192 protein-coding genes (1 of these 192 cut by a window edge) are annotated in these 228,694 nt (G+C 70.3%); 96 read left to right on the forward strand and 96 right to left on the reverse strand.

Annotated features, from left to right (window positions below):
- Positions 1 to 1,142 precede the first annotated feature (1,142 nt).
- From G4D85_RS38010 to G4D85_RS38020, 3 genes are all read right to left on the reverse strand, one after another.
- Positions 1,143 to 1,871, reverse strand: a complete 729-nt coding sequence (locus G4D85_RS38010) for a sterol desaturase family protein (RefSeq protein ID WP_164019018.1) — start codon at positions 1,869 to 1,871, stop codon at positions 1,143 to 1,145.
- Between the two features lie 17 nt (positions 1,872 to 1,888).
- The gene (def, locus tag G4D85_RS38015; RefSeq protein ID WP_164019019.1) at positions 1,889 to 2,401 is read right to left on the reverse strand and encodes a peptide deformylase; all 513 of its coding nucleotides are present in this window, start codon (positions 2,399 to 2,401) and stop codon (positions 1,889 to 1,891) included.
- 157 nt (positions 2,402 to 2,558) lie between these two features.
- Positions 2,559 to 3,920 carry a hypothetical protein gene (locus G4D85_RS38020; RefSeq protein WP_240359743.1) on the reverse strand — a complete coding sequence of 454 codons (1,362 nt, stop codon included), beginning with the start codon at positions 3,918 to 3,920 and terminating at the stop codon, positions 2,559 to 2,561.
- Between the two features lie 157 nt (positions 3,921 to 4,077).
- On the opposite strand from G4D85_RS38020, the gene G4D85_RS38025 reads away from it, so the two are divergent.
- Positions 4,078 to 4,560, forward strand: coding sequence for a nuclear transport factor 2 family protein (locus G4D85_RS38025; protein ID WP_164019020.1), 483 nt, complete (start codon positions 4,078 to 4,080; stop codon positions 4,558 to 4,560).
- Between the two features lie 24 nt (positions 4,561 to 4,584).
- Here the strand turns inward: G4D85_RS38025 and G4D85_RS38030 are convergent, their stop codons facing one another.
- Positions 4,585 to 5,112, reverse strand: coding sequence for a hypothetical protein (locus G4D85_RS38030; RefSeq protein WP_164019021.1), 528 nt, complete (start codon positions 5,110 to 5,112; stop codon positions 4,585 to 4,587).
- A complete protein-coding gene (locus tag G4D85_RS38035) occupies positions 5,109 to 5,567 on the reverse strand; it encodes a MarR family winged helix-turn-helix transcriptional regulator (RefSeq protein WP_164019022.1) in 459 nt (152 codons plus the stop codon). The genes G4D85_RS38030 and G4D85_RS38035 overlap by 4 nt, the downstream gene beginning before the upstream one ends.
- A gap of 111 nt (positions 5,568 to 5,678) precedes the next feature.
- Here G4D85_RS38035 and G4D85_RS38040 point away from each other — a divergent pair, with 111 nt between their 5' ends.
- Positions 5,679 to 6,335 (forward strand): hypothetical protein, encoded by a 657-nt coding sequence (locus G4D85_RS38040; protein WP_240359744.1) that lies wholly within the window; start codon positions 5,679 to 5,681, stop codon positions 6,333 to 6,335.
- Positions 6,336 to 6,383: 48 nt separating this feature from the next.
- On the opposite strand, the gene G4D85_RS38045 is transcribed toward G4D85_RS38040, so the two are convergent.
- From G4D85_RS38045 to G4D85_RS38060, 4 genes are all read right to left on the reverse strand, one after another.
- A complete protein-coding gene (locus G4D85_RS38045) occupies positions 6,384 to 7,871 on the reverse strand; it encodes a type IV pilus assembly protein FimV (protein ID WP_164019023.1) in 1,488 nt (495 codons plus the stop codon).
- Positions 7,872 to 8,066: 195 nt separating this feature from the next.
- Entirely contained in the window at positions 8,067 to 8,693 is a 627-nt protein-coding gene (locus tag G4D85_RS38050; RefSeq protein ID WP_164019024.1) for a hypothetical protein, read from the reverse strand.
- Positions 8,694 to 8,874: 181 nt separating this feature from the next.
- Positions 8,875 to 9,492 (reverse strand): DUF2378 family protein, encoded by a 618-nt coding sequence (locus G4D85_RS38055; protein ID WP_164019025.1) that lies wholly within the window; start codon positions 9,490 to 9,492, stop codon positions 8,875 to 8,877.
- The gene (locus tag G4D85_RS38060) at positions 9,489 to 10,601 is read right to left on the reverse strand and encodes a 3-oxoacyl-ACP synthase III family protein (protein WP_164019026.1); all 1,113 of its coding nucleotides are present in this window, start codon (positions 10,599 to 10,601) and stop codon (positions 9,489 to 9,491) included. Before G4D85_RS38060 ends, G4D85_RS38055 begins: the two co-directional genes overlap by 4 nt.
- 639 nt (positions 10,602 to 11,240) lie before the next feature.
- On the opposite strand from G4D85_RS38060, the gene G4D85_RS38065 reads away from it, so the two are divergent.
- Positions 11,241 to 12,881 (forward strand): MASE1 domain-containing protein, encoded by a 1,641-nt coding sequence (locus G4D85_RS38065; protein WP_205525883.1) that lies wholly within the window; start codon positions 11,241 to 11,243, stop codon positions 12,879 to 12,881.
- Between the two features lie 93 nt (positions 12,882 to 12,974).
- Here G4D85_RS38065 and G4D85_RS38070 read toward each other — a convergent pair whose 3' ends face one another.
- The 3 genes from G4D85_RS38070 to G4D85_RS38080 all read right to left on the reverse strand — a co-directional run bounded on the left by G4D85_RS38070 (position 12,975) and on the right by G4D85_RS38080 (position 14,789).
- On the reverse strand, positions 12,975 to 13,487 hold the full coding sequence (locus tag G4D85_RS38070; protein WP_164019028.1) for a hypothetical protein: 513 nt from the start codon (positions 13,485 to 13,487) through the stop codon (positions 12,975 to 12,977).
- Positions 13,488 to 13,712: 225 nt separating this feature from the next.
- The gene (locus G4D85_RS50605) at positions 13,713 to 14,405 is read right to left on the reverse strand and encodes a cell wall protein (RefSeq protein ID WP_338052931.1); all 693 of its coding nucleotides are present in this window, start codon (positions 14,403 to 14,405) and stop codon (positions 13,713 to 13,715) included.
- Positions 14,406 to 14,615: 210 nt separating this feature from the next.
- A complete protein-coding gene (locus G4D85_RS38080; protein WP_164019030.1) occupies positions 14,616 to 14,789 on the reverse strand; it encodes a hypothetical protein in 174 nt (57 codons plus the stop codon).
- A 247-nt stretch (positions 14,790 to 15,036) separates the two neighbouring features.
- Here G4D85_RS38080 and G4D85_RS38085 point away from each other — a divergent pair, with 247 nt between their 5' ends.
- The 3 genes from G4D85_RS38085 to tkt all read left to right on the forward strand — a co-directional run bounded on the left by G4D85_RS38085 (position 15,037) and on the right by tkt (position 19,315).
- Entirely contained in the window at positions 15,037 to 15,885 is an 849-nt protein-coding gene (locus tag G4D85_RS38085; protein ID WP_164019031.1) for an AAA family ATPase, read from the forward strand.
- Between the two features lie 12 nt (positions 15,886 to 15,897).
- On the forward strand, positions 15,898 to 17,103 hold the full coding sequence (locus tag G4D85_RS38090; protein ID WP_164019032.1) for a vWA domain-containing protein: 1,206 nt from the start codon (positions 15,898 to 15,900) through the stop codon (positions 17,101 to 17,103).
- Between the two features lie 154 nt (positions 17,104 to 17,257).
- The gene (gene tkt, locus G4D85_RS38095) at positions 17,258 to 19,315 is read left to right on the forward strand and encodes a transketolase (RefSeq protein WP_164019033.1); all 2,058 of its coding nucleotides are present in this window, start codon (positions 17,258 to 17,260) and stop codon (positions 19,313 to 19,315) included.
- A gap of 424 nt (positions 19,316 to 19,739) precedes the next feature.
- On the opposite strand, the gene G4D85_RS38100 is transcribed toward tkt, so the two are convergent.
- The 3 genes from G4D85_RS38100 to G4D85_RS38110 form a co-directional block, all read right to left on the reverse strand.
- The gene (locus tag G4D85_RS38100) at positions 19,740 to 21,350 is read right to left on the reverse strand and encodes a hypothetical protein (protein ID WP_164019034.1); all 1,611 of its coding nucleotides are present in this window, start codon (positions 21,348 to 21,350) and stop codon (positions 19,740 to 19,742) included.
- A gap of 226 nt (positions 21,351 to 21,576) precedes the next feature.
- Positions 21,577 to 22,470, reverse strand: coding sequence for a tRNA pseudouridine(55) synthase TruB (truB, locus tag G4D85_RS38105; RefSeq protein WP_164019035.1), 894 nt, complete (start codon positions 22,468 to 22,470; stop codon positions 21,577 to 21,579).
- Between the two features lie 79 nt (positions 22,471 to 22,549).
- A complete protein-coding gene (locus G4D85_RS38110; RefSeq protein WP_164019036.1) occupies positions 22,550 to 23,635 on the reverse strand; it encodes an AAA family ATPase in 1,086 nt (361 codons plus the stop codon).
- Between the two features lie 331 nt (positions 23,636 to 23,966).
- Between G4D85_RS38110 and G4D85_RS38115 the strand changes: the two genes are divergently transcribed.
- The 5 genes from G4D85_RS38115 (at position 23,967) to G4D85_RS38135 (ending at position 33,019) form a co-directional block, all read left to right on the forward strand.
- The gene (locus tag G4D85_RS38115) at positions 23,967 to 25,709 is read left to right on the forward strand and encodes an LVIVD repeat-containing protein (RefSeq protein WP_164019037.1); all 1,743 of its coding nucleotides are present in this window, start codon (positions 23,967 to 23,969) and stop codon (positions 25,707 to 25,709) included.
- Positions 25,710 to 25,931: 222 nt separating this feature from the next.
- The gene (locus tag G4D85_RS38120; protein ID WP_164019038.1) at positions 25,932 to 27,617 is read left to right on the forward strand and encodes an LVIVD repeat-containing protein; all 1,686 of its coding nucleotides are present in this window, start codon (positions 25,932 to 25,934) and stop codon (positions 27,615 to 27,617) included.
- A 223-nt stretch (positions 27,618 to 27,840) separates the two neighbouring features.
- Positions 27,841 to 29,604, forward strand: a complete 1,764-nt coding sequence (locus G4D85_RS38125) for a hypothetical protein (RefSeq protein WP_164019039.1) — start codon at positions 27,841 to 27,843, stop codon at positions 29,602 to 29,604.
- Positions 29,605 to 29,729: 125 nt separating this feature from the next.
- The gene (locus tag G4D85_RS38130) at positions 29,730 to 31,349 is read left to right on the forward strand and encodes an LVIVD repeat-containing protein (protein WP_164019040.1); all 1,620 of its coding nucleotides are present in this window, start codon (positions 29,730 to 29,732) and stop codon (positions 31,347 to 31,349) included.
- Between the two features lie 92 nt (positions 31,350 to 31,441).
- Positions 31,442 to 33,019, forward strand: coding sequence for an LVIVD repeat-containing protein (locus G4D85_RS38135; RefSeq protein WP_164019041.1), 1,578 nt, complete (start codon positions 31,442 to 31,444; stop codon positions 33,017 to 33,019).
- Positions 33,020 to 33,067: 48 nt separating this feature from the next.
- Here the strand turns inward: G4D85_RS38135 and G4D85_RS38140 are convergent, their stop codons facing one another.
- Both G4D85_RS38140 and G4D85_RS38145 read right to left on the reverse strand, forming a co-directional pair.
- Positions 33,068 to 33,946, reverse strand: coding sequence for a Uma2 family endonuclease (locus tag G4D85_RS38140; RefSeq protein ID WP_164019042.1), 879 nt, complete (start codon positions 33,944 to 33,946; stop codon positions 33,068 to 33,070).
- Between the two features lie 274 nt (positions 33,947 to 34,220).
- On the reverse strand, positions 34,221 to 36,998 hold the full coding sequence (locus G4D85_RS38145) for an ankyrin repeat domain-containing protein (protein ID WP_164019043.1): 2,778 nt from the start codon (positions 36,996 to 36,998) through the stop codon (positions 34,221 to 34,223).
- Positions 36,999 to 37,533: 535 nt separating this feature from the next.
- On the opposite strand from G4D85_RS38145, the gene G4D85_RS38150 reads away from it, so the two are divergent.
- The 3 genes from G4D85_RS38150 to G4D85_RS38160 all read left to right on the forward strand — a co-directional run bounded on the left by G4D85_RS38150 (position 37,534) and on the right by G4D85_RS38160 (position 42,486).
- Positions 37,534 to 38,955 (forward strand): hypothetical protein, encoded by a 1,422-nt coding sequence (locus tag G4D85_RS38150; RefSeq protein ID WP_164019044.1) that lies wholly within the window; start codon positions 37,534 to 37,536, stop codon positions 38,953 to 38,955.
- 172 nt (positions 38,956 to 39,127) lie between these two features.
- Positions 39,128 to 41,155 (forward strand): hypothetical protein, encoded by a 2,028-nt coding sequence (locus tag G4D85_RS38155; RefSeq protein WP_240359745.1) that lies wholly within the window; start codon positions 39,128 to 39,130, stop codon positions 41,153 to 41,155.
- Positions 41,152 to 42,486 (forward strand): hypothetical protein, encoded by a 1,335-nt coding sequence (locus tag G4D85_RS38160; RefSeq protein WP_164019046.1) that lies wholly within the window; start codon positions 41,152 to 41,154, stop codon positions 42,484 to 42,486. Before G4D85_RS38155 ends, G4D85_RS38160 begins: the two co-directional genes overlap by 4 nt.
- Position 42,487: 1 nt before the next feature.
- Here the strand turns inward: G4D85_RS38160 and G4D85_RS38165 are convergent, their stop codons facing one another.
- From G4D85_RS38165 to G4D85_RS38190, 6 genes are all read right to left on the reverse strand, one after another.
- Positions 42,488 to 44,512: a response regulator gene (locus tag G4D85_RS38165; protein WP_164019047.1), complete on the reverse strand. Its 2,025-nt coding sequence runs from the start codon at positions 44,510 to 44,512 to the stop codon at positions 42,488 to 42,490.
- Complete coding sequence (locus G4D85_RS38170) at positions 44,509 to 47,067, reverse strand: ATP-binding protein (RefSeq protein ID WP_164019048.1); 2,559 nt, start codon at positions 47,065 to 47,067, stop codon at positions 44,509 to 44,511. Before G4D85_RS38170 ends, G4D85_RS38165 begins: the two co-directional genes overlap by 4 nt.
- Positions 47,064 to 47,441, reverse strand: a complete 378-nt coding sequence (locus G4D85_RS38175; protein ID WP_164019049.1) for a response regulator — start codon at positions 47,439 to 47,441, stop codon at positions 47,064 to 47,066. Before G4D85_RS38175 ends, G4D85_RS38170 begins: the two co-directional genes overlap by 4 nt.
- Positions 47,442 to 47,499: 58 nt before the next feature.
- Positions 47,500 to 48,732, reverse strand: a complete 1,233-nt coding sequence (locus G4D85_RS38180; RefSeq protein ID WP_164019050.1) for a GAF domain-containing sensor histidine kinase — start codon at positions 48,730 to 48,732, stop codon at positions 47,500 to 47,502.
- A gap of 98 nt (positions 48,733 to 48,830) precedes the next feature.
- Positions 48,831 to 49,271, reverse strand: coding sequence for a helix-turn-helix domain-containing protein (locus tag G4D85_RS38185; RefSeq protein WP_164019051.1), 441 nt, complete (start codon positions 49,269 to 49,271; stop codon positions 48,831 to 48,833).
- A gap of 56 nt (positions 49,272 to 49,327) precedes the next feature.
- Complete coding sequence (locus tag G4D85_RS38190; RefSeq protein WP_164019052.1) at positions 49,328 to 49,705, reverse strand: helix-turn-helix domain-containing protein; 378 nt, start codon at positions 49,703 to 49,705, stop codon at positions 49,328 to 49,330.
- A 246-nt stretch (positions 49,706 to 49,951) separates the two neighbouring features.
- Between G4D85_RS38190 and G4D85_RS38195 the strand changes: the two genes are divergently transcribed.
- The 5 genes from G4D85_RS38195 to G4D85_RS38215 all read left to right on the forward strand — a co-directional run bounded on the left by G4D85_RS38195 (position 49,952) and on the right by G4D85_RS38215 (position 55,466).
- On the forward strand, positions 49,952 to 51,160 hold the full coding sequence (locus G4D85_RS38195) for a serine/threonine-protein kinase (RefSeq protein WP_164019053.1): 1,209 nt from the start codon (positions 49,952 to 49,954) through the stop codon (positions 51,158 to 51,160).
- Positions 51,161 to 51,330: 170 nt separating this feature from the next.
- Positions 51,331 to 52,611 carry an AHH domain-containing protein gene (locus tag G4D85_RS50450; RefSeq protein ID WP_164019054.1) on the forward strand — a complete coding sequence of 427 codons (1,281 nt, stop codon included), beginning with the start codon at positions 51,331 to 51,333 and terminating at the stop codon, positions 52,609 to 52,611.
- A gap of 12 nt (positions 52,612 to 52,623) precedes the next feature.
- A complete protein-coding gene (locus G4D85_RS38205; RefSeq protein WP_164019055.1) occupies positions 52,624 to 53,193 on the forward strand; it encodes an imm11 family protein in 570 nt (189 codons plus the stop codon).
- Between the two features lie 4 nt (positions 53,194 to 53,197).
- Positions 53,198 to 53,794 (forward strand): imm11 family protein, encoded by a 597-nt coding sequence (locus G4D85_RS38210; protein ID WP_240359746.1) that lies wholly within the window; start codon positions 53,198 to 53,200, stop codon positions 53,792 to 53,794.
- A 181-nt stretch (positions 53,795 to 53,975) separates the two neighbouring features.
- Positions 53,976 to 55,466, forward strand: a complete 1,491-nt coding sequence (locus G4D85_RS38215; RefSeq protein WP_205525884.1) for a serine/threonine protein kinase — start codon at positions 53,976 to 53,978, stop codon at positions 55,464 to 55,466.
- Positions 55,467 to 55,541: 75 nt separating this feature from the next.
- On the opposite strand, the gene G4D85_RS38220 is transcribed toward G4D85_RS38215, so the two are convergent.
- On the reverse strand, positions 55,542 to 56,516 hold the full coding sequence (locus G4D85_RS38220) for a TFIIB-type zinc ribbon-containing protein (RefSeq protein WP_205525885.1): 975 nt from the start codon (positions 56,514 to 56,516) through the stop codon (positions 55,542 to 55,544).
- Positions 56,513 to 57,466, reverse strand: coding sequence for a TFIIB-type zinc ribbon-containing protein (locus G4D85_RS38225; RefSeq protein WP_205525886.1), 954 nt, complete (start codon positions 57,464 to 57,466; stop codon positions 56,513 to 56,515). The genes G4D85_RS38220 and G4D85_RS38225 overlap by 4 nt, the downstream gene beginning before the upstream one ends.
- A gap of 683 nt (positions 57,467 to 58,149) precedes the next feature.
- On the opposite strand from G4D85_RS38225, the gene G4D85_RS38230 reads away from it, so the two are divergent.
- The 5 genes from G4D85_RS38230 (at position 58,150) to G4D85_RS38250 (ending at position 67,060) form a co-directional block, all read left to right on the forward strand.
- A complete protein-coding gene (locus G4D85_RS38230) occupies positions 58,150 to 60,504 on the forward strand; it encodes an RCC1 domain-containing protein (RefSeq protein ID WP_164019056.1) in 2,355 nt (784 codons plus the stop codon).
- 183 nt (positions 60,505 to 60,687) lie between these two features.
- The gene (locus tag G4D85_RS38235; protein ID WP_164019286.1) at positions 60,688 to 63,072 is read left to right on the forward strand and encodes an RCC1 domain-containing protein; all 2,385 of its coding nucleotides are present in this window, start codon (positions 60,688 to 60,690) and stop codon (positions 63,070 to 63,072) included.
- An 89-nt stretch (positions 63,073 to 63,161) separates the two neighbouring features.
- A complete protein-coding gene (locus G4D85_RS38240) occupies positions 63,162 to 65,459 on the forward strand; it encodes an RCC1 domain-containing protein (RefSeq protein ID WP_164019057.1) in 2,298 nt (765 codons plus the stop codon).
- Between the two features lie 177 nt (positions 65,460 to 65,636).
- Entirely contained in the window at positions 65,637 to 65,945 is a 309-nt protein-coding gene (locus G4D85_RS38245; protein WP_164019058.1) for a hypothetical protein, read from the forward strand.
- 431 nt (positions 65,946 to 66,376) lie between these two features.
- On the forward strand, positions 66,377 to 67,060 hold the full coding sequence (locus G4D85_RS38250) for a hypothetical protein (protein ID WP_164019059.1): 684 nt from the start codon (positions 66,377 to 66,379) through the stop codon (positions 67,058 to 67,060).
- 84 nt (positions 67,061 to 67,144) lie between these two features.
- Here G4D85_RS38250 and G4D85_RS38255 read toward each other — a convergent pair whose 3' ends face one another.
- The gene (locus tag G4D85_RS38255) at positions 67,145 to 69,244 is read right to left on the reverse strand and encodes a vanadium-dependent haloperoxidase (RefSeq protein WP_164019060.1); all 2,100 of its coding nucleotides are present in this window, start codon (positions 69,242 to 69,244) and stop codon (positions 67,145 to 67,147) included.
- Positions 69,245 to 69,663: 419 nt separating this feature from the next.
- Here G4D85_RS38255 and G4D85_RS38260 point away from each other — a divergent pair, with 419 nt between their 5' ends.
- From G4D85_RS38260 to G4D85_RS38280, 5 genes are all read left to right on the forward strand, one after another.
- Positions 69,664 to 70,608, forward strand: coding sequence for an ArsA family ATPase (locus G4D85_RS38260; RefSeq protein ID WP_164019061.1), 945 nt, complete (start codon positions 69,664 to 69,666; stop codon positions 70,606 to 70,608).
- 76 nt (positions 70,609 to 70,684) lie between these two features.
- Positions 70,685 to 71,809 (forward strand): ArsA family ATPase, encoded by a 1,125-nt coding sequence (locus G4D85_RS38265; RefSeq protein WP_164019062.1) that lies wholly within the window; start codon positions 70,685 to 70,687, stop codon positions 71,807 to 71,809.
- 91 nt (positions 71,810 to 71,900) lie between these two features.
- Positions 71,901 to 72,086 (forward strand): hypothetical protein, encoded by a 186-nt coding sequence (locus G4D85_RS38270; RefSeq protein ID WP_164019063.1) that lies wholly within the window; start codon positions 71,901 to 71,903, stop codon positions 72,084 to 72,086.
- 212 nt (positions 72,087 to 72,298) lie between these two features.
- A complete protein-coding gene (locus tag G4D85_RS38275) occupies positions 72,299 to 72,472 on the forward strand; it encodes a hypothetical protein (RefSeq protein ID WP_164019064.1) in 174 nt (57 codons plus the stop codon).
- A gap of 359 nt (positions 72,473 to 72,831) precedes the next feature.
- Positions 72,832 to 73,959 (forward strand): CBS domain-containing protein, encoded by a 1,128-nt coding sequence (locus G4D85_RS38280; protein WP_164019065.1) that lies wholly within the window; start codon positions 72,832 to 72,834, stop codon positions 73,957 to 73,959.
- Between the two features lie 49 nt (positions 73,960 to 74,008).
- Here the strand turns inward: G4D85_RS38280 and G4D85_RS38285 are convergent, their stop codons facing one another.
- The 3 genes from G4D85_RS38285 to G4D85_RS38295 form a co-directional block, all read right to left on the reverse strand.
- Positions 74,009 to 74,827: a QcrA and Rieske domain-containing protein gene (locus G4D85_RS38285; protein WP_164019066.1), complete on the reverse strand. Its 819-nt coding sequence runs from the start codon at positions 74,825 to 74,827 to the stop codon at positions 74,009 to 74,011.
- Complete coding sequence (locus G4D85_RS38290) at positions 74,824 to 75,426, reverse strand: YceI family protein (RefSeq protein ID WP_164019067.1); 603 nt, start codon at positions 75,424 to 75,426, stop codon at positions 74,824 to 74,826. Before G4D85_RS38290 ends, G4D85_RS38285 begins: the two co-directional genes overlap by 4 nt.
- Positions 75,427 to 75,489: 63 nt before the next feature.
- On the reverse strand, positions 75,490 to 76,314 hold the full coding sequence (locus G4D85_RS38295) for a cytochrome b family protein (protein ID WP_164019068.1): 825 nt from the start codon (positions 76,312 to 76,314) through the stop codon (positions 75,490 to 75,492).
- A 477-nt stretch (positions 76,315 to 76,791) separates the two neighbouring features.
- Between G4D85_RS38295 and G4D85_RS38300 the strand changes: the two genes are divergently transcribed.
- Positions 76,792 to 78,603, forward strand: coding sequence for a sensor histidine kinase (locus G4D85_RS38300; RefSeq protein ID WP_164019069.1), 1,812 nt, complete (start codon positions 76,792 to 76,794; stop codon positions 78,601 to 78,603).
- 86 nt (positions 78,604 to 78,689) lie between these two features.
- On the opposite strand, the gene G4D85_RS38305 is transcribed toward G4D85_RS38300, so the two are convergent.
- Positions 78,690 to 79,115, reverse strand: coding sequence for a nuclear transport factor 2 family protein (locus tag G4D85_RS38305; protein WP_164019070.1), 426 nt, complete (start codon positions 79,113 to 79,115; stop codon positions 78,690 to 78,692).
- Between the two features lie 162 nt (positions 79,116 to 79,277).
- Here G4D85_RS38305 and G4D85_RS38310 point away from each other — a divergent pair, with 162 nt between their 5' ends.
- Positions 79,278 to 80,120 carry a hypothetical protein gene (locus G4D85_RS38310; RefSeq protein WP_164019017.1) on the forward strand — a complete coding sequence of 281 codons (843 nt, stop codon included), beginning with the start codon at positions 79,278 to 79,280 and terminating at the stop codon, positions 80,118 to 80,120.
- A 67-nt stretch (positions 80,121 to 80,187) separates the two neighbouring features.
- On the opposite strand, the gene G4D85_RS38315 is transcribed toward G4D85_RS38310, so the two are convergent.
- The 7 genes from G4D85_RS38315 to G4D85_RS38345 form a co-directional block, all read right to left on the reverse strand.
- Complete coding sequence (locus tag G4D85_RS38315; RefSeq protein WP_164019071.1) at positions 80,188 to 81,645, reverse strand: hypothetical protein; 1,458 nt, start codon at positions 81,643 to 81,645, stop codon at positions 80,188 to 80,190.
- A gap of 302 nt (positions 81,646 to 81,947) precedes the next feature.
- Positions 81,948 to 83,063, reverse strand: coding sequence for a LysM peptidoglycan-binding domain-containing protein (locus G4D85_RS38320; RefSeq protein WP_164019072.1), 1,116 nt, complete (start codon positions 83,061 to 83,063; stop codon positions 81,948 to 81,950).
- 105 nt (positions 83,064 to 83,168) lie between these two features.
- Entirely contained in the window at positions 83,169 to 84,200 is a 1,032-nt protein-coding gene (locus tag G4D85_RS38325; protein WP_240359747.1) for a c-type cytochrome, read from the reverse strand.
- Positions 84,197 to 84,787, reverse strand: coding sequence for a cytochrome c oxidase subunit 3 (locus G4D85_RS38330; protein WP_164019073.1), 591 nt, complete (start codon positions 84,785 to 84,787; stop codon positions 84,197 to 84,199). Before G4D85_RS38330 ends, G4D85_RS38325 begins: the two co-directional genes overlap by 4 nt.
- A complete protein-coding gene (locus G4D85_RS38335; RefSeq protein WP_240359748.1) occupies positions 84,784 to 86,553 on the reverse strand; it encodes a cytochrome c oxidase subunit I in 1,770 nt (589 codons plus the stop codon). The genes G4D85_RS38330 and G4D85_RS38335 overlap by 4 nt, the downstream gene beginning before the upstream one ends.
- Positions 86,550 to 87,431: a cytochrome c oxidase subunit II gene (locus G4D85_RS38340; protein WP_240359749.1), complete on the reverse strand. Its 882-nt coding sequence runs from the start codon at positions 87,429 to 87,431 to the stop codon at positions 86,550 to 86,552. The genes G4D85_RS38335 and G4D85_RS38340 overlap by 4 nt, the downstream gene beginning before the upstream one ends.
- A complete protein-coding gene (locus G4D85_RS38345; RefSeq protein WP_164019075.1) occupies positions 87,428 to 87,685 on the reverse strand; it encodes a hypothetical protein in 258 nt (85 codons plus the stop codon). The genes G4D85_RS38340 and G4D85_RS38345 overlap by 4 nt, the downstream gene beginning before the upstream one ends.
- A gap of 310 nt (positions 87,686 to 87,995) precedes the next feature.
- Here G4D85_RS38345 and G4D85_RS38350 point away from each other — a divergent pair, with 310 nt between their 5' ends.
- A complete protein-coding gene (locus G4D85_RS38350) occupies positions 87,996 to 88,655 on the forward strand; it encodes an SCO family protein (protein WP_164019076.1) in 660 nt (219 codons plus the stop codon).
- 144 nt (positions 88,656 to 88,799) lie between these two features.
- On the opposite strand, the gene G4D85_RS38355 is transcribed toward G4D85_RS38350, so the two are convergent.
- The 14 genes from G4D85_RS38355 to G4D85_RS38425 all read right to left on the reverse strand — a co-directional run bounded on the left by G4D85_RS38355 (position 88,800) and on the right by G4D85_RS38425 (position 102,985).
- Complete coding sequence (locus G4D85_RS38355; RefSeq protein ID WP_164019077.1) at positions 88,800 to 89,240, reverse strand: hypothetical protein; 441 nt, start codon at positions 89,238 to 89,240, stop codon at positions 88,800 to 88,802.
- Between the two features lie 147 nt (positions 89,241 to 89,387).
- On the reverse strand, positions 89,388 to 89,849 hold the full coding sequence (locus G4D85_RS38360; protein WP_164019078.1) for a hypothetical protein: 462 nt from the start codon (positions 89,847 to 89,849) through the stop codon (positions 89,388 to 89,390).
- Between the two features lie 61 nt (positions 89,850 to 89,910).
- The gene (locus G4D85_RS38365; protein ID WP_240359750.1) at positions 89,911 to 90,444 is read right to left on the reverse strand and encodes an O-acetyl-ADP-ribose deacetylase; all 534 of its coding nucleotides are present in this window, start codon (positions 90,442 to 90,444) and stop codon (positions 89,911 to 89,913) included.
- Positions 90,445 to 90,643: 199 nt separating this feature from the next.
- A complete protein-coding gene (locus G4D85_RS38370; RefSeq protein WP_164019080.1) occupies positions 90,644 to 91,228 on the reverse strand; it encodes a Fis family transcriptional regulator in 585 nt (194 codons plus the stop codon).
- Between the two features lie 171 nt (positions 91,229 to 91,399).
- The gene (locus G4D85_RS38375) at positions 91,400 to 92,761 is read right to left on the reverse strand and encodes a universal stress protein (protein ID WP_164019081.1); all 1,362 of its coding nucleotides are present in this window, start codon (positions 92,759 to 92,761) and stop codon (positions 91,400 to 91,402) included.
- A gap of 174 nt (positions 92,762 to 92,935) precedes the next feature.
- On the reverse strand, positions 92,936 to 93,349 hold the full coding sequence (locus G4D85_RS38380) for a type II secretion system protein GspG (protein WP_164019083.1): 414 nt from the start codon (positions 93,347 to 93,349) through the stop codon (positions 92,936 to 92,938).
- A gap of 8 nt (positions 93,350 to 93,357) precedes the next feature.
- Positions 93,358 to 94,818: an adenylate/guanylate cyclase domain-containing protein gene (locus tag G4D85_RS38385; protein WP_164019085.1), complete on the reverse strand. Its 1,461-nt coding sequence runs from the start codon at positions 94,816 to 94,818 to the stop codon at positions 93,358 to 93,360.
- A 119-nt stretch (positions 94,819 to 94,937) separates the two neighbouring features.
- On the reverse strand, positions 94,938 to 95,960 hold the full coding sequence (locus G4D85_RS38390; protein ID WP_164019086.1) for an OmpA family protein: 1,023 nt from the start codon (positions 95,958 to 95,960) through the stop codon (positions 94,938 to 94,940).
- A gap of 112 nt (positions 95,961 to 96,072) precedes the next feature.
- Positions 96,073 to 96,795 (reverse strand): SitI6 family double-CXXCG motif immunity protein, encoded by a 723-nt coding sequence (gene sitI6, locus G4D85_RS38395; protein WP_275900349.1) that lies wholly within the window; start codon positions 96,793 to 96,795, stop codon positions 96,073 to 96,075.
- Between the two features lie 21 nt (positions 96,796 to 96,816).
- Positions 96,817 to 97,506, reverse strand: a complete 690-nt coding sequence (gene sitA6 / locus G4D85_RS38400) for a SitA6 family polymorphic toxin lipoprotein (RefSeq protein WP_164019090.1) — start codon at positions 97,504 to 97,506, stop codon at positions 96,817 to 96,819.
- 118 nt (positions 97,507 to 97,624) lie between these two features.
- Positions 97,625 to 100,792 (reverse strand): sensor histidine kinase, encoded by a 3,168-nt coding sequence (locus G4D85_RS49940; protein WP_240359751.1) that lies wholly within the window; start codon positions 100,790 to 100,792, stop codon positions 97,625 to 97,627.
- 117 nt (positions 100,793 to 100,909) lie between these two features.
- Positions 100,910 to 102,031: an RMD1 family protein gene (locus tag G4D85_RS38415; RefSeq protein WP_164019091.1), complete on the reverse strand. Its 1,122-nt coding sequence runs from the start codon at positions 102,029 to 102,031 to the stop codon at positions 100,910 to 100,912.
- A gap of 21 nt (positions 102,032 to 102,052) precedes the next feature.
- The gene (locus G4D85_RS38420) at positions 102,053 to 102,637 is read right to left on the reverse strand and encodes a Uma2 family endonuclease (RefSeq protein ID WP_338052932.1); all 585 of its coding nucleotides are present in this window, start codon (positions 102,635 to 102,637) and stop codon (positions 102,053 to 102,055) included.
- A gap of 171 nt (positions 102,638 to 102,808) precedes the next feature.
- Positions 102,809 to 102,985, reverse strand: coding sequence for a hypothetical protein (locus G4D85_RS38425; protein WP_164019094.1), 177 nt, complete (start codon positions 102,983 to 102,985; stop codon positions 102,809 to 102,811).
- A gap of 254 nt (positions 102,986 to 103,239) precedes the next feature.
- Between G4D85_RS38425 and G4D85_RS38430 the strand changes: the two genes are divergently transcribed.
- The gene (locus G4D85_RS38430; RefSeq protein WP_164019096.1) at positions 103,240 to 103,617 is read left to right on the forward strand and encodes a hypothetical protein; all 378 of its coding nucleotides are present in this window, start codon (positions 103,240 to 103,242) and stop codon (positions 103,615 to 103,617) included.
- 36 nt (positions 103,618 to 103,653) lie between these two features.
- On the opposite strand, the gene G4D85_RS38435 is transcribed toward G4D85_RS38430, so the two are convergent.
- From G4D85_RS38435 to G4D85_RS38445, 3 genes are all read right to left on the reverse strand, one after another.
- Positions 103,654 to 104,532 (reverse strand): tryptophan 2,3-dioxygenase, encoded by an 879-nt coding sequence (locus tag G4D85_RS38435; RefSeq protein ID WP_164019098.1) that lies wholly within the window; start codon positions 104,530 to 104,532, stop codon positions 103,654 to 103,656.
- Positions 104,533 to 104,665: 133 nt separating this feature from the next.
- Positions 104,666 to 105,190: a cell wall protein gene (locus G4D85_RS38440; protein WP_164019100.1), complete on the reverse strand. Its 525-nt coding sequence runs from the start codon at positions 105,188 to 105,190 to the stop codon at positions 104,666 to 104,668.
- 192 nt (positions 105,191 to 105,382) lie between these two features.
- Complete coding sequence (locus G4D85_RS38445; RefSeq protein WP_164019101.1) at positions 105,383 to 105,880, reverse strand: hemerythrin domain-containing protein; 498 nt, start codon at positions 105,878 to 105,880, stop codon at positions 105,383 to 105,385.
- 201 nt (positions 105,881 to 106,081) lie between these two features.
- Here G4D85_RS38445 and G4D85_RS38450 point away from each other — a divergent pair, with 201 nt between their 5' ends.
- From G4D85_RS38450 to G4D85_RS38470, 5 genes are all read left to right on the forward strand, one after another.
- Positions 106,082 to 106,804 carry a lysophospholipid acyltransferase family protein gene (locus tag G4D85_RS38450; protein WP_164019103.1) on the forward strand — a complete coding sequence of 241 codons (723 nt, stop codon included), beginning with the start codon at positions 106,082 to 106,084 and terminating at the stop codon, positions 106,802 to 106,804.
- Positions 106,797 to 107,684 (forward strand): alpha/beta fold hydrolase, encoded by an 888-nt coding sequence (locus tag G4D85_RS38455; RefSeq protein ID WP_164019104.1) that lies wholly within the window; start codon positions 106,797 to 106,799, stop codon positions 107,682 to 107,684. The genes G4D85_RS38450 and G4D85_RS38455 overlap by 8 nt, the downstream gene beginning before the upstream one ends.
- A 23-nt stretch (positions 107,685 to 107,707) precedes the next feature.
- Positions 107,708 to 108,646 carry a proline dehydrogenase family protein gene (locus G4D85_RS38460; RefSeq protein WP_164019106.1) on the forward strand — a complete coding sequence of 313 codons (939 nt, stop codon included), beginning with the start codon at positions 107,708 to 107,710 and terminating at the stop codon, positions 108,644 to 108,646.
- A 36-nt stretch (positions 108,647 to 108,682) separates the two neighbouring features.
- Positions 108,683 to 109,339, forward strand: coding sequence for a TlpA family protein disulfide reductase (locus G4D85_RS38465; RefSeq protein WP_164019108.1), 657 nt, complete (start codon positions 108,683 to 108,685; stop codon positions 109,337 to 109,339).
- Positions 109,340 to 109,452: 113 nt separating this feature from the next.
- On the forward strand, positions 109,453 to 110,343 hold the full coding sequence (locus G4D85_RS38470; protein ID WP_164019110.1) for a hypothetical protein: 891 nt from the start codon (positions 109,453 to 109,455) through the stop codon (positions 110,341 to 110,343).
- A gap of 13 nt (positions 110,344 to 110,356) precedes the next feature.
- Here the strand turns inward: G4D85_RS38470 and G4D85_RS38475 are convergent, their stop codons facing one another.
- Complete coding sequence (locus G4D85_RS38475; RefSeq protein WP_164019112.1) at positions 110,357 to 110,923, reverse strand: PIN domain-containing protein; 567 nt, start codon at positions 110,921 to 110,923, stop codon at positions 110,357 to 110,359.
- Positions 110,924 to 111,065: 142 nt separating this feature from the next.
- Here G4D85_RS38475 and G4D85_RS49945 point away from each other — a divergent pair, with 142 nt between their 5' ends.
- From G4D85_RS49945 to G4D85_RS38490, 3 genes are all read left to right on the forward strand, one after another.
- On the forward strand, positions 111,066 to 111,542 hold the full coding sequence (locus G4D85_RS49945) for a helix-turn-helix domain-containing protein (RefSeq protein WP_164019113.1): 477 nt from the start codon (positions 111,066 to 111,068) through the stop codon (positions 111,540 to 111,542).
- 183 nt (positions 111,543 to 111,725) lie between these two features.
- Positions 111,726 to 112,172 (forward strand): hypothetical protein, encoded by a 447-nt coding sequence (locus G4D85_RS38485; RefSeq protein ID WP_205525887.1) that lies wholly within the window; start codon positions 111,726 to 111,728, stop codon positions 112,170 to 112,172.
- A gap of 302 nt (positions 112,173 to 112,474) precedes the next feature.
- Positions 112,475 to 113,371 (forward strand): hypothetical protein, encoded by an 897-nt coding sequence (locus tag G4D85_RS38490; protein ID WP_164019117.1) that lies wholly within the window; start codon positions 112,475 to 112,477, stop codon positions 113,369 to 113,371.
- A gap of 107 nt (positions 113,372 to 113,478) precedes the next feature.
- Here the strand turns inward: G4D85_RS38490 and G4D85_RS38495 are convergent, their stop codons facing one another.
- A complete protein-coding gene (locus G4D85_RS38495; protein WP_164019119.1) occupies positions 113,479 to 114,048 on the reverse strand; it encodes a hypothetical protein in 570 nt (189 codons plus the stop codon).
- A gap of 116 nt (positions 114,049 to 114,164) precedes the next feature.
- The gene (locus G4D85_RS38500; RefSeq protein WP_164019120.1) at positions 114,165 to 115,163 is read right to left on the reverse strand and encodes an SDR family NAD(P)-dependent oxidoreductase; all 999 of its coding nucleotides are present in this window, start codon (positions 115,161 to 115,163) and stop codon (positions 114,165 to 114,167) included.
- Positions 115,164 to 115,716: 553 nt separating this feature from the next.
- Between G4D85_RS38500 and G4D85_RS38505 the strand changes: the two genes are divergently transcribed.
- The 3 genes from G4D85_RS38505 to amrB all read left to right on the forward strand — a co-directional run bounded on the left by G4D85_RS38505 (position 115,717) and on the right by amrB (position 118,698).
- Positions 115,717 to 116,772: a radical SAM protein gene (locus G4D85_RS38505; protein ID WP_164019122.1), complete on the forward strand. Its 1,056-nt coding sequence runs from the start codon at positions 115,717 to 115,719 to the stop codon at positions 116,770 to 116,772.
- Positions 116,769 to 117,752 carry a ribosomal protein L7/L12 gene (locus tag G4D85_RS38510; protein ID WP_164019124.1) on the forward strand — a complete coding sequence of 328 codons (984 nt, stop codon included), beginning with the start codon at positions 116,769 to 116,771 and terminating at the stop codon, positions 117,750 to 117,752. The genes G4D85_RS38505 and G4D85_RS38510 overlap by 4 nt, the downstream gene beginning before the upstream one ends.
- A gap of 145 nt (positions 117,753 to 117,897) precedes the next feature.
- Positions 117,898 to 118,698, forward strand: coding sequence for an AmmeMemoRadiSam system protein B (gene amrB / locus G4D85_RS38515; protein ID WP_164019126.1), 801 nt, complete (start codon positions 117,898 to 117,900; stop codon positions 118,696 to 118,698).
- Positions 118,699 to 118,731: 33 nt separating this feature from the next.
- Here amrB and G4D85_RS38520 read toward each other — a convergent pair whose 3' ends face one another.
- Both G4D85_RS38520 and G4D85_RS38525 read right to left on the reverse strand, forming a co-directional pair.
- Positions 118,732 to 119,346: a TIGR02265 family protein gene (locus G4D85_RS38520; protein WP_164019128.1), complete on the reverse strand. Its 615-nt coding sequence runs from the start codon at positions 119,344 to 119,346 to the stop codon at positions 118,732 to 118,734.
- A 131-nt stretch (positions 119,347 to 119,477) separates the two neighbouring features.
- Positions 119,478 to 119,792, reverse strand: coding sequence for a DUF3817 domain-containing protein (locus tag G4D85_RS38525; protein WP_164019129.1), 315 nt, complete (start codon positions 119,790 to 119,792; stop codon positions 119,478 to 119,480).
- Positions 119,793 to 119,961: 169 nt separating this feature from the next.
- On the opposite strand from G4D85_RS38525, the gene G4D85_RS38530 reads away from it, so the two are divergent.
- The 4 genes from G4D85_RS38530 to G4D85_RS49950 all read left to right on the forward strand — a co-directional run bounded on the left by G4D85_RS38530 (position 119,962) and on the right by G4D85_RS49950 (position 124,134).
- Complete coding sequence (locus G4D85_RS38530) at positions 119,962 to 120,366, forward strand: hypothetical protein (protein WP_164019131.1); 405 nt, start codon at positions 119,962 to 119,964, stop codon at positions 120,364 to 120,366.
- Complete coding sequence (locus G4D85_RS38535; RefSeq protein ID WP_164019133.1) at positions 120,363 to 121,529, forward strand: hypothetical protein; 1,167 nt, start codon at positions 120,363 to 120,365, stop codon at positions 121,527 to 121,529. Before G4D85_RS38530 ends, G4D85_RS38535 begins: the two co-directional genes overlap by 4 nt.
- A gap of 152 nt (positions 121,530 to 121,681) precedes the next feature.
- Positions 121,682 to 122,767 (forward strand): AmmeMemoRadiSam system radical SAM enzyme, encoded by a 1,086-nt coding sequence (amrS, locus tag G4D85_RS38540; RefSeq protein WP_164019135.1) that lies wholly within the window; start codon positions 121,682 to 121,684, stop codon positions 122,765 to 122,767.
- Between the two features lie 989 nt (positions 122,768 to 123,756).
- A complete protein-coding gene (locus tag G4D85_RS49950; protein ID WP_240359752.1) occupies positions 123,757 to 124,134 on the forward strand; it encodes a hypothetical protein in 378 nt (125 codons plus the stop codon).
- Between the two features lie 6 nt (positions 124,135 to 124,140).
- On the opposite strand, the gene mobA is transcribed toward G4D85_RS49950, so the two are convergent.
- Positions 124,141 to 124,755 (reverse strand): molybdenum cofactor guanylyltransferase, encoded by a 615-nt coding sequence (gene mobA / locus G4D85_RS38550; RefSeq protein WP_164019137.1) that lies wholly within the window; start codon positions 124,753 to 124,755, stop codon positions 124,141 to 124,143.
- Positions 124,756 to 124,990: 235 nt separating this feature from the next.
- Between mobA and G4D85_RS38555 the strand changes: the two genes are divergently transcribed.
- The 13 genes from G4D85_RS38555 (at position 124,991) to G4D85_RS38610 (ending at position 140,459) form a co-directional block, all read left to right on the forward strand.
- Positions 124,991 to 126,253, forward strand: a complete 1,263-nt coding sequence (locus G4D85_RS38555) for a molybdopterin molybdotransferase MoeA (RefSeq protein WP_164019139.1) — start codon at positions 124,991 to 124,993, stop codon at positions 126,251 to 126,253.
- Complete coding sequence (gene fdhD, locus G4D85_RS38560) at positions 126,250 to 127,641, forward strand: formate dehydrogenase accessory sulfurtransferase FdhD (protein WP_164019142.1); 1,392 nt, start codon at positions 126,250 to 126,252, stop codon at positions 127,639 to 127,641. Before G4D85_RS38555 ends, fdhD begins: the two co-directional genes overlap by 4 nt.
- Positions 127,642 to 127,980: 339 nt before the next feature.
- Positions 127,981 to 129,450 carry an exopolysaccharide biosynthesis polyisoprenyl-phosphate hexose-1-phosphate transferase EpsZ gene (gene epsZ / locus G4D85_RS38565; RefSeq protein WP_164019292.1) on the forward strand — a complete coding sequence of 490 codons (1,470 nt, stop codon included), beginning with the start codon at positions 127,981 to 127,983 and terminating at the stop codon, positions 129,448 to 129,450.
- Between the two features lie 183 nt (positions 129,451 to 129,633).
- On the forward strand, positions 129,634 to 131,124 hold the full coding sequence (wzx, locus tag G4D85_RS38570; protein WP_240359753.1) for an exopolysaccharide biosynthesis flippase: 1,491 nt from the start codon (positions 129,634 to 129,636) through the stop codon (positions 131,122 to 131,124).
- Between the two features lie 18 nt (positions 131,125 to 131,142).
- Complete coding sequence (gene epsY, locus G4D85_RS38575) at positions 131,143 to 131,790, forward strand: exopolysaccharide export protein EpsY (RefSeq protein WP_164019145.1); 648 nt, start codon at positions 131,143 to 131,145, stop codon at positions 131,788 to 131,790.
- 3 nt (positions 131,791 to 131,793) lie between these two features.
- On the forward strand, positions 131,794 to 133,050 hold the full coding sequence (epsX, locus tag G4D85_RS38580; RefSeq protein WP_164019148.1) for an exopolysaccharide export protein EpsX: 1,257 nt from the start codon (positions 131,794 to 131,796) through the stop codon (positions 133,048 to 133,050).
- Positions 133,051 to 133,060: 10 nt separating this feature from the next.
- Entirely contained in the window at positions 133,061 to 133,237 is a 177-nt protein-coding gene (locus G4D85_RS49035) for a hypothetical protein (protein ID WP_205525890.1), read from the forward strand.
- Between the two features lie 29 nt (positions 133,238 to 133,266).
- Complete coding sequence (gene epsW, locus G4D85_RS38585; RefSeq protein WP_164019150.1) at positions 133,267 to 133,671, forward strand: exopolysaccharide biosynthesis response regulator EpsW; 405 nt, start codon at positions 133,267 to 133,269, stop codon at positions 133,669 to 133,671.
- 2 nt (positions 133,672 to 133,673) lie between these two features.
- Complete coding sequence (gene epsV / locus G4D85_RS38590) at positions 133,674 to 135,185, forward strand: PCP family exopolysaccharide biosynthesis protein EpsV (RefSeq protein ID WP_240359766.1); 1,512 nt, start codon at positions 133,674 to 133,676, stop codon at positions 135,183 to 135,185.
- 33 nt (positions 135,186 to 135,218) lie between these two features.
- Positions 135,219 to 136,451: an exopolysaccharide biosynthesis GT2 family glycosyltransferase EpsU gene (gene epsU / locus G4D85_RS38595; protein ID WP_164019293.1), complete on the forward strand. Its 1,233-nt coding sequence runs from the start codon at positions 135,219 to 135,221 to the stop codon at positions 136,449 to 136,451.
- A 246-nt stretch (positions 136,452 to 136,697) separates the two neighbouring features.
- Positions 136,698 to 138,842, forward strand: a complete 2,145-nt coding sequence (locus tag G4D85_RS38600) for a YfbK domain-containing protein (protein ID WP_164019153.1) — start codon at positions 136,698 to 136,700, stop codon at positions 138,840 to 138,842.
- Between the two features lie 133 nt (positions 138,843 to 138,975).
- Complete coding sequence (locus G4D85_RS38605; RefSeq protein ID WP_164019154.1) at positions 138,976 to 139,557, forward strand: type IV toxin-antitoxin system AbiEi family antitoxin domain-containing protein; 582 nt, start codon at positions 138,976 to 138,978, stop codon at positions 139,555 to 139,557.
- A complete protein-coding gene (locus G4D85_RS38610; protein WP_164019156.1) occupies positions 139,554 to 140,459 on the forward strand; it encodes a nucleotidyl transferase AbiEii/AbiGii toxin family protein in 906 nt (301 codons plus the stop codon). Before G4D85_RS38605 ends, G4D85_RS38610 begins: the two co-directional genes overlap by 4 nt.
- A gap of 12 nt (positions 140,460 to 140,471) precedes the next feature.
- On the opposite strand, the gene epsH is transcribed toward G4D85_RS38610, so the two are convergent.
- Positions 140,472 to 141,779: an exopolysaccharide biosynthesis glycosyltransferase EpsH gene (gene epsH, locus G4D85_RS38615; protein ID WP_164019158.1), complete on the reverse strand. Its 1,308-nt coding sequence runs from the start codon at positions 141,777 to 141,779 to the stop codon at positions 140,472 to 140,474.
- A 56-nt stretch (positions 141,780 to 141,835) separates the two neighbouring features.
- Here epsH and wzy point away from each other — a divergent pair, with 56 nt between their 5' ends.
- Entirely contained in the window at positions 141,836 to 143,431 is a 1,596-nt protein-coding gene (wzy, locus tag G4D85_RS38620; RefSeq protein WP_205525891.1) for an exopolysaccharide repeat unit polymerase, read from the forward strand.
- A 22-nt stretch (positions 143,432 to 143,453) separates the two neighbouring features.
- On the opposite strand, the gene epsF is transcribed toward wzy, so the two are convergent.
- The 3 genes from epsF to epsE form a co-directional block, all read right to left on the reverse strand.
- Entirely contained in the window at positions 143,454 to 145,016 is a 1,563-nt protein-coding gene (gene epsF / locus G4D85_RS38625; protein ID WP_420821744.1) for a response regulator EpsF, read from the reverse strand.
- A 270-nt stretch (positions 145,017 to 145,286) separates the two neighbouring features.
- Positions 145,287 to 147,464: a patatin-like phospholipase domain-containing protein gene (locus G4D85_RS38630; RefSeq protein WP_164019160.1), complete on the reverse strand. Its 2,178-nt coding sequence runs from the start codon at positions 147,462 to 147,464 to the stop codon at positions 145,287 to 145,289.
- 292 nt (positions 147,465 to 147,756) lie between these two features.
- The gene (gene epsE, locus G4D85_RS38635; protein WP_205525892.1) at positions 147,757 to 148,998 is read right to left on the reverse strand and encodes an exopolysaccharide biosynthesis GT4 family glycosyltransferase EpsE; all 1,242 of its coding nucleotides are present in this window, start codon (positions 148,996 to 148,998) and stop codon (positions 147,757 to 147,759) included.
- Between the two features lie 159 nt (positions 148,999 to 149,157).
- On the opposite strand from epsE, the gene G4D85_RS38640 reads away from it, so the two are divergent.
- From G4D85_RS38640 to G4D85_RS38690, 11 genes are all read left to right on the forward strand, one after another.
- Entirely contained in the window at positions 149,158 to 149,685 is a 528-nt protein-coding gene (locus G4D85_RS38640; protein ID WP_240359755.1) for a hypothetical protein, read from the forward strand.
- Entirely contained in the window at positions 149,682 to 150,698 is a 1,017-nt protein-coding gene (epsD, locus tag G4D85_RS38645; protein WP_164019163.1) for an exopolysaccharide biosynthesis glycosyltransferase EpsD, read from the forward strand. Before G4D85_RS38640 ends, epsD begins: the two co-directional genes overlap by 4 nt.
- Positions 150,699 to 150,707: 9 nt before the next feature.
- On the forward strand, positions 150,708 to 151,262 hold the full coding sequence (epsC, locus tag G4D85_RS38650) for a serine O-acetyltransferase EpsC (RefSeq protein WP_164019165.1): 555 nt from the start codon (positions 150,708 to 150,710) through the stop codon (positions 151,260 to 151,262).
- Between the two features lie 42 nt (positions 151,263 to 151,304).
- Complete coding sequence (gene epsB / locus G4D85_RS38655; RefSeq protein ID WP_164019166.1) at positions 151,305 to 153,548, forward strand: GH44 family glycoside hydrolase EpsB; 2,244 nt, start codon at positions 151,305 to 151,307, stop codon at positions 153,546 to 153,548.
- A complete protein-coding gene (gene epsA, locus G4D85_RS38660) occupies positions 153,545 to 154,348 on the forward strand; it encodes an exopolysaccharide biosynthesis glycosyltransferase EpsA (RefSeq protein WP_164019167.1) in 804 nt (267 codons plus the stop codon). The genes epsB and epsA overlap by 4 nt, the downstream gene beginning before the upstream one ends.
- 164 nt (positions 154,349 to 154,512) lie before the next feature.
- Positions 154,513 to 156,624 carry a serine/threonine-protein kinase gene (locus tag G4D85_RS38665; RefSeq protein WP_240359756.1) on the forward strand — a complete coding sequence of 704 codons (2,112 nt, stop codon included), beginning with the start codon at positions 154,513 to 154,515 and terminating at the stop codon, positions 156,622 to 156,624.
- A gap of 302 nt (positions 156,625 to 156,926) precedes the next feature.
- Positions 156,927 to 158,939 carry a serine/threonine-protein kinase gene (locus tag G4D85_RS49040; protein ID WP_240359757.1) on the forward strand — a complete coding sequence of 671 codons (2,013 nt, stop codon included), beginning with the start codon at positions 156,927 to 156,929 and terminating at the stop codon, positions 158,937 to 158,939.
- Positions 158,940 to 159,431: 492 nt separating this feature from the next.
- Positions 159,432 to 160,169 (forward strand): class I SAM-dependent methyltransferase, encoded by a 738-nt coding sequence (locus G4D85_RS38675; RefSeq protein WP_420821745.1) that lies wholly within the window; start codon positions 159,432 to 159,434, stop codon positions 160,167 to 160,169.
- Between the two features lie 73 nt (positions 160,170 to 160,242).
- A complete protein-coding gene (locus G4D85_RS38680; protein WP_164019169.1) occupies positions 160,243 to 160,779 on the forward strand; it encodes a DUF7691 family protein in 537 nt (178 codons plus the stop codon).
- 61 nt (positions 160,780 to 160,840) lie between these two features.
- Complete coding sequence (locus tag G4D85_RS38685) at positions 160,841 to 161,116, forward strand: hypothetical protein (RefSeq protein WP_164019170.1); 276 nt, start codon at positions 160,841 to 160,843, stop codon at positions 161,114 to 161,116.
- 20 nt (positions 161,117 to 161,136) lie between these two features.
- Positions 161,137 to 161,577: a DUF4326 domain-containing protein gene (locus G4D85_RS38690; protein ID WP_164019171.1), complete on the forward strand. Its 441-nt coding sequence runs from the start codon at positions 161,137 to 161,139 to the stop codon at positions 161,575 to 161,577.
- A 27-nt stretch (positions 161,578 to 161,604) separates the two neighbouring features.
- Here the strand turns inward: G4D85_RS38690 and G4D85_RS50610 are convergent, their stop codons facing one another.
- Positions 161,605 to 161,703, reverse strand: coding sequence for a VOC family protein (locus tag G4D85_RS50610; RefSeq protein WP_338052933.1), 99 nt, complete (start codon positions 161,701 to 161,703; stop codon positions 161,605 to 161,607).
- A gap of 80 nt (positions 161,704 to 161,783) precedes the next feature.
- On the opposite strand from G4D85_RS50610, the gene G4D85_RS38700 reads away from it, so the two are divergent.
- Positions 161,784 to 163,427 (forward strand): sigma 54-interacting transcriptional regulator, encoded by a 1,644-nt coding sequence (locus tag G4D85_RS38700; RefSeq protein WP_164019172.1) that lies wholly within the window; start codon positions 161,784 to 161,786, stop codon positions 163,425 to 163,427.
- A 24-nt stretch (positions 163,428 to 163,451) separates the two neighbouring features.
- Here the strand turns inward: G4D85_RS38700 and G4D85_RS38705 are convergent, their stop codons facing one another.
- Both G4D85_RS38705 and G4D85_RS38710 read right to left on the reverse strand, forming a co-directional pair.
- The gene (locus G4D85_RS38705) at positions 163,452 to 163,760 is read right to left on the reverse strand and encodes a putative quinol monooxygenase (protein ID WP_164019173.1); all 309 of its coding nucleotides are present in this window, start codon (positions 163,758 to 163,760) and stop codon (positions 163,452 to 163,454) included.
- Complete coding sequence (locus G4D85_RS38710) at positions 163,757 to 164,143, reverse strand: winged helix-turn-helix transcriptional regulator (protein ID WP_164019174.1); 387 nt, start codon at positions 164,141 to 164,143, stop codon at positions 163,757 to 163,759. Before G4D85_RS38710 ends, G4D85_RS38705 begins: the two co-directional genes overlap by 4 nt.
- A 226-nt stretch (positions 164,144 to 164,369) precedes the next feature.
- On the opposite strand from G4D85_RS38710, the gene G4D85_RS38715 reads away from it, so the two are divergent.
- The gene (locus G4D85_RS38715) at positions 164,370 to 164,867 is read left to right on the forward strand and encodes a hypothetical protein (RefSeq protein ID WP_164019176.1); all 498 of its coding nucleotides are present in this window, start codon (positions 164,370 to 164,372) and stop codon (positions 164,865 to 164,867) included.
- A 188-nt stretch (positions 164,868 to 165,055) separates the two neighbouring features.
- Positions 165,056 to 165,565: a hypothetical protein gene (locus G4D85_RS38720; RefSeq protein ID WP_164019177.1), complete on the forward strand. Its 510-nt coding sequence runs from the start codon at positions 165,056 to 165,058 to the stop codon at positions 165,563 to 165,565.
- On the opposite strand, the gene G4D85_RS38725 is transcribed toward G4D85_RS38720, so the two are convergent.
- Positions 165,552 to 169,406, reverse strand: coding sequence for a serine/threonine-protein kinase (locus G4D85_RS38725; RefSeq protein WP_164019179.1), 3,855 nt, complete (start codon positions 169,404 to 169,406; stop codon positions 165,552 to 165,554). The two genes, G4D85_RS38720 and G4D85_RS38725, sit on opposite strands and share 14 nt — an antisense overlap.
- A gap of 113 nt (positions 169,407 to 169,519) precedes the next feature.
- On the opposite strand from G4D85_RS38725, the gene G4D85_RS38730 reads away from it, so the two are divergent.
- Positions 169,520 to 169,981 (forward strand): hypothetical protein, encoded by a 462-nt coding sequence (locus G4D85_RS38730; RefSeq protein ID WP_164019181.1) that lies wholly within the window; start codon positions 169,520 to 169,522, stop codon positions 169,979 to 169,981.
- Positions 169,978 to 170,367 (forward strand): DUSAM domain-containing protein, encoded by a 390-nt coding sequence (locus G4D85_RS38735; protein ID WP_164019183.1) that lies wholly within the window; start codon positions 169,978 to 169,980, stop codon positions 170,365 to 170,367. Before G4D85_RS38730 ends, G4D85_RS38735 begins: the two co-directional genes overlap by 4 nt.
- A 40-nt stretch (positions 170,368 to 170,407) precedes the next feature.
- Here G4D85_RS38735 and G4D85_RS38740 read toward each other — a convergent pair whose 3' ends face one another.
- On the reverse strand, positions 170,408 to 171,361 hold the full coding sequence (locus tag G4D85_RS38740) for a DUF1152 domain-containing protein (RefSeq protein WP_164019185.1): 954 nt from the start codon (positions 171,359 to 171,361) through the stop codon (positions 170,408 to 170,410).
- 56 nt (positions 171,362 to 171,417) lie between these two features.
- Between G4D85_RS38740 and G4D85_RS38745 the strand changes: the two genes are divergently transcribed.
- The 3 genes from G4D85_RS38745 (at position 171,418) to G4D85_RS38755 (ending at position 178,949) form a co-directional block, all read left to right on the forward strand.
- Complete coding sequence (locus G4D85_RS38745; RefSeq protein ID WP_164019187.1) at positions 171,418 to 172,377, forward strand: Rossmann-fold NAD(P)-binding domain-containing protein; 960 nt, start codon at positions 171,418 to 171,420, stop codon at positions 172,375 to 172,377.
- Positions 172,378 to 172,672: 295 nt separating this feature from the next.
- A complete protein-coding gene (locus G4D85_RS38750) occupies positions 172,673 to 175,522 on the forward strand; it encodes an Ig-like domain-containing protein (protein ID WP_164019188.1) in 2,850 nt (949 codons plus the stop codon).
- A gap of 574 nt (positions 175,523 to 176,096) precedes the next feature.
- Positions 176,097 to 178,949, forward strand: a complete 2,853-nt coding sequence (locus G4D85_RS38755; protein ID WP_164019190.1) for an Ig-like domain-containing protein — start codon at positions 176,097 to 176,099, stop codon at positions 178,947 to 178,949.
- 12 nt (positions 178,950 to 178,961) lie between these two features.
- Here the strand turns inward: G4D85_RS38755 and G4D85_RS38760 are convergent, their stop codons facing one another.
- From G4D85_RS38760 to G4D85_RS38775, 4 genes are all read right to left on the reverse strand, one after another.
- Positions 178,962 to 179,588: an imm11 family protein gene (locus G4D85_RS38760; RefSeq protein WP_338052934.1), complete on the reverse strand. Its 627-nt coding sequence runs from the start codon at positions 179,586 to 179,588 to the stop codon at positions 178,962 to 178,964.
- A complete protein-coding gene (locus G4D85_RS38765) occupies positions 179,546 to 180,850 on the reverse strand; it encodes an AHH domain-containing protein (protein ID WP_164019194.1) in 1,305 nt (434 codons plus the stop codon). Before G4D85_RS38765 ends, G4D85_RS38760 begins: the two co-directional genes overlap by 43 nt.
- Positions 180,851 to 181,131: 281 nt before the next feature.
- Positions 181,132 to 181,611 carry a cupin domain-containing protein gene (locus G4D85_RS38770; protein WP_164019196.1) on the reverse strand — a complete coding sequence of 160 codons (480 nt, stop codon included), beginning with the start codon at positions 181,609 to 181,611 and terminating at the stop codon, positions 181,132 to 181,134.
- Between the two features lie 20 nt (positions 181,612 to 181,631).
- Entirely contained in the window at positions 181,632 to 182,120 is a 489-nt protein-coding gene (locus G4D85_RS38775; RefSeq protein WP_164019197.1) for a cytochrome P460 family protein, read from the reverse strand.
- A gap of 312 nt (positions 182,121 to 182,432) precedes the next feature.
- Between G4D85_RS38775 and G4D85_RS38780 the strand changes: the two genes are divergently transcribed.
- Complete coding sequence (locus tag G4D85_RS38780; RefSeq protein ID WP_275900350.1) at positions 182,433 to 183,320, forward strand: DUF2381 family protein; 888 nt, start codon at positions 182,433 to 182,435, stop codon at positions 183,318 to 183,320.
- A complete protein-coding gene (locus G4D85_RS38785; RefSeq protein ID WP_205525894.1) occupies positions 183,320 to 185,284 on the forward strand; it encodes a serine/threonine protein kinase in 1,965 nt (654 codons plus the stop codon). Before G4D85_RS38780 ends, G4D85_RS38785 begins: the two co-directional genes overlap by 1 nt.
- 97 nt (positions 185,285 to 185,381) lie before the next feature.
- Here the strand turns inward: G4D85_RS38785 and G4D85_RS38790 are convergent, their stop codons facing one another.
- The gene (locus G4D85_RS38790) at positions 185,382 to 185,774 is read right to left on the reverse strand and encodes a helix-turn-helix domain-containing protein (RefSeq protein ID WP_164019203.1); all 393 of its coding nucleotides are present in this window, start codon (positions 185,772 to 185,774) and stop codon (positions 185,382 to 185,384) included.
- Between the two features lie 293 nt (positions 185,775 to 186,067).
- Between G4D85_RS38790 and G4D85_RS38795 the strand changes: the two genes are divergently transcribed.
- Complete coding sequence (locus G4D85_RS38795) at positions 186,068 to 186,439, forward strand: sensory rhodopsin transducer (RefSeq protein ID WP_164019205.1); 372 nt, start codon at positions 186,068 to 186,070, stop codon at positions 186,437 to 186,439.
- Between the two features lie 27 nt (positions 186,440 to 186,466).
- On the opposite strand, the gene G4D85_RS38800 is transcribed toward G4D85_RS38795, so the two are convergent.
- Positions 186,467 to 187,000, reverse strand: a complete 534-nt coding sequence (locus G4D85_RS38800; RefSeq protein ID WP_164019206.1) for a hypothetical protein — start codon at positions 186,998 to 187,000, stop codon at positions 186,467 to 186,469.
- Positions 187,001 to 187,248: 248 nt separating this feature from the next.
- On the opposite strand from G4D85_RS38800, the gene G4D85_RS38805 reads away from it, so the two are divergent.
- Both G4D85_RS38805 and G4D85_RS38810 read left to right on the forward strand, forming a co-directional pair.
- Positions 187,249 to 187,647 carry a c-type cytochrome gene (locus G4D85_RS38805; protein ID WP_164019208.1) on the forward strand — a complete coding sequence of 133 codons (399 nt, stop codon included), beginning with the start codon at positions 187,249 to 187,251 and terminating at the stop codon, positions 187,645 to 187,647.
- A gap of 210 nt (positions 187,648 to 187,857) precedes the next feature.
- Positions 187,858 to 188,133 carry a hypothetical protein gene (locus G4D85_RS38810; RefSeq protein ID WP_240359759.1) on the forward strand — a complete coding sequence of 92 codons (276 nt, stop codon included), beginning with the start codon at positions 187,858 to 187,860 and terminating at the stop codon, positions 188,131 to 188,133.
- Between the two features lie 24 nt (positions 188,134 to 188,157).
- On the opposite strand, the gene G4D85_RS38815 is transcribed toward G4D85_RS38810, so the two are convergent.
- A complete protein-coding gene (locus G4D85_RS38815) occupies positions 188,158 to 188,532 on the reverse strand; it encodes a response regulator (RefSeq protein WP_164019210.1) in 375 nt (124 codons plus the stop codon).
- 282 nt (positions 188,533 to 188,814) lie between these two features.
- On the opposite strand from G4D85_RS38815, the gene egtB reads away from it, so the two are divergent.
- Both egtB and egtD read left to right on the forward strand, forming a co-directional pair.
- On the forward strand, positions 188,815 to 190,158 hold the full coding sequence (gene egtB, locus G4D85_RS38820) for an ergothioneine biosynthesis protein EgtB (protein ID WP_164019211.1): 1,344 nt from the start codon (positions 188,815 to 188,817) through the stop codon (positions 190,156 to 190,158).
- Between the two features lie 4 nt (positions 190,159 to 190,162).
- Positions 190,163 to 191,188: an L-histidine N(alpha)-methyltransferase gene (egtD, locus tag G4D85_RS38825; protein ID WP_164019213.1), complete on the forward strand. Its 1,026-nt coding sequence runs from the start codon at positions 190,163 to 190,165 to the stop codon at positions 191,186 to 191,188.
- 411 nt (positions 191,189 to 191,599) lie between these two features.
- Here egtD and G4D85_RS38830 read toward each other — a convergent pair whose 3' ends face one another.
- The 7 genes from G4D85_RS38830 to G4D85_RS49045 form a co-directional block, all read right to left on the reverse strand.
- Entirely contained in the window at positions 191,600 to 191,791 is a 192-nt protein-coding gene (locus G4D85_RS38830; RefSeq protein WP_164019215.1) for a hypothetical protein, read from the reverse strand.
- Between the two features lie 227 nt (positions 191,792 to 192,018).
- Positions 192,019 to 192,480, reverse strand: coding sequence for a CoA-binding protein (locus G4D85_RS38835; RefSeq protein ID WP_164019216.1), 462 nt, complete (start codon positions 192,478 to 192,480; stop codon positions 192,019 to 192,021).
- Between the two features lie 160 nt (positions 192,481 to 192,640).
- A complete protein-coding gene (locus G4D85_RS38840) occupies positions 192,641 to 193,189 on the reverse strand; it encodes a hypothetical protein (RefSeq protein ID WP_164019218.1) in 549 nt (182 codons plus the stop codon).
- Positions 193,189 to 193,635: a bactofilin BacM gene (gene bacM / locus G4D85_RS38845; protein WP_164019220.1), complete on the reverse strand. Its 447-nt coding sequence runs from the start codon at positions 193,633 to 193,635 to the stop codon at positions 193,189 to 193,191. The genes G4D85_RS38840 and bacM overlap by 1 nt, the downstream gene beginning before the upstream one ends.
- A gap of 3 nt (positions 193,636 to 193,638) precedes the next feature.
- The gene (locus tag G4D85_RS38850) at positions 193,639 to 194,535 is read right to left on the reverse strand and encodes a ParB/RepB/Spo0J family partition protein (RefSeq protein WP_164019222.1); all 897 of its coding nucleotides are present in this window, start codon (positions 194,533 to 194,535) and stop codon (positions 193,639 to 193,641) included.
- Between the two features lie 105 nt (positions 194,536 to 194,640).
- Positions 194,641 to 195,432 carry a ParA family protein gene (locus G4D85_RS38855; protein ID WP_164019224.1) on the reverse strand — a complete coding sequence of 264 codons (792 nt, stop codon included), beginning with the start codon at positions 195,430 to 195,432 and terminating at the stop codon, positions 194,641 to 194,643.
- A gap of 3,007 nt (positions 195,433 to 198,439) precedes the next feature.
- Positions 198,440 to 198,730 carry a hypothetical protein gene (locus tag G4D85_RS49045; protein WP_205525895.1) on the reverse strand — a complete coding sequence of 97 codons (291 nt, stop codon included), beginning with the start codon at positions 198,728 to 198,730 and terminating at the stop codon, positions 198,440 to 198,442.
- Between the two features lie 1,879 nt (positions 198,731 to 200,609).
- On the opposite strand from G4D85_RS49045, the gene G4D85_RS38860 reads away from it, so the two are divergent.
- Positions 200,610 to 203,039, forward strand: coding sequence for a PAS domain-containing sensor histidine kinase (locus tag G4D85_RS38860; RefSeq protein ID WP_164019226.1), 2,430 nt, complete (start codon positions 200,610 to 200,612; stop codon positions 203,037 to 203,039).
- Between the two features lie 209 nt (positions 203,040 to 203,248).
- Here the strand turns inward: G4D85_RS38860 and G4D85_RS38865 are convergent, their stop codons facing one another.
- The 3 genes from G4D85_RS38865 to mnmG all read right to left on the reverse strand — a co-directional run bounded on the left by G4D85_RS38865 (position 203,249) and on the right by mnmG (position 206,861).
- The gene (locus tag G4D85_RS38865; protein ID WP_240359760.1) at positions 203,249 to 203,908 is read right to left on the reverse strand and encodes a hypothetical protein; all 660 of its coding nucleotides are present in this window, start codon (positions 203,906 to 203,908) and stop codon (positions 203,249 to 203,251) included.
- 365 nt (positions 203,909 to 204,273) lie between these two features.
- Positions 204,274 to 204,927, reverse strand: a complete 654-nt coding sequence (gene rsmG, locus G4D85_RS38870; RefSeq protein ID WP_164019228.1) for a 16S rRNA (guanine(527)-N(7))-methyltransferase RsmG — start codon at positions 204,925 to 204,927, stop codon at positions 204,274 to 204,276.
- A 98-nt stretch (positions 204,928 to 205,025) separates the two neighbouring features.
- Positions 205,026 to 206,861, reverse strand: coding sequence for a tRNA uridine-5-carboxymethylaminomethyl(34) synthesis enzyme MnmG (mnmG, locus tag G4D85_RS38875; RefSeq protein ID WP_164019230.1), 1,836 nt, complete (start codon positions 206,859 to 206,861; stop codon positions 205,026 to 205,028).
- Between the two features lie 775 nt (positions 206,862 to 207,636).
- Between mnmG and G4D85_RS38880 the strand changes: the two genes are divergently transcribed.
- A complete protein-coding gene (locus tag G4D85_RS38880; RefSeq protein WP_164019231.1) occupies positions 207,637 to 208,902 on the forward strand; it encodes a multidrug effflux MFS transporter in 1,266 nt (421 codons plus the stop codon).
- 530 nt (positions 208,903 to 209,432) lie between these two features.
- Positions 209,433 to 210,245 (forward strand): alpha/beta fold hydrolase, encoded by an 813-nt coding sequence (locus G4D85_RS38885; protein WP_240359762.1) that lies wholly within the window; start codon positions 209,433 to 209,435, stop codon positions 210,243 to 210,245.
- A 93-nt stretch (positions 210,246 to 210,338) separates the two neighbouring features.
- Here the strand turns inward: G4D85_RS38885 and G4D85_RS38890 are convergent, their stop codons facing one another.
- Entirely contained in the window at positions 210,339 to 211,901 is a 1,563-nt protein-coding gene (locus G4D85_RS38890) for an alkaline phosphatase D family protein (RefSeq protein ID WP_164019233.1), read from the reverse strand.
- A 254-nt stretch (positions 211,902 to 212,155) separates the two neighbouring features.
- Here G4D85_RS38890 and G4D85_RS38895 point away from each other — a divergent pair, with 254 nt between their 5' ends.
- Positions 212,156 to 213,076, forward strand: a complete 921-nt coding sequence (locus tag G4D85_RS38895; protein WP_164019234.1) for a polysaccharide lyase — start codon at positions 212,156 to 212,158, stop codon at positions 213,074 to 213,076.
- 126 nt (positions 213,077 to 213,202) lie between these two features.
- Here G4D85_RS38895 and G4D85_RS38900 read toward each other — a convergent pair whose 3' ends face one another.
- The 3 genes from G4D85_RS38900 to G4D85_RS38910 form a co-directional block, all read right to left on the reverse strand.
- Entirely contained in the window at positions 213,203 to 213,877 is a 675-nt protein-coding gene (locus tag G4D85_RS38900; protein WP_164019235.1) for a glutathione S-transferase family protein, read from the reverse strand.
- A 67-nt stretch (positions 213,878 to 213,944) separates the two neighbouring features.
- Complete coding sequence (locus G4D85_RS38905) at positions 213,945 to 215,333, reverse strand: CotH kinase family protein (RefSeq protein WP_164019237.1); 1,389 nt, start codon at positions 215,331 to 215,333, stop codon at positions 213,945 to 213,947.
- Between the two features lie 192 nt (positions 215,334 to 215,525).
- The gene (locus tag G4D85_RS38910) at positions 215,526 to 218,363 is read right to left on the reverse strand and encodes a M16 family metallopeptidase (protein ID WP_205525896.1); all 2,838 of its coding nucleotides are present in this window, start codon (positions 218,361 to 218,363) and stop codon (positions 215,526 to 215,528) included.
- 409 nt (positions 218,364 to 218,772) lie between these two features.
- Here G4D85_RS38910 and G4D85_RS38915 point away from each other — a divergent pair, with 409 nt between their 5' ends.
- The 3 genes from G4D85_RS38915 (at position 218,773) to sppA (ending at position 222,855) form a co-directional block, all read left to right on the forward strand.
- On the forward strand, positions 218,773 to 219,759 hold the full coding sequence (locus G4D85_RS38915) for a coiled-coil domain-containing protein (protein ID WP_164019240.1): 987 nt from the start codon (positions 218,773 to 218,775) through the stop codon (positions 219,757 to 219,759).
- A 192-nt stretch (positions 219,760 to 219,951) separates the two neighbouring features.
- Positions 219,952 to 220,629, forward strand: a complete 678-nt coding sequence (locus G4D85_RS38920; protein WP_164019243.1) for a metallophosphatase domain-containing protein — start codon at positions 219,952 to 219,954, stop codon at positions 220,627 to 220,629.
- A 432-nt stretch (positions 220,630 to 221,061) separates the two neighbouring features.
- Positions 221,062 to 222,855: a signal peptide peptidase SppA gene (sppA, locus tag G4D85_RS38925; RefSeq protein WP_205525897.1), complete on the forward strand. Its 1,794-nt coding sequence runs from the start codon at positions 221,062 to 221,064 to the stop codon at positions 222,853 to 222,855.
- Positions 222,856 to 222,966: 111 nt separating this feature from the next.
- Here the strand turns inward: sppA and G4D85_RS38930 are convergent, their stop codons facing one another.
- On the reverse strand, positions 222,967 to 223,557 hold the full coding sequence (locus G4D85_RS38930; RefSeq protein WP_164019245.1) for a cysteine dioxygenase: 591 nt from the start codon (positions 223,555 to 223,557) through the stop codon (positions 222,967 to 222,969).
- A gap of 296 nt (positions 223,558 to 223,853) precedes the next feature.
- Here G4D85_RS38930 and G4D85_RS50455 point away from each other — a divergent pair, with 296 nt between their 5' ends.
- Positions 223,854 to 224,939 carry a cyclic di-GMP-binding domain-containing protein, MshE-related gene (locus tag G4D85_RS50455; RefSeq protein WP_164019247.1) on the forward strand — a complete coding sequence of 362 codons (1,086 nt, stop codon included), beginning with the start codon at positions 223,854 to 223,856 and terminating at the stop codon, positions 224,937 to 224,939.
- A 12-nt stretch (positions 224,940 to 224,951) separates the two neighbouring features.
- Here the strand turns inward: G4D85_RS50455 and G4D85_RS38940 are convergent, their stop codons facing one another.
- From G4D85_RS38940 to yidC, 5 genes are all read right to left on the reverse strand, one after another.
- On the reverse strand, positions 224,952 to 225,557 hold the full coding sequence (locus G4D85_RS38940) for a Uma2 family endonuclease (protein WP_205525898.1): 606 nt from the start codon (positions 225,555 to 225,557) through the stop codon (positions 224,952 to 224,954).
- Between the two features lie 75 nt (positions 225,558 to 225,632).
- On the reverse strand, positions 225,633 to 227,051 hold the full coding sequence (locus G4D85_RS38945; protein ID WP_164019251.1) for a tRNA modification GTPase: 1,419 nt from the start codon (positions 227,049 to 227,051) through the stop codon (positions 225,633 to 225,635).
- Between the two features lie 87 nt (positions 227,052 to 227,138).
- Positions 227,139 to 227,366, reverse strand: a complete 228-nt coding sequence (locus G4D85_RS38950; protein WP_164019253.1) for a hypothetical protein — start codon at positions 227,364 to 227,366, stop codon at positions 227,139 to 227,141.
- Positions 227,367 to 227,412: 46 nt separating this feature from the next.
- The gene (locus G4D85_RS38955; RefSeq protein WP_164019255.1) at positions 227,413 to 228,207 is read right to left on the reverse strand and encodes a hypothetical protein; all 795 of its coding nucleotides are present in this window, start codon (positions 228,205 to 228,207) and stop codon (positions 227,413 to 227,415) included.
- Positions 228,204 to 228,694, reverse strand: partial view of a membrane protein insertase YidC gene (gene yidC / locus G4D85_RS38960; protein ID WP_164019256.1) — the 3' portion only. Its footprint extends 1,327 nt past the window's final position; the window shows 491 of its 1,818 coding nt (coding positions 1,328-1,818); its start codon lies beyond the right edge, outside the window — the gene reads right to left on this strand; it ends in the stop codon at positions 228,204 to 228,206. The genes G4D85_RS38955 and yidC overlap by 4 nt, the downstream gene beginning before the upstream one ends.

Genomic DNA, 228,694 nt, shown 5'->3' on the forward strand with positions numbered 1-228,694 from the left:
GCTGATTCATATCGGTGCTGCCGGCTGCGCTTCTCAGCGCGACCTGGCTGGCACCGTCAAAGAATTGACTGCGGTTTCCGCAATCTGTCTTCTACTTGGGCTTGCTATTTGGTTTTCAAAGACCGAGCCGCTTGTACCACTCGCGACTTCTTGTTACCGTTGCTGCGCTTGCTGCCTGCCGTTTCCAACCGGCGGGGCTGCATCTTTTATTCGAGTCCGCATCCGCTGTCAACTTCGACTTTTGCGTCCTCGGGGCCTCTCGAAGTCCTCAGCGCCGCCCAGTGGCTTCCGCTGTTTCTTTCGAGGGGGAGCGGCTTCTACTTCCTTGCCGCCATCCCTGTCAACCGCTGCTTCGTTGACTTTCCCTCGCCGAGTCGCCCGTCCTGCTGCCCGGGCTTTTTCTTCGTCGGGGGCGCGGCTTCTACTTCGTCGCCGCGTTTCCTGTCAACTCGCTTCGTTGACCGCCGTATTCCGTTTGTCGGTGATGCACCACGGCCGAAGTATCTTCCGCACCAGTGCGCGGGCTTCGTCGTGGGGTCGCGGCTTCTACCACCACCGCGTTTCGAGTCAACCGCTTCGGCCGACTCTTTCTTCCGTCCTGCTCTCCCCGGATCCACCTGGCTGCTGCTGCCCGCCAGCGGGTCCGTCGAGTGGGGCGCGGCTTCTACCACCGCCGCGTCGCGAGTCAACCGCTTCGGTCGACTCCTTTTATTCTCTCTGTCAGCTTCCCGAGCTGCTCCGCCTCGGGTGAGGCGCGGCTTCTACCACCGCCGCTCCGTGGATCAACCTATTTGGTCGGATCCTTCGTACTTCTTCTGTCCGCCCCGGCGAGTCGCTGAGATCAGCCGCTCGGTCGAGGGGGCGCGGCTTCTACCACCGCCGCGTCCAGGGTCAACAAGCTTCGCCGACCTTTTTCTTCCCCCGTTCGCACCCGGTAACGGACACCGAGGCGCCGAGCAGAGGTTCAGTTTCTAACGCGTCGTCACAAGGCCGTCAAATCATCATGATCCGAAGTCCAGGTGACACCTTCGCATTGAGGGATTTAATCACCCCTTCATGGGTGTGAACCCCCTGCCCCGGTTCGGCGCTTCCTCCCGTGAAATCCCCGGTTTGCAGCCTGGAGAGCAACCGGACGAGCTGCTTCAGGGCTCGAGTTCCGCTCGGGGACGGGGGAGCTCGGGATGATCCACCCCGCTGGGAGCCGCTGGCCGCCAGGTGGTCCCGAAGAGCCAGTCCGAGAGCGGGACGGTGATGTTGAAGTTGTACCGCTGCATCTTCGAGGGGTCGTGGTGCGTCTGGTGGTGACGCCGCAGCCTCGCCATCAGCGGGAGCCGGGCCACCGGGTGCTCCGGCGGCAGGTGGTGGCAGAAGTGGAGCCACTCGTAGGTGAGGTAGTAGCCCACGGCCGAGGCCGCGAAGAGCCAGCCCACGTTTGGTGAGACGAGCGCGAAGCTCAGCGCCGCCAGCGGGGTGGCGATGGCGCCCAGGAAGAAGAGCAGCAGCACGGGCGGGAAGAGGACCATCTTCACGTCGCGGGCCGACTCGTAGGCGAGCGCCTCGTGGGTGAAGAAGCGGTGGTGCTGCTCCGTGTGCCTCTGGAAGAGCAGCCTCAGTCCTCGCCGACGATGGTGCATGGGCCCCCGGTGGCCGAGGAACTCCACGACGTTCCCCAGCAGGAAGACCGCGGGCACCGTCAGCCACTCCAGGGGGCGGACGGCCTCCAGGCGGGAGAGCGAGAAGCCGATGGCCGCCAGCGAACCCACGCTGGTGAAGGCGAAGTGGGCCCGCCCCGAGTAGCGCGCTCCTACATACTTTCGCCGGTACTCCTCACGGAAGGTGGCGACCCGCTCGGGAATGGTGTGTGTGGCCATGGCTCCCCCCGTTCGCTTCAGTCCTGGCCCTTCTGCCGGGCCTTCGCCTTCTGCAGCTTCTGCATCCGCCCGAGGATGAGGGTGCGCTTGAGGCTGGACAGGTGGTCCACGAAGACGTGCCCGTCCAGGTGGTCGATTTCATGCTGCAGCACGTGCGCGAGCCGGCCCTCCGCCTCCATCTCGTGCCACTCGCCCGTCCGGTCCTGGTAGCGCACCTTCACCCGGTGGAAGCGCGGGCACTTCTCCCACTCGCGGGGGACGGACAGGCAGCCCTCCTCCAGCGTCACGGCCTCCTTCTTCTCCAACACCTGCGGATTGATGATTTCGAAGGACGTGCCGTCCTCGCGGCCCACCAGCGCCATGCGCAGCGGCTCGCCGACCTGGTTGGCGGCGATGCCGATGCCCTCTGCTTCCTTCATCGAATCGGCCATCTCCTCCAGCAGCTTCTGGAGCGGGGGGCCGAAGTCCGTCACGGGCTTCGTGGGCGAGGTGAGTACCTTATGGGGCCAGATGACGATGTCGCGAGCCATGGGGGCGAATCTGCCATGCACTCCGGGCCTTCGCCGCGCCATTCCGCACGCCAACGGTCCAGCGGCGTACACCCCACCCATGCCACCAGAGGGCCGGGCCCGAGGGACTGCCCCCGGGCACCGGACCACCCCACCCCGCCGTCGCCTCCCCGGAAGGCTAGCGGGCCTCGGGCAGCAGCACGCACGCGAAGGGCGAGAAGGGCAGCGAGGCCCGGCGGTATCGCACCGAGTTGCCGGACTCCGCCCCCTCCAGCCACACCACATGCGACTGCGTCCCGCACCTCGAGGAGGCGATGGACGCCTCTCCCGAATCCCCCGCCGTCCGGCTCAGGTTCTCCGCCGCCCCGAGCGCCAGCCCGAAGCCCGACGTGGCCCGCGTGTGGACGTCCCGCTCGCCCCCATAGCCCTCCGTCCACACCAGCCGTACGCCCACGCTCGCCGGCACCAGCCGTGCGTCCCGCGAGTCCGCGGGCGTGCCACTCACGCTCACCGGCGCGGCGAAGGTGGCGCCTCCGTCCACGCTCAGCGAGAGGTAGATGTCGGACTCGTAGCGGTCCAGCGTCTGCCCCGTCCAGGACACGAACACCCGCGAGTCCCGCACCACCAGCCTCGGGTCGAAGGCACTGTCCAACCCCTGGCTCACCTTCACCTCCGCCCCGAAGGTGGCCCCGGCGTCCGGGCTCCGGCGCAGCCACACCTGGCAGCGGAAGGTGCACTCGCTCCACACGACATAGAGGCTGTTGCCCAGCACCGCGAGCTGCTGCTGGTGCGAGTTCTCCTCCGTGTCGGTGAGCCGGAGGGTGGGCCCGAAGGTGATTCCGCCGTCCGTGCTGCGACGGAAGAAGAGGTCCGAGCCGTCGTTGCTGCCACCGTCGTCCCACAGCACGTAGACGTGCTCGCCGCGCGCGGCCAGCTCGACGCCGCCGTAGGTTCGGCCCTCGTTCACGTCCTCGATGTCCGCGAAGACGCGCCCCGCCACCGGGCTGCGCACGAAGTAGATGTCTCCCACCTCGTCCTCCAGCGAGCGGAACCACGCCAGGTGGACGTTGTCGCCGCCGCCCGCGGCCAGGCGCAGGCCGCCCTCGGGGTAGCTCGTCAGCTCCAGCACGGGCCCGAAGGTGGCGCCGCGATTCTCACTCGAGCGGAAGCGCAGCCCGCCCTCCACCCACGTCAGGTAGACGCGGGTTCCCTGCGCGAGCACCCGCACCCCGTGCGCTTCCTCCTCGGGAGTGATGCCTTCCTCACTGAGGTTTCGCACCGGGCCGAAGGTGGCGCCGCCGTCCGTGCTGCGCCGGTAGTACACGTCCCCGCTCCCGGTCGCCGCGTCCACCCAGACCACGTGCACGTCACTGCCCAGCGCGGACACCTGTGGCTCCTGGTAGCCCGCCGCCGTCGTCGTCAGGCTGCGCACGGGCGAGAAGACCTGCGCCCCCGCGATTCCGGGCAGCGCCGCCACCCCCGCCACCGCCGCGGCCAGCAGCACACCCGCTACCGTTCCGCCGCGAATCGGACTCCCCATGCTCCACACCTCCCGGCGCCGCGCCATGCGGCGCTGTGTCGGGTGAGGTATGGACGTGCCAGGTCCCTGACAGCGTTCCCGGAGGCAACGGCCCGCCCCGCAGGTGAACGCCCGACAGTTGGCGCACGCACACTGACAGGTCTGCTACACCTGCCTCATGCATCCGCACTCCCAGCTCATCACCGACTTCTACTCCGCGTTCCAGCGGCGCGACGGCGACGCCATGGCCGCCTGCTACCACCCCGACGCCGAGTTCTCCGACGAGGTCTTCGTCGGCCTGCGCCACGCCGGAGTCACCTCCATGTGGCGCATGCTCTGCGAGCGCGGCAAGGACCTGCAGCTCACCTTCCGCGACGTCCAGGCCGATGACCGCACCGGCCGCGCCCACTGGGACGCGCACTACACCTTCGGCGCCACCGGCCGGAAGGTCATCAACCGCATCGACGCGGAGTTCGAGTTCCGCGACGGAAAGATTCTCCGCCACCGCGACCGCTTCGACTTCTACGCGTGGTCCCGCCAGGCCATCGGCCCCATGGGCCTGCTGCTCGGGTGGACCCCGCTGCTGAAGAACAAGGTCCGCTCCCAGGCTCGGGGAACGCTGGACAAGTACATGAAGGAGCACGGCGTCCAGGGGCCGTGAGGCCCGGGTACGCCCGCGTTCCCGTCAAGCGAGCCGTGGCGCATCGCCTCCCGCGCTCGCGGGCCGCATTCCTGGAGCAGCGGCTCGCGACATCCGGGCAGGCAGCGGTGCCCTGTCCGGAGGCACCCAGCCCGCGCGCGCATCCAGTGAGTCCAGCGTCTCCTTGCGGTAGTACCGCTCCAGGAGCCGCGAGTCGCACAGCTCCGGCCTCGCCTCCAGGAAGGCGTCGAACGAGGTGGCGCCTGGAGCCGCGTCGAGCCCCACCTGCACCAGCTCCGCCCAGGCCCGGGTGAGCGTCTCGTGGTACTTCCCCGTCGCGCCGAGCGCCGCCGCGTAGCGCTGGATGAGGCCGCGCACCCGCTCCAGCCCGGACTCGAAGCCGTGCTCTCGCAGGCACAGCCACGCCAGCCGCACATGCGCGCGGTGCCGGAAGTCCTCGCCCGGGTACGTGGCCGCCTCCACCGCCGCGAGGAAGTCCGTGTCCGACAGCTCGACCGGGGCCTTCGCCTTCGGCCCTTCCTGGGACTGCTGTGTCGCCGGTGTGCTCATCATCCACCTCCCTTGGCGCGGGGTTTTCGTTTCGGTGGCGCCGCCTCCCCCGCTTCGGCGAGCGCCGTGAGCCCCTTCTTGAGTGCTTCCACGTCCCTCGCGCTCAGCCCTTCCAGTGCCGCCGCTTCCAGGGCCTCCAGGCGCCGGTGCACGCGGGTCGCCAGCGTCCGGCCCGCCGCCGTCAGCGACACCTGGAACGAGCGCCGGTCCTCCGGCCGCAGCTCCCTGCGCACCAGCCGCTTCGCCTCCAGCCGGTCCACGTAGCTGGTGAGCGTGGAGCGCTTGTGGGCGAAGGCTGCGTGCAGCACCCCCAGCGAGGTGTCCCCCACCTCCAGCAGGTAGGCCAGCAGGTGGGCCTCGCCCTGGGACACGTCCAGCGCGGGCTCGGCGGCGTCCAGGAACAGGCCGATGCGGTGCGTGGCGCGGTGGACGTCCAGGACGAGGCGGAGCGGCTTCATGCTCCCCGCATAACACATGTTCCGATTTCGGAAGTTCCGAATTCGGAACAACTGCCCTGGAGGGCCGGGGTGCCGTGCCCGACAGGCCTGGATGCTCTATCCTCCGGGGACATGACGCAGAGCCCCGAGAACGAGAAGGTGGACCCCCTGTACCTCTGGCTCCTGGAGGTCGCCATGGAGCTGCCCACGCCCCTGCACATGCTCGCGGAGCCGAATCCCCACGTCGCGCTCAACATGCAGGATGACCCTCGCTTCTCTCGCGAGGAGCTGTGCGAGCGGCTGTCCGAGCTCGCCGAGCGCGGCCTCATCCGCATCCATGAGCTTCCCGATGGCTTCGAGGAGCTGTTCTCCCCGGAGGAGATTTCCCGCGCCATCGACGCGCGCCGGCCCCGCTCGTACTTCGGCTATGAGCTCACCCCCGAGGGCGGCGCCCTCTGGGAACGCCACGCCCGCCCCGACTGGAGCCGCTACGTGAATGCCGGAGAGGAGCCGGGGCCCGCCGGGACTCCGGACGCGTGGGTCATCGAGGCCGCGAGCCTCGAAGCCGCCGAGGAGGAGTTCCGCTTCCATGAGGCGCTCGGGGACGAGAACCAGCCCGTGCCCGAGTCGAAGCGCGGCGAGGAGCTGGCGCCCTGGCAAATCACCTACTGGAAGACGCTGCCTCGCGGCTACCGGCTCCGGTACACCACCGTGCCCCGGCCTCGTGACACGCAGCGGATGATGTCCGTGCCGGCGCGGGCTCCCTGGTACACGCGCGTAGGGCTGTGACTCCGGCCGTGGCTCTGGCCGTGGCTCCAGGCGCTTCGGGCCGTGGCGTCACTCCTCGCCGGGCTCGAGCCGCTGGATGACCAGCGGACCACCGCCCTCGCGCGCCAGCCTCGCCGTGCAGCGCACGTTGCCCATCCAGTCGAGGAACTGGAGCTCCACCGCTCCGTCCTCGTGCAGCAGCAGCGAGCCGTAGCCGTTGTTGCCCAGGTCCGGGCGGACGCCCGTCCACTCGGGGAAGCGCGGCTGGGACTCCAGGAAGCGCAGCGGCGCGGGGGACGCGGCGCCCGGCTCCGCCCTCCTCACGGGCAGACCTCCGTGGCCCAGGCTCGCTCCCAGGAACGGCAGTTCCGGCCCGCGGTCGAACAGGGCGCCGTGCGGCGCGCCGCCCCAGCACCACAGGTCCACCTGGGACTGCTCCACCACCAGCGCCTTCAGGTCCTCCAGCAGCGCGGACGTCCTCGTGCCGCCGTACCGGTACGGCGCGCCGTGGCTCAACAGGATGTTCACCGCGCCCCGCTGCCGCCCCTCCGCGAGCACCGACTCCAGCCAGCCCAGCAGCGCGGAGTCCCGGTGCCGGCCCGGCTCGAAGTACGCCGTGTCCAGGCCGATGAGCTGGAAGCGCTCCGAGGCCAGGCAGAAGTAGCTGCCCTCCTGGAACTGACGCGTCCTCGCGGCGCCTCGCCGCTCGTCCAGGTAGCGGAAGTACGGGGTGCCTCCCGAGCGCATCTCCGCGTTCGCGTTCAGCGTCAGCAGCGTCGTCACCGGCAGCAGCGACTCCAGCGGCTCGGCCACGTGCGCGTCGAACTCGCCCTGGCGGCCGGCGTAGTACACGCCGCCCAGGTGCACCGCGTACTCCAGCCGCTCGCCGCGCATGAGGAGCTGCCGCGCCACGTACCGCGCCGGGTACTCGCCCGTGCCGAAGTCCGAGAACAGCGCCACCTCCACGGGCCGTCCCGCCGCGGGCTCGCGCAGGGGGTAGCGGAAGCGGCTGGGGTGGTGCGCTCCGTCGTGACGGCGGAAGGGTGCCCTCGGCACCGTGGCTCCGCGCAGCCAGGCCTTCCCCGTGAAGAGCAGCCAGCCTCGCAGGTCGGCGACAGGCTCGAACTTCGTCCGCGTCGGGTCGATGGGGATTTCGCCCGTCATCAACGGGAAGCGGAAGTCCGGGGGCAGCAGGACGGACGCCTTCGCCTGGAAGGGCGGGTTGCGCAGCGCGTGGAGGGCCTCCTCGGGCGCGCGCAGGGCCTGCTCCACCTCCTGCAACACCCTCACGAAGTCGAGCTCCGAGACGGGCGCGTCCAGACTCTCACGGGCCTGGCTCAGGACCTCCTCGGGCTCGTTCTGGAAGCGCGCTCGGAGCGCTTCCAGCTCCTCCGGGCCGAGCGGAGGCAGCTCGTGCGCCTCGGCGTCCGCCACGTCCCGGGCCGTGCCCTCCAGTCCCGGCGCGGGCGCCGCCTGCGCGTCCCTGCGCCCGAGACGTGAGGCCGTGGGCGCCCGGTAGCCGAGCGCCGCGTAGAGCTCCATCCGCTTGCGGTCCATGGACGCATCTTCGCCCGCTCCGCCGACACGGGGAAATGGTGTGCCAGGGCCGGGCCCTCTTCGGCGCCGGTGGCCTTCGGCTGCCTACCCGCAACACGTTGGCGTCGGGTGCTGGTCTCAACGCCGCCTTGGGGTCCTGAGTGGCCCGGCGCCCCGAGGCCGCACCTCGGAGCAGGCCGCCCTCGTGCTCCCGGGCTACTCCGCCTCCGCCCTCGCGGCGACCTGGGCGGCCTCCCACTCCTCCCACTCCTCGCGCGCGTCGCGGCGGTGGCGGCTGTCGCGGTAGACGTAGAGCGTGTAGTGCGAGCCCGTCGAGTACCCCGGCAGCCGACGCGGGTTGAACACGCTGGTGCTGGACACCGTGCCGCCCACGAAGCCCCGCGGCACCTGCACCAGGCTCAGCGCGCACCCGGCCAGCACCAGCCCCGCCTCCGGCACGTCGTTGCTCACCAGCGTGCACGTCCCCGACGCCGTGAAGCTCCCATCCGGCAGGTTGAAGCGCGCGTAGAAGGGCACCTGCTGCCCCGGCGGGAAGCTGGGGTCCGTAATCCGCACGCAGGCCGTCGCCGTCCCCGCGCGCTTGCGGCCGTCGTAAATCACCTTGCCGTCCCAGGGCCGGTGAATGGGCACGTACACGCTCGCGCCCAGGAACACGTTCGCCGCGAAGGGCGCCCCCGCGCACACCGCCATGTCCGGCGGCGTCGACGGGTCCTCCTCCGTGCGGAACTGGTACACCGCCTCGTCCGCACGCGCCTCGGACGCCACCGACATCACCGCCAGCACTGCCAGCACCGCCACTGCACCAGCCTGCATACGCGCCATGGAGAACCTCCATCAGGACCGCGGGGCTGCTTCTCGTGACTGCTGCTGCTGCGAGACAAGACCGCCGACGCACGGGCACACGTCTCCCGTACGCCTTCCCTTCCCTGCTCGGGACGGGAAACGTGAAGCCCTCGAGCGCCTCACCGCACCGCGCTTGCGCGCGGCCGGGAGCGCCGGGCACCTACTGCCAGGACAGCGTGTACTCGGTGTCGAGCGGCCCCGTCTGACGGCCGTGCACCTGCACCTGCTTGCCGCTCACCGCCTCGATGGCGGCCTGCAGCGTGCCTTCGTGGTACGGCGGCGGCATGAAGTCGCGCTTCATGAAGAAGACGCCCGTCTTGTCGCCCGTCCACGTCACGCCGCGCTCGCCGTAGCTCACCGCCGCCCGGTAGCCGGCGTGCAGGTTGCCCACCAGCCGCTTCGGGCTCTCCGACGCCAGCAGCAGCAGCGTCTTGCCCGCCGCCGACGACAGGAAGTCCTGCGTCGCCACCACGCCCATGCGCCGCAGCGCTCCGTCGAAGCCGCCGAACTTCGGCCCCATCACCTGCGCCGCGGTGAAGGACATCCGCAGGAACGCGGACACCGGGTAGTTGAAGAAGTCGATGAACTTCTTCTCTCCGCTGGCCGCGAGGCAGCGCTCCACCGCCGCGTCGCCGCCCATCACCCGCACCGCGGCCACCACGCCGTTGAAGAACAGCCCGCGCGCCGTGTCGTCCTTCGTGGCCAGCGCCAGCCGCGCTTCCAGGTCCTTGGAGACGCTCGCGTCGAGCCCTTCGACTGCCCTGCCCTTGTCGGTCATAGCCTCACCAACTGCGCGCCGTAATGGATGTTCGCTCCGACCGCCGCCACCACCACCAGGTCTCCGCCGCCCAGCCGCACCCGCCCCGCTTCCAGGTCCTCCGCCAGGAGGATGAGCATCCCCGCCGCCGACGTGTTGCCGTAGCGGTCCACGTTGCATGCTACCGCCTCGGCCGGCAGGCCGGCGCGCGCGACGAAGGCGTCCATCACCCGCTTGTTCGGCTGGTGGAAGTAGTACCGGCGGACCTCGGACTTCAGCTCCGGACGCGGCCCGAGCACCGTGTCCAGGCACTTCTGCATGTACTCCGGGTAGCTGCGCGCCACCTTGAAGCCGTCCACCACGAAGGCCATGTCCGCCGGGCGCATCCGCCCCGGCTGGTACGGCAGCTTCAGCAGGCCGCCACCCTTGCGGATGACCAGGTCCCCGTGTGCATTGCCCGAGAAGGAAGCGAGGATGCCCGCGCCCCCTTCCTCGGCAGGCTTCGCGCGGAGGACCACCGCGCCCGCCCCGTCGCCGAACACGTACATGGACAGGTAGCCCTGCAGCGTCTTCGGGCGCCCCGGGCCGGGCGGCAGCTCGTCCGTATAGACTTCACGGTTCACCAGCGGCGACGTGAAGGCCGAGGCCACCACCGCCACCGTGCGGAAGCGGCCTCCCTCCATCATCTTCTTCACCAGGTCCAGCACGTACGGCGTGCCGCCACAGCCGTCGTCAATCAGCAGCGCGAAGGCGTCCTCGCGCAGCTCCAGCCGCCGGTGCAGCTCCATGGCGTCGTGGTTGAAGTGCGGCGCGTCCGGCGTGCAGGTGACGACGAAGAGCGCGTCCAGCTCCCCCGCCTCCACTCCCGACTGCGCCAGCGCCTTGCGCAGCGCCACCTCGCACATGTCCGTGTTGTTGGCCGGGTAGACGTGCCCGTCGTTCTCCGGCGGCGGCACCGCGCGGCCCGACACCTCGTCGATGTCCCAGAGGAAGCGCCGCTCGCGGACGCCAATCTTTTCCTCGATGCGCTCCGCCGGCCAGCCGGGGATGGCTCGCGCGATACGCGCATTGCTCACGACCCGCGAAGGAACGAAGGCACCTGCTCCGACGACACAGACATTGGGTGTCATTTCACGGCCCCGTCATTCCACAGCCACGCCGAAAGGGAGGAATTCCCCGGCAGGTCGGGTTGAGCAGGATCCAGGCCACAATCGAAGTCATTGAAATGACAGTCCAACGGCACCTGAGGGCAATTCAATCGTGAAGCATGTTGTGCCTGCACCTCACTCCAAGCCACTGAAGTTGCTGGAGAACACTCCCAGCGTCAATAATGAAGTATCGGTAGTTGAGAATGAAGCAGGCCACGAGGGATTTTCCCCTCACAGTGGGCCTTTCATTTCACCATGGGTGTCTGTCTTTACTCGCGAGGCCGCGATGCACCGGGGCAATCGCGACGCCGCAGCCAGTCCTACCCATGTCGCCGCCGTGGCGGCTCCTACCGGGAGTGATTGTCTCGAGCCCCCTCCGGTGGATCTCTCCTGGTGACAATGACGGAGCGCCGCCGGTTTTCTTGGCGGGCCGGAGCTTCTCCGCCCCGGTGGGACATGCCCTCCAGGTCACTTCCTGGCGAGGGAGCCCCGTGCAAGGCTCGGCGCCACCGCAGTGGCTTCGGGGAACGGGCCCCGCAGCGGGGGACAGGCGACAGCTCGCGCGTGCTTACATCCGGGTCCTTCCAGCGCAGGTGGCCGCCGCTCGCGCGGCTGGTGCTCATGGCCTCCGCGTACGCGCTGTCGGTGAAGCTGGGAGGACTGCTCATCTTCCCTCCGGAGAACGTGTCCGCGATGTGGCCCCCCAGCGGCGTGGCGCTCGCGGGGCTGCTGCTCACCCGGTACCGTGAGTGGCCCGGCCTGCTGCTGGCGTCCCTCCTGACTGGCGCGGTCGCCATGCACGCGCAGTGGGCGCTGTCACCCGCCGTCCTGTTCATCGCCGGAGGGAACCTGCTGGAGGCGCTGGTGGGGGCGCTCCTCCTGCGGAAGCTGGTGCGCTTCCGCCCCTCGCTGGACCGGGTGCGGGACGTGCTCGGTCTGGTGGGGCTGGCCACGATGGTCAGCACCGCCATCGGCGCCACCGTGGGCGTGGGCCTGCTCGTGGCCCGGGAGCTGCTGACGCTGGAGGGGTTCTGGCACACGTGGCGCGTGTTCTGGACGGGTGACGCCATGGGCGTCCTGGTGGTGACGCCGCTGCTGCTCACGTGGCTGAGGAGAGGGCTGGCCGGGTGGACGCTCCGGCGCTGCGGAGAGCTGGCCGCGCTGCTGCTGTGCCTGGGCGCAGTCACGCACCTGGTGTTCCACGCGCCGAGCTCCAGTGCGCCGGACACGGTGGCCCTCCACCCGATGACCTACCTGGCGTTCCCCTTCCTGCTCTGGGCGGCGCTGCGGTTCGAGGCCCGCGGCACCACGCTGGCCACCGCCGTGCTGACCACGCTGGCGCTCTGGCACACCGCCCATGGTTGCGGCCCCTTCGCCCAGGCGGCGGGGCACAACATCAGCATCGTCTTCCTCCAGTCGTTCCTCGCCGCCGCCAGCGTGTCCGGGCTGCTGCTGGCCAGCGCGCTCGGCGAGCGGCGCCGCGCCCAGGACGAGGTGAGCCACCTCAACCAGGAGCTGCGCGACTCGCTGCGGACGCTGGCGGCCACGCAGGCGGAGCTGGTGCGGCGCGAGCGCATGGCCGCGCTCGGCGAGCTGAGCGCCACCGTCGCCCACGAGGTGCGCAACCCGCTGGGCGCCATCGCCAACGCCGTCGCCGCCCTGCGACGGCTGGCACCCAAGGCCACGGTGGGCCACGCGGGCACCCTGCTGAACATCGTGGACGAGGAGGTGCAGCGGCTGGACCTCATGGTCAACGACCTGCTCGACTTCGCCCGCCCCATGGAGCCCCGGCTGCAGTCCCAGCCGCTGCCACCCGTGGTGGAGGGGGCCCTGAGCGCGTCACTGCGCGCCGGCCCCGCGCACATCACCGTGGCCCGCACCGTGGACGAGAGCCTGCCGCCCGTCGCCGTGGACCCACAGCTGCTCCACGTGGCCCTCACCAACCTCTTCACCAACGCCGTGCAGGCCATGCCGTCCGGCGGCACCCTCACCGCGAAGCTCGAGCCCGACACCCGCGCCGGCGCCCCGCATGCCCGGCTGACCATCTCCGACACCGGGCACGGCATGGCCCCCGAGGTGAGGGCCCGCATCTTCGAGCCCTTCTTCACCACGCGCGCCAGCGGCACCGGGCTGGGGCTCGCCATCGTCCGGCGCATCGTCGACAGCCACCATGGCGAGGTGTCCGTCCACAGCACCGTGGGACAGGGCACCACCTTCACCGTGTGGCTGCCGTATGCCGGGCAGCTGCCCGCGCCCGGGTGAGGGCGCGGGCTCACCTTCCGTGACTCAGAGTGGCTGCCGTATGCCGGGCAGCTGCCCGCGCCCGGGTGAGGGCGCGGGCTCTCCGTCCAGGACTCAGAACGGGATGTTGTCGTCGTCGCCCGGCGGGGGGATGTCGTCGTCGAAGCCGCCACCACCCCGGCCACCACCACCGCCGCCGCCGTAGCTGTCACCGCCTCCGCCACCGCCGCCGCCCTGCTGGCGCGCCATCTCCGCTTCGATTGCGGACAGGAGCTGGCGCTCCTTGTCGTGCCAGCGCGACTTGCTGGGGTCGTTCAGCGAGCGGCGCGCGCCGTTCGCGTAGAACTCCAGGTCGCCCATGCTCGCGCCCACGACCGGGGCGCCCTTGCTGCGGCCGTAGTTGGGGAAGACCATTCCGTCTCCGCCCCCACCACCGCCACCGCCGCTCGGCGCCGCCGCCCGGCGCGGGGCCGCGGCCGCCGCATCCGGCGCGCTGCCAATCGACATCTCTCCCAGCTTCAGCGTGAAGCCCTCGGCGTTCTTGAACGCCGTGCCCACGCGCACCTGCTCCACTCGTCCATCGGGACGCCGGACCGCCACGGTGACCGGATAGCCTTGCTCGCTCATGCGAGCCCGAATCCCATCCCAAGCCCCGCACTGTCAACGACGGCGCGCACGGTGATGTCCGGCAACAGGCCCGCCCGGCTGGAGGGGTCCTCGGCTTCACGGGCCCATCGCACGGGGCCCCCCGCCCGGCTCCCGGGCGAGGCTCCTCCGGCGAGGGCACGAACTGGATGCGACAGGTCCAGCACCATCGCCGGGACTTCAGGGAGGGCTCGGGCCCTCCACGCGTCAGAGCAGGGACAGCTGGTTCTTCTTGTTGGCCTTCTTGCGAGCCTTGGGCTTGGGAGCCGAAGCCTTCGAGGCCTTCCGGGCCGAGACCTTCGGGGCCTTGGCCTTCGAGGCCGTGGTCTTCCGGGCCGCAGTCTTCCGGGTCGAGGTCTTCCGGGCCGCAGTCTTCGGGGCCGCAGCCTTCGGGGCCGCAGTCTTCCGGGTCGAGGTCTTCCGGGCCGGCGCCTTCGGGGCCGGCGCCTTCGGGGCCGACGCCTTCGGCGCGGCTTCCTTCAGCGCCTTGCTCGCGGCACGCCCGCGCGGCAGCTTCACCTCACGCACGGACTGCGGCCTCGCGTCGTCCACCCAGTCCGTCGGCCGGCGGTTGGTGCGCATGAGCAGCCGCAGCTTCTGGTAGTGCGCCGAGCAGTAGCCCTTCGACCGGCTCTGGCGCGCGCAGCCGATGACGGCGCACGCCCGCGTGCCCTCTTCCACTCGCACACGCTTCGCCTCCGCTGGCGCCTGCTTCGCCGCGACACCCCGACCCGTCGTGGCCGCCTGCTTCCCACGCCGACCCGCGCCGCGCACGGCCGCGGGCTCCGGAATCACCGAGGGCGCCCTCACCCCCGCCATGGCGCCGAGCCGGTTCATCAACGGCGCCAGACGGAACGTCGTCACGCGCAACAGCTCCAGGGACTCCAGGCCATCCTCCATGCGGCTTACCGCCGACTGCAGCGGAGCCAGCTGTGCCTGAAGCTCGCGCCGGAACATCTCCCCAAGAGCATTCGCAAGGTCCATTGCTGGGAGGATACACGCCGTCTCATGTCTCGGGCATGAAATCCATTGCAGGGGTCAAGCCAACGGTTGGCCAGCGGGCGAAGCCATACATCCCCTGGGGTCAGCCGGGCTCCAGGGAGAGCGCCCTCAGCCCCGGACGCTGGGGGCCGGCGGGGACATGGGCCGGGTCTCCGTCACCGAGTCCACGGGCTGCACCGGGCGGCGCTCGGGCGGCAGGGTGGCCGCCGTCACGCCACAGGCGCGCAGCGCCATGGACAGTGCCCACACGAGCAGCAGTGTCGGAACGAACGGGTGACCCACGACCGCCTCCAGTGAAGATCCAGACCGACTCAAGGACGAACTCGACGGCTTTCCTTGGAAAACGCCATCAAGTCGCCCCCTTCATACGCACGAGGATACGGTTCCGGTCTGACGTGCCGGAGAGGACGTGGAAGGGCCCTGGCGAGAGGGCGGCAGAGCGCGGGAGCAGCCCTCGGGGGCCCGGTACCCGGGCCGGGTGGCAGGCGGCCCCCCGCGACGGCGGTGCGGATGTTAAAGGAGGCGAGCCATGACTCCGGTCCCCACCCCTGTCCGCTTCCGAGGCACCGATACCTACCTGACCAACGAGGGCCTCCAGGCCGCGGTCAACTGCGCGCTGACGCTGCAGCGACCGCTGCTCGTGAAGGGCGAGCCCGGCACCGGCAAGACGCTGCTGGCCGAGGCCATCGCCCAGGCCCTGGGCCAGCGGCTGCTCACCTGGCACGTGAAGAGCACCACCCGCGCCCAGGACGGCCTCTACGTCTACGACACCGTGCAGCGCCTGTATGACTCGCGCTTCGGCGACGGCGACGTGCGGGACATCCGCCGCTACATCCGCCAGGGCCCGCTGGGCGAGGCGTTCTCCGCCCCCGAGCGCGTGGTGCTCCTCATCGACGAGGTGGACAAGGCGGACCTCGAGTTCCCCAACGATTTGCTCCACGAGCTGGACCGGATGCGCTTCCGCGTCACCGAGACGGGGGACGAGGTGGCGGCGAAGCACCGCCCGGTGGTGGTGATTACGTCCAACAACGAGAAGGAGCTGCCGGACGCCTTCCTGCGCCGCTGCGTCTTCCACTTCATCGACTTCCCCGACGCGGAGCTCATGCGCCGCATCGTCGCCGTCCACCACCCCGGGCTGGACGCCAACCTGACCGAGCAGGCCCTGAAGGTCTTCTACGAGCTGCGCGGCTTCACCCGCCTGCGCAAGCGGCCCTCCACCAGCGAGCTCATCGACTGGATTGCCGTGCTCAAGTCCCAGGGCCTCACCGACCTGAAGCTGGATGAGAACCTGCCGTTCCTCGGCGCCCTGCTGAAGAAGGAGCAGGACCTGGTGTCCGTCGCGGAGGCCTTCGGACGCGGACGTCGGCCCCGGGCCTAGAGGGAGCGCGCCATGTTCCTGCCATTCTTCTACGAGCTGCGCCGGCGCGGGGTGAAGGTGGGCGCGCAGGAGGCGCTCGCGCTGGCGGGAGCGCTCCAGGCCGGCCTCCACGACAGCAGCCTGGACGGCTTCTACCATGTGGCGCGCGCGCTCCTGGTGCACTCGGAGACGCAGCTCGACACGTTCGACCAGGCGTTCCTCGCGCACTTCAAGGGCGTGGAGACCGCGGGCCTGGAGCTGACGCAGGAGCTGCTGTCCTGGCTGGAGGAGGCGCGCGAGCGGGCCGACTTGAGCCCCGAGGAGCTGGCGCTGCTGGAGCAGCTGGACCCGGAGGAGATCCGCCGGCTGTTCGAGGAGCGCCTGCGCGAGCAGCAGGAGCGCCACGACGGCGGCAACCGGTGGGTTGGCACGGGCGGCACGTCGCCCTTCGGCAACGGCGGCTTCGCGCGCGAGGGCATCCGCGTGGGCGGCAAGGGCGGCCGGCAGGGCGCGGCGCTGATGCAGGCGGGCGCGCGGAAGTACGCGGGCTACCGCGATGACCTGGTGCTGGACACGCGGCAGCTCGCGGTGGCGCTGCGCAAGCTGCGGGCCTTCGCTCGCGACGGCGCGCCGGACGAGCTGGACGTGGACGAGTCCATCGCCGCCACCGCGAAGAACGCGGGCGAGCTGGAGGTGGTGGTGCGCCCGCCGCGCAGGCCCAACACCCGCGTGGTGCTGGCCATGGACGTGGGCGGCTCCATGGACCCGTACGCGGCGGTGATGAGCCGGCTGTTCAGCGCGGCGAGCCAGGCGACGCACTTCAAGGAGCTGCGCACCTTCTATTTCCACAACTGCGTCTACGGGAAGCTGTACGCCACGCCGCAGCTCACGGGCGGCATGACGGTGCCGGAGCTGCTCGCGCAGGTGGGACGGCACCACAAGCTGGTCATCGTGGGCGACGCCTCCATGGCCCCGTACGAGCTGTCCATCCGCACCGACGCGGACGGGCACTACAAGGCGGACGGGCTGGAAGGGCTGACGTGGCTGATGCAGCTCTCGCAGCACTTCGAGCGCAACGTGTGGCTCAACCCCGAGCCCATGGGCACGTGGCGCTCGGGCACGATTTCGGTGGTTGCGCGCGTGTTCCCCATGTTCCCCCTCACCGTGGAGGGACTGGGCGAGGCCGTGACACACCTGACGCGCGGGCGCACCGTGAAGGGTGTGGCGGCGCGGCGGTAGGGCACCGGCAGGACGCATTCCCTGCCCCCCGGGGCCATGAATTCCCCTTGCCCCGTGGACTGCCGGACGGCCGGGTGGGCGGGCTCGCGTTTCGTGCGGCGCTCCGGCGGCAGTTACGGCATGGTGCGCCGCGAGCGGGAACGCGAGGACACCCATGACGACCGACAAGCAGGACGTGCTGGCCATCAACACCATCCGCACCCTGGCCATGGATGCGGTGCAGCAGGCCCACTCGGGCCACCCGGGGGCGCCGATGTCCCTGGCCCCCGTGGCCTATCAGGTCTGGCAGCAGGAGCTGCGCTATGACCCGTCCCACCCCATCTGGCCGGACCGCGACAGGTTCATCCTCTCCAACGGCCACGCCTCCATGCTGCTGTACGCGCTGCTCCACCTGGCCGGGGTGAAGCGCGTCACCCGGGAGTACACCGTCGAGGACGCGCCCACCGTCTCCCTGGACGACATCAAGAAGTTCCGCCAGCTCGACTCCGCCACCCCCGGCCACCCGGAGTACCGGTGGACCAGCGGCGTGGAGACCACCACCGGCCCCCTGGGCCAGGGCGTCGCCAACAGCGTGGGCATGGCCATCGCCAGCCGCTGGCTCGCCGGGCACTTCAACCGCCCCGGCTTCGAGATGTTCAGCTACGACGTCTATGCCATCTGCGGTGACGGCGACCTGATGGAGGGCGTCGCCTCCGAGGCCGCCTCCATCGCCGGCCACCTCCAGCTGCCCAACCTCTGCTGGATCTACGACAGCAACCACATCTCCATCGACGGCAGCACCGACCTGGCCTTCACCGAGGACGTGGGCCGCCGCTTCGAGGGCTACGGGTGGCGCGTCATCCACGTCGCCGACGCCAATGACCTCAACGTCATGGGCGAGGCGCTGCGCACCTTCAAGACGCTGCGCGGCAAGCCCACGCTCATCGTCGTCACCACGCAGATTGCCTTCGGCGCGCCCAAGCTCCAGGGCTCGGCGAAGGCCCACGGCGAGCCGCTGGGCGACGAGGAAATCAAGGGCGCCAAGCGCAACTACGGCTGGCCCGAGGACGCGAAGTTCCTCGTCCCCGACGGCGTGCGCGAGCGCTTCCAGGAGCGCATGGGCAACCGCGGCAAGCAGCTGCGCTCCGAGTGGATGCAGCGCTTCGACGAGTACCGCAAGCAGTTCCCCGAGCTGGCCGACCAGCTGGAGCGCATGCAGCGCCGCGACACGCCCAAGGGCTGGGACGCGGAGCTGCCGACGTTCCCCGCCGACGCCAAGGGCATGGCCACCCGCGAGTCCAGCGGCAAGGTGCTCAACGCCGTGGCGAAGCACTACCCGTGGCTGGTGGGCGGCTCGGCGGACCTCAACCCGTCCACGAAGACGTACATCACCGGCTCGGAGTCGATGAAGCCCGGGGAGCACTCCGGCCGCAACATCCACTTCGGCGTGCGCGAGCATGCGATGGGCTCCATCGTCAACGGCCTGTGCCTGAGCAAGCTGCGCGGCTACGGCGCCACGTTCCTCATCTTCAGTGACTACCAGCGCCCCGCCATCCGACTGTCCGCGCTGATGGAGCTGCCGGCGCTGCACATCTTCACGCACGACTCCATCGGCCTGGGCGAGGACGGCCCCACGCACCAGCCGGTGGAGCAGCTCGCCAGCCTGCGCGCGATTCCGGGCATCATCGTGATGCGGCCCGGAGACGCGAACGAGGTGGTGGAGGCGTGGCGGGTGATTGGCGAGCAGCGCAAGCACCCGGTGGTGCTCGTGCTCACCCGGCAGCCGGTGCCCACGTTCGACCGCACGAAGTTCGGCGCGGCGTCGGGCGTGAGGCGCGGCGGCTACGTGCTGGCGGACGCGGAGGGCGGCAAGCCGGAGGTCATCCTCATCGGCACCGGCAGCGAGGTGTCGCTGTGCGTGGACGCGTACGAGAAGCTCAAGGCCGAGGGCATCAAGGCCCGCGTGGTGAGCCTGCCCTCGTGGGAGCTGTTCGAGCAGCAGCCGCAGGAGTACCAGGACAGCGTGCTGCCTCCGGACGTGAAGGCCCGCGTCGCGGTGGAGAAGGCCGCTGCCTTCGGCTGGGAGCGCTGGGTGGGGCACACCGGCAACGTCATCGCCATGCGCAGCTTCGGCGCGTCCGCCCCCATCAAGGCCCTGCAGCAGAAGTTCGGCTTCACGCTCGACAACGTGGTGCAGGTGGCCAAGGACACCCTCGCCAAGGCGAAGAAGTAGGCGCGGGCCTGCCGCGGGACCTCTGAGCGCTGAAAAAGAAGAGGCCCCGGACCGTCCCCCAACGGTCCGAGGCCCTCAAAGTCGTCCTGCTGAAGCAGTGAGGTGCCGGTTCATCCCCCGATGGCCCGGCACCTCGAAGCCCTGCTGCGGAAACCCAAGGTTCCCGCGTCATCCCCCCGGACAACGCGGGCACCTCGAATCTTCCTGCGGAAACCCAAGGTCCCCGCGTCATCCCCCCGGACAACGCGGACATCTCGAGTCCCCCTGCGGAAACCCGCGGCTCCCACGTCGTCCCCCCGGACGACACGGGCACCTCGCGTCCCCTCAATCACAACACCTGGCGCGCTCGCGTCGCGGGACTTGCGGCCCCCCGCATCCCGGCCCCCGCCGGGTTCCCGCACCGTGAGTCCGCCAGGAAATCCGTTCACCCCGCGAGGTACGTGGGACGCACCACCGGCTCGCCCACCCGGCTCATCTCGCGCAGCATCTTCTGGAAGTCCGAGTTCGCGATGCCCGTCTCGCCCTTCGACATCGCCTGGGTGGCGTACTTCTCGTAGATGTCGAGCACCTTGCGCGCATCCGGGCCCAGCCGGCCGTAGTTCTCGCGCGCCCACTTCTGCAGGTCCGCGAACTCCACGCCCGCTGCCTGGCCGTCATGGTCACCCGCGCCGACCTTGATGGCCTCGGCCAGGTCCTTCCCGGAGATGCGGCCGCTCTTCACGTCCAGCTTCTCCAGCGAGGTGCGCATGGAGTCGTCGCGGAACGTCTTGAACTGGCCCGCGTCCTTCAGCATCTTGTCGAACTCGGCCTGCGACAGGCCGTCCTTGCCCGCGCCCTTCGCGGCCTTCTCGTAGGTGGCCAGCACCTGCTTCGCCTCGGGCGTCAGGCGCTCCTTGTTCTCGCGCGCCCAATTCTGGAACTCGCGCAGCTCGGACGTGACGGCGTGGCCGTCGTTGTCGGACACACCCTCGCGGATGGCCTCCAGCATGTCCTCGCCGGAGACGGGGCCCTTCTCCTTGTCCAGCTTCTCGAGCGCGGTGCGCGCGCTCACGTCACCCACGCCCTTGAACTCCTTGAGCATGTTCTTCCACTCGGTGCGGGACAGGTCCTGGTCGCCGGTCGCCGTGGCCTTGTTCGCGTGCTTCTCGAAGATGCCGAGCACTTCCTTGGCCTCGGGCGACAGCTTCGCGCCGTTCTTCTGCGCCCAGTCCTTGAAGGCGCCGAGCTCGGCCTTCGTCTGGCCGTCCGCGTCCTTCGCGCCACGCTCGATGGCCTTCGCCATGTCGCGACCGGAGATGGGCGAGGGCAGCTTGTCCAGCCCGGCCAGGGCGCGCTTCGCACCCTGGTCGCCGACCTTGCTCATCTCCGCCAGCATCTTGTCGTGCTCGGCCTGGGGGATGCCCGTCTGGCCCGCGGCCTGCGACTTCGCGGCGTACTTCGCGTAGATGTCCATCACCTGCTTCGCCTCGGGCGACAGCCGGTCGGCGTTCTTCTGCGCCCACTCGGAGAAGGCGCGGAACTCACCGGAGGCCGCCTGGCCGTCCAGGTCCGCCGTGCCCGTCTTGATGGCGTCCGCGAGCTGCTCGCCGCTGACGGGGCCCTTCGTCTTGTCCAGCTTGCCCAGCTCCACCAGCGCGCCCACGTCCAGCGGCGACCAGCAGTCGGTCGGCTTCGTCGGCACCGGCGTGCCACAGCGGTCGCCCGGGAACGGGAACGGGAGCGGCTTCGGCAGGGGGCGCGGGCCGCCCGGCAGCGGGAGCGGATGCGGCAGGGGCCGCGGGCCGCAGTGGTCGCCCGGGAACGGCTCCGGCTGGGGGCGCGGGCCGCCCGGCAACGGGAGCGGATGCGGCAGGGGCCGCGGGAACTGGCCGCTGTCCGTCGGGAAGCAGCCACCGGCGACGATGCCGGGGCGCGGCTCCTGCACCGCCGGCCGCACCAGCTCCTGGGTGGCGACCTGCGCGGGCTTCGTGAGCGTCTGGGTGGCGGGGCCGCGGACGGCCGGGGTGACGAGGTTCGTAGGGATTCGGGTGGTCATTTGGATCTCCGTGCTGTTGGAGCGTGTGACCAGGCCTATTGCGCGCAGCGTGCCACACACCTACCCCGGTGTCCGCACGTCCACTCCTTCGTGATTTCAACGGGTTGGGCGTGAAGGGGGTGTGTCCCAAGGGCCGCAGGGGGTGGTGACAACAGTCACCACCGGTGACAGCTGTCATCACCCGAGGCTCGGGGGGTGGTGACGGGAGTCACCGGATCCACACCCGTCACAGCCCTCCGCGCAGCTCCGTCTCGCTCCACAGCGCGCCCTCGCGCTCGCGCAGCAGGAAGGTGAGCCTTCCTTGATGGAAGCCGCGCACCGGAGCGTCCGGGTCGGGGAAGCCAGGGGGGAGCCTCCAGTCGGGGGGCTGCACCGCTCCGAGCGGGAGGCCTCGCTCCCGTCGCAGCTCGCCCACTTCCTGATCCGTCAGCAGTCTCGCGCGGCTCCAGGGGAGCAGTTCGCGCCCGTGCAGTCCGACTCGCTGCCCCGGAGGCGGGTCCTCCCAGGGGCCTATCGCCGTGCGCCGCAGCGCCGAGAGGTGTGCGCCACAGCCCAGCACCCGGCCCACGTCCCTCGCCAGCGAGCGCACGTAGTAGCCGCCACGGCACGTCAGCAGCAGCCGGCTGGAGCGCGGCAGCGCATGTGACAGCCACCGCGCTGAGTGCAGGTACACGCGCGACGGTGGCAGCTCCACCACCTCGCCCCGGTGCGCCTTGCGGTATGCCGGCTCCCCTCCCACCTTCTTCGCGCTCGTCGCGGGCGGCACCTGCTCCTGCCAGCCGATGAAGCGCGCGAGCGCCGCGTCCAGCGCCTCGGGGGTCAGCGCCGCTGTGTCTCCCTGGAGCACCGGCTTGCCGTGCAGGTCGCCAGTGTCCATCTCCGTGCCCCACACCACCTCCGCCTCGTACGTCTTGGGCACAGAGTGGAGCAGCTCGAACAGCCGCGTGGCTCCGCCCACCAGCACGAGCAGCAGCCCTTCCGCGAACGGGTCCAACGTTCCGCCGTGGCACACCGGCACACGCTTGCCTGGATGGGCCCGCACCTCTTCCAGGAAGGACTGCACCACCGAGAAGCTCGTGGGGCCCACCGGCTTGTGGACCCGATAGATGCCGGGAGTCATGTGCCGCCCACCTCGCCGGGCCGCACCACCGCGAGGCTCGCGGGCCCCACCCACGGGTTGACCCGATAGACACCCGGAATCATGCTCCGCCCACCTCCGTGGAGCCTCCGGGCTTCACCAGGTGCACTGGCTGGCAGTGCGAGCGCTCCGCCACCACCTTCGCCAGCTCCTCCGCGTGCGTCGTCACCCATACCTGACTGTGCTTCGCCGCGCCGGTGATGAGCCGGCCCAACGGCTCCAGCAGGTCCGGGTGCAGGCTCGTCTCCGGCTCGTTCAGCGCCAGGAAGGGCGGAGGCCTCGGGCTCAGCAGCGCCGCCAGCAGGCACAGGTACCGCAACGTCCCGTCCGACAGCTCCGCCGCCGTCATCGGCCGCATCAACCCCGGCATGTGCAGGTACAGGCTGAAGCGCCCCTCCGGCGAGCGCACCTCCAACCTCGAGCCCGGAAACGCATCCTCCAGCCCCTGCTCCAGCGCGCGCCGGTCCCCTATCTCGATGATGGTCATCAGCGCCGCGGCGAGGTCCCGCCCATCATGCGACAACACTGGCGTCCGCACGCCCACCTGCGGGTGCCGCATGGGCGCGTCCGGGTCGGTGCGGAACTGGTGGTAGAAGCGCCACGCGCGCAGCGTGCGCTGCACCTCCGCCAGTCGCGGGAAGCGGTGCGGCTCGGCGAGCTGGTCCATCACCGACTCCGCGCTCCAGAGCTGCGTGGGGAACGACACCCGCGTCCCCTCCGAGTCCCGCAGGAAGGCCGTGCGGTCCTTGCGCTCCATCAGCACCAGCTTTCGCCCTCCCGAGAAGACCCACAGGTGCTCCTCCTTCACCTCCGGGTCCAGGCTGAAGGCCCCCGGCTCCGTCGGGTCATACGGGACGATGCCGCAACTCAGCTCGTACGCCACGTCCCCCAGCTCCACGCCCACCGTCATCCGCACCGGCTTCTTTCCCTCGCGCGGCCCCGCCCACAGCACGCTCGGCGTGCCGCCCTCCTCCGCCAGCGTGCGCGCCAGCCGTCCCTCCGCCGCAGCCACCAGCAGGTAGAGCGCGCGGTACAGGTTCGTCTTGCCGCTGCCGTTGGGCCCGACAATCACATTCACCGGCCCCAGCTCCAGTGACAGCCTTCGCACCGAGCGGTAGCCCGCGATGTCCAATCGAGTGATGGGCATTGCTGCTCCATCGCACTTTCCGGCGGGGATGACGACCCCCAGCGTGCGGAGGGCGGTCCCGATACCCTGGCCTGCCGTCTGACGCCGCGTCCCTCACGGCGCACCTTCGTGTGGGCCGGGAGCCCGCTACACGCCGGTACGCACGCCCCGGTACGCCTGTGCAAGGTCAGGACCAATCGGCGCCGGCGGCCCTCTCGTGTCCACGCTCGCGGTGGAAGTCCGCTTCACGCCGCAACCATTCCCGTGGACGCGGCACATGCCGGACGCGTGACGACGTATCCGGACAGGCTGCCCGCGCTTCGTGCGCGGTGCCCTGCTCGCGAGGTCCATCATGACGTCGTCACCGCGCTCGCCCTGGGCGCTGCTGTCCGCCTCCATCCTCTCACTGCTCTTCCTCTCCGCCTGCTCCGACTCACCCGTCCCGCTGCCCTTCCCCATCATCGTCGACGCGGGGTCCGACTCCGGCGCCGACGAGGACTCGGGCACGGACGACGACTCGGGCACCGATGACGCTGGCACCGACGTGGACGCGGGCTCCGGCGACTCCGGCACTTCCGACGCCGGACCCGAGCCGTGGGATGGCGGCTACACGGTGCTGGAGGAGCGCGGGAACTGGATTGACCGGGGCGCCTATGCACCGTGTGCCTTCGACTCGACGGGAGACCCGGCCACCGTCTCCTGCGCGGACCTGTCCCGCTACGACTTGTCGCAGTGCTCCCCGGAGGCGCTCGCCCAGGTGGAGCCGCATGGCATCTACCTCACCGACCTCCGCATGGAGCGGCGCCTCGCCGACGGTGGCACTCGCATCACTCCCTCCTTCACCAGCTTCCAGCTCCGCTCCGACGGCGCCACCGACACACTCGCCGGCGCGCCCCTCCTCCAGCGCCAGACGGACGGTGGGACGTTCTTCATCGTCGGCGGCGCGCCCATCACCAGCACCGAGACGGCGCTCGCGGGCTGCCAGGTGCCCTCACCGGGAGTCATCACCGGCTGCTTCACCCGCTGCTCCGGCGGACGCTTCGGCGGAAGCGGCACCTTCGAGGCCCACCGCGTCGCGGTGCGGGCGGGCGAGGCGGAGTCCTCCGGAGGCCTCCAGCTCTTCTCCGAGTCCCCCGTGGCGCTCGGTGAGCCCGCGGACGTCTACGTCGCGAAGGAGCATGCCTACGTCGTCTCCTTCGCCCGGTTCGGACTCGACGGCGGGCTCACCGTCTTCGACGTGAGCGACCGCCAGCACCCCATCTTCAAGGCCTCCATCAGCCTGCCGGGCGACAACTACTGGAACGGTGTCTGGGCCAGGGGCAATGCCCTCTACATCGCGAGCCTGAGCTCGGGCCTCCTCGTCTACGACATCACCCAACCCGGAGCGCCGGAGTTCGTGCGCTCGTTCGCCGCGGGCCCCGAGGGCGTGCACACCGTGCTCGTGGACGGGAACCGGCTCTATGCCATGTCGCTGAACAGCTCGACGCTCGTCTTCGACGTGTCAGAGCCGCTGAGCCCCGTGCTGCTCCAGAGCATCGCCCTGCCGGAGACGCTGTCCTCGGGAGGCCCGCATGACGTCCTCCCGTACGAGGGCCGCCTCTACGTCAGCAACGGCTTTGGCGGCCTCTCCATCCTGGATGCCACCGACCTGGAGGACGTGCGGCACCAGGGCCAGTTCGTCCACGGCAACCGCGCCTACGCGCACCACAGCGCGGTGGGCACCTTCGCCGGCCGCACCATCGCCTTCGAGGGAGGAGAGACGAATGGCGCCCACCTGCGCGTGCTCGACGTCACCGACCCCGCGCACATCCTGAAGATTGGCGAGTTCCGTCTGCGGCCCGTCACGTCCATCCACAACTTCATCCTCCAGGGCACGCGGCTGTACGTCGCGTGGTACCAGGAGGGACTGCGCGTGCTGGACGTGTCCAACCCGACGCAGCCCCGGCAGGTGGCGCACTACAACACCTTCCGCGAGAGCGACCCCGACCGGACGGACAACCTCTACGAGGGAGCCTTCGGCGTCCGCGTGCCCGGCGACGGCTACGTGTACGTCGTCGACTCCGCGCGCGGCCTGCTCATCCTCAACGAGTTGTAGGCTCACACCCGCTCGGGACCGGAGCCGCTCCGGCCCGCCTCTTGGTCCGGACGCGCTGCAATGCCGGGACCAAACGGGACGAAAGCGCCGGATTTCCACGCTCGCGGCGTGACTCTGTCGCCACGCCGCAACCATCTCCCCTCTCAATGAGGAACTCAGGGCTCCAGGACGCTTGGATGGTGCCCCCACTGTCGTGGGTGGCCTCTGCTCGCGAGGTCCACGATGAAGTCCCCCCTGCGCCACTCCCTGGTGCTGCTCTCCGCCTGTGCCCTGTTGCTGGCCACGCTCTCCGGCTGCGACGACGACTCCGACCCCACTCCTGACGCAGGCGCCCAGCTTCCCGAGGACTCGGGGACGCCGGACTCCGGCACCACCGATGCGGGCACGGAGCCGTGGGACGGCGGCTACACCGTGCTGGAGGAGCACGGAGACTGGATTGACCGGGGCCGCTATGCGCCATGCAACTTCAACTCGCAGGGAGACCCCACCACCGTCCGGTGTGACGACCTGTCGCGCTATGACCTGTCGCAGTGTTCTCCCGAAGCGCTCGCCCAGGTGGCGCCGCACGGCATCTACCTGTCCGACCTTCGCGGCGAGGTGGCGTTACCCGACGGCGGCACGCGCAGCGCCCCCGGATTGGCCACCTTCAAGCTCCACTCCGACGGCGGGACGGACACGATGAACTCGACGCCGCTCGTCGCGCGCAACACGGACGGAGGAACCTTCTTCGTCGTCGGCAGCAACACGAACCGCTTCAATGGTGCCATCACCATCACCTCGCTCGCCGGCTGCCAGGTGCCCTCGCCCGGCATCGTCACCGGCTGCTACGCCCGCTGCACCAACGGGCGGTTCAACCGGGCCGGCACCTTCGAGGCCCACCGCATGCCGTCCCAGCGGGGCGAGTCGGAGTCCTCCGGCGGGCTGCGCCTCATCTCCGAGTCTCCCGTCGCGCTGGCCGATGCCGTGGATGTCTACGTCACGAAGAACCACGCCTACGTCGTCTCCATCAACAACTTCAGCGGTACCCGCAACGGTGGCCTCACCGTCTTCGACGTGAGCGACCGGGCGCATCCCCTCTTCAAGGCCTCCATCAGCCTGCCCGGGGACACGTCCTGGAACGGCGTGTGGGCCAAGGACGACGCGCTCTACATCGCCGGCAACAGGTCGGGCATCGTCATCTACGACATCTCCAACCCCGCTCAGCCGGAGTACGTGCGCCACCTGCCCGAGGGGACGTTTGGCGTTCACACCGTGCTCGTGGATGGCAACCGGCTCTACGGCATGTCACCCGGCGACGTGACGGTCGTGTACGACGTCTCCACGCCGCTGGCGCCCGTCCTGCTCCAGCGCATCACCGTGCCGGGAGAGCCCGTGGGCGGCGCGCATGACTCCTTCGCGTACGAAGGCCGCCTCTACATCAGCAATGCGTTCGGCGGCTACGTCGTCATGGACGTCACCGACCTCGACAACGTGCGGCACCTGGGCCAGTACGTGCACGGCTTCGATGCCTTCGCGCACCACAGCGCGGTGGGCACCTTCGCCGGTCGCACGATTGCGTTCGAGGGCACCGAGTTCAGCGGCTCCCATCTGCGCGTGCTGGACGTCACCGACCCCGCGAACATCGTGAAGATTGGCGAGTTCCGCCTCAGCCCGGTCACCTCCATCCACAACCTGCTTCTGAAGGGCAACCTGCTCTACATCGCCTGGTACCAGGAGGGCGTGCGCGTGCTGGACGTGTCCAACCCGACGAAGCCCCGGCAGGTGGCGCACTACAACACCTTCCGCGAGAGCGACCCCCACCGCACGGACAACCTCTTCGAGGGCACCTTCGGCATCCGCGTTCCGGGCGACGGGTACGTGTACGCCGCGGACTCCATCCGAGGCCTGCTCATCCTCAACGAGCTGTAGGCGCACCCACCGCCTCATGCATGAGCCGCTCCGGCCCGATTCCCGGGCCGGATGCGGTGCAAGGCCAGGACCAATCAGGGGCTGAAGCAGGCTGTTTCGACACTCGCAGCGTGGCTCTCCTTCATTTCGCAACCATCTCCGGACCGCTCTCAGCCAACACCCGGACTTCAGGTCGTATGGCAAGAGCCCCCACCCCGGGTGGCTCCTGCTCGCGAGGTCCACGATGCGGTCCCCCCTGCGCTCACGTCTGGTGCTGCTCTCCACCTGCGCCCTGCTGCTGGCCACGCTCTCCGGCTGCGACGACGACTCCGGCCCCACTCCCGATGCAGGCTCCCAGCTTCCCGAGGACTCGGGGACGCCGGACTCCGGCGCTCCGGATGCGAGCACGGACTCGGGGATTCCGGACTCCGGCGCTCCAGATGCGAGCACGGACTCGGGGACTCCGGACTCCGGCGCTCCGGACGCGAGCACGGAGGAGCCCTGGGACGGTGGCTACACCGTGCTGGAGGAGCACGGAGACTGGATTGACCGGGGCCGCTATGCGCCGTGCTCCTTCAACCGCCAGGGAGACCCCTCCACCGTCCGCTGCGACGACCTGTCACGCTATGACTTGTCGCAGTGCTCCCCGGAAGCGCTCGCGCAGTTGGACGCGTACGGCATCTACATGACCGACCTGCGCGGCGAGGTGCCGCGGTCCGATGGCGGCACCGGCCTCCTCCCCGCCTTCGCCGGCTTCATGCTCCACTCCGACGGAGGGACGGACACGATGAACACCGCGCCGCTCGACTTCCGGAACACGGACGGGGGGACCTTCTTCATCGGCAGCAGCCGCACCAACCCCATCACCGGCACCACCCTCACCGCGCTCGCGGGCTGCCAGGTGCCCTCGCCCGGCATCATCACCGGCTGCTACGCGCGCTGCATCAACGGGAGCTTCAACCGGGCCGGCACCTTCGAAGCGCACCGCATGCCGTCTCATCGGGGCGAGTCGGAGTCCTCCGGCGGACTGCGCCTCATCTCCGAGTCCCCCGTCGCGGTGGGCGAAGCCGTGGACGTCTACGTCACCAAGAACCACGCCTATGTCGTCTCCCTCGACAGGATTTCCGGCACCAGCGGCGGGCTCACCGTCTTCGACGTGAGCGACCGGGCGCATCCCCTCTTCAAGGCCTCCATCAGCCTGCCCGGAGACTCGTCGTGGAATGGCGTGTGGGCCAAGGGCGACGCGCTCTACATCGCTGGCAACGACACGGGCACCCTCATCTACGACATCTCCAATCCCGCCCAGCCGGAGTACGTGCGCCACCTGCCCGCCGGGCAGTTCGGCGTGCACACCGTGCTGGTGGATGGCAACCGGCTCTACGGCATGTCGCCCGACATGGTGACGCTCGTGTACGACGTCACCAGCCCGCTGGCGCCCGTCCTGCTCCAGCGCATCACCGTGCCGGAGGAGCTCTCCTCGGGCGGCGCGCATGACGCCTTCCCGTACGAGGGCCGCCTCTATGTCAGCAATGGCTTCGGCGGTTACTCCGTCATGGACGTCACCGACCTCGACAACGTGCGGCACCTGGGCCAGTACGTGCACGGCAGCTTCGCGCACCACAGCGCGGTGGGCACCTTCGCCGGCCGCACGATTGCCTTCGAGGGCACCGAGTTCAACGGCTCCCACCTGCGGGTGCTCGACGTCACCGACCCCACGAACATCGTGAAGATTGGCGAGTTCCGCCTCAGCCCGGTCAACTCCATCCACAACCTGATTCTGAAGGGCAACCACCTCTACGCCGCCTGGTATCAGGAGGGTGTGCGCGTGCTGGACGTGTCCAATCCCACGAAGCCGCGGCAGGTGGCGCACTACACCACCTTCCGCGATGGCGACCCTGGCCGCAGGGGCATCCTCTTCGAGGGCACCTTCGGCATCCGCGTGCCCGGAGATGGGCACGTGTACGTCGCGGACTCCGTGCGCGGACTGCTCATCCTCAACGAGCTCTGAGCAGCCCCTGTCACCGCGAGTGGAGGCGGGCACCCGTCCGCCCGCTTCCACTCCAGACGCGGCCTGACTTTCCGGCACCGGGCGGGCCCCCTAAGCTGCGCGCTCCCCGTCAAAGAGGAACCGTCATGCCCTCCCATGCCGCGCGCCTGCTCCTCGCGCTCGCCTGTGCCGCGTCGCTGTCCGCCTGCTCCAAGGACGAGCCGGAACCGACGCCCAAGCCGAATCCCGACCCCGACACCGTTCCCTATGACGGCCCCTGGACGCCGCTGGCGGAGGCCGGCGACTGGACGGACTCCGGCCCCCTGGACTCCTGCGCCGTGCTGAGCACCGGCACGTGCGGCGCTCCCGCCGCCTTCGACATGACGAGCTGTGACACCGGCTCGCTCGACACGCTGGAGCGGCAGGGCGCCATCTACCGCGCGGAGGTTCGCTACGAGGTCCCCAACACCCTCGGCGGCGTGGAAATCGCCCCGGGCAGCGCGGGCATCCAGTTCGACGCCACCGGGCAGCTCCAGCGCGTCATGGGGGCTACGCAGTCCAGCTCGCTCATGGGCGCGGGGACGTTCTTCGCCTCGTCGGAGCAGCAGCGCAACACCAGCACCACGGACCGCTACACCTTCGCCGGCTGCCGGGCGACGGGGCCGCGCACGCTCACCGGCTGCATGGCGTGGTGCAGGAACGGCCAGCTCCGCTACCGCGGCACCTTCCGCGCCGAGCGCATGACGTGGCGCCCCGGCGAGTCCGAGTCCTCCGGCCTCGTGCGCGTCTCCGAGTCCCACGTGGAGCGCGGCTACCCCGTGGACGTGTACGTCACGAAGGGCCACGCCTACGTCGTCTCCATCACCAACTCCGGGAGCCCCGGGGGCCTCACCGTCTTCGATGTGAGCGACCCGCGAAACCCCATCCAACGCGCATCCTTCAGCCTTCCCAATGACTCCTACTGGAATGGCGTCTGGGCGAAGGACGACGCGCTCTACATCGCCAGCGGGAGCGCGGGGGTGCTCGTCTATGACATCTCCGACCCGGCCAACCCCACCCTGGTGCAGCGCGCCAACGTGCCGGGCATCACCGGCACGCTCAACGTGCACACCGTCTTCGTGGAGGGAAACCGGCTCTACGCGATGTCGCCCTCGGCGCGGCAGACGTTCGTCTTCGACATCTCCACGCCGCTCGCGCCCCAGCTCATCACCCGCTACGGGTACGCCGGAGCGACGACGGGCTACCCGCATGACGCCTTCGCGTACGGTGGCCGGCTCTACGTCAACCACACGGTGGACGGGTTCCTCGTCGTCGACCTGGAGGCCGCGAACCCCACGCTGCTCGGCCGGTACAACTACCCGCACTCCTACAGCCATGCGAACGCGGTGGGCACCTTCAACGGCCGCACGCTGGCCTTCGAGGGCGGAGAGACGCTCGGCGCCCACCTGCGCGTGCTGGACGTCACCAACCCCGCCGGCATCGCCAAGGTTGGCGAGTACAAGCTGCGCGGAGTCACCTCCGTCCACAACCTGGTCCTGGTGGGCACGCGCCTGTACGTGGCGCACTACCACGAGGGCGTGCGCGTCATCGACGTGGCGGACCCCGCGCAGCCCCGTGAAGTTGCTTACTTCAACACGTTCCGCGAGACAGACCCGGAGCGCACGGACGGCATGTACGAGGGCGCCATCGGCATGCGCGTGCCCGGTGACGGACACATCTACGTGGTGGATACGTCTCGCGGTCTGCTCATCCTCGACGAGCCGTAGACAGGGAGGGCTTTCCCAGAGCACGGTGACGTCCCTACACTGGGAGTGCTGGTGACCCGCTGGCCGGAGCGGGTTGCCTTCAGGATGTGCCCATGCGCCCTGTTCGCGCCGCGTTGACGGTCCTGCTCGCCTGCGCCGCGTCCGCGCTCGGATGCGACGAGTCGGAAGCCCCGCCCTGGGATGGAAGCTATGTCCCGATGGAGGAGCGCGGGGACTGGGTGGACCCCGGGCCCCTCTCCACGTGCCGCGTGCTGAGGGACGGCACCGCGCCGTGCGGCTCGCTGGACTCCTTTGATTTGTCCGGGTGCAAGGCCCGCACGCTGGAGAAGCTGGAGCGCGCGGGCGTCTTCCGGGCGGAGCTCCGTTACGAGCCGGCGGAGTCCACCGCGCAGACGTCGCCGCGGGTGGGCGGGGGCGGCTTCAAGCTGGCGGCGAATGGCTTGCCCGAGCTCGTCTTCGGGGCCCCGCGCGCGAGCGCGGTGTGGACGTCGCGGACACTCCTCATCTCCGGACGTGAAGGGGACACGCTCTACACCTTCGTGGGCTGCAACGCGGTGAACGAGCGCGTGCTCACCGGCTGCTTCTCCGTGTGCCGCAACGAGCAACTGGTGGACGCCGCCACCTTCCGCGCCGAGCGCATGTCGCGCTTCAAAGGTGAGAGCGAGGCCTGGGGCGGACTGAAGCTCCTGTCCGCGTCCCTCGTGGAGGCTGGCGCTCCGGTGGACGTCCACGTCACCGGAGGCCATGCCCATGTCATCTCGGAGAACCGGCCGGGCCGCCCCGGTGGCCTCACCGTCTTCGACGTGAGCGAGCCGCGCGCTCCGGTGGCCGTGGGGCGGCTGGGCGCTCCGGAGGGCTCGGACTGGAGGAGCGCCACCTCCGTGGAGGGCATGCTGTACGTGGTCACCGCGAACACGGGCATCGCCGTGGTGGACATCTCCGAGCCGTCGCGGCCCACCTTCGTGCGCTCCGTGCCGGGCGGGCCCGTGCAGGTGAGCGGCGCGAGCGTGGACCGGGACCGGCTCTACGTCACGGTGGAGTCCCCCGAGCCCGGCACGCTGCTGTTCGACATCTCCACGCCCGGCGAGCCCCGCCTCATGGAGAGCGTCACGCTGGGGAAGATGGCGCCGGACCGGCTCTACGCGGGCCGCAGTGCCACCACCCACGGGGGCCGCCTCTACCTCAACCACCAGCGGGATGGCTTCAAGGTCGCGGACATCAGCCACCCCGACAAGGTGTCGCTGCTCGGGACGTATATGTACCCGTATGGGAACAGCTCCGCGAGCGTGGTGGGCACCTTCGCCGGCCGCGCCGTCGCCTTCGAGCTGGGCCGGGGAGTGGGCGCGCGGCTGCGCGTGCTGGAGGTCAGCACTCCGTCGAATATCGTGAAGATTGGCGAGTACGGCCTGCGTCACGTCGTGTCGCCGCGCAACCTGGAGCTGCGCGGCTCGCGCCTGTACCTGACGTATCACCAGGAAGGGCTGCGCGTGCTGGACATGTCCCACCCCACGCAACCACGCGAGCTGGCCGGGTTCAACACGTACCGGGAGACGGATCCGGGCCGGGGAGACGGCGTGGACGAGGGCGCCGCCGGCCTCGATGTGCCCGGGGATGGGCACGTGTATGTGGTGGACACGGCGCGGGGGTTGCTGGTGCTGAACGAGCCGTAGCGGTGCCGTGTGGCAGGGGCGCACCGTGCGCCCCCGCCGTGGCGTGGGTCAGGCCCGCTGGCTCTTGAGCCGAGCCAGCTCGGCCTGGGCCTTCTTGAGCTGCTGCTGGACGTCTTCGCGGAGGCGCTGCTCTTCTTCGCGGAGGCGCCTCTCTTCTTCGCGGAGGCGCTGCTCCTGGGCCAGGCGCTGCTCCGTCACTTCGCGGAGCCGGGCCTCCTTCTTCAGGCTGCGTGCCCTGCTCGTCGCGCGCCGCTTCAGGCCGTCCGCCAGCTTTCGCAGTTGGTCGATGAGCTCTGCCGACTCGGGAAGCTGGACGTTGTTCTCGTAGAAGCGCAGCCGGTCTCCTTCCACCTGGAGCTCCAGCCCGAGCCGCTCCGAGGGGAACCGGCCGTCCACGGATTGGATGGGGACATACTCCCGCGCCCCGGGCGCCGCGAGCCGGTAGCCCCAGAGCCGCTGCTTCCCACCGTCGTAGATAAAATACTCGGGGATTCGCAGCCGGGAGTAGCGGGCCACGTTCTTCTCCGCGTCCTTCTTGCGACGCCCTCCCACGTGCACCTCGAGCACGAAGTCGAGGCCCTTGCCCTCCGCGGACACCATCCACTTGCCGCGCTCGTGCGGCTCGGCATCCAGCACCACCAGCAGGTCCGGGGCGAAGCGGCGCTCGTCGGGGTAGTAGACGGGCAGCTCGGACGCCAGGTAGACGCGGCGGCCCTCGCGGCCGAAGTGGCCCTTGAGAGTGTCGAGCGCGCGGACCTTGGGCAGGAAGTGCTGGTCCCCCTCGGGCGGAGACAGCTCCGCGTCTGTCACCACGTTCGGAAGGGCCGCGACTACCCGGGCCTGCTCTTCGGGCGTCAGCGCGTCCCACTCCGCCTGGGAGGGGGCACGGGGGTATTTGTCTCCGCGCTTCTCCGAATTGTGCCTCATGGGAGAAGCGTGCGGCAGCCTACCCTGGAGGTCAACTCCCCGCCGTGTGACTGTCAGCCTCTCGACCTGCTCCCCTGCGACGTCTTCCGCCTCCACTCCCGCCATGCGCTCTCTCGCCCCTATCCCTGTGCCCTCGTGGAGCAGCAGGGCAGAGCAAGAGGTGGGCCGAGGTGTGAGCGCTCCAGGTCGGGAGTACGGCACCTTCGGAAGCAGGGCGTCCGACCGTATCCAGGGCGAGACGGGAGTCCATAGGGAGAGGCCGCTGCGGTGCGACTCAGGAGGTGCCTCCCAGCCTTCCGATAGCCCGCGGCAGCAGGTGCGACTCCAACCAGCGCACGTTGAGCACCTCCAGCACCGGGCGCCACGCCTCGGTGCCATCCGGCAGGGCCACCCGGAGGCTCAAGTCCGGGTTGGGGACGTAGTGCCCCAGCCGCTCGCGCCGCCACAGCCTCCGGGAAGAGGGGTAGTTGCTGGACACCTCGCTGCGGGAGAGGACGTGGTTGAGATAGGTCCGCTTGCGCCGGGACTCGCGGACCACCACCTCCGGGAAGTGCTCGAAGGGTGGACGGCTCACCCTCGCCGCCGTCCAGCCCGTGTAGCGGGCCGTGCGCGCAGGGTAGGAGAGGCACCACTCCGCCATCAGGTGGTGGAAGAGGAAGTACTCCCCCTGCTCACGCCCCACCTGCACCAGGCGCCCCTCCACCTGCACGTCGAAGGACGGCGGGGCGAGCAAGTCGTAGATGGCGCCGAAGCTGGACCGCACGAAGGCAGCGTCCGCGTAGGCCCGGCGCAGGGCCCAGTGCAGCGGCAGGTGCCCCAGCAAGTCGCGCGCATCCAACCGCGCGCCCCGGGCCAGCAGCGCCTCCACCAGGGGAAGGTTGCCCGCCGCGGCAGCCATCATCAGGGGCGTGAGGTCGAAGGGCGTGCGGAAGTCCACCCCGTGCTTTTCCGTCTGCCAGAGGAGGTCCTTCTGCTGCTTCGCCTCGTACGGCTTGAGGGTGCGGTGGACAATCTGGGCGGACCACGGTGCGAAGTCTTCGGAGGGACGGAACCCCACCTCCTGCTGCAGTCGCCTGGCGAGCGCGCCCTCCTCATGGAAGCCCGCGAACTCGTAGAGCTGCTGGCGCGCCTTCTGGGAGACGCCCTTCGGGTCCAGCGCCTTGTTCGCCAGCTGGCGCACGCCCTCCCCGTCCAGCACCGCCCAGGGCACCGGCTGGAGGTGGAGCACCGCCGTGCGGATGGCCTCGGCCTGCTCCAGCTTGCCCTGCTGCTCCAGGCGCCTTGCCTCCCGCTGCCACTCCTCTACCGAGGAGCGCGCAGGCGCCACGGCGCCCACGGGCTCTCCGAAGGAGACTTCCAGACGCGCCAGGAGCGGATGGGCCGGGTCGTCCTCCACCAGCCACACGTTGAGCACCGCGCGGGTGAGGGCGACATAGAGCGCGTTGACGTAGAACTTGAACGCCTCGAGCGAGCGGTCCGCCTTGTCCTTCGCCCGGCGGTAGTCCAGCGACTCACGGCGCATGTCCTCGTCGGTGACGCCCTCCACCAGCTCGGCGAAGACGCGCCGCTCGGAGCTGACGACGCGGTAGAGGATGATGTTCTCGTACTCGAGCCCCTTGGCCTCCTGCACGGAGAAGACGAGCGGGGTGCGGAAGCAGGCGCGCGCCTCGGCCTTGTGCTCCTCGCGGAGCACCACCACCGCGGTCCGCACGGAGCCCCGCGTCCTGGCGTCCAGCTCCGCCACGGCGGGCGAGCCCGCGCGGATGCCGCGCACCTCGCCCCGCACGCCCTCCACCGCCCGCATCAGGTAGGTGCTCTCGCGGTCCACCGAGCTGAAGCGCGCGTGCTTGAGCTTGAGCACCGCATTGGCCGTCGCGGTGACGGCCTCGCTGTTGCGGTAGCTCACGTCCAGCACGGCGATGTCGCGCCCCTCGTCCAGCCCCAGGCCCTGCCAGAAGAGCGTCTTGACCTTCGCCCAGGAGAAGAAGTTGGGGTGGACCACCTGGTGGGCGTCTCCGCCCACGATGAAGTGGCCGGGGGACTTGAGGGACTTGAGCACCAGCGCGAGCTGCACGGGTGTCAGGTCCTGCACCTCGTCGACGACGACGAAGTCGTAGCGGGGCGACAGCTTCGCCAGCCACGCGTGGGCGACGAGGTTGGGCTCATACAGGCCGGACTCGTCCAGCCAGCGGCGCCACGCGGGCAGCAGCGCGTACAGCTCCGCGCGCTGCTCGGGGCTGAAGATGGACTGGCGCACGCCCACGTCCTGATAGGCCTCGGCGGAGAGGGGACCTTCCGGGGCCGCGGTGATGACGCCGCGCAGCTCCTCGAAGCACGGGTGCGCGTCGGTGAACTTGAGCCGGGAGCGGTGGCGCTCGAACCAGGCGCGGAAGTCGCGGAAGGTGACGGGCCGGCCAGGAGGCACCTCCACGGACTCGAGCAGCTGGCCGTAGCTGAGGAAGTCCGCCTCCTGCTCCCCCGGGTCCCAGTCGTGGGCCACGTAGAGGCCCCGCGCCGTCTGGGCCAGCCATGCGGACTCGGTGACGTAGGCCACGCGGCCGGGCTGGTGGCGCAGCTTCTGGAGCAGGAGCGCCGTCTTGCCGCTTCCGGCCGAGCCCACCAGCACCAGCGGGGGCCTGCGGCGCAGCACCTCGTCCTGGGCGTCGTCGAAGGAGAGCGGCTTGTCGAGCAGGTGGAAGGTGGAGCGGGTGGGATGCACGTAGCGTGCGGGCTCCGCGTCCAGCGATGAGGAGGCTTCCAGGGCCGCCTCCAGCTTCGCCTCGTCCACCTGTGCGCCCCGCAGGAAGCGCGACTTCGCGTAGTCGTGGTGGGGGATGACCTCCAGCGCGAGGCAGACAGTTTCTCCGCGCGAGCGCACGAAGCGCAGGAGCAGCCGCGAGGCGTCGTCCAGCTTCGCGCGGTAGTAGGGCCCCACGTGCAGCTTCTTCACGTCCGGACCGCGGAAGTCGTCGCGCTCGATGGCCGCGCGAACCTTGTCGACCTTGGCGCCCAGGGCACCCGGGTCCAGTCCTTCGTAGGTGAGGAAGCGCATGGTGTCTCCACGGTGGCCGAGGCGGCCCGTCCGGGGGCGCCCCGGAACCGCGCCTCGGTTGTCATCGCGTCCCACTCCGACGGGAGGGGAGACGTTTCCGCGCCGCGCCGGCCCGGGCATCGTGGAAGAAACGTGCGATGGATTACCCGTTGGGTCAACCCCCATGTTGGTTACCCTGCCGGTCATGCCCGGTTGACCGCAATGAGGCCCAAAGCTGGGTTCCATGGCGCCCCCACCCGCGCCACGCTCCACGCCCCGTCGGCGCCCCGAGGCAAGACAGCACCGGTGACGCCGAGCGCCCCGACATGACGAACCGCTCCAGAACTTCGGATGCGAGGACGTCCGGTGTCCGGGGATTGGAGCGGTCCACCGCCAGTCCAGCCAACTTCGCGCCCGAGGCGGCGCCCGTCGCCACGGTCCATCATCGCTCCACTCCGTGTCGCCCTGAGCCTCCGACCGCCGCCAGCTTGCGTCGGACCGGAAGGGGAACCTCTGCCTTTCATGCCCCCTGCTGGGGGTTCCCCAGGAGGCGGGTATGTCGCTGAAGCGAAGCTGGACCGCGCTGTTGCTGCCACTGCTGCTGTCCCCGGTGCCAGGCTGGGCGACGGAGTCCGCGGTGAAGCAGGCGGCCGACGAGGACGACGCCCTCGTCGGGAAGCCGGCCCCTCCGTCCAGCGGAAGTGCTCCGCTCCTTCCCACCCCGGCGGCCCCCGGTCGGAGGTGGGGCTACGTGCTTCGTCTGGAAGCCACGACGCTGGCCCTGCTGCCCCGACACGGCGCGGGAGAAACAGCAGGCTTCGTGCAACTGGAGCCCACGCTGGTGCTGGACGGTGGCGAGAAGCTGGGCCTCAGCGTGGGTGCGCCGGTGCGACTGCGCGCATGGGGTGGCGAGAAGGCCGCGAGCATCGTGCGGAAGGAAGATTGGGACACCCTCTCCGACTGGGGCCAGTGGGTGCGCTTCCTCACTCTGGGAAACGAGTCGTCCCCTGTCGCGCTGTGGGCCGGCTCCCTGGACATCTACAGCCTCCTGTCCGGACACCTGGTGCGGCACTACTCCAACCGCGCCAACCCGGACTACCACCCAGCCGGAGCAGTCCTCACCGGCACGCTGGGGCCCTTCTACGCCGAGGCCTTCACGTCGGATGTGCTCGGGGCGCGGCTCATGGGCGCGGAGGTCGAAGTGGACGTGGAGCACGTCCTATCGGGACGACCTCCGCAACCCGGGCGCTACACGCTGGCGTTGTCAGCGGTGCATGACTGGGGACGGGCAGGCGGTACGGCCCGACCCGTGACGCTGGCGCATCTGGACAGCACGGCGGTGGTGCTGGTTCGGCGGGACAAGGACCTCGGCTTCGAGGCGCAGGTGTTCGCCGGGTGGGGAGGACGCCCGGGTGTGGGTGGCGCGTGGGGAGCGGTGGCCGGGGTGGGCGCGGACGTGGTGTCACCGACGCTGGACCTGCTTGCACGGCTGGAGGCGCGCCGTCAGCACGGAGGCTTCCGCCAGGGGTACTTCGGTCCGGACTACGAGCTGGCGCGCTTCCAGGTCGCGGGCGCCTCCGCTCCGTCGTTGGCGGATGCGTCCTTTCCGGAAGGGTACTCCGCCTATGGCGAGTTGGTGGTGGGCTGGGACGCGGTGCATCGAGTCGCTGAGGTGCGACGTCACCTGCACCTCGTGTTGGCCGTGGAAGCATTCAGCTCGGGCCGCGTGGACGCGGATGGGCGCTTCGCGGTGCAGCTCCTCAACCGAAATCTCGGGGTGGCACTGCGAGGCGTAGCAGTGGGACTGCGCCAGCCAGGAACGCGCTACCTGACTTCGGGCGAGGTGCGCTGGCGCCTTTTCGGAGGAGCACTGTACGTCGTGGGCCAGGGCGGCACGTTGCTGTACCCGACGGTGGACGGGACGCTGCGCCCTGGGGCCTTTGCCTCGTTCGGCATGGGGGCGGACAATGCGCGCTGACTCCATGCCGCGCGCGTGGGCGCTGCTGTGCTGTGCAACATGGCTCGCCGCTGGCTGTGCGACGCGGGCTCCGCTACCCGGCCGTGCATGGGACCAGGCTCCGCGCCCCACACAGGTCCTGCGGAACACGACGGGCGGAGTCCTTCAGGACGGGGCGTCCTCCTCCTCGTCCGTGGATTCACCTCCTTCAGGACGACTCCGCCGCCGGCGCGCGCCGACGCAGGTGCAGGGCTCGGCCGTCGCCGCGTCGAGCCCAGCCAACGAGGCGAGCGAGGAGGACTCCACCCACGCGAGCCAGCCCCTTCCTCCGGGCTGGCCCCAGCTGACTTCCAGCGAGGAGGTGCTCGCTCGCTTCCTGGAGTGCACTTCGCCCGCGGACTTCGTCGCCTTGCAACGCACCGTCGACATGCCCAGGTGGATGGAGAGCCTGAAGGATTGGGACGCGGTCCGGCTGGGTGCCCTGGGTCCGCTGCTCCATGCGGATGCCGCCGAAGTCCTCCAGCGCAAGCGCGCCTCCTTTCTCGTCACATCCACCGAGCAATACGGCGTCGAGCTGGCCGAGGTGTTCGCCCTCTTCATCCTCCACTCCGCCTTCGACGACGACTTGCGGAACCTGCTGGAGCAGCTCGCACGGAACAAGCAACTGACCGAAGCGCTGGGGATGATGGCCACCGTCCGCGAGGAGTTGCAGCGGCGAGGCCTCGACCTCTCGGAGTACCCGGACCGAGCCGAGCAAGCCGATGACGCGCTCCGGGGCCTTGGCCGCGCCGCCCGGGACGCCCTCGCCACCATCCCCCTCGTCGCCGAGCCCCGGTACACGGACTTCGCAGCGAAGCGCGGGCAACTGCCGCCTCCCTACCAGGAGGCCCTTCACGAGGTGGAGCGGGCGCTGATGGCACGGCACCATGCGCCAGGAAACGTGGCCCTGGGGAGCTTTGACGCGCTGACGTTCGGCGTGCCCATGGGCTTCTACCACCTGGCCTCCGGGACGGGCCAAGGAGCGGCTTCGCTGGCCCAGGGCAGGTATGAGCAGGCCACCCGTGAGCTCGCTCCAGCGGCGCTGATGGTGGGCCTGTACGCGGGCGGGAAGGGCGCTCGCCACCTCTCCGCAACCACGGGCACCGCACGAGGAGCACTGCCACAGCTCCGGCTGCCGGCGATGGAGCTGGGTGCGCTGAAGGCGGTGGTGGACCGACTGGGCGCACGACTGGGAATTGACGCCGCACCCGAGCTGCTCCGGTACCTCCAGGCCAGTCGTGAGGCCGGCCTTCTCATGGCCGAGGGTGGCGAGGCCGCCGCGGTGGCCCTGTACCAGACTCGCGGCAACGTACCGAAGGCCCGGCACGCCGTGCTGGCGGAAGCGAAATCCCACGACACGGGGACCGGCTCGACCCGGGCGGGCATGGAGAAGAACAGCGGAGGTGTGGCCTCCGTGGTGCGTGAGGCGGCGGGCTTCGAGCGGGAGGCGGTGGCGGCCAAATGGCTCCAGGCGGAGCTGGAGGCGCCAGGCCCACGCCTGTCCAGGGAGGTGCACCTGCTGGAGCAACAGCGTCCCTCGCTGGACGCACCGCCGCCGGGAGTGCCCGAGGGCTCGGGGCTCTGGAGCGAGTACGTGACGTACCGGGAGAAGCGGCTCGGTGAGTTGAAGCGGGGTGAGCCTGTCGACGGACCGCTGCGCTGGGAAGCCTACGAGCCGATGCGCGGGCAGTTCGCCCGCGGGCTGGACTTCGAGCGCACCATGGTGGCGAGGTTGCGCGCGGACGCGGCCCTTCCCCGGGCGCAGCGCAGGTGGCTCAAGGACTTCGAGCAGCCCCGCATCGAAACGCACGTGGGCGTGGCGAAGGCGGACGTTGCCGGTGTCCGCTACGCGGATGGGCTCGTCATCGAGGAGAAGCCGCCCCCTGGCACGCCACTCCGCGTGGAGACTTTCAGCTTCAAGAGCCGTAACTTCAAGTCGATGGATCCGGACGACGTGAGGGTGCAGATAAGGGCTGACGCAAGCACTGCCCTGAAACACTACGGCAGGACGCTGAACATCCGGCGTCGCGCGCTGGGACTCACCGACGTCGAGGTTCAGGTCCAAAGGGTGCGACTCATCTACGAGGGTGGCGAGCTCAGGCCCGCCAATCCGCTCGTGTCGAAGGCCGCCATCGACATGGTCGAGAGGAGTGTCAAGGAAGTGGAGGTCTCCTTCCAATGAAGTTGGTGACCCTTCAGGACTTGAACGTAACGGACAACCTGACGCTGTTCTTCGACGGCGCACTCGCCGGGAAGTCCTCCCTGGAGCACGAACTGGAGCCCTTCCTCCAAGCGCTTGAGGAGCACGCGGGCGAGTGGATGCCCGACATCGCCAAGGGCAAGCGAAAGCGCAAATACTCCCGGGAATCCTTCTGGAGGGCGTTTGAGGAGCGCCGCGCCGAATATGGGTCCATCGTCGGGCTCTTCCACACGAAGTTTCCCAAGGCTGCGTTGACGTTCGACCTGGGACTGTCGCTTGAGCCACCCGAGATCAACATCTTGCTCGAGGTCCAGCCCCTCTCCTTCTTCACGGAGCCGGAGCGCTGCCGGAAGTTCATTGAGCTGGTCCGCGCCTGGACCTCCCTCTATCCGACTCCCCACGCTGCGGCCCACAGCACGGCGGACATGCAGCTGGCGGACGCCCCCAGTTACGGCCGCGATGCCGAGACCCGCCGCGCCAACGGCTTCGACACCATCTACGAGGTCTTCTGGCTCAACGTCTTCGGGCCGAAGCTGGTGGAAGCCGTCGGCCGCGAGCGCATGCTGTCCACGCCCGCCCACCGGGTGGAGGCGCTCCCCAATGGCTCCATCCTCCTGGTGACCTGGCCCAACGCGGCGGACTTCGCCAGCGACGAAGCACGCATGGCCCAGGCCCGCGCGCACGTCCACCTCCGGCCGGACCTCGACTTCGACACCGTGCTGCGCACCCTGCGCGAGCGCAGCGCCACGCTGGTCCCCGTCGAGCCCCGCTTCCACCCGGACGTGGCGCCCCTGCTCTCCCGCCTGCCGGATGACGTCGCCATCAGCAACCGCCAGCGGAGGATTGCCGAGCTCAACGCCTGGCACCCACCCGAGCCGGAGGAGTGGCTCCCCGCCAGTCTTCCCCCGGACGTGGACGACCCGGGCCTGGTCCGCAAGCACTACGCCTACCTGGCCGAGCACCTCGTGGCGCTCCTGCATACGCCGGTGCCCTCGGTCTTCGAGGCCACCTCCGAGTCGCTGACGGACGTCGACTTCCACTTCTGGAGCGAGAACTTCCCGGAGGTCTTCGAGCGACAGAAAATCGACGCGAGCGCGGTGCCCGCGGTAGGTGCGTACCTGGGCGAGGTGCTGGTGCGAAACCTGGGCGGACAGTGGATTCCGCGCCAGAAGCTCGAGGAAGCGCAGGTGCGCGTCGGCAACCGCGTCTGGCTCCCCTTCGTCCGGGCCCACCGCTACATGCGCTCACGCCAGGCGCTGCTGGACTTCTCCCTCACCCAGCTCTACCGCGTCGCCGAGCGTCACCGCGCCTGACTCACGTCTCGATGCGGTTCCGCCCGTTCGCCTTCGCCCGGTACAGCCGTGCATCGGCAATCTTCAGCAGCTCCTCCACCGCGGCACCGTCCGTGGGAGTCGCGGCGATGCCCGCGCTGAACGTAATCCGGAAGGACTCGCCCGCGTCCCCTTCGAACGTCATCCCCGCGAGCTCCGCCGCCGTGCGCGCCAGAATCTCCTTCGCGTTCGCCGCCGTCTCTCCCAGCAGCGCCACCACGAACTCCTCGCCGCCCCACCTTCCGCGCACATCCTCACGGCGGAACCGCGCTCCCAAGAGCCGCCCCAGCCGCGTCAGCACCCTGTCGCCCGACAGGTGCCCGTACCTGTCGTTCACCTGCTTGAAGTGGTCCACGTCCAGGAAGCACAGCGCCAGCGGCTTCCCCAGCCGCTGCGCCTCCGCCAGCCGCGTCCTCACTCCGTCGATGAACGGCCGGCGCAAGAGCAGCCCCGTCAGCGCGTCCCGCTCCGCCCGCTCGCGCGACAGCCGCGCCCGCTCCAGCCGTGCCTGCACGCGCGCCAGCAGCTCCTCACGCAGCACCGGCTTGGAGATGTAGTCGTCCGCCCCTGCCTGGTACGCCGCCAGCCGGAACTCCAGCCCCAGGTGCGCCGTAATCAGCAGCACCGGCAGCTCCTGCCACTCCGGCGTCGAGCGCAGAATCCGGCACAAATCGAACCCGCTCGGCCCCGGCATCTGCACGTCCAGCAACAACAAGTCCGGCCGGTGCTCCGCCAGCGCCTCCATCAGCCCGTGCGCGTCCCCCAGCCCCACCACCTCGATGTGGTCGCTCGCCAGCGCGTGCGTCAGCGCCGTAATCGCGTCCGGGTCGTCGTCCACCACCAGCACCTTCGAGCGCTCCGGACGCCGCGCCGCCACCATCCGCTCGGCCGCCGCCGTGAAGTCCTGCGACGTGAAGGGCCTCGGCAGGAACAGCGAGGCCCCCGCGTGCGCCGCCGCCACCCGGTCCTCCAGCGTGCCCCCCTCTCCCGTGAAGGCCAGAGGGAGCTGCGACAGCCCCTCCTCCGCCCGCAGCGCATGCGCCACGGAGATGCCTCCCAGCGGCTCCCCCAGGTGCATGTGGATGAGCACCCCGTCCACCCACTGCCGCCGCGCCAGCACGCGCGCCTCGTCCGCCGTGCGCGCCGGCAGCACCCGCACCACGTGCGCGCGCCCCAGGCGCTCCGCGTCCGCCAGCACCGCCGCGTCCTCGTCCACCACCAGCAGCACACCCTCGACGGGCAGCACCGGCCCGGGCGCCCCGGCGGGCGCCGGCTTCACCGGCACGGCCGCCCGCGTCGCCAGCGCGCGGAAGGCCTCCTCCATCGCCCCCGCATCCAGCACGCCACCGTCGCGCGCCGGCTTCAGCACCAGCTCCAGCCGGCCCGCCGCGGAGCTCACCTCCGCGTAGCCATAGCTGCCCGCCGTGCCGTGCAACTTGTGGACAACCGTGTACGCCTCGTCCAGCGCCTCGCGCTCACCCGCGCGCACGCGCCCCAGCAGCGCCTCCAGCCCGCCCACCTTCTCCCGCAGCCGGGAGCCATACTCCGCGTTGAGCGCGGCGAGGCTGGCGGCCAGGTCGTCACCCACCACCACCTCATCCTCCAGCGCCTCGGGCGGAGGGGGCGGAGGCGTGACGGGCGCGAAGAGCTGCGCCACCCACACGAGCAACTCCTCCGGCCGGTACGGCTTGTGGATGATGCGCGCCACCCCCAGCTGCCGCGTCAGCAGCTCGTGGCTCTTCAGGTCCTTCCAGAAGGCGGACGCGAAGAGGACGGGCAAGTCCGGCTGCGTCTTGCGCAGCTCGCGGATGAAGTCCGCGCCCGTCATGCCCGGCAGCAGGCCGTCGACAATCGCCGCGTCCACCGGCACGCGCTCCAGCAGCGTCAGGGCCTCCGCGGCGGTGCGCGCGGGCTCCACGCGGTAGCCCTTCTCACGCAGGAAGGTGGAGACCAGCGTCTGCAAGTCCTTGTCGTCCTCGAGGAAGAGGAGCGTCCTGCCGCTGCTCATGAAGAAGCCTTTCTCGCCGTCGCCGCCGTCGCCGCGTCTCGCCGCGCCAGCAGGCCATTGAGGAGCTCTCGCACGGAGGACACCAGCTCGTCCTCCGAGGAGCGCGCCTTGGTGAGGTGTCGTGTAATGCCCAGCGTCAGCTGCCGCTGGTCCGTGCGGGACAGCTCGCGTCCCGTGAAGACGATGAGGGGCGTGGCGCGCCCCTTGCCCTGGCGGAGGATGTCCACCACCTCGAAGCCGTCCAGCCGGGGCAGGCCCACGTCCAGGACGATGAGGTCCGGCGTCGTCTCGCGCGCCAGCGCCACCGCGCTCTCTCCGTCCGCCGCTTCGAATACCTGCACGCCGCCCAGGCGCTCCAATTGCGCGCACAGCACCCGCCGGGTGGCGGCGTCGTCATCCACCACCAGCACCCGCGCATTCCCGGGCTGCCGCATGGCATAGCGCAGCGACTTGAGCAGCCGCGTCTCCTCCAGCGGCTTCGTCATCCAGTCCACCCACAGCGGCGTGCCCACGCCCTCGTCCTCCGTCGAGCGCCCGGACAGCGCCAGCACCGGCAGCTCGCGCGTGCGCGCCTGCTCGCGCAGCCGCCGCACCCAGTCCATCGCCTGCCCGTCCGGCATCTGCGTGTCCACCACCAGCGCGTCCGGCAGCGACTCCTCCAGCGCCTTCGCCGCCTCCGCCAGGCTGGCCGCGCGCACCACGCGGTAGCCCTCGGCCGCCAGCAGCCCGCGCAGCAGCGTGGACAGCTCCGTGTCCGCGGTGGCCACCAGCACGTTGTAGCGGGACTCGTCGCGCGGCACCGACGCCGGCTCCGCCTGCGCCGCGAGCCTCGCCGCCTCCAGGGTGAAGGTGAAGGTGGAGCCCTTCCCCTCCTCGCTCTCCACCTCGATGCGGCCCCCGTGCTGGTCGACAATCGCCTGCGAAATCGCCAGCCCCAGGCCCGTGCCACCCTTGCTGCGGGTGTCCGAGCCGTCCAGTTGCTGGAAGCGCCCGAAGAGCCGGCCGCGCTGCTCCGGGGAGATGCCCGGCCCCTGGTCCACCACGCTGAAGCGCACGCGCCCCCCCGGCGCATCCAGCGCGCGCACCGTCACCGGCGCACCCCGGGGTGAGAACTTCACCGCGTTGGACACCAGGTTGGTGAGCACCTGGATGAGCCTGTCCCTGTCCCCCTTCACCTGGGGCTCACCCTCCACCTCCGAGCGCAGCGTCACCCCGGCCGTCTCCGCCATGCCCTGGACGCCGGAGAGCGTGGACTCCACCAACTCCGTGCACTCCAGCAGGGCCAGCTTCAGCTCCAGCTTGCCCGCCTCCATCTTCTCCAGGTCGAGGATGTCGTTGATGAGGCGGATGAGGCGCTCGGTGTTGGTGCGGGCGATGCGCACCATGTCCAGCGCCTGCGGGGGCAGCTCGCCCATGATGCCGCCCTCCAGCAGGCCCAGCGAGCCGCGGATGGAGGTGAGCGGCGTGCGCAGCTCGTGGCTCACGGTGGAGATGAACTCGTTCTTCATCCGCTCCACCTCCTTGCGCTCGGTGATGTCGCGCACGAAGGCGGTGAAGCGCGGCGGACCCTCGCCCGCCACGCGTGCAATCGTCAGCTCCGCGGGGAAGACGCTCCCGTCCGCGCGCAGGCACGGGGACTCCAGCCGCGTGGACCGGCCCGCGGGCGCGTCCAGGGCGGAGGCCACGCGCTCGCGCTCCCCGGCGGGCAGCGACGCGGGCAGCGCCAGCGCCAGGAAGTCGCGGCCCAGCGCCTGCGCGGACTCCAGCCGGAAGGTCTGCTGCGCGGCCGGGTTCAGCTCCAGCAGGTGGCCCTTCCCGTCCAGCAGGAGGATGCCGTCCGGCGACGCCTCCAGGATGGCGGCCTTGCGCTGCTCGCTGGCGCTCAGCTCGCCGTTGGCCGTGGACAGCGCGGTGGTGCGCTCCTCCACCCGCTGCTCCAGGCCCACGTTGAGCACGCCCAGCTCCGTGGTGGCGCGCGACAGCCGCACCAGCACCACCAGCACGTACGCGCCCAGCAGCAGCGACACCCCGAAGAAGGCCACGCGCGAGCGCTCGTTGCGCGCCTGCGCCCGCTCGTAGAGCTGCAGGTACGCGGTGATGAGGCGCTCGGCCTGCGCGCTCGCGGTGCGCTCCAGCATCGCCCGCAGCGCGGCGTTCGCCTCGCCTTGCGCACCCCGGGCGTCCGCCTCACGGGCGCGGGCCAGCAGGGACTCCCCTTCCCCGAGCGCGCGCTGGTACGCGTCCAGCGACGCATTCAACGACTGGCGGTCCTCGTCCGTCAGGAAGGAGGGGAAGGTGCGCAGCGCGTCCGCCCGGGCCCTCAGCGCCGCGAAGTCCGACGCGGCCGAGCCGTGCACCTCCGGCATCCCCTGACGCGCGCGCAGCGCGTCCAGCTCCAGCTCGGCGCTGGCCACGCGGAGCTGCCGCAGGGACGTGCGGTAGCGGTCGTTCTCCGCGACCTCCCACGGACGGCCCACCACGAACAGGCCACACAGCAGCAGCAGCGCGCCCGCCGCCATCACCACCGACCGTTTGGACAGGCGCGACACCTTCATGCCGGCACCAGCTTGCGAATCTCCGCCGGCAGCGTCATCGGGTCGAACGGCTTGCCGATGACGCCCAGGGCGCCCAGCTCCAGGTAGCGGGCCACCTCCTGCTTCTGGATTTTCGCCGTCATGAAGATGATGGGCGTGTGGGCGGTGGCCTCCTGCGCGCGCAGCCTGCCGAACGTCGTCGGCCCGTCCATGCCGGGCATCATCACGTCCAGGAGGATGAGGTCCGGCTTCTCCGCCGCGCCCTTCTCCAGCGCCTCCGCGCCGGAAGAGGCCAGCACCGTCTGCCAGCCCCCCACCCGGCTCAGGCTCAGGTTGCCGATGGTGCGGATGTCGTCCTCGTCGTCGACGAGCATCACCTTGCGCAAGGTCGTCATGATTGTTGGCCTCGGTCCGGGGTGCGGGGCGGGGTACGGATGCTGTGATTTTCCGGATTCATACGGAGTTCGGAGGAGAATCGGGAGGGCACTCGGGCAGGTCGAACCAGAAGGTGGTGCCGGCGTCGCGGGCGGTGACGTAGTCCAGGGTGCCGCCCAGCCGCTCCACCAGCCCCCGGGCGATGCTCAGCCCCAGGCCGGTGCCGCCGCGCCCCCGGCTGTCGGAGCCGTCCGCCTGAGCAAACTTCTGGAAGATGCGGGCGCGGAAGGCGTCGGGCACACCGGGCCCCCGGTCCTCCACGGCGACGCGCAGCCCGCCCGCATGGCGGACCAGGCGCAGCGTGACGCGCTCACCGCGCGGGGAGAACTTGATGGCGTTGGACAGGAGGTTGGCCAACACCTGCTCCAGCCGGTCCGCGTCCACCCGGGCCCGGGCACCCGGCGCGTCCAGCATCAGCTCCACCTGGACGCCGTACTCGCAGGCGTAGCCCTGGTGCGCCTCCACCGCGTGCGCGAGCAGCGGCGCCAGCTCCGCCGGCTCCAGGCTGACGTCCAGCTTGCCGGACTCCAGCTTGTCCAAATCGAGGATGTCGTTGATGAGGCGGATGAGGCGCTCGCTGTTCTTGCGGGCGATGCCAATCATCTCCGCCACCGGCGCCGGCATCGGCCCGGCCACCCCGCCCTCCAGCAGCCCCAGCGAGCCGCGAATGGAGGTGAGCGGCGTGCGCAGCTCGTGGCTCACCGTGGAGACGAACTCGTTCTTCAGCCGCTGCTGCTCCTCCAGCGCCACGCGCGCGAGGCGCACGGTGACGGCGTCGAACTCCAGCTCCACCCACGCGGCCAGGTCCGCGAGCGCCGCGCGGTCCGCGTCGGAGAACTCGCGCGCCGCGGAGTCGATGATGCAGAGGGTGCCCACGCGGCTGCCGTCCGGGGCGCGCACCGGGTGGCCCGCGTAGAAGCGGACGAAGGGCGCGCCGACGACGAGCGGGTTGTCATGGAAGCGCGCGTCGAGGAAGGCGTCGGGCACCACGAAGGCGCCGGGACTGAGGATGGCGTGGCCGCAGAAGGAGACGTCGCGCGGCGTCTCGGACGCGGACAGCCCCACGCGCGCCTTGAACCACTGCCGGCCCTCGTCCAGCAGCGACACCAGGGCAATGGGCACGCCGAACAGCCTCGCCGCGGTGCGGACGATGCGGTCGAAGCGCTCCTCGGCCGGGGTGTCCAGCACGCACAGGTTGCGCAGCGCCAGGAGGCGCCGCGACTCGTCCGGAGGCAGGGAGGGCGGGAGCATGGGAAGGGCTCCGCAGTGCTAACCCACCTGCGCTGGAATGGGGAGAGGGCGGCCAGCGGCGGCCCGCTCCGGGGTGTGGCGGGCGAGCGGGCGGGCGTCTACCCCGTCGCGCGGCGCTTCCGGGCCGGGCGAGCGACAGCGGCGGCGGCGGCACCGGGGCGAGGCATCACCGTGACGACGGCGTTCACCACCCGGGACACCGCGCGGAGCTGGGCGGGCTCCAAGTCCCGCAGCTTGCGCGTCATGCGGCGCAGCTCCACCGGGTCCTCCTGGACGGCCTTGCGGGGCGTCAGCGGCACCGGAGCGCCGGACCTGCCCACGCCCAGCAGCGTGTCGGCGGAGACCTGCAGCACGTCACACAGCCGCCGGAGCGTCTGCGCGCGGGGCAGCATCTTCCCGCGCTCCATGCGGCTGTAGACTTCCATGGCCATGCCCATGCGCTCGGCCACGTCGCCCTGGGTGAGGCCCAGGCGCTGGCGAGCCTCACGAGCGGCACCTCCCAGGAGGACCGCGAGCTTATGGTCGACGGGCTCACGCATGACGACCGAGCGTCGCACGCGCCCCTGGCCACGCAAGTTTCCCGCCCGGGGCCCCTTCACCTGCGCAGCAGCCCGAGCGCGCCGTGGACGACCTGGGCCACCGCCTTGAGCTGGACGGCATCCAGCGCCCGGAGCGCCCGCACCAGCCGGCGCAGCCGGGGCGGGTCCTCTCCCGGCGTGGCCGCCGCGCCCTCTTCCATTGGAGGGTCCAGCGCCTCCACCTCCAGGCCCAGCAGCGTGTCCGCGCCGATGCGCAGCACCTGACACAGCCGCCGCAGCGTGGTGACGCTGGGCAGCACCTTGCCGCGCTCCATGCGGCTGTAGACCTCCATGGCGATGCCCACGCGCTCGGCCACGTCCGCCTGGGTCAACCCGAGCCGGACCCGCGCGGCCCGCGCGGCCGCTCCCACGGTGATGGCCAGTTCCTCGTTCATCGTCCTCGCGCCTCTCCCAGACACGAACCGTCACGTCCCATGTCAGGAACCCTACCGTTCAAGGCAGGAGACTACCCGAAGAGGCGTCCCGCGTGCTATGGACCCCAGAGGTTGAATCCATATGCCAAGCACGATGCCCACTGACCTCCTCCCCAGACGTATGCTGAACCTCCAACATCCTCATGCTCCCACCCCGCGTGCGGGGAAAGGCGACCTTTCTCGCGCCGGCTCCCGGGGGTGCGCGCCATGAGCAACACCCCAGGGGTGCACCCGCTGCTGTTGAGGAACTCGGAGGAGGTGGGCACCTTCCGAATCATCCGGAGGCTCGCCACCGGCGGGTACGGCGCAATCTTCCTCGCCGAGTCGGAGACGCGCCGGCCCGTGGCGCTCAAGTTCGCGCTGCAGGGGCCCACACCGGAGGACGAGGCCCGCGTGGACGCGCGCACCCGGAAGGAGGCCCGCGTCCTCATGCACCTGGAGCACCCCAATGTGGTGGGGCTGCTGGGCTACCGCCGCTGGCCGGACGCGCACGACGGCTACATGGTGCTCATCCTCGACTATGTGGAGGGCCCCACGCTGTCCGAGTGGGCCCTGCGCTCGCCCCCCACGCCCCGGCGCGTGGCCGAGGTGTTCTCGCAATTGGCGCTCACGCTGGACGCCGTCCACCGCGCGGGCGCACGCCACCGGGACCTCAAGGGCAGCAACATCCTCATCCGCGCCTCGGACGGGCAGCCGGTGCTGGTGGACTTCGGCTCGGGGGACCATGCCTGCGCGCCCGTGGTCACCGAGGGCCGCCTGCCCCCGGGCACGCCCAGCTACCGCAGCCCGGAGGCGCTGCGCTTCTGGATGGCGTCTCGCGAGGAGGGCGCGCGCTACCTGTTCCAGCCCACGGACGACCTCTACTCGCTGGGCCTGGTGCTCTACGAGGTGCTCACCGGCGGCTTCCCCTACCCGGCCCAGCTGCCGCCGTCCGCGCTGCTGGCCAGCATCGAGGCCTCCGAGCTCAAGCCCCCGTCCACCCTCAACCCGCGCGTGCCCACCGCGCTGGACCCCATCTCCCTGCGCCTGCTGCACAAGCGCGCGGAGGGGCGCTACCCGACGGGCGCGGAGCTGTACGGGGCGCTGAGCGCGGCGCTGGAGACGGCGGACGCGTCCTGGGACGAGCCCCTCTTCCCCCCGCGCCCGCCGCAGGAGGCCGTCACCGAGGAGGCCGAGGAGTTCTTCGACGGCGACGAGGACGCGAGGGAGCTGCGCCGCTGGGCACGGGCCCCGGAGCGGCGCGGAGGCGGCTGGGACACGGAGACGGCCCCGCCTTCTCGTCGGCGCACGCCGCCCACCGAGCCGGGCCCGGACGCGGGCGACGCGAGGCCCTCGCCGTGGCAGGCGTGGCTGGGACGGAGGCTGCGCGTCCTGCGACGGAGGCTGGCCGCGCTGCGCTCCCGGCGCGGACGCTGAGCCCACCTGCCACCACAGTGTGTACCCGCCCCACCTGGTGGAATGGGTGGACACTGGCCCTTCCAATTAAACCTGTTTTGCTGGCTTGATAGATATGCCTGGATTTTATCGACTAGCCAGCCAGGATGGGATTGCTCGCTTCCACGGGGCAAGGTCCCCGGAGGGCGCGCATGGTGAGGAGAAGCCTGTGGTGGGCCCTGGTGCTGTTGCCGTGGGTGGTGGGCTGCGCGAGCACGCGCGTGGTGCGCCTGGACACGGGCGAAGGGGCGCCCCTGGAGTACGCGCCGGCCTCCTGGGACGCCTCGGTGCGGGTGGACTCGGACGACTTCGAGGAGGCGCTGACGCGGCTGGTGCTGGAGGTGCCGCTGTCCTTGCGCCCCTCGCAGGCGGGGCTGCTGGTGCGGGCGGGGACGTGGGGGGCGCAGGCGGACTCGACGTGGCAGGGGGCGCTGCGCAAGGACTACGGGCGCTGGTGCCAGGCGCGCGAGGGCGGCGACTGCCTGTCCCTGCTGGAGGACGGGCTGGGGTTGGGGGAGATGGACCGGCTGACGCTGGCGCTGGGCTTCGCGATGGACCCGCTGCGCGAGGCGGTGTTCGAAGCGGTGAGCGAGACGCTCAACCCGCGTGTCTTCTACGCCGTCGTCGTCACGGGGCTGGCCACGTGGGTGGCGCTGCTGGCGGCACCCGAGCCCTTCGTGACGAAGGCGGCGGCGGTGCTGTCGGCGGTGATGGTGGTGTACCTGGGCGTGGGGCCGTTCCTGGCGCTGGTGCGGGCGAGCTTCGAGCTGAAGGGAGCCTCGGACCGGGCGCGGACGTTCGCGGAATTGGAGGCGGCCGGGGAGCGCTTCGGGCGGGTGCTGGGGACGGAGGGCACGCAGGTGGCCATCCTCGCGCTGGCGGCGCTGCTGGGGCAGGGCATGGCGGGCACGTCGGCGCGGCTGGCGAGCCGGCTGGAGATGATGCCGGGGTTTGCTCGGGCCGCGGCGCTGGGCGAGGCGCAGGTGGGCTTGAGGCTGGCGGCGGTGGGCGAGGTGACGTCGGTGGCGGTGGCGGCGGATGGAACGCTTGTCGTGGCACTGCCCGCCACCGCGGTGGCCATGGCCGCGAGCGGTGGGGACGGGAAGCACAAGCACCACATCGCGACCATCCGCAATGAGGTGTCCACCGCTCGCGGTGGACCGTGGACGCCGAGGTTCAAGGAGCTCTTCAGGAAGGCGGGAATGACGTTGGACGAGGTGGAGAACATCGTGCCCATCCAGGGACACAAGGGCCCGCATCCGGAGGCCTACCACGGGCACATCTTCGACAAGCTGTCCGGAGTGGTGAACGCCTGCCGCGGTGTGGCGCAATGCCAGCTCATGCTGAAGGCGGAGCTCCGCCGTCTGGCGAAGCAGATCGCAACGCCTGGCACCAAACTCCACCAACTCGTTACTCAGGGCGCTCCCCGCTAGAGGCGAACCACCATGCCGGGTCGCTTCTTCAGACTTTTTGATGACGTCTACTTCCCGGAGCGCTGGCATCTGGGGAGCCCCATCGACGCCCACGGGAAGGAGGCGGATGACTTCGGGTACTTCACCCAGGGACATGCGGTAGCGGACCCGGGGCCACTCCGAATTCCCTTCAACGTTCCCGGGCGGCCACTCGACTACTCCCTGGCAGGACTGAGCGTCCCCATTGTCCACGCCCGCGTAGCCGAGGTCTTCACCCGGCTGGCCCCACAAGATGTCCAACTTCTCCCCGTCGAGATTGAAGAACAGAGCGAGCCGTACTTCATCCTCGTCGTGACCCGCCGCATTCAGTGCATCGACGAGACCGCCTCGAAGATAGAGCGCTGGGAGCCTGAGGACGGAGTACCGGAGATGGTTGGACGTTACAGGTCCGTTGAGGACATGCGCATCGACAAGGGCCGGGTTGGAGCTGCGCAGGTATTTCGGCCAGAAGGCTGGGAGATCTTCGTCATCGTCTCGGAAGGGCTCAAAGAGGCACTGGAGCGCAGTCAGGCTACCGGCGTGAAATTCCTGACGGAGGTGTAGCCCCGTGCCTGAGGAGCCTTCCCACCCACTCCTGGCCCGTCGCTTCTTCGACTTGTTCGACGACGTCTACTTTCCCGGGCGCTGGCACCTGGGAAGTCCCATTGATGCCGAGGACAGAGAGGCGGATGACTTCGGGTACTTCACCCAAGGGCACGCGGTGAAGGACCCTGGACCGCTCCGGATTCACTGCACCGTTCCCGGGACACCGCTGGACTATTCGCTTGGAGGCCTCAACGTTCCCATCGTCCACGCAAGAGTGGCTGAGGTCTTCGCCCGGCTGGCGCCCCATGCCGTGCAACTCCTTCCGGTGGAGATAGAAGGGCAGCCCGCCCCGTACTTCATCCTGGTGGTGACCCGCACCATCCGCTGCATTGATGAAGCGGCCTCGAGGATAGAGCGCTGGAAACCCGAGGATGGAGTGCCGGAACTGGTCGGGCAGTACGCGTCGGTCCGCGGCATGCACATCGACAGAGCCCGGGTGGGCGATGAGCAACTCTTCCGACTTCAGGACTGGGAGGTCGACATCATCGTCTCCGAGGAACTCAAGGACGCACTGGAGCGCAGCCACGCCACCGGCCTGAAGTTCACGGAAGTGCCGTAGCGCCACGCGGCGGAGTCCCCGCCCAAGCCGCTTCCGTCGCCCCACCCAGCCCTCCGCCTCTAACCTACCCCTCAGGTCCATGAACTCCCATACTACGTGGGAGGTTCCCTCCGGCCATGCATTCGTGTTACCTCACGAGTTGAGCAGTCCCCACTCAACTTCACAGGTCCAGAGGTAGGAGATGACGACGCCCGACACGACGACGGAGGAGGTCTTGGAGAGCCCCCGCAAGCCGAGGGTGCTGTTCACCGTGGGCGGCACGGCGTTCGAGTTCGTGCGCAAGCTGGAGGTCCGCTCCACTGGCGAACTGCTGATGCTCGCACGGCGCCGCTACCGGGGAGGACTCGGCGGCCCGGTGGTGGTGAAGCGGCTGAGCAGCCCGGCGAGCTTCGTGGAGCGCCGACGGCTGGTGGAGGAGGTGGAGCTGACGTTCCGGCTCAACCACCCTTCCATCGCCAAGGTGCACCACCTGAAGCTGTACCGGGGCGCACCCCACGTGGTGATGGAGTACGTGGAGGGGCGCTCGCTGGACACGGTGCTGAACCTGGCCGCCATGCGGCGCCAGCCCATGTCTCCCGCCTTCGCCGCGTACGTGGCGGCCGAAGTGGCGGAGGCGCTGCACCACGCGCACGGCCTCACGGATGACCTGAACCGCCCGCTGCACATCGTCCACCGCGACGTGAGCCCGAGGAACATCCGCGTGGGCCTTCACGGCGAGGTGAAGCTGACGAACTTCACGGTGGCAGCGTCCTCCCTCACGGGACGCGAGGTGACGAGCCGCCCACTGGTGAAGGGAGACGTCACCTACGCCTCACCGGAAGCGCTGCGCAGGGCTCCCGTGGATGCGCGCTCGGACCTGTTCTCCCTGGGGCTGGTGCTGCTGGAGCTGCTGACGGGCCGGCACCCGCTGATGGTGGAGGACACGGTGCCGGTGCCTCCACTCCGCGCCTCGGACGGCACGGAGGCGAAGCCCCTGGAGGCCCAGGGCCCCACGTGGATGCCGGTGAACGAGGTGGCCGCGAGGATGGTGCAGCTCGGCCCCGAGCAGGTGGAGCGGCTGGCGGTGGGTCTGCCGGAGTCACTCGTCGCGCTGGTGCTGCGGACCCTGCGGCAGGAGCCGGCGGAGCGCTTCCAGACGGGCGCGGAGCTGGCGTCCGCGCTGCGAGCGTGGCTGCGCGCCCACGCCCCAGGCTACGGGCGGCACGAGGCCGCGGAGGAGCTGGTCCAGGCGGCGGTGGCCGCGACGAACCGGCGCAACCAGGCCGAGCTGCTCGAAGGCGGCCTGCACCCGGAGGAGCTGACGGCGGAGGAGGCCGCACTGGCGCAGGAGCCTCCGGCACAGGCAGCCGCTCCCGAGCAGGCGCCACGGCTGGAGCCGCCGGGAACGGACTCAGAGCAGGGCACCGCACCGCACGGGAAGACACCCGAGCCCAAGGATTCCGAGCCCGAGAACTCCGAGCCCCAGGACGCCAAGCCCGAGGACTCCGAGCCCCAGGACTCCGAGCCCCAGGACTCCGAGCCCAAGGACTCCAAGCCCCAGGACTCCAAGCCCCAGGACTCCGAGCCCCAGGACTCCGAGCCCCAGGACTCCGGGCCCAAGGATGCCGAGCACGTGCCCAAGCCCGAGGACTCCGAGCCCGAGGACTCCGAGCCCGAAAACTCCGGCCCCTGAGCCCCGAGCACCGGCCGAGGCGCTCCCCAACCAGGGAGCGCCGGAGCACCGTGCCCCAACCCACTCCCAGGCCCGCTACCCCAGCACGCCCGTCGCCAGCAGCACCCCCAGCACCAGGACGAGCACCCCTGCCACCACCGCCGCCACACGCCAGCCGGAGACAGGGGCCTCGCCGAGGACGACGCCGGCGTCCTGCCCGTGCACCACCACGCGGTACGGCTTGCCCTTGTACCGGTACGCGAGCACGTACGCGGGCAGCGCGAGCCGCGTGGTGTGCAGGCTCGAGAGGGCCACGGCGACATGGACGTTCCGGAAGCGCCGCCCCGGAATGACACCCTGCTGGAGCCGCTCGCGCGACAGCCGCTCCACGGCCTCCAGCACGGAGCGCCGCGCCCCCGAGCGCGTGGCCTCGAAGCGCTCCACGTGCGCGCCCTCCGGCCCGCGCGGCGAGTCCTCCACGGAGCCGCGTATATAATGATGCGCGAGCGCCTCGCACTCCTTCACCTTCAGCCCGCGCGAGGCCGGCACGGGGATGTCGTCGAAGTCGAAGCGCGTGCGCCCCGCGTGCGGCGCCCAGTCCGAGCGATTCGCCCCCGCGTCCGAGTCCGCCGTCCAGCTCACGTCCACGCCCGCCCGGAAGCTCCACGCCGGCCACCACACCGGGCTCAGCGACTCCACCGCGGCCTCCTCGGCCAGCCCGGACGGGCGGAAGAAGCCGCCCTTCCCCAGGAAGCCCATCAGCGCGGCGCGCGCGGCCCCCGGGTCCACGGTGAAGGGCAGCCACCCCTGCGCCTGCTCCACCGGGTCCGCCGTCGTCTCCACCCGCGTCACCGAGCCGCAGAAGTCGCACCTCGGCGCCTTCGCCTCGGCCGAGTACTCCATGACCGCGCCGCAGTTCTCACATCGCACCACACGGGCCTGCTCGCGCTCCACGGCCCCGTGGGGCTTGGGAGGCGTCGTCAGCCCGCAGATGGGGCAGCGCAGGTCATCCGCCTCCAGCGCGCTCGCACAGCGCCGGCAGGGCGCCACCGCCGGCACGGACGTGCTCACCGGCCACCTCCCTGGCTCAGGAACCACGCCACGGCCACCAGCAGGAGCACGACGAGCACGGCGGCCGTCACCTTCCACACGGAGAGGGGCGCCTTGCCGTGCACCTCGCCCGTCTGCCCATTCACCAGCACCCGCAGCGGCGGCGCGTCTTCCGCGTAGCGCACGGCGAGCACCCAGACGGGCAGCAGGCACATGTCCACCGCCTCCCACTCCAGCCGCGACTCGTGCTCGAGCTCGCGGTGCGAGTCCCCCGGCATGAAGCGTCCCAGCCGCTCTCCCACCCGCTCCTCCGCCTCCTTGCGGGCCTGCGCGAGGCACTGCGCGGGGGTGAGCGAGGGCTCCTCGGCCACCCAGCCGGAGACGAGGGCCGGCGTGTACCGGGCCAGCCCGCGCAAATCGAAGGGCTCCAGCGCCTCCAGCTCGTCGTTGCGCAGGCCGGTGGAGGCGGTGACGAGCACGTCCGCCACGTAGCCGGCCAGCTCGCCGCCCAGCGAGCGCCACTCGGTGCGCGTCACCGTGCGGGTGCGCGTCACCGTCTTCCCGTTCTCCGTCGTCGTGTACGTCTCCTGCTCCTGGTAGTTCTCGCCGATGGAGGCGCGGAAGCGCGTCTGGGCCAGCACGCTATAGAGGTACGCGGGGACGTAGACACCGCGCACCTCGCCGGGCTCGGCGGAGCGGATGCCGGAGCGGGTGAAGGGGTTGCGACTCTTCAGCCACCGCGCCACGTGCTCGCGGGCGGCGACATGGGTGAGCGCGAAGCCCAGCGCGAAGACGGGCTCGGGGATGCCCGGCACCGGCGGGCGCTCCACCACGGAGGGCGCGGCACAGTAGGGACACCGCATGGTGCGCAGCGCGGGCTCCACCACCAGTTGGGCGCCACAGGAAGGGCACCCCAGGTGGAGCCGGGGCTCCGACATCGCGGAAGTCGTCGGCTCATACGGCTCGGACATGCGCTCCCCCGTGCAGGTTTCGCCCGGGTGGAGTCTCCGCCGACCGCCTCACCTTCCACAAGCGCGCAGCAGTGAGCGGGTTACGGCAGTCACGGTGTAGACACCGGGGCCTCGTGGACCCCAGGCCCCCCTGGCTTCCCTCCGAGACAGCCAGCGTCTGCCGCTGACAATTCCTGTCACCCCGCAGTCAGGAACGACTGGCGCCCGCGCCACCCGGGGCGGTCTCCAAAAACCCAGACGCTCGAACTCTCAATCCCTTGCAAAACATTGATGACAAGACATGAACAGCTCTGGTAGAAAGCGACCGCCTTCGTGAAGAAGGCAGACAGTCTTCAGTCCTGCTGTCACTCCATGCTCCTGGGCGGCCAGGGCCTACGGGTCCTCCGGAGGAGCAACACCCCTCCTACAGCGTCCGAGGCTGGTTCACCGCTCCCCGCGGCACAGGGAGCGTGTGTCCGGGCGGCGCGTTCCACCCCATCCACGCCCACACCGCTCCCGCGGTGACGGGAGACGTGTCTCCCTCGACGGCCCTCGCGGGCTGCCTGACTGCATTCATAGACAATCCAGACCTGTATCATCAAGCGGTAATTCCTGTTTCTTTCATCGAAGTCCCGCGCCCGACGCAAGGGCTCGTGGGCGCATGCCGTGTCATGCCGTAGCGCAATGCCACACAAGGAGAGCGCATGAAGAAGCTGTCACGCCGTCCGGTGCTGTCCCGGGGTCTGCTCGGGGCCCTGCTGGTCCTGCTGGCCACTCCAATGGGCACCGGCTGTAGCGAGCCTTCCACCTCCCCGCCGCCCGTCAGTCAGGGTGCGCAGACGTCCGAGGCCCGCTTCCGCATCAACATCGACGAGGACTCCGGCGTCCAGAAGCAGGGACGCGTGTCCGCCCAGGCCTTCCGGGCCCAGGACGTCATCCGCATCGTGGTGGACGTGTACGAGCAGGGGCAGAGCCAGACGCCCCTCTTCATCAACTTCGAGCTCACCCGCACACCCGACACCACGCAGTGGTCGGGCACCCTCCCCTTCCTGCCGCGCGGGAAGATGCTGACCTTCTTCGCCCGAGCCTTCGGCGCGGAGAGCAGCACCCTTCCGCTCTTCAGCGGCTCCACCGACCAGCAGCTCGAAGCGGACTTCTCCGACGTCATCATCCGCCTGGCACCGTCCAATGACGGCGCGGAAATCACGCTGCCGCGCATCAAGCGCATCAGCATCCCCAGCGTCTTCACCTCCGGCCAGGCCGGCAACATCAGCTTCCTGGTGGAGGCCAACACCGGCGAGCACCTCACCTACTCCATCAGCGGCTCCACCGGCTCCGGCAGCGGCACCTTCTTCCCCGTCAACGGCGCCATCACCCTGCTGGCCACCAGCGGCACCTTCGTCAGCCAGTACGTGCCGGGCACCGTCACCACCGAGTCCGAGTTCGTCCACACCGTGAAGGTGACCAACGAGGCCGGCCACTCCGTCACCACCACCTTCAGGACGCGGGTGAAGCCGGCCGGTACCACCACCGGCGTGGGCAACACCGACGTGCTGGTGCTCTTCAACCCGGTCATCAACGGCGTGGACGGCAGCCGGCTGGTGGGCACGGGCAACGTCACCTTCACCGCCACCGTGGCGGATGACGGCCCCGCCGAAGCGCTCACCTACGCGTGGGGCTTCGCCCCGGCGGAGCCCTATACGCCGGTGCCCGCCTTCACCGCGCAGACCAACCCCACCACCCTCCAGCACTACACCACCAGCGTCCGCGGCCTGCTCACCCTGGCGGTGACGGACGGCAACGGCGGCACCACCACCCTGGAGTACGCGCTGACGCCGGACCAGTTCCCGGATGACCCGGCCGTGGACGGCCCGCTCACCGGCATCAACGCCATCCGCGCGGGTGAGAACCACACCTGCGCCCTCTTCAACAACGGCACGCTGCGCTGCTGGGGCCGCAGCCACCTGGGCCAGCTCGGCTACGGCAACACGCTCCCCGTCGGCACCACCGCCTCCAACCTGCCCTACAGCGTGGGGGACGTGGCGCTGCTCAGCCCGGCGACGCGGCTCGCCACGGGTGGCAACCACACCTGCGCGCTGCTCGACACCGGCCTGGTGCGCTGCTGGGGCAACAACCAGTACGGCCAGCTCGGCTTCAGCAGCACCGAGCACCTGGGCGACGGTGAGCCCATCGCCAGCTTCGGCTACGTCAACCTGGGCGGCAACGCGGTGAAGCTGGCCGCGGGCCTCGAGCACACCTGTGCCCTGATGGACACCCAGAAGGTGCGCTGCTGGGGTCGCAACCAGTACGGCCAGCTCGGCTACGGCAACACCCAGAACATCGGCGACAACGAGCAGCCCTGGCGCGCGGGCGACGTGGACGTGGGCGCGCCCGTGCAGGACGTCGTCGCGGGCGGGTACCACACCTGCGCGATGCTGACGGACGGCGCCGTGCGCTGCTGGGGCTATGGCGCCACGGGCCAGCTCGGCTACGGCAGCACCGTCAACATCGGCGACAACGAGAACCCCTCCACGGTGGGGAACGTGAATGTGGGCGGTCCCGTGCGGCAGCTCTCCGGGGGGCTCAACCACACGTGCGCCCTGCTCGACACGGGCCGGGTCCGCTGCTGGGGCTACAACCTCAATGGCCAGCTCGGCTATGGCAGCACCGGCACCGTCCTCCTGCCTGCCTCCGCGGGCGATGTGAATCTGGGCACGCCCGCCACCCGGGCGCTCCAGGTGGTCGCGGGCGGCGCCCACACCTGCGCCCTGCTGGATACGGGCGCCATCAAGTGCTGGGGCTACGGTTTGGACGGCCGGCTCGGCTACGGCAATACCACCACCCTCAGCGCGCCCTCCGCCTCCACGGTGAACCTGGATGGCGCCACCGCCTACCAGCTCTCCGCGGGCGGCGCCCACACCTGCGCCCTGCTGAGCACCGGCAAGGCCCGCTGCTGGGGCAATGGCGGTAACGGCCAGCTCGGCATCGGCAGCGCCGTGGACATCGGCGACAACGAATTGCCCACCGCCGACGTCGCCCTCCTGCCGCCCACGCCGTAGGCCATGTCTCCCGAGCGAGGGCCCGCGTTGCCGGGGCCCTCGCTTCCTCCTCTTTTCGAGCCCGGCCTACGGGCCCTCGCGGTGCGGTGTCTCCGCATCATCTTCCGGTGCCGTGACACCGCGCCGCGAGGGCCGCCGAGCGCCGGGCCCGTTCCCGTCTCAGTTGAAGGAGCCGCCTCCGTGATGAATCCCGCCGTCTCCCGCCCGCGCGCCCGAAGCCCGCTCGCCGCGCTGGCCGTCCTGCTCGCCGCCACCTGGGCCGCCACGGGCTGTACCCAGGCCCCCCAGGCCCCGGAGCCTGAAGACTCCGCGACGTCCTCCGTCACCATTCTCATCGCCGTGGACGAGACCTCCTCGGAGGCTCTGCCCTCGGGCCCGTCCGCCATGTCCCTGCGCCTGGGCGCCGGGACGGTGTCCGCGCTGGGCTTCTCCTTCGCGGACGTCACCAGCATCCAGGTGGACGTGAGGGACGCGTCCACGGGCAATCCCCTCTTCGTCAACATCGACCTGGCGCCCACCTCCACCGGGTGGGCGGGCACGCTTCCCACCCTGCCCCAGAACAAGCTGCTCACCTTCATCGCCCGCGCTCGCGGAGTGAATGTGGACGCGGACGCTGGCACGGGTGATTCCGTGCTCTTCAATGGCACCACGACGGTGGCGCTCACCTCCGCGCAGGAGACGGTGGGCATCACCCTGATTCCCATCAACGACGGCGCCACCATCGACCTGCCGCGCATCAGGAAGATCAGCATCCCCGGTGAGTTCTCCCTCGGGCAGAGCGGCAACATCACCTTCTTCGTGGAGGCGACCGCCAACAAGGCGCTGACCTACAGCCTCACCGCCGCCACCTCCGGCGGCAGCTTCCAGCCCGCCTCCGGCGGCTTCACCATGGTGAGCACCAGCGGCGCCTTCGTCGTCCGCTACGCCCCGCCCCTCACGCTGGCCACCACCACCGAGTTCACCCACGAGCTCAAGGTCACCAACCAGGAAGGCCACTCCGTGAGCACCACCTTCAAGACGAAGGTGGTGCCTCCGGACGGCTCGGGCGGCTCGCCGGGGAACACGCCTGGCGTGCGCGTGGTCTTCAACCCCGTCATCAACGGCCTCGCCGCCAGCCGGACGCTCGGGACGAACCGGGTCACCTGGACGGCCACCGTCGCGGACGACAAGCCCCTCAATGCGCTCGTCTATGCGTGGAGCTTCGCGCCGACGGGCACCGTCACTCCGGCCCCGGCCTTCACCGCGCAGACCAACCCCACCGTGCTGCAGGGCTACGCGCCCACGCTGGAGGGCACGCTGACGCTGGAGGTGACAGACGGCGACGAAGGCAAGACGACGGTGAAGTACCTGCTCGCGGCCAACCAGTTCCCGGACCAGCCGGGACAGACTGGCGGCACCACCGACATCGCGCAGCTCCGGGCGGGTGACTCGCACACCTGCGCGCTCCTCAACGACGGCTCCGTCCGCTGCTGGGGCCTGGGCACCCTGGGCCGCCTCGGGTATGGCAACACCGACACCATCGGAGACAACGAGTTCCCCTCCTCCCGGGGAGCCATTCCCCTGCCGGAGAAGGTGTCCCAGCTCGCCACGGGTGGCAATCACACCTGCGCCCTGCTGAACAACGGCCTGGTGCGATGCTGGGGCTTCAACCAGTACGGCCAGCTCGGCTACCGCCACATCAACCACATCGGCGACACCGAGCCCGTCACCAGCATGGGGCATGTCAACCTGGGCACCCAGGCCATGCGCATCACCGCTGGCGCCAATCACACCTGCGCCCTGCTCACCAACAGCAAGGTCCGGTGCTGGGGCCACAACAGCAGCGGGCAGCTCGGCTATGGACATACCAACAACATCGGTGACGACGACGAGCCCTCGTCCGTGGACGTCCAGGTGGGCGCTCCGGTGCAGGATGTCTTCGCCCGAGGCAACCACACCTGCGCCCTGCTCCTCTCCGGCAAGGTCCGCTGCTGGGGCGCCAACAGCTATGGCCAGCTCGGCTACAGCAATGGCGGGAGCGCCATCGGCGACAACGAGCATCCGTCCTCCGTTGGAGACGTGAACCTGGGAGGGACTGTCATCCAGCTCGCCCTGGGTACCAACCACACCTGCGCCTTGATGGACACCGGTGCCGTGAGGTGCTGGGGCTACAACGCGAACGGCCAGCTCGGAAACGGCAGCACCAGCACCACCGTCAACCCCACCGCCACCGACGTGGGCCTGGGCGCGGGCAACAAGGCCATCCAGGTGGCCGCGGGTGACAGCCATACCTGCGCTCTGCTCGGCTCGGGTCTCATCAAGTGCTGGGGCCTGGGTAGCAGCGGCCAGCTCGGCTATGGAAATGCGACCCAGTTGCTTGTGCCTCCGAGCAACCACACGGGCCTGAACAACATCCCCGCCTACTTCCTCACCGCGGGCGCCACCCACACCTGCGCCCTCCTCACCAACGGGAAGGCGCTCTGCTGGGGCGCGGGCGACAACGGACAGCTCGGCTACGGCAACACGAACTACATCGGCGACAACGAACTGCCCTCCACCGTGGACGGTGTCCCGCTGCTGTTGCCGTGACGCAGCCCCGGTGAGTCCGAAGAGGGAGGGGCCCGGGCACCGTCCCCGGCCCTTCCCTCTCGCACTCCCCCCCACGCCAGGAACCCCGCATGAACCAGCAGTCCTCTCCGCGGACGTGGCTCCGGCACATGCGCGGGGCCCTGCTCCTCCCGCTCCTCCTCGCCACCGCCTGCGCCCGTCAGGACGTGTCGCCCCTGCCGCCTTCACAGGACGCCGAGGCCCGCTTCTCCATCCACATCGACGAGCCCCTCGCGCCAGCCGCTTCCACCCCACGCGAGGTCTCCCGCCTCCAGGTGGACGTCTTCGAGCAGGGCCACGCGGACACGCCGCTGCTCACCGACTTCGAGCTCACCTCCACCGCCGGAGCATGGTCCGGCGCCCTCACGTCCCTTCCTCGCGGCGAGGCGCTGACCTTCTTCGCCCGCGCGTACCGCTCCGACGGCTCGCTGCTCTTCAGCGGCTCCACCGACCAGCGCCTCACCACGGACTCCGAGCAGGTCATCATCGGCCTCGCCACATCCAAGGCTGGAGCACCCTCTTCCCTCCCCCTCATCAAGCGCATCAGCCTCCCGCCGGAAGTGCAGTCCGGCCACGGCGGCGGCAACATCAGCGTCTCCGTCGAGGCCACTCCTGGCGAGCGCCTCACCTGGTCCATCACCGCCGACGCCACTCCGAACAGCGGCGCCTTCTTCCCCGCCAGTGGCACCCTCACCTTGCTGGGCGCCGCAGGCACCTTCGTCAGTCAGTACGTCCCGCCCCTCGTCGCCGAGAAGACCGACTTCGTGCACACGGTGAAGGTCACCAGCGCCTCGGGCCACTCCGTCACCGCCACCTTCAAGACGAAGGTGAAGCCCCGGGGCCCCACGGACGGCGTGAAGGAGACCTCCGTCACCGCGCTCTTCAACCCTGTCATCCATGCGCTCGACGGCCAGCGCCACGCCCTCACCGGCGATGTCAGCTTCACCGCCACCGTCACCGATGACACACCCGAGGACCGCCTCAGCTACGCCTGGAGCTTCGAGCCCGAGGGCCACGACGCGCCCCCGCCGTCCTTCTCGCACCCCACCAACCCCACCACCCTCCGCCCCTACTCGCCCGCCTTGCGCGGCCGGCTGAAGCTCGCCGTCACCGACGTGGACGGCGGCACCACCACGCTCGAATACCGGCTGGCCCCCAACCAGTTCCCCGACGAGCTGGTGTTCCCCTATCTGCTGAGCAGCCTCCACACGGGAGCGAGCCACTCCTGCGCGCTCTTCGCCCATGGCGCCGTGCGCTGCTGGGGCGACAACACCTACGGCCAGCTCGGCCATGGCCACACCGTCACCGTGGGCGACGACGAGCCGCCCTACACCGCGGGCGATGTCCCGCTGAGAGGGAAGGCCGTGCAGCTCGCGCTGGGGGGCCACCACACCTGTGCCCTGCTCGACTCCGGCCTGGTGCGCTGCTGGGGCAACAACAGCCACGGCCAGCTCGGCTACAACCACTCCGGCCACGTGGGCGATGACGAGTCCCTCGCGAGCCACGGCTTCGTCAACGTCGGCGGCAACGTGGTGAAGCTCGGCGCCGGTGAGTCCCATACCTGTGCCCTGCTGGACTCGGGCCACGTGCGCTGCTGGGGCCGGAATCAGGCGGGACAGCTCGGCCAGGGCCACACCCGAGACGTCGGTGACGACGAGCAGCCCTGGGAGGCGGGCGACGTCAACCTCGGTGGCCCCGCACAGGACCTCGCCGTGGGCTGGCACCACACGTGCGCGCTGCTCGCGGACGGACGGGTGCGCTGCTGGGGCGACGGTGCCCATGGCGCGCTTGGCCTGGGCCACACGCGCGACATCGGCGATGACGAACTGCCGTCTTCAGCGGGCTTCGTGGAGCCTGGCGAGCCCGTCTCGCGGCTGTCGGCCGGCGCCCAGCACACGTGCGCGCTGCTGAAGCGGGGCGCCGTGCGCTGCTGGGGCAGCGGGCCGACGGGACAGCTCGGACATGGGGGCACGCACCCAGTCCTCCGCGCCTCCGAAGCGCGCGACGTGGACCTGGGCTCGCCGTCGGACGTCGCCTTGCAGGTGAGCGCGGGCAGCCACCACACCTGCGCCTTGCTGAACTCCGGCGCCGTGACGTGCTGGGGCTACAACGCGGAAGGACAGCTCGGGCAGGGACACCGGAGCACGCTGTACGCACCGCCGCGCGCGCCGGTGGATTTGGGTGACGCCAGGGCGTGGGGACTCGCGGCGGGCGCCCGCCACACCTGCGCGCTGCTGAGCACCGGCGGCGCGCGCTGCTGGGGCAACAACGTCTCCGGACAGCTCGGGTACGGCCACACGCGGGCCTTGGGGGATGACGAGCCCCTCTCCGGCCTGGGCGACCTTCCCCTCACGCATCCCACGCCGTAGTCCCAGGCGCCCGCGTTGCTCCGCGGTGAAGCGCCGCTGAGGTCCACCGCAACGCCAGGGCCGGAAGTGCGCGCGTCGCCGCCCGCCCGCCTGCCCTCCTGGCGTCACGGCGTTGCGACACGCCCCATTGCCGCCTGCATTCCCAGGCACGACCGTAGAGGGACGGAGGATTCCACCATGGGCGAGCGCGACAAGAAGCAGCCAGGCATCCAGCCCCCAGAGGACTACTACGGGCACGAGAAGAATCCCCGCCGAGGAGCACGCGAGGAGGAACCGGAGCGGACCGGAACGCGCGCTCCGCCTCCCAAGGAGGACCCGGAGCACGAGCAGCACGCGCACGCCATCGACCCGGCCGAGCGCACGCCGGGCGCCATCCTCGACGACATACCGGACGGGGACGGCCCGCGCAGCGACGCCGGCACCAACCCGCTCCCCGAGAGCTACTGGGCCGGCTACCCGGGGAACCACGAACCCGACAAGCACTGACGTCGACCCGCCGTTCCCGACAGGCGCTCCAGCGCGACGGCCGCCCTGGAGCGCCTGCCTGCCCCACGCCCCACGGTTGTCTGTCATGCAAAGCATTGGCGGTGAATCAGCCCACACCCCGGGGTTGATCCACGCCTGGACCTCCCGAGTCCTCCCCCGCTCCCCCGACATGCCCGCGTCCGCGCGTCCGCCAGCCCTGGTTTCCCTCTCGGGAGGCCACCCCGCGAGCACGCCGCGCCGCGCTCGGAGCCCCGCGCCCCGACTCCATCCCCATCCCCGCGAGCCCGCTCCCTCCCCCCGAAGTCAGGTCTCCCAACCGCGACCTACGCGGCCCGTCACACCCGTGATTTCAGGCACTCATGCTGTCTCATGAATGTCAGCCCCCCTCTGTACTGTGTGGACATTCGCCAGCACCCAGGGGGAACAATTCCATGGCGGAAATCCGTGAGCTGCCGCGTGTCTCAGTCAACAAGCTGGGTGAGTACCTCACCGCGACACCCGCGCGCCGTAAGCGCATCATCTACGACCAGAAGCACCCGCCGGAGCAGCAGTACCTCCGCTATCCGGAGGCGTCGCATGCGATTACCGACTTCCTCTGTCGCGGGCAGGACCTGTCCATCCTCCGGGACCACCATCGCCGCTTCGCGTGCAGCGTGCCCCAGACGGAGTTCGAGGCGCAGCGCCTGCAGCTGTGCTCGGAGGCGCTCGAGCGCTTCGCGGACCTGATGCCATGGCTCGACCTGAATGAGACCATCGTCAGCGCCGTGGGCGCCGAGCCGCCGGTGCTGGAGATGGCGGGCGTCACCATCAGCGTGCGTCCGGAGGTGGTGCTCCAGCGCATGGACAAGCATGGCAACGCGCGCGTGGGGTTGATGAAGCTCTACTTCTCCAAGCACACCCCGCTGGACGAGCGCTCGGGCCAGTACATCGGCACCATGCTCCAGCGCTTCGCGGAGCAGCACCTGTGCCAGCTCGGGCCGTGTGACCACCGCCTCATCCAGGTGGTGGATGTCTTCGCCGGCACCATCTTCACCGCGCCCCGGGCCCACATCCGCCGGCTGAGCGACGTGGTGCTCGCCTGCGAGGAAATCGCCGAGCGCTGGTCCGTCCACTGACGGCCGGCCCACGCGGGTGCACTCCGGGGCCCGCTGCCGGCCCGGAGCCTGGGAAGCAGCTCCGGGCCGGGGACTCCCGCGGTGCTACGGCTGGATGTTGAAGCGGAGGGTGAGCGGCACGCCCCCCAGGCCGGCCGCGCTGGCTTCGCTGTACGGCGTCGCCGTCAACACGTGCGTCCCCGTGGTCGGCACCGGCGCGGTGCCATGGAGGTCGTACACCGAGGCGTTGTCGGTGGACGCGGTGCCGTCGAACACGAAGCGCACGCTGCCCACCGTGGCCGGATAGGTATTCGCCCGGATGTTGATGCGGGTGAGGCCCAGCTCCGCCAGGCGGATGACCTGGCCGTTGCGGAGGGGATTGGCGGAGGGCACGGGCTGGTTCGTGTCCGCATTGTAGAGGACGAACTCATTCACGGCGCTGACCGCGTTGGGCAGCGCCGGGGCGGTGGCCGTCACCGTGACGGTGTTGCCGCTCAGCGTGCGCACCTCGAAGCCCGCGAAGCCGTCCTCCGGGTACAGCCGCGCCCAGTCCTGGAGCGCGCGCAGGGCGTACAGCTCGCCCAGGCGCACCGCGTGGTCATGGTCGCTGCGCCAGTGCACGCCAGCGAAGAGCCGCGCCACGCCGATGTTGCTGGCCAGCTTGTCCAGCTCGTTGAACATCGTCAGCGTGCCGCCGTAGGGCACCAGCGCCGTCCCCGTGGAGTTGGGCACCTGCGGGTTGATGATGGGGAAGTCCGCGTAGAAGGCCTTCAGCACGGTGATGCCCGCGCCCATGTACGTGGAGTGGCCCGAGGCATAGGCCGGGTGCACGGGGCTGCCCTCGGGGAACGTCTGGGGGAGCAGGTACGTGCCGCCCCCCAGCCCCCGCTCCGCGTTGCGGGCCGCGTTGCGCGCGAGGACCAGCGGTATCACCGCCGAGTTCAGCAGCTGGGCCGGCAACGGATAGACGCGCGCATTCGTCAGCGTGTTGTGGACCCGGCCGCCGTACTCCTCGGGACGCAGCCGGCGGTGCACCTGCCACTTCTGGAACCACTGCGCGCGCAGCGACGTGGTGGTCACCAGCGCCGTGAGCGCCTGGGTGTCGCCGTTGCCGAAGGTGACGAAGGGCTCCTGCTTCGCGTAGGCGCTGTAGGGGTTGTTGGCGTCGAATGCCCGGGGCGAGGCCTTGGGGTCCGAGTCGTACCGGCCATTGGGCAGGAAGTCCCCCTGGCGCGCCATGAGGAGCGCGGCATTGAGACTGGCCTGGAGCGGATAGTCGAAGTGCACCCACTCGGCCAGGTCGCGCCCGTTGCGGATGTAGCGCCGGGTGTCGTCCAGGTCCTCCAGCGTGTCCACCGGGTCCGCGGGCGCCGCGCCGTTCTGGATGTCGAGCCACTCACCGTAGGCGGTGACGCGGTCGTCTCCCGCGAAGCGCGTCCAGATGCGCTGTTCCATCGGCTGATGGGCGGTGGGCTCCACCACGCCGCCATCCGTCGCGGGAGGCGGGTTGACGTCCGACTCCGTGGCCAGCGGGCCGCCGCCAAACGGAATCGACTTGTAGAGGAACTGGGAGACGAACGGGCCCTGCTCCGCGCCGGAGGACTCCGCGCGGAAGAGGGTGGCCGCCGCCACCAGGCCGCTGTTGTTCTTCGCGCCGCGGTAGTGGGCGAGGCTGTTCAGCTCATTGATGGCGTTGGTAATCGTGGAGTTGCCGCTGTACTGGTCGAAGCGCACGTCGCGCACCAGGGACATCCAGTACAGCTCCGTCATCTCCCCTGAGACCTCGGCGCTGTCGAAGTCCGGAGCGGGCCGCAGGGTGAGGGCCTGGGGGTCCGCGCCTTCCAGCACGAAGGCGAAGCCCGCCTGCGGGTTGACCAGCCTGCGCTCCCCGCCGAGCAGCACCGCCTCCAGCGCCGTGGGGCTCCCGGAGAGCAGCGCGTTCAGCAGCGCGTCGTACTGCGTGGCGTTGGGCTCGCCAACCGCGTCATGTGGCAGGCCCTTGGAGAAGGTGGCCCACCGGCCGAAGTCGGCGAGGTCGTTGTTGTTGGCATGGGTCGGCACCGGCCGGCCGCGCTGGTACGCGGAGGCCGCGTCACGCACCGCCCTGGCCGCGTCGGGACGGTTCGCGTCGTTGACGACCTGTGCCTGCGCGCTGGCCGTCAGGAGTAACAGCAACCACGGTGCGGAACGGAGGAGTGCTCTCATCGGTGTCTCCGGAGTCGGGGGGGGTAGGACACCTGGGCACAGTCGAGGTGTGGGGGCGCGCGGAGGACCAGGCGAGACAATCGCTCACACGAAAGTCTGATGATTCAGACGTGTATCGAACCAATTATTGCACTGTCGTTGCATTTACATATCAACTATCGACAGCTCACCAATACGGGCCTGGAGTTGCAGGGCTTGGCGTGAGTCAGCGTTTTCGCGCGGCGCTTCTTGCAACTGGCGAGGCGGAGTCCGCCGGAGTCCGCCGGAGCCTCGGAGGCGTCCCTGAAACGCGGCGGCCGGCCAGGCATCCGAGCGGCTGCGCGCCAGCGGACGGCGCGCGGGGGCGGCGGTTGTCGCGGCGGGCCACCTTCCTCACTGTGAGATGACGGCGCCTTCCGGGCGCGACAGGACGGTGACCGGTGCTCGCAGCACTGTGGGACAAGCGCGCCGTGCTCGTGTCGGGCAAGGGGGGCGTGGGGAAGACGACGCTGTCGGCGGCGCTCGCGGTGGCAGCCGCGCGCTCCGGCCGGCCGGTGCTGCTGGCGGAGCTGGCACCGGACGAGGGCGGCCCCTCTCCCCTGGGCGCGCTGGTGGGTGCGCGGGACGCGGGCCCGAAGGTGACGGAGGTGCGGCCCGGGCTCCACTTCGTGCGGCTGGCGGCGTCGGAGGGGCACCGGAGCTTCCTCCAGGACACCCTGCCCCTGCGCTGGCTGGCCGAGGCCGCGCTGCGCTCGCGCGCCCTGCGCCGCTTCCTGGAGGCCGGCCCCGCGCTGCGGGAGATGGGGCTGCTCTACCAGATGCTCACCCTGGTGCGGCGCACCCGGCCGGATGGGCGCTTCGAGTTTCCCCTGTCCATCATCGATTTGCCCGCCACCGGCCATGCGCTGGCCATCGCCTCGCTGCCGCGCACGGTGCTGGCGGTCATGCCCGGTGGGCCCATTGGCCGCTCCGTGCGCGAGGGGCTCGACTTCCTCCAGGACCCGGCCCGCACCGCCGTGCTGCTGACGAGCCTGCCGGAGCCGCTGCCCGTCAGCGAGGCGCTCGCCCTGGCCTCGGAGCTGGAGCGGCTGGAGCTGCCGCTGGCCGCCGCCGTCCTCAACCGCATGCCCGAGGACCCCTTCACCCCCGAGTCCCGCGCCGCGCTCCAGCGGCTGCTCGACGCGCACGGGCCGCACCGTGGCACCCGTGCCCTGGCGAGGCTGGAGCGTGCCCACGCCGCCCAGGCCCGACTGGCCGAGGGACTGCGCGTGCCGCTGCTCACCCTGCCGGAGCTACCCGTCACCGGCCCGGAGCTGGTGGAGCGGCTCGCGGACGTCTTCGCTCCCATCCCGATGGGCGGCACGGCGCGGGAGGCGACGCCGTGAGCGCACGCAAGCTCTACGGGCTCCTCCAGGACCCGCGCGTCCTCGTGCCGTGCGACGCCGCGCGGGAGGCGACACCGTGAGCACCCGCAACCTCCGCCAACTCCTCCAGGACAAGCGCGTGCTGGTGCTGTGCGGTGCGGGAGGCGTGGGCAAGACGACGACCGCCGCCGCCCTGGGTGTCGCCGCCGCGCGCGCCGGACGCCGCGTCCTGGTGCTCACCATCGACCCCGCGCGCCGGCTCGCCGAGGCGATGGGCCTGCCGGAGAACGGCCCCGAGCCCACCACCGTCTCCCCCGAGCGCCTCTTCGCGGACGGCGCCTCCGGCCCGGGCCGGCTGGACGTGTGGATGCTCGAGCCGGGCGTCGTCTTCGAGCGCATGATTCACCGCCTCGCCCCCTCCCCCGAGGCGGCGCGCGCGATTGTCGAGCACCGCCTCTACCGCTTCCTCTCCGAGCTGGTCGCCGGCGTGCAGGAGTACGCCGCCACCGAGGCGCTGGACGACTTCCTCACCAGTGACCGCTACGAGCTCATCGTCCTCGACACGCCGCCCAGCCGACATGCGCTGGACTTCCTCGATGCCCCGGGGCGCCTGTCGCGCTTCCTCGATGAGCGCATCGTGGCCCTCTTCGGCCCGGAGGAGTCCTCGCGCCGCGGCCGGTTATGGCAGGGCGCGCAGGCGCTGGTGGGCCGCGTGCTGGACGGAGTGTTCGGCGCGGGCTTCGCGGGCGAGATGCGCGGCTTCGTCGGCGCCTTCGGTGGCCTCTTCGCCGGCATCCGCCTGCACACGGAGCGGCTGCGCGCGCGGCTCGCGTCACCCGACGCGGCCTTCCTGCTGGTGACGTCGCCCGAGTCCGCCGCGCTGCGCGAATCCGCCTTCTTCCGAGACACCCTCCTGGAGCGCGGCCTCCCCTTCGCCGGCTATGTGCTCAACCGGAGCTGGGCGCGTGACGACGCGCTCGCACACCCCGAGGCCCTGCTGGAGCACGTGGGCGAAGACGCGCACGCGGAGCACGGCGTGGCCGCCCTGTCGCGCCTCGCCGCCACGGAGCACGCACGCGCCGAGTCCCACCGCACCCTGCTCGCGCGACTCTCCGAGCACCTTCCCGCCGGCGCCTTCGCCGTCGCGGCTCCGGACGCTGGAGCGGAACTGGAAGAGTTCAGCGGGCTCGTACGACTGGGCGACGCGCTCGCGGTGGGATGAGCCCCTCCTTTCGGCGGTCAGCCTCCGTGCGTACGCTGTGTCGTGCCGGTCGCATCAGCGGCCGGCATTCCCCCCACACAGGAGCCACACGATGAAGACGACCAAGATGAAGACCATCAAGGAGCTGTTCGTGAAGGACCTGGCGCGCGTTCAGGGCGGTCAGGGCACCACGCCCACGACCCCCACCACCTCCTCCGACACGCTGACGTGTAACGCCCAGAAGCCCGAGACCACGCAGGCGTGCTGCGAGGAGGCGAACGACAACTGCTGTTTCTGAGCGCCGTCTCTCGCCGTGGCTGAACCCGCGCGTGTCCTCACCCGAGGGCACGCGCTTTTTCATGTCTCATCCCTCATACGCGCTGTCTCACACCACCCATGCTGGCAGCACGGAACGACCCGAAAATTCGAGTGAATACGTATCGAATTCATCACGCCGCCGACCGCGAGCGCGGTTCGCCGGCACCCAGACCCACGGAGGGGGAGCACACCATGAAGACCACCAAGACGAAGACCATCAAGGAGCTGTTCGTGAAGGACCTGGCCCGCGTTCAGGGCGGTCAGGGTGCCGGCGACACGTGTGAGCCGCCCCACAAGCCCATGCCGCCGAACACCACCCTCGCGTGCTGCGAGGAGGCGGACGACGGCTGCTGCGTGGTGGAGTGAGTCCGGCCCACGGACGGGGCGGACAGGGCGGGCTCCGCTTTCGGGGGAGAGCGCGCTGACGCAGGGGAGAGCTTCGCCCTTCCGCCCCATCCCTGGGTTGGAGACAGAATCTCCACACGAGGCGCGTGCCCTCCACCCGGGGGCACGCGCTTTGTCTTTCCACGCCCGGCCCGCGCCCGCGTCAGTCCGCGGTCAGTGTCGGCCACGCGGCAGCATCGATGTCCGCTCGAGGGCGGCCTGCCTGCTCGCTCGCCGGGGAGAGGACAGTCCCCACGAGGCCCCGGCCGGGAACCCTTGGAGACCCGCCAGCTCGTCGCCACCCTTCCTGCCCCAACCCTGAACTCGCTGGAGGCAGCGTCATGGCCCGAACCCTGGACAACGGCAAGGACGACACCCGCAACGCGCAGCGCAACCCGCCCCCGGAGCCCGGCACGTACCGGAGCCCCGACGTGGCGCCGCCCGGCTCGCGCGAGCGCGGTGAGTCCGACCTCACCGGGTGGAATCCCGCCCGCGACGAGGAGGCCTCCGCGCGCCAGGGCCGCTTCCACCGCGCCGCGTCCCTGCGCATGGCCCAGCCCCGCACCAACGTGGACGACGGCGCCGGCTTTGGCACCCAGCGCACCGGCATGATGAACATGGACGACCGCGACGCCGCCTGGGAGGGCGCCGAGTACGGCACCGGCCCCTACGGCCGCGACAACCGCGATGGCCGCAGCGCCACCGGCCGCGGAGACCGTCGCGACATGGGCATGCAAGAGAACGAGCTGCCCCCGCAGCGCGCGGACTACCGCCCGTGGAACCGCCACGGCTACGGCGGCGAGGAGCCCCGCGAGACGCAAGGCCCTCGCACGGAGCCGTACCGGGATGAGCACTCGCGCTCCCACTACCGCGAGGAGCGCCAGCGCACGGAGGAGCGCCAGCGCATGGGCGACCGCATGCGCGAGGACCGCAGCCAGTTCTACACCGCCAGCCCCAGCGGTCGCCCAAGCACGGGCACGGGGACGGACACCGGCACCGGGCGCCGCCGCTGGCAGCGCGAGCCGCTCACCGCGCGCGAGGTGATGACGCGCAGCGTCCGCACCGCGCGGCTCGACAGTCCCGTGCGCGACGTCGCTCAAATCATGAAGGACGAGGACTGCGGCGTCGTCCCCATCGTCAACGAGCGGGGCAGCCTGGTGGGCATCGTCACCGACCGAGACCTGGTGGTGCGCGGCTTCACTGGAGGCAAGTCGCCCGAGCAGCTCCGCGTCTCTGACGTCATGACGGATGACGTGGAGGCCGTGCTGCCCGACGAGAACATCCACGACGTCATCGCGCTGATGGGCCGCAAGCAGATTCGCCGCATCCCCGTGGTGGAGCGGGATGACCGCGTCGTCGGCATCATCTCCATGGGCGACATCGCCAACCGCGCCGACTACGACGAGGAGCTCCAGGAGGCGCTGGACCGCGTCTCGTCCAAGCGCTCCTTCTGGAGCCGGCTCAGCTAGCCAGCATGCGGGAGGGAGGGGCCAGCGCCCCTCCCCGCCCCGCAGGGACTTACTGCACGCCGTTGACGATGACGGCGTCGGGCGTCTCGGACACGGTGAACCTCTTGAGGGGCAGCGTGGCCGGCTCCCGCGTCACCTCGCCCTGCAGGGTGAAGGTGGAGGCGTGGCAGGGGCAGAACAGGTCCTTCTCCTGCGCGCGGAACTCCACCTCGCACTGCTGGTGGGTGCAGATGGAGTCCACCGCCGACAGCGTCCCGTCATCCTGCCGGAAGATGAAGATGCGCAGGCCGTAGCCGGTGGGCACGCCCGTCACCGCGCCGCCGTTGTTGCGCAGGTCCGGGAACTGGCTGAAGGGCAGCGTCACCTGCCCGTTCACCGCGGCCGGGAAGTTGTCCTCACCCGCGCGCAGGTTGATGCTCACCACGCGGGTGCCCGGGTTGTAGTCCGTCTTGAACGAGCGCAGCCCCACCGTGGCCGGCCGCTGCAGCACCGCGCCATCCGTCGGGCTGAAGCGCGACAGGTGGCACGGGCACACCACGTCCTTGCCGTCGAAGCCCAGCGGGCAGGCCACGTGCGTGCAGATGGAGGACACGGTGGAGAAGTCGTCCCGCCCGCCCTCGCTCTTGGTGTGCACCACCAGCAGGGGCACCGCCTCGCCCGGCACGCGCACGGTAATCGCGCCGCCCACCGGCTCCAGGTCCGGGTAGCGCGACACCAGCAGGTCCACCGTGCCGGCGGAGCTCGCCGTCACGTCCGTCACCGGCGCGGGGTTGATGTCCGGCGCGCACCCCGGCAACGCCGTGGCCGCCGCTCCCGCCGCGCCCGTACCCAGCACTCCCTTGAGGAACCCTCGACGCGACGTGCTCACGCCCCCTCCACCACGAAGACCAGCTTCGGCTCCAGCACCAGCTTGTCGTCCACCTTCTTCATCAGCAGTGACGGCCGCTCCACCTTGTGGCCCTCCAGGCTGACGTTGAAGTTCCCCGTGGCGGTGGCCTCCTTCTCGGAGGTGAACTGCACCGTCATGGGCACCTTCACGTCCTGCGTCACGCCGTGGAAGGTGAGCTTGCCCTCGAGGGTGACGTTCATCGTCGCCGGGAAGCTGGTTGGCGGCTTCACACCGTAGGCCTTGCCCTTGAACTCGACGAGGGGGTACTTCGCCGCCTCCGTCGCCTCCTGCATGTGCGCGTCGCGGTTGGAGTTCTCCGAGTCGAAGTCCTTCACCTTGGCGCGTACCTGCACCTGCAGCGTGTCGTCGGACAAGAACGCGGCGCCGCCGTCGCTGGGCGGCGCCTTGCCCACCACCTCGTGCAGCGGGTGGTGCAGCTTGTAGGTGAGCGAGCTGGCGTCCAGCTTCACCGAGTATTTGCGCACCAGCTTTGGCTTTGGTGCCGGTGCCGGCGCCTGCGCGGCGGCGGGCAGCGCGAGCAGCAGGGTGGCGAGCAGGGCAAGTCGTCGAGCAATCACATCAACCTCCAGGAAACTCCGGTCAGGACCTTGCGAAGCCGAACGGCGGCGGCGCGAAAAGATTCAGAAGAACAGCGTGAGCACACCCGCCGACACCGCACCCAGCGTCGTGTAACCGACCACCTGATGCGCGGTGGCCAGGTCCCGCTCCGACAGCCGGCCATACCGGTTGGTGGCCATGATGCCGAGGAGGACCTGCGCCACCATTCCCACGGTGGCGACCGTCATGAAGATTTTGTGGAGCGTGACGGTGTCCCACTGGAACTCCTTCTCGAAGGGCTCGGGGGCGAGCACCCCCAGCATCCCCACGGTGGCGAAAATCGCCGCGGTGCCGATGGCGAGCCCCCGGTGCAGGCCCAGCAGGTTGCGGTCATCCCCGCCGCCGCGGAACGAGTCGTTGAACTGGAGCTGCCCCACCACGGTGGTGGCGGCCAGTCCTCCCACGAGCGCGAAGCCCAGCCCCTGGTGCAGCTTGAGCATGGTGCGGCGCCGGCTGATGCTCTTCTCCAGCTCCGGGTCCACCTCCGCGGCGGCGGCCGTCTCCATGGGCTCCAGCAGGTCGAAGTCCATCGAGTCCGGGTCCGTCGTCGGCGTCTGGGCGGGCGGCTCCTGCTTCGGCGCGTCCTGGGCGAGCGGCTCCTGCTTCGGCGCGGCCTCCATGGGCTGGGCGGGCTGCATGGGCTCGGCCGGGGTGGCGGGCGCGGCCTGCTCCTCGTCCATGGAGGGCGCCGGAACTGGCTGGGGCGCGGGCCGCGAGCGCTTGCTCTTCGTGGCCTTCTTCTTCTTGGTGGCCTGACTCCACAGGGTGGGCTCGGTGCTGGCCTGGGCCCAGGCGGTGGAGGTGGACAGCAGCGACAGGATGACGACGTAGGCGATGAGGCGGGTCATCAGTTGTTTCCGTATGAGCGCAAGTCAGGCAGCCGGGTTCCGGCGGGAAGGATGGGGGCTCCCGGGCACATCACGTCCTCCGCTGCCCCGGCGTCCCGGGGCTGGGTCGCAGGTTACCCCGAGACTGTGGGGCAGGGCGATGTCGGAAAAGCGACGTCATGGACATCACACGTGAGGGGCGGCCTCGAGGGACGGGCGCATGGGCTCCCTGCCAGTGAGTGCCCCGGCGCGCCGGCTCCGGGACCGCGCGAACGACGGTAGCGCCCCGCCACGCCAGACGAAAGCTGCATGAGAGTCACGACTGTCTGTCGGGCACCGGGACCGTACTTCGGTCCATACCGCGCTTCCCGGGGTGTTCACTGACCACGGCGGGACTGACTTGCGCAGGACAGTCATCGCGTCCGGGGCCGGAAATTCGGCTCCGCCTGCGTTTCAGTAGACCCGTGCACCGCGCCCCATGCGCGGTGGGCATCGCGTATGGAGAAGCGCTGGCAGGGCACGCTGTTGGAGTTCCCGACCCATGAGCGCCGAGCCAGCGCCCGGGCGGAGCTCGCCACCGCGCGCATGCAGAGCCTCCAGGCCCTCACGCTCGCCCTGTCCGCGGCCCTCACGCCCCGGGACGTGGCGAGCGCCGTGGTGAAGGAGGCCGCGCGCGCGCTCCCCGCGGACGCGGGCGCCCTCTTCCTCCTGGACTCCGCCGGCACCGCGCTGGAGCTGGTCCACACCGTGTCCTACGACGCCACCATGAAGGCCGCCTTCGCGCGGGTGCCGCTGACGGCGCGCACGCCCATGGCCGAGGCGGTGCGCGGCGGAGTGCCGGTGTGGCAGGAGGGTGCCACCGTGCTCGCGGAGGAGTACCCGGAGGTGGAGGCCCTCGTCCGCACCGTGTACACCGGGGACTTCTCCTCCGCGTCCCTGCCGCTGATGGCGCGCGGGCGCGTGGTGGGGGTGCTGGCGCTCACCTGGCTGTGCGCGCGGGGCTTCGACACCGAGGAGCGCGCCTTCCTGGACATGCTGGCGCAGCAGGCCGCCATGGCGCTGGAGCGGGCCCGGCTGCTCGCCGCCGAGCGCCGCCAGGCCGAGCGCGCCGGCCTGCTCCAGCACGCCACCGCCACGCTGGCCACGTCCCTGGACGTGGGGCAGACGCTGCGCGGAGTGGCCCTGGCGCTGGTGCCCTCGCTGGGCGACTTCTGCATCATCGACGTGCGCGGGCCGGACCAGGAGGTGCGCCGCACCTTCCACGCCCTCTCCCCCGAGTCCGCCGCCCGGCTCGCCGCCAGCCGCGCCCACCCGGCTGACACCGCGGACGGCTCCGGCTGGGCGCTCGACTCAGGGCAGCCCGCCTTCCACCCCCGCGTGGACGCCGCGTGGGTGGAGCACCATGCGGGCGGCGAGGCCCAGCGCGCGCTGCTCCACGCGCTGGCGCCGTGCTCGTGGCTGTCGGTGCCATTGATGACGCCGGAGGGCGTGCTGGGCGCGCTGACGCTGGGCCACTCGCTGTCCGGGCGTCACCACACGGAGGAGGACCTCGCGCTCGCGCTGGAGCTGGCCCGCCGCGCCACCGCGGCCGTGCAGAACGCGCACCTCTTCCACCAGACGCAGCAGGCGCTGCGGCTGAGGGACGACTTCCTCGCCATCGCCAGCCATGAGCTGAACACGCCGCTGACGTCCCTCAAGCTGCAGCTGGCGCGCCTGCAGCGGGGCCCGGCGGACGAGGACGTGCGCACGCGCGCCTCGGCGGCCGTGCAGCAGGTGGACCGGCTGGGCCGGCTGGTGCGAGAGCTGTTGGAGGTGTCCCGCCTGTCCGAGGGCCGGCTGCACCTGGACCCGGAGCCGATGGACCTGGTGGAGCTGTGCCGCGAGGTGCTGGGCCGCTTCGGCAACGAGATGGCTCGCTCGGGCACCGCCGTGCACCTGTACGCCCCGGAGGCCGTGCCCGGCCTGTGGGACTGCGCGCGCGTGGACGGCGTGGTGACGCACCTGGTGTCCAACGCGCTGAAGTACGGCCAGGGCCAGCCGGTGGAGCTGGAGGTAACGGGCACGCCGGACGACTTCGCGAGGCTGGTGGTGAGGGACAGGGGCATCGGGATTCCTCCCGAGCAGCAGGCCCACCTCTTCCAGCGCTTCGGGCGCGCGGTGCCCCTGCGCCACTACGGCGGCTTCGGGCTGGGGCTGTGGTTCTCCCGGCAGGTGGTGGAGGCCCACGGCGGGCGCATCCACCTGGAGAGCGCTCCGGGCGTGGGCACCACCGTCACCGTGGAGCTGCCACGCGCACCGGCCGGGAGCTGAGGCGCGCGGCGCCCGGCACGGGGGGTGGACGGCTCACGCTGGCCGGGAGCTGAGACTCGCGGCGCCCGGCACAGGGGGTGGACGGCTCACGCCGGCGTGGTGCTGGGGACCTCCGAGCGGGCCCCGGTGTTGTGGGCCAGCTCCTGACCGAGCGCGTGCGGGTCGAAGTACGCGTAGAACCGGCTGATGCGGTCGCCGTCCCACTCGAGGATGGAGACGCCCTCGTAGGCGATGGCCGAGCCGTTGTGCGCGGTGCCCTGCGTCTCCCACTCGAGGGCCACGCGGTCTCCAGCCTCAATCATATTGCGGAAGGTGGACTTCACCTTGCCCAGCGTGCCCTTGTACTCCTTCCAGAACTGGCGCGCTCCAGCCGGGCCGGAGAAGACGCGGGGAGAGGCCGCGTTGCTCACCCGCGCGTCGTCACTGAAGAGGGACACGATGCCCTCCAGGTCGCCGTGCTCCTCCAGCTTCAACAGTGCGTCCACGAACCGCTGCGCTCGCTCCGTCGCCATGCGCTTCCTCGCTCGTCGTGAAAGGGGTTACACGGGGTTAGGGTGCACATGGGGGGTATGCGCTGCTCCCCCGTGAGCCTGCTCCCCTGTCCCCCAGGCGACGGCGGCGGGCGCCGACCGCGCGCGCTGGCGATAGAGTGTCCCCCGCCCTTCCCGCCCGCCATGTCCTCGTCCCGCCTCCAGTCCCAGCCGCCCGTGGCTGCCTCGTCCGAGGAAGCCTCGCTGGCCCCCTGGGCGCCCTCGCAATCGCTGCCAGAGCTGAGGGAGGCCCTGAGCTCGCCCGGCTTCGTCCAGGCCGAGGTGGATGCCCTCTTCGCGGCGCTTGCCCGGCCGCCCGGCGATGACGAGTCTCCCCGCGCCCGGGCGGACTTCCTCCAGTCGCTGGTGGAGCTGCCTGAGGAGGCGAGAGAGCGAACGGGGAGCGACGGACGCACGGTGCGCGCCGCGGCGGTGGAGGCCCTGCTGGAGCTGGGCTTCCCGTATGCGCTGGAGGTGCACCCGGACGTGCTCGAAGCCGTGCGGCTCGAAGCCCTCCGTCGGAAGGAGGGCTCGCGGGCACAGGGCGTCCCGGGCACGGGAGTGGGCCTCAGCCTGCTGGCCATGGTGGTCCAGCTCGTCATGCTGGCGATGTTCACCAGCCCGAGCACGTCCCACTCCCTGAGCGATGAGTTCACGATGGTTCGCATGGGACTGGTGGTCGTCCCACCGCTGATGGCCATCTTCGGCGGACTCACGGAGTCCCGGAAGCTGCGCAAGCTGGGCGTCGTCGGAATGACGGTGCAGGGGTTGGTCTGGTTGCTCGTCGCCCTCCTGCGGGCCTCGAACCTGGCCTCCCTCGGGCTGCTCCTGCTGGTCATCCCCTGGTACGTGCCCATGGTGGCCGCGTACCTGATGCGCGAGACATCGGAGCCCGGGGACGAGGCCCCGTCCGCTCCCGGAGCACCGGGGGCACCGGGGGCACCGGGGGCACCGGGGGCACCGGGGGCACCGGGAGCGTCCACATGAGCCGCACCCGATTCAGCACGCGTGCCGCCACCCGCGAAGCTCCGCTGAAGCCCGGGGCATCCATCGGCTACCGCTTCAGCTTCCCCGTCCACGTGTCCTGGTCCCAGCCTTCCCGCGCGTAGGACGCCCGCTTCGGCTCCGGGAGCGCATCCCAGGCCGTCCCCGCTGCCAGCTCGGCCGGGAGCGCGAAGACTCCGCGATGGTTCTTGTCGAAGGACTCGTGCACCCGCGCGGCTGACAGGCCCTTCATGTTGAAGCCGGCCTCGGCGGCCGCCTTGCTCCCCTCGCCCTCGAGCTCGGCGGAGACGCCGCCCCCGAACTCCGCGGTCTCACGATTGAGCGAGACGAAGGCCTGGGCGTACTTGCCCACGCCGAGGGACACCTTCACCTCGCCATCCGAGGCGTGGCTGAGCTCCGCGAACCCGAGGTTGAGCTTCGTCTCCACCTTCGCACTGCCCGCCGTGTCGCGCGTCACCTCGAGGCCCACAGGGCCACCGCTCACCGCGACTCCCAGCTCGCCCTTGAGGCCCACCTTCCCACGGGTGTCGACATGCGCCTCCGTGCCCAGCTTGAGGCCCTCGTGCGTGAGCTCCACCTGAGCGTGACTCCGGATGCTGCCCCCGGGTCGGTCGCCGGTCAGCTCCCGCTGCCGGGCGTTGACGGTCTGGTAGGCGCGGTTGGTCGACTCCGGCTTTCCGATACCCTGCCGCCACTGCGCCTCGAACTCCTTCCGGGCCGGGTCCTTCAATTCGAAGCCCAGGTCCACAGCCTTGAGATACGCCGCGCGGGGCTCACCCAGGGTGTGCAGTTCCTGGAGGCTCTTCGCCCCGTTGGCCGCGTCGGTGTAGCGGTCGAGGTACTCGGAGTGGGCCTTGTAGAAGGCGGCGCCCGCGTCGATGGCGTGGGCGTTCACCGCGCCGCGCAGCGACTCCGGCAGCCTCGCGTCGTTGCGGAAGAAGTCCGGCGCTGCCGGGTAGCCCAGGGGCCCCGCCGGAGCCTCACCCTTTCGCCGCTGGAGCATGCCCTTGGACTCGGCTTGCTCCAGGAACGCCCGCCGCGTGTCCGGGTCCTGCGCCTTCACGTACTCGCCCAGCAGGCCGTCGCGCTCCATCCGCTCCAGCGCAGCGCGGTAGGCCCCCGGCTGCAACGTCCCGAGCGCTGTGTGGACCGACTTCACGTCGCGGCCAGTGACGGCCCAGTCCGTGAGGCTCCGCGTCAGGTGCGACTGGATTCCCGAGTACACCTCGGCGGGTACCTCGGGCGAAGACGGTTGCCGCAACCGGCCACCTGTCGCGGCCAGCTCGCCCGCGGAGAACGACGGGCCGGAGGACGTAGGCGCGCTCCCGGGGTCCTGCTTCGTGGATGAGCGAGCCGGAGGTCCGTCATAGGCGCGGACCTCGTTGCGCGTGGCGGGAGCAGGGGCCTGTTGAGCCTTCGCCCGGGGTGGAGCAGGTGCCGCACCGGCCTCCGTGGGAGTGGTGTCGATGGGGACAGGGGTGCTGCCGGTAGGGTCGATTCGGGACATGGGCGCGCTCCGGAAAGGAACGCCCTGCCCATTGCAGCGGATGGACCAGGGGCTGGCCCTCTATGACCCGAGGCCAGGAGGTCGCATCCTCCGGACGCGGGTCTCCGTCGCGAGACTCACCCCTTCACCCCTGGCCCCGGGACGCCGGACACGTGGAACGAACGTTCCTTCCACGAACACCTGCCTCCCGGGGCACTTCCGCGTCCCTCACCCGGTCCACCGCGAGCCCCGAAAACACAGCGAGGACCGCGGCCTGACGGCCCACGGTCCTCGCGTGATGACAGTGCCTTGACGGCGTGGCGCTAGAACACGTCCTGCGCGCGGCGGTAGTACGCCTCGCGGTCCGCCATGCCGTTGTAGCCACCGTTGATGCGGCGGGTGACCTCGCGGAAGTTGCCCGCGTCCGCGTAGCTGTTGAGGTTGCGCGACTGCCAGTACCAGCCGGCGATGCGGAACGCGACGTCCGGGTCCTTGGCGCGCGCGGGGTTGCCCTCCAGGTCGATTCCCAGCGCCTGGCCCGCGGCCCGGTAGTTGGCGCGGCCGGTGAGCTGGATGGGCCCACGGCCCTTGTAGCGCACGCCATCGCCCGGCTGCGTGTTGCCCAGGTCCCTGCGGCCCTCGTACGCCGCGCCCGAGGCAATCTCCTCCATGTAGCGAAGCTGGCCGCTCTCGTGCGCCAGCTGCGCCAGGAACATCGCCTTGCGCTGGGGCGTGGTGATGTTCGCCTCCGCCATGGCCTGGTTCAGGTGGGGCAGGTACTGCTCCGCCTTCGCCTGCGACAGGTTCGGCATCACCCCGCGCAGCTGCGCCACCGTCACCCCGGCCGAGCCACCCGGCGCCGGCTTCGGCCCGCCCACGCCACCCACCGGCGGCGGGTTGGAGGGCCGGCCCGGCGCCGCGCCGCCGCCCGGAATCGTGAGCTTCTGGCCCACGTAGATGAGGTTCGGATTGCGGATGCCGTTCGCCTGCTGCAGCGCGCCCACCGACGTACCGTGCCGACCCGCGATGCCGCTCAGCGTGTCGCCCGAGCGCACCGTGTAGCTGGAACCACCGCCGCCGCCAGAGGCCGGAGCGCTCGGCGCCGCGCCGCCGCTGCCCGGAATCGTCAGCCGCTGCCCGGCGAAGATGCGGTTCGGATTGGAGATGCCGTTCGCCTGCGCCAGCGCAGCCACGGTCGTCCCGTGCCGACCCGCGATTCCACTCAGCGTGTCACCGGACTTCACCGTATAGCTGGAGCCGCCCGAGCCGCCGCCCGTGGCCTTCGGCGCATCGAAGCCGTCCACGACGAGCTTCTGCCCGGCGTAGATCTTGTTCGGGTTGGAGATGCCGTTGGCCTTCGCCAGCTTGTCCACCGACGTGTTGAAGCGCCGGGCAATCGCGCCAAGGGTGTCGCCGGAGCGGATGGAGTAGGTCGTCACGAAGGGGGGCTCCTGGGGGGAGGAGGAATTTGCCTACATTGTCGCTGTCACTGAGAAAGTGTTGCGTCCCCCCGGTCGATCCTTGATTCCGCAATCAATCCGCTCTCACTGGACGGGAGCGGTGGAGGCGCGGAGGCGCTCCTTCAGCGCCCGGGCCTCGTCCGAGTCCCGCAGCCGCACCAGCGTCTGCACGTAGTACGCGAGGGCCCAGAGGTTCTCCTCGGGGATGGCGCCCTTCCACGTGGGCATGGCCGCGCCGCCGACGCCCGCGGCGATGACGAGGTAGAGGTCCTCGCGCTGGCGCTCGGCGGTGTAGGGCGCGCCGTCCACCTTCTCGCCCTCGGGCCACACCGTGCGCAGCGGGTGGAAGAGGAAGTCCGGCGGCAGCAGCTTCTGCGTCTGGGTGGGCTCGCCCTTCGCATCGACCTGCACCGGGTGCTGCGAGTCCCTCGGCTGCGCGGTGTACGGGTCCACCCGGGACAGGTCCACCTTGCGGCCCAGCGCCTTCTCCATCAGCCCGGCCCACTCCGCGCGCGGCAGGTACGCCACATGGCAGCTCGCGCAGCCCGCGTTGCCCGCGCCCGCCACGTGGTAGGCGACCTTGCCGCGCTCCACGGCCTCGGACTCGCGGCCCTTCCACGGGTCCGGCGTCGGCGCCAGCGGAGTGCCCGGCGCTTCCTCCTTCCAGCGCGGGCTGAAGGTCTTCAGGTACTGCACCACCGCGTCCAGGTCCGACTCGGGCACGTCCCAGGCGAACATCGGCGTGCCGTGCAGCCCCCGGCGCAGCGTGCGCTTCAGCGCGTCGTCCGTGGGCAGCTCGCCCGCGGCGACTCCGCCGAACTTGAAGAGGCCCTGCCGGAAGCTCCGGGGCACCGGCCGCATTCCCCGTCCCGCCGGGCCCTGCCCGTCCCCGAGCACGCCGTGGCAGGACTCGCAGTAGTGCGTGTACACCGCGTGCCCGCGCGACAGCGTCTGCGCCGGCACCACGCGGCCGTCGGCCAGCTTCAGCGGCTCGAAGGTGGGCGTGGGCCTGGAGCGGCAGGCCGCCATGGTGAGCGCCAGGAGCGTGAGCACCAGCGCCATGTGCGGTGGAGCCCGGCGGGTGGGAAGCGGGAAGGCCGCGTGGCGAGGAGTCATGGGAGGTACACCGCCGCGAAGAGGAGCAGCCACATCACCGTCACGAAGTGCCAGCCGAGCGCATGCCGCCGCAAGGCGTCCCGCACGTCCACGCCCCGCCTCAAGCGCACGGCGGAGACGAACACCCCCGTGACTACCGCGAGCATGTGCAGCGCATGCAGCGCCGTGAGTCCGTAGAAGGCGGAGGCGGGCACGCCGTCGTCGGGGATTCGCAGGTGGTGGTTCCACCACGCGATGTGCGTCATCCAGGCCTGCCCACCCACGAAGCCCAGGCCCAGCACCAGGATTGCTTTGAGCACGCGCAGAAGCCGTCGCGCGCCATCGGAACCGATGAACACGCTGCTCGCCGCCCGGTGGAGTCCGACGCTCCCCACGATGAGGGACAGCCCCGGCATCGCGAGCACCAGCAGGTGGACGGGCAACGGCGGCCATGGCTCGCGCATGCGGTACCAGCCCACCGCGAAGAACAGCGAGACGAAGAACATCGTCCACGCCGCGAGCCCCAGCACCGTACCGAGCCACCGAGTGGCCGACTCCTCGTGAGACACGCTGGACGCAAGAGGGAGCCCTGGCACCGGAGTCTTCACGCCACACCTCCCGACGTGGCCACGCCACCCACGCCCAGGCTCCGGCCGTCGCCCGTGTCATCCAGGGCTGGCGCGTCCACCGCGGCGTCCGGCAGAGTCTCCGCCTGTCCAATCCAGTCCTTGCCCAGCACCTCCAGCACCTCGGGCTGGGACAGCGCATGCGGCCCGCGCAGCACCACGGGCACGGGGTCATAGTTCCCTGCCGGCGGCGGGCTCGGCGCGCACGTCCACTCCAGCGTCCCCACCTTCCAGGGGTTCGGCCCCGCCACCCGGCCCCTGCGCAGCGTCCACACCAGATTCACGACGAACAGCACCTGCGCCGCTCCGAGCAGGAACGCGCAGGCCGACGTCCACTGGTTCAGCGGCAGCAGGTGCTTCAGGTACGTGTACTGGTACGGGTCATACAGCCGCCGGAGCTGCCCCGCGTAGCCCGCCGCGAGCTGCCCGCCGAACACGCCGACGAACAGCACCGCGCTCGACACCACGTGCGCCTTCGCCAGCCCCTCGTGCATCGCCCGCCCGAACATCTTCGGGAACCAGAAGTAGAGCCCGGCGAAGACGGCGAGGAAGCTCGCCGCGCCCATCGTCAGGTGGAAGTGGCCCACCACCCACAGCGTCCCGTGCAGCGGCACGTCCGTGGCCACCGCGCCCAGCGACAGCCCCGTAATCCCGCCCAGGCCGAACACCCCCATGGAGCCCAGCGCCGCCAGCATCGGCGCCGTCAGCCGCACGCTGCCGCGCCACAGCGTCATCAGCCAGTTGAGGTACATCACCTCCGCCGGCAGCGAGATGAGCAGCGTGAGCACCATGAACGTGCGCCCGAGCAACGGCGACATCCCGCTCGTGAACAGGTGGTGCGCGTACACCAGCCCGCTCAACGCCGTCACCGTGCCCATGGCCCCCGCCGTCAGCCGGTAGCCGTGCGCGGGCTTGCGGCTGAAGAAGGCGACGAAGTCCCCCACCATCCCCCAGGCGGGGAGAATCAGGATGTAGACCTCCGGGTGGCCGAACAGCCAGAAGAGGTGCTGGTACACCACCGGGTCGCCGCCCCCGCCCACCGCCGCCGCGCCCGCGATGAAGAACTGCGTGCCCAGCAGCCGGTCCATCAGCAGCAGCGACGTGGCCGCCGCCAGCACCGGCACGAACAGCACGTTGAGCACCGAGGCGAAGAACAGCCCCCACACCGTCAGCGGCAGCCGGCCCCACGTCATCCCCGGCGCCCGGCACCGCACCACCGTGACGACGAAGTTGAGCCCGTACAGGAACGCGGACGCCGCCGCGCACAGCACCGCCACCGTCACCAGCGTCTGCCCCAGGCCCGGCGTGAAGGCCGGTGTCGACAGGGGCGGGTACGCCGTCCACCCCGCGCTCGCCGGGCCGAGCCGCACGACGAACGAGGCCAGCACCAGCGCTCCGCCCAGCGCGTAGAGGCCGAAGCCCAGCACCGACAGCCGGGGGAAGGCCAGCCCACGCGCGCCAATGGCCAGCGGCAGGACGAAGTGCCCCAGCGCGCCGAAGAGCAGCGGCGTCACCGCGAAGAAAATCATGATGAGGCCGTGCATGGTGAACACGGCCGTGTACGCGGGCGGAGTCAGCGCGCCCCGGGACTCGGGGAGCGCCCAGGCCAGCCCCGGCACCGGCTGTCCCGGCCAGGCCCACTGCCAGCGGATGATGAGCGCCAGCAGCCCCCCGAGGAGCAGGAAGCCCAGCCCGCCCCACAGGTACCCCCGCGCCACCGCCTTGTGGTCCGAGGAGAAGAGACTCACGGCGCCTTCCACTCCCAGCCCCATTGGGCCGCGCTGTCATCCGCGTCGAAGGACTGCTCGGCCTGCCGTCCCGCCTCGCGCAGCCAGGAAGCGTAGGACTCTGGCGACATGGCCTGGAGCACGCCGCGCATCCGGTAGTGGCTGGTGCCGCAGTGCTGGTAGCAGGCCACCTCCCACGTCCCCTCGCGAGCGGCCTGGAACCACGTCTGGTTCACCCGTCCCGGAATCGCATCCAGCTTCACGCGGAAGTGCGGCAGCGAGAAGCCGTGCACCACGTCCGTGGACACCAATTGCACCCAGACGGGCGCGCCCACCGGGACACGGAGGTCGTTCCACGTCACCACGTCGTCAGGCGTGCCGAAGCGGCCGTCCTCGCCCGCGTAGCGCGCCTCCCAGGACCACTGGTGCGCGTTGACTTCAATCCGCACCGTGCGCGCGTCGGCGGCGGGCACGTGGAAGTTCCACAGCACGTCCCGCAGGTAGCCCTCCGAGCCCAGCAGCAGCGTCCCGTCCACCACGGCGAAGGCGCCCAGCGCCAGCCCCAGCACCCAGGCCCGCGAGCGCCGGGTGCCTCCGTCCGGAGCGGCCCGCTTCGCCTGATGGAAGCGCCAGGCCGCGAGCACCATCCACCCGAGCGCCACCACCACGAGCATCAGCTCGAAGCGGTGGCTCCAGGCGAGCAGGGTGTCGATGCGATGTCCGTGCGCGCTCGCGTCCTCGGGGAGCGACAGCGTCCACGCTCCGCGCGAGGTATCCGGAGTCGCGGCGGACGGGCGCTCCACGTCCACGGGCAGGAGCGCGGAGTCCGCTTCGCGTCCCGAGGTGACAGGCGAGGCAGCGGCGCCCGTCGGGGGTGCGCTCCCGGTGGCTTCGCTCACGGCCGCGCCTCACGCGCCGCGCGCCGGGCCGCCCAGATGCCGACCCCCACGAGGAGGAGCGGCATGAGCACCAGCGCCCCGAGCAGCAGCACCGAGCGCACCGGGGACTCGGGTGCGCGCACCGTGCAGGCGGGACACGCGAGCACCTCCGCCGGGAGCAGTCCCAGGAGCACCGCGAGCAACGGCGCACCGACCCTCGACTCCAGGGAATGGGGGGCCGTGTCACGGCCAGAGGTGGAGCGCTCGCCGGGCATCACTGTCCTCCCGGGTAGCACGCGGCCACACGCCTCTCAAGGTACCGGGGGTATCCCCCACCCTGCCCGGGCCTCGGAGGTGGCGGACCTCCGCGGGCATTGCCGTGAGGTCGTCATGGCGCCCGTCCACCGGTTGAGCAGGATCGGGGAGGCGCCCATCCGCCCTTCCGTCCCGGGGCCACGCCGGCTCCGGGAGCCCGCCTGCCCCGGGAGCGGCCTTGCGCCACCTACATCCCCGGAGAAGCCACGATGACGCAGGGGGGCCCGCTCCGCTTGTGCCCACCCCCGGCCTTCCGTTACCTCGGGGGCCATGTCCGCCGACTCCCCCCTCGCGGCCCCCCAGGTCCGCCTCACCCAGCGCCCCGGCTTCTGGGCCGGGCTCGCCGTCGTCACGCTCGGAATCGCGCTCGTCTCCGGCGTCACCCTGCTGCGCACCCGGAGCGAGCCGCTGCCCCAGCTCGGCGCCATGCCGGACTTCACCTTCACCCGCCATGACGGCCAGCCCTTCGGCAGCGCGCAGCTCCGGGGTCGGCCCTTCATCGCCAACTTCATCTTCACCCGCTGCCCCACCATCTGCCCCGCCTTCACGCGGAAGATGGTCGGCGTGCAGGAGCGCACCACGGCCTCCGGCCCGGGACTCCAGCTCGTCTCGTTCTCCGTGGACCCGAAGTACGACACCCCCGAGCGCCTCGCCGAGTACGGCCAGCGCCACGGCGCCGACTTCACCCGGTGGAGCTTCCTCACGGGGGACTACGAGCAGCTCAAGGACACCATCGTCCACGGCTTCAAGATCAGCATGGGCCGCGAGGCCGGCGCGCCCGAGGACGACCTGCTCTCCATCTTCCACGGCACCCACTTCGTCCTCGTGGACCGCGCCGGGCAGATTCGCGGCTACTACGACAGCGCCGACAGCGACTCCACCGACCGCCTCCTCCGCGACACGAAGCGGCTGGAGCGCGAAGAGCGCTGACCAGGGCAGAGCGCGCGGGTACCTCGCCGGGCGCCCAGCCCACTCGTGAAGCGCAGTACCCCGCAAAGCCGGAGGGCCGGCCCCGCACCTTCGCGGGAAGCCGGCCCTCTCGTTTGCTTCACTGTCGCGCCGGGGCGCGGACGACTACTCCACCATCGCGCCGTGGCGCTGCGCGATGATGTTCTGGAAGTTCTCGAGGCCGAACGGGTTCTCGGCGAACGCACCGACCTTGTCGGCCGCCTTCTTCACCGTCTGGGCAACCTTGGTCAGGTCCTCGATCTTCGGGGCCAGCTTGGCCAGGAAGCCGATGCCGCCCAGGGGACCCTCGCCCAGCAGGGACGTCGCGCCCTGCTTCATCAGGTTCTCCGCGATGGGGCCCAGGAACTTGCCCACGAACGGGAGCTTGCCGACCTTCTCGCCCACCATCTTGGCGATGGGGCCCATCAGCTCGCCCACCGGCTTCTTCAGGAACTCGAGCGCCTTGCCACCGATGTTCGCGATGCCGCCAGCAACCTTGCTGACCGTGTCCGCGACCTTGCCAACCACGTCCGTGACCTTGCTGACGATCTTGCCGACGATACCCATGGCGAGTGCCCCTTGAATTTCTGGAAGTTTGAGAAGGATTTGTGCCGGAGTTGAAGCTCGAAAGGATTCTCGGGACTGCGGCCGAAATGTTTCCTCGTTACTTTTCCGGCCGAATTATTTCTCCGGCACACCCCTCAGACGCCGCACTTACGCGCGGTTACCGCCACTCCCGCCCCGCTTGAGCTGATCCTGCAGGGCCTTCTGGGCGGCGGGGTCCTGCGGACCCGTGGGGGCCTGATCCTGCGGCGCCGTCAGCGAGGGCTTTCCAGCGGCCCCCTTGTCCTGGACGAACTTGGACGCCTCGAAGTCCGGCGGAGAGCCGGGCAGCTCGCCCTTCATGCCCTTGATGAGGATGTTGGCGGCGTCCTCGGCGGACAGGGGCGTGAAGCCGTTCTTCTTCAGCTCCTCGTCGGAGACGACGGCCAGCTCGGGCTCCTTGTCCTTGTCCTGGGCGTACTTGAGGACCAGCTCGACGTAGTCCTCGAGCTTCATGCTCACGGCCTCGGCGATCTTCTTCGTCTCCGGGTCCTTGAGCAGCTCGGCACGAACCACCTCGACGGGCCGCTTGAGACCCCGCTTCGGCTTGTTGGCGTTGTTCTCCTGCGTCATGTCTTGCTCCGGGATGGGGTGGGGAAAGGCTGTGGGACAACCTTAGCCCAGTTTTCCCGGTTCACACATTCCCGCCCGGCGTCGGCTCCGGCGCCGAGGCGAGCGCGCGCTGATACGTCGCCAGGTCCGGGGGCGAGAAGAGCACCACCGTCACTTTCTCAAGCTGTGGCAGTCGCGCCAGGGCCGCGTGGATTTCCCGGAGGGCGATGGGCGCGGCCCGGTCGATGGGGAAGCCGTACACGCCGGTGGAGATGGAGGGGAAGGCCACCGAGCGCAGCCCGTGCTGCTCCACCAGGGCGAAGACGCTCTTGTAGCAGCGCGCCAGCACCGCCTCCTCCGACTGCTTTCCGCCCTGCCACACCGGCCCCACCGTGTGGATGACGTGGCGCGCGGGCAGCCGGTAGCCCTTCGTCAGCCTCGCCTGGCCCGCGGGACACCGGCCCAGGGTGCGGCACTCGGCGAGCAGCTCCGGGCCGGCCGCGCGGTGGATGGCGCCGTCCACGCCGCCGCCTCCCAGCAGCGAGCTGTTGGCGGCGTTGACGATGGCGTCCGCATCGACCTTGGTGATGTCTCCCTGGATGAGCTCGAGCTTCACGTTCCCTCCTCGCGTGGATGGCGGCGCACCTCGGACGGCACGCCAGCACACCGGCTGACGGGAGGGGAGGCACTGACAGGGAACGCGCCCCCGAGCTTCAGGCCCATGACAGAGCGCGCCGCGCATCGAGCAGACGCGGTGCCACCGCGCGCCCACCCATCAGGTCGGCGCGGGTGACTCGGGCCAGCGGACTCCCGCTTCAGCGGGCCGCGTTCCTCGGCGCGGCCTTGCGGCTGGCGGCGACGACGGTCTTCCGCTTGGGAAGGATGCGCGTCACCGTCCCGGGGCGCCGTGCGTCGGCCGCGGCGCGAGCCTTCTCCTCGGCTGCCTTCGCCGCTGCCGCCTTCACCGCGAGCTGCTCGGCCTGCCGCGCCCAGCGCTGCTTCAGCAAGTCCCGCAGGCCGTCCTTCTGCAGGTCCACCTGTGCCTGGTGCAGGCGGTAGTGCAGGTCCTCGCGCAGCGTGCCGCGCGAGAGCGCCGCATCCGCGCCGCCGGACAGGCCCACCACCACCTTGGGCCGCTCCTCCTGCATCTGCAGGCAGCGCAGGATGACGAACTGGGCGTCGCGCCCCAGCTTCGCCACGTCGGGGAGGAACACCACCCCGTTGGGTTGCTTCAGCGCACCGGGCAGGTCCGCCGCCTGCCGTACCTCGACGAGCTCCACGTCGAAGTTGCGCGCGGCCTCCTGCGCCCAGGAGCGGCGCTCATCCTCCGTGCCGCCATGGATGAGCAGCGACGAGCGATTCGAGACGAGCTCTTCTTCACGATAACCGCGCGGTGTCACCGGATGACCCCCTGCTGTCTGGAAAATCGTGCTTGCAGGGGAATCTAACGCCCTACCGGGTCCTCCGTTCAACGGCTGACGTGTCCTTTCGGGTCGTCCACTCAGAGCCCACCTGAAAGCCCTTTCACGTGGGCCTGGGTATGCACCCCGGTGATTACTGGTATTTACCGCTCACGCGGTAGGCACCACCATGACGGGCCTGCGGCAGCGCGCCACCAGCTCGCGGGCCACCGCGCCCTTGAGGGCATCCGGCTCGCGCGACGGCTCGGGTGAGGTGCCCACGCAGACCAGGTCCACGCCCTCGCGCTCCGTGGCCTGGCAGATGGCCAGCGTCACGTCGTCCCCGGTGACGCCCTCCACGCTCCAGTTCACCGCCTGCGCGCCCACGTCGCGCGGCACCAATTCCCACAGCCGCTGGATGACCCGGTCCTTCTCGCGCGGCGGCTCGGGCAGCACGCCGTAGTGGTCCATGAAGGTGGTGTCCCCCGCGCGACGGCGGTGGACGTGCAGCAGGTGGACGCGGCCTCCGGGTCCCACCAGCGAGCGCGCCTGGGAGATGGCTCGCGCGCTGGCCTCCGAGAAGTCCACCGGCACCAGCACGCTGCGAGGGGCCACGGCCGGACGTGGCTCGCGCACCGAGGGCGGCACGCACACCACGGACTGCTCCGCGTGCCGCAGCACGCCCGCGGACACCGAGCCGTGCCACAGCCGGCCCAGCCCGCCCCGCGCGTGCGTGCCCACCACCACCAGGTCCACCCCGCGCCCGTGCGCCACGTGCAGCAGGTGGTCCGCCGGCCGTCCATAGCCCGGCTCCAGCACCACCTCCACGCGGCCCTCGCCGTGCAGGGAGCCCATCCGCTCGCTGACCTCGCGTTGCAGCACCCGCTCCACCGCCGGGTCCAGCACCTCCATGCCCCGCATGGCCGGCGCCAGCACCTCCACGTGCACGGGGGTGTGAATGCCCAGCCGCTCGCGCTCCTCCAGCGGCGAGCACACGTAGGTGGCCAGCACGTCGCACGGGCCCACCCGGCGCAGCTCGCGGAGGAACGTCACCGCGGAGTCGGAGGTGGCCGAGCACGGGTCCACCCCCACCAGCACCAGCAGCCGCCTCCGCCCGCGCACCCAGTCCACCAGGGCCGTTTCGCGCCGCACCGCCAGCACCGGAGCGCAGGCGTGCCGGGACAGCCGCTCGGGCAGGGAGGCGCGCCGCCACGCCGGGGCACGCCAGCCTTCGGACGCCACCACCACCCAGCGCGCGTGCCGGCACTCGTCGTCGCTGAGCACCTCGTCCGCGGCCGTCGTCGAGCGCAGCTGGAAGCGCACCAGGCCGGCGATGGGCTGAAGCCGGGCGCACTCCGCCTCCAGTCGCTGGCTGGCGCCAGCCGTCGGGGCGGACGCCTCGTCGGTGGGTTGCTCACCGTCCAGGACGCCGAGGAGGAGCAGGGGCTCCCCCAGCCTCGCCGCCAGCGCCGCCGCTACGTTGGAGGCCTCGACGGACTCAGGGGAGAGGTTCGTTGCACAGACGATGGCCATGGCCGCCCTCCTTCTTCGGGTGCAGGAGCCACCCCATGAGGGAACAGATGTCCATGGTGCCGCCAGTCGGCGGACCCCTCCTCCACGCTGGCTTGCTCCAGGGCCCGGCTCACGTTGCCGGAAGGCGTCTTCCAGCGCTCGCCTGCTCCCCTGCCCAGGGAGTCCCGGCGGGCCTCACTTCAGCCGCGGCTGCCCGTGCCCGTCGGTGTTGGTGTGGTCCTGGTCCTCGCCGTTGCCGCCCCGGTTGTCGCCCTTGCCGAGCGTGACGAGGAACACCTGGGTGCCGTTGCTGGTGTAGCGGTACGGCCGGCCCCACGGGTCCATCGGCAGGGAGGACAGGTACTTCGGCACCAGCAACTCCTGGAGGTCGGCCTCCTCGGGCAGCGTGTTCCCGTCCGCGTGGTAGCGCGACAGCGCGTCCTCCAGCACCGCGAAGTCCTGGTGGATGCGCTCGGAGTGCACCGCCTTCGAGCGGCTGAGCGCGCTGCCCAGCACCACGCCCAGCAGCGCGAGCGCGAACACCAGGCCCACCCACAGGATGGGGGAGCGGCGGGACGGCGGCGGCAGGGCATCTGCGGTGGTGCTCATGGACGCCCTTATAGCGCGCGGTACAGCGGCACGGGCTGCTGCTTGCCCTTGAGGCGCACCGGCGGCAGGTCCTCGAAGGCCGTGTCATTGGCGTTGACCAGCTCGCGGGTGCGCTCGCCGACGAGGATTTCCCCCGGGCCGGCCAGCGCGCACAGCCGCGCGGCGACATTCACCGCGTCGCCGATGCAGGTGTACTCGGCGCGCACGGTGCTGCCGATGTTGCCGGCGACGACGACGCCCGAGTTGATGCCGATGCCCAGCTCCAGCACCAGCGGGTGGCCCTCGCGCCCGTTGGCGGCCCACTCCGACTCGGCTTCGATGCGCAGGTCCGCCATGGCATCCATCATCATCTTCGCGCACTGGAGCGCCCGCAGCGCATCGTCCGTCCGGGCCACCGGCGCGCCGAAGACGGCCATGAGCCCGTCGCCGAGGAACTTGTCCAGCGTGCCGCCGCAGGTGAACACCGCGTCCGACATCCGCCCGAGCACCTGGTTGAGGACGCCGACCACCTGCTCGGGAGGCAGGCTCTCCGCCAGCCCGGTGAAGTTGCGGATGTCCGCGAACAGCACCGTCACCTCGCGCTTCTCACCGGTGAGCACCACCGCGTCCGCGCTCTTGAGGATTTCGTCCACCACCGCGTCGGACGTGTAGCGCGCGAACAGCTTGCGCATGCGCTCCGTCTCGCCGGTGCGCCGCACCACGCTCTCGATTCGCGCGGCCAGCTCGTCCATGGAAGCGGACTTGTTGACGTAGTCGTCCGCGCCCGCGCGCAGGCCGCGCACGCGCTCGGCCTCGCGGTCATTCGCGGTGAGGATGATGACGGGCACGCCGCGGCTGGGGCCCTCCTTCAGCCGCCGGCACAGCTCCACGCCGTCCAGGCCGGGCATCTCCAAGTCACTGAGGACGATGGCGGGCTGCAGGCGGCTCATGCCCTCCAGCGCCTCGAACGGGTCCTGGTAGCAGAGGACCTCGTAGTTCAGCGCCACCAGCCCCTCCTGCACGAAGGCGCAGGCCAGCGGGCTGTCGTCCACCACCACCACGCGGCGGCGGCCGTCGATGAAGGGGCGCGGGGCCTCCTGGCGTCCGGCGATGCGGTTCTGCAGGCCGAGCGCCTCGTAGATTTGCTTGTAGGAGCAGTGGCCCAGCTCCACGAGGATTTCGCCCAGCTTGCGGCCGTCCCGGCGCTGGCGCGCGAGGGCCTCCTCGAGCTGCGCCAGCGTCACGTACTTGAGCCCCACGAGGAGCTCGCCCAGCGCCGGCTGGAGGGGGCTCTTGTCCTGGTGCAGCCCGAGCGCCTCGCCCAGCGCGTCCTGAATCTGCTCCCGCGTGACGTAGCCGAGCGAGATGAGGGCCTCGCCCACGCGCTGGCCGGTGAGGGCCTGGAGGGCGAGTGCCTCCTGCACCTGGCTGGGCGTGACGATGCCCAGCTTGAGCAGCAGGTCACCGAAGAGGGGGCTCGAAGCACTCATGGACGCGGAGCGTACTCCACGGCCCCCCGCTCGGGGAGCACCCCGACGCGTCCGTGGCGACTCCTTCACGGATGGCGAAGGTCAAGGCCCCAGGTGACGCGGCGGGACATGGGCGGCCGTCACCGGCCGGGCTTGCGCGGGGTGGGACCCGAGGGGGGAGGGAGGAGCAGGTCCACGCGGCGGTTGGCCTCACGCCCCTGGGAGGTCTCATTGGAGGTGACGGGGCGGTCCGGCCCATGGCCGCGGGCGTCCAGCCGGTTGGGGGGGACTCCCTGCCCGACGAGGTAATCGCGCACCGCCTCCGCCCGGGCCTGGGACAGGGCACGGTTGGTGGCGGCGTCGCCACGGTTGTCGGTGTGGCTCTCCACGAGGAGGGGGGACAGCTTCGGGTGCGCGAGGAGGACGCGGGCCACGTTGTCCAGCAGGGGGAAGGAGCGCGCCTGGAGGGTGGCGGTGCCGGATTCGAAGGCGATGCGCTCCCGCAACTCCAGCCGGTCCTGGCGGATGATGACGAGCTGCCGCTGACGGGGGGAGCAGCCCTGGTTGTCGGGCGCGCCGGGCTCGCGCGGGCAGTTGTCGCGGTGGTCCATCACCGAGTCCCCATCCGCATCGCGCTCGGGGCAGCCGCGCAGGGTGGGGAAGCCCTCCTCCTCGGGGCAGGCGTCGCTGGCGTCGGGGACGCCGTCGTGGTCCGCGTCCTGCTCGGGGCAGCCCTCGCGGGAGGCGGGGCCGGCCTCTTCCGGGCACTTGTCCGCCTCACCCTCCAGGCCGTCCCGGTCCAGGTCCTCGACGGGACAGCCCTGGCGCTCCAGCACGCCGACGACGCGGGGGCACGCGTCCCGGGAGTCCTCCACGCCGTCCTCGTCCACGTCGCGCACGGGGCAGCCGTCGCGGGAGGCGGGGCCGGCGCTGCGCGCGCACTTGTCGACGGAGTCGTCCACGCCGTCACCGTCCGTGTCCTTCGGAGGGCAGCCGCGAGTCTCGGAGGGCCCGCGAGTGCCCGGGCAGGCATCGTCGGCGTTGAGCACTCCGTCTTTGTCATCGTCCTCGGTGGGCCGGTCCTCGGGGGCATGGCGGCAGCCAGAGGAGAGTGCGCCCAGCACGGCGGCGAGCAGGGCCAGGCGGCGAAGTGCGTGCGTCATTGCGGGGGCAACAGAGCGCAGCGGGCGCGGCCTGTCCAGGAGGCGCACGGTGGGCTCGCGAGGCAACGGGGCGTGAACACGACGGCACGGTGCCGACACGAGGCCGCGTGGGTCAGCGCACCGCCACCTCGCGGAAGATGACTCCGTCGAGGCCGAGCCGCTTCACGGTCTCCACGAAGCGCTCGGTGGCGATGATGAGCGAGGACCAGCCCGCCATCCGGAACAGGTCGACCTCCGTGGGCAGCGTCGCCGCGTCGAGGATGTACGGGTCCGGGAGGCTGTAGTTCTTCGCCCCGCACCGCTCGCACGTCTTCGCGTCGGCGGGAAGGCAGTCCGGGTGAAGCTCGCCGTGAATCAGGAGCTCCGGCTCGAGCAACTCGGGTGGGTTCTTGCCGCGGAAGCGAAGCTCCATGGGACAGCCGCGCAGGCCCCGGATGCTCTCCTGCTGCAACCGCTCCAGCGCTTCGCGCCGCATGTGCAAAAAACCAGGGTCATACATGAAGAGGGGGCCGAAGCTTCCCGAAGCCCTACCAATCATTGGCCCCAGCGCCATGCCTGGCTTCAGCATTGCCCCAGGAGGAAGCAGTGGGCGCAACTGTTCGCTCAGGCGGAGGTACTCAGCCACGGGTTGGGGGGGGCGGACTTCGAAGTCTCGTAGGTTCGGAAGGCCCGTCAGGTCGACGCATGGGTAGCGGACAGCATCTGTACCAAATACCCCTGGGCCGCAGCCGGGACAGTCGAGCACTGCTGGCAGATACCACTTGTAGATTCCGCTCAGGCTTCCCGTATACGGCGCGGCCATATCCGCAGCAGGTCGATAGAATCGCAAGTCCACCTCCTCTCCGCGCCCGGGTGTTTACTTGAGTTGCCGGAAGTAGGGTTGTACCGGCCCGGTGAGTTCGAAGCGAAAGATGAGCGCTCCCGCATGGCGGTAGATCTCCTCCCGAGCGATGGGCCTGTCGCGGTTGGCCTCCTTGAACTCCCGCCAGGCCATATTCCACAGACCACCAGCAGGTCCTCCAGCGTGGATACGCCGATGAACGTGCTCCGGAATGAGCAGGGTGTAGTCGTGGATGTTGATGCCACGGCTCTTGAACCACAGGGCCAGGTCTTCCGCCTGCGGGAAGATGTGGTGCTTCTGGAAGCGCCCCGCCGGCAGGGCGAGAGGCGTGCGCGGGGGGAGAGGCAGCGGCTGGGACGCTGCGTACCACCGGAACGTCATCACCGGCTCGGCGCCACCGCGCAGCCCGGGAGACCGCGTCCACCAGCGCCCCGGCCGGGCAGGCCCCACGGGCAAGCCCGGCCTCCCGAACTGCACACGCTCCACTCCGGAGCGCGGTGCTTCCACGGCCACCACGTCTTCACAGCGGAAGAAGCCGCACAGGCCCTCCTCGCACGCGAGCGTCACGCACGAGTCCTCTTCCGGAGACTCACACCCGGCCGCGGGCGTCGCGTCCTCCCAGGCGCGCGCCACCGGCTGCGACGTGGCACACGCGGAGACCCACCACGAAGCAACGAGCAACCAGAAACCCGTCGTCTTCCTCATGGCCCGCATCCCTTCACAGCTTCTGGACGTCGATGCCCTCATCCCTCACCGCGAGGACGACGTACCGCGTGAAGTCCGGCTTGCGGATGGCGTTCCCGAGCCACACGAGCAGGTCCGCCTATGCCGCGCCCGTGCCGGCTGTTTCAGCGGTCAGCGGCAGCTCCACGGTGAAGGTGGAACCCCGCCCCGGCTCGCTCTCCAGTCGGATGCAGCCGCCGTGCGCTTCAACGATGCGCTTCGTAATCCACAGGCCCAGGCCCAGCCCCTTGAAGTGCTGCACCGACGCCGAGCGCTCGAAGCGTTCGAAGATGCGCTCCTGCTCGTCGGGCGCGACCCCAATTCCCTCGTCGCGCACGGCCAGCCGAGCCACCGCGGCCTGGACGTCCACCGTCACCAGCACCGGACGGCCCGCGCCGTATTTCGCCGCATTCGACAGCAGGTTGACCAGCACCTGCTCCAGCCGCAGCCGGTCCCAGTGTCCGGTCACCGCGCCATCCAGCGCGAGGCGCACTTCGCTGCCCGCCCGTGCCAGCTCCTCCGACATGCGCGACACCAGCTCGCGAGTCAGCGCCGACAGGTCCACCTCTTCGCACTGGAGGCTCAGCCGCCCGGAGCTGATGCGTGACACGTCCAGCAGGTCGTCGATGAGCAACCCCAGCCGCTGGCTCGCGCGCGCCGCCTTCTCCGCGCGCTCCGCCAGTCCGCTCGCCGCCATCGCCTCCTTCGCCATGCGCGCGAGCAGGTGGATTTGAAGCTGGAGCGCGTTGAGCGGGGACTTCAGCTCGTGGCCAGCGACGGACAGCAGCTCGTCACGGGCCTTCACCGCCTGGGTGGCCGCGCCATAGAGCCGAGCATCTTCAATCGCCAGCGCCGCTCGTGCCGCCAGGCTCTCCAGCAGCGCGCGCTCCTCCAGCGTGTACTCATGACCCTGCGCATCGCGCATCACCCCCAGCGTGCCGAGCACCCTGCCCCGCGCGCCCAGCGGCACGATGATGATGCTCTGCGGTCCGTAGCGCTCCAGGAAGGACACGCCTTCCGGCAGCCGCTCGCCGTGCAGCTCCTCCGCGTTCAGCCGAGGCACGAAGAGCGTCTGCCCCGTGGCCAACACCCGGCCCGACAGTCCCTCTCCCCGCGTCGGAGGAATGCGACGGAGCGACTCCTCCAGCACCGCGCGCGCCTCCGGGTTCGGGTGGTGGACCGACACCACGTCCAGGTGCTCCCGGTCCGCCGAGAGGAGCTGGAGCACGCACGCGTCGCCAATGGCCTCCGACACCTTGCGCGCCAGCACGTCCAGGACGTTGGGCAGGTCCAGCCCGGCTTCCGCGATGAGCTGGCTGACCTGCACCAGCACATGGAGCCGCGCGGCGCTGCGCCGGCTCTCCTCCTCGGCCGCACGCGCCTTGCGGAGCAGCCGCGCATTGTCGATGGCCAGCGCCGCGCGCCCCGCCAGCTCCTCCGCCAGCTCCAGGTCCGCGGCGTCGAACGGCGGCCGCTCCTCGCTCCGCACGAAGGTGAGCGCGCCCAGCGTGCGCTGCCGCGCCACCAGCGGCGTCACGATGAGCGAGCCCACGCCCGGCGCGCGCGCTGCATCCCCCTGGGATGAGTCCTCCCCCTCCGCCGCCGACGGCGCTGCTTCACCGTGTGCGGACTCCTCCCGCGTCTCCACGAACCGCGCGGACGGGCGCGCCGCGTCCCCCAGAGGCATCCCCGCGGCCTTCGCCAACGAGCGTGCGGTATCCCCCCACGGCGACTCCGCCGCGCGAGTCCCCGCCCCACCCACCCACGACTGCGCCGCTTCACCGTGCAGCGACTCTCCGACGCGCTCCCCCAGGGCCTTCGCCAGCGGAGGCACCGTCTCACCTCTCGCCGGCCCCTCCGAGCCCCTCGCCATGGGACGCGTCATCATCCGCGAGCGCCCCGAAGCCAGCACGTCCGCCAGCAGCGCCGAGTGCCCGGGTCCTCCCGGCTCTCGCGAGGCGCGCATCAACCCCTGCGTCTCCGACGGGTCCGCGTGCAGCACCGCCAGCCGCCGCACGACGCCGTCCTCGTACGAGTCCACCGTGCACCCATCCGCGAAGCTGCCCAGCGCCAGCCTCGCCACGCCCGCCACCGTCTCCTCCCACTCCAGCGAGCCCGCCACCAGCGCACTCGCGTCCGCCAGCAGCCGCAGCCGCTGTCCCGCCGCCTCCGCCTGGAGCCGCGCGGTGTGCTCGCGCTCGTACAGCCGCGAGCGCTCCAGCGCCTGGCCACACTGCCGCGCCAGCCCGGTAATCGACGTCCGCTCCAGCGCGGAGAAGCGCTTCGCCTCACCGAAGCCGAAGCCCAGCGTCCCGAAGATGCGCCCCTCCACATACAGCGGCAGCAGCACCAGCGACCCCGCCTGCCCCGAGGCCACCAGCCCCGCCAGCCGCGGGTAGCGCGCCAGCACCTCTTCCTGCGTCTCCAGCCACACCGGCGCGCCCGTCCGCACCGCGTCGTAGCCCGGCAGGTCCTTTCCTCCCCGGGGCAGCACGCGCATGGGGGCCACCAGCTCTTCGGGCAACCCCACCGACGCCGTCAGCTCCACCGCCGTCCCGCCCGCGTCGACCAGGTGCACCATGCCATTCACCGCGCCCACCGCGGGCAGGCCCAGGTCCAGCACCACGCGCGCCACCTCGTCGCGGGTGAGCGCGCGGCCGAAGGCCTCCGTCACGGCCTGGAAGCGGCTGAGGCGCAGCACCTCCGTCTCCTCCACCTCCGCCCGGGCGTGCAGCACGGACTGGCGCGTGCGCTCCGCCATGCGCTCTCGCTCCAGCGCCAGCCCGGCCAGCCTCGCGTAGAGGCCGAAGCGCTTCACGTCCTCCTCCGTCGGCTGCCGCGCCTCGCGGAAGAGCACCGCCAGCACCCCGGCGGGGCCCCGGCCCGAGGAGAAGAAGAAGGGCAGCGACAGCAGTGAGCCCGCCTCCAGCCGACGCCGGGCCTCGGGCTCGTCCGCGAGCAGCGCGTCCCGCTCCAGCTCCGCCGCGACGTACGGCACCGGTGTCTCGGAAGGGCCGGGCGCATGGGCCAGCAGCCGCTGCGCGCAGATGACCGACACCTCCTCGGGCACACCGGGCGTGACGAGGGTGCGCAGCCGTCCCGCCTCGCCCCACCAGCAGACGAAGGCACTGGGAGCGCCCAGCGTGGCGGCCGATTGACGTAGCAGTTCCTCCAGCACCGCCACCACTGGCGGTGCCGCCGCAAGCCGCTCCAGGGCCCGCGACATGCGGTCCACCGCGGCCATCAGGCTGCTCTCGGGCACCTTCATGCCCCACTCCCCCCGGCACGGGCCTGCTGCACCCCGCCTCGTGCCTCAGTCTCCCACGTCCGGGGAATCAGGGAAACCCGACGTCCCGGACAGGGTTACAAAGGCCCCAGCGCCCCCTCAGTGCTCGAACACCTTGAAGAAGGCGAAGAAGATTTCGAGGACGATGAGCAGGACGATGATGGCCTCGAGCGTGTGGGAGCGGTCGATGTCCACGTCTCCCTTGAGCAGGCCATACGTCTGGGCGAGCAGCTGCTGCTTCCGGGTGACGGAGTCCTGCCAGTTGGGGATGCGCATGCGGCGCACCGCGCCCTCGTAGACCTTGGCCAGGTAGAAGTCGCCGATGACCTTCAGGCTGTTCTCCACGCGCTCGATGAACTCGTTGAGGTCCACCAGCGTGGCGAGCGTCTGCCGCGTCAGGTTCCGGTACGGGCTGCGGAACAGGCGAATCCACCCGTGGCGCTTGGCCTGCACCTCTTCGTGGATGCGGGTGATGTGCTCGTCCAGCCGCTCGTCGTAGTAGCGGAACTCCAGGAGCTGCGCGTTGGCGATCTCCAGCAGGTCCGGGATGTCGCCCGAGCCCGAGGGCTCGTAGACGAAGGCACTGTTCCAGTCGATGACGACCAGGTCGTTGATGGTGTAGCTGAAGCGCGCCTTCGTCACCGACTCGACTTCACCGGCGGACAGCGGCACGGCGCCGTTCTCTCCCAGCAGCAGCCGCGCGAGGTCGGCGCGGGCGAGCAGCTCGTCCGCGCTGGGGTTGCCGCGAATGCTCTCCGCGAAGATGACGGTGTAGCTCTCGTTCTGGTCCCACAGGTGCGGCTCCTGCACGGCGGGCGCAATGGTGCGGCGCACGCCCTCGACGAGCTCCAGCGCCAGGTCCTCCAGCGCCTGGCTGTCGTAGAGCTCATCGGCCACGCGGGTGAGGTGCTCGAAGGAGGTGCCGGGGACGACGGGGACGCGGAGGATGATGGAGGCGGCGCCGTGGTCGAACAGGCGCGCGGTGGCGTCCACGGTGACGGGGCCGTCACGCAGGGCCAGGGGCTTGCGGCCCAGCTCATAGGCCAGCGGAGGATTGGGGAGCTGGAGGTACTGGCTGTTCTCGCGGGACAGCTTGAGCCGGCGCGAGTCCTCGGTCAGCGCCTTGCGCGCACGCTCGAGGTCGATTTCCTCGGCGATGTCGAAGGTGCGGTAGCAGAGGACGTGGGCCTTGTCGAAGAGCAGGGGGACTTCGGCAGCCATGGTATGGGCAGCCTACCCCGCTCAGTCCTCCCACAGGACGCGAAGTTCCAGAGGGAAGGCGTCGAAGGGTTCGACACGGACGGTGGCCTCGCCCACATATGTGGCGAGCCTTACGTAATGGGGACCTTCGAGCCGGAAGACCTCCAGGGTGCGGGCCCGTGGCTCTACCAGCCACACGTGCCGCACGCCCTCGCGCGCATAGACGGTCATCTTCTGGTCCCGGTCCAGCGCGGCAGTGGATGGGGAGAGCACCTCGCAGAGCCAGTCCGGGGCAATCTCGATGAAGGGGGCATCCGGAATCCTCGGCACCCGCTCGCGTCGCCAGCCCGCGAGGTCTGGCACGAGCACGTCACTCCCCAGGTGCAGCTCCTCCTCGAAGCGAATGAGCCACCCACCCGGGCCCCCGGAGCCCCGTTCGAATGGGGGGTACAGCTCACCATGAACCCTTGAGGCAACCCGCCCATGCGGAGTTGCTGGCCTGGGGCTCGCGTACAGCACTCCAGCAATGATTTCCCCTACCTGATTTGGAGGAAGTGCCTCCAGGTCTGCATAGGTGGCGGGCTTGTGGGTCATTTCCGGGACAAGTAACCTGAGAGGTAGCCTCATGGCCGGAGATTCCCACCCCGGTCCGACATGACAAACCGCAGCCGCGTCAGGACAGTCCTCACAGGCAAAGACACACGCCGCCCGCGCGGGACGGGAATGGCGTGATACCTCCGATGTAACAGGAGAGAAGGGCCGGCGGAAACCCGTCCCCTCACTCCTGCACGCTGTCCGTCAGTCCTCCGGCGAATGCGGCGGGAAGACCACGGGCTTGCCGGGGCCAGGGCTCTCATCCGGCATGTGGCCGATATGCCCTGGCGTGGGGAGGGGACGGTCTCCCGCCTCGCGCTTGAGGGGTGTCTCGTCCTGGGGAAGCCGCGGGTCCTTCTTGGGCGTCTCGCGCTCGGCCATGATTCGCTCCTTCCGTGAGGGAATGAAGGCGGTTGAGTCCCTTCAAGCTAGGGAGCGACTCCGAAACGAGCAGTCCTTACAGGCCGCCCGCCAACCAGCCAGCCAGTCCGCCCGCGTGAGGCCAGGCGAATGCCGCCCCCCATGCCGGGCGTCATCTCCGCGTTCTCCTCGCTCCGAGGGGAGCGGGCCTCTAGAGTGCCTCGCCAGCACCCGGGCGGAGCAGGCCGGGCTTCCGCCTTTGAAAGGACGGATTCATGGTTCAGCACGTTGAGCGTCGTCTGGGTCTTCTCTCGGGACTCGCGGTGGCCGTGTTGCTGGCATGCGCTCCCGCCAGCGCGAAGGCCCCTCCCGCGGACGCAGGCACCTCATCCGGCAAGGACGGCGGCACCTCCGCCAAGGCGGCTCCCGCGCCGGAGCAGAAGTCCGACGGCGCCACCGCCAAGGCCTCCGGCGGCGGCAGCTGCTCGGGCAAGGCCACCTTCTGCGGCGTCTACGGGCAGACCTTCTGCAGCAGCCAGCCGGGGTGCTCCTACTCCTTCGCCACCAGCACCTGCGGCGGCCTGCCCATCAAGTGCGAGAAGGCCACCAACGAGGCCTTCTGCAAGAAAATCAAGGGCTGCACCTGGCAGTGAGCGGCGCCCGCTGAGCGCCCGTCTCCGGGCAGGCGCTCAGGGCGTCCGGTTCCGGGCCGTGGGCGGCGCCAGCTCCGTGCGCACGTCCCACAGCTCCGGGAAGAAGCGCAGCTCCAACGCCTTTCGCAGGAAGCCCACGCCCGACGAGCCGCCCGTGCCCTGCTTGAAGCCGATGATGCGCATCACCGTCATCATGTGGCGGTAGCGCCAGAGCTGGAACCGCTCCTCCGTGTCCACCAGCTTCTCGCACATCTCATACGCATCCCAGTGCGAGTCCGGGTCCTCGTAGATGCGGCGGAACACCTCCACCACCTCGGGGCTCTTCTCGTACGGCTGGCGCCAGTCGCGCTGCACGTGGCTCTGCGGCACCGGGTGCCCCATGCGGGACAGGTGGCGCAGGAACTCGTCGTAGAGGCCGGGAGACTCCAGCAGGCGCTCCAGCTCCGCGTGCACGGCGGGCACGTGCCTGAAGGGCCCCAGCGCGTTCGGGTCCTTGTTGCCCAGCAGGAACTCCACCGCGCGGTACTGGAAGCTCTGGAAGCCCGACGCGCTGCCGAGCGTGTCCCGGAACTCCAGGTACTCGTTCGGGGTGAGCGTCTCCAGCACGCTCCACTGCTCGAAGAGCATCCGCTGGATGTGCGCCACACGCGCGAAAATCTTGAACGAGGGCTCCAGCTTGTCGGCCTGCACGTAGCGGATGCACGCCCCCAGCTCGTGGATGAGCAGCTTCATCCACAGCTCGCTCGTCTGGTGCTGGATGATGAAGAGCAGCTCGTCGTGGTGCGGAGGCTGCGAGCGCGGAACCTGCGCAGACAGCAGCCGGTCGAGCTGAAGGTAATCACCGTACGTGGTCCTACCGGCCAGGTCGGTGATGATTCCAGGCTCCAGGTCTCGTTTGTTCATGGGCCCGGGCATACATGCTCCTGCGAACCCCCGCGAGCAAGTCTCTCTCGCACGGGCATACCCCGAACCCACTCCCCACAAACGGAAGCTCGGTAGACGGGGGCGCGGTCACATTCTGCCCGGGCCGGGGCAGCGTGCCGCTAGGCTAGCCTGCGTTTCCAGCCTGGGCGGCCGCTGCCAGCGCCTTGGACGCGGCGCGTCCACGGGGCAGCTTGATGTCGTCCACGGAGTTGGGCTCGGCGTAGTCCCGCCACTGGGACGGGCGGCGGTTGGTCTTCTCCAGCATCCGCAGCTTCTGGTAGTGGGCCGCGCAGTAGCCCTTGGTGCGGCTGGGCTTGCCGCAGTCCTTGATGGCGCACTCGCGCGAGCCCTCGTTGCCCGCCGCCGGCTTGCGGCCGCGGCGCTTGCCACCCGCCACCGGAGCGGCGCTCACCGTCGGGCGGGAGGGCGGACGGCCCGGACCCCGGCGACCGGCCTTGGCCGCGGGAGCGTTGGCGCCGAACAGGGGGCCGACGACCTCGGCCAGGGGGGCCAGCCGCTCGGCCACGTTGCGAAGCGCGTCCAGATCCGCCGTGCCTGCCTCCAGCCGGGAGACCACATCGCGCAGCGGCTTCAGCTGGGCATCGATTTCATTGCGGATCATGTCCCGAAACGCTTTATCCACGGACATTCGTTGAATCCTCACCTGGGTAACTGCAGGGGTAGTTGAAAGACTGGGGGATGTTGTGTGGTGATGCAGCCATACCCTTACCTTCCAAACAAGGATTTGTCTAAAGGAAGTGATAAAAGTTGCGACTGGCAACGGACCAGCCGCCCTTTTGTCGCAGGTCTCACCTGTTTCCCGGCGCTGAAACCCGCCGGGTCAGCCGTCCCAGCGCAGGGACTCCAGCAGGGGGCCCCGGCCTGGAACGTGGAAGGCGTGGGCGCGCGCGAGCAGCTCCTCGCGGGTGGCCGATAAATCACGCCTCAGGTCATCCTGTTGCTGGGCATCCAGTGCCATCCTCAGGCGTGGCAGCATGGCGTTCTCTTCTTCTTGGAAATGCGCCACGACCAGGTCTTCGAGGGCGAAGAGCCGTGCCTGCCACTCGGGATGACCGAGCGGGAGCTCCTCCAGCTCATCCATCAGCTCCCGCATGGTGAGATGGTCTTCGGCCTCTTCACGGGCCCTGGAGCGCCCCTCCACCTGCATGAGCAGCGGATAGAAGCAGCGCTCCTCCAGACGGGAGTGCAGCCGCAGCAGCTCCAGCAACTCCGTTACCTGGGAGCGCAGCTCCTCGGGCTCCGAGCCGGACACCAGCCGCTCGAAGCATTCCTCCAGCTCTCGGTGCTGGTCGATGAGGATGTCGAACGGGTTGCCCATACCCCAACGTTCGACACGGCAGAGGAAGCAGACAACCAAAGCCTGCCTTCAGCTTGCCATTAATCCTGCTCAAGTCAGGGTTGAAGGTGACCTCCTGAGGGGGAGAAAACGTGTCTCAGGAGACAGGCGCCTGCCCGGCGGTCTGCCCTCCAGGCCGGGCCCGGGTGGCGGAGTGCGGGGGCGTCGCCATCTTTCTTCCCCGTGGAAGCCTCGCTCGCCAGCCTGCGCCGGGCCGTGTTCCGCTTCGCCGAGAGGGGCGCGGCGCTCTCGGCCCTGTACCACCGCGCGAAGCTGGTGGGCGCCGAGCACCTGCCGCTGGCCGGGCCCGTGCTGCTGGTGGGCAACCATGGCGTATGGGGCTACGAGACACCTGCCTTCTTCCACCTGCTCCATCGCGCCACCGGCCGCTATCCGCTGGGGCTGGCCGAGCGGGGCTTCTTCCGAATCCCCCTGGTGCGCACGGTGCTGCCCTGGCTGGGCGGCGTGGAGGGCACGCGGGAGAACGCGCTGGCGGCGCTGGAGTCCGGGGAGCTCCTCGTCTGCTACCCGGGCGGCGCGCGGGAGACCTTCAAGCGCAGCCAGGGGCGCTACCGGCTGCGCTGGGAGCGGGCGCTGGGCTTCGTTCGGCTCGCGGCGCAAGCGGGGGTGCCGGTGGTGCCCTTCGCGGGCTTCGGCGTGGACGACACCTTCTTCTGGCCGCCCGGCGAGGAGCGGCTGTGCCTGCGGCTGACCGCGGAGGACAAGTACCGGATGCCGCTGGTGCTGGGGCTGGGGCCGCTGCCGCTCCCGGTGCAGCTCACCTTCGCGGTGGGCGCGCCGCTGGAGCCACCGCCTCCCGACGCCCCCGAGTCCCGCCTGCGCAACTTCAGGGACCGCGTGGCCGCCAGCGTCCGGTGGCTGTTGGTGAGGGCCTGCCATGCTTGATGCCGCCTCGCAGTCACCTCGGGCTCCGGTGCCTCACCGCAGCCCGCCGCTCGTCCCGGACCTGGAGGACATCCAGTCCGGCTACGAGCACCTGCTCCACGAGGAGCGCTTCGTGCGCGGCACGCCGGTGCGCCTGTTCACCTTCCCCGGTGAGAGCGTGGCCGTGAGGCGCACCGTGGTGTGTCTGCCGGGGCTGGGCGCCAGTGGGCGCTCCTTCGCTCCCATGGGACCGCTGGCGGACGAGCTGCGGCTGCTCCTGTGGACACCGCCGCTGAGCACTCCGGCGACGCACACGCCGCTCCAGTGGAACCTGGCCGTGCTGAGCCACGTGGAGGCGGGGCTGCCCGAGCGCTTCGCGCTGGTGGGCTCCTCGTACGGCAGCCTGCTGTCCATCGCGTACACGCTGGCGCACCCGGAGCGGGTGAAGGCGCTGGTGCTGGTGTCTCCGGTGGCCAGCGTGCACCGCATCCGCCGGCTGGCGCTGACGCTGTCCACGCTGGTGCGCTCGCCCAAGCCGCTGGCGTACCTGATGGCCCCCACGGTGGCGCGGGTGCTGGGCGGCCCGCACCTGCCGCCGGAGGGCCGCGCGGAAATCGTGCGCGAGGCACGCCGGATGTCCTCCATGGAGCTGCTGCGCCGTCTGCGGGACGTGCTGGCGGCGGACTACCTGCACCGGCTCCACGAGCTCCGGGTGCCCACGCTCATCATCCAGGGCGGCCGTGACTTGCTGGTGCCCACGCGCGCCGCGCGGGACGTGGCCGAGCACATCCCCGGGGCGCGCATGGAGGTGCTCCGGGAGGCCAGCCACCTGCCGTACATGACCCATCCACAGTCCTTCAACAACCTCGTCGGAGACTTCCTGCTGCATCACGCGGACTGAAGACACCGCCTCGCCAGACACCCATGACCACCGCCGCCGCCCACCTGTCCCGCTCCGCCCTGCTGTTCCTGTCCCGCCAGGAGAACCTCAAGGACCTGGCCACGCGCCTGAAGCCCTTCCGGAAGATGGCGTCACGCTTCATCGCCGGCGAGACGCTGGAGGAGGCGGTGGACGCGGTGAAGGCCCTCGACGCGCAGGGGCTCACGGCCTCCTTCGACCACCTCAACGAGGCGGTGAAGACGCCGGAGGAGACGCGCGACGAGGTGCGCCAGTACCAGCGGCTGCTGGCGCGCATCGACCAGGTGGGGGTGAAGGCCAACGTGTCGCTGAAGCTGACCCAGTGCGGCCTGCTGTTCGACCCGGCGCTGGCGCTGGAGAACGCGCGCGCGGTGGTGGCCGACGCGACCCGGCGCGGCTCCTTCGTGCGCATCGACATGGAGCACAGCGCGGTGACGCAGGCGACGCTGGACATCGTCCGGGAGCTGCACGCGGAGTTCGGCGAGCCCCACGTGGGCGCGGTGCTCCAGAGCTACCTGCGGCGCACGGAGGCGGACGCGCGGGCCCTGAGCAGGGACCGGGTGCGCATCCGGCTGTGCAAGGGCGCGTACCTGGAGGGCCCGGACGTGGCCTTCCCCGACAAGGCGGAGGTGGACGCCAACTTCGTGCGCTGCATGAAGGTGCTGCTCGACAGCGGCGTGTACCACGGCATCGCCACGCACGATGAGCGGATGATTGACGCCACGCTGGAGTACGCGGCGAAGCAGCACCTGCCTCACGGGGCGTATGAGTTCCAGATGCTCTATGGCATCCGGCGGGACTTGCAGGAGCGGCTGGCGAAGGACGGGCACCCGGTGCGCATCTACGTTCCGTACGGGCGGCACTGGTACCCGTACTTCATGCGCCGGCTGGCCGAGCGTCCGGCCAACCTGTGGTTCGTCATGCGCAACCTCGTTCGCGGGTAGCACCGGGGCACGGAGCGGGTATCCTCCGCTCCGCCCATGACCCTTGCGAAATCGTTCTTCATCGGTGGCGCCGTGCTGCTGTCGGCCGGGTGCGCCTCGTCCCGTTCCGCGGCGGGTTCGGAGCCCGCGCACGGACAGCTCAGCTCGCTGAGCGTGGCGTCGCGTCCGGGCGCGGAGTTCTGCGAGCACCGCGTGCCTCGCGAGACGTGCACCCGGTGCAATCCCCACCTCGAGGAGAAGTTCAAGGCGGCGAAGGACTGGTGCGGCGAGCACGCCGTGCCGGAGTCCCAGTGCTACCTCTGCCACCCGGACCTGTCCTTCGAGCCGCTGCCGGCGCTCGCGGAAGGCGCGGACCTGCGCAAGCTGTCCGAGGCCGGCGAGGACGTGCCGGAATTGGGCTCGCATGCGGTGCGCGGCAAGGTGACGGTGTTCGACTTCTACGCGGACTGGTGCCCGCCGTGCCGCCAGGTGGACGCGCACATGTACGGGCTGCTCAACGGGCGCACGGACGTGGCGTACCGGAAGCTGAACGTCGTCTCGTGGGACACGCCGCTGGCGAAGCGGTACCTGGGCGGCGTGCCGAACCTCCCCTTCGTCGTCGTCTACGGCAAGGACGGGCGCGAGGTGGCGCGGCTGATGGGGCTGGATTTGGACGCGCTCGACAAGGCGATTGCCGAGGGAGGCTCGCGATGAGGTGGCTGGCGGTGGCGGCGGGGCTCCTCGCGCTGGCGGTGCCGGGCCCGGCCGCCGCGTGCGCGGGTTGAAGCAATCCCAACCTCCCGGTCGGGGGGAACTCACAGACTGCCTTGAAGGCGGGCCAGACGTCCGTGTCGCTGGCCCTGCTGGCCACGTCCGTGCGCGTGGTGCACGAGTCGTACTGTCCGGACATCGGCCCCATCTGCGGTGAGCGCGACGAGCCACCGCAGCTCCATGACCAGCGCTTCTCGCTGGGCGAGCTGCGGGCACGGGTGGAGTACGGGCTGACGGCGCAGTGGGGACTGGAGCTGCAGCTGCCCCTGCGGCTGAACGCGACGACGGTGCAGTTCCGGCGGTTGGATGGGACGCCGGTGTCGCTGGACTACGTGAACATCCACCACCGCGACGAGACGCTGTTCGGCCTCGGGGATGCGTGGGTGCGGGCGCGGTATGCCTTCGGGCTCGGGGACGTGGGGCTGGTGGCGCGGGCGGGCTTCACGGTGCCGGTGGGGGGCACGGTGGAGAACCCGTTCTCCCTGGGCGAGGCGGGATACGAGCACCAGCACGTGCAGTTCGGCACGGGGACGGTGCAGCCGCTGCTCGCGCTGGAGGCGGAGCGGCGGTGGGACAGCGGCTGGAGTGCCAGGGCATGGGGACAGGCCCAGCTGGCGCTGGTGGAGAACCGGTACGGCTACCGGAGCGGGCACCGCTTCGCGGTGGGCCTGTCGGGCGAAATGCCGGTGGTGGGAGCGCTGCGACTGAGCGCGGGCGCGGACCTGGCCAACGAGCAGCCCGAGCGGTGGGACGGGCGCGTGCAGCAGGACGGCAACCTGGGCCGCACGGACGTGCTCGTGGGGGGCGGATTGACGTACCCCGTGGGCCGCGTGCAGTTGGGGCTGACGGTGCGCGTACCGGTGTACCAGCACATCATCGGCCACCACGGGCAGCTCACGTACCCGGGCCTGATGGGGCTCACGGCGGAGACGCTGTTCGGAGAGTGACGGGCCCACGTCTTCAAGGGCCCAGCAGTCGAGTGAGGACGGTCACCGCTTCGCTCAAGCCCTGCTGGCGCAGCACCTCGAGCATCTCCGCCAGGGTCCTCCGTGGGTTCTTGAGCGCTGCGGCCTGCTCCTGAATCACCCGAGCCACGGCCGCGCCATCCAGGTCGATGATGTTCAGCAGGAAGTCATCCGGGTGCTGTGCCTCCATGCCGTACGAGGCAAGCACCCTGGCCGGGAAGTCCCTCAGGTTGAAGGTGATGATGGCCTGCGCGCCACATCGGATGGCAGCCGCGAGCACGTGCCTGTCATCAGGGTCGGGGAGCCCGGTGAGTCCCACGACGAGTGACTCGTAGCCAGGAACCCGTCCATCCGGGATGGCCGCTTCGAGGAACTGCCGGCTGCGTGCCAGCTGCGCGGGGCTCAAGTCGGGACGCTGCGATGCGATGCTCCGGAAGCACTCGTCGAGAATCTGTTCGGTCCACTTCGCTTGAAAGATGCCAGTCAGGCTCACGCGGACGAGCAGGTCTCGGAGCGGTGCCGGGAACAGGACGCAGGCGTCGTAGACCACGATGAAGGACATGTCAGCGGCAGGCTAGAGACTACCTCTGACGTCCTCCACCCTACAGACAACCCTCCGCCGCTCCAACGGTTGCACCTGCTGCGGATATTGCGGATATTTCGTTTGTCCGGGCCCGCGAAGCCCCTCAGCCAGGAGTCGTTGCATGGGAGTTGGAGTGGACCTTCGTGGCGTCGCCGCCCTCGGTGAAGCAGGCGTCCAGGAGGCTGCGCGTGCGGCGCGCCTGCTCGCCCCCTTCTTGAAGAAGACCCGGAAACGCGCAGCCCCGCGCCTCAGCATCCACCCCGAGGGTGAGTCCCCCACCGAGGGCATCACCGTCCCTCGCGAGGCTTTAGAGTTGTTCGTCCGCATCCTGGAACAGATGGCCCAGGGCCACGCGGTGACCATCGTCCCCATCCATGCGGAGCTGACGACCCAGGAGGCCGCGAACCTGCTGAACGTCTCGCGGCCCTACCTCATCGGACTGCTCGACCAGGGCGCCCTTCCCTTTCACCGGGTGGGCACGCACCGACGCATCCGGTTCGACGACCTCATGGCCTACAAGCGCGAGGACGATGCGCGCCGCAGGAAGGTCGTGGACGAGCTGACGGAAGACGCCCAGAAGCTCGGGCTCGGCTACTGAGCCCCGAGGCGAAGCGCCAGGGGCCTGGTCCTCCGACTGCTCTTGCTTGAGGGACGCTCCGCGCATGCCCCACCTTACGAGGGTAGATGTCCCTCACACGGAAGGCGCATCCATGGGGCTCACGTCGGTGTCTCGCTCGTCTCGCCTTCCTCCGTGTCGGGCTTTCCGCGCGCGGACATGAGCTTGCGAGCCACACTTCCCCAGGCCCTGCTCGCGGGAGCCGCCGGCACCGTCGCGCTCCGGGCCTTCGTGGCGCTGCGCAACCGGGTGCTCGGGCGGCCTCCGCCGTATGCCGCGCGGCACATCGCCGCGCGGCTCGCTCGCTCCGTACTCCACCGTGAGCTGTCTTCCCTCCAGGCCCGCCGCTGGGGTGACGCCATGCGCGCGGTATATGGCCCGCTGCTGGGAGTCGCCTGGATGTTCGCCCGGGAGACCGCTTCCGGGAGCCCCGCTCCACCCGGCCTCGTGCTGGGCATCGGGGTGCTCGGCTTCGAGCTCGCGAGCTTCCCCGTACTGAGCGCGACCGAGTCACTCCGCACCTGGAGCGCCGCCGAGCATGGCTGGCTCGTGGCGCAGACGGCCGTGTACGGCCTCGTCACCGAGGCCACGCTGTCCCTGCTCCTGCGCTGAGCGCCACCTCCGTCCGGGACGCGCGGGCTGCTCGTACCGCGGGGACACCCGCTGTCGCCCTGTCATCACGCTGCCGCAGGGGACGGATGTTTCAGCTCCCAAGCGTGCGTCAGGAAATCCCTATCAACATCGGCGACGTTCCCCGACCCGCGTGGCGGAATGGACAATCACCCACGACCCGAGCCGCTGTTCGTCAGGACCCTGCCTGGGTAAGCGTCTGTTCATCTCGCGGAGCCCTGTCAGACCTCTCTGTCAGATTGGGTTCACATCACCCGGGCATTCCTGCTCGGCGGAGGTGTGGCATGTCGCTGCGTCCCATCCGACGTCTTTCCATGACACGGGCCCTGCCGGCCGCGGTGCTGCTGCTCACCCTCACCCTGGGCTGCGCGAACACGCCCATGGGCACGGGCGGCTCGGGACAGGAGGGCATGGACCCGGGGCAGCCCGCCGCCACGGACCCGAAGGCCGCCAGCGCCGAGGCCGGGCAGGTCGCCGAGCACGTGTGGGCCGTGGCCAGTGGCGTGCACGACGTGGGCTCGCGCCTGGTCTTCACCTTCTGGTCCGAGCGCGGCGCGCTCACGATGACGGGCTATGAGGCCGCGCAGCGGGGTGGCCGCCGTGGGAAGCCGGTCAACGCGAACAGCACCCAGCGCGCGGTGGTCCTCGCGCTCGCCACCGCCATGCAGGGCAACACGGGCGAGCTGCAACTGACGCTGCGGCGGGGAGACACCTCCTGGGAGGTGGAGCCCAACGCCTCCTTCCACTCCCTCCGCCCGACCGAGGCGCGGACGGCTCCCGGGCGTCAGGGCGTCTTCGTGCTGGGTCAGTCCACCACCGTGTCCGCGGGCCTGCAGCAACTGCTCAAGTCCGTGGAGGTGCCGGCGGACGGGACGGTGTGGGTGGACCTCAACGTGCGCGTGCACAACGGCCGCGTGGTGGACTGGAAGCTGGAGCAGTGGCGTCCCATCCGCGCGGGCCGTGGCGGCAAGCCCCGTCCGGTGTCCCCACAGGTCGTCCGCGAGGCGGCGAACGTCGTCGTCCTCTACGCCCCGGGCATGGGCTCGCGCACCGTCCACCTGGGGCTGCGGCTGTCCCACCGCGACAACGAGCAGGTCGCGAGCGGCTGGGTGGAGGAGACCCGCGTGGACCGACTGCCGTCCACCGACGGAGACCGGGGCCTCGCAACTCCCACGGAGTGAGCCCGGGGCCCCAGACGCGACGAGCCCCGGCACGCGACGGAGTTTCTCCGTCACGTCCGGGGCCCTGACTTCACGGCGTCGGCCGCGTCCGCGAGGACGCGTCGGGCCTAGAAGTAACCGCCGAGGGTGGTGGCGACGCTGAACGCCAGCTCCACATCATCGCCCAGGCCGAAGGCCAGGCGCGGGCCGCCGCCCACGAAGAAGTGGTCCGACACGTGGAAGAGGAACGGCGCATACCCCTCCAGGATGACGGTGACGTCGGCCGGCAGGGCCTGGTTCGCGAAGGGCAGGAGGTTGTCACCCAGCTGCAGCGTGACGATGCCCTTGGGCCACACCGACACGCGGTCGGTGAGGGGGATGTTGTAGCCGATGCGCGCGTTCAGCCCGAAGCCGACGAGGTCGTCGCCATCGGCGAAGAGCGCGCGGAGCTGCATGCCGCTGCCGACGGACAGGTTCTGCTTGATGAAGTAGTCCGCGCCCGGCTCCAGGAAGACGAAGCCCACGCCGCTGCCCTGCGTGGAATACCCGAGGCTCGCGGAAGCGTCCGTGCTGATGACCAGCTGCGCGGGCTGACCGAAGTTGCCTCCGCCCGACGCCGCCACCTCCTGCGCACCCGCACTCACCGACACCATGAGCCCAGCCGTCGCGGCCAGGGCCTGCCACTTGTTTGCCTGCATGATGCGTCCCTCCATTGCGTGAGCCCGGCGGACCTACCCGGGCGCTCGCGGCCCCTTCTAGCGAAAGGGCGCGGAGGAACACCTGTTATTTCGTTATTCGTGTGAGCAATGCGCCATCAACGGACAGCCCGGGCCAGCCCCCGGGCCCCCAGGGCCGCCCCGCCCAGCACGCCCCCCACCAGCGCCGCCAGCCCCGCCACCGTCGAGAAACGCTTCCACTTCGGCGTCGGCGGCACGCTCCCGTAGGCCCCCACGCCCTCGGGCACCGGCTGGAAGAGGTTGCCCTCCGGACGCTCGACGGGCTCCGGCTCCGTCTGCAGCCGGGCGCCGTACCGGCCCAGGATGAGGTTGCCCACGAAGGGCGCCACCCGGTCCATCCACAGCACCAGCGAGCCCTGGAGGAAGACGGGCACCTCCGTGCGGCCCGGCTTTCGCGCGCACTTCACCACCGCGCGCGCGATGAGGTCCACGTCGTACGTGGGCGGCACCGGCACCGGCTTCTTCCCGAACTGCGTGGGCGCATGGTCGAACATCGGCGTCGCCACCGACGGCACCAGCACGTTGGACACCTGGATGCCCGTGCCGTGCAGCTCGAGCCGCAGCGCCTTCGCCCAGCCCAGCGTCGCGTGCTTCGCCGCCGTGTACGCGGACAGCAGCGGCGCGGCGCCCTCGGACAGCATGGACTGGACGTTGAGCACGTGGCCGCTGCCCTGCTTGCGGAAGTGCGGCAGCACCGCGTGCGCGAAGCGCAGGAAGCCCAGGCAGGTGACGTCCAGCGTGCGCTGGATATGCTCCCACGGAAGCTGGTCGAAGTAGCCGTAGGTCTGCACCCCCGCGTCATTCACCAGGATGTCGATGCGGCCGTAGCGCGCCAGGCACTCGCGCACCACCCGGTCCACGTCCTCGCGCACCGTCACGTCGCCGGGCACCACGAGACACTCGCCGCCCGCGGCCTCCACCACCGTCCGGAGCGACTCCAGCGCCTCGCGCCGCCGCGCGGTGACACACAGCTTCACGCCCTGCTCCGCCAGGCGCACCGCGGACTGCCACCCCACCCCGCTGGATGCCCCCGTGACGATGGCGACCTTCCCTGCAAGTTGTTCGCGGCGAGCCATGTGCGCACGTCCCCTCTTCGCGGCCAGGTCCTGGGACGATGCGGCGCGACGGCCCACGCGGTAACCGGGCCGACGCGCGGGGCCGCCTGGCTGCCTGCCCCACTCGGGGCGCCAGGGACACGGACATGGGGGACGGCCGGTGGAGGAGTAGGAACCCGGCCGGCCCCCTGCCCGCTCGCCCCGCGCTCCCGGTGGGTGTGGGCCACCGGGGAGGAGTGCGCGGGGCAATTGCCTGTTCGGTGTGCAGCGCCTCCGAGGGAAGGAGGTGCGGGTGGAAGAAGGTGTCCATGGCGGCCCCGCGTCACAGAGCAAGCAGCGAGCCATGGCCGCCCTCCAGTGGAAGTGGCGGTAGCTCGGGCCTCGAGCGCGAAGCGGAGAGCCACCAGCGCCCGGCCCCGGGACCCGCACGTCCCATGAGCGGACAGTGCGGAGGGTGGGCATCTCACCCTCGCCCCGAGCCGTGTTAGTGGGCATCCCACCCTCGCGGGTGGAGGGCCTGGAGGCGTCAGGCGCCCGCGCCAGCGAGCGTCCACGTCGCGGCCCTCGGGCTCCCATGCGCGCATCCGACTCCAGCCCACCTGCTCCCTCCCTCACGGACGCGGCCGATGACGCCGACCGCGTGCCGGTGCCCGCGCCCTTCGCCCGCCTGCGCCGCTTTCCGCTGGATGGCGCGCTGCTGCTGTTCGACCGGGACAGCGGGACGAACGTGCGCTGCGAGGGCCCGGAGACGGCGCACCTGCGCCAGCGCGCCCCCAGGGCCGTGCAGTTCGGCATCACCAACCGCTGCAACCTCGCGTGCACCTTCTGCTCGCGTGATTTGGAGGCCCGCAGCGACTGGACGGCGGACAGCGCCTTCGCCGTGCTCTCCGGGCTGGCCTCCGCGGGCGTACTGGAAGTGGCCTTCGGAGGCGGTGAGCCCTGGGCCTTCCCCCGCTTCGAAGAACTCGTGTGCCGGCTGCACGGCGAGACGCCGCTGGCGGTGAGCTTCACCACCAACGGGCTGGCGCTCACACGCCGCCGCCTGGACGCCGTGCGCGGCCGCTATGGCCAGTGCCGCGTGTCCCTCTATGACGACAATGACTGGCGCGGCACGGTGGCGCGGCTGGCGGACGCGGGCGCGCGCTTCGGCGTCAACTACCTGGTGACGCCCGAGCGGCTGTCCTCCCTGGAGACGGTGGTGCTGGAGCTGGTGGCGCTGGGCTGCCGTGACGTGCTGCTGCTCAGCTACAACGGCGCGGACCGCGCGCTGCACCTGGCTCCGGACGCGGCGCGAGACCTGGCCCGGCGCGTGGCGCTGCTCGGCCGGGCGCTCGTGGGCCGGTGCCACCTGAAGCTCGACGTGTGCTGGGGTGAGCGCATGGAGGGCGTGCCGCGCCTCTTCGACCGCGCGGACTGTGGCGCGGGGCGCGAGTTCCTCGTCCTCACCAGCGACAGGAAGGTGATGCCGTGCAGCTTCCACCACGTCACCTTCCCGGTGGCGTCGGCGGACGAGGTCATGGCGGTATGGCGCGGCCAGCGTGAGGCGCTGGCGTCCGCGTCGCGACTGCCGGGGTGCGCGCGCACGCCCGGCTACGGGCTGGAGTCACCGGCCCCCGGAGGTACGGCGTGAAGGTCCAGGTCTGGAACGCGTTCGCGAGCAACAACAGCGGCAGCTACACCCTGGTGGGCCGCTTCCCCAACGAGACGCTCGCCGCCGACGTCGCCGCCGAGCTGGCCCGGGTGGCCGCCGAGCACAATGTCTGGATGGAGGAGCGCCATCAGAAGGGCTGGGATGATGATGCCCCGCCATCGCCGCTGGAGATCTTCATGCAGCACCACGGCCTCACCCCGGTGCGCTTCACGCAGCTGGAGGATGTCTGGCCCGAGCACAGCGACATCAACACGCCCAGGGTGTGGGCCCAGGGCCACCAGGTGTTCGTGCACCACGGCTGCACGGTGACCCTGCCGCCCACCTTCGGCGAGTACTTCTACAAGCGCGGCGGGCGCGTGGAGACGGAGCTGGACCACTCGCACCACCCGCTCATCGGCGTCTTCCAGCTCAGGTATCCCTACGCGGCCCGCGCCGGTCAGGACGTCCCGGCCCTGGCGCTGCGGGCGCTGGACGCGCTGTACGCGGAGGACGGGCCGCTGGTGCAGCTCACCCATCCGGAGCCACTGCCCGCCTGGCGCGTGGGCGAGCGCTTCGGCGATGGCGACCTCACCGTGGGCGCCGTGTTCACCGACCTGGTCGAGGGCTTCACCACGGTGGACCGCATCGCCCGGGCCCACGGCTTCACCGTCGAGGTGAAGGTATTCGAGTCGTGGGATAGGAAGGGGGATGCGCTCGCCTTCCTCCGGCCGTGCATCCCACCCCTGCCGACGCGCGAGTTGTTCGACGTCGTCCTCACCGGCGCCACGTCCCAGGCCACCCTCGCCGTCACCGGGATGATTGAGGAACTGCGGCAGGTGGACCCGAAGGAGGCTCGCGCGCTGCTGGACTCGGCGCCCGCCCCGGTGCGGCGGCGGCTGCCACGCGGCGTGGCCGAGGCAATGGCGAGCCGGCTCCAGCGCGTCGGCGCCCGCGTGGAGGTGCGCCCCTCCGAGCCGTAGCCGCGCTCCGCCAGACACTCGCAACTGCTTGCAGTTCAATTCCAATCAACCCCCTGCCCGCCCGGTGGTGCCCCGGTTGGGAAGGCGTGGTCCCCGCATGTCATCCTTGCCAATACGCTGCAACGGAATGACCGGTTGGAGGACCATGGCTCGTGTGCGACTTCCCGCCGCGGCGGGCTCGTTCTATCCCGCCAGCCCCTCCGCCCTGGCCACCGCGGTCGACGGGTGGCTGGAGCGGGCCCCCATCTCCGACAGGGAAAGGCCCTCGGCACTCGTCGTCCCTCATGCCGGCTACGTCTACTCCGGCGCGGTGGCCGCCACCGCCTACGCCACGCTGCGCGCCTTCAAGGGCAGGACGCCACGCGTGCTGCTGCTGGGGCCGTGCCACTTCCTTCCGCTACGGGGGCTCGCGTACCCGGACGTAGACGTGCTGTGCACACCCCTGGGCGAGGTGCCGCTGGACGAAGACCTGCGCGAGCGCGCGGCGAGGTTCCGGCAGGTGAGCGTCTCCTCGGAGGCCCACGAGGCGGAGCACTCGCTGGAGGTGCAGCTCCCCTTCCTGCAGCGCGTGCTGGGGCACTTCCGCGTGCTTCCCCTGGTGGTGGGCAGCGCCGACGCGGAAGAGGTGGAGGAGGTGCTCGACGCGCTCTGGGCTCCGGATGTGCTGCCCATCGTCAGCTCGGACCTGTCGCACTACCTCCCCTATGAGGACGCACGGGAGGCGGACCGCGAGACGGCCGAGCGGGTGCTCTCGCTCGACGGCCCGCTGGACAGGGGGAGCGCGTGCGGCGCGGCCGGCATCAGCGGGTTGCTCCTGGCGGCCCGGAAGCGCGGGCTCCGACCGCGACTGCTGGACCTGCGCAGCTCGGGAGACACGGCGGGCGGACACGACGAGGTGGTGGGCTACGGCGCGTTCGCGTTCTACCCGCCCGGCACCGGCTCCTGAGCCTCCCGGCACCGCGCGCCACGCTGGCCGGGCTCAGCTGTCCCAGGCCAGGGTGTACTCGCTGTCGAGCAGCGAGGTCTGCCACCCGCGCACCTGGATGTCCTGCGCACCCACCGCCTGCAGGGCGCCTTCGAGCATGCCCTCGTTGTAGGCGACGGGCGTGAAGATGCGCCGCATGTGGATGCGGCCGGCGCGCGGGCCCGTCCACTCCACCTGCAGCTCTCCGAAGTTGATGGCCATGCGGTACGCCTCGGGGAGCATCTCCACGAGCTGCTTCGGCTCGCCGCCCACCTGCTGCCGCACCTCGGCGCCGAACATGGAGTTGATGAAGGCCAGCGTGCCCTGCACGCCAAGCTGCCGCATCGCCTCCTCGAAGCCGCCCAGCTGCGGCGCCAGCAGCCGCGTCGCCGCGAAGAACAGGCGCATGAAGGGGGGCACGGGATAGAGCTCGTTGAGGTCCAGGTCCTTCTGGACGTCACCGCCCTCGATGATGCGCGACACGGCCTGCTCGTCACCGAGGAAGCGCACGGTGTCGAGCACCGCCGCGAAGAGCATGCCCCGGATGCCCTCCGTGGGCTCCACGAGGGCCAGCCGCGCGGACAGCTCGCGCTCTACGGCCTCTGGCGTGTCCCACCTTCCGCGCTCCATGGTCGTCAGCCCCCGGTGCTGTTTTCCGTGGGGGAATCTCGCATGGCTTCTGCCCGCCCGTGCGAACTCCTGACCGCCCCTGGCGCGGCAGCTCCGCTCTGGTGCGCCCGATGCACCCCGTCCGGGGGACGTCAGCGGGCGACTTCGACGGACGCCTCCTGCTCTCGCCGCAGCCGCGCTTCGAGCACGAAGTTGCCGAAGGGGACCAGCGACGCACCGAAGGCGCCCAGCACGCGCACGAGCGACCAGCGACAGGCGATGGCCACCTCCAACAGCGCGAAGAGGTAGAGGACGAAGAGCAGCCCGTGCACCATGCCCACGACGCGCACGCCCAGCGGCATGCCCGCGAGGTACTTCAGCGGCATCGCGATGAAGAGGAGGGCGATGAAGGACAGGCCCTCGGCCAGGGCCACCGCGCGGAAACGTCCTAGGGGGGTCTTCAGCATGGGGGATTCTCCACCCGCTGTTTCCCATTCCCGGCGCTCCGGGTCCATGCGTCAGGGTGACGCACCCGGGCGGCCCGCCTGTCCTTCGACCAGGCGCGAAGGGCCACGGTATGGTGCGCCTCGCGCGGTGCGTGAAGCCGGCTGGCTCCAGCCGCCCAAGGGGAAAGACATGTCGGGAAACGACAAGCTGGCGGGGACCCTCCAGATGGCTCGCGCGGACCGGAAGGGCGCGAAGCTCGTCCTGGAGCGGCCGGTGGGCACGCTCAACACCGTCGCCATGCGGCTGGTGGTCAGCGGGAAGATGTCCGGCCAGCTGCGCCGGCAGTTCCACAGTGCGACGTTCACCGGCCCGGAGACTGTCACGCTGCCCGACGACTTCCTGCCCTCCGCGGAGCAGGGCTGGTTGATGGTGACCTTCGCCGTGGCCGACGCGATGGGCGTTGGCGCCACCTTCGTCCAGCGGGGCTCGCTCGTCTTCCCCAACGGCCAGAAGGAGCTGCTGTGGGACGAGTTCAACCTGCCCTCGGGCGCGCAGGCCGACTTCATCAACCTGGTCTGGACGGTGACGGAATGAGGGCGGCCCTCGCACTCGTGCTGCTCCTGTGTGGCGCCTCGGCGCGGGCCCAGGGCGCGGGCTCGCCGGATGCGGGCACCGCCGAGCTCGACTTCCCCAGCTTCCTGCGCGGAGGCTCCGAGGCCGCCGCCGGCCTGGACATCGCCACCGCAGGGGAAATCGTCCACCCCTCCAACCCCGCCGCCCTGGTGGCCAGCCTCCGCAATGCCGGCGCCGTGCTCGAGGGCGGGCAGAAGTCCTTCGTGTTGCAGTTCAATCCCTACCTCCTCACGAAGGGGTACGAGCAGCTCTACCCGGAGGCTCGCGCGGCCCGGAAGGAGCGACTCACCCGCTACCTGCAGGACAGCGCCGTCACGCTCGCGCTCGCCGACGACACCCCCTACGAGGGCCTCACCTTCGACGAGGGCCGCTTCGCCACGGTGATGGCGGGGGCCTCCGTGGACGTCTTCGGAGACCGGAGCATCTACGGCGACGCGTACAGCACCTGCATGGACGGCGTGCTCGCGGACCCGAGTCTGTATGACTTCCCGGGCCCTCCGCTGCGCCCCGACTTCAACACCGACGCCGAGTTCCAGCAGGCCGTGGCGGACCACCCCGCGGCCATGGCGCGCGCACGGCAGGCGGGCATCGACAAGCTGCGGCTGGGGCTGTCCTCCTGCGCCCGGCAGGTGCGCGAGGCGTCCAGCGCCCTGTTCCTGTCCGCGGGCGGCCGGTGGGTGACGCCGGGCCTCAAGGCGCAGGACGGGGATGGCGTCGTCATCCAGCGCGGCTTCGGCGCGGCCACGCTGGAGCTGCTGTCCGGCGGCTCCGCCAGCGTGGAGGCGACGCTCCAGCTGCGCGCCCTGTACGAGCGGCAGCGCCCGGGCGAGCCCATGGGCAAGTGGCTCGACGTGGGGTTCTCCGTGGGCATTGCTTCGCCGCGCTTCCTGCTGCGGCTGGAGGCCACGCAGTCCTTCGCGAAGCTGGAGGACACCGACACCAAGCGGGCCAGCATCGTGGCCACCAGCCGCATCGTGCTCGCCGACAACTGGACGGTGGGCATCGGCGTGCAGGGCACGGGGGAGGACATGGGGGATGCCCTCGGGCAGGTCCGGCCGAGCCTCATCTTCAACTTCGCGGACCTGCCGAAGCTGCTCCAGCCGCTGCCGAAGCCTCCAGGGTAGCGGCGCCCGGCTTCTCTCGCGGCCAGCCGGGCCGGTGCACGGGCGCGCGGCCTGGGCTGGCGGCGACGCGGGAGGCGTCCTGTTAGAGATTGTCCTTTCGGGGCCTGCCGCGCGGCCGTACCGCCAGCGCCGGGCCGGGGGAGGACATCGACATGAGCACCGCGTTTCCCGCTCGCTGGTGGCACAAGCTGGAGGACGGGCGTGTGCAGTGCGACCTGTGCCCGCGTGACTGCAAGCTGCACGAGGGGCAGCGCGGCTTCTGCTTCGTGCGCCAGCGCGTGGGCGAGGGGATGGTGCTGGACACGTACGGGCGCTCGTCGGGCTTCTGCGTGGACCCGATTGAGAAGAAGCCGCTCAACCACTTCCACCCGGGGAGCAGCGTGCTGTCGTTCGGCACGGCCGGCTGCAACCTGGGCTGCCGCTTCTGCCAGAACTGGGACATCTCCAAGTCGCGCGAGCAGGACACGCTGGCGGATGAGGCCTCGCCGGAGGCCATCGCCCGGCACGCGGTGCGGCTGGGCTGCAAGAGCGTGGCCTTCACCTACAACGACCCCGTCATCTTCGCCGAGTACGCCATGGACGTGGCGGACGCGTGCCATGCGCTCGGGGTGGAGACGGTGGCCGTCACGGCGGGCTACATCCACGCGCAGCCGCGACGGGAGCTGTACTCGAAGATGGACGCGGCCAACGTGGACCTGAAGGCGTTCACCGAGGACTTCTACAAGCGCGTCACCTTCGCGCACCTGCAGCCGGTGCTGGCGACGCTGGAGTATCTGCGGCACGAGACGCGCGTCTGGTTCGAGGTGACGACGCTGCTCATCCCCGGGCACAACGACTCGGAGGCAGAGGTGACGCGCCTGTCGGAGTGGATGATGGAGCGGTTGGGCCCCGACGTGCCGCTGCACTTCACGGCGTTCCACCCTGACTTCAAGATGCTCGACGTTCCGGCCACGCCACCGGCGACGCTGACCCGGGCGCGCGGGATTGCCCGCCGCACGGGGCTTCGCCATGTGTACACGGGGAATGTCCATGACACCGAGGGCGACACCACGCTGTGCGGTGGTTGCGGCACGGCGCTCATCGTCCGGGACTGGCACCGGCTGCTGTCGTACCGCGTGACGCCGGAGGGACGGTGTCCGGACTGTGGAGAGGCAGTGCCTGGACGGTTCGATGAGGTGCCGGGGGCGTTCGGGGCACGGCGGGTTCCGGTGCGGATTGGAGTGGGAACTCGGACATAGACGCTCTGTTGGCGCTGCATGTAGCGTCCCTGGTCAGCAATGAGGCTGCTCGGAGCCAGGCTGCTCGCCCATGCACTGCTCCTACCGCCGGGCCCGATGACGCACGGCCATCGACAGGCCGCGCTGGCCATCCTGGTTCTCAGCCTGGCGTGCACAGGGGCTCGGCGCTACTACTCGAAGGCAGAGCTGCCCAGATTGGAAGGTAGCGACTCCCTGGTCGTTGCGCCTGGGCCATGGCCGGAAGTTCCTGCCGTTGTCGCAGACACGGCCAATGTCCCGGACGACCTGGTGCTCCCCACCCTCACAGCGTTGATGGAACTGCCCAGTGCCGCGGATGCGTGTGACGCGAGTACTGTGTCGCAATCTACCGAACGCCAGAGGACTGGCGCGTCTCCTGGCCGATTCGGAACGTGGTGAAGTCATCCAGCTCATGCACACCCCCTTTGGGAGGGGTCGATGATGCGGACTTCGGGAGGGACCTGCCTGTCTTCGGCTACGCCCACAACCACCCTTGCGCAACCGACGTCAGCAGTCGGGATCTCGCGGTCTGGCCTCTGGTGAAGTCAGAGGATGGCGTGTGGGTCATTGTTGCGTACGGAACCAGCCCCAGTGGAAAGCTGGCCCGTGATTCCCGAGGACAGTTGATTCCAGCCTGGGGATGGCTCGCGACCGGACCGCGAAGTGCGCCGCGGTTCTACAAGTGGAATCAGGCGGGTGAGGTGTTCAGGTGGGACAGTGGCAAGAAGCGTTGGCAGTTCCAGGCGACGTGCCGTCCCCAGCCGCCCAGTGCATTCAGGCCACAGGGAGCCCCGCCGGAGTGCGCTCCAGAGCCACTCCCGTAGAAGGACTCAAGGTGCCGCATGTCGAGACCTGACTCCCTCATCCTGCTCATCTCCCTGGTAGTAGGCGGAGGTACTGTGCCGCCTCAGCCCCTTGCTGAGAGGCCAGACGCTGGGCTCGTTGTCACAGGGACAGATGCTGGAACCCTTGTGCCCCGTCCTGCGCCCAAGCAGCCCGACGCGGGAACCGTTGCGCCGAAGACCGGCACGTCATCGGCCATTCCATGGCCGGAGGATGAACTGGCTCCCCTGGCCACGCTCGACGGGCCCGCCATCCTCGCCGCTCATGCCGCGCTACAGCAGGTGATGAAGCGCTTTCCCAAGGAGTCCACGAGAGAGTGCGCCTTCTCACCCAGGTCCCTGGAAATACACATCGGCTACCAGGCGGGGTGGTACTTCATTCGAATCGACCACCGCGTGGACAAGTGCCCGGAGTTCGGCCCAGGTGTCACCTTGGAGTTCGACTGGTTCGAGCTGTACGCCTATTCGCCCGAGGGACGCCTGGAGCGCTATCCGTACATGCCTTGAAGCGCCTCACCTCCGAGGCAGCGTGACACCGTGCCGCGTGAGGTCCTCTGGCGTGTTCACATTCACCAGGGAGCGCAGCGTCGGGTCCACCGTGCGCAGTGCATCCTCGGGCAACAGCCGCGCGCGGTAGCGTGACAGGAGCTGGCGCAGGGAGGGGTCCTCCGCCAGCGCCGCTCCCCACTCCGTCGCGAGCGCTGTCCGGTACACCGCGAGCAACGGCTCCACCCGTCCCGCCACCTCGAAGCACACCGCGTCCACCGCTTCACCCCGCGCATCCATGAGGACGCGCACCGCTTCCGGCTGCACGAAGGGCATGTCGCACGCCACCGCCAGCACCCACGGCGTGCGCGCCGCCACCAGTGCCGCGTGCACGCCGCCTGGCGCGCCCTTGCCCGGTACCTCGTCCGCCACCGTGCGCAGTCCGAGCCCCGCGTAGGGCCCTGGCTCGTTCGCCACCAGCAACACGTCCCCGAAGCGCGGCGCGAGGGCCAGCAGTCGCTCCACCACCGTGCGGCCCTCCACCGCCAGCAGTCCCTTGGGCACTCCGGACAGCCTCCGGCCCTGGCCCCCCGCGATGATGGCCAACGTCACATCCGGGTACTCGCCGTCCGAAATACTCATGGCGCGCGCTCTCCAGTCCCACCACCCACGACGTCACCGCTCCACCCCGAGCCCGCGCAACCCGACGCGGTGTACGGGGAACTCCTCAGGCCACCCTCGCCTACCTCCGACGCCTCTCCACCCGCGAGAGTACCTGACGCTCCGAGCCCTGCCCGGGGAGGGAGGAAGCATGCGGGGACCTGACACGCTCCCATGGACAACGGACACGGCCCACGGCGTAGGCTGCGCCGTCCCGATGCCGCTCACTCCGCTCTCCACCGCCCGGCTGGCCGCGCTCGACGCCATTGCCCCCGCGGCTCCCGAGCGGGTGTCCCTCCTCGACGCTCACGGCCGCTTCCTCGCCACGGCCGTCACCGCGTCGCGCTCGCTGCCCGGCTGCGACAACTCCGCCATGGACGGCTGGGCCGTGCGCTCCGAGGAGACCCGGGGCGCCAACCGCGAGCGCCCCTCGCGCCTGCGCATCATCGACACCGTCTACGCCGGCAGTCTCCCCTCCCGCGCCCTTCAGCCAGGCCAGGCCACACGCATCTTCACCGGCGCCCCACTCCCCTCCGGCGCCGACGCCGTCGTCCGCCAGGAGGCCGCGCGCGCCTCTGACGATGGCCAGCACGTGGACGTCTTCATCACCGTTCCTCCTGGCAATGACCTCCGCCGCACGGGAGAAGAGGTCACCTCCGGCACACCCCTCTTCGCTCCCGGCCAGCGCATGAGCGCCGCGGTGCTCGGGGTGCTGGCCTCCCTCGGAGAGACTCACGCCTGGGTGCGCCCCGTGCCTCGCGTGGCGGTGCTCGCCACCGGTGACGAGCTCGTCGCGCCCGGCACGCCCGCCCTGCCCCACCAGGTCTACGAGAGCAACCTCATCCTCGTGGCCGCGCTCGCTCGCGAGGCCGGCGCCGACGTGAGTCACCTGGAGCGCGCCCGTGACGACGAGGGCGCGCTGCGCGACACGGTGTCCCGGCTCGCGCCCCAGGTGGACGTCCTCATCACCACCGGCGGCGCCTCCGTGGGTGACAAGGACCACGTCAAGCGCGTGCTCGCCGCGCTCGGGGCTCGCTTCTTCGTGGACGGCGTCGCGCTCAAGCCCGGCAAGCCCGTGGCCATCGCGCGGATGGGAGACACCGCCGTCGTCGTGCTGCCCGGCAACCCCGGTGCGGCCACCGTCGCCTTCGACCAGCTCGCGCGCCCGCTGCTGCTCAAGCGCCAGGGGGTCCTCGAGACACGCCGCCGGGTGCGCGCCCGCCTCTCCGAGTCGCGCCACAAGCAGGCCGGCCTCACCTACCTCATCACCGCCACGCTGGAGCACTCGGGCGAAGGTGAGCCCCTCGCGCGCCTCCGCCCCCAGGGTGCGGGACAGATTCTGCAGAACGTCCATGGCGAGGGCTGGGCCCTCCTTCCTCCCGGCCGCGCCGACTTCGCAGTGGGCGACTCCGTCGACGTGGAGCTGTTCCACGGGGCCACCTACTCCGCGGTGGACGCCGCCCCGGGTGCCTCCGCATGAGCGCCGTGCCCGCCATCAGCATCGTCGGCTGGTCCGGCGTCGGGAAGACGACACTGCTCACGAAGCTCGTCCCCGAGCTGGCCTCACGCGGCCTGCGCGTCGCCGTGGTGAAGCACTCCTCGGACGCGCACCCGCTGCACCGCCCCGGCAGCGACACCGCCCGCTTCCAGGAGGCCGGCGCCGTGCTCACCGGCTTCGCCACGCCCTCCGGGGTGCAGCTCACCACCAGCGCCGCGTCCCCGGAGGCCCTGCCGTCACTGCTCGCGCGCTATGCCAACGCCGTGGACCTGGTGCTGGTGGAGGGATGGAAGGACGGCCCGCTGCCCAAGCTGGAGGTGTGGCGCGAGGGCCTCGGCCCGCCGCTCGCCCCGTCCCACCCCGAGGTCCTCGCCGTGCTGACGGCGTCGGCCACGCCACCCACCGGCCTGTCCCCCGACGTGCGCGTGCTCGGCCGTGACGACGTGCGCGGCGTGACGGACCTCCTCCTCACGCACCTGCGGCCCGGCCGGCGCGGGCCCCTGGCTCCGTCGGACGCGCGCGGCGTCGCGCGCCGTCCCGTGCATCGTTGGGACGGAGCCCGGCTCCATCCCAGTGAGGAGGACGACGTCGCCGTGGAGGAACCGCTGGAGATTCGTGTCAGCGGAGACTCCGTCGCCATCACCATGCGCACACCCGGCCATGACCGCGAGCTGGCCACGGGCTTCCTCTTCTCCGAGGGCATCCTCCAGAGCGTCGACGACGTGGGCAGCCTCGCGCACTGCGGCCGCCCCGGCGAGGAGGGCTGGGGCAATGTGCTGGAGGTGACGCCCGCGTCCGGCGCCGTGCTGGACGTGGAGCGCGTGCGCGCCGCCCGCCGCGGCACCCTCACCACCTCCGCCTGTGGCGTCTGCGGCCGTCGCAGCGTGGAGGACCTGCTCGCCGTGTGCCCGCCCGTGCCTCCCGGCCCCACGCTTTCCCCGGACGCCGTGGCCCGCGCCACCGAGCGCCTGCGCGACGTGCAGCGAAACTTCGCCCGCACCGGGGGAGTCCACGCCGCCGCCGCGCTCGACGCCGAGGGAAATGTCCTCGCCGCATATGAGGACGTGGGCCGCCACAACGCCGTGGACAAGGTGGTCGGCGCCCTCGTCCTCGCCGGTTCCGTACGCAGCGTCCGAGTCACCCGCACCCCGCTGACACGTCAGCCCGTGCTGCTCGCCGTCAGCGGACGCGTCAGCTTTGAGATCATCCAGAAGGCCGCCATGGCCCGAATCCCTGTCGTGGCAGGTGTTTCCGCGGCCAGCTCCCTCGCCGTGGAGCTGGCGCTGCGTTCCGGAATGACGCTGGCAGCGTTCGCCCGGAACGGCCGCTTCAACGTCTACACAGGCCCTGAGCGCCTCACCCTTCCGTAACCCCGCGAATCCCCGTCACTTCGCCCAGACGCCTTCCACCTTTCACCGCCATGCGACAACTGAAGTCAGACCGGCACCGTAGATGCAGTCTTCCGGCGCGAAGTCCGGCACCTGGGATGGATTCAGGGCAGGGAGCATGTTCGTGGGGCGCAATCGACCCGGTACGGCGGTCCGGACGATCCCAAGAATTCACCTCCTGTCACGTCTTACTCGCGGGGCGGCGGTTGCAACGCGTCGCAGTATCCGGCAATAAGTAGTTCTTTCCGACTTGAAGATTTTTAGCCTCAACGGCATCCTCTGCCTGAACTGAACAAAAGCATGCATTCGGCGCAGAGGGGGGTGGAGACGATGAGCAGCGCAACGGCAAGTGCGGCGGTCGGGGCTCCTGGGACTGAATCCTCTCAGGGCGATGGGATGACGGAAGTCCAGGCGCCCAAGCTGGCGCCGGGTTTCGCGGCGAAGCTGAACCTGACGGTAGACCTGGTGCTGATGTCGGCGGTGCTGGTCGTCGCCGCGTGGCTGGGCAACCAGCTGACGCCGGAGTCCGGCTGGGTCGTCCCCGGGCTGGTCGCCGCAGCGCTGGTGACGTGGATCATCACCGGCACCGCGCTGTGTCTCTATGACTCGCGCTTCGCCGAGCGCAGGAAGCTGGACCACGTGGCGCTCGTGTCGGTGACGACGCTGGCGGTGGTGACGGTGCTGGCGGTGATGGGCCTGGCGCTGCCGGGCCGGGTGATGGGCGTGGCGCCGCTGCTGGTCATCTTCTGGCCCGTGGCGCTGCTGCTGCGGCTGTTCGTCTTCCGTCCGGTGGCGGCGAATGAGCGCCCCATGGACTCGGTCCTCATCATCGGCACGGGCGCCATGGGCCGCTACACGGGCGAGGACCTGGTGGGCCGCGGCCGCCGCCAGGTGCTGGGCTACGTGCGCTTCAACGAAGAGACGGGCTCGGGCGAGCTGCCGGCGCGGGTCATGGGCTCCGTGGACGACCTGGAGCGCATCCTCCGCAACACGGCGGTGGACGAGGTCTACATCGCGGGCAACACGCTGAAGCAGGGCGAGTCCATGCAGGCGGCCATCAAGCTGGCCGAGCGCTTCGGCGTGCCCTTCGCGCTGCCGGCGCACAGCTTCCGCCTGGACCGCGCCCGCCCGGTGGACGGCCGCGCGGTGTCCGACGGCTTCCTGCACTTCGCGGCGGTGACGCCCAAGCCGCACCAGATGGCGATGAAGCGCCTGTTCGACATCTGCGTGTCCGCGGTGGCGCTGTGGGTGCTGCTGCCCCTGCTGGCCGGCGTGGCGCTGGCGGTGAAGCTCACCTCCAAGGGCCCCATCTTCTTCAAGCAGCTGCGCACGGGGCAGAACGGCAAGCCGTTCTACATGCTGAAGTTCCGCTCCATGGTGGTGAACGCCGAGGAGCTGAAGGCGAAGCTGGCCGCGCAGAACGAGCAGACGGGCCCGGTCTTCAAGATGAAGAACGACCCGCGCATCACCGGCATCGGCCGGTTCATCCGCAAGTTCTCCATCGACGAGCTGCCCCAGTTCATCAACGTGCTGCGCGGTGAGATGAGCATCGTCGGGCCGCGCCCGCCGGTGCCCAGCGAAGTCGCCAAGTACGAGACGTGGCAGCGCCGCCGGCTGTCCGTGCGGCCGGGCCTCACCTGCATCTGGCAGGTGTCCGGGCGCAACCAGATTTCGTTCGAGGAGTGGATGTACCTGGACATGCAGTACATCGACCACTGGAGCCTCACCAGTGACTTGACGCTGCTGTTGCAGACGGTGCCCGTGGTGCTCACCGGGCGCGGGGCCAGCTAGGGCCCCTGGCCTTCCAGGCAACCAGACTCACGCGGGGGCGGCATTGACGTGCCGCCCCCGCTCGTCTTCTATGCACCCGGGCATGACCGGCCAGGGCCGGGGGGGCCCGCTTCCACCGTGAACAGTCCCAGTCCTTCCATTTCGCAGGACGCTCAGCAGGGCGCGGACACCGCGCACGAGACGATGGGCGCGGTCCGTAACGGGCTGCAGCTCGGCGGCTCGCTGCTGGTGACGTACGCCATCGCCATGGGCGTGCGCTTCCTCCTTCCCGCCCACCTGGGCCCGGAGAACCTGGGCCGCTTCAACTGGGGGGACAGCTTCTCCGCGGTCTTCTTCCTCGCCACGCAGTTCGGCCTGGAGATGTACATCCGCAAGGAGGTCGCGCGCCGGCCCACTCACGCCAGTGACTTCTTCGGCACCACGATGCTGCTGCGCCTGGGGCTCACCGGGGTGCTGGTGGGCGTGCTCGCGCTCGTCATGCACTACCGCGAAGACCCGCCCGAGGTGCGACACCTCGTGTACGTCTTCGCGGTGGCGCAGGCGCTCATCATCATCAACGCCTCCGTGGCCGCGCTGCTGCACGCCAAGGGCAAGGTGGCGGGGCTGTCCGTCTCCAACATCGTCACCAAGCTGGTGTGGGGCGGCGGGCTGCTGGCGGTGTGCGTCGCAGGGCTGGCGCTGCCCTGGCTGGCGGTGCCGCTGCTGGTGTCGGAGGCGGTGAAGCTGGCGGTGGGCTGGCGCCTGGCGCACCAGCACCTGGGGCTCACCTTCAAGGTGGACATGACGGCCACGTGGAAGGTGCTCAAGGCGAGCCTGCCCTTCTTCATCACCGGCGCGGCCCTGGGAGCCAATGGACGCCTGGACGTGATGATTCTGGGCATGCTGGCCACCCACGAGGAGGTGGGCTTCTACGGCGCCGCGTGGAACATCGCGGGGCTCACCTTCTTCCTCAACCCCGTCTACACCTGGGTGTTGATGCCGCTGGCGTCCCGCGCGGCCGCGCGCTCCGAGGAGGAGCTCACCCGGCTGACCCGCCGCGCGCTGGAGGGCACGCTGGTCGTCACGGTGCCGCTGATGATGCTCATCGTCCTGGGCGCCCCGCTGTGGGTGGGGCTGATGGGCGGCGAGTTCGGCGCCTCCACCCTGCCGCTGCGGCTGATGTCGCCGCTCTTCGTGCTGGCCTTCATCACCATGACGGCCGGCCTCTGGCTGACGATGACGAACCGCGAGTGGTGGGTGACCATCACCAGCGTCGTCGGCAGCCTGCTGCTGATTCCGGCGCTCAACGTGCTGCTGATTCCGCTGATGCACTCGGCCCTGGGCCCCGGCGGCGGCGCCTCGGGCACCGCGCTGTCCATCCTGCTGATGGAGGTGTGCGTCACCATCAGCCTGTTCGCCCGCATGGGCCGCGCGGCGTTCGACGCGCGCCTGCTGGCGCTGGCGGGCAAGACGGCCGCGGTGTGCCTGGCCATCGCCGCGCTGGACGTGACGGTGTTCGCCCCGCTGAACCCGTGGGTGCGGCTGGGAATCGAGGCGGTGCTTTACGTGGTGGGCGTGCTGGCCACCGGCGCGGTGCGCCCGGGCGAGGTGCTCCAGGTGGTGCGCGTGGCCCGCCGCCGTGGCAACCCCGAGCCGGAGGCCGCGGCCCCTGCCGCCGTGGCCCCCACCCTCTAGAGGAGACCTCCGCTGCTTATGCCGTCCCCGCTCCGCCAGACGCCGCCCTCTTCGCGCCTCCCTCCGCGTGCGCTCGCCCGCGCCGCGCTGCTGCTGCTGGCCTCCGTGCTGGCACCGGGCTGCACCGGGCTGGGCAAGTACACCTGGGTGGACGAGTACCAGGAGAAGCCGCCCCCGCCGGACGCCAGCTACCGCATCGCCGCCGGGGACCTGCTCAACATCCGCGTGTGGAACCAGGAGGCGCTCACCACGCAGGCGCGCGTGCGCGAGGACGGGCGCATCAGCCTGCTCTTCCTGGACGACGTGGAGGCGGCGGGGCACTCGCCGGCCATGCTGTCGCAGCAAATCCAGACGCGGCTGAAGGACTACATCAACCACCCCGTCGTCACGGTGGCGCTGGAGCAGGCGCGCCCCATCAAGGTGACCCTGGTGGGGGAAATCAACCGCATCGGCCCGCTGGAAATCGAGACGGGCGCCAGCCTCCTCCAGGCGCTGGCCGGCGCGGGCGGCTTCACCGAGTACGCCCACAAGGACCGCGTCTTCGTCATGCGGCAGGAGGACGGCACCCCGGTGCGCATCCGCTTCCGCTATGACGACCTCATCCGCGCCGAGGGGCGCGCTCCGACGTTCCGCCTGCGTCCCGGCGACGTCATCGTGGTGGAGTAGCCCGTGCTGGGGGCCGCCCTCACCGTCGCGCTGCTGGAGGTCTCCTCCGCCGCCGTCACGTACAACGTGGCGGTGCGGGCCGACTCGCGCGTGCGCTCGAACGAGGACACGGCGGCGGGCGCTCCTTCCATCGCCGGGGACACGGACATCACCCCCACGCTGGGCCTGGAGCTGCGCGAGGGCAACACCGCCCTGACGCTGGACTACGCCCCGCGCATCAGCCTGCGTGAAATCACCGCGCAGCCGCGCACCGAAGTGCAGCACATGGGCCGGCTCGCGGCGGACTGGCGCCCCCAGCGCGGCGTGTCGCTGCGGCTGGGCGAGGAGCTGGTGCTGGGCAGCGTGAACCTCTTCACCACCGACGTGCTGCCGCTGCCCGACACCGGCACGGACCCGGACGGGCCGCTGCGGCCTCCCGAGGACGGCGGCCCCCTGCAGCCCCTGCCGGCGGCGGACACCGTCTACTTCCTGTCCTCCGCGACGACGCTGACGGCCAACACCGGCCTGCTGGGACGGCGCTGGCAGCTGTCCGGCTCCACCGGCTTCTCCATCAGCGGCGGGCTGGACGGGCCGGCGCGCGAGGCGGTGCCCATGCAGTACGGCCCACGCTTCGACCTGTCGCTCAGCCACGCGCTGTCTTCGCTGAGTGCCATCACGACGTCCGCGGCGGTGGCGCACTCGCGCTTCTCCACTGGCGCCAACAACACGGTGCTGACGCTGACGGAGTCGTGGGGCCAGCGGGTGGACCGGCGGACGTCCCTGGAGGCCGGGGCGGGCGTGAGCCTGGTGCGCTCGCTGGAGGCCCCGACGGAGGAGGACCCGGACGCGGAGCCCGTGGAGGGCGAGTCCCCCGACGCCCCGCGCACGGAGCTGCTGCCCAACCTCACCTTCGCGGTGGGGCACCGGGTTCCCTCGCGGACGGCGGACTTCTACGGCCGCGTAGGAGTGCGCGTGACGCCCTTCGTGGACCGGCTGACAGGCAGGGTGTACCCGAGGGCCGACCTGACGCTGTCGGGAGCCTGGGCGCTAGGCCCGCGCGTGCGGCTGTCCACCACCGCCGGCACCGCCTTCGCCGTGGGCGGCGCCAGTGGGGACCGCATCGTCACGGGGGGAGTCACGGCCTCGTGGATTCTCACACGCTGGGTATCAGTGGATGCCGACATGCGGAGCACGCACAGCCGCTCGCCCGACCTACCGGCGGCCCGGCTGAACTGGGCCGCGTCGCTGGGCCTGTCCGTGCGGCAAACTGGTATCCTCTGAGGGCTGAGACATGGCGAAGCTCATCCTGATGTCCGTCCTCTTCATGACCATCACCCTGCCCGCCATGGCGGCGAGGGACCCGCACCCCGTGCGGGGGTTGAAGAAGGCCATCCTGTGGATCTTCCTCTTCAACGCGGCATACACGTACGGCGTCCTTGTCTGGGTGCCGCGGCTCGGCTTCGACTGAGCGAGCATCAGCAGAAAGGCTGACGACGAATGGAGCCCCAACTGCAGACCGTCTTCCTGGTGGAGGACGCCCCCTTCTTCCGGAAGATGCTGGGCGACTACCTGCGGGACATGGGTTTCGAGGAGGTGGTGGAGCTGCCCAGCGGCCGCGCGGCGCTCAAGCACCTGGAGACCGCCCTGTGTCCGGACCTGGTGTGCCTGGACCTGACGCTGCCGGACATCTCCGGCTATGACCTGTGCGAGGTCATCCGCAAGACGCCGTCGATGAAGGACGTGCCGGTGCTGGTGGTGAGCGCGCGGGATTTGCCCGAGGACAAGGCCCACGCCGAGGAGGCGGGCGCCAACGGCTACCTGGGCAAGCCCTTCACCCAGGAGGAGTTCACCCGCCGGGTGCAGCAGCTCATGAAGGGCTACGGGCCGAGGAGGAAGTCGTGACGATGCCCGCGCCCGGGGCTCCCGGGCCGCGCCCCCACCCGGTGCCTCCCCCGCAGCCGCTGTTCGTCCCCGAGCGCCCCGAGACGAACGCGCCCGCGGACCTCATCGACTGGGGCCTGGTCATCGACTCGGTGGGCTACCTGAAGAACGCGGTGCTGCGGCACTGGTTCCTCGCGATGGTGGTGGCGGGCCTGGTGTCCGCCATGGCGATGGGCGTCAGCAAAATCATGCCGCGCAAGTACCGCGTCGAGACGCGGATGCTGACGCAGCGAAACTTCATCATCTCCTCGCTGGCGAACCCGGGGCGCTCCATTCCCGTGGACGCGGACCAGCCCACGCGCGCCGCGTGGGAGATGGTGATGAAGTACGACAACCTGAAGACCATCGTCCACAAGGCGAAGCTCGTCGAGTACTGGGACATGAACCGCTCCCCCATCTCCCGGCTGAAGGAGAAGGTGACGAAGAAGCCGCCTCCGCCCATGGAGGACAAGGACAAGGAAGACGCGCTCATCGCCATGCTGGAGCAGGCGATGATTGTCGGCGTGGAGGGCGGCACGGGCACCGTCTCCATCGGCGTGGAGTGGGGTGACCCGCAGCTCGCGCTGAACATCGTCGAGGCCGCGCAGCAGAACTTCCTCGACATGCGCCAGGCGGCGGAGATGGGCGCCGTGTCCGAGGCGATTACGATTCTGGAGAAGCAGGTGGTGGATGAGGGCGAGGGCATCAAGAAGGCCATCGCCGACCTGGACGCCACGGTGCGGCGCATCGAGCTGAAGCGCCGCAAGGAAGAGGAGAAGGCGGCTCGCAAGGGCACCCCGACGGCGTCCGGCGGGATGATCAACACCGACCACCTGCTGGCGCAGATGCGCTTCATGATTCAGACGAAGCGCCGGGCCATCAGCGACGTGGAGGAGTTCCGCGCGCGGCGGCTGACGGAGCTGCGCAACCAGCTGTCCGAGGCGCGCGTCATGTACTCGCCGCGGCACCCGATGATTACGGACATCGAGCAGCGCATCATCGCGCTCCAGGAGGACTCGCCTCAGCTGGTGGCGCTGCGCTCGGAGCTGAACGAGCTCATCAACGAGTACACGCGCAACGGCGGCAACCCGGCGGAGCTGGAGTCGGGGCTCTCGACGGCGGGGATGCCCATCGGCACGCTGGGCGGGCAGGCCACTTCGGACAACCCCGAGGTGTCGGTGGCCGCGGACCGGGTGCGCATGCTGGTGATGCGGCACCAGGAGAAGACGCGGCGGCTGGACCAGGCCCGCACGGAGCTGGAGATTTCGAAGGCGTCGATGAAGCACCGCTTCAGCGTGCTGGCGCCGCCCACCTTCCCGGAGAAGCCGTCCAAGCCGAAGGTGCAGCTCATCGTCGCCGCGGGCGTGGTGGGCGGCATCGGCCTGGGCATCTTCGCGGCGGTGGCGCTGGACATCATCCGCCGGCGGATTCTGGAGAAGTGGCAGGTCGAGCGTTTGCTGAAGCTGCCGGTGCTCGCGCAGCTGGAGCGCCGCTGAAGCGGCTTGAGCGGCGCTAGCGCGCCCTCGGGGGTGACTGTCGTGACGGTGTGGACCTGGGTGGATGTGGCGCTGTGCGTGGGGCTGCTGCCGGTGGCGGTGGCCTGCGGCTACCTGTTGTTGCTGACGCTGCTGTCGTGGCGGCGGGCCGCGCCGGTGCCTCCGGCGCCCGTGCGCAGGTTCGACGTGGTGATTCCGTCGCACAACGAGGAGCTGGGCATCGCCCGGACGGTGGCCAACCTGTCCGCGGTGGACTACCCGGCCGCGATGCGGCGCATCCTCGTCGTGGCGGACAACTGCTCGGACGCGACGGCGCAGAAGGCGCGCGAGGCGGGCGCCACGGTGCTGGAGCGGCACGACACGGAGAAGCGTGGCAAGGGCTACGCCCTGGCCTACGCCTTCGAGTTCAGCCAGAAGGACGGCTTCGCGGACGCGGTGGTGGTGGTGGACGCGGACACGGTGGTGTCGCCCAACCTGCTGCACGCGTACGCGGCCCGGCTGGAGAAGGGCGCGAACGCGGTGCAGGCGCACTACGGCGTGATGAACCCGACGGCGTCCTGGCGCACGCGGCTGATTACGATTGCGCTGGGCATGTTCCACAAGGTGCGCTCGCTGGGCCGCGAGGCGCTGGGCGTGTCCTGCGGCCTGCGCGGCAACGGCATGTGCTTCACCCACGCGGTGCTGCGCGAGGTGCCGCATGACGCCTTCAGCGTGGTGGAGGACCTGGAGTACGGCATCCGCCTGGGCAAGAAGGGCCACCGCGTGCACTACGCCTGGGAGGCGGAGGTGCTCGGGGAGATGGTGTCCGGCGAGAAGCAGAGCCGCTCGCAGCGCCAGCGCTGGGAGGGCGGACGCAAGCAGATGCGCAAGCTGCATGGGTGGCCGCTGTTGAGCACCGCCCTGCGCGAGCGCAGCGGGCTGCTGCTCGACTTGTCCATGGACGTGCTGGTGCCGCCGCTGAGCCAGCTGGTGCTGGCCGCGGTGGGTGGCGCGGTGGCGGCGGCGGTGGTGACGTGGCTGTCCGGCGGCACGGCGGTGCTGGCGTCGAGCGTCGCGAGCTTCGGCCTGGCGTCGCTGGGCGCGTACGTGCTGCGCGGCTGGTGGGTGTCCGGCGTGGGCCCGCGCGGGCTGCTCGACCTGGCCTGGGCGCCTGTGTACGTGGTGTGGAAGGTGGGGCTCATGCTGCGCGGCGGCGGCGCGGAGAAGCGCGGCGAGTGGGTGCGCACCACCCGCGAGGCGGAGAACAGCGCGGACGTGCAGCGGTAGACGTCGCGGGCGGCGGCGCGGGCTCCGAGGCTTCGGAATTCCAGGCCAGGAGCGCGCTCGAGTGCAGCGGTAGACGTCCCGGGTGTCGACGGTACGAGTTCCCTGGCTCCGGGGTTCGGAGCCAGGTGCGGGCTCGGCGCCGAAGCGGGCGTGATTGAACGATGATGAAGCGCGGAGGCCCCTGTGCGGAACGGGGCCCACGTCCTCTGGATGATGGCCACCTCCTGATGCAACGAGGTGGCTCCCATGAAGTCCATTGTCCCGCGTGTGCTGTGCGGTCTCCTGATGTTGCTGGCCGTGCCCTCCCTGGCGCAGCCCGCTGCTGGCACTCCTTCCAGCGTCATCATCGGCACGGTCATCGACGCCCAGAGCCGGCAGCCGATTGCCGACGCCGTGGTCACCGCGACCTCGCCCGCCCTCCAGGGTGAGCAGACCGTGGTGACCGACGCGAAGGGCAACTTCCGCATCCCCCAGCTTCCGCCGGGTGTGTACACCCTGCGGTTCGAGAAGGAGCAATTCAAGCCGTACGCGCGGTCCGACGTGCAGCTGCGGCCCAACCGCACCATCCGCATCAACGCGGAGCTGCTCCCCGAGTCGCTCGGTGCGGTGGTGGAGCTCTCCGGCGCACCGCCGACCATCGACGTGGGCTCCACGACCGCCGGCGTCAACGTGGACCAGGAGTTCATCAAGCGCATCGCCGTGGCCCGTCCGGGTGGAAAGGGCGGCGCGGCCCGCTCCTTCGAGTCCCTGGCGGAGACGCGGCCGGGCGCCAGGAGTGACAACTACGGCGTGTCCATCAGCGGCACGAGCTCACCCGAGCGCGGCTACGTGGTGGACGGGCTGTCCACCAGCGACCCGGCCTCCGGCATCAACGCGAGTCCCCAGGTCCCCAGCGCCGCTCCCGCGAGCACGGTGTCCTCCGGCGTCCGCGCCTCCGAGCGCACCGTGCCGCCCCAGGGCCGCTCCTTCTTCGACATGTACTTCAAGGGCTACGGGGTCAACCCGACGGTGACCACGGAGGAGGAGCGCTTCTCCACGTTCTCCGTGGACACCGATACGGCGTCATACACGCTGATGCGCTCGTACCTGGAGCACGGGTCCCTGCCCGACGAGCAGGCCGTGCGCGTGGAGGAGTTCGTCAACAGCTTCGACTACGGCTACGCGGCCGAGCCGGACGCACCCTTCAGCGTGCACGTGGAGGGCTTCCCGTCCCCGGCGCGCAAGGGCTACCAGGTGGTCCACATCGGCGTGAAGGCGCGCGAGGTGAGCGCTCAGCAGCGCAAGGCGAGCCACCTCGTCTTCGTCATCGACGTGTCCGGGTCCATGAGCGGGGAGAACCGGCTCGGGCTGGTGCAGCGCGCGCTGCGCCTGCTGGTGGCCGCGCTGGATGAGCGGGACGCCGTGTCCATCGTCGTGTACGGCTCGCAGGCGCGCCAGGTGCTCGGGCGCACGAGTGCCACGCAGAAGCAGCGGCTGCTGGCCGCCATCGACGGGTTGACCATCGAGGGCGCCACGAATGCGCAGGCGGGGCTGGAGCTGGGCTACGCGCTGGCGGCGGAGCACCTCCTGAAGGGAGGCATCAACCGCGTCATCCTCTGCTCGGACGGTGTGGCCAACAACGGCATCACCGACGCGGACGGCATCTGGGCGCGGGTGAAGGGCTTCGCGGCCCGGGGCATCACCCTGTCCACCGTGGGCTTCGGCATGGGCAACTACAACGACGTGCTGATGGAGCGGCTGGCGCAGGTGGGCGAGGGCAACTACGCCTATGTGGACCGGCTGGAGGAGGCGCGCCGCATCTTCGTGCAGAACCTCACCGGCACGCTCCAGGTGGTGGCCAAGGACGTGAAGCTGCAGGTGGAGTTCGACCCCGAGGCCGTCGTGCGCTACCGGCTGCTGGGGTACGAGAACCGGATGCTCACGAAGGAGCAGTTCGCGGACGACAAGGTGGACGCGGGCGAGGTGGGCGCGGGGCACTCCGTCACCGCGCTGTACGAGGTGAAGCTGCGCGAGCCCGCGGCTTCCTTCGGCACGCTGCGCATCCGCTACAAGGCGCCGGAGGGTGGGGACTCGAAGCTGATGGAGAAGCGGCTGCCGTCGTCCGTGCTGCGCACCGCGTATGGCCGGGCCGCTCCGCCCACGCGCCTGTCGTACGTGGCGGCGGCGTTCGCGGAGAAGCTCCGGGGCTCGTACTGGGTGCGGCCGCTGTCCTACGACGGGCTGGTGGCGCTGTGGGAAGAGGTTGGCCAGTCGCTGAAGGGCCGGCAGGACGTGGCGGAGCTGGGGGCGCTGATCCGCAAGGCCCGGACGCTGGACCAGCGCGAGGACCGGTTCGAGCGCTTCGCGCCCATCAGCACCATGGACTTCGACCGGGTTCCGGCGATTCCGTAGGGCGGTGGGTGTGGGTAGGAGCGACCGGTCTGCTGGTGGGTGGCCAGGCGCACGAAACTAAAATGGGGTTTTAGTTTCGTGCGTCCGGGCGCCCCCACTTGCACGAAACTAAAATGGGGTTTTAGTTTCGTGCGTGGAGCAAGCGCGGGTAGGACATCCCAGCTGGGACCGGCTCTTCGAGTTCGCCGTCGGGCAGGCGGGCCTCTTCACGACGAAGCAGGCGGCGGAGGCGGGGTACTCGCCCCAGTTGCTCGTCCACTACGTCCGCATCCGGCGCATCGTCCGAGTTCAGAGAGGGGTGTACCGCCTGGTGCACTTCCCGCTGGCCGAGGACGAGGAGTTCGTCACCTTCTGGCTCTGGTCGGAGCAGCAGGGGGTGTTCTCCCATCAGACGGCACTGATGATGCAAAGGCTGTCCGATGTGCTGCCCTCTCGCGTCGATCTGACTCTCCCGCTGTCCTGGAAGAAGCGCCGGCTTCGCGTTCCTCCAGGCGTCGTCCTGCACCATGCCGACCTCCCCGCCGCGGATCGCACCTGGTGGGGGTCGGTGCCGATGACATCTACGCGCCGGACACTCAGCGACTGTGCCGCCTCTCACCTGTCGCCCGAGTTCCTCCTGCAGGCCTTCCACCAGGCACTCCACCGAGGACGTGTCACACGGTCGGAAATCCCCGATGTCGAGCAGGCACTGAAGCCCTACCTGGCCCCCGCGTGACGGCGCGTGGCTATGCGTCACCCGTCGCGTTCAAGCAGGCCCTCGAACAGAGACTGAGGTCCGCTTCACGGGACGGAAGGGAGTTCACGCGCCGCCGCCAACGACTGGTCTTCGAACGATTCCTCGCTCGTGTCGTTCGCGCCTTCGGAGATGCCGCGACGTTGAAGGGTGGACTCGTGCTGGAGCTCCGCATCGAGCGCGCACGCGCCACGATGGATGTCGACCTGCGCCTGAGCGACACACCCGCCGGGCTTCTCGCGCGACTGCAAGCGGCGGGACGACTCGAGCTGGGGGACTTCATGACGTTCGAAGTCCATCCCGACGCGAACCATCCCGAGCTTCAGAACGAAGGGCTGAAGCACGAGGGGTTTCGCTTCCGCGCCGAGTGCATGCTCGCGGACAAGCTCTATGGCGATGTCTTTGGGGTCGACGTGGTGATTGAAGCCCCGCGCTTGGATGAGCCCGAATTCATCGTCGCGCCAGACGTGCTTGGCTTTGCTGGCATCGCACCACCTCGAGTGCGCCTGTACCCCGTGGAGACTCACATCGCGGAGAAGCTCCATGCGTACACGCTTCCTCGCTCTCGCCCGAACACGCGTGTGAAGGATCTGCCGGACCTCGCGCTACTCGCCAGCATCGGAGCGCTGGACACACCCCGCCTTCGTGCCGCACTCGTGGACACCTTCACCTTCCGCGATACGCATGCCCTGCCAGCCTCTACCCCTGCGCCGCCCGACGCGTGGCTCCAGCCCTATGCCAGCCTGGCCGTACGAGACCGCCTCCCATGGACGACGCTCGACGCCGTCACCGCGGTGGTGCGCGCCTTCCTCGACCCGGTGCTCGCGGGTGAGCAGCGCCTCGTCTGGGAGCCGGGCACGTGGTCCTGGCGCGCGCGGCCCTGAGCCGAGGGCCCGTCAGTCCGCCAGCGGCATGCCCCAGTCCGGCTGGCCGCGCTCGCCTTGCAGCCAGCGGTAGACCTCCAGCACCTGCTCCGCCTTCGCCTTCCACGTGAAGTACTTGAAGACGCGCTCCCGGGCACGCTCGCCCATGGGCCGGATGACCGACGGGTCCGCCGCCAGCTTCGCCAGCACCTCGCGCACCCGCACCACGATTTCCTCCGGCGTACCCATCTGAATCGCGAAGCCCGTCGCCGGACTCACGATTTCTCCCGGGCCGCCGTAGTCCATGACGATGGGCACCAGCCCCAGCGCCATCGCCTCGCACACCACCGCGCCGCCGAACTCGCGCACGCTCGGGAAGCCGAAGACGTGGTTCTTCGCCAGCCGCCCCTGCAGCTCCTGGTGCTTCACCCACCCGGCGAACGTCACCCCGGACTCAATCCCCTCGCGCGCCGCCTGCGCCTTGAGGTTGGGCATCTCCTGGCCGTCGCCGATGTACTCCAGCACCACCTTGCCCTCGCGGATGAGCGGCGCCGCCGCCTCCATCAGCATGGCCATGCCCTTGTACGGCACGAAGCGCCCCACGAAGGCCACCCGCAGCGGCAGCTCCACCGGCCCCTCCGACTTCGCCGTGCCGAAGCGCTTCGGGTCGATGGCGTTCTCAGGGATGTACACCGTCTTCGGCTGCCACTTCTCCGCCACCTGCCCCCGCGTCGCTCGCGAGCCCGTCAGGATGGCCGACGCGTTCTCCCGCGTGGACGTGTAGAAGGGCATCAGCTTGTACACATCGCGGATGTAGCTGAGCCACTCCTTCTCCCGCCGCCGCGCGCCCCCGAAGCCCTTGGGCCACGGCAGGCCGCCATTCATCGGGCCCATCATGAAGGGCACCCCCGCGGACTTGCAGCGCGCCGCCAGCGTGCTCGGCGTGGTGGGGCTGATGGGCGTGTAGCGGTGCACCAGGTCGAACTCGCGCGCCTGGATGCGAGCCCCGAAGCGCCGCCAGAGCACCTCCTCGAAGTAGTAGTACGGCAGCGCGCTCAGCGCGGTGGCCGTCGTCCAGCCCACCCCCGCGCTGCCGCGCATCAGCTGCCCCACCTTGTCGAGCGGCTTCTCCACCGGTGTGGAGTCCAGCGCGGTGAATTGCGAGCCCTCCTGCACCCCCTGCTTGAGGATGTTCTCCCGGTTGCGCACATGGGTGACCAGGTGCACGTCCGCCACCTCGGTCAGCGCATGGTAGAGCGACCAGCCTTCCAGCGGGACGCTCACCCAGTCGGGGTTGCACAGCTCGGCAATCAGGAGGACACGAGGGCGGGAAGCAGGCATGCGTGCCACATCATCTATCCCAACCCGGCAGCCAGATGTAGCCTCCCCGCGCACGGATGTACGACGCCCCCTATCAGGCCTACCGGCCGCCCTACCTGCGCTTCATCGCGCTGCTCGGCTTCATGGTGCTCGCCACCGTGGGAGGGGCCATCATCCACCCGGTGGTGGCGCTGGTCCCCCTGCTGGCCTTCACCGTGGTGTGGGTCGTCCTGAAGGTCCCCGTCCGCTACCCCGTCCTGGTGGTGCTCTACCTGGTGCTGGCCGTGGACTACGTGGCCGAGCGCCCCCAGTCCGGCCTGTGGGAGTCCCCCCTGTTCCCCCTGGGGGAATTGCTGTTCGGCCAGCTCAGCCAAATCACCAAGATTGGGGCGCTGCGCTTCCCCCTCATCGACGTGCTCATCATGGGGCTGCTGGGCCTGGCCATGTACCGGCGGGTGGTGAAGTCCCCCATCGACCCGCCGACGGCGCCCATGCCCCGGCCACTCATCGCCGTGACGGCGCTGTCACTCGTCGCCATCCTCTTCATGGAGGTGCGCGGCATCGCCCGGGGCGGGGACTTCAAGAACTCGCTGTGGCAGTGGCACCAGGCCGCGATGCTCCCGTTCATCGTGGCCATGTTCCACTACGCCCTGCGCGGGCCCCAGGACTGGCCGATTGTGGTGAAGGTCATCGTCGCCGCGGGCATCACCAAGGCCCTGGTGGGCAGCTACTTCGCCCTGGTCATCATCCCCGCCCTGGGCGTCTTCGTGGAGTACACGACGTCCCACTCGGACTCGATGACGTTCATCTTCTGCATGCTGGTGGTGCTGGTCCGCTTCATCGAGCAGCCGAAGTCAGCCCACCTGATACGGGGGCTCGCCGTCATCGTCATCATCCTCATGGGGATGGTGTTCAATGACCGGCGCCTGGCCTACGTCAGCCTCGTGGGCTGCCTGCTCGCCGCCTTCCTCATCAACCCGTGGACGCCGCTCAAGCGCCTCGTCGTGCGCTTCACGCCCTTCATGGCCCCGGTCATCGCCCTCTACATCGCGGTGGGGTGGAACCGGCCCACGGGCATCTTCGGGCCGGTGGACACCATCAAGTCACTGATTGAGGGCCAGGGCGGCGAGGAGGCCATGGACTACCGGGACATCGAGAACCTGGACATGATTGCCACCTGGGCCCAGTTCCCCATCCTGGGCACCGGGTACGGGCACGAGTTCCTGGAGCCGATTCCCCTGCCGGACATCGCCTTCGTGTTCCCCACGTACCGGTTCCACCCGCACAACTCGCTGCTGGGGTTGCTCGCGTTCGGCGGAATGCTCGGGTACACGGGCGTGTGGCTGTACCTGGTCATCACCGTGTTCTTCGCGGTGCGCGCCTACCACCGCTCCCCCGTCTCCGAGTACCGCGCCGCCTCGCTCATCATCGTCGGCGTCATGGCGGCGTACGTGAATCAGGTGTTCGGAGACATGGGCATCATCTCGTACATCTGCACGTTCCTCGTGGCGGTGTGCGTGGCCATGGCCGGCAAGCTGGCCACGCAGACGGGCGCGTGGCCCGTGCCCAACAGCACCCTGCTGGGCCTGTCACCGTCCGCGCCCGTCCCGCCTCCCGGCGCCATCTCGTATCCCAACGAGGACGCGACGAAGACGGCGGCACGGCGCTCCTGAGCGCGTCCACCCGCCCGGGCCGTCAGCCGCGCTGCTTCGGGAGCACCACGTGGAAGCTGCTGCCCACGCCGTCGCGGCCGGGGGACTCCGCCCAGATGCGGCCACCGTGGCGCTCGACGATGCCTCGCGAAATCGCCAGCCCCAGCCCCAGCCCGCCGTAGGAGATTCCGTGCGCGCGGTTGAAGCGCTCGAAGATGTGCTCCAACTGCCCCTGCGGAATCCCCACGCCCCGGTCCGTCACCTCCACGTGCACCTGCCCCGGCTCCTGGCGCGCCGTCAGCCGCAGGGCCCCGCCCCCCGGTGAGTAGCGCAGCCCATTGGCCACGAGGTTGGTGAACACCTGCTCCAGCCGCTCCCGGTCCGCGCGGAGCACCAGCCCCTCCGGCGCGTCCACGGCGATGTGGTGCTCCTGCGCCAGCGGCTGGAAGTGCTCCACCACGTCGTGCAGCAGCGTGCCCAGGTCCACGTCCCCCTGCTCCAGGCGCAGCTCGCCGCGCTGGAGCCGGCCCACGTCGAGCAGGTTCTCCACCAGGCTCGCCATGCGCGTCACACTGCGGTGGAGGCCCCGCAGCGCCTTGTCCACCCCCTCGTCCATTTCCGGGCCCGACCGCACCCGCGCGAGGTGCGCGTAGCTCCGCGCCGCCTGCAGCGGCGTGCGCAGCTCGTGCGCCGCCATGGTGAGGAACATGTCCTTGGCCTCGCTGGCCGCGCGCAGCACCTCCACCGCCTTGCGCGCGTCGTCGATGTCCGTCGCCGTGGCAATCCAGCCGACAATCTGGCCGTCCTCATCGCGCTCGGGCAGCGTCCGCCCCAGGAACCAGCGGAACTCGCCGTCCTTCGCGCGGCGCAGCCGGTACTCCTGCTCCAGGGGCTCGCCGGTGCGCAGCGAGCGGGCCCACGCCTGCCCGCAGCGGGCCACGTCCTCCGGGTGGATGAGGCGCCGGTTCTCCTCGCTCCGCCGCGCCTGCTCGGGCGTCAGTCCCGCGTACTCCAGCCAGCCCCGGTTGGCATAGCTGACGGTGCCGTCCACCAGCAGCGCCCAGACGAGCTGGGGCATCGAGTCCACCAGCCGACGGAAGCGCTGCTCGCTCTGGCGCTCCAGGATGTGCCGCTCGCGCTCCCATAGCGCCGCTTCCTGCGCCTGCAGGCGCTGCTGCTGGCGGTACAGCGCGACGAAGGCCTCCACCTTCCAGCGCAGCACGTCCGGGTGGAAGGGCTTCACCACGTAGTCCGCCGCGCCCATGGCGTAGCCGTGCACCAGGTGCGTCTCCTCGCGGCTGTGGGCGGTGAGGAAGATGATGGGCGTGTAGCGCGTGCGCTGCCGCTGGCGGATGAGACGCGCCGTCTCGAAGCCGTCCATGCCGGGCATCTGCACGTCCAGGAGGATGAGGGCGAAGTCCTGGCGCAGCAGCCAGCGCAGCGCCTCCGGACCCGAGGCCGCCTTCACGAGCCGCTGGCCGAGCGGCTCCAGGATGGCCTCCAGGGCGAGCAGGTTCGCGCCGTGGTCGTCCACCATCAGGATGCTGGTGGGGGACAGCGCCGCTTCGGCGGAGGCATCCGGCCTGAGCTGTTGGGGCGCTTCCAACGGCACTGCCTCCCTTCTCACCGTGAACCCTCGCGGTAATCAGCCTCCGCGCTCCTGACAACGGGCCCCCGAGACTCCGGTCCAGTGGCGGACGGGGCGGGGAGGACAGGCTGGTCAGGTCTCCCACATCATGAACCCACCCTCCAGGGGCGGCCAGTCCGTGACCTCGGGTGACGCCGGGTCATACCTGGCGAGCGCCAGGCTCCGTGACTCGGGAAGCGGCCCCTCTTCTCGCGAGGGGCGCCCGGGTTTCCCCAGGCGCTCCCACCGTCACGGGTTGGGGATGACCTTCAGGACGCCCTCGGGCCGGGGCGGGTGCGCGGCGAAGAAGAAGCCCGGGCCCTCCTTCCCCGGAGTCGGGTGCCGGGCGCGCCACGCCTGCTGGGCCGTGTCCCAGGCTTCCACGAGCTCCAGCAGGGACTCCAGCCGCCCCTGCGCCTCGGCACACCAGGCCGGGCCCTTGCTCCGGTACCAGGGCTCGCCTCCGGGCTCCTGCGCTCGCAGCTGGGCCTGGAAGAGCGCCTCGAAGCGCGCCAGCAGGTCCTCCTTCCAGGTGGCATCCTTGAACAGCCCCCGGACCTCGAAGAGCTGGCGCTCCAGCTCCGACATCAACACGTGCATCCGGACCCAGCGGTGCTCGGAGAAGTGGACGCTGTCCGTGTCCCCGTAGCGCGTGAGCAGCTCCCGCGCCGCGTAGCAGCCCTTGAGCTGGATGCGCTCGAGGACCTCCGGCTCCATGTCCAGGTTGAGGCCGCCCTCGTTCGCGTCGAGGAAGAGCTGGAGGATGCGCTCGCGGTAGCCGGGCATGCCCGCCTGCGCGTTGTCGCGGTAGCTCTGCGCCGTCTCGAAGACGGCGCGCAGGAAGCCGAGCGTGTCGTGGATGGCCGTGCGCTGGGGCCGCGCCTTGTCGAAGTCCCGGGGGTGCGGCAGGAGCACCGAGTCCCTCGGGTCCTCCTCGCGGTGGTGGCCCTCGCGCTGCTCCAGCACCCGGGACAGTGGCGAGTCATAGAGGGTGATGCCGAACGTCGGATGCTGCGGCACCCAGGCGTCGAAGACGTGGATGGGGAAGTTGCTGGTGATGCCGCCGTCGCTCAGCCAGTGCTCCTCCAGGTCCTTCGCCAGGTCGACCACCTGCGGCACCCCGCCCGCCCCCTTCCGGTACTTCTCGCCCTTCACCGAGTACAGCCGCACCGCGCTCAGCAATACCGGGAAGCTGAGGCTCAGCCGCGTGGCCACCACCAGCGGGATGTCCTCGCCCATGGGGAAGCGCAGGAACTCGCCCGCGTCCTCGTCGCGGATGCGCAGGGAGTCCGTGGGCCGGTTCGCCGTGCCCCACCGCACCAGTGCGTCCACGACGGGCGTGGGGAACAGCCGCGCCATCTCGCTTCGCTTGAAGAAGAAGGAGCGGCTGCCCCGGGTGATGGGCAGCGTGTACGGCTGGCCCAGCGTGAGGTTGCTCGTCACCAGCTTGAAGTGGATGTTGCGGTCCTTCATTTCCCGCACGGAGATGGGCACGTCCAGGGGCCCACGGCCCGCCAGCTCGTTGAGGCGCACGTGCAGCCAGTCCGTCAGCGCCAGCCCCGTGCCCGCCTCCAGGGAGGCACTGGCGCCGGAGCTGCCGGGACAGATGCCGAACTTCTGCGTGTCCTTCTGGTTCAGTCTGCCGATGACTCGCATCAACATGGCGCCGCTCGCGAGGAGGCCGCCCAGCATGGTGCTGACACCGCAGATGCCCAGGGCCAGCAACACGATGAGGGCTCCCAGCACCTTGAAGCCCCCCGTGCCCGCCATCCACCAGGCCAGCCCATAGGCGGCGCTCCCGCTGACGAGCACCGCGGCGAGGAGAAGGCCCAGCAGGCCCCCGACGAGGTAGGAGCCGGGGACCGACTTCAGGCAGATGCCGTTGATGCGGGCCACGAACCGGAGACGCTGAAGGAGGCGGGCGGCGAAATTCGGCTGCTTGGGAGGCACCGTGGGGGTGGGCGGTGGTGCGCCTTGCTTCGCGGCTTCGTCGCGCTCGCGCTGCTCCTTCTCGCGGGCCCGCTTGCGCTCCTTCGCATTGCCGTCCTGCCAGGCGAGGACAGTCTTGTGGAGGGGACGGCACGCTTCGGACGGCTGGAAGAGCTCCCGCACGAAGCCTGGAGTCGTCAGCTCGTCGTTCATCTCCGCGAGCCGGATGAAGCCGTGGGCCGTCTTCCCCGGAGTCTCGACAGTCTGCCGGCCGTACTCCGCCGCGGCGGCCGCGGCGGCGGCGATGGCTCCGGCGGAGGCGCCTCCAATCGAGTGGAAGCGGTACTTCAACGCCAGCTCCAGGATGGCCGGCGGATAGACGACTCCGCTCGTCACGCCTCCCTTCATGATGAGGTCGCACGCCTGGCCCGGCCTGTCGTTGAGACGGCTCCGCCCCACTGCCTCGGGAATGGCCACGCCACTTCGGGTCTCGCCCATTGCTTCCCTCGCTCGCCGTGGCCGTCCGTGGCCCGCGCGGCATCGAGAGTGGAGGAAAGCAGAATGGTGCGCGGCTGGCGCGTACCGTGGAGGCCGCGTCACGCAGGCGCGAGCCGGAAACCGGGGTCCGGGTGGCCCCGGGCGCGGGGGCTCACGTGATTGATGGGCGGGACCTGGCTCGGGTGCTTGTGGCGCGCGGGAGCCTCTCGTGCGCCTATCCGGGAGGGGCTCGGCTCAGATGCCGGAGGCGGCGCACTGGAGCATCAGCGCGCCTGCCTGGGTGCGGCTCGAATCAGGTGCCCGCAGCCGCGCGCTGGAGCATCAGCGCGAGCATGTCCGCGCTGCGCTCGCTGCTGAAGGTCGTCTCGACCTTGCGGCGGCCCGCCTCGCCCAGCCGGTGCGCCTCCTTCGCGTCGCGCGCCACGACCTCCAGCTTGTCCGCGAGCACCTGCGGCTGCTCCGGCGGCACGAGGATGCCGTCCACTCCGTCGTCCACCAGCTCCGGCACGCCGCCCGCGCCCGTCACCACCACGGGCACGCGCATGGCCATGGCCTCCATGATGGCCACGCCCAGCGGCTCCTGGAGGCTCGCCAGCGAGAAGATGTGCGCGCTCTCGATTTCACCGCGCACCTTGTCCTCGCTCACCGCGCCCAGCAGCGTCACCGCGTCGCCGAGCTTCGTCTCCGCCAGCTTCGCCTCCAGCACCTTGCGGTACGTGGTGCCGCCGGCCTCGTCCTCGCCCGCAATCGACAGCCGCGCGTCGATGCCCTTCGCGCGGAGGAGGCCCACCGCGTCGATGAGGTCCGCGTGCCCCTTGCAGGGGTTGAGACGGCCGCACGAGAAGATGCGCAGCGGGCCCTCGCCCGTCCACGCCGTGTACGGCACGGAGCGGTTGAACTTGTGGAGTTCCACGCCCATGGGCGCCAGCTCGATGTGCCGCGGCAGCGCGCCGGCCAGCTCCTGGTTCACCTCGCCGAGGAGCTTCTTCGTAATCACGAAGGCGAACTTCGCGTGGCGCCACTTCTCCTTCTGGTTGGGGCCGTAGTCGTACAGCGGCCCGTGCAGCGTCAGGCTGTAGGGCAGCCCCGACAGGAGGTTGGCGAAGAGCGCGACATGCGCCGCGTTGGCGCACGAGTGCACGTGCACGTGCGACCAGCCCCGCTCACGCGCCAGCGCGGAGAGACGTCCACCCATGACGGCGAAGGCGAGGAGCTGCGCACGCCCCTTGGCGTCGAGCCCTTCCGCGCGGGCGATGGAGGCGAGGCAGCGAGCCCAGCCCGTGGGCATGGCGCGGGCAATCTCGGCCGCGGCCCGGGCAAGGCCGAAGGCTCCGCGGGCGCCCGGGGGCGCGAGGTACTCGGTGCGCGACATGGCCTCGCGCGCCCACGAGTGGGAGATGATGCGCGCGGGCGGCGGCCGGGTGGACACCAGCTCCGGCGACACACCCTTCCCCGGCAGCGCCTGCAGCTCGCGCCAGAAGAAGATGTGCGTCTGGCCGGGGAACTCGGGAATCAGGTAGCCAATCTTCTGCACGGACTTCCCATAACACGGCTGGCCGTCAATCTCCGCCCCCCTCCCCCGTGAGAAGCCCGCGAAATCCCTGGGAGCAGGGCACCCTGCCCCCGCCTCCCTGCCCGCCCGGGCAGGTCGTTGGGCCGCCGCCACGCGTTGCGCTATACCGGGCGCCTCCCCATGGCCGCCGACTCCAGCGCACCTCCCAGCCCCGCGGATGCCGCTCCGCCCGATAGCTCCGTGCCTTCTCCGGAGCTGCAGCGGCTGTGGTTCGCGCTGGAGCGCCGCGCCTGGACCTACCTCACCGTCGTCCCCGCCCAGCCCGGCGGGCCCGCGCTCGAGGCCGCCACCGCCATCCTCGAGGCCGGTGCGCCCTACGCGTACTCACAGAAAATCCACCTCCAGGACGCCACCGGCGTCTCTCCCGGCGACGCCCCGCGCCTCGTCGTCGAGCTGCGCGAGCGCGTCGCCCGGGGTGAGCGCGTCGTCGTCGTCCTCGACTCCCTCCTCACCCACCCCGCCAGCCTGCCCCTCGCCCTCGCCGCCGACGGCGTCCTGCTGTGCGTCGCGCTCGGTGAGACGGACTTCGGCTCCGCCCGCAAGACGATGGAGTACGTCGGCCCCGAGCGCTTCGTGGGCAGCGTCATCTTCCCCAGGTCGAAGAAGAAGAAGGCCCGGGCCGCGCAGGACAAGAAGAAGAAGCCATGAGCACCGCCGCCTCCACGCCCCGCCTCAGCGTCGTCATCGCCACCTACAACCGGCTGCCCCTCATCACCCGGCTGCTGTGGCAGCTCGCCGGCCAGACGCTCCCGCCCGAGGACTTCGAGGTCGTCGTCGTCGATGACGGCTCCAAGGAGCCCGTGCAGGAGCCGCTCCTGTCCCAGAAGCTCCCCTACACCCTGCGCGTGGAGGTGCAGCAGAACGCTGGCGCCGCCGCCGCCCGCCACCGCGGAGTGCTCGCCTCGCGCGGCGCGGTGGTGCTCGTCACCGATGACGACATGCAGGTGGCTCCGGACTTCCTGGAGCGGCACCTCGCCCACCACCCGGAAGGCTCGCGCCATGTGGTGCTCGGCCGCATCCGCCCGGACCCGTCCATCGGCGACATGCCGCTGTTCGAGCGCTGGTACGCGTACCTCAACAACCGCATGGCCGAGGAGCTGTCCGTCCCCGGTGCCCGCGCTCGCGGCAACCACCTGTACACCGGCAACGTGTCCTTCCCCCGCGCCGACTACGTGGGCGTGGGCGGCTTCGACAAGTCGCTCGGCCAGTCCGAGGACGTGGAGCTCGGTGTCCGCCTGGAGAAGGCCGGCTGCACCTTCGTCTTCGCCAGCAGCGCGTACGTGCTGCATGGCAGCGACCACGTGTCCTTCGAGCGCTGGCTCAAGCGCGCCAACCGCTACGGCATGTTCGACACCCAGGTGGCTCGCAAGCACCCGGACGTGCGCGGCCTCAACCCCTGGCGCCTCCTCTTCGAGACCAACCCGCTGGCCCGCCCGCTGCTCGCCGCCACCGTCGTCGCTCCCGAGGCCACGCGCCTGCTCACCAACACCGTGATGAACGTCGCCAAGACGGCCGACAAGCTGGGCCTGGAGAAGGCCGCCTTCGCCGGCACCTCCGTGGTGTACGGCATGGAGTACCTGCGCGGCGCCCGCAACGAGGCTGGTGGTTGGACGGGCATCGCCCGCGAGGTCGCCCGCTACCTGCAAGGGCGGGGAGAGTAGTTGGGCACCATGAAGCGGAGGACGTCGATGATTGGCTCGCTCGTCACGGACGCACTGGAGCTGGCGAAGGCCGCCAATGGCACCACGGACGCGAAGTCCATCGCCAAGGTGGTGCTCACCAGCGACTCGTATCGGATTACCGCGCTCAACCGCGCCCGCGAGGCCGCGCTCGCCTTCCGGATTCCCCTCGTCAACCACGTGCTGCGCGTGGCGCAGACGGCGGTGATGGGGATTGAAATCGGCAAGGACGTGACGCTCGGCAGGGGCGTGTACTTCGTGCACAGCCTGGGCGTCGTCATCGGCGGCGACGCGAAGATTGGCGACCGCGTGCGCTTCTACGGCAACAACACCGTCGGGACCGCCAAGGACAACGGCTACCCCGTCATCGAGGATGACGTGTGGATTGGCGCCGGCGCCCGCATCCTCGGGCCGATACGCATCGGCGCCCGCTCGCGCATCGGCGCGAATGCGGTGGTGCTCCAGGACGTTCCTCCCGACAGCGTGGCCGTGGGCATTCCCGCCCGCATCTTCCCGCGCAAGGACAAGGACGACGTGGTGCTCTGAGGCGCCTCGCTGTCGGCGCCCCACCGGGGGGAGATGAAGCTCATGGAGGTTGGTGTGAAGCGTGCTCGGATGAAGGCTGGCGCGGCCGTACTGTCGTGCGCCCTGCTGGCGGGTGGGACGGTGGCGGTGGCGCGGGCCACCGGGGTGACGGGCGAGGGTGACGCGGACACGGCGGGCACGGGTGGCTCGGGCGCGGCGGAGCAGGCTCCGGGCTCCGGCAGCCCGGCAACGGGCTCGGCGGCGGCTCCCGGCGCGACGGAGGCTGCGTCCACGGCCCCGGTGCCGCTCTACGACGGCGGGCTCTCCGCCGGATGGAATGACATCGGCTGGGCGCCTCGCGAGCTTCCCAAGGGGGCTCCCGCGCGCATGCGCCTGTTCAACTACGGCGGGTGGATTCTCTACCGGCCGAAGCTGGAGGGCTCCTTCGGCGCGCTCGCGTTCCGCGTCAGCTCTCCGGAGTCCTACGGCGAGTTCCTGGAGGTGCGGCTCGACGCCCCCGGCGCCGCCTCCTTCCCCCGCGTCCCGATTACCCCCGAGCTCCAGGTCCGCAAGGACGGCGAGTGGACGGAGGTCGTCATTCCCATGGAGCTGCTCAACCCGCGCGGCGAGGCGTTCGACCGCGTGGTGCTGCGCGCCTCCAAGGACGTGGGCCGCGACTGGGTGCTCTTCGACAAGGTGGCGCTCGTCCCGCTGCCTCCCGAGGTGGCCGCCGCGCTCGCCGCCGGGGGTGGACGCTCCGGCAAGGGCAGTGGCCGCGAGGCGCGCATGTCCATCGACTGCACCGCGCCCGGCCACCGCATCAGCCCGCTCATCTACGGCATCGCCTTCGACGGGCTGCAGGAGAAGAAGGACAAGCACCAGTACCGCCTGGGCGCCACCACCCGCCGCTGGGGCGGCAACCCCACGTCCCGCTACAACTGGAAGCTGGGCGGCGCGTGGAACACCGCCAACGACTGGTTCTACCAGAACGTCGACATCGGCTTCAGCGCCGACGACTTCCTCGAGGCCAACCGCAAGAACAACATGCAGTCCGCCCTCACCGTGCCCCTGCTGGGCTGGGTGGCCAAGGACACGAAGTCCGTCGGCTTCCCCGTGTCCCGCTTCGGCCCGCAGCAGCGCGAGGACAGCGGCGGCGGCAACGGACTGGCGCGCGACGGCACCCCGCTCAAGCCCGGTGAGCCCTCGATTACCAGCGTGGAGGCGCCGCCCGAGTTCGTCGCCGAGTGGGTGACGTCCATCCGCGAGAAGGACAAGGCCCGCGGCCAGCGCAGCGTCCAGATGTACATCCTGGACAACGAGCCCATGCTCTGGAACTCCACGCACCGCGACGTGTTCCCGGAGCCGCTCGGCTACGACGAGCTGATGAAGCGGACGATTGCGTACGGCACCGCCGTGCGGAAGGCGGACCCCGACGGCCTCATCGCCGGCCCCGCCGAGTGGGGCTGGACGAACTACCTCTGGTCCGCCGCCGACTTCGCGCCCGGGAAGATGAACCACTCGGACCGGCGCGCCCATGGCGACCTGCCGCTCATCGCCTGGTACCTGCGGCAGTTGCGCGAGCACGAGAAGAAGACGGGCGTGCGCATCCTCGACGTGGTGGACCTGCACTTCTACCCGCAGACCAACGTGGGCGTGGGCCTGGAAGGCAACACGGACAAGGAGACCAACGCGCGCCGCATCCGCAGCGTGCGCGGCCTGTGGGACCCGACCTACAAGGACGAGTCCTGGATTGGCGAGCCCGTCCGCCTCATCCCCCGCATGAAGGAGTGGATTGCCGAGAACTACCCCGGCCGCACCATCTCCATCGGCGAGTACAACTTCGGCGCCTTCCGGCACATGAGCGGCGGACTCGCGCAGGCCGAGGCCCTGGGCCGCTTCGCGCAAGAGAACATCTACTCCGCCTTCTTCTGGCAGTACCCCACCGACGGCTCGCCCGTGTTCTGGGCGTTCCGCGCGTACCGCGACTTCGACGGCAAGGGCGGCCGCTTCCAGGACAACTGGGTGCCCGCGAAGGCCGCGGAGAACACCAGCCTGTTCGTCTCGCGCGACGACTCGGGGAAGAAGCTGGTGGCCGTCGTCCTCAACCTCGACCCGGACCAGGCCGCACAGGCGCAGATTGAACTGAAGGGCTGCGGTACGCTCGACAGTGTGCGCGTGCTCGGCTACTCGGGCGCACCCGGGGGCTTCACCGAGCAGTCTCCCGGCGCGAAGGCGGAGGGCTCGCTCACGCAGCGCCTGCCGCCCTATTCCATGACAGTGCTCGACCTGACGGTGAAGAAGCCATGAACGCCGCCTCCCCTTCGACGTCCTCCTTCACCACCGGCCGGCCGCGCCTGCGCATCGGCCAGCTCGCCATCGACCAGCTCACCTTCGAGGACGCCATCCGCGAGATTGGCCGACTCGTCGACCTGCACCAGGGCGGCTACGTCTTCACCGCCAACGTGGACCACGTGGTGCTCGCCGAGGACAACGTCCAGTTCCGCGAGGCGTACTCTCGCGCCACGATTTCCGTCGTGGATGGCATGCCGATTGTCTGGGCCTCGAAGGCCATGGACGTGTCGCTGCCGGAGCGGATTGCCGGCTCGGACCTCATCCTCCCGCTGATGCAGGTGGGCGCCGAGCGGAAGTGGCGCGTGTACCTGATGGGCGCGGGCCCGGGTGTGGCGGAGAAGGTGGCCAACATCGTCCGCGAGAAGTACGGGATTGAGGTGGTGGGCTGGGACTCGCCCATGGTCCGCCTGGACGCGGGCGACGCGCAGAACGACCCGATTGTCGCGAAGATTCGCGAGAAGGACCCGCACCTGCTCCTCGTGGCGCTCGGCAGCCCGAAGCAGGAGGTGTGGATTTCGCAGGTGTCCCACAAGCTGGGGCCCACCGTGGCGATTGGGATTGGCGCCGGGTTCGACTTCATCGCCGGGACGGCGAAGCGTGCTCCGCAGTGGATTTCGCGCGCGGGGTTCGAGTGGCTGTACCGCCTGGTCAATGAGCCGAAGCGACTGTGGCGGCGGTACATCCTGAATGACTCGCGCTTCGCCACGATTCTGCTGCGCGAGTTCTGGCAGCGGACGGGTGGCAAGCCGGAGTAGGCGTCACCCCGCGTACGAGCCCCTCGCGCACATGGTGGCCAGCGGACGCTCGCTGGCCCTGAGCGTGGCGGCCGGGAAGACCTGCCCATCCAGGCTGGTATGATGGGATTGTTAGGATTCCGGGAAAATCCATGTCAGCGCGTCTTTCGTTGGGTGAAGTGCCGATGAAGGCCACAGCCGGTCGCGGTGTGGATCCACTGCTGTCGGTGCAGGTTGGCGAGTACGTCATCCAGGAGCGCATCGGCGAGGGAGGCATGGGCGTCGTCTACCGCGCCAGCCATCCGCTCATCGGCAAGGAGGTCGCCATCAAGGTGCTGCGGCCGGAGCTCGTCTCCGAGCAACAGGTGGAGCGGCTGCTCATCGAGGCCCGCTCGGTGAATGCCATCCGGCACCCGGGCATCATCGACATCTTCGGCTTCGGCAAGCTCCCAGATGGCCGGCCCTACATCACCATGGAGCTCCTCCAGGGCGTGACGCTGGGCGACCTCATCCGCCAGCAGGAACGGCTGGACGTGGGCACGACGGTCTGGGTTCTCGACCAGATGCTCGCCGCGCTCGGGGCCGCGCACCGGGCCGGCGTGGTCCACCGTGACTTGAAGCCGGGCAACGTGTTCCTCGCGGGCTCCGTGGAGGGCGCGCGCACCATCAAGCTGGTGGACTTCGGCATCGCCAAGATTCTGCAGGCCCATGACGGGCCCACCACCGTCGACGGCTCCATCCTCGGGACGCCGGAGTTCATGTCCCCCGAGCAGATTCGCGGCAAGCCCGTGGGCCCGGCGACGGACCTCTACGCCGTGGGCGTCATGGCGTTCCAGATGCTCACCGGCGCGCGGCCGTTCAACGGCGAGCCCCTGCAGATCCTCTTCGCGCACGTCGAGCAACAGCCACCGCTGCCCTCCTCGCGGGTGCCGGGGATTCCTTCCGAGCTCGACACGCTGATCCTCCATCTGCTGGCGAAGGACCCCGCCCTGCGGCCCGAGTCGGCGGAGGCCGTGCGGCAGACGCTGAAGCGCATTCCTGTTTCCCAGCCCGAGCTCACGCGGTCCCTCGCGCGGCTGCCCGAGGCCACCCTCACCCTCGCGAGTGCGGCGGAGAGTGAGACGACGCGCACGACGCCCTCCATGGAGGTGCCCCGGACGTTTCCTTCTGTTTCTGTTCCTGCCCCTGTGTCTGTTCCTGCCCCTGTTTCTGTTCCTGCCCCTGCATCCGGGCAGTGGCGGCGGGCAGTCGTCGGGGCGGTACTGCTCGCGGGGTTGGGTGGGGGTGCGTTCTTCCTCTGGCCCTCGCGGGTTCCGCGCTCTGCTCCCGAGCCGGCCCCTGTCAGCGCGGTGACCGCACCGGTGGCAGGGGTCGCTCCGCCGCCGCCCGTGGTCGTCGCGGCGAAGCCCGAGGAGGCGGCTCCCACTCAAGAGCAGGAGGCCATTGCTCCTGATGCCCAGACGCCGCCTGTCGCGGAGGTTGCCGCGGAGGTATCGCCTACGGTGGATCCGGAGGGGCAGCCCTCCAGAACGGAGGAGGCTTCTCGCGCGGGCACGGCGTCGAAGCTCGCGCTCAAGAGCAAGCAGCAGCGCGAAGGTGCCCTACGCAAGTCCGCCTTGCCCCCGACGTCCGAAGTCGCGGTGGGCCCGGACCCCGCCTTGGACGAGGTGCATGCGGCGGCGGTCGCTCCTCCTCCAGAGGAACCCCGGGCCCCCGTGCTTCCTCGCGACGGACGGCAGCCCTCGGACGCGCGGCTCGCGCGACGGCTAAGCCAGTTGGAGACGCAGTACCAGCAACAGGCGGCAGGGCGCGACTCGTCACGGGAGCTTGCTCGTGAGCTGGTGAGACTCCACGGGGCCGCGGTGAAGGCGACCACCGCCACCGAGCGCATGGATGTGCAGCGAGGACTGGATGCGTGGCAGCAACGCCTGCGACAGCCCTCCATGCCGCAGAAGCCACAGCCCCTGCAGGCGACTCCGGTGGAGACCCCGGCTCCCAAGCCCGTGGTGCAGGAGTACGCACCTCCGGCGCCTACCTCCGGCAAGACGGCCCAGGAGCGCGTGAAGGACCTTCAGCTGGGACTGGTCCGCGAGATTGACGAGGCCGAACGGTGGCTGCGTGCCAGGGTGGGTGACGCGGCCAATGGCTCGCAGGCAGTGGCGGACCTCCAGCGGCTCCGCCAGCGAGCGCAGACCGCAGTCACCGCCCAGGAGCGAACCGCCCTCCGGAATGAGCTCTCCGCGTGGAAGCGGCTGCGTGAGCGCGCTGGGAGCGGAGCTGCCTCCGAGAGCCACTGAGCCCGGCCACGGCCAGGCTTCACCCTCCGTGAACGTCAGGTGCGCGGTGGTCCCAATGCGGAGATTGTCTCCGCACCACAGAACCTTGGACGCGTCGCACGGCAGCTCCTGAGGTTGCCGCGACCCACCGTCAGTCCATGGTCCAGGATTGACGACCCAAGTACCTGCCCGGCGTCTGTCCTGGCTTCCACACAGCCAGCCTGCTCAGGCGGTATAACCGCCATCGCGGCTTCCCTTGGAAGCCCACTGGCGAGGCAATGACCGTACGAGAAAAGTTGTCGAGTGGCGCGGCCGATACCGCCATGGACTCGCTGCTATCGGCACAAGTCGGCGAGTTCGTTGTCCAGGAGCGCATCGGCTCGGGAGGCATGGGCGTCGTCTACCGCGCTGTCCATCCACTCATCGGCAAGCAGGTCGCCATCAAGGTGCTGCGGGCAGAGCTCGTCTCTCAGCAGCAGGTAGAGCGACTGCTGATCGAGGGACGTGCGGTCAACGCCATTCATCACCCGGGCATCATCGACATCTTCGGGTTCGGCAGCCTGTCGGACGGACGGCCCTACATCATCATGGAGCTGCTGCGGGGACACTCCCTGTCGGCACTCATCCGCCAGCACGGGCGCCTCGACGTCACCACCACGGTCCGGATACTGGATGAGATGCTCGCGGCGCTCGGAGCTGCTCACCGGGCAGGCGTCGTCCATCGCGACCTGAAGCCCGGCAACGTGTTCATGGCCGAGCGCGCAGACGGGACGCACTCCGTCAAGCTGGTCGACTTCGGCATCGCCAAGCTGGTGCAGTCCCAGGAAGGGCCCACCACGCTGGAGGGCACCATCCTCGGGACACCGGAGTTCATGGCCCCCGAGCAGATTCGCGGTGCCCCCAGCAGTCCCGCAGCGGACCTCTACGCGGTGGGTGTCATCGCGTTCCAGATGCTGACCGGAGAGCGCCCCTTCAAGGGGGAACCGTTCCAGGTGCTGTTCGCCCATGTCGAGCAGACGCCTCCTGCGCCGTCGTCGCGGAGTGCGGACATTCCTCCGGAGCTCGACACCCTGGTGCTCCATCTCCTGGCAAAGGACCCCGCCCTGCGCCCTCCCTCCGCGGAGGCCGTACGTCAGGCGCTGCAGCGCGTGCCGCGGATGACGCCGTCTCAGCGTGCTGTACCCGGGCCTTCTGCTTCAGCCGCGTCCGGGTCAGAAGGAGAGACCTGGACGATGCAGGCCGAGCTGCCTCTCCGTCCTTCCAACGCGAGCCGCGGACCGAAATGGGCTGCCGGGGCGTTGCTGCTCGCGGCGTTGGGCGGGAGCGCGTATCTCTTCTGGCCGGAGACGCCCACCGAAGGTCCGCCTCAAGATCTCACGGCAGCGGCACGGTTGGAACCCAGGGCGGAGGTCACTCCCGTGGGACCGCCGCCCACGCCGGAAGAGTCCGCGCCTGAAGCAGCGCCTCCGCTCGTTGAGTCGAAGAAGGAAGTGCCTTCCTCCGAAGGAGCACCGCCCAGCGCTCAGGTGCGCCACGATGAGCCGGTGGAGCAGCCGGCCGAGGGGGCGCCTCCAACGGCGAAGCCGGCTTCCCATGGGGCTCCCCCGTCGCAGACTCCCGTATCGGAGGCTCAGCCCAAGAGCGGCCCACTGGTCCAACCGCCTCTGGAGACCTCGGGCAAAACACCTGAGCCCACGAAGACTCCGCTCCAGGGCCCTACGAAGGACGCGGTCCAGAAACCCAAGGCCCCGGCCAAGTCGCGCCAGCTTCCCACTCGGGAACAGCAACTGCAGCAGTTGGCGCATCTGACGGAGGTCTTCCAGAACCTGGAGCAGGGCATCCAATCCAAACTGGGAGTCCGTTCGGAATTAAATAGACTGAACAAGTTCGCGCCGACGGTGAGTTCCTCGGATGACCGCACGCTGTTGCAGAACGACCTTGATGGGCTGCAGGAGAAGCTGAATCCCTTCATCAACGCCAAGCCCTCTACGACGAGTCCCGGCGTCGATGAGAAGCTGGAGCGCGAGAAGCTGGAGCGCGAGAGGCTGGAGCGCGAGAGGCTGGAGCGCGAGAGGCTGGAGCGCGAGGGGCTGGAGCGCGAGAAGCTATTCAAGCCGTTTCAACTCGAGCAACTCAAGCAACTCGACATTGATGCGCAGAAGCTACGTGCAAAGGCCGGTTCCTCCCCTGTTGATGCAAAGGCGATGGAGGAACTCAAGGCTCTCCGCGAACGCGCTGAGAAGATGAAAACACCTGAAGAGCGCACCTCTGTCAAAAGTGCGCGGAAGGCCTGGGAATTGAAGTACCTGGGGGCAGTGCAAGATCCCGCGAACTAGACTCGTTGAGTCAGTCCGTAGGAAAGCAGCGTCATCCACGTCAACGCCCAGGAGGTAGCAGGCACAACGAGCGCCAGGAGCCCGCTGGATTGCTTCGCGAGCGCTCGGAGCGGAAGCGTGGTGGAGTCCTCACGAGCGCATCGGCAACCATGGCGGGTACCGGGTACCGGGGGGCACATGACAGGCGGGATTTAGATTCGTCCACTCCGTCCTTCCGCGACGTTGATGCCGGAGAGGCCGACATTGGAGACTTCCGCGGAGAAAGCCCCGCTGCGCTTGCGGTGAAGTACAGCCCTCCGCCGGGAGCGGCGGGCAGCGGCCTTACTGAGTTGGCAGCACTCTGCTGCGCTTGCCGTGAGGCACGGCCTTCCGCCAGGAGGAAGGAAGGGGTCCTTCCTCTCGGCGGTGCTGTCGTTCCCTCCACGGTGCACGGTGCCGGGGGCCCGAGGCACGGCCCCTAGCGCCCGGGTGCTATCGTGACGCCCAGAAGGCATGTCCCAGGACCCTCCCAGCCCGCCGGTGAAGTCGACACGCGGCGAGCCGTCGGAGGGCTACGGCATGTCCTTCTCCACGCTCATCCTCATCCGCCTCTACGCGATGCTGCTGGACGTGCTCTCCCGGCTGGGAGACCTGGCGGTGCTGCTGTGGAGGCCCCGGCTCCTGCTGCCCTACCTGGGGCTGTGGCTGCGCGAGGCGCGCGTGTCTCCCTACCGGCTGCGGCGCTCCTTCGAGGTGGCGCGGCTGCTCCAGGCCAGCGGGCAGACCTTCAACGAGCTGATGTACGGCGAGACGCCGGTGCACACGGCGCTGTGGCTCTTCTGGAAGGCGGGGCTCGGGAAGGGCGGCCAGCTGGTGGACCTGGGCGCGGGACGTGGACGCACGCTGCTCGCGGCGCGGTGGCTGGGCGCCGGGGCGCGCGGGGTGGAGCTGTTGCAGGCCCATGTCGCGCTCGCGCAGGGGCCGCTGAAGCGCGCGGGCGCGGAGCTCGTCGCAGGTGACGCCACGCAGGCGGACCTCCAGGACGCCACCCACGTCTTCGCCAACTGGACGGCCCTCACCCCGGAGACACGGGCCCGGCTCGTCGAGCGCTTCCGCACCTGTCGCCCCGGCACGCGCATCCTCACCGTGACGCGGCCGGTGGACGCGGAAGGCTTCACCGTCCTCTCCCGCCACCGGGTGCTCTTCACCTGGGGGCTGGAGCAGGTGTGGATTCACGAGTACCGCGGCTGAGCGCCCCTCGCGGTGGTTGCGGTCCGCGCCGAGGGGTGCCTTCATCCAGGGCGACACGGCAGGGGGACACAGCGTGGGTTACGGCTTCATGGTGTGGGCAGTGGACACGAACAAGCTGCGGCAGGCCGCCGGCTCGAAGGACGAGAAGCTGCGCCGGATGATTGGTGGGCGCTTCAAGCGCGACCTGGCCTCGCTGGACGAGCTGTTCGAGGACCGCATCGCGAACGGTGGGCCCAACACCTACGAGGCGTTGCGGCAAATCATCGACGGCGCGGTGCCGGAGGGTGCGCGTGGCGGCATCTACTCCTATGCCTTCAAACTTCTTGTGGAGCACTTCGGACGGACGCTCAACAACGCCGCCGTGTACTCGTGGAGCTCACCCGACTTCGGCCCGGTGAATGCCGCGCTGAAGCAGCTGGGCGTGCCGTTCGACGTCGAGGACCTCACCGGCTGGGTAGGCGAGGAAGAGGTGAAGAGAATCGCCGCCGCTTTCGAGGGGAAGACGTATACGGGCGGAGACACCCAGACGGGCGAAATCCTGGAGTGTGTTCGCGGCTGGTTCCGCGACGCGGCGGCCCAGGGGCGGGGACTGGTCAGCTACTATCACTGAGTGACGCAGGACTACCGGGCGCGCGACACCGTGGGCCCGAGAAAACCAGGAGCAGGCACAGATGAAGGCATGGATGGCTGTGGTGGCGCTGGCGGTGGTTCCCCTCGTCGGGTGTGGTTCCTCGCGCGAGCTGAACAAGGCGCGCATCGAGGCGAACACGGCGCGCAAGGACGCGGACACGCTGCGCGCGGAGAACAACGCGCTGAAGACCAAGGTGACGGAGCTGGAGGGTGAGCTCGCCTTGCTGACGAAGGAGCGCGACGAGCTGAAGGTCGCCGCCGAGACGGCAACCACTCCGGCGGCGGTTCCGGCCGCGGGCAAGAAGCGCAAGAAGTAGGCGCGAGGAGCGGCCCGCCCATGACCGGGAAGCAGCGCACGCTGGCGGTCCACGTGCACGACGGCTGTGACGTGTACGTGGGCCGGGCCTTCCGTGCCTACGCGAAGCCGAGTCCCATCAACCCGGTGCCGGGCCGCTTCGGCAATCCGTTCAAGCCCGGAGGCGTGCGCACGCCGGGCGCGATGTTCCGCACCTACTTCGCGCCCTGGCTCGGGGCCCTGCCGGAGGAGGAGCAGCAGCGCGTCCGCGAAGAGGCCCTGCGCCGCATGGGCCCGGACGAGGACGCCTTCGTGTCCTTCCGCTGGTACCTGGAATTGCGCGCCCGGCATGACGCGGACTACCGCGCCGCCGTGCAGGGCCTGCGAGGCAAGCGCCTGGGCTGCTGGTGCAAGCCCGGCCCGTGCCACGCGGACGTCATCGCCGAGTGGCTGGACACGCAGCCAGCGAAGGGCCGGCGGTAGCTCCCGAGTTTCCCTGCGCCGAGTAGCTCAGCGCGACGAGAGGACGAACTGGTTGCCGTCCGGGTCCTTGAACGTCACGTAGGTGCCCCAGGGCTGCTTCCGCGGCGGCCCGGAGAACTCCACCACCACTGTCCGCCTCGGGGTCCATCGTCCGAGCGAGCCCCGAGCCCGTCCCCTGGCTGGGATAGAATCCGTCCAGAGGTCCCATGTCCCGCTCACTCGCCGATGTCTCCACCGCCGCCGTCCCGGAACGGAGCGGCGGTCCCCGTGAGCCCCGCTCCGTCCCGGCGCTGACGGTCATCTCGCATCCCCTGCCCCGGCGCGTGGGCGAGCGGCTGCTGCTCGACGCCGTCACCGCTGGCAGGGACGTGGCCCTGACGCGCAATGGCCCGGACTTCACGCGGCCCGGCTCCGCGCTGGGCCAGCCGCTGCTGGACCCGTTCGTCAGCCGCAAGCCGCTGCACTTCGCTCCGGGCGCGGCGCCCGGCCGCGTGCGGCTGACGAACAGCGACGGAGGCACGCAGGTGAGCATCGCCGGAGCGCCGCTCCAGGGCACCTGGGAGCTGTCCCCCGAAGAGCTGACTGCGGGGGTGCCGCTGGAGCTGGGTGGACGCGTGGTGGTGCTGCTGCACCTGACGGACCTCAGCGAGGAGGGCACCGTCACGGACACGCTGGGCATGGTGGGCGAGAGCACGGGCGTGCGTCGCCTGCGCCGGCACATCGAGCGGGTGGCGGACCTGGACGTGCCGGTGCTCATCCGGGGCGAGACGGGCACGGGCAAGGAGCGCGTGGCGCAGGCCATCCACCAGCGCAGCCGGCGCCGTGACGGGAAGTTCCTCAGTGTGAATCTGGGCGCCATCCCCAAGGAGCTGGCCGCCGCCGAGCTGTTCGGCGCGCAAAAGGGCGCGTACACGGGCGCCCTGCAAGGCCGCGAGGGCTTCTTCCGCGCGGCGCACGGCGGCACGCTGTTCCTGGATGAAGTGGGCGAGGCCCCACCCGAGGTGCAGGTGATGCTCCTTCGGGTGTTGGAGACGGGCGAGCTGTACCCGGTGGGCGGCAGCACGCCGGTGAGCGTGGACGTGCGCCTGGTGGCCGCCACGGACGCGAACCTGGAGGACCAGATTCGGGATGGCCGCTTCAAGGCGCCGCTGATGCACCGGCTCGCGGGCTACGACATCCGCGTGCCCCCGCTGCGAGAGCGACGCGAGGACATCGGCCGGCTCTTCCTCCACTTCGCGCGCGAGGAGCTGGAGGTGATTGGCGAGGCCCACCGGCTGGACAACGACGACGCGTACGCGGAGCCCTGGCTGCCCGCGCCGCTCGCGGTGCGGCTGGTGCGTTTCCCGTGGCCGGGCAACATCCGCCAGCTGCGCAACCTGGCGCGGCAGCTCGTCATCGGAAGCCGGGGCCAGGCGCGGCTGCTCGTGGAGCCCCGAATGGAGCAGGAGCTGGCGGACGCCGCCGGAGTCGCTCCAGGCAAGGTGATGCCCGCCGCCACCGTGACGAGTCCCGCCCCGGCCGTCTCCGAACCACCCGGTGAAGCGAAGGCGGCACCACGCAGGAAGGCGTCGCAGCTCACGGAGCAGGAGCTGCTCGCCTCGCTGAGGGAGAACGACTGGGACCTCAAGGCGACGGCGGAGGCGCTCGGCATTGCCCGGCCCTCGCTGTACGACCTCATCGACAAGAGCCCGAACCTGCGCACCGCGGGCGACGTGAGCGCGGAGGAAATCACCCGCTGCTTCGAGGAGTGCAACGCCGACCTGGACGCGATGGTGCGCCGGCTGGAGGTGTCACGCCGCGCGCTGGGACGGAGGCTGAAGGAGCTGGGCCTCACGCCCCGGAACGGGTGACGCGTCCGCGCGGGCTGGCACAACTCAGCCCTTCACCCCCGCGACGGCCGTGAGCGCGTAGTGGCGCATCTCCTCGATGCGGGCGATGTACGGGCGAATCTCCGCGAGGAAGGGCGCGAACTCCGGGCTCTTGCGGAAGCCCTGCATGTGGCCCTCGGCCGAGTCCCACTGGATGCGGAGGATGAAGCGCGTCGCATCCTCCGTGCAGCGGGACAGCTCCCAGCCGAGGCAGTGCGTCGACTTCTGGAGCGACGCCTGCGCGCGGGTGTAGCTCGCCACGAACGCGTCCGCCTCGGGCTCAGGAATGGTGTAGCGGATGTACTCGACAATCATGCGGTGTTCCTCCGTGTAGCGGCCGTACGCGCCGGCCGCGGTGCTTCGATGTGGGCACCGACCTCGTCGGCGATGCGCAGGCCCCAGTCGTAGAGCGCCTGGAGCGTGGGGCGGGCAGACTCGCCCCGCTTCGTCAGTGCGTAGACGACCTGCTTCCCCGTCCCCGGCCGCGTGCCGCGCTGGATGAGCCCCTGTTCCTCCAGCTCGCGCAGCCGCTGGGTGAGCATCTTCTCGCTCATGCGCGGCGTCAGCCGCCGCAGCTCCGCGTACCGCAGCGGACCTTCCTTCAGCCGAGCGAGCATGACGACCTTCCACTTGCCGCCAAGCACCTCCAGCGCCAGCTCGACGGGACAGTTGAAGGTCCGATTCAGGGAAGAAGCCATGAGGGCCCTTCCCTATCCCCCACCCCCGTCACAATCAACGCACCAACCGGTTCGTAGGGGGCGAGCGCAGTGCCCTGGCACATCGCGGAGCAGCGGAAGGCACCTCACGCGCCGGTGACAAGCATCTCCCGATGACACCCGAACCGCCGGCCTCAGCGGCTTTCGAGCATGCTCCACGTGACGCCTGTACGCTGGCGCGCCGGGGCGAACCCGGAGGGAGTGAAACATGCGCAAGCGATACATCGTCATGGCGGTGGTGGCAGGGGTCTGGGGAAGCGGCTGCGCGACCCGCTCCAAGGGAGCGGAGCCCGGCGAGCCCGGCACCGTCACCATGAAGGCCGAGCAGAACGTGGGGACGCCCCGCGTGGTCTGCGTCGACAAGAAAATCGCCGTGGACCCGCACGGCGACGGCAAGCGGTTCCTGCCTCCACCCCCATGGATACTCTGCGAGGACAACAAGCTGACCGTGGTCAACAAGCTGGCGGCCTCGGTGTGCCTCACCCTCCTCGACTCCGACGGCAAGAACTTCGTGCCGCCGCAGAGCCTCTCGCCGGGAGAGAAGTGGGACAACTCCTCGCTGCCTCGTGACGACTACTCGCTCGGCGTCTGCCTGCAGAAGGGTGGCGACTGCTTGAGCGGCTGCAACGACATGACGGGCAGCGAGGAGACACCCGGCGTCAGCGACACCATCAAGGGCAACCTGAGCGTGGTCACCTCCGGGTAGCGTGCGCCACGACTTCCCGTGCGTGGGTGGAACGGCGACGTGTCGCCGTCTCGCCCTCCGACGTGTCGGTGCGACGGTCCGCGGGAGCTTCACCCCGGAGGACGGGACGTTCCACCGTCCTCCGGCCCGGTGGCATGCCACGTGCTCACCTGGCGGGCCTCACGATGTTCAACCTGGAGGGTATGCCCATGAAGAAGGCGCTGTATGTCCTGGCGGTCGTGGTCTCGGCGGGTGGTGGTGCGTGTGCCGCACGGACGGACGAATCCCGAGCGCCCCAGGCACTCACGCACGCGCCCCCCACCACGACCACCGACGACACCGAAGGCGGGTCGTGCGAGCAGGGGCTGAGCATCACCGTCAACGCGGGCGACGCCGGCAGCCATAAGTACTTCTCCGGTGGACGCTCGTGGACGGTGCGCCAGACGCAGAGTGTGACGTTCGTCAACCAGACGGACAGCTCGCTCTGCATCGACATCCTGGACTCCCAGGGCAAGAACCTGGGTCCCAACCAGCCGCTGTCCGCCTCGGGCGGGAGCTGGAACGACGCGTGCGCGCTGGCGGGAGGAACCACCTACACAGTCACCGCCTGCTTCAGGGACGACTGCTCGAAGCTCTGCCAGCAGAAGGATGGGACGCAGGACGACCCGGGCGTCACCGACACCATCAAGGGCAACCTCAGCGTGATTACCTCGGGCTGAAGCGTTCCAGGCGGTGCTGCTCGCGCTCCAGGGCCCGCCTCCCCGCGTCATTGCCCGCGAGCATGCGCGTCAGTTCCTCCCGGGCCCGGAGCCATTGCTCCTGGCGCCGGGGCTCGGGCGGGCCGGGCAGGCTCACCCGCTCCTGGAGCAGGGCGCCGCGCACGGCCAGCGCCTCCGCCCACGAAGGCCGGGCCGCCACCGCGGCGTCGGCCGCTGTCAGGCCCCGCTCCAGCACGGGCGTGGCGTCCAGTCCGGAGCGCCCGCGCCAGCCGGCCCAGGTGAGGCAGAACCGGGCGAAGGCGGCCTGGGTCTCCGGACGGGCGGGTTCCAGGTCCAGGGCCTTCTGGAACGACGTGGCCGCGGCGTCGAAGTCCGCATCGCGGCCCTGCCCCCTGCCTGCCCGCCAGCGCGCCTCCACGGCCTGCGTCTCTCCCAGCAGCAGCCACGCCTGGGCGAGCGCGGGGTTGAGCGCGAGCGCGCGGCGCAGTGCCTCCGTGGACCGCTTGAGCAGGAGCGCCGGGTCGCTCCCCCGCCGCGCCGCAGCCGTGGCCTGCTTCAGTGCGCGCCCAGGCTCGTTCTCCCGCCGCAGCGCCTCCGCGGCTTCCACGCGGTGCACCGCGCCCAGCCACATCCACGGCTGGGGCACGTCTGGCAGCAGCGTCACGGCCCGCTGGAGCGCAGCCTGAGCCGCGTGCACGCTCGGCAGTGGAGACGCGGGGCCTTCGAGCAGGATTTCCGCGTGCCACGCATGCACCTCGCCGGCGTTGTTGTGGGCGAAGCCCTGCGAGGGGGCCACGGCGATGGCGGCGGCGAAGGCGTCCTGCGCCTGGCGCAGCAGTGGGGCCGGGTCCTCGCCGCGGTCCCAGGACTCCTTCGCCTGCTCGAAGAGGATGGTGCCCACGCCGTTGTGCAGGGGCGGCAGCTTCGGGTTGATGGAGACGCCCCGCTGGTACGCCGCGAGCGCACGGGCCCACTCCGGCCCCGAGTCCCCGCCCGAGTTCCGCAGCCGTCTCGCGCGCGCCTCGTACACCGCGCCCGCGTAGAACCAGGAAGCGACGAGGCTCGGGTTGAGGGTGCACGCACGCTCCATGGCGTCCGCAGCGCGGGTGAGGTCTCCGTCCGCATCCGGCGCGCGAGGGTGCGAGGCGCGCGACTCGTACGCCTGTCCCAGGTTGGTCCAGGCCTCGGCGCGGCGCGAGTCCAGGCCGACGGCGGTGTGGAAGGCGTCGACGCTCCGGTTCCGGTACGGCAGGGCGTCGCGGCCCGCGCCGTCCTCGTGGTCCGCCCACACCTTGAAGACGAGGCCGAGGTTGATGTGGAAGTCGAAGTCGCGTCCTTCAGCGGGGATGCGGTCGAAGGTGGAGGCGGCCTCGCGAAGCAGTTCGCTCACATCCTGGCCCTGCTCCTGGCGGTGGTTGGCGCGCTGCCACGAGGCCAACGCCAGCTCCGTCAGGGCCTTGGGCTCCGAGGGCGCGAGTGACACGGCCTCCCGCGCCGACGCCAGCGCCTGGTCCAGTAGAGGCTCCACCTCGCCGCCCTGCCGGGAGCGCTGCTCCGCGAGACGGCGGTGGAGCGCGGCCGCGAGCACATGCGCCACGGTGTCATCGCGAGCCGCGATGAGCGCCCGCCCCGCCGCTTCCACGCCGCGCGTGTACGGAGGCAGCACGTCGCCCTGGCCGTACACCTCCACCACGAGCGACTCGTACTCGAGCAGCGTGAGCGCCCGGTGCACGGCGGGCACGCTGCGCCCGATGTCCGCGGCGGCGGCGTAGGCACGGCGGCCCGAGTCGAAGTCGGCGCGAGCGCCCTCGCGGTCTCCGGTGTTCCAGCGCCGCAAGGCCCGCGCGAGGTGGATGTCTCCGCGCAGCAGCGGTGCCTCGTGGAACCAGGGCAGCCGGGTGCCGAGCGCATCCAGCTTCGCGAGCGCTTCGTCGCCGCGTTCCTCGTAGAAGGCGAGCAGCGCGGCCACATACTCGGGAGCGGGCACCTCGGCGCCTTCGCTGCGTCGCAGGAAGTCCAGCGCGGGGTCGCGGTAGCGGGCTTCGGCCTCGCGCAACCGGGCCTCACGCAGTGGGGTATCCCGCAGCCGCTCCGCGTCCAGGCGCTGTGCCTGGTAGAGGTGGCCCAGCACGAGCGCCAGTGCATACGCGACGCGAGGCTCCTGGTAGCCCTGCCTCCACGCGGCCTCCAGGTGCTCACGGGCGCGAGCCTCGTCACCGAGCGCGAGGAAGCCGCGTCCCAGTGCGTAGTGCCCCGGTCCCTCGGCCAGGGGGCCGGCATCGCGCATGGAGGACTCGAGGTCGCGCATCCGCGAGCGCAGGGCCTCGCGGTCCGCGCGGGTGTCGTGGAGGGGCGCGGTGCCGGAGTACCGGGCCTGGGCCTCGATGCGCTCCACGCCTTCGGTGAAGCGGCGGGCCAGCGTCTCGCGCTGGGTGGCTTCGCGACGGGCGAGGACGGCCTGTCCGAGCGCGAGCGACACGGCGAGCAGCGCGACGGAAGCCGCGACCACGGGGCGCCGGTGCTTGCGCAGCCACTTGCGAGCCCGGTAGCCGGGGCCGGTGCGAGCGAGCACCGGCTCGCCATCGAGGAAGCGTCCCAGGTCCTCTGCCAGCTCGCGCGCCGAGCCGTAGCGGGAGGAGCGGTCCTTCTCCAGACACTTGAGGGTGATGGCCTCCAGGTCGACGGGGATGTCCCTGTCCACCGAGCGCGGAGGACGAGGCTCGGCGGTGGCGATGTTGCTGAGCACCTCCAATCCGTTGTCACCGGGGATGGGGGATTGTCCGGTGAGCAGGGCATAGAGGGTGGCGCCGAGGCTGTAGACATCCGCGCGCCGGTCCAGGCGGGCCACTTCGCCCCGGGCCTGCTCGGGGGACATGTAGTGCGGCGTGCCGAGCACGGTGCCGGTGGCGGTGGCGCCCTCCTTCCAGTCGCGGGCGAGGCCGAAGTCCATGACGTAGGGGCGGAGGCCGCCGTCAGGGGTGCGCTCGACGAGGACGTTGGAGGGCTTGATGTCGCGGTGGACGAGCCCCGCGCGGTGGGCGGCATGAACGCCCTCGGAGGCCTCGCGGAGGAGCATGGCCTTCTGCTCGACGGTGAGCGTGTCGACGAGGGCATTGAGGGGCTGTCCGTCCACGTACTGCATGGCGATGTAGACGCGGTTCTGGACCTCGCCGACCTCGTACACGCGGCACACGCGCTCATGGTCGACGCGAGCCTGGGCGCGGGCCTCGGAGACGAAGCGGCGAGCCAATTCGGCGTCATCGTCACGGACGAACTTGAGCGCCACATGGCGGCGAAGGCGAGGGTCCCACGCGAGGAACACGCGCCCCATGCCGCCCTGCCCGAGAAAGCGCACGGGCTGGTAGCGGTCCCAGCCGGGAAGTGGGAACGCGGGCTCGTCGGGACGCGGGGCGACGGCGGACACCGCCTCGGGCCCACGGCCGGTGGGCGCGGGTTGCGGAGGCGCGGCGGGGATGCCCGGATGCTGCGTGTCCTCCGAGCGAGGAGCCTCTGGAGCCTCAAGACCCGGGACCGGAGGAGCCGCGAGCGTGTCCGCAGAGCGGAGCTGCGCATTGCCTCCTACCGGATGCCCGGAGCGAGCAGCCGCAGGCAGCGCAAGCGTGTCCGCCGCTACGGGCGCCGCCACTTCACGCGAGTCGGCCCCTGCGTCACGGCGCAGCGAGAGGAGTGACGCCTCGGAGATTCGGCCCTGCGCTCGCAGCACCTCCAGCGGGCCGAGTCCCAGGCGTGCCGCCTCCGCACGCAGGGAGTCCACCTCGTCACGGGAGAGGAGCCCCTCCGCGAGCGCATGGCGCAGCTCGGCTTCGTATCGCTCGCTCATGGTGGGATGCTCCTCGTCTCCGCGCCAAGCGTACTGGAGCGCCCTCGGCGCGTCGAAGGCCGCAAGCCCGCTGGAACCCTCAGCACCCTGCTAGCCTCGCGTACATGGGAACCATGAAGCAGCTTCTGCTCACCCCAGGTCTCGCGCTGCTATGCGGGCTCCTGGCGTCGGGCTGCTCCTCGGGAACGTACGCGGCAGGTCGAGGCACATCTCTGGGCCAGTCGCTAGCAGTGGACTGCAAACCCGGAGACTCCTCCGTGGTCTGCTGCATCAAGAAGTTCCCAACGACCGCCGCGGCAAGTTGCGGAGCAAGTGCCGGGGAAGTAGCGGGCGTCCTCAACGGCCTGCGGGTCCTCAACGAGGCCGCGACGGCAGCGGATGAGGAGGAGGACACTGACGACTTCGCCAACAACGCCGACCTTCCCGAGTGGAAGCAGCGGTGCATCAGAAACTATGTGAGCTGTCAGGATGAGGGCTGGACCGGGAACTGCTACGACTGCCTTCGCAGCTGCGAAGGGCAGAAGGAATGGCCGCGCGGCAAGTGCCGCGAGCGCGGGATGAAGACACCTCCATGACCGAAGAGACGGATTGGGACGAGGTATGGGCACTCGAGCAACAGGTGATTGTAAGAGGCGTACCGCTGGAAATCGATGAGGGCACCCGCGCGCTCCTGCTGCGGACCGCACGACAGGTGGCGATCAGCCAGGAAGATGCCGAAGTCGCGCTGCGCGCTGTCTCCACCGCGACCACCCTGCTCGGAGAGATTCGCCGACGCATCCGCGAGGGCTCCCATCGAACTTCGGACGCCCTTCACCGGTACTACCGGCTACGAGATGCTGGCGACTTCGAGGGGGCGCGCAAGCAGATGGAGGACATCCTCGCGGTCGAGGTTGTTCCCCTCTACCGCGAGGAAGCCGAAATCGTTCTCGAGAAGCTCGCGAAGCTGGAGCGTGAGCGATAGCCGCTGACCCGCTGCTTCCGCCGTCGCGCAGCAAGCCCCGTCACACCGGGATGTCCTTCCACGGCCGGATGGACTTCTGCGCATTCCGGAAGGACTCGATGCGCTCGGACACCTCCCACATCGCCTGGGTGTCCCGCAGCGTCTCCAGGTACAGGCACCGCCGTGCCAGCACCGTGAGGTCGAACGCCCAATACATGCTCATCAGCGGGTTGATCCACAGCGTGCTGCCCTCGGTGCGCACCGTGCGGTGGACGTTGCCGTACTCCCCTTCAATCGCCGTCACCACCGACAGCGAGACGATGCTCGGCGCGCGCGGCATCCGCTCGCACACGTACGCCACCGCGTCCTTGTACAGCGCCACCTCACGCATCGGCTCCAGCAGCGCGGTGACACCCAGGTAGCCGCCCTGCTTGCTCAGCGCCGCCACCGACTCCAGGAAGTGCGCGTGGCAGACGCCATGGTGGAAGTCCACCCCGAAGCCCAGACACACCACCAGCTTGTCCCGCAGCGGCAGCGACTCCACCGCCGCCAGGCTGCTGATGTCCTCCTCCGGCGTGCCCAGCCCGACTTCGTCCCCGCGCATCAGGATGTCCGTCCCCCCGTCCACCAGCACCACCGTGTCGAAGCCCAGCTTCTCCCGCAGGGCCTCATACGCCGCGCGCAGCGGCACCACACCCACACGCGCGAAGCAGTACACGGGGACCTGCTCCCCCTGGAGCTGGAACCAGCGCGCCAGCAGCCCCTCCGGGAAGTAGTGGGCCGGCCCCTGTGTGTGGCCATCCACCTCCATGAGTCCCGGCGCCAGCGTGCGCCCCTCCACCATCTCCAGCCGCGTGAAGCTCAGGTTCGCCAGCGACACCTTCTTCCCCAGCTCGCGCAGGCGGAAGTACAGCGGCAGCCCGCTGAACACATCGAAGCCTCCGCCCGCACCCGCGATGAGGATGTGCTCCGCGCCCATGAGTCGCTCGAACAGCGGTGAAGTCGACAGGTCCACGGCGAGACTCCCTTCCCGGCGCCAGCCCTCGCGCACGCACGCTATATAGCCGCGCCATGCCAACCCTCATCCTCGGCGCGAAGGACCTGCGCAACCTCTACACCGTCGAGCTCGGCCTCGCCGCCGTCGAGCGCGCCTTCCGGGCCCACGGGCTCGGCGAGGCCCTCATGCCTCCCAAGGTGTACCTCTCCCTCCCCAGGTACGACGGCGACTTCCGCGCCATGCCCGCGTTCCTCGACGGCTCCGCCGGCGTGAAGTGGGTCAACGCCCATCCGCGCAACCCGGAGAAGCACAACCTCCCCACCGTCCGCGCCCTCTACATCCTCAGCGACCCGGACACCGCCTCGCCCCTCGCCATCCTCGACGGCACCCTCCTCACCGCCTGGCGCACCGGCGCGGCCGGCGGCGTCGCGTCGAAGTACCTCGCGAAGAAGGCCCCGCGCACCCTCGGCCTCGTCGGCTGCGGCGTGCAGGCGCGCGTCTTCATCGACGCCCACCGCGCCATCTACGGCGAGTTGGAGCTGCTCCTCGCCGACGCCTCCGACGCCGCGGCCAGGGCCCTCCAGGCCGAGAAGGGCGGCCGCATCGTCAGCGTCCAGGAGGCCTCCGGCGCCGACATCGTCTGCACCTCCACCCCCGTCCGCAGCCCCATCGTGAAGCGCGAGTGGCTCAAGCCCGGCGCCCACATCAACGCCATGGGCGCCGATGCCCCCGGCAAGCAGGAGCTCGACGCGCGCATCCTCACCGACGGCCGCGTCTTCATCGACGACACCGAGCAGGCCACCCACTCCGGCGAGGTCAACGTCCCGCTCCACGACGGCCTCTTCAAGGAGGAGCAGCTTGCCGGCACGCTCGGTGAAGTCGTCGCCGGCAAGAAGCCCGGGCGCACCGGAGATGAAATCACCATCTTCGACTCCACCGGCCTCGCGCTGCAGGACGTTGCCCTGGCCCGGACCCTCTATGACGTCGCCCTCCAGCGCGGCGTCGGCCAGCAGCTCGACATCGTCGGGAGCTGAGCCCACTGGAAGCGGCCCAATCCCTGTCACAGACGCGTCTCTGAATACCGGGGTCATTCAGACCCCCGAGCATCCAGGGAAGTGTCCGAATCTCGGCTACTGGACACTTCCAGCCTAACTAGAGTATTCCGTATTCACGCGCTGACTGAGGGGGAAGTCCGTCCATTTCGCACGCCGGTACCACCCGGCTGGAGGCAGTGACTCCAGCCGCGAGGGCCGTCCTACGTCCTGGAGGCGCCCCGGAGGATTGGCGCGAGGTGTCAATCCCTGACACCCGCCGTCCCTTCGGAGAGTCATGACTTCCAATCCCTCACGGCAGCCCACGCTGCGCCGCCCGAGCCTGCTCGGGCTGGCGGCGCTGGTAGTGGCCGTCTTCGCCCTCCCCGCTTCCGCCCAGACGCAGACCAACACCCAGGCCACGCAGCGCGCCATCAACTACCTGAGCGCGGACGTCGCCACCTGGACCACCGCCAACGGCTGCGTGGCGTGCCACCGCCAGGGCGCGGTGGTGTACGGCATGGCGAACGCCCGGGCCAACGGCTACGACATGGGCGCCGTCGTCGCCAACGGGCGCACCAACCTCCAGAACCTGGAGTTCCTCGCCCAGCGCATCAAGACGGACCAGCTGGCCAACGGCTCGTGGATTCACGAGGGCACGTCGTTCCGCATCGAGAAGACGTCCTTCTCCACCTTCGGCCTGGCCGGGTATGACCAGAACGTCTCCACCCAGTACAGCGCGGGGCTCGTCGCAGCGGCCAACTGGGCGCTGCTCACGCAGGAGGCCAGCGGCCGGTGGCCGTCGGACCATGCCAGCTTCCCCGTGGACCACGGCAGCGTGCCCACCACGGCCCGGCTGATGACGGGCATCGCCCAGGCGAAGCAGCGCGTGGACCCGGCGAGGGCCGCGCAGTACCAGGCCGCGCTGGACCGCGCCTCCGCCTACCTGCGCGCCAACCTCAACAACGGTGACACCTCCGCCACCGGCAACGGCATGCCCTACACCTTCCAGGTGGCGTGGACCATGGTGGGCCTGAAGGCCGCGGGCCCGGGCCCCAACGGGGAGAACACCGCCGCCATGAACACGCTGGCCGACCGCCTCTCCACCCGCAACTCCACCGCCGGCGTGCCGGGCTGGGGCAACCTGCCCAACGAGGCGGCCAACGACTTCGCCACCGGCAGCGCCATCTACGGCCTGTGCCTCGCGGGCCGCGAGCCCGCCACGGACCCGCGCCTGCGCAGCGCGATTGAGTGGCTGAAGACGCGCCAGTCCGCCGACGGCAGCTGGCGCACGGGCTCGGCCACCTTCGACATCCCCACCACCTTCGCGGCGCTCGGCCTGTCCTGCTTCGGCGACTTCAGCGTGACGGTGTCCGTGGTGGGCTCGAACCGCCAGGAGCTGCTCATCGACCACAACGCTCCGCAGCAGGCCACCTTCACCTTCCGCGTGAAGAACCACGGCTACCAGGCGGACACGTACACGCTGAGCACCCAGGGCGGCCTGCCCGGGTGGAGCTCGGTGGTGAGCCAGCCCACGCTGTTCCTCGCCGCGGGTGACGAGGCCACCGTCAGCATCACCGTCACCGCCCCGCCGGGCCTGTTCCCCGCGCTGACCTCCGAGTTCACGCTCATCGCCGCCTCGGGTGGCGCGCCCGGCGTGTCCGGCTCGGCCCGCGTCAACGCGTACACCCCGCCCCTGCCTCCCGTGACGGGCCGTCCCACCGTCACCGCCATCCAGACGCCCGCCACCAACGCCCACATCGTCATCGGCCAGGGCGGCACGCTGTCGGCGCGCGTGACGGACGCGGGCGCTCCCGTCCGCGGCCCCGGCCGCGGCGTCGTCACCTTCTACGTCGCGGGCGTGCCCGTGGGCGCGGACCAGGATGCGGACGGCGACGGCCTCTTCACCACCCAGTGGGTGCCCGCCGTGGACAGCTGGACGGTGACGGGCACGCAGGACTACCGCGCGGTGTACTCCGGCGTGGAGCTGCAGGCGCCGCTGGCCAACCTGCTGGGCAGCACCGACTCGCGCACCCTCATCATCGACCCCTTCCCCCACACCACGCCGCTCGTCACCATCGGCAACCCGCCGGCCTTCACCCGCGAGACGACCCTGGACATCTGGGGCTATGCCACGCCGCGCGCCCCTGGCGCCGTCATCACCTACGCGGCCTTCATCATCAATGGCGGTGCGCCCATCGTCCTCACCCCGGGCAACGGCGGCCTCATCTTCACCACCATCACCCTGACGGAAGGCCCGAACATCATCACGATGACCGCGCGCGACAGCTTCGGTGGCGTCACCACCAAGCAGGTCAACCTCACGGTGGACCGCGTGGCCCCCATCCTCACCATCCAGTCGCCGCTGAACGGCGCGTCCGTCGGCTCGTCGGTGGTGGCGGTGACGTCCTCGGTGCAGGACCAGACGCCGGTGCGCGTGGAGACGCAGTGGGCCAACGTGTCGCTGCTGGAGTTCGGCAACGGCACCGTCACCCACAACGTGCCGCTGAACTACGGCGACCAGGGCGTCATGGTCCGCGCCACGGACAGCGCGGGCAACGTCACCGAGAGGTTCATCATCATCTGGGTGGACCCCGGCACGCCGGTGGTCAGCACCAACTTCGCGGACAACCAGCTCTACGGCCCCCTGCCGAACAGCACGTTCAGCTACGCCATCAACGTGCAGACCATCTCCGCCACCACGGTGCGCGTCAACGGCGGGCCGGTGTTCAACCTGGCTCGGGGCGGCGGTCAAATCCAGACGACGGCCGAGCTGCTCCCGGGCGTCAACACGCTCAACATCTCCGTGACGAGCGAGACGGGCGTCACCACCAACCTCACCCGCCGGGTGAACTACGACGTGCAGGCGCCCACCGCCACGCTGCTCAGCCCGGCTCCGGGCAGCACGACGAGCGGCATCATCACCCTGCGCGCCCGCGTCACCGACAACTTCGGGCCGGTGACGAACGTGGGCTTCAGCAGAGACCGCTCGGGCATCCGCGCCGGCACGCTGCAGCCGGATGGCACGTGGACCGCGGAGCTCGACACGCGCGAGCTGATTGACGGCCTGCACACCATCGACCTCTGGATGAACGACGGCGTCGGCAACTTCACCATCCAGAGCTTCAACTTCACCGTCGACAACTAAGCCGGTGAAGAAGGCACCACCCGCCGAGCGCGGGTGACGACGGGACGCCGCGGACCTCGCGGCGTCCCGTTCGCTTTTCAGGAGGACCTGGAAGAAGCGCGTAGGCCACGCAGACCCACCGCACGTGGAGTGAAGGCGGCACGCAATCACGAACCTCGCGCGCGGTGGGTCCGAATGCACCGCACCCACTGGCATTGAATGCGGGAGAAGAAGGAAAAGCCTTGCAGCACCGGAGGCCCTCACCTCCCGGCATGTCTGTTTCAAACCCCAGGGGAAACACAGACATCCCGGTGTGAAACACGCGCTTTCCCGTGAGACAGCGGGCAATGACTCTCCGCGTCTCACCGAGCGGGCCCGGGGGTCGGGAAGGCCCGTGTCCCGTCGAGAATGCCTCGGGGTGGACCTGGACCCTCGACGCTCGCCTGAGCGGCAGGTGCACATTCCAGCAAGCGTGCTCATTTCTTCGCGGCGCTTTGCTTGTGTCTCTACCCACGGCTGTATCCTCTCATTCCAGGCCAGCGGCCCATGAGCGCCGGGGGGTGCACATGGAACGAATGAGGCCCCCCGTGCCCCCATGCCCACAAGCGTCCTGACTCTGTCCTTGCGTTGCCTCCTGCCCGCGCGGAGCTGGGCGCTGCTCGTGCTCGCCCTGCTGCTCGCGTCACCGGCGCAGGCAGCCAGCAACGCCGAGGCCGCGCAGCGAGGCATCAACTTCCTCAGCGCGGACGCCGCGAACTGGACGACGCACTTCGGCTGCACGTCGTGCCACCGCCACGGCGCGACGCTGTTCGGCCTCGCGACGGCGCGCGCCACCGGCTACGACCTGGATGCGCTGACGCGCAACGGCCGCACCAACCGGCAGAACCTGGAGTTCATCGCCGAGCGCCTGCAGTCCGAGCAACGCGCGAACGGCTCGTGGATTCACCAGGGCAACTGGTACCCCATGGCGAAGTCGAGCTACTCGGCCTTCGGGCTCGCGGGCTACGACGCGCACGTGGGCACGAAGTACTCGGACGCGCTGGTGCTCGCGGCGGACTGGGCGTTGAGCGTGCAGGACTCCGCCGGCCGGTGGAAGGAGGACTTCCCCTTCTATCCGGTGGGCTACGGCAACGTGGGCGCCACCGCGCGGATGATGACGGCCATCGCCCAGGCGAAGCAGCGCGTGGACCCGGCGAAGGCCGCGCAATACCAGGCCGCGCTGGACACGGCCGCCGCGTACGTGCGCGCGCACATGGATGACCTGACGGACGGGCCGCAGACGGACGGCCAGCGCTACACGCACCAGATGGCGTGGGCCATCGTCGGGCTGAAGGCCGCGGGCCCGGGCCCCAGCGGACAGAACACCACCGCCATGGGCACGATGGCCACGCGGCTGCTGGCCACGCGCGCGCTGGCGGACGCGCCGGGCTGGGGCGGGCTCGCGGGCCAGGCTCCGGACGAGTACGCCACCAGCATCTCCCTGTACGCGCTGTGCGTCGCGGGTCGGAAGCCCGGGGCGGGCGGGCGCATGGCGGGGGCACTCGACTGGCTCAAGTCACAGCAGTTGCCCAACGGGAGCTGGGGCGCGGGCACGCGCTACCCGGACATCCCCACCACCTTCGCGGCGCTGGGACTGGCGTGCTTCGGCGACTACAGCGTCGGCGTCACCGTGGGTGGGCCCTCGCGCAGGCCCATCGAGCACGACCTGCCGAGCGTGCAGACCGCCACGTACACCGTCACCGTGCGCAACCACGGGTACATGGCGGATGAGTACACGCTGAGCACGCAGGGAGGACTCCCTGGGTGGACGACCTCGCTGAGCCGGACGACGCTGGAATTAGGGCCGGACAGCTCCACCACCGTCACGCTCACCGTCACCGCGCCCGCGGGGCTGCCGGCCTCGCTGTCGTCGGACGTCATGGTGGTGGCGACCTCGGTGGGGGCGGGCGGAGTGAAGGGCTCGGTGCGCGTCACCACGTACACCAACCCGCCGCCGCCCACGGAGGGCGTGCCCACCACGACGACGCTGCTGTCGCCCGACGACGGCCAGCTCACGGTGGCGATGAACAACACGCTGTCCGCGCGCGTGGTGGATGACCGGGGCTGGGAGGCGCGAGGCCCCGGCATGGGCGTGGTGACCTTCGTCGTGGCGGGCGTCACGGTGGGCGCGGACAACGACGCGGATGGGGACGGCGTCTACTCCATGGTGTGGAGGCCGCGCACGTCGACGTGGGACGAGCTGGGGATGCAGGACCTGCGCGCGGTGTACTCGGGGGTGACGTTGCAGCCCGAGCGGGAGAACCGGCTGGGCAGCACGGCGTCGCAGACGGTGGAGGTGTTCCCTTCGCCGTACCCGAACCCGTCGGTGACGATGTGCGGGCTGCCGGGCTTCACCGAGGAGCCGACGCTGGAGGTCTGCGGCTACGTCACTCCGGTGGCGCTGGGCGCGAGCATCGAGTCCGCGGCCTTCATCATCCACGGGCAGACGTACCCCGTGGTGCCGGACGAGAACGGCGGCCTGGTGACGACCGAGCTTCCTCTGATGGACGGGCCCAACGTGGTGCGGCTGGTGGCCACGGACACGTTCGGTGGCATCTCCACCGACGAGGCGACGGTGATGGTGGACAGCACCGCGCCGGAAGTCACCGTGGTGTCCCCCGCCGACGGCACGGGGCTGACGGTCTACAGCGTGGACGTGCAAGTCGTGGTGCGCGACTGGTCTCCGGTGCGCGTGGAGACGAACTGGGTGCACGTGTCCGAGGTGCCCGCGGGCGGCGGCACCGTCACGCACACGGTGTGGCTGAACTCCGGGGAGAACGTCATCCTGATACGGGCGACGGACTCGGTGGGCCACTCGACGGAGAAGCTGGTGAACGTGTGGGTGGACGCGCAGGCGCCCTGGGTGGGGACGGGCCTGCCGGACGGGTGGCTCGTGGGGCCGCAGCCGGGGGATGCGATGTCATATGGCATTGGCGTGTACTCGGAGTCCGCGACGCAGGTGGTGCTGTCGACGGGCGGGACGTACGCGCTGCCGCGCGGCGGTGGCGGCGTGGACGCGACGCTGCACCTGGTGCCCGGAGACAACACGTTCACGATTGACGTGACGAGCGAGACGGGACTGAGCACCTCGCTGACGCGCACGGTGCGCTACGACAACGCGGCGCCGGAGGCGGAGCTGGTGGTGCCGGTGCCGGGCGGGACGTACAGCGGGGTGATTCAGCTCACGGCGCGGGTGACGGACACGCTGAGCGGAGTGCGGGGCGTGGCGTACACCCGGGATGGCTCGGGCATCCGGGGTGCGACGCAGCAGCCGGATGGCACGTGGACCGCGGAGCTCGACACGCGCGAGCTGGTGGATGGGGAGCACACGGTGGAGGTGTGGATGGACGATTGGGCCGGGAACTTCGTCATCCAGACGTTCCACTTCTCCACGCTGAACCGGCCGTAGCGACGGGGTGGGTTACACCTCTTCGAACTTCGTGCCGGTGATGCCCACCGCTTCCATCGCGTCCTTGAGGTCCTCGGAGACGATGAGCGCCACGCTCCAGCCCCACGGGCGGAAGATCTGGGCGTCGCCTGGTTTCGTCGCGTCGATGCGCATGCCAACGACGGACCGGTACTGGCCTTCTTTATCGGGGCGCTCGTCCTCGGGTTTCCAGTACTGCACCTCCTCGCAACGGGCGTCATCGATGCAGCGGAGGGTTCGAAGCGTGTTGAGGATGAAGTAGGGCCCTTCGTGTCCCTCGACCTGAACGGGGATGAACTGGACGTCCTGGATGCGCTGGTGCTCGAAGAGTTCGACGACGCGCGCGTGGACCACGGGGATGGCGAAGGAGTCCAGGGTGAAATCGAGTACCTGTCCCGTGGGATTCACGGGATACAGAATCAGGCCCTGCGGTTCGAGCCGCCTGCTCTCGAAGAATTGCCAGGGGTTTACAGTCCGTCCTTGCTCATCTCTGGGTGCTCTCAAATGCCAGCGCCGCCGGATGCGCATGTTGTCCGTCAGCCTGAAGTAATGATTCATGGGCACCTCTCTCTGCTTCATCACTTCGCAACGAGCCGATGGAGCACAGACCCATGGGTGCATACCTCGCTCGCGAGCTTCTTCAACTCCCGTGACAAGAGACTGCGACACTCTTCGCGAGTGCTGCACGCGCCAAGCGCACCTTGCAGCCGATCAAATATTATCTCGTGGTATTTCTCTGGATGCGGTCCCTGGTGGGCCTTCAAATAGACAAGGTTCGCCGGGTCCTCCAAGCTCATTCCGGCCCTCGCGAAGAAGTCCTCGAAGCGGGGCGTCCAGGGTCCGCCTCGTAAGTCGGAAGTCGTGTTCTTGTTCGTGGCGAGGTGGTGCCACTGATGGTCGTCCTTCTTCACGGCGCCATCGGTGCACGCACTCCCTGCTCCGCCTGACGCGGAGCTGGCCGCCGTGCCCACCGCCACGCCGCTGACCACCAGCGAGCCATCCGCCACCATCTGCACCGTCGTCGCGCTCTGCCACGTCAGCCCTCCAGGCATCGCGTACCGCGACGGCGTCAGCAGAGACCAGAGTCCGCCCTCGGGCACCCTGGGCAGCGTCTTGCCCACGCCGAAGCTGGCCACCAGCACCACGGCTCGCAGCGCGGTGCCTCCCATCGCTCGTCCGAAGCGCTCCGCCACCGCCTCCAGTTCCTCGACCGTCCTCGCCGCCTCCGCGTCCTGGTAGAGCCGGTAGCAGGCCAGCCCCAGGTTGCGCAGCTCCAGCAGCCCCACCGCTATCGCCAGCCTCACCGTCAGCGCCGCGGCGAAGGCCTTGGAGAACACCGGCTCGGGCAACGCCCAGGCCGCCAGGTACACCACCACCGACAGCGTCACGCTGGCCAGGAAGGCTGGCGAGCGGAACAACTCCTCCGCCGCATCCCGAATCCCGGGGCCCATGTAGCGCGGTGACCTCTGGAGCGCGAGGAAGAGCCGGCTGTGCTCCAGCGAGGCAGGCAGTGGTAACGAAGAAGGCCCATACCGGGCGAGGAACTCTCGTCGCAGCTGGACCTCCCAGTCGGCCGGTGCGCTCGAGGCGCCTGCCATCGCCCGCTGGAACCGGGGTGGAGGCAGGTGGCGGAAGGCTTGATGGAAGCCGGCGAGCACCGCGCGCGCCTCCTCCGGGCTCAGCGACTCCCAGGCGGGCACGGACTCCAGCGGCGTGAAGGAGAGCCGCACTCGCTCTCCCGAAAGCCGTGTCGTCCGCACGACCTCGGGCCGGCCCCGAGAGCCTCCTTCACCCGAGTGCCCGTCCGGCGACGTGGCACACGAGACGGTCACCACGGAGCAGCAGACCAGGGCCACGCGCAGCAGCAGGGAAGCGGTCCTCATACGCGGGCAGCTTGCACGACACCCTGCTCACGCGCACCTCCACCGCAGTCCTCCGCGAAGCAGGCACAGCATGATTCGGGCTCCGCCACCTGCCCGCACCGCGGAGAGAGAGCCCGACAGCCGACGCGGGCCTCAGACGCGAAGCAGGCACAGCATGATTCGGGCCCCGCTACCTGCCCACACCGCGAAGAGCAGCCCGCTACGCGAGGAATGCAGCAGGTGCCACCGTCGACGGCTGCGCATGCCGTCCGCCAGGTCCCGGTACCACCCAGGCCCCGTCCCTACGCAGCGCCCTTCGCAAGCCGCCGCATCAGCTCCGCCTGCTCCGGGTACAGCGCCACCAGGGACTCAGCGGACGGCATCTCCCAGTCCGCGAAGTCGAAGCCCGGGGCCACGGTGCAGCCCACCAGCGCGTACTCCCCCCGAGGCACCGCCGCCTGCAGCACGCCCGCGTGCACCACCACCTGCGGCCGTTCGCCCCGCGTCACGTCCCGCCCGAGCACCACCCGCTCCACCTGTCCGCCCGCACCCACGAGGAGCAGCTCCAGCGGGTGCCCGTCGTAGAAGTGCCACACCTCATCCGAGGTCACCCGGTGCCACGCCGCGAACGAGCCTCGCGGCAGCAGGTAGTAGATGGCCGTGCCCGCCGAGCGCACGCCTCGCGGCGTCTTCACCGCCAGCGCCGCGCGGTACGTCTCCTTGTAGAAGCCACCCTCGGGATGGGGCACCAGCCCCAGCCTGCGCACGAGCTCATCGACCATGGCCGCGCAGTGTATGCGCCTCACCTTGGCAGCGGCGTGATGACGTAGTCCCGCCCGCCGTCCGCATGACAGCCATGGCACGTCGAGTGGGCCCGGCCGTAGTAGTTGTCGTCGTAGTCCGGCCCGAAACCCTCGTAGAAGATCCACGTGTCCTTGCCGGCACCGTCCGCCACCTTCACGTCGAGCGCATACCCCCTCAGCGTCTTCCCGTCGGACTCGTACAGCTCCTTCACCGTGATGCTGCCCTTGGGGTGCTGGGTGTTGCCCGCGCGCAGGGACTCCGTGAGCACGTCGTTGAAGAACACGCGGACCCTGGGGCCGTGCGAGCGCACCGACTCCCTCGGCGCGGGCTCGGCGAGCCATTCCTTGTAGCGGCCGTCTCGCACGAACGCGGTGATGCCCGCCTCCGACGTGTCGAGGTCCCCCACCATCCCCACCTGCTCGTCGACGGAGGACGACGGGCCACACGCGACGAAAAGCACGGCGGCGAGAGCAGCGGACAGTCGCATGGAGGGGTCCTCGGGGAAGAGCGCGGGCACGCGGCACGCGAGGCGGCTGTGCCTGTTACGCCGCACCGAAGAACCCGGTTACCTCCACCGCCCCTCGAGCCCACCTCCTGCCGAAGCGCGAGCCCCCCATCCCCGCCCCTGGCACCTCAATCACCGGAAATCGCTGGGCAATTTCCCATTGTTTCCGGCCTTCGAGCACCTCCCGGTGGGGTGGACGGCGGCCTACCTGGATGGTCGCCGCATGTCGTCCCTCCCTGTTAGGGTAGCAACCCAGGAGGTAGTCAGGGCTTGCTCCAACCATTTCCTCGGGTCATGCTGGTTCTTACCACCTTGGCAGGTATGACGGCGGTCGCGGGAGAACCCGGCGTGGAGCGGCAGCTGCGGCAGCGGCACATCACCCTCTCGGCGGAGACGTCTGCGACGGCGCACGTGGTGCACGTCGGCGCGGGCACCGCCACCGTGCTGCTCTTCGACTCGCCCGTGCTCCCCGCCAGCCTGGAGCTGGGTGCCTCCCACGAGCGCTTCGAGCGCATCGACCTCACCGAGCGCGCCCTCATCCTCCTTCCTCGCATGGAGCTCACGCCCCACGAGCGCATTCCCCTCACGCTGCGCTTCGCGGACGGCCACATCCCCAGCCGCGTGACGTTCGCCCTCATGGCCGAGCCCTCGGAGGTGGACCTCCAGGTCCGCGTCTTCCGCACCGCGCTCGCGCCCGAGGCCCTCGTGGAACACCTGGCCACCGTGCAGGCCCGCTGTGAGGACTCGGGGCGCTTCTCCAACCTGCTCTTCTCCCGGGACGTGGGGAGCGGCATCACCGTGGAGCGGCTGAACCACCGCCCCAGGGGTAACGAGGGCCCGTCGCCACTCCACGTGGTCGACATGCGGGTGTTCGCTGCGTCCGGCTTCGTGGCCCTCGAAGTCACCTTCCTGCTCGCCGGGGGTCAGCCCTCCTGGCGCCCCGGCCGAGTGGAGGCGCAGGGCGAGAAATCAGGGAAGCCGGTTCCGGTTCGCGCGGTGGACCTGGATGTCCAGGCACTCCGGCCCGGAGTCACGGGGAGACTCGTTCTGGAGTTCCGGGCACGACCTTCCTCACCGGACGAGCTGGTGCGAATCGACGTCCATGAACAGCCGGGGGGCTCACGCCTCCTGAAGCTGCCGGGAGTTCGCCTCCCGCAGCGACTCCCCGAGGTGACGCCTTGATGGCGGGGCACCCACTCACGCTCCGCCCGGGCATGATGGTGGGCCCTTGGTGCATCCAGGAACAGCTGGGCTCGGGGTCCTTCGGCATCGTGTTCCAGGTGGAGCACGCGGGGCAGCGCCACGCCCTCAAGTTCGCCCTGCGGGGCCCGGGCAGTGACGACCTCAACCACACCGACGCGCGCGCCGCGAAGGAGCTGGCCTGCCTGCTCCAGGCCGTCCACCCGAACGTGGCGCGGGTGTGGGCCCATGGCCGGTGGCCGGATGCGCGGACCGGCTTCCACTTCGTGGTCATGGACTTCGTGGAGGGCTCCACCCTGGACGGTTGGGCGAAGCGGGAGCGCCCTTCGGCACGCCGGGTGGCGCGCCTCTTCGCCCGGCTGGCACGCGCCCTGGGTGAGCTGCACGCGCGAGACGTCTTCCACCGCGACCTCAAGCCTTCCAACATCATCGTGCGCGCCAACGACGAGGAGCCCATCCTGGTGGACTTCGGCAGCGCGGACCACGCCGAGGCGCTCCCGCTCACCGAGGGAGTGCTCCCTCCGGGCACGCTGCACTACCGCAGCCCGGAGGCGCTGCGCTTCCACCGCGAGCACTACGCCCGGCAGGATGCGCGCTACCCCTTCCGCGCGACGGATGACCTCTACGCCCTGGGCGTGACGCTCTACGAGGTGCTGGCGGGTGCTCCCGCGTTCTCCCCCACCCTGCCCCGGGACGTACTCATCGACCACATCGAAGAGCGGCTGCCGCCCCGCCCCTCCGAGGTCAACCCCCGGGTTCCGGAAGCGCTGGAGGCCATCGCCCTGCGCCTCATGCGCAAGCGGGCCCGGGAGCGCTACTCCCATGGCGAGGCCCTGCACGCCGCTCTCGAAGAGGCGCTGCGGACCGCCGGGCCTGAATGGGAGGAGCCCCTGCTCTCCGGGAAGGGATTGCCACCCAAGACGCCGGTGCCGCGAGCCAGGGCTGACGCCGCGCCAGTTCCGCCCCCGGGTGAGCGCTCCCCCGCGACGGCCCCGGTCCTCCCTCCCCGTCCGACCACTCCGCCCGCCGCGTCCGGGACCTCCGACCTCCCTCACCGTCCCGTCACTCCGACCTCCGCGCCCGAGGACTCCGCCCTCCCTCGACGACATCCGGCCGCTCCGTCCTCCGAGCCCGGAGCTCCCGTCCTCCACCCGCGTCCTGCTTCCTGGCAGTTGCTGGGTGCGGGGGTCCTCCTCCTCGGGCTGCTGGCCGTGCTCGGGTGGAAGAGCTCGGGAGCGCCCCACGCTTCAGGACAGCTCCAGGCCCAGGCGCCGGCCGCCTCCCTCTCCGTGGTGCCTACCGCATTCCCGGACGAGGAAAGCGCGGTCGGTGAGAGGCTGGAGCCCACTCCCACCACGAGAGAAGAGACCGTGACGAACCCGTCGATGCCTGAAACCCCCAAGCCGCCCGCCAGCTCTCCGGGTGCGTGGAAGCGCACGCTGCCGGTCTGCCTCGCCGCGGCCGCCAGCCTCCACTGCGCGGGCCCGACCTATGCGACCCGGATGGGAGAACGGCCCCGCAAGGACCTGCCCTGTTCTCCCAACGCCTTGAGCGAGATGGAGGTGGTGCTGGGGAAGTTCCGGGGGCCGCACAGCCTTCCCCTGGTGGGCACCGCCCAGATTGACTACCACCAGGACTTCGCGGACGGCGACGTGCTCGTGGACGGCCTGAGGACCGGCGTCATCACCAGCATCGTCCGGAACCCCGGCGCGCTCCCCTCCGGCAGCATCCTGTATGGCTGGGTGTGGGTGGATGGGGAGGACGCGGAAATCCAATGGTTCGAGGCCGACGTCCCACGCTTCTCGAACTACGACGGCGGTCGCATCACCCTCTGCGCCCGCTCGGGCGAAGGAAAGCGCCGGAAGGTGCGTCACGCACCGGGGTCCACTTCGAAGAAGCCCATCTGGGTGCGGACCGACGAATACACGCTGGTCGACCGGTGGTGACGACGCGCGCCCCCACGCGAGCCGCCCTCGCGGCCCGCTCCGTCCGCCTCGTGGCCCGGGCCCCGGCACCCTCGCGGGCGCGGCGGAGCCCGCGTCCTCACTTCTTCTTCTGGTGCATGGCCGCGGCGACCAGGTTCATCAGCTTCAACTGCACCGGGGACAGCTTGCGCAGGTTGCGCATCAGCCGGCGCATCTCCGGCGTGTCGTCCTCGCGGGCCTTGGCGTTGCCCGTGCCCGCCGCCTTGTCCTTCGCCGAGGGCGGCGCGGCCAGGTTCTCCCCCAGGCCGAGCAGCTCGTGCGGCGGCACGTTCAGCACCACGCACAGCCGCCGCAGGTTCTGCACGCTGGGCAGCATGTGCCCCCGCTCCAGCCGCCCGTACACCTCCGACGCCATGCCAATCCGCTCCGCGACATCGGCCTGCGTCAGTCCCATGCGCACCCGGGCAGCCCTCGACGCGGCCCCCAGCATGCTCGCCAATTCTGTGTCCATGCGTGTGTCAGTCCACGAAAGGAGGGGCCCCAGTCCCAGCGCCTCGGAGGCCCATAGATAACCCTCAAGGTCGGGTACTTTCACCATACCTTCAGCGTTTTTTCAAACAAGGCTCGGCCTCGGGTGGCGGCCCGTTGCGGGCCCTCCATGCGTGGCGCGGAGTCATGCGCTTCCGGCGTCCGCGCGGGCTGCCCGTCGGCTTTCCCACGGACGACGGCAGCGGCGCTTCCACCCTGGGCGCGGCATGTCCACGCTCGCGGCGATTCCCACTCCTCCACGCACGGAGCCGCACCATGGATTCCATCGGACGCCGCAGGTGGGCCATCGCCGAGGGCTACATCCCCAGTCAGAGCACCGGGCCCGCGCCCACCATGACGAGCCACGAGACGGCCTGTCTCCTCAACACCGGAGACCGCGACGCCCAGGTGGAGCTCACCGTCTTCTTCAAGGACCGCGAGCCCGCGGGGCCCTACCGCGTCACCGTGCCCGCGCGCCGCACGCTGCACCTGCGCTTCAACGACTTGAAGGACCCGGAGCCCATCCCCCGCGACACCGACTACGCCAGCGTCCTCATGTCCGACGTGCCCATCGTCGTGCAGCACACGCGGCTGGACTCGCGGCAGGCGGAGAACGCGCTGATGACCACCATCGCCTTCTCCGAGTGAGCCCGGCTCGCGGGCGCGCGCACGTCGCTACGAATCCACGCCTCGTGCCGCCGGCCCTTCCACCGCATCCATCAGCGCACGCTTGCGCTCGGCGGCGGTGAAGAGCATCGCCAGCGGCAGGCCCAGGAAGAAGGAGTGCAGGACAATCTGCGGGAACTGCGGCACCTCGAGGAACCCTGGGGCGTAGCCGCGCGCGACGAACTGGAAGCTCACCAGCCAGATGAAGATGCCGAAGAGCAACCCCACCGCGGACTGGAACTCCCAGCGGCCCCGCCCGTCCGGCGGCAGCATGGCGTCCAGGAAGGAGTAGAGCAGCCCCCAGACGGCGGACAGCGCCAGGTGGATGCCACCTCCGAGGAGCAGCGCCGTGCCGGCGGACACCGCCGGGGTGAGGGCGGGCGGCCCCAGCGCCAGGCCCGCGGCCATGCGCACCGGGCGCAGGGGACTGTCTCCCGTGGCCACGGCCACCACCACTTCCGCCAGGGCCAGCACCAGGCCCGCGGCCACGCCGAACAGCAGTCCGTTCGTGGCCGACCAGGGGGTGTACCTCCGCCGAGCCATCGCGCCTCCTTAGCGGGGCCGCCGCATGCCCGGCCCTGGGCCTCAACGTGGGCACGCGTCGCGCGGGCGGGCAGCCGGAGCGCGGCGGAGGCTCGGGACGCCGCCTCCCCTGCGGGCGCACGGGCAGTCCGCTGCCAGACGCGAGGCGACACTGGCGGCCACTGACGGCCAGGGCGCTCGCTCGGCTATCCGGAAGCCAGGCGAGCCCCCACCCGCTGCATCAGCCCGGGGCCCGCCGAGGAGACGCCATGTCGCGCTCGTGGGGTTGGATGACCGTCCTTGCCTGCATCGTCCTCGTGCCCGGTTGCGGAGACGATGACGACGACGATGATGTGCCCGACGATGAGGTGAGCTGCCCGACGGGCGGCACGCAGCTCACGGAGCAGAACTTCGGCCGCGCCTTCCTGGACACGTACTGCACGCGCTGCCACGCCTCCACGCTCACCGGGGCCGCGCGCAACGGCGCGCCCGTGGGGTTCGACTGGGACCGCATCGAATCCGTGCGCGAGCATGCGGCGGAGATGAACGACGAGGCCGGGGCCGACGCGGACGGCAGCGTGAATCGCGAGATGCCCCTCAATGACCCGCGCCCCTCGGACGCCGAGCGCCGCCAGCTCTCGGAGTGGCTCGTCTGTGGCGCGCCCTGAGCCGTGACGCGTCCGGAGGCTGGGGTGGACCGCCCTGGCCCCCCGGGCAGCTCCCAACCCGTCGTTTCTTCCGCCTCCCCCACCGGCGGCCTGTAACTCCTTCACCCTGGGTGCCCTTCTACTCGGGCCCCCCTCTCGGACTCAGGGTGACGACAGGCAGGCACGCCATTGGCATAGGGGAGAGCCCGGAAAGGAACGACGAAGCCGGGTATGCCGCAGCTCCGCCAACACAGCCAGGGTCCGTACCGCGTGCACTATGCGCCCCAGGCCTGGCGCGAAGTCGGGCGCATGTCGGCGGAGACCTTCCTCGCGCTCCAGGACGTGCTGGAGCAGCTCGGAGGCACTCCCGAGCACGCGCCAGAGGCCGCCAGTGGCCTCGCCCGCCACGCGCTCCCCCAGTACGGGCTGGAGCTGGAGTACACGTGGGACGAGCGCTCGCGCACCCTCACGCTGCTGGCGGTGGTGCGGGTGCCGCGCAAGCCGTGAGCGGCCTCGCGCCTCCGCCCGTCCTCAGGCCGTCACGCCGCAGAGCGTCTGCACCGCGTCCAGCAGCTCCTCGACGATGAAGGGCTTGCGCAGGAGGCCGCGCGCGCCCGGCGGAGCCTCCGTGGAGACGGCGGTGAGCACGAGCACGGGCACGGCCTGCATCCTCGGCACCTCGCGGAGGCGCGCGAGGAACTCGTGGCCGTTCATCACCGGCATCATCAAGTCCAGCAGGATGAGGCACGGCCGGGGCATGTGCTGGAGCTCGTCGAGCGCCTCGCTGCCATTGGCGGCGATGGTGACCTCGTAGCCTTCCCCTTCCAGGATTTCCGCGATGGCTGCTCGGATGTCCTCGTCATCCTCCACGACGAGCACGGACCTGCGCGGAACAGCGGTGGCCATGCGCGGAAGCATAGAAGCCCCGCGCCGCGCACCGCGACCAAAGCCGCCCACGAGCCAGCATTAGTGGACAGAAGTTGTGAAGTCGGCTGCCCCCATGGACAATTCTGTTTGAGCTGCAACCTCCTGCCAGCCATTGTGCGGTGGCAGGGAAACCCCAGGGGGCCCGGTCATCCAGAAGGCCACGCGCAGCGCGGAGCAACGTGCAGTCCCACACGGGAGCCTCGGGCGGAGGTGGGCCCGGGGTTACCTCGTCGTGGGGCGCCTCCCTACCTTGGAGCGGTCATGTCCCGTATGGCAGAGGGCAGGAAGGTCCAGGGCAGGGGTGGCGGCGAGGCGCGCCCGTGGAAGGCGCGGGCCTGGACGGAGCTGGAGTGCGCGCGCTCGCGGGTGCTGGGCATGCTCGCGGGCCTTCCGGAAGCGGAGCTGCGGCGCCAGCACTCGCCGCTCATGTCGCCGCTCGTCTGGGACGTGGCCCACGTCGCCAACTACGAGGAGCAGTGGCTGCTGCGCGCGCTCGGCGCCCCGGCGCTCACGGACCCGGCCTTCGACGCAATCTATGACGCCTTCCGGCACCCGCGCGCCACGCGCTCGGAGCTGCCCATGCTGAGCCCCGAGTCCGCCTTCGCCTACGCCGCCCGCGTGCGCGAGGCGGTGCGCGAGCACCTGGACTCGCTGCCCGAGGCCGGCCCAAAGCCCCTGCTGGCGGGCGGCTACGTCTTCGGCATGGTGGCGCAGCACGAGCAACAGCACGCGGAGACGCTCGCCGCCACGCTGCAGCTGATGACGGCGGCGGAGTACCGCGTGCCGTCTCCTCGCGCGCGCCCGCGGCCCGGCGCGGTGCCGCTGGCGGAGGTGCTCATCCCCGGTGGCCCGGTGCGCCTGGGCAGCGACGACGCGTGGGCCTATGACAACGAGCGCCCCGCCTTCGTCACGCAAGTCGCCCCGTTCCTGCTGGACGCGCACCCGGTGACGAATGGCGACTACCTCGTCTTCGTCGAGTCCGGCGGCTACGAGGACGCGCGCTGGTGGCACCCGAAGGGCTGGGGCTTCGTCCAGGCCGAAGGGTGGAAGCACCCGCTGTTCTGGCTGCCCCAGGGCAATCACGTCTGGCTGCGCCGGCGCTTCGGCCAGGTGGAGCCGCTGCCCAAGGACGAGCCGGTGCAGCACGTGAGCTGGTACGAGGCGGACGCGTACGCGCGCTGGGCGGGCAAGCGCCTGCCCACGGAGGCCGAGTGGGAGAAGGCCGCGCGCGGCAGCGACGGCCCCCCGCGCGAGCACCCGTGGGGAGACGCGGCGCCGACGGAGGCGCACGCCAACCTGGGCGGCGACACGTGGGGCCCGGCGCCGGTGGGCAGCTACCCGGCGGGCGTGAGCCACGACGGAATCTGGGGACTGCTGGGCGACGTCTGGGAGTGGACGGCGAGTGACTTCCGCCCGTACGCGGGCTTCACCGCCTTCCCCTACCGCGAGTACTCCGAGGTGTTCTTCGGAGAGGACTACAAGGTGCTTCGGGGAGGAGCGTGGGCCAGCGCGCCAGTCGCGGTGCGCAATGGCTTCCGCAACTGGGACTTCCCCAATCGCCGGCAGATTTTCGCCGGCTTCCGCTGTGCACGTGACGTGAGGTGAGGCAATGCGGGTGAGGACGGCGCAGACGGTGGGGACTCCGGGCAGCGGGACGCGGGAGACTCCGGGAGTGCGGGTGGACGTGTACGTCCGGCCGGGTGACGCGAAGCGCGCGCTGCGGGCCGAGGTGCTCCAGGGGCTGTGCGGCATGCCCAAGGAGCTGTCCCCCAAGTGGCTCTATGACGAGCGGGGCAGCCAGCTGTTCGACGACATCACCCGGCTGCCCGAGTACTACCCCACGCGGCGAGAGCGCGAAATCCTGCTGGCCCACGCCAGCGACGTGGCGCGGCTGAGCGGCGCGGACACGCTGATTGAGCTGGGCAGCGGCACCAGCGAGAAGACGCGCCTGTTGCTGGACGCCATGGAGGAGGCGGGCACGCTGTCGCGCTTCGTGCCCTTCGACGTGAGTGAGGCCTTCCTCCGGCGCGCGGCGGCGTCACTGGCACGCGAGTACCCGGGCATCAGCGTGCATGCGGTGGTGGGCGACTTCGAGCGGCACCTCGGCAACCTGCCCGGTGGAGGGCGGCGGCTGGTGGCCTTCCTCGGCGGCACCATCGGCAACTTCAAGCCGGCGCAGCGCGCGCTCTTCCTGCGCGAGGTGTCCGCGGGGCTCCAGCCGGGAGACGGGCTGCTGCTGGGCACGGACCTCATCAAGGACCGCGAGCGGCTGTACGCCGCCTACAACGACAGCGCGGGCGTGACGGCGGAGTTCAACCGCAACGTGCTCAAGGTGCTCAACCGCGAGCTGGGCGCGGACTTCGAGCCCGACGCCTTCGAGCACTTCGCGCCCTTCGATGAGACCAACGCGTGGATTGAGATGCGCCTGGTGTCGAAGCGCGCGCAGACGGTGTGGCTGTCCACGCTGCGGCGCCGGGTGGACTTCGCCGAGGGCGAGGTGCTGCGCACCGAGGTGAGCTGCAAGTTCCAGCAGCGCCAGGTGGAGGCCGAGTTGGCCGAGGCCGGCCTCACCCTCACCGAGTGGTGGACGGACACCTCGGGTGACTTCGCGCTCTCCTTGGCTCTCAAACGTTGACACCCGGGAGGAAACCCGAACGTGGAGCGCAACTTCGGGGGCGAAATATGCGAGAATGGTTCGATGCCGGACGGGTGTGGCCGGCAATCGAGTCCAGGGCCGGGGACTCAACGGACCGCTGTCTCGAAGTGGGTTCGCGCGTCGGAGTGACACTCCTTCCTCCTGCCGGAGGGGGAGCATCGGGAGCCTGACGATTCGCCTCCTGGCACGGAGGCTCCCGGGGGTCTTCTCAACCCCGCTCGCGCCCCACGGAGGGACAGGCCGGTTCACACACCCCGCCGGGGGGATTCATCGGGCGGGTGGCCGGGCTTCAACCCGCCGCTCCGCCCGATGTTTCCGCGGGGTCTCCCCCACGCAGGTTCCACGTTCCACGGAAGGGCTCACGTGGAAGGACTGCGCACGGTCCGCGCGTCAGCGACGCGGCGGGTTGCGGCGCGCGGGCACGCGGACGGGCACTGGCTGCGGCGTCGGACGCGTCGTCCACGCGGCCCAGAGCCCGGCGACCACGGTGGCGATGACTCCGCCCGCGACAATCACCTGCTCCCCCAGAGGTCCAAGGTCCACGGTGGCGAGGTGGAGGGGGAGCATTCCGGAGAACGACATGCGGGGACTCCTGGCAAGGCGCTGCGTTGGAGGTCCTGATGGGTCCGGAGTGGCACCCAACGCGGGCCGGGGAAGTGCAGGTTAAGTAACCGTGACGGAATGTGGAAGTCCCTGAGCGAGGATGACGACGTGGCGTGCACGGAAGTGCACCCCGCGTCCTGTCCTCCAGGGCTTCCAAGCCGTCCTGACGTTCATAATGCGTTGGACGCGCGGCGCACGCCGGATGTTCACACGCTCGCTGAGCCTGCCTGCTCCTGCTCGAGCTTCATCCGCTCCACCTTCATGCACCGGTCCTGCACCACGCGGATGCCGGCACGGGCCAGCTTCTCGGCGGCCGCGTCGTTGCGGATGCCGAGTTGGAACCACACGGCGCGCGGCTTCTTCGCGAGCAGGTCCGCCACGTGCCCGTCGATGTCCTCGGCCCGGCGGAACACCTCCACCACGTCCACCGCGCCGGGCACGTCCGCCACCGCCGTGTAGACGGGCTGGCCGAGGATGGGGCCCTTCTCGCCATGCACCGACACCGGGACGATGTCGTAGCCATGCCCCTGCAGGTAGTGAGGCACCGCGTACGCCGGCTTGTGCGCGGAGCTCTCCGAGCGGATGCCCAGCACGGCCACCCGGCGGCTGTTCGCGAGCACCTCCCGCACACCGGCATCGTCCTCGACGAGGTTCTGCTTCCAGTCCATGGCTGCCTCCTGTGCGGAAGGTTGCCACGCACCGGCCCGGCGGCGAGTGAGCCCGCGCTGAAGGGACGCCCGCCCACCACGGACCGTTCCACGTGGCGCGGCCTGGAGCTCGCTGCCGTGGAACGAGCGATGAGCGGGAGGAAGGCCCGCTCCCGCCCGGCTACCGCGGAGCGGCCTGGACCTCGATGTTGCGGCACGCCTCGGTGGCCAGGAGGACGTCCTCCGGCGTGGCACCAGGCAGGCTGGCACAGAGGAACAGGTCCTCGTTCAGCTTCCGCGCGCCGAAGAAGCCCGGGGCATGGGCACCGATGCCGCCATCCGCGAGCCGGGGCGCCATCGTGATTCGCAGGAGGCTGTAGTCCTGCGTGTCCTCTTCCTGGTCCAGCGATATCTCGTAGCCCTTGAGCTCCTCGCGGACGCGGTCTGCGAGGTCCTCGGACGAGGGCTTCTGCGCCCCTTGCCCGCGTCGCAGGTCCACCCGCAGCACCGGGCGGCCGGGCGGGCCCGCCTGGAAGCTGTCGTCGGGCGCCACCTGCGCGGACCAGCCGTCCGGCAGCGGCACCTTCACCCCCGAACGAAGGGATGAGGCGCGCGCCGAGCCGTCCGGACTGGCCGCCGGCACGGAGTCCTCCTGCTTGCAGCCCTTGCAGCCTGCCAGGAGGGACAGCGCCAGCACGGTGGCTGGCGCGATGTGCTTCGGGAGGCGCACTACTTCTTTTCGCCACCCGGCGGAGGCGGCTTCCCGCCAGCGCCAATGTTCTCCATCTTCAGCGAGCCCTCGAAGATGACGCCGCGGTCCATGGACAGCGACGGCGTCTCGAGGTTGCCCTTCACGCGGCCGGGCGTCTTCAGCTCGATGACCTGGGTGGCCTTCACGTTGCCTTCGACCTGGCCGTTGATGATGACGGTACCGGCCTGGATTTCGGCATTCACCCGGGCGCCGTCACCGATGACGAGCACGTCCTTGGTGACAATCTGCCCGTTGAACTTTCCGTCGATGCGGACCTGTCCCTCGAACGTGAGCTTCCCTTCGAACTCGCTCCCCTTGCCCAGGAGCGTATGCACCTCACCAGTGCGCTGCGACACGGAATCCTCCTCCCGCCTGAACAAAGGCTTGCTGGGTGCTTCGTCTTTTTTCCCGCCAAGGAGCGCCACGTCCTACTCCTTCCTGAGAAGCTTCAAGAGCCGGTCGAGGTCATCGTAGGAGAAGAAGTCCACCTCGATGGTGCCCTTTCCGGGGCTTCGTTCGGTGAGCCGAACTTTCGTCCCCAGCCGTCGCTGAAGCTCCTCCACCAGGGACTTCACCTGCGGGCTCTGCTTCGGCGCCGACTTGCCCGCATCCTTCTTGCCCGGGGAGCGACTCTGCTGGACGAGCCGCTCCGTGTCACGCACGGACAGCTTCTTGTCCGCTATCTGCTTCGCCAGGTTCTGCAGCTCGGGCAGGCGCGGCACGCCCAGCAGGGCCCGCGCGTGGCCCATGCTCAGCGCGCCGTCCGCCACCATGACCTTCACGTCCTCGGGCAGCGCGAGCAGCCGCAGGGCGTTGGCCACCGTCGAGCGCTCCTTGCCCACGCGCTGGCTGACCTGCTCCTGCGTGAGCTTGAACTCCTCGACGAGCCGCTTGTAGCCCTCGGCCTCTTCAATGGGGTTGAGGTCCGCGCGCTGGAGGTTCTCCACCAGGGCCAGCTCGAAGGCCTGGACCTCCGTCACATCCTTGACGATTGCGGGCACTTCCTTGAGGCCCGCGGCCTGGGAGGCGCGCCAGCGGCGCTCGCCGGCGATGATGCGGTAGCCGTCTCCGTCCTTGCGGACGAGGATGGGCTGGAGCACGCCCTGGGCCTTGATGGAGTCGGAGAGCTCCTTGAGCTTCACCTCGTCGAAGTGCTGGCGCGGCTGCTCCTTGTCCCGGTGGATGGACTCAATCGGGAGCTTGAGGACGCCGGCCTTGAGGGCAGCCTGCTCGGCTGCCTTGCCAGCGGGCGCGGGCGCGGCCTGGGGGATGAGGGCGGAGAGCCCACGGCCAAGCGCTCGCTTCTGCATGTCTGCTTTCACCACGTCGTGACTCCAGCGCCGCGTGGACTCTCACGGCTGCCATGAACGGCAAGGGCCCCCCGGCAACTTCGGAGAGCCCCCGCTGCTTCCGGACGACTTCAGCTCACTTCAGGCCACGCGGCGGCGCGGGGCCTTGGGGGTGTCACGCTTCATGAGCTCCCGGCCGAGCGCCAGGTAGCTCTCACAACCCTTGGACTTGATGTCGTAGAGGATGATGGGCTTGCCGAAGGACGGGCACTCGGACAGGCGCACGTTGCGCGGCACCACCACTTCGAAGACCTGCTTCTTGAAGTAGCCGCGCACCTCGTCGACGACCTGGTGGGCGATGTTTGCGCGCGAGTCGAACATGGTGAGGAGGATGCCCTCCATCTTCAGGTCCGGGTTGAGGCCCTGCTTCACCAGGTCGATGGTGTGCGTCAGCTGCGAGAGACCCTCGAGCGCGTAGTACTCGCACTGCAGGGGGATGAGGACGGTGTCCGCGGCGGCGAGCGCGTTGAGGGTGAGCAGGCCGAGCGACGGCGGGCAGTCGATGATGACGTAGTCGTACTCGGCGGCGAGGGGACGCAGGGCCTCGCGGAGGCGGAACTCGCGGCGCTCCTGGTTGACGAGCTCGACTTCGGCGCCGGTGAGGTCCGGCGTGGCGGGGATGACCTGGAGGTAGCGCAGCTCCGTGGGGTGGAGCAGCTCCTTCATGGGGCGCCCGTTGAGGAGTGCCTCGTAGATGGTGCCGTGGAGGTCATCGCGCTTCAGGCCGAGCCCGCTGCCGGCGTTGCCCTGCGGGTCCATGTCCACCAGCAGCGTGCGGCGCTCGGCGGAGGCCAGGCTCGCGGCGAGGTTGATGGCGGTGGTGGTCTTCCCCACGCCGCCCTTCTGGTTGGAGATGCAGATGATTCGACCCACGTGGCCCATCCTCTCTCTCCCCGGCCGGTGCCAGGGCCCCATGCGTGAAGCAGTGCACGGTTGCGCGCTGATCTGCTGCTAGCACGCGGTTTGGGGGTGGATCAAATAGTCGGCGACCCTCGTCTCCCTGCTCTCTCCGCTCGTGATTCCACGGGGGTGGAAGCCGGGTCCGCGCCGGGCGCGGAGCCGGGTCCCCGGTGAGTTGAGCCCGCTTGCGCTCAGGGCGCGAGTCCCCTGGCGCCAGCAAGGTCTCGCGCCCCCATATAAAGGAGGCGCTGCGCTTGCCCGGTCCCCTGGACTGGAGACCGAGGGCCGAGGGCTCCAGGCCGGAGGTGGGGAATCCGCGGTCCTGCTTCGGGTAACGCCTCCTGAGGTCGTGGCTCCAGCGAGGCTGGAGGAGCCCCCATGTCAGGCCCCTATATAAGGATGCGGCCAGGGGGTCCGGTTTCTGGGCGGAAGTCCATGGGGTGCCTCGTCAGCCATGGCTCCGACCAGGAGAAGGTGCCGATGCTCCTGCGCTCAACGGACACCTGGGAGTCCATGCGCTGTCGCCAGTCGTGCCGGCTTGCAGGCGGAGCGGGCTTGGAGCACTCGCCATGCTCCCGCGCCGTGCGACCAGGTCTCAGCGGAAGGAAGCGCGCCGCGTGCGCGCCACGGGCATGGGAGCTGCGCGCCGCGTGTGAGCCACGGCCATGTGGAGACTGAGCAGCAGGTGAGCACTGGCGGAGGCATGTCATGCGGACGAGCCCGGTCGAGGCGGGGAACACCTCTGGCCGAGTTCGGGGGAAGCCTCGCGCCACCGCAGCGATGAAGGGTCGGCGCGCGCCACGCTCCAGCAGTTCCGACCGCGGCACCGCCTCAGCTCCGGCGCGGATGTCTTGAGCCATCCTGAAGCCAGCGGAGCGTTCGGGACTGGTCGCTTCGCCATCGAGCCTCACCACGCGGCCTGCCTGTGCGGCGCTACTTCCTTGCTCGCGCCTTCAAGCCGCCCGACCTCACGGCGCGACCTCACGGCGCGACCTCACGGCGCGATCTCACGGCGCGACCCGCCTTTGAGAGAGGGTTCCACCTCATCGCTCGCGCCAGCAAACCCCACCAGCCTCACGGCGCCCCGCCTGTACGGTGGCAGCGCGCAACCGTTCCGCGCCGTTGGGCCGCACAGCCCTCGGAGGCATGACCCGCCTGTGCGGCGGCTCCGCGAGGTTCCTGCCCCGCATCGACGCCGCCTGGTTTCACGATGGGCAGGGACCGTCGGAAGTCGGCGCGCACGCACTCGCGAAGCAGGAGAAGCCGTGATGCATGGTCGAGCGGCGCCTCGCGCAACCCGGGCTGTCGGCGTCCGCGTCCCACGTGGCGCAGCCCATGTGCGGTCACCGGTGGAGTGAAGCAGCCCATCCCGCTGCGGAGCCCCCCACTTCCAGTCCGGCACCAGCGCGCGAGAACAGCGGCATCCTCCTCACCTGCTCCACGTGGAACAGGCTCCGTGAACAGGGCCGCGCGCCCCCACCGCGGAGGCGTGTTCGTGCTCCAGGCACAACAAGCAGCAGGAGTCGGTGGGCCTCGCCTCCATTGGGACCCGTTCCCACCACGTCCCGCTCCACCTCCACCGTCGGCGTGCACCAGACATGGCCACTCCATGCCACCCACTCGCGCGCCTCCAGCCTGTGGAGAGCGGCTCAGCCGCTGCCCCTCCGCTCCCCTCGCCCTGAGCGACGACCTGCCCCGTGAAGGGCGGCTCTGAGTGCTCTCCTTCCACGTGGAGCGCGAACCGAAGCCGTCATCCCGCAGCACGTCTCCACCGCCAACAGGGCTCCGCATGCGTGGGGGTGTCGCGATGCCGAGGCAAGCGGAGCCACTCCACGGTGACCGGGAGACTTCTGCGCAGGTGAGCCATGCAGCGCGCTCACGTTCCACGTGGAACACGGAGCCCCGATGGATGCCGAACCTGGCTGCCCGCTGACTCCAGCGCGCCCCGCCTACGGCCCGTCCCTCCTCCATGGGAACCGGGCCCGATGCCCGTGCCGACTTCATGGCCATCACTTGCACACGCGCGGCGGCGACGAACACGGAGACCTTCACGCGCTGGCGCACCACTCCACTCCACCTTGCAACCACGGTGGCTCCACCAGGATGCCCTCCGGTGCCTCCGCGTGATGCTGCACCACGTGACGAACCCGACGACTCCGGCCAGCGGCTTCCGGTGCCGCCGCGTGGTGCTTCACTACGTGACGAACCTGACGACTCCGGCGGCTTCCAGCGCCTCCGCGTGATGCTTCACCACGTGACGAATCTGACGACTCCGGCGGCTTCCCGTGCCGCCGCGTGGTGCTTCACCACGTGACGAACCTGACGACCCCGGCCGGCGGCTTCCGGTGCCTCCACGTGCTGCATCTCCGCATAGCGAATCTGGCGACTCCATCAGGCCGAACCCGCTGACCTGCGCGTGAAGCCTCGTCGCGTGGCGGCTCCCCTCGCCTGACGCCGCGCCCGCATGCGAGGCCTCACGCATGGCTGCTCCGATGAGCGGCACCGCGGGTTCTGGCCGCCGTGGCGGCGAGGTGAGTGCCCGGCCGCGTTCCACGTGGAACGTGACTCCGCAGGCTTCGGCACAACGTGGCCCACCGGCGTCGCGTTCATCGAAGCCTCGCGTTGGCGCGCATGGATGAGCGCCGTGCGCGCACCGTGTTCCACGTGGAACGTGACGCCACCGCGCCTCACCACACAGGAGCGACCGCGAGCACATGAAGAAGCGGACCGGAGGTTCTTCGCACCACGCGAAGCACCTGGTTCCAGGTCAGCACCGCGATGACAGGCGAACACACGCATCGGCGGCTCGCGTGATGAGCGCGGCCTGTCTCACGGTTCCACGTGGAACACGGCACGGCGCCCCGTGTGCGGAGAGCCACCTCGGTTCCCACCGCGACCATGTCGAGCAGGGCCAGAGCAGCACGGCGTCGCGTTCCACGTGGAACACACAGTGGTGAAGCGGGCTCGGCCACCGCGCGCTTCACCCCAGCACTTCCGCACGCGCGACGAGAAGCCTCACGCGAACAACCTCCACCTCCCCGACGGTCGCCATGAAGCGGTCGATGTCCGCGTGGGTCTCGCGGTTCGCGTTCGCAGTGCGGCGGCCTTCACCTCGGCGCCACCATCCGCATGCAGTTGGCGACGTCCGCCAGACGATGTGTTGTTCGCGCGAGCCCTGCCGCGGCTCCACCTCCCCGCAACCAGCCACCTGCCGCTCTGCGATGGCCTCGCCCGCTCCATGCTGTTCACGTGCACCGTGCAGCGCGCTCACATCGGTCGCCGCGTTCCACGTGGAACAGGGGCTCAGTCCACTGAGGCATGGAGCAGAGCATTGGCCGCCACGTTCCACGTGGAACAGGGGCTCAGTCCACTGAGGCATGGAGCAGAGCATTTGCCGCCACGTTCCACGTGGAACAGGGGCGCAGTTCATCCAGGCATGAGCACGCACCTTCACCGTGGAGGACCAACCCTTGCTCGCGTTCGCGCGCGCCCCTCGTGTTCCACGTGGAACGCGCCACGCTGCACAGAGCCTCTCCCGGGCTCCGCTCACGATTCACGGCACGGCCTCGGCAGCTCGCAAGCCCCGCGCGCTGGAACCACACGAGGCCACGCGCGCAGGAACCACGCGAAGCCACGCGCCGCTGCATCCGCACACGCGCCGCATCTGGCTCTGGCAGGGTTCCGGCCAGCTTCCTGTTCCACGTGGAACGCGCGGCCATGCGTCGACGCGACACCTTGCCCCCGTGGTCGCGGCCCAATGCCCTGACCTCCAACGCCCCCACCCTGAAGTGACACGCGCTCGTTCCTGAGCCCGCGTTGCCGACTCCGAGCACACGCTCCACACGCCTTGCGACAGCTGGCGCGTGTTCCACGTGGAACGCGTGGAAGAGGCCCACCGTGTTCGCCGTCACGACTTCCGGTGGCGTGCACTTCACGCCTCCAACCAGCTCGCCGCAACGGCGCACCGTGCTCGCCGCGGTGTGCCTTCACGGCACGCCGCTGCGCCTCCATTCATCCCCGCGAAGGGACACCATGCCGCTGTGATGCGGATGCGCCTCCACGGCATGCCTCCGACTCCCGCTTCACCACGCCCTGTTCCACGTGGAACCTGCTGCACCGTGAATCGACGGCGTGCCCTCTTCCGCTTCCGCCACCACCACTGTCCCCATACGAGCACTGACGTGCGCGACTTCGCGGGGCGCGCAGCGCCGCCACTTCCGGCGGAGGGTGCGCTCATCCACAACTCACAGCCGGTCCGGACTCGAACGTCCGCGTGACGGTCCGCTGCGCATGCAGTTCCCATCCACGCTCATCCACAACCCACAGCCGGGTCGGACTCCAGCGTCCACGCGGCGGTCCGCTGCGCACGCAGCTCCCATCCACCCGCATCCACGCGCGGCGACTGAAGGGCTCACCAACCACGGCTCCTGCGTTCACGCTGTTCCCTGAGCGAGCACCACGCGTCCCTCCCGGCATCCGGGGCACCCATCCACCAGCACCACACCGCACCGCGCTCACCGCGAAGCGCAGGCGGCCGCGCGTGCCACGGCAGCTCGGCACGCCCCATCACGCCGCTGACGGGCCTTCGCGTGGAATCACTCCCGTCGCGTTCCACGTGGAACAGGCCGCGGCGCTCCCCCAAGCGCTCACCCGCCCTGAGCACCGAACTCGCCGACGGCCGCTGCGGCTCCACGCCATCCGGAGCCCAGCTCCGGCAGTTCCACGCCGTCCCGGAACCAACGCACAGCCTCAGCCAGAACCTCCCCCTCCGGGTTCCACGTGGAACAGCCCGCCATTGCCCGACACCACCGGACCGTCCGCGCGGCGACCGCACGCATCCGCGCGCCAACCCGAGCGCCTCGCGTTCCACGTGGAACCCCACACCCGCCGCCGCCATGCGCGCCCACCGCCGCATCCTGAGCCCGTCCCACGTGGAGCCGTGGACCTCACGCGCTTCGCCAATCACCCGGCAGCTCGCGCCCACGGATATGGGTTGGACCCCATGAAGCACGGGTCCCCTCCCCTGCTCCGCCTCCGCGCGCCACTCCCGCACCGTCGGCTCTCCGACGCGGGCACCCGGACTCCTCGTTGACGAAGGACCGGGGGTCGAGTCACCTCGGCGGCCAATGCCAGAGAGTTCCTCTCCGCCCGTGCCGCCAAAGGACGACGAGCTGCACTTCCAGACCTTCGCGGCGTCGATGCCGCAGCTTGTCTGGACGGCGGCAGCCACCGGCGCGACGAACTACTTCAACCCCGCCTGGCACGCCTTCACGGGACTGCCCACGAGCCTGCTCGGCACGGAGGCCTGGAATGCCGCGCTCCACCCAGACGAAGCGGCCTCGGCGCGAGCCGCCTCCAGGGAAGCCAAGGCCACCGGCGCGCCCTACTCGCTCGAAGTCCGGCTGCGCCGTGCGGACGGTGCCTGGCGCTGGCACCACCTCCAGTCCGTGCCGGTGAAGAACGCGGACGGCTCGGTCCGCTTCTGGCTGGGCACCGCCACCGACATCCATGAGCAGAAGCTCGCGCGCAGCCGGCTCGAGGAGAGCGAGCAGCGGCTGGCCATGGCGCTCGAGTCCTCGAACCTGGGCACCTGGAACTGGGACATCGTCACCGACACGCTGCGCTTCGACCCGCGCTGCGAGCAGGCCTTCGGCATGGCGCCGGGCTCGTTCCGAGGCACCTTCTACACGGACTTCATCCAGTTCGTTCATCCCGACGACCGCGCGCGCGTCATCGAGAGTGTCGACACCAGCGTCCGGGAGCACACGGCCTACCGCATCGAATACCGCACCATCTGGTCCGACGGCGGCATCCACTGGATTCAGGCCATCGGCCGCGCGTACTACGACGTGGTGACGGGCCAGCCCACGCGCATGGCGGGCACCGTCGCCAACATCGACGAGCGCAAGACGCAGGAGGAGCGCTTCGAGCACGTCGTCCAGGCCGCCGGACTCGGCCTCTGGTACTGCGACCTGCCGCTGGCGGTCGTCGCCTGCAACCCCATCTACCGCGAGCAGCACGGCCTTCCCTCCGAAGGCGTGGTGACGGCGGACATGGTGCGGGCACGAATCCATCCGGCGGACCTGGCCCGGATGGAGGAAGCGGCCCGCCTCGCGCTCGAGGAGCGGGCACCGTATGACCACCGCTTTCGCGTGGTGGTGCCTGGCACCGGCGAGGACGCCTCACGGGTCCGGTGGATTCGCACCACGGGCCGCGTCTCTTCCGACGCCCGGGGCCGGCCGAAGCGCTTCGACGGCATCACCCTCGACATCACCGCCGAGCAGCAACTGGAGGAGTCCCTGCGCCAGACGCTGCTGGACAAGCACGAGTCCCTCCAGACGCTGGAGTTGGTGAACGAGACGGGCCAGACGCTGGCCGCGGAGCTCCACCTGGAGAAGCTGGTGCAGGGCGTGACGGACGTCGCGACTCGGCTGTCCAAGGCCGCGTTCGGCGCGTTCTTCTACAACGTGCTCAACGAGCAGGGTCAGTCGTACATGCTGTACACGCTGTCCGGCGCTCCGCTGGAAGCGTTCTCGAAGTTCCCGATGCCTCGCGCCACTCGCGTCTTCGAGCCCACCTTCAAGGGCGACGGCATCCTCCGCAGCGACGACATCACGAAGGACCCGCGCTACGGACACAGCGCGCCGTACCACGGCATGCCCCCGGGACACCTGCCGGTGCGCAGCTACCTGGCCGTGCCGGTGAGGTCCCGTTCGGGCGAGGTGCTTGGCGGGCTGTTCTTCGGCCATCCCGCAACGGGCGTCTTCACACTTCGAGAGGAGAAGCTGGTCGCCGGACTCGCGGCCCAGGTCGCCGTGGCCATGGACAACGCCCACCTGTTCCAGCGCGCCCAGGAAGCCATCGCCTCGCGAGACACCTTCCTGTCCATCGCCTCGCACGAGCTGCGCACGCCCATCACCTCCATGAAGATGCAGGCGCAGCACATGCGCAAGCGCATCGCCGCCCAGGACCCGACGGCGTTTGAGCCCGAGCGCGTCACCCGGCTCGTGGACCAGACGGAGCGCTCCATCGGCAGGCTCAGCCGACTCGTCGAGGACATGCTGGACATCTCGCGCATCGTCACCGGCCGGCTGAACATCCAGCTCGAACAGGTGGACCTCGCCGAGCTCACGCGCGACGTGGTGGAGCGCTTCCGGCAGCAGCTCACCGAGGCCGGCCATGCGCTCGAGCTGCACCTGGCGCCCGGCATCGTGGGCCGGTGGGACCGCGACCGGCTGGAGCAGGTGCTGACGAACCTGCTCACCAACGCGCTCAAGTACGCGCCCGGCGCGCCGCTGAAGGTGACGACGCAAGAGGTGGGAACGACGGCCCTGCTGGAAGTGGAGGACCGGGGGCCGGGCATCGCGCCCGAGTCCCAGCACCGCATCTTCGAGCGCTTCGAGCGGCTCGTCGGCGCGAGCGCGGTCAGTGGCCTCGGCCTGGGGCTCCACATCGCGAGGCACATCGTCGAGGCGCACGGTGGCACCATCCGCGTGCGCAGCTCGGTGGGCGAAGGCGCCTGCTTCGTCGTCGAGCTTCCCATCGCCGGACCGCCGGACGGCGCGGAGCCGGCGAAGTAGGCACGGCCGGTGCGCGCGCGGCGAGGTTCCGCGTGGAACGCCGGTTCCGCGACACCGTACCGGTGTCACGGGCACAGCGCCGCAACGCATGTCGCCGTGAGCGGGGTTCCGCGTGGAACGCCGGTTCCGCACCGGTGTCACGGGCAATGAGTCCCCTGCTCGGACGCACTGCCCGGACCATCCCCGTGTGCACGAACATGACGCCCTGTTCAGGAGCGCGGGGCCACGGGCTCCACGAAGTACGCCTGCTTGTGCCGGGGCTCGGAGTCGTATGCCGCGGCGAGCTTGCGTGCGATGTCCTCACTCGGGTGCACGGCGACCTCGGCCCGGTTGCCGTGCTCGTCCTGGCGGATGACGGCCCAGCCCTCTCGCGGCGCCTTCGGCGGCGACTTCGGCGGAGTCCCGCGAGCCTCGACGGCGTACCACTGCTTGTGGGCCCGCGCTTCGAGCATCCGCGCGAGGCACTCGGCATGGCCACGGAGCGGCATCACGCAGACATCGTGGCGATTGCCCGTGTCGTCCTGGCGGTACACCGCCCAGCCGTCCGTCGCGCGAGGCTTCCCGCCATCCGCGCGCCACTGCACCTCCGCCCGCCACCACCCGAGGTGCGCGAGCGCGTGGTCCACGCCATGCGGTTCGGTGAAGACCTGGAAGCTGTCGTCGCGCTCCCGATAGAGGGCTATCACCGTCAGTCCGCAGTCCGCGCGCCAGGCCCACCACTCCGTCGGCCCGCGCCCATCGCCCTGCGCATCGGAGCCGTGCGGCGGGCCCAGGCGTCGCTCGAAGTCAGCGCGAGGCTCACGCGCCAGCACATCGGGGTGGGGCTCGTACATCCACACGAGCGGACCTTCGACAGGAAGCGGCTTCATCCGCGGCACCTCCGCCACGAACACTAACGCGGGGCCCGACGCGCGCCCGCCACGCGGAATCGGGCCACGCCTTCCGCTGAAGCGCGCCAACAGTTCCACGTACGGGCACACAGGCTCACGTTCGAGGTGCCCGGATGCCAGCGACCCGACATCCCTTCACGAGTGCAGAACCCTCACCGGACTCACGCACGGGCACCGGAGCCAGAATCCCATTCACCGCGCCGGAACCGGAGCCACCCGTGCCCGAACCGGAGCCACCGGAGCCAGAATCCCATTCGCCGCGCTGGAACCGGAGCCACCCGTGCCGGCGCGGGAACCTGAATCGCGGTTCACCTCGGGGAAACCGGCCCGGAAGCCGCCCTCCCCTACTCCTTCGCGAACACGGCGACCTGCCGCTCCGCGCCGGAGAACGGCAGTCGGTAGGCTCGCGCGGACACGACGCGCAGCTGCCGCTCCGCCGCGCGCGCCGCCAGCTCCGCGTCCGGCTGCGCCTTGCCGAGCATCGCCACCACGCGCCCGCCCGGCGCCACATACGCCGGCGCCAGCGCGAGCCAGTCCGGCAGGTCCATGAAGGCGCGCGCAATCAGCACCTCCGCGTGCGGAATCCCCTCGGCCTCGGGCTTGCCCTCCGCGCGCGCATGCAGCCCGCGCACGCCCTGCATTCCCAGGCTCGCCGCCGCCGCCTTGATGAAGGCCACCTTCTTCCCCACCGTGTCCACCAGCGTCACCCCCAGCGAGGGCAGCGCCAGCTTCAGCGGCAGTCCCGGGAAGCCCGCGCCCGCGCCCAGGTCGAGCAGCGTCGCCGCCCCCGTCACCTCCGGCAGCACCGCCAGCGAGTCCAGGAAGTGCTTCTCCAGCACCTCCTCCGGCGCGGTAATCGCCGTGAGGTTCACCTTCGCGTTCCACTTCAGCAGCTCGGCCATCAGCCGCTGCAGCCGGGGGCCCACGTCCTCCGGTACCGACACGCCCAGCGCCCGGCTCCCGGATGCCAGCAGATCTACGAACCTCGCGTTATCCACAGCGACTCCCTCTCCAACAGGCCCACAAACCCCTGGAATCACTCAGGTGCCTGTTGTCCCCAAAGTTTCCCACACGTTATCCACAGCCCTGGTTCTGATCACTCCACGGGCTGCGCCGGCTCCGTGCCTCGCTTCAGCGCCACCAGCAGCAGCGACACGGCGGCCGGCGTCACCCCCGGAATCCTCCGCGCCTGCCCCACCGTGCCGGGCCGGTGCGCCGTCAGCTTCTCCACCGCCTCCGAGCCCAACCCGCGCACCTCATTGAAGGCGAAGCCCTCCGGAATCCTCCACCGGTCCGTGGACTCCGCCTCGCGCGCCGCCGCCCTCGCCGCCTGGGCGATGTAGCCCTCGTACTTCACCTCCACCTCCACCTCGTCGGCCACGTCCTCCGGCAGCGCCGGCCAGTCCGCCCTCCCCTCCCCCAACTGCGCGTACGTCACCTCCGGACGCTTCAGCCGCGCCGCCAGGCCCGAGCGCTTCAGCCGCGCCACCTCACCCGTCACCGCGCGCGCCCGCGCCTCGGCCCGCTCCAGCGCCTCGCGGGGGAGCAGCCCCACCCGGTGCCCGTGCCGCGCCAGCCGCAGGTCCGCGTTGCCCTCGCGCAGCTTCAGCCGGTGCTCGGAGCGGCTGGTGAACATGCGGAACGGCTCGTCCACGCCCTTCGTCACCAGGTCGTCCACCAGCACCGCGCCGTGCGCCTCGTCCCGGCCGAGCAGCAGCGGAGGCTCGCCCTTCACCGCGAGGCCCGCGTTGATGCCGGCCCACAGCCCCTGGAAGGCGGCCTCCTCGTAGCCCGAGGTGCCGTTGAGCTGCCCGGCGAAGTACAGGCCCGCCACGGCCTTCGTCTCCAGCGTGGACTTGAGCTGCGTGGGCGGCGCGTAGTCGTACTCCACCGCGTAGCCGTAGCGGACCACCTCGACATGTTCGAGGCCCGGAATGGTGCGCAGGAAGGTGAGCTGCACGTCCGCGGGCAGGCTGGTGGACAGGCCCGCCGGGTAGACCAGCGGCGACGTGGGGCCCTCGGGCTCCAGGAAGACCTGGTGCCGCTCGCGCGCGGCGAAGCGCACCACCTTGTCCTCCAGCGACGGGCAGTAGCGCGGGCCCCGGCCGACAATCTCCCCCTGGTACAGCGGCGAGCGGTGGAGATTCTCCCGCAGCACCTGATGTGTCTCCACCGTCGTGGCGGTGATTCCGCAGACGACGTCGGCCTGCCTGGGAAAGGGCGCGCCCGACGCGAACTCCACCTTCGTCCGCCAGGAGAACGGGCGCGGAGGGAAGTCCCCGGGCTGCGGCTCCACCGCGTCCCAGTCGATGCTCGCGCGCGCCAGCCGCGCCGGAGTCCCCGTCTTGAAGCGGCCCAGCGTGAAGCCCAGCGCGCGCAGCGAGTCGGACAGGCCGCGCGCGGCGTCGTCACCCAGACGCCCACCGACTTCCTTCTTCTCGCCCACGTGCATCAGCGCCTGGAGGAAGGTGCCGGTGGTGAGCAGCACCGCGGAGGCCGCCACCTGCGTGCCGTCCCCCAGCACCACGCCCGCCACCCGGCCGCCCTCGGCGACGACGGTGGACACCTCGCCCTCGCGCACGGTGAGGTTCGGCTGCGAGAAGAGGACGGCCTGCATCCCCGCCGAGTACGCCTCGCGGTCGCACAGCACGCGCGTCGCCTGCACGGCCGGGCCCTTGGAGGCGTTCAGCGTCTTGAAGTGCGTGCCGGCCGAGTCCGCCGCGCGGCCCATCTCCCCGCCCAGCGCGTCCAACTCGCGCACCAGGTGGCCCTTGGCGGTGCCGCCCACGGCGGGGTTGCAGCTCATCACCGCCGCGCGCTCGCGCTTCAGCGTGAGGCCCAGCGTGGCCAGCCCCATCCGAGCGCAGGCGAGCGCCGCCTCGCAGCCCGCATGGCCCAGGCCCACCACGATGACGTCGTACCGGAGTCCCATCGCTCACGAGGGTCGCTGCTGGACGCCGGAGCCTGACAGGGCCCCGCGCTTCCCTCCTGGCACCCGGGCACCCTGGCTCCGCGCGCCGCGACCTTTCGCGCTTCCGTATGTCTCCGGCGCGCGCCCTTGGCAAGCAAAGGCCCCACGCGGGGGAGCACCCGGCGGGGCGAGCGCCCCACCCTCCCCTCTCCCGTGGCGATTTTACGGGAGCGCGCGAGGCGGGCAGTGGGAGGGGATGAGGAGCTGCCTGCCTCGCGCGCACCGGCCATCCTCCGGAAGGTCGGGCCCTGACTTCGGACTCCGCCCCCCGGCCTGGGTGGCGTCTTGAACTGGGTCGCGGGACGGCTCGGGTACAGCGTCACCCTCCCCCGGTGGGCGACGCTCCCGCCGTCAAGCGGGCCCGAGGCGGGTCCGCCCGCGCTGGCGCCTTCCTCGGGTTCCCCCTGAACCGAGGACGTGCGCCGTCTGTCCGCCCGGGGCATGCCCGCCCCGTGCGGTGAAAAGGTGTCGCGCGACACGGAAGGTGGACCTATCCGTGCGGTGAGGGCGCAACGGTGGACGCGAGCTCGGGCCTCAAAAGGGGTCCGACACCTCCGTGTGCGCGACACGTGAAGGTATAGCGGAGGGGTCTGACATCCGGGCTGGCGCGGGGCTGGTGCCCGGTGGAGCGAGCGGACAGCCTCACTGTTCCATTCTCGCAATGGGTGTATGCGGGATTGTCACCTTCCCCTGGAGGGGCCCGGCCGCTATCAGCAAGGGAGCCTCGCTGGAGCCCATGACGTCCCCGACGAATGACACGCCCGCCGCCCCCCGAGGCACGCTCGGACTCGAGCTGTTGCTGGGGACGCTGACGGCGTTCGCCCCGCTGTCCATCGACATGTACCTGCCCGCGCTGCCGAGCATCGCGGAGGAGCTGAGGTCGAGCGAGTCGCTCATCCAGCTCACGCTCGCGTCGTGCTTCGCCGGGCTGGCGCTCGGGCAGCTCATCACCGGCCCGCTCATTGACCGGTTCGGCCGCACGCGCCCGCTGCGGCTGGGGCTGGCGCTCTATGTGCTGGGCTCGCTCGGCTGCGCGCTGGCGCCCAACGCGCTGGCATTGGTGGGGCTGCGCTTCGTGCAGGCGCTCGGCGGCGCGGTGGCGCTGGTGGTGCCCCGCGCGGTGGTCCGTGACTTGTGGTCCGGAGCCAATGCCGCGAGGACGATGTCGCGGCTGATGCTGGTGGTGGGCGTGGCGCCGGTGCTCGCGCCGCTGCTGGGAGGCTTCGTGCTCCAGCACTCGGGGTGGCGCGCCATCTTCCTGGTGCTGGCCTCGGTGGGAGCGCTGGCGCTGGTCGCGGTGGTGACGTCACTGAAGGAGACCGCGCCAGTCCACTCGGGGAGTCGGACGATGCGCTCGCGGCTGGGCGCGCTGCTCGGAGACGCGGACTTCGTCGGCCCGGCGCTCGCCGTCGGCTTCGCGTATGCGGGCATGTTCGCGTACATCGCGGGCTCGCCGTTCGTGTTCATCTCGCTGCATGGCGTGGCGCCGCAGGACTTCGGCTGGTTCTTTGGCGCCAACGCGGTGGGGCTGGTGTGCATGGCGCAGCTCAATCGCAAGCTGCTGGGGTTCATCCCGCTGCACCGGATGCTGCGGCTGGCGCTGACGCTGTATGCGCTGACGGCGGTGGTCGTGCTGGTTGTGACCTGGAGCGGGTTCCTGGGGATGTGGGGGATGGCCGCGGCGCTGTTCCTGTTCGTCCCGACGCTGGGGCTCGTGGGGCCGAACGCGGCGGCGATTGCGCTGGAGCGGCACGCGGCGCATGCGGGCCTCGCGTCCGCGGTGCTGGGCGCGCTCCAATTCACAGCGGCGGCGGGAGCGTCGTGGGCGGTGAGTGCGCTCAACGACGGCACCGCGAGGCCCATGGGCGGCGTGGTGGCGGGAGCGGCCGCGCTGGCGTGGCTCGCGGGGTTCATTGGCCACCGTGCGCGCACGCGGGCGGCGGGAGCAGGGGAGGGTGACGCGGCGGCTGCGTCCCAGGAGCCGGGGCGCGGGACGGTCTGAGCGGGGCCGCGCACGTATCAGGCAACGAGGCGAGGCTTGAGCACGCCGCCTCCACGCAACGAGGAAAGACTGAGCGCGCCTCACGCGACGAGACGAGACTGGGCACACCTCACGCGACGAGACGAGACTGAGCACACCTCGCGCGACGAGACGAGACTGAGCACACCTCACGCGACGAGACTCGGCACACCTCACGTAGTGAACCGAGGCCAGGCACGCCCAGGCACGCCGCACCCACTGAACCGAGGCCGAGCACCTCGTGCATCCCGAGCAGCAGCCGGACGCGACGGGCGGCGTGCTGTTCGGAAATGTCGGGACATTTCGCCGCGCAAAACCCCCGACATTTCCGAACAGTGACCTCCTGAAGTGCTCCAGGGAGGGCCTCACATGCGCGGCTCCCAACATGATGGCGGGGACTCCTTGCCGCGTGCGCTCCGAGGTTCGACGCTCCGATGGCGAGGCACGAGCAGTCACTGAATCGTGTGGAGCTTCTCGGGGGAAGCCCCGGCGCGGGACAGCCTGAACGAGGCATGAGCCCTGAAGTCGTGTCATCGTCCCCGGCCATGGCATCCACCACCCGCATCATCCAGGGCCCCGCGGGCCGACTCGTCGTCACCGACTCTGGTGAGGGCGGGCTCCCCGTCATCTTCGTCAACAGCAACGCCGGCAGACGCGAACAGTGGGCCGCGCAGCAGGCACACCTGAAACAGCGCTCCGTGTCCTTCGACCTGCGCGGCATGGGCGAGTCGGACCCCGACTCGCAGGACCGCTATGGCGCGAAGGACATGGCCGAGGATGTGAACGCGGTGGCGGACACACTGGGACTGAAGCGCTTCGTCCTCGTGGGTCACAGCTTCGGTGGCATCGTGGTGGGCGAGTACGCCATCCGCTGGCCCGAGCGGCTCGCCGGGCTCGTCTTCGTCGACTCTTCCGGCACCATGCCGCCGCTGCCGCCCGAGCAGGTCGCCTGGTTCCGCGACGGCATGCGTCCGGAGAAGTACCGCGACTTCATGGACACGTGGTTCGCGCCCATCCTCCAGAACGCGAAGCCGTACACACGCGAGGCGGTGATGAGCTGGCTGCACGCCACCCCGCGCGAGGTGGTTCTGAGCGCGCTACAGAGCATCCTCACGTACGACTCGGACCCCGTCTTCGAGCGCTACAAGGGCCCCGTCCACACCCTCGTCGCGGAGGCCTTCATCCAGCCCAATGCCTATCACCTGCTCTACCCGGGCACGCCCCACACCGTGTTCACGGGCGTGAGCCACTGGCTGATGATGGACAAGCCGGAGGAGTTCAACGCCGCGCTCGACGCGTTCCTCGCCACGCTGCCCCAGCCGTGAGCAGCAAGGCAGGGGAGCACGCCGCCGAGGAATGAAGCACGACGAAGGAACAGGGCAGGGGAGCACGCCGCTGCCCTGGCCCACGACTGAGCGTCACAGCTCCCCGGTATCGAACACGGTGACGGGGTGGTCCGGGTGGCGAGGGTCCTGCCCCACCAGCTTGAAGCGCACGGTGGAGTGGGCGCCCCGGTCATGCACCTCCACCACGCCCACGTTCAGCCCGCTGTAGGGGTTGCGGTCCGCGTCGCCCACGCCGTCCATCCGCACCAGCCTCGCGGCCGGGCCGTCTTCCAGCTTCAGCAGCAGCTCCGTGCGCAGCAGGTGGCCGGCGGCCCAAGCGGAGAAGCCGCGTCGCAGGTGCGTCACCGCGCTGGAGGTGAACTGGTACATCGTGCCGCCAGAGTCGCCCAGCCAGTCGATGGCGAACGCGCAGCCCAGGTGCACGTCCCCACTGAGCAGCACCACGCGCTGCCCGGGACAGCGGCGCTGGTGCGCGAGCAGCAAGCCCAGCAGCCTGTCCCGGTCCCGAAGGTTCCACGGGTGCGTCCAGCGGTCCCTCGCGTCGCCACGGTGGCTGCGCAGCAGGGAGATGCCCACTGACGCCCACGACGCCACGTACACCATGGGCACGCTCAGCATGAGGAACACCACGCGGCTGTCGCGGTGCGCGTCCAGCCACGAGGACAGGCGCGCGAGCTGCTCGGGCGAGTACACACGGGGGTGCTCACCACCACGGCGCTGGCTGCGCAGGTCCATGGCGAAGAAGCCGGTGTTCCCGTAGTCGAAGCTGAAGTCGAAGGTGTCGGGCGGCGCTCCAGCGCTCGGGCCGAGCACCCGTGCGGACTGGTAGTCGTGATACGCCGCCCGCGCGCCCTCGCTCAGCCGTTGCCACTCCGGGCCCGAGTGCTCGGGCTCGGCGCCCCAGTTGTTCACCACCTCGTGGTCGTCGAGCATCGGCCACGTGGCGAAGTCCGCATGCAGCGCGCGCCAGCCGTCCAGCTCGAGGAACTGGCGGTAGCGGAATTGATACAGCCGCCTCACCTCCTCGGCCGAGCAGTCCAGCAGACGCGCGCGTCCCGGCGGCGCCACCTGACGGAAATAGCCGGGAGAGAAGAGGGACAGAGACGGAGGCTCGTCCACGTAGAGCTGGTCGCCGCCCAGCAGGAGGAAGCGCGCGTCGTGGGACTCCAGCGCATGGCGCGCGGCCTCCAGCATCGCCACGGAGAGGGGCCGGACCTCTCCCGAGGGCAGGAAGGGTTGATGGCAGCTCAGCAGGCCGAAGGTGAACGCGGCGGGCGTGTCCTCGGGGCGCGCGGGCAGCGTCTCGAAGCGGCCCTCACCGACGAGGACTCCCTCGGGCTCGCGGGTGATGCGAAAGCCGTGGCGACGCAGCGGAAGAAGCGGCGGCTCACCCGGGAAGTCGTGGGGGTAGAGGAGGGTGCTCGTGCCATCCGCGTCGCTGGCGGGAGCGCAGCGCCACGACACGGAGCGCCGAGGACCTTCGCCCTCGAGCGGCCACACCTCCAGCCGATGCGGACCGGGCTCGTCCGAGCGCAGCCACAGTCGCACCGAGTCGGGCCCCACCGCGCCCACCGCCACGGCGCACGTGAAGCTCGGTTCACTGAAGCGCGAGTGGGGCAGGGGAGGGCGAGACATGCACCGTGAAGCCTATGCCTGAAGCGCAAAGCCTGGCGCCAGGTGCCGCTGTCGCGAGCAGCATCGCGAGTCCAAGCCAACCGCCCCACGCCGCATCTGAGCCCACCACCAGGCCCGAGCATCTCTCCCGTTTTCCGCACCTGTCCTTGATTCACGGACCCGTGTGCTAGAAACCGCCCGAGTGCCGCCCACTGGCGGCCGGCGCATCCGGGCGGGAGTGCCGTCCCGGAGCGACCCTATCCCACGAGGAACCCATGACGACCCGAAGCTCCGCGTGCCTGGCCACCACCCGACTCGCCGTCCTCCTCACCCTCGCGAGCGCCTGCGGAGGCCCGGCGCCCGAAGGTGACGAGGAGCTGGGAATACTCCCGCAGGCACTGACGCGAGGCCCGTGGACCTTCGAGGGCAAGCCGCTGGATGCGTACACGCAAGCCGAAGCGCAGGCGGACTTCGGCGCGTCGACGGGCTGGGTCGCCACCAATCAAATCACCGTCGGCTCCTCGGAAGGCAACGAGTACCTGCGCGTGAAGCTGGCGGCCAGCACGGAGAACGACGGCGGCAAGTTCTATCCGCTGCTCTGGACGTCCGGCGAGTACGCCACGGCCACGCTCCGCTGGAAGATGTACCTGGAGCCCGGCTGGGACTTCTACAACGGCGACCTGAAGATGGCGGGCGTGACCGGAGGGAAGGGCTACACGGGCGGCGCCGGAGACGAGGCCCAGGCGAACTGCGACGGCTGGAGCTCGCGGTTCGTGCTCGGCGGCAACCCCAACAACAAGCTGTATGCGTACTACTACGGCTGCGACATGACGGGCACGCCGTCCGGCGGAATCCTCTACGGCAACAAGCTCGGCACGGGCTGCGCGGTGACGGTGGGCGAGTGGTACACGCTCATCATCTCCGTCCAGGCGAACACCAGCGGACAGGCGAACGGGAAGCTGCGCATGTGGGCCCGGCGCGAGTCCGACGGCACCGTGTGCACCGTGGCGAGCAGCGACACGCGCCGCTTCGCCAACGACACGGCCACGTACACGTGGCACGAGAACTACCCGCGCAAGTGGAATGCGGAGTGGTTCCGCGGAGGCGCCGGCACGCCGCCCGCAGAGGACCACTACCTCCGCGTCGACGATGTGCTGTGGAACAACTACTTCTACTCCACGGCCCCGTCGCTCTGAGTCCGCGATACATCCCGCCCACGAACCGTGGGCCAGGTGAACGCGGCGGGAGAAAGTGAAACAGCCTGTTTCACAATTCCTCCCGCCCGCATCGCCCACCCTCGCCAGGTCCCTGCGCCTGCTCCGCTACCGCTGGAGTATCGACTGCGCGGACTTGATGCGCTCCTCGTCGGCCCCCTTGTCGCGGTCCTGCGGGAAGGGCACGTCGAGTCCGCGCTGTACGGCGGGCCGCTTCGCAATCACCTCCAGCCAGCGCTGCAGGTGCGGCAGCCCGTCCACCGACACGCCGGCCCAGTCGTGCACGCGCACCCACGGCCAGGTGGCGATGTCCGCGATGCTGTAGTCGCCCGCGAGGAACTCGCTCTCCTTCAGTCGCGTGTCGAGCACGGTGTACAGCCGCCGCGTCTCGTTCTGGTAGCGGTCGATGGCGGGCTGGAGCTTCTCCGGGAAGTAGCGGAAGAAGACGTTGGCCTGCCCCTGCATGGGCCCCACGCCGGACATCTGGAACATCAGCCACTGGATGACGCGCGAGCGGCCCTTCGGGTCCGCCGGCATCAGCTTGCCCGTCTTCTCCGCGAGGTAGAGGAGGATGGCGCCCGACTCGAACACGGGGAAGTCCCCCGCGTCGCGGTCGATGATGGCGGGGATGCGGCCGTTGGGGTTGATGCGCAGGAACTCCGGCTGCTTCTGCACGCCCTTGCCGATGTCCACCGCGTGCACGGTGTAGGGCAGGCCCAGCTCCTCCAGCGCTATCGAGACCTTGATGCCGTTGGGCGTACCCCAGGTGTAGAGGTCAATCATCCGTTCCGCTCCTTGCGTCAGTCGAGGCGCGTCCTGATAACGGGGGACGAGGCGCCGCGCCCGCGCTTCAGCGGAGCTGCTGCTCCAGCGCCTGCCAGCGCGCGTCCACCCACCCGCGCAGATAGGCCACTTCGCCCTCGAAGTCGTTCAGGTCCGTGCGCCCGCTCCAGCGAGGGAAGACGCGGTACTCCGCGCCCCAGCGCGCCTCGTCCTTGAGCGCCGCGGCTCGCAGCTCCGCCGCGTATGCGTCGACGAGCCCGAGCACCAGCTCCCGCTGCAGCGGTCCCTGGAGCAGCTCGCGGTAGCGCGTGAACAGGGGGCCGGAGATGGCCGGGTCCTCTATCAGACGGGCGAAGATGCGATTCTCGTTCGTGAACGTATCGAGGTCGTTCGCATCCAGGCGCAGCGTGTTCCAGTGCTGCCCGAAGCTGGCGTCCAAATCCCAGGGGATGTAGCGGAACCGCGCCCCCGGTCCGCGCGCGCGGAAGTGGTAGGCATTCTTCGCCACCGAGTCCTTCGTGTACGCGAGGTGGGCGAAAATCCACCAGTCCTCGTAGTCGCGCGAGTCGAACCACGCGTCTCGCTCGGCGAGGAACCGCTCCGCGGTGGCGTCGGCGACGAAGGCGGTGAGCGCGTCGATGGAGTGGAAGGCCTCGTCACCGTCCTCGGGCTCGCCCTCCTTCTTCTCGTAGCCCTGGTGCAGCTTCACCTTGGGCAGCCCCGTGGAGTCGAGCCGCGAGAAGTTCGCGTCACCGCCCACCGCCTTGAAGAGGTCCCCGCCCGGGTCCAACCCCCGGTCCGAGAGGAAGTCCTGGTTGATGTGGTCCGTCACGGTGAAGAGGCCGTGGTACTCGCCATTCACGTAGACCACCGCGCTGAACGCCTTCATCTGGAGGTGGTCCGGCGACATGCGGTTCCACAGCTCGAAGGCGAGCCGGGCCCGCATGTATGAGTTGTCATTGAAGGGGCTGATGAGCACCAGCTTGCGCCGGCCCATGAAACCGCCGGCCTGCGCGGGCTCGTCGAACGTGTAGCCGCTCTTGAAGTCGAGCGTGAGGCTGCGCTTGGGAAACCGGAGGGACGTGTCCCCGCGGTAGCGCGTCTCCGCGAGCAGGCAGCGTCCCTTGTAGACGAGCCGCGCCGGGCGGTAGCCATCATCGTCCGGCAGCGAGGAGGACATGAAGAGGTGGAGCACCGGCAGCCCGTCCTCCTCGGCATGGCTCCAGGGGTCGGCGGCCGTGGCGCTGTCACCGTCGCGAGTGTCCTCCTTCGCGTGTCCCGGCGAGAGGCCACGGCTCCACTCGGAGAACCCCTCCACGAACGAGGCACTGTCCGGGCCCTCACACTCCGGCGGAGTCACGCTCCAGCCGCTCGGGGGCGCGCAGGCGGGAAGCACCGCGCACACGGCGAGCAGCCACACTCCCAGGCTCGCGATGTGCCGTCCCTGTCCGCCCATCCACCCTCCTGTCTCCATGCAGGAAGGTAGCCACTGCGTCACGTGCGGGCAGCGCACGCCTGGCAGGTGCCCGCCCCACACCCGGGAACGAGCACGGGTGCGCGGGGCTCCGTCGCTCCGTGAACACAGAGCCCCGCGGCGCCTGGGGCACCGCGGGGCTCGAAGGCATCCCGGAAGTGAAGGACTACCGCATCACGGCGCGGCCGGAGCCTGCACCGGGGCCTTCGCCTTCTTCTCCGCGTTGACGAAGTCGCCGGCCTTCACCTGCGTCACCTTCGCCCAGTCCACGTGCCGCTCCATGGCCTTGCGCACGTCCTCGGGCTTGAGCCGGGACAGCTTCTCTTCAATCGTCGCGTCGAAGGCCAGCGTGCGTCCCAGGTACAGGTACCCGGCGAGCTGCCGCGCCAGGCCACCGTCCTGCGCCCGAGCCGCCTGCCGGTACTCCAACAGGCCCGCGCGCGCCTTCTCCAGTTCCTCGGCCGAGTAGCCCTTCTGCACCGCGCGAGACACCTCCTCGCGCATGGCCGCCTCCAGCCGCGTCGCGTTCTCCGGCGCGAAGATGGCGTAGGTGACGAAGTTGCCCACGGCGTCGATGTCGCCCGCGTCCAGGCCGCTGCCCACGCCGTAGGACAGGCCGTCCTTCTGGCGGATGCGCGTGGCCAGCCGCGAGTTGAGGAAGCCGCCGCCCAGCACGAAGTTGCCCAGCATCAGCGCCGGCCAGTCCGCGTCATCCTTGCGCAGCTTCAGCGACTGGCCCGCGAGGTAGTACGCGTTCGCCTTGTCCGGCGTCTCCATCGCCACCACCTGCGGGCCGCGCTCCACGAACACCTGCGCCACCCGCTTGAACGGCGCCGGACTCTTCCAGCCGGCGAGCAGGTCGCCCGCGAGCGGCATCAGCTCCTTCGGCTCGAAGTCCCCCACCACGGCCAGCTCACCGTTGGACGCGCCGTAGAAGGCCTTGTGGAAGGCGCGCACGTCCTCCAGCTTCGTGTCCTTCACGCCGGCGAGGCGCTCCTCCAGCGTGGGCACGTAGTACGGGTGCCCCTTCGGGTACTGCGCGGACAGGGTGCGCCAGAAGGCGATGCTGCCCTGCGTCTCCGGCTCGCTGCGCTGCGACTCCAGCGCCGCCAGCCGCTCCTGCTTGAGCAGCGCGAACTCCTTCGCGTCGAAGGCCGGCTCGCGGAGCACCTCGGTGACGAGCTTCAGCGCCTCGGGCAAGCTGGCGCGCGGGCACTCGATGGAGACTGTCGCCCCGGTGAGGCCGCCGTCCACGCCCACGCGCGCCTTGAGCTTGTCGAACGCGTCCTGGAGCTGCTGCCGGCTGCGCTTCGTGGTGCCGCGCATCAGCATGCGGCCCGCGTACTGCGCCGCGTCCGTCTTGCCGCTCACGGCGTCTTCCGTGCCCCAGCGCAGGTTGAGGACCAGGTTCACCATCTCCCCGCGCGTCTTCTTGGGGAGCAGGGCGTACTTCACGCCCCCGGGCAGCTCGCCGCGCTGCACGCGCGCCTCGACGTTGGCGGGGGAGGGGTCGAACTGCTCGCCCTGCGCCACCGCGTCGCGGCCCTTGTAGCCGTCCATCATCTTCGCCACGTCCACCGGCGGCGGCATCTCCGCGCGGTCCGGCTTCGGCGTGGGGAGGAACGCGCCCAGCGTGCGGTTGGAGGGCTTGAGGTACGTGGCCGCCACGCGCGTCACGTCCTCGGGCTTCACGGCCTCGATACGGTCGCGGTGCAGGAAGAACAGGCGCCAGTCGCCGGTGGCGGCCCACTCGGAGAGCTGGATGGCGGCGCGCTCGGAGTTGTTGAGCGTCAGTTCAATGGACTTGATGAGCTGCGTCTTGGCGCGGGTGACTTCCTCCTCGGTGAAGGGCGTCTTGGAGGACTCCTCCACCGTCTGCAGGAAGGCCTCGCGCGCGGGAGCCAGCGGCTGGTCCTCGCGCAGCTCCACGGAGAAGGTGAGGACTCCCGGGTCGCGGAGCTGCAGGTTGGAGGCTCCGGTGCGCGCCGCCTTCTTCGGCACCACCAGCGACTTGTAGAGCCGGCCGGAGGGGTTATTGCCCATGATGAGCGTGAGCACGTCGATGGCGGCGAAGTCCGGGTGGGCGCCCTCGGGCACGTGGTACAGGCTGGTGAGGATGGAGGTGTCGCCCACGCGGCGCAGCGTCACCTCGCGCTCGCCGTCCTGCGCGGGCTCGGCGGTGTACGTGGAGGGCACGGGCGTGGCGGGCTTCTTCAGTCGGCCGAAGGTGTCCTGAATCATGGAGAGGGCCTTGCCCTCCTCGAAGCGGCCGGCGACGACGAGCACGGCGTTATCGGGCCGGTAGTACTTCCGATAGAAGTCCTGGAGCCGGTCGATGGGCACGTTCTCCAGGTCCGAGCGCGCGCCGATGGTGGCCTTGCCGTAGCTGTGCCAGATGTACGCGGCGGACATGACGCGCTCGAAGAGGATGCCGCGCGGGTCGTTCTCACCGGACTCGAACTCGTTGCGGACGACGGTCATCTCGCTGTCGAGGTCCTTGCGAGCGATGAAGCTGTTGACCATGCGGTCGGCCTCGAAGGAGAGGGCCCAGCGCAGGTTGTCGTCCGAGGCGGGGAGCGTCTCGTAGTAGTTGGTGCGGTCCATCCAGGTGGTGCCGTTGGGACGGGCGCCGCGCTCGGTGAGGGCCTGGGGGATGTTCTTGATGGTGGGCGTGCCCTTGAACATCAGGTGTTCGAGCAGGTGGGCCATGCCCGTCTCGCCGTAGCCCTCGTGCTTGCTGCCCACGAAGTACGTCACGTTGACGGTGACGTTGGGCTTGGTGGGGTCCGGGAAGAGGAGCACGCGCAGGCCATTGGGCAGGCGGTACTCGGTGATGCCCTCCACGCTCGCAACCGGAGCGAGCGCGGGGCCCTTCGCCTTGCCCTTCGCCGGGGCGGCGCGGGCCGTGGGAGCGGGCGCGGCCCTGGGAGAGGGAGCGGGGGACTGGGCCCATACCGGGGTGGTGGCCACCAGCAGGGCGGCCAGCAGGGGGAGCGGGGTACGACGCTTCATGCGGTCCTCGCGGGTCGTCTGGAAGTGCACCGGCTTCTAACCCGGTATGGGCCCCCCGCCATCCCGAACGGCGCCAGTCCGGCCGGCCGGGCGTCTCGGGAGTGACATCCGTGGGGGCGGAGGCTGGGAAGAACCGGAGAAGCGGGTGGGGTGGATGGGGGGCGTTTGGTGACTCCACGGGTTCTCCGTGAGGTTGCCGCCCTGTGAGGTTGACTGCGGGCTCGGTCGACGTAGCATGAGTCCGGGCACCTGGAAGGTGCGCGACTGCCGGGCAGGTCCGTGTGGATCCGCGGGCGGCGACCGGATGGGCCGGCGTGTGCGGTTCGACGTTCGGGACAGCGGAAGCCCCGTATGACCTGACAGGTCTTTCACGAGTCAACAGCCGTGTCAGATTGGATTGCTAGGGTGCATGACATCCAACCGGGGAATGATCTTCGGCTGGAAGGAGGAAGAGCAGATGGCGATGGCAACAGGTGGAGACCTGCTGATCAGGCAGAGCATGCAGGAACTGCGTGAGTCTCATCTCGAGGTGCTGGCGGCGCATGCGCGGGTGGACGAGAAGCTCATCGAGGTCGACGGGAACCTGAATCAGTTCCGGCACGAAGTCTCCTCGTTGAGCCAGACCATGGGTGTGGCGCGTCAGGAGCTGACTTCGCTGAGTGAAGCCGTGGGTGCGGTGAATCAGGACCTGACTTCGCTGCGCCAGGACGTGGGTGCGGTGAGTCAGGACGTGACTTCGCTGCGCCAGGACCTGACTTCGCTGCGCCAGGACGTGGGTGCGGTGAGTCAGGACGTGACTTCACTGCGTGAGACCGTGGGGGTGCTCGACCAGAAGGTGAGCTCTCTGGGCGAGACCGTGACGGTCCTGGGTCAGACCGTGGGGGTGCTCGACCAGAAGGTGAGCTCTCTGGGCGAGACCGTGACGGTCCTGGGTCAGAACGTGGGGGTGCTCGACCAGAAGGTGAGCTCACTCGGCGAGACCGTGACGGTCCTGGGTCAGAACGTGGGAGTGCTCGACCAGAAGGTGAACTCACTCGGCGAGACCGTGACGGTCCTGGGTCAGCGTGTGGATTCGCTGGACCAGAAGATGGATTCGTTGAGTGAGTCCATGGGAGTGACGGGTCAGAAGGTGGACTTGTTGGACAAGAAGGTGGACTCGCTTGGCCAGACCATGACCGTGATGGACCAGAAGGTGACTTCGGTGAGCCAGACCAACGAAGTGCTGGGCGAAGGTCTCACCGGCCTCACGCGCGTCTTCCACTCGACCAAGGTCACCCACGAGGGGTTCTTCGAGAAGATGGGCCGCACGCTGAACATGCTCATCGATCAGCAGACGCAAGACCGAACCACGCTCGGAGACCACGAGCGCCGTCTGAGCCTGCTCGAACAAGCCTGAGCCCTCGTGCGAAGGAGGGTGGCACACCACCGCCCTCCCATCCGTGCCCCGCGGGGTGCACGCCTGTCGCCTCCGACATGGACCTCCGCCCGGCACCCGCCACGACAGCCGCTCCACGGTGTGCTTCGCCAGCGTGACGGTTAACCTGAGCCCACGGGTCCGGGCTCCACGGCCGGAACGAAGGGACACGGGATGCGGCTGGTGCTCCTCTCCGACACGCACATGCACCACGCGGCGCTGCACGTGCCCCCGTGTGACGTGCTCATCCACGCGGGTGACTTCACGGGCCGGGGACGTCGCCAGGAGGTGGAGGAGTTCCTGCGCTGGTTCTCCCTCTGCGAGGCTCGCGAGAAGGTGCTCGTCGCCGGCAACCACGACTTCCTCTGCGAGGAGGCACCTGACCTCGCGCGCGCTCTCATCCAGCAGGCCGGCGTGCGCTACCTCTGTGACGAGGAGTCCCTCGTGGCCGGGCTGCGCATCTGGGGCTCACCCGTGACTCCGCGCTTCGGAGACTGGGCCTTCAACCGCGACCGGGGTCCGGACATCAACGCCCACTGGCAGCGCATCCCCGAGGGCCTCGACATCCTCATCACCCACGGTCCGCCGAGCGGGCTGGGAGACCGGACCTGGTCTGGCATCGCCGCCGGCTGTGTGGACCTGCTGGCCCGCGTGCGCCAGGTGCAGCCCCGGCTCCACGTCTTCGGCCACATCCACGAGGCCCACGGTGAGTTCTCGCTGCCCGGACTCTCCACGCGCTTCCTCAATGTCTCCAACTGCCGGCTGATGCCCTTCGGCGTCCGCCCTCCTGTCGTCTTGGACCTGGAGCCTCGCCCCACGACGGACGGAACCCCGGGGCAGGCCCTCGGCTGAGGCGCCACCGGCCCCACCCGCCACACGTGGCACCCTGGCCCCCGCGCCGAGAACCCGTGCGGGGAGGTGAAGTCGGAATCGCCCCGCCGCCGCTTCTCCGGGGTTCCCTCCTGTCGTGCGGACGCCTGCCTGCCGTGGCCCCGTCCCTACCGGCAACGTGAGGCGCGGAGCCCCACCGTGCCCTCGCCGTGGGCCCCGGCACTGTCGCCTCGTAGCCACTGGGGAGAGGGCATGCTCCGCCTCGAAAGAGCCCCTGTCCCGGGGCCCGCCCTTCCGCCCGGCGAGGAGCCTGGGGCACGGACTCCTCCCGGGAGCTCCCGGGCCACGCCTCGGGGCCGAGGACGTGCAAGCATCGTCGCCCCGGCTCGTTAGTAGTAAGGACCGCTCGGGCGGGGCCGTGCCCTGTCTCGTGCGCACCAGGAGTCCCTTCGGATGAAACGATTTCTCATCGGCTCGCTGGCCTTCATCGGCGCGATGTCCGTCCTCTTCGTGGTGGGCCTCATCGCCCTGATGGTGCTGGCGTCGGCGAGCCGTCCGACGGTGCCATCCAGCGTCGTGCTGGAGCTGGACCTGGAGGACCCGCTGCCCGAGTACGTGCTGGGCGACTCGCTCAGCGGTGCCTTCGGTGAGGACCCGGCCACGGTGCGCGACGTGGTGGACGCGCTGGAGAAGGCGGGAGACGACCCGCGCGTGAAGTCGCTGGTGGCCCGAGTGGGCAACCCGGGCAGCCCCGCCGCCGCGCAGGAGCTGCGCGACGCGGTGAAGGCCTTCCGCGCCAAGGGCAAGAAGGCCGTGGCCTACGCGGACACCTTCGGCGAGCTGGGCAACTCCACCATCGGCTACTACGTCGCGTCCGCCTTCGACGAGGTCTACATCCAGCCGTCCGGTGACTTGAACATCACCGGCCTCTCCTTCGAGACGCCCTTCGCCCGCGACGCCTTCGCGAAGCTGGGCGTCACCCCGCGCTTCCAGAAGCGCGCCGAGTACAAGAACGCCGTCAACACCTATACGGAGCAGGGCTACAACGCTCCGCACCGCGAGGCCATGGAGCGCTTCACGCAGAGCCTCTTCGGCCAGGTGGTGCGCGGCATCGCCGAGGACCGGAAGCTGACCGAGGACGTCGTGCGCGGCCTCATCGACCGGGCGCCGCTGTTCGGCCAGGAGGCGGTGGACGCGAAGCTGGTGGACGGGCTGCGCTACCGCGACGAGGTCATGGCCGAGGTGAAGAAGGACGCGGGCGAAGGCGCCGAGCTGCTCTACGTGCACAAGTACCTGGGCCGCGCCGGCCGGCCGCACACCTCGGGAGACACCATCGCCCTGGTGTACGGCGTGGGCGGGGTGTCGCGCGGGAAGAGCCAGTCCAGCCCGCTGGGTGGCGGACAGGTCATGGGCGGAGACAGCGTGGCGGCGGCGCTGCGCAAGGCCACCGAGGACTCACGGGTGAAGGCGATTGTGTTCCGCGTGGACAGCCCGGGCGGCAGCTACGTGGCCAGCGACACCGTGCGCCGCGAGGTGCAGCGCGCGAAGGACGCGGGCAAGCCCATCATCGTCACCATGGGCACCTACGCCGCGAGCGGCGGCTACTTCGTCGCCATGGACGCGGACCGCATTGTCGCGCAGCCGGGCACGCTCACCGGCAGCATCGGCGTGTACACGGGCAAGTTCGTGACGGAGGCCTTCTGGGAGCGGCTGGGGGTCAACTTCGAGACGATTTCCGCGGGCCGCAACGCCACCATGCAGGACTCGGACGCGGACTTCACCCCGGAGCAGCTCGCGCGCGCGGAGGCGGCGATGGACCACATCTACGCGGACTTCACGAAGCGCGCGGCGGCAGGACGGAAGATGCCGCTGGAGAAGCTGCAGGGGCTGGCCAGGGGCCGCGTGTGGACGGGCGAGGACGCGCTGGCGCACGGGCTGGTGGACTCGCTGGGCGGCTACCCGAAGGCGCTCGAGCTGGCGAAGGAGCTGGCGAAGCTGCCCGCCGACGCCCGCGTCAACGTGGAGGTGTACCCGCGCAAGAAGGCCACGTCCGAGGTGCTGTCCGAGCTGCTCGGCGGGACGGGCGAGAACAGCGAGGACGACGTCACCTCGGTGAGTGCCCTGTCCCCGTGGGCGCCCCTGCTGGAGGGCGTGCGCGGCGTGTACTCGCTCGGTGCGCGGATGGGCCTGTTCGAGCAGCAGCGGGGCGCGCTCTACACCCCCATGCCCCAGGCGAGCTGGGAGTGACGTGAAGGCCCCTCGCCCGGGCGCGACGTGACGCCTCCGTGCTTCACGGACGCCCGCGCGTCTCGCCGGGACGCAGGGGCGTAGCCCCCGGACGCCGGCCGCCGCCCTGTCCTACACCAGCGCCAGGGGCGGCTGGGACTCCGGCCGGCCGAGGAGCCGGCCGAAGATGGAGTGGTAGCGCAGCTGCTGCAGGGCACAGCGCTGCCGCTTCGGGTCGAAGACGAGACAGCGCTCCACCGGCCCCGCGTAGACGTGCAGGGAAATCGCGGGCCCCTGCTGGGCGATGACGCGGTGGATGGGGGCGTCGGGGCAGCGGAAGTCCACGTGGCCCACGCCCACCGGCCCCACGACGGTGGGAGGCCCCAGCCGCGCCGGCCCCGGCTCCAGCCCCCCGGAGACCAGGCCGTAGTTCTCCAGGATGAAGGTGCCGGACTGGATGCTGAACCAGCACTCCTGCCCGTCATGGTCATGGATGGGCGAGACGGCGCCCGACTCCCAGCAGTTGATCAGCACCTCCAGGCGCGCGTCCCGGTAGACCAGGTTGCGCGTGTACCGGCCGCGGCTGAAATGCAGATACGGCTGGAGACTGGACGGCTCCACCACGAGCCCCGCGAGCCTCTCACCCACACCCAACAGGCCCGGCACTCCGCCGGCCTCCTCCCGAAGGAGCCCCACCAACGCGTCGAGGGACATGGCGCCCATGAGGGAGAAGCTAGGTAAGGCACCGACACGGTGCCTATTAGCCTGTTGGATGGGGGACGGCCGGCCGTCCGGAGCGCACTTGAGGACAGGCGTGGCATCCACTAGAGGACACCCACCGCGAGGGAGCCGCCTCGCCTGAAGGGCGGCCCCGGGTTTGCACTGTCGCGGACGCGGAACCATCTGGCGCCCGCGAGCAAACCGCGAGCCCGGTGTAAGCGTACACAGAGAGTCAATTTCCTGGACCGAAGCCGTTCCTCTCATGAGGAGCCGCCGAGGTGGGGGCCGAGGAACCGAACATGAAGAAGCGACTGGGTGACATCCTTGTGGAGCGCGGTGTGATTGATCCGCTGCAGCTCCACTCCGCGCTCGCGTACCAGCGAAAGTGGGGGGTGCCGCTGGGGCAGGTGGTGGTGGATCAGCGCTTCTGCACCGCGCAGCAGGTCCTGGAGGCGCTGGCGACGCAGGTGGGCATGCAGACGGTGGAGCTGGACTCGCAGCCGCCGGACGCCAACCTGACGTACCTCATTCCGGAGAAGGTGGCGGAGGCGCACCGGGTGGTGCCGCTGAAGCTGGAGGGCAAGGGCGGCCGGGACTCGGTGCTGGTGGTGGCCATCGCCGCGCCGGCCAGCCTGGCGTCGCTGGACGCGGTGATGAGCGTCTCCGGCAAGTCGCGCGTGGTGGCGAAGCTGGCCACGGACGCGGCCATCCGCCGCGCCATCGGCCGCATGTACCGGGGTGAGACGGGTGAGGCCGTCCCGCGCCGGCCCGGCATGGAGTCCTTCGCCCTGCCCGAGGCGGACGAGAGCATGCCCATGTTGCTGGGCGGCAGCATGGCCGAGCTGACGAACATGGAGGCCCCCGTCACCGAGCACGGGCTGCCGATGATGTCCTCGCTGGACGAGGCCACGCGGCCGACGCCGGTGCCCGTGCAGACGGCGCCCGCGCTGAAGCCCACGCCCGCTCCCGTGGCCGTGAAGCCCACGCCCGCGCCGGTGAAGCTGCCCACGCTGACGCCGGCCCGGCCGGAGCAGGTGGCGCAGGTGCTGGTGTACGGCTGGGGCGCGGAGGCCGCGGCGGGGCTGGTGCGCGTGCTCGAGGCCTCGGGTGGCCTGAAGGCGCGGGTGGCCAGCACGGAGGAGTTGCTGGCGGCGAGCGAGGCGCAGGTGGTGGTGGCGCCGCTGCCGTCCATGGAGGCGCTGGGCCGGAAGGTGCTCGCGCAGGTGCTGGTGGCCGGTAAGGTGCCTGAGACGGATTTGCCCCGGGCCCAGGCGGTGGGCGCGCGGGGTTTCCTCGCCGCGCCGGTGGACCCCGACCTGCTGCTGCGCGCGGTGCGCCGGCTGGCCCGGCCCACCGACGGCACGTTTCTCAAGCGCGCCGGCTGACCGGCGCGACCCTCAGGGTACGGCTGCCAGCAGCGTGGGCGACTCCGCTCCCTCTGGCAGCCAGAGTGAAGCCAGGTCCAGTGGCGAGGAAGTGAAGGGCTCGGCGCGCACCACCGAGTCCGACTCGTAGGAGCCGGTGAGGAGCCAGCCGCGCTTGACGCGCTGGTACACCTCCAGCGTGCGCGCGGCCGGGTCCACCAGCCAGACATGGGACACGCCCGCGCGCGCGTAGAGCGGCAGCTTGCGCGTGCGGTCCAGCGCGGCGGTGGAGGGCGCGAGCACCTCGCACACCCAGTCCGGCGCCACGGTGAGGAAGGGCACGTCCGGGTCGGGCGGAGCGGCCACGCGCTCACGGCGCCAGCCGGCCACGTCGGGGACGAGCATGTCCTGGCCCAGGTGCAGCTCGGGCGCGCGCAGGAAGCACCAGCGGCCGCTGCCGCCCCGGCGCCGGTCGAGCTGCTCACCCAGCTCCACGCCCAGCATGAAGGCCGCGCGCGTCTGCGCGGCGGTGGGGCGAGGCGAGGCCACCAGCTCCTCGTCCAGAATCTCCCCCACCCAGCCCGAGGGCAGGGCCGAGAGCATGGAGTACCGCGCCAGGGGGATGATGCCTTCCGTCACAACGCCTCCGCGAATCACCGGTTGAGGCGGGCATTCTAGGGAGCGGTCTGACACGCCCCGGTGGCGACGGGGTGACTACTTCCCGATGCAGAAACGCTGGAAGATTGCATCGAGGAGTGCCTCGGAAACGGAGGTGCCGGACACCTCGCCGAGCGCCTCCAGCGCGAGGCCCACCTCGCCGGAGACGACCTCCAGGGTGGACGCGTGTGACGCGGCGCTGGCACGGGCGAGCGCCTCGGCTGCGCGACGCAGGGCATCGGCATGGCGCTCGGAGACGAGGGCCACCGCCGAGGGCGTGCCGCCACCCCACAGGTGTCCGAGCATGGACGCGCGGAGGGCCTCCACGCCTTCGCCCGTCAGTCCGCTGACGCGCGGGCGCGACCTGGACGTGACGCCTGGAGAAGCACGGGCCACAGTGGAGTCTGGCTGCGCTTCCGTGAAGGCCCGCTGCGAAACGGCGTGAGCACCGTCACGTCCGCGCGCGTCCGCGACGTCGCACTTGCCATCCACCGCCAGCACGCGCGTGCCACCGGCCTCGCGAAGCCACGTCTCGGCCTCTGTGTCCGTGGCCCCGGGCGGCAGCACGAGCACCGACAGGTCCACGCCCGCGAGCAGCTCGCGCGTGCGGGCGATGCCGAGCGCCTCCACCCGTCCCGGCGCCTCGCGCAGTCCCGCGGTGTCGAACAGCGTGACGCCCAGTCCGTCCCACTCGACACGGGCCTCCAGCGAATCTCTCGTCGTCCCGGGCTCGTCGTCCACCAGCGCGCGGGCCTCGCCCACCAGCCGGTTGAACAGCGTGGACTTGCCCGCATTGACGGGGCCATACAGCGCCACGCGCGCACCGCGCCGCACCAGCCGCCCACGCCCCGCCTCGGAGAGCAGCGCCTCCGCCTGGGCCCGCAGCACGGTGACTCGCGCTCCCGCCTCCGCGTCGGCCCCTTCCGCCTCGTCGGGGAAGTTGAGCACGCCCTCCAGGTCCGCATGGAGCTCACGCAGCGGCTCTTCCAGCGCCCGCACGCGCGACGCCAGCACTCCCGAGAGCCCCGCCGCGGCCGCACGCACCGCCGCCTCCGAGTCCGCTGCCACCAGGTCCGCCACCGCCTCCGCGCGCGTGAGGTCCAGCCGTCCACTCAGGAAGGCGCGGCGGGTGAACTCGCCGGGCGTCGCCGGGCGCACGCGCTCATCCTCCAGCGCGCGCGCCAGCAGCAGGCTCAGCAGGCGGGGGCTGCCATGCGCCTGCAGCTCCACCACGTCCTCGCCGGTGAAGGAGTACGGCGCGCGGAAGTAGAGGAAGAGCCCCTCGTCCAGCGCGCGGCCTTGCGCATCCACGAAGGTGGCGAGGTACGCGTGACGCGGCGTGGGCTCCACGGGCACACCGGGCGCCAGCAGGCGGCCCACGTCCAGCGCGGCGGGGCCGGACAGCCGGAGGATGCCCACGGCTCCGGCGGTGGGCGCGGTGGCCAGGGCGGCGATGGTGGGGGAAGCGGACATCATGTCTGCACGGTGGGGGAACAGGGAGCCCGCGTCCACCGGGACGTCATGCGGAGCGGGGTGCCCCGCGAAGCGGCGACGGGGCCTGCGTCAGCGAGGCCCCATCGGGGGCGTGGAGCCGCGAGCGGCCTTCTCCACGGCCTCGCGGTTCTCCTCGATGTAGCGCTCCACCGCGGCGTCCTCGAGCTCCAAATCACGCAGCACGCCCGGGTAGACGAAGCGGAAGGCAGGGGAGTCCTCGTCTCCCCGCAGGCGAAAGCTCATCTTCAGCACCGCCGCGCCATACAGCTTGTCCTTGAGAGCTTTCGCCTTGCCCATCCCTCGTCTCGCTTCCGGCGACCCGGCGTGTGTGGCGCGTGCGCGCTCACTCGTCGAAGTCGTCCTCGTCGTCGTCCGGCAGCAGGCTCTTCTTGGGCAGCGGAGCCGGCTTGTCCGGAGTGAACACCACACGGCGGTTGCGGCCTTCGCCTTCCACCGTCGCCTTCAACCCTTCCATTCCTTCTACTGCCCTGAGGACGCGCGCGCGGTCCTCCAGCTTCATCGCGGCCAGGGCGTAGAACCGTCCCAGGCTGGCTGACTTCCCCGCGAGCTGGCGGGCCGCCTCTCGCAGCGCCGCGTCCTCTTCCACCGTCACCGTGCGCTCGTCCGTGTCGGCCCGGGGTGCCGGAGCAGGCCGGGAAGCGGGAGCCTGCGCGCCCCGCTGGGGGGCCTTCGCCGGAGCCTGCGCCGGAGCCGCCGCCTGGGGAGGAGGCCGGGGCGCGGCGGGCGCCGGGGACGCCGGAGCCGCCGCCGCGGGAGGCTGCGCCGCCTGGGGCTCCCGACGCTGCCGGGGCTCCGGGTGGGCACCCGCGCCGAGCACCACCCAGCGCCGCTCCACGCCGGGCCGGTGCATCATCTTGTTCAGCAGGAACTGGAGCGAGTCCACCACCTGGCTGCGCCGCCCGTTCTCCACGCCGGGCGGAGGGCCCGCGTCGAAGTGGAGCGCCACGGAGAGGCTGCCATCCGCGGCGTCCTGCATGTCCAGCCGGGCCGGGAAGCCCATCAGCCCGAGGATGTCGCCGAGGAGCTTCTCCACGCGCGGCCGGAAGTCGCTGGAGGCCGCGCCGCCGGAGGCCGGAGCCTCCGGCGCCTGCTCAGAACCCTGCTGCTGCTCGCTCACTTGCGTCTGCCTCCCGCCGCCACCACCGCTGGCGTCCCGCCGCCCTTCTGGGGCCCGTTCCGGTCCAGCCACTTCCGAAGCCCGTACTGCTGGGCAATGGAGAGGATGTTGTTGGTGAAGATGTAGAGCGACAGGCCCGCCGGGTACTGGAGCAGCGTCGCCGTGAAGACGATGGGCAGGAACCAGGTCATGATTTTGGCCTGGGCCGCATCCATCATCTGCGGCTGCATCTTCTGGGTGATGACCATGGACACGCCCAGCGCCAGCGGCAGCAGGTACGTGGGGTCCTTGTACGTCAGGTCGCGCCAGATGGGGCCGAAGAAGGGCTCGCCGTAGATGTCGAAGCTGTTGCGCAGCGCCGTGAAGAGCGCAATCCAGACCGGCATCTGGATGAGCAGCGGGAGGCACCCGCCCAGCGGGTTCACCTTGGCCTCCTGGTACAGCTTCATGATTTCGAGGTTCTGCTGCTCGCGGTTGTCCGCGTGCT

This window comes from Pyxidicoccus trucidator, assembly GCF_010894435.1.
Classification (GTDB): Bacteria; Myxococcota; Myxococcia; order Myxococcales; family Myxococcaceae; genus Myxococcus; species Myxococcus trucidator.

Excerpts from the sequence above, each read along its gene's own strand:
- G4D85_RS38010 (WP_164019018.1), bottom strand. The coding sequence starts at position 1,871 with ATGGCCACACACACCATTCCCGAGCGGGTCGCCACCTTCCGTGAGGAG.
- def (WP_164019019.1), bottom strand. The coding sequence starts at position 2,401 with ATGGCTCGCGACATCGTCATCTGGCCCCATAAGGTACTCACCTCGCCC.
- G4D85_RS38020 (WP_240359743.1), bottom strand. The coding sequence starts at position 3,920 with ATGGGGAGTCCGATTCGCGGCGGAACGGTAGCGGGTGTGCTGCTGGCC.
- G4D85_RS38025 (WP_164019020.1), top strand. The coding sequence starts at position 4,078 with ATGCATCCGCACTCCCAGCTCATCACCGACTTCTACTCCGCGTTCCAG.
- G4D85_RS38030 (WP_164019021.1), bottom strand. The coding sequence starts at position 5,112 with ATGATGAGCACACCGGCGACACAGCAGTCCCAGGAAGGGCCGAAGGCG.
- G4D85_RS38035 (WP_164019022.1), bottom strand. The coding sequence starts at position 5,567 with ATGAAGCCGCTCCGCCTCGTCCTGGACGTCCACCGCGCCACGCACCGC.
- G4D85_RS38040 (WP_240359744.1), top strand. The coding sequence starts at position 5,679 with ATGACGCAGAGCCCCGAGAACGAGAAGGTGGACCCCCTGTACCTCTGG.
- G4D85_RS38045 (WP_164019023.1), bottom strand. The coding sequence starts at position 7,871 with ATGGACCGCAAGCGGATGGAGCTCTACGCGGCGCTCGGCTACCGGGCG.
- G4D85_RS38050 (WP_164019024.1), bottom strand. The coding sequence starts at position 8,693 with ATGGCGCGTATGCAGGCTGGTGCAGTGGCGGTGCTGGCAGTGCTGGCG.
- G4D85_RS38055 (WP_164019025.1), bottom strand. The coding sequence starts at position 9,492 with ATGACCGACAAGGGCAGGGCAGTCGAAGGGCTCGACGCGAGCGTCTCC.
- G4D85_RS38060 (WP_164019026.1), bottom strand. The coding sequence starts at position 10,601 with ATGACACCCAATGTCTGTGTCGTCGGAGCAGGTGCCTTCGTTCCTTCG.
- G4D85_RS38065 (WP_205525883.1), top strand. The coding sequence starts at position 11,241 with ATGGCCTCCGCGTACGCGCTGTCGGTGAAGCTGGGAGGACTGCTCATC.
- G4D85_RS38070 (WP_164019028.1), bottom strand. The coding sequence starts at position 13,487 with ATGAGCGAGCAAGGCTATCCGGTCACCGTGGCGGTCCGGCGTCCCGAT.
- G4D85_RS50605 (WP_338052931.1), bottom strand. The coding sequence starts at position 14,405 with ATGGAGGATGGCCTGGAGTCCCTGGAGCTGTTGCGCGTGACGACGTTC.
- G4D85_RS38085 (WP_164019031.1), top strand. The coding sequence starts at position 15,037 with ATGACTCCGGTCCCCACCCCTGTCCGCTTCCGAGGCACCGATACCTAC.
- G4D85_RS38090 (WP_164019032.1), top strand. The coding sequence starts at position 15,898 with ATGTTCCTGCCATTCTTCTACGAGCTGCGCCGGCGCGGGGTGAAGGTG.
- tkt (WP_164019033.1), top strand. The coding sequence starts at position 17,258 with ATGACGACCGACAAGCAGGACGTGCTGGCCATCAACACCATCCGCACC.
- G4D85_RS38100 (WP_164019034.1), bottom strand. The coding sequence starts at position 21,350 with ATGACCACCCGAATCCCTACGAACCTCGTCACCCCGGCCGTCCGCGGC.
- truB (WP_164019035.1), bottom strand. The coding sequence starts at position 22,470 with ATGACTCCCGGCATCTATCGGGTCCACAAGCCGGTGGGCCCCACGAGC.
- G4D85_RS38110 (WP_164019036.1), bottom strand. The coding sequence starts at position 23,635 with ATGCCCATCACTCGATTGGACATCGCGGGCTACCGCTCGGTGCGAAGG.
- G4D85_RS38115 (WP_164019037.1), top strand. The coding sequence starts at position 23,967 with ATGACGTCGTCACCGCGCTCGCCCTGGGCGCTGCTGTCCGCCTCCATC.
- G4D85_RS38120 (WP_164019038.1), top strand. The coding sequence starts at position 25,932 with ATGAAGTCCCCCCTGCGCCACTCCCTGGTGCTGCTCTCCGCCTGTGCC.
- G4D85_RS38125 (WP_164019039.1), top strand. The coding sequence starts at position 27,841 with ATGCGGTCCCCCCTGCGCTCACGTCTGGTGCTGCTCTCCACCTGCGCC.
- G4D85_RS38130 (WP_164019040.1), top strand. The coding sequence starts at position 29,730 with ATGCCCTCCCATGCCGCGCGCCTGCTCCTCGCGCTCGCCTGTGCCGCG.
- G4D85_RS38135 (WP_164019041.1), top strand. The coding sequence starts at position 31,442 with ATGCGCCCTGTTCGCGCCGCGTTGACGGTCCTGCTCGCCTGCGCCGCG.
- G4D85_RS38140 (WP_164019042.1), bottom strand. The coding sequence starts at position 33,946 with ATGAGGCACAATTCGGAGAAGCGCGGAGACAAATACCCCCGTGCCCCC.
- G4D85_RS38145 (WP_164019043.1), bottom strand. The coding sequence starts at position 36,998 with ATGCGCTTCCTCACCTACGAAGGACTGGACCCGGGTGCCCTGGGCGCC.
- G4D85_RS38150 (WP_164019044.1), top strand. The coding sequence starts at position 37,534 with ATGTCGCTGAAGCGAAGCTGGACCGCGCTGTTGCTGCCACTGCTGCTG.
- G4D85_RS38160 (WP_164019046.1), top strand. The coding sequence starts at position 41,152 with ATGAAGTTGGTGACCCTTCAGGACTTGAACGTAACGGACAACCTGACG.
- G4D85_RS38165 (WP_164019047.1), bottom strand. The coding sequence starts at position 44,512 with ATGAGCAGCGGCAGGACGCTCCTCTTCCTCGAGGACGACAAGGACTTG.
- G4D85_RS38170 (WP_164019048.1), bottom strand. The coding sequence starts at position 47,067 with ATGAAGGTGTCGCGCCTGTCCAAACGGTCGGTGGTGATGGCGGCGGGC.
- G4D85_RS38175 (WP_164019049.1), bottom strand. The coding sequence starts at position 47,441 with ATGACGACCTTGCGCAAGGTGATGCTCGTCGACGACGAGGACGACATC.
- G4D85_RS38180 (WP_164019050.1), bottom strand. The coding sequence starts at position 48,732 with ATGCTCCCGCCCTCCCTGCCTCCGGACGAGTCGCGGCGCCTCCTGGCG.
- G4D85_RS38185 (WP_164019051.1), bottom strand. The coding sequence starts at position 49,271 with ATGCGTGAGCCCGTCGACCATAAGCTCGCGGTCCTCCTGGGAGGTGCC.
- G4D85_RS38190 (WP_164019052.1), bottom strand. The coding sequence starts at position 49,705 with ATGAACGAGGAACTGGCCATCACCGTGGGAGCGGCCGCGCGGGCCGCG.
- G4D85_RS38195 (WP_164019053.1), top strand. The coding sequence starts at position 49,952 with ATGAGCAACACCCCAGGGGTGCACCCGCTGCTGTTGAGGAACTCGGAG.
- G4D85_RS50450 (WP_164019054.1), top strand. The coding sequence starts at position 51,331 with ATGGTGAGGAGAAGCCTGTGGTGGGCCCTGGTGCTGTTGCCGTGGGTG.
- G4D85_RS38205 (WP_164019055.1), top strand. The coding sequence starts at position 52,624 with ATGCCGGGTCGCTTCTTCAGACTTTTTGATGACGTCTACTTCCCGGAG.
- G4D85_RS38215 (WP_205525884.1), top strand. The coding sequence starts at position 53,976 with ATGACGACGCCCGACACGACGACGGAGGAGGTCTTGGAGAGCCCCCGC.
- G4D85_RS38225 (WP_205525886.1), bottom strand. The coding sequence starts at position 57,466 with ATGTCCGAGCCGTATGAGCCGACGACTTCCGCGATGTCGGAGCCCCGG.
- G4D85_RS38230 (WP_164019056.1), top strand. The coding sequence starts at position 58,150 with ATGAAGAAGCTGTCACGCCGTCCGGTGCTGTCCCGGGGTCTGCTCGGG.
- G4D85_RS38235 (WP_164019286.1), top strand. The coding sequence starts at position 60,688 with ATGAATCCCGCCGTCTCCCGCCCGCGCGCCCGAAGCCCGCTCGCCGCG.
- G4D85_RS38240 (WP_164019057.1), top strand. The coding sequence starts at position 63,162 with ATGAACCAGCAGTCCTCTCCGCGGACGTGGCTCCGGCACATGCGCGGG.
- G4D85_RS38245 (WP_164019058.1), top strand. The coding sequence starts at position 65,637 with ATGGGCGAGCGCGACAAGAAGCAGCCAGGCATCCAGCCCCCAGAGGAC.
- G4D85_RS38250 (WP_164019059.1), top strand. The coding sequence starts at position 66,377 with ATGGCGGAAATCCGTGAGCTGCCGCGTGTCTCAGTCAACAAGCTGGGT.
- G4D85_RS38255 (WP_164019060.1), bottom strand. The coding sequence starts at position 69,244 with ATGAGAGCACTCCTCCGTTCCGCACCGTGGTTGCTGTTACTCCTGACG.
- G4D85_RS38270 (WP_164019063.1), top strand. The coding sequence starts at position 71,901 with ATGAAGACGACCAAGATGAAGACCATCAAGGAGCTGTTCGTGAAGGAC.
- G4D85_RS38275 (WP_164019064.1), top strand. The coding sequence starts at position 72,299 with ATGAAGACCACCAAGACGAAGACCATCAAGGAGCTGTTCGTGAAGGAC.
- G4D85_RS38280 (WP_164019065.1), top strand. The coding sequence starts at position 72,832 with ATGGCCCGAACCCTGGACAACGGCAAGGACGACACCCGCAACGCGCAG.
- G4D85_RS38295 (WP_164019068.1), bottom strand. The coding sequence starts at position 76,314 with ATGACCCGCCTCATCGCCTACGTCGTCATCCTGTCGCTGCTGTCCACC.
- G4D85_RS38300 (WP_164019069.1), top strand. The coding sequence starts at position 76,792 with ATGGAGAAGCGCTGGCAGGGCACGCTGTTGGAGTTCCCGACCCATGAG.
- G4D85_RS38305 (WP_164019070.1), bottom strand. The coding sequence starts at position 79,115 with ATGGCGACGGAGCGAGCGCAGCGGTTCGTGGACGCACTGTTGAAGCTG.
- G4D85_RS38310 (WP_164019017.1), top strand. The coding sequence starts at position 79,278 with ATGTCCTCGTCCCGCCTCCAGTCCCAGCCGCCCGTGGCTGCCTCGTCC.
- G4D85_RS38315 (WP_164019071.1), bottom strand. The coding sequence starts at position 81,645 with ATGTCCCGAATCGACCCTACCGGCAGCACCCCTGTCCCCATCGACACC.
- G4D85_RS38325 (WP_240359747.1), bottom strand. The coding sequence starts at position 84,200 with ATGACTCCTCGCCACGCGGCCTTCCCGCTTCCCACCCGCCGGGCTCCA.
- G4D85_RS38345 (WP_164019075.1), bottom strand. The coding sequence starts at position 87,685 with ATGCCCGGCGAGCGCTCCACCTCTGGCCGTGACACGGCCCCCCATTCC.
- G4D85_RS38350 (WP_164019076.1), top strand. The coding sequence starts at position 87,996 with ATGTCCGCCGACTCCCCCCTCGCGGCCCCCCAGGTCCGCCTCACCCAG.
- G4D85_RS38355 (WP_164019077.1), bottom strand. The coding sequence starts at position 89,240 with ATGGGTATCGTCGGCAAGATCGTCAGCAAGGTCACGGACGTGGTTGGC.
- G4D85_RS38360 (WP_164019078.1), bottom strand. The coding sequence starts at position 89,849 with ATGACGCAGGAGAACAACGCCAACAAGCCGAAGCGGGGTCTCAAGCGG.
- G4D85_RS38375 (WP_164019081.1), bottom strand. The coding sequence starts at position 92,761 with ATGGCCATCGTCTGTGCAACGAACCTCTCCCCTGAGTCCGTCGAGGCC.
- G4D85_RS38380 (WP_164019083.1), bottom strand. The coding sequence starts at position 93,349 with ATGAGCACCACCGCAGATGCCCTGCCGCCGCCGTCCCGCCGCTCCCCC.
- G4D85_RS38385 (WP_164019085.1), bottom strand. The coding sequence starts at position 94,818 with ATGAGTGCTTCGAGCCCCCTCTTCGGTGACCTGCTGCTCAAGCTGGGC.
- G4D85_RS38390 (WP_164019086.1), bottom strand. The coding sequence starts at position 95,960 with ATGACGCACGCACTTCGCCGCCTGGCCCTGCTCGCCGCCGTGCTGGGC.
- sitA6 (WP_164019090.1), bottom strand. The coding sequence starts at position 97,506 with ATGAGGAAGACGACGGGTTTCTGGTTGCTCGTTGCTTCGTGGTGGGTC.
- G4D85_RS49940 (WP_240359751.1), bottom strand. The coding sequence starts at position 100,792 with ATGAAGGTGCCCGAGAGCAGCCTGATGGCCGCGGTGGACCGCATGTCG.
- G4D85_RS38415 (WP_164019091.1), bottom strand. The coding sequence starts at position 102,031 with ATGGCTGCCGAAGTCCCCCTGCTCTTCGACAAGGCCCACGTCCTCTGC.
- G4D85_RS38420 (WP_338052932.1), bottom strand. The coding sequence starts at position 102,637 with ATGAGGCTACCTCTCAGGTTACTTGTCCCGGAAATGACCCACAAGCCC.
- G4D85_RS38425 (WP_164019094.1), bottom strand. The coding sequence starts at position 102,985 with ATGGCCGAGCGCGAGACGCCCAAGAAGGACCCGCGGCTTCCCCAGGAC.
- G4D85_RS38430 (WP_164019096.1), top strand. The coding sequence starts at position 103,240 with ATGGTTCAGCACGTTGAGCGTCGTCTGGGTCTTCTCTCGGGACTCGCG.
- G4D85_RS38435 (WP_164019098.1), bottom strand. The coding sequence starts at position 104,532 with ATGCCCGGGCCCATGAACAAACGAGACCTGGAGCCTGGAATCATCACC.
- G4D85_RS38440 (WP_164019100.1), bottom strand. The coding sequence starts at position 105,190 with ATGTCCGTGGATAAAGCGTTTCGGGACATGATCCGCAATGAAATCGAT.
- G4D85_RS38445 (WP_164019101.1), bottom strand. The coding sequence starts at position 105,880 with ATGGGCAACCCGTTCGACATCCTCATCGACCAGCACCGAGAGCTGGAG.
- G4D85_RS38455 (WP_164019104.1), top strand. The coding sequence starts at position 106,797 with ATGCTTGATGCCGCCTCGCAGTCACCTCGGGCTCCGGTGCCTCACCGC.
- G4D85_RS38460 (WP_164019106.1), top strand. The coding sequence starts at position 107,708 with ATGACCACCGCCGCCGCCCACCTGTCCCGCTCCGCCCTGCTGTTCCTG.
- G4D85_RS38465 (WP_164019108.1), top strand. The coding sequence starts at position 108,683 with ATGACCCTTGCGAAATCGTTCTTCATCGGTGGCGCCGTGCTGCTGTCG.
- G4D85_RS38475 (WP_164019112.1), bottom strand. The coding sequence starts at position 110,923 with ATGTCCTTCATCGTGGTCTACGACGCCTGCGTCCTGTTCCCGGCACCG.
- G4D85_RS49945 (WP_164019113.1), top strand. The coding sequence starts at position 111,066 with ATGGGAGTTGGAGTGGACCTTCGTGGCGTCGCCGCCCTCGGTGAAGCA.
- G4D85_RS38490 (WP_164019117.1), top strand. The coding sequence starts at position 112,475 with ATGTCGCTGCGTCCCATCCGACGTCTTTCCATGACACGGGCCCTGCCG.
- G4D85_RS38495 (WP_164019119.1), bottom strand. The coding sequence starts at position 114,048 with ATGCAGGCAAACAAGTGGCAGGCCCTGGCCGCGACGGCTGGGCTCATG.
- G4D85_RS38500 (WP_164019120.1), bottom strand. The coding sequence starts at position 115,163 with ATGGCTCGCCGCGAACAACTTGCAGGGAAGGTCGCCATCGTCACGGGG.
- G4D85_RS38505 (WP_164019122.1), top strand. The coding sequence starts at position 115,717 with ATGCGCGCATCCGACTCCAGCCCACCTGCTCCCTCCCTCACGGACGCG.
- amrB (WP_164019126.1), top strand. The coding sequence starts at position 117,898 with ATGGCTCGTGTGCGACTTCCCGCCGCGGCGGGCTCGTTCTATCCCGCC.
- G4D85_RS38520 (WP_164019128.1), bottom strand. The coding sequence starts at position 119,346 with ATGGAGCGCGGAAGGTGGGACACGCCAGAGGCCGTAGAGCGCGAGCTG.
- G4D85_RS38525 (WP_164019129.1), bottom strand. The coding sequence starts at position 119,792 with ATGCTGAAGACCCCCCTAGGACGTTTCCGCGCGGTGGCCCTGGCCGAG.
- G4D85_RS38530 (WP_164019131.1), top strand. The coding sequence starts at position 119,962 with ATGTCGGGAAACGACAAGCTGGCGGGGACCCTCCAGATGGCTCGCGCG.
- G4D85_RS38535 (WP_164019133.1), top strand. The coding sequence starts at position 120,363 with ATGAGGGCGGCCCTCGCACTCGTGCTGCTCCTGTGTGGCGCCTCGGCG.
- amrS (WP_164019135.1), top strand. The coding sequence starts at position 121,682 with ATGAGCACCGCGTTTCCCGCTCGCTGGTGGCACAAGCTGGAGGACGGG.
- mobA (WP_164019137.1), bottom strand. The coding sequence starts at position 124,755 with ATGAGTATTTCGGACGGCGAGTACCCGGATGTGACGTTGGCCATCATC.
- G4D85_RS38555 (WP_164019139.1), top strand. The coding sequence starts at position 124,991 with ATGCCGCTCACTCCGCTCTCCACCGCCCGGCTGGCCGCGCTCGACGCC.
- fdhD (WP_164019142.1), top strand. The coding sequence starts at position 126,250 with ATGAGCGCCGTGCCCGCCATCAGCATCGTCGGCTGGTCCGGCGTCGGG.
- wzx (WP_240359753.1), top strand. The coding sequence starts at position 129,634 with ATGGGCGCGGTCCGTAACGGGCTGCAGCTCGGCGGCTCGCTGCTGGTG.
- epsY (WP_164019145.1), top strand. The coding sequence starts at position 131,143 with ATGCCGTCCCCGCTCCGCCAGACGCCGCCCTCTTCGCGCCTCCCTCCG.
- G4D85_RS49035 (WP_205525890.1), top strand. The coding sequence starts at position 133,061 with ATGGCGAAGCTCATCCTGATGTCCGTCCTCTTCATGACCATCACCCTG.
- epsW (WP_164019150.1), top strand. The coding sequence starts at position 133,267 with ATGGAGCCCCAACTGCAGACCGTCTTCCTGGTGGAGGACGCCCCCTTC.
- epsV (WP_240359766.1), top strand. The coding sequence starts at position 133,674 with ATGCCCGCGCCCGGGGCTCCCGGGCCGCGCCCCCACCCGGTGCCTCCC.
- G4D85_RS38600 (WP_164019153.1), top strand. The coding sequence starts at position 136,698 with ATGAAGTCCATTGTCCCGCGTGTGCTGTGCGGTCTCCTGATGTTGCTG.
- epsH (WP_164019158.1), bottom strand. The coding sequence starts at position 141,779 with ATGCCTGCTTCCCGCCCTCGTGTCCTCCTGATTGCCGAGCTGTGCAAC.
- wzy (WP_205525891.1), top strand. The coding sequence starts at position 141,836 with ATGTACGACGCCCCCTATCAGGCCTACCGGCCGCCCTACCTGCGCTTC.
- G4D85_RS38630 (WP_164019160.1), bottom strand. The coding sequence starts at position 147,464 with ATGGGCGAGACCCGAAGTGGCGTGGCCATTCCCGAGGCAGTGGGGCGG.
- G4D85_RS38640 (WP_240359755.1), top strand. The coding sequence starts at position 149,158 with ATGGCCGCCGACTCCAGCGCACCTCCCAGCCCCGCGGATGCCGCTCCG.
- epsD (WP_164019163.1), top strand. The coding sequence starts at position 149,682 with ATGAGCACCGCCGCCTCCACGCCCCGCCTCAGCGTCGTCATCGCCACC.
- epsC (WP_164019165.1), top strand. The coding sequence starts at position 150,708 with ATGAAGCGGAGGACGTCGATGATTGGCTCGCTCGTCACGGACGCACTG.
- epsB (WP_164019166.1), top strand. The coding sequence starts at position 151,305 with ATGGAGGTTGGTGTGAAGCGTGCTCGGATGAAGGCTGGCGCGGCCGTA.
- epsA (WP_164019167.1), top strand. The coding sequence starts at position 153,545 with ATGAACGCCGCCTCCCCTTCGACGTCCTCCTTCACCACCGGCCGGCCG.
- G4D85_RS38665 (WP_240359756.1), top strand. The coding sequence starts at position 154,513 with ATGAAGGCCACAGCCGGTCGCGGTGTGGATCCACTGCTGTCGGTGCAG.
- G4D85_RS49040 (WP_240359757.1), top strand. The coding sequence starts at position 156,927 with ATGGACTCGCTGCTATCGGCACAAGTCGGCGAGTTCGTTGTCCAGGAG.
- G4D85_RS38675 (WP_420821745.1), top strand. The coding sequence starts at position 159,432 with ATGTCCCAGGACCCTCCCAGCCCGCCGGTGAAGTCGACACGCGGCGAG.
- G4D85_RS38685 (WP_164019170.1), top strand. The coding sequence starts at position 160,841 with ATGAAGGCATGGATGGCTGTGGTGGCGCTGGCGGTGGTTCCCCTCGTC.
- G4D85_RS38690 (WP_164019171.1), top strand. The coding sequence starts at position 161,137 with ATGACCGGGAAGCAGCGCACGCTGGCGGTCCACGTGCACGACGGCTGT.
- G4D85_RS38700 (WP_164019172.1), top strand. The coding sequence starts at position 161,784 with ATGTCCCGCTCACTCGCCGATGTCTCCACCGCCGCCGTCCCGGAACGG.
- G4D85_RS38705 (WP_164019173.1), bottom strand. The coding sequence starts at position 163,760 with ATGATTGTCGAGTACATCCGCTACACCATTCCTGAGCCCGAGGCGGAC.
- G4D85_RS38710 (WP_164019174.1), bottom strand. The coding sequence starts at position 164,143 with ATGGCTTCTTCCCTGAATCGGACCTTCAACTGTCCCGTCGAGCTGGCG.
- G4D85_RS38715 (WP_164019176.1), top strand. The coding sequence starts at position 164,370 with ATGCGCAAGCGATACATCGTCATGGCGGTGGTGGCAGGGGTCTGGGGA.
- G4D85_RS38720 (WP_164019177.1), top strand. The coding sequence starts at position 165,056 with ATGAAGAAGGCGCTGTATGTCCTGGCGGTCGTGGTCTCGGCGGGTGGT.
- G4D85_RS38725 (WP_164019179.1), bottom strand. The coding sequence starts at position 169,406 with ATGAGCGAGCGATACGAAGCCGAGCTGCGCCATGCGCTCGCGGAGGGG.
- G4D85_RS38730 (WP_164019181.1), top strand. The coding sequence starts at position 169,520 with ATGAAGCAGCTTCTGCTCACCCCAGGTCTCGCGCTGCTATGCGGGCTC.
- G4D85_RS38735 (WP_164019183.1), top strand. The coding sequence starts at position 169,978 with ATGACCGAAGAGACGGATTGGGACGAGGTATGGGCACTCGAGCAACAG.
- G4D85_RS38745 (WP_164019187.1), top strand. The coding sequence starts at position 171,418 with ATGCCAACCCTCATCCTCGGCGCGAAGGACCTGCGCAACCTCTACACC.
- G4D85_RS38750 (WP_164019188.1), top strand. The coding sequence starts at position 172,673 with ATGACTTCCAATCCCTCACGGCAGCCCACGCTGCGCCGCCCGAGCCTG.
- G4D85_RS38755 (WP_164019190.1), top strand. The coding sequence starts at position 176,097 with ATGCCCACAAGCGTCCTGACTCTGTCCTTGCGTTGCCTCCTGCCCGCG.
- G4D85_RS38760 (WP_338052934.1), bottom strand. The coding sequence starts at position 179,588 with ATGCACCCATGGGTCTGTGCTCCATCGGCTCGTTGCGAAGTGATGAAG.
- G4D85_RS38765 (WP_164019194.1), bottom strand. The coding sequence starts at position 180,850 with ATGAGGACCGCTTCCCTGCTGCTGCGCGTGGCCCTGGTCTGCTGCTCC.
- G4D85_RS38770 (WP_164019196.1), bottom strand. The coding sequence starts at position 181,611 with ATGGTCGATGAGCTCGTGCGCAGGCTGGGGCTGGTGCCCCATCCCGAG.
- G4D85_RS38775 (WP_164019197.1), bottom strand. The coding sequence starts at position 182,120 with ATGCGACTGTCCGCTGCTCTCGCCGCCGTGCTTTTCGTCGCGTGTGGC.
- G4D85_RS38780 (WP_275900350.1), top strand. The coding sequence starts at position 182,433 with ATGCTGGTTCTTACCACCTTGGCAGGTATGACGGCGGTCGCGGGAGAA.
- G4D85_RS38785 (WP_205525894.1), top strand. The coding sequence starts at position 183,320 with ATGGCGGGGCACCCACTCACGCTCCGCCCGGGCATGATGGTGGGCCCT.
- G4D85_RS38790 (WP_164019203.1), bottom strand. The coding sequence starts at position 185,774 with ATGGACACAGAATTGGCGAGCATGCTGGGGGCCGCGTCGAGGGCTGCC.
- G4D85_RS38795 (WP_164019205.1), top strand. The coding sequence starts at position 186,068 with ATGGATTCCATCGGACGCCGCAGGTGGGCCATCGCCGAGGGCTACATC.
- G4D85_RS38800 (WP_164019206.1), bottom strand. The coding sequence starts at position 187,000 with ATGGCTCGGCGGAGGTACACCCCCTGGTCGGCCACGAACGGACTGCTG.
- G4D85_RS38805 (WP_164019208.1), top strand. The coding sequence starts at position 187,249 with ATGTCGCGCTCGTGGGGTTGGATGACCGTCCTTGCCTGCATCGTCCTC.
- G4D85_RS38810 (WP_240359759.1), top strand. The coding sequence starts at position 187,858 with ATGCCGCAGCTCCGCCAACACAGCCAGGGTCCGTACCGCGTGCACTAT.
- G4D85_RS38815 (WP_164019210.1), bottom strand. The coding sequence starts at position 188,532 with ATGGCCACCGCTGTTCCGCGCAGGTCCGTGCTCGTCGTGGAGGATGAC.
- egtB (WP_164019211.1), top strand. The coding sequence starts at position 188,815 with ATGTCCCGTATGGCAGAGGGCAGGAAGGTCCAGGGCAGGGGTGGCGGC.
- egtD (WP_164019213.1), top strand. The coding sequence starts at position 190,163 with ATGCGGGTGAGGACGGCGCAGACGGTGGGGACTCCGGGCAGCGGGACG.
- G4D85_RS38830 (WP_164019215.1), bottom strand. The coding sequence starts at position 191,791 with ATGTCGTTCTCCGGAATGCTCCCCCTCCACCTCGCCACCGTGGACCTT.
- G4D85_RS38835 (WP_164019216.1), bottom strand. The coding sequence starts at position 192,480 with ATGGACTGGAAGCAGAACCTCGTCGAGGACGATGCCGGTGTGCGGGAG.
- G4D85_RS38865 (WP_240359760.1), bottom strand. The coding sequence starts at position 203,908 with ATGAAGCCGCTTCCTGTCGAAGGTCCGCTCGTGTGGATGTACGAGCCC.
- mnmG (WP_164019230.1), bottom strand. The coding sequence starts at position 206,861 with ATGGGACTCCGGTACGACGTCATCGTGGTGGGCCTGGGCCATGCGGGC.
- G4D85_RS38880 (WP_164019231.1), top strand. The coding sequence starts at position 207,637 with ATGACGTCCCCGACGAATGACACGCCCGCCGCCCCCCGAGGCACGCTC.
- G4D85_RS38885 (WP_240359762.1), top strand. The coding sequence starts at position 209,433 with ATGAGCCCTGAAGTCGTGTCATCGTCCCCGGCCATGGCATCCACCACC.
- G4D85_RS38890 (WP_164019233.1), bottom strand. The coding sequence starts at position 211,901 with ATGTCTCGCCCTCCCCTGCCCCACTCGCGCTTCAGTGAACCGAGCTTC.
- G4D85_RS38895 (WP_164019234.1), top strand. The coding sequence starts at position 212,156 with ATGACGACCCGAAGCTCCGCGTGCCTGGCCACCACCCGACTCGCCGTC.
- G4D85_RS38900 (WP_164019235.1), bottom strand. The coding sequence starts at position 213,877 with ATGATTGACCTCTACACCTGGGGTACGCCCAACGGCATCAAGGTCTCG.
- G4D85_RS38905 (WP_164019237.1), bottom strand. The coding sequence starts at position 215,333 with ATGGGCGGACAGGGACGGCACATCGCGAGCCTGGGAGTGTGGCTGCTC.
- G4D85_RS38910 (WP_205525896.1), bottom strand. The coding sequence starts at position 218,363 with ATGAAGCGTCGTACCCCGCTCCCCCTGCTGGCCGCCCTGCTGGTGGCC.
- G4D85_RS38915 (WP_164019240.1), top strand. The coding sequence starts at position 218,773 with ATGACATCCAACCGGGGAATGATCTTCGGCTGGAAGGAGGAAGAGCAG.
- G4D85_RS38920 (WP_164019243.1), top strand. The coding sequence starts at position 219,952 with ATGCGGCTGGTGCTCCTCTCCGACACGCACATGCACCACGCGGCGCTG.
- sppA (WP_205525897.1), top strand. The coding sequence starts at position 221,062 with ATGAAACGATTTCTCATCGGCTCGCTGGCCTTCATCGGCGCGATGTCC.
- G4D85_RS38930 (WP_164019245.1), bottom strand. The coding sequence starts at position 223,557 with ATGGGCGCCATGTCCCTCGACGCGTTGGTGGGGCTCCTTCGGGAGGAG.
- G4D85_RS50455 (WP_164019247.1), top strand. The coding sequence starts at position 223,854 with ATGAAGAAGCGACTGGGTGACATCCTTGTGGAGCGCGGTGTGATTGAT.
- G4D85_RS38945 (WP_164019251.1), bottom strand. The coding sequence starts at position 227,051 with ATGATGTCCGCTTCCCCCACCATCGCCGCCCTGGCCACCGCGCCCACC.
- G4D85_RS38950 (WP_164019253.1), bottom strand. The coding sequence starts at position 227,366 with ATGGGCAAGGCGAAAGCTCTCAAGGACAAGCTGTATGGCGCGGCGGTG.